The 230,686-nt window shown below is 61.6% G+C and carries 197 protein-coding genes and 2 riboswitches; of the genes, 104 read left to right on the forward strand and 93 right to left on the reverse strand.

Features of this window, described 5'->3' with window-relative positions:
* The 3 genes from JYU29_RS14745 to JYU29_RS14755 all read left to right on the forward strand — a co-directional run.
* The coding region (locus JYU29_RS14745) for a cytochrome c (protein ID WP_213985615.1) at positions 1 to 1,322 on the forward strand (1,322 nt) is incomplete at its 5' end.
* A complete protein-coding gene (locus JYU29_RS14750) occupies positions 1,316 to 1,819 on the forward strand; it encodes a (2Fe-2S)-binding protein (RefSeq protein ID WP_213985616.1) in 504 nt (167 codons plus the stop codon). The genes JYU29_RS14745 and JYU29_RS14750, both read left to right, overlap by 7 nt.
* On the forward strand, positions 1,819 to 4,083 hold the full coding sequence (locus tag JYU29_RS14755) for a xanthine dehydrogenase family protein molybdopterin-binding subunit (protein WP_213985617.1): 2,265 nt from the start codon (positions 1,819 to 1,821) through the stop codon (positions 4,081 to 4,083). The genes JYU29_RS14750 and JYU29_RS14755 overlap by 1 nt, the downstream gene beginning before the upstream one ends.
* Positions 4,084 to 4,108: 25 nt before the next feature.
* Here the strand turns inward: JYU29_RS14755 and JYU29_RS14760 are convergent, their stop codons facing one another.
* Complete coding sequence (locus JYU29_RS14760; RefSeq protein ID WP_213985618.1) at positions 4,109 to 4,699, reverse strand: hypothetical protein; 591 nt, start codon at positions 4,697 to 4,699, stop codon at positions 4,109 to 4,111.
* 83 nt (positions 4,700 to 4,782) lie between these two features.
* Entirely contained in the window at positions 4,783 to 6,939 is a 2,157-nt protein-coding gene (locus tag JYU29_RS14765) for a M48 family metallopeptidase (RefSeq protein ID WP_213985619.1), read from the reverse strand.
* Between the two features lie 540 nt (positions 6,940 to 7,479).
* Between JYU29_RS14765 and JYU29_RS18430 the strand changes: the two genes are divergently transcribed.
* From JYU29_RS18430 to JYU29_RS14800, 8 genes are all read left to right on the forward strand, one after another.
* On the forward strand, positions 7,480 to 7,611 hold the full coding sequence (locus tag JYU29_RS18430; protein WP_284144932.1) for a hypothetical protein: 132 nt from the start codon (positions 7,480 to 7,482) through the stop codon (positions 7,609 to 7,611).
* 9 nt (positions 7,612 to 7,620) lie between these two features.
* Positions 7,621 to 7,710 carry a potassium-transporting ATPase subunit F gene (locus JYU29_RS14770; RefSeq protein ID WP_213985620.1) on the forward strand — a complete coding sequence of 30 codons (90 nt, stop codon included), beginning with the start codon at positions 7,621 to 7,623 and terminating at the stop codon, positions 7,708 to 7,710.
* A 34-nt stretch (positions 7,711 to 7,744) separates the two neighbouring features.
* Complete coding sequence (gene kdpA, locus JYU29_RS14775; protein ID WP_213985621.1) at positions 7,745 to 9,448, forward strand: potassium-transporting ATPase subunit KdpA; 1,704 nt, start codon at positions 7,745 to 7,747, stop codon at positions 9,446 to 9,448.
* 52 nt (positions 9,449 to 9,500) lie between these two features.
* Positions 9,501 to 11,546: a potassium-transporting ATPase subunit KdpB gene (gene kdpB, locus JYU29_RS14780; RefSeq protein WP_213985622.1), complete on the forward strand. Its 2,046-nt coding sequence runs from the start codon at positions 9,501 to 9,503 to the stop codon at positions 11,544 to 11,546.
* Between the two features lie 10 nt (positions 11,547 to 11,556).
* Positions 11,557 to 12,126, forward strand: a complete 570-nt coding sequence (gene kdpC / locus JYU29_RS14785; protein ID WP_213985623.1) for a potassium-transporting ATPase subunit KdpC — start codon at positions 11,557 to 11,559, stop codon at positions 12,124 to 12,126.
* Positions 12,127 to 12,203: 77 nt separating this feature from the next.
* Positions 12,204 to 14,903: a sensor histidine kinase gene (locus JYU29_RS14790; RefSeq protein ID WP_213985624.1), complete on the forward strand. Its 2,700-nt coding sequence runs from the start codon at positions 12,204 to 12,206 to the stop codon at positions 14,901 to 14,903.
* Complete coding sequence (locus JYU29_RS14795) at positions 14,900 to 15,631, forward strand: response regulator transcription factor (protein ID WP_213985625.1); 732 nt, start codon at positions 14,900 to 14,902, stop codon at positions 15,629 to 15,631. The genes JYU29_RS14790 and JYU29_RS14795 overlap by 4 nt, the downstream gene beginning before the upstream one ends.
* A gap of 82 nt (positions 15,632 to 15,713) precedes the next feature.
* The gene (locus tag JYU29_RS14800; protein ID WP_213985626.1) at positions 15,714 to 16,598 is read left to right on the forward strand and encodes an NAD-dependent epimerase/dehydratase family protein; all 885 of its coding nucleotides are present in this window, start codon (positions 15,714 to 15,716) and stop codon (positions 16,596 to 16,598) included.
* 71 nt (positions 16,599 to 16,669) lie between these two features.
* On the opposite strand, the gene JYU29_RS14805 is transcribed toward JYU29_RS14800, so the two are convergent.
* On the reverse strand, positions 16,670 to 16,882 hold the full coding sequence (locus JYU29_RS14805; protein ID WP_213985627.1) for a tautomerase family protein: 213 nt from the start codon (positions 16,880 to 16,882) through the stop codon (positions 16,670 to 16,672).
* A gap of 53 nt (positions 16,883 to 16,935) precedes the next feature.
* Complete coding sequence (locus JYU29_RS14810) at positions 16,936 to 17,676, reverse strand: SDR family oxidoreductase (protein WP_213985628.1); 741 nt, start codon at positions 17,674 to 17,676, stop codon at positions 16,936 to 16,938.
* Between the two features lie 101 nt (positions 17,677 to 17,777).
* Here JYU29_RS14810 and JYU29_RS14815 point away from each other — a divergent pair, with 101 nt between their 5' ends.
* Entirely contained in the window at positions 17,778 to 18,671 is an 894-nt protein-coding gene (locus JYU29_RS14815; protein WP_213985629.1) for a LysR family transcriptional regulator, read from the forward strand.
* 13 nt (positions 18,672 to 18,684) lie between these two features.
* Here JYU29_RS14815 and JYU29_RS14820 read toward each other — a convergent pair whose 3' ends face one another.
* Positions 18,685 to 19,593, reverse strand: a complete 909-nt coding sequence (locus JYU29_RS14820; protein ID WP_213985630.1) for a LysR family transcriptional regulator — start codon at positions 19,591 to 19,593, stop codon at positions 18,685 to 18,687.
* 85 nt (positions 19,594 to 19,678) lie between these two features.
* On the opposite strand from JYU29_RS14820, the gene JYU29_RS14825 reads away from it, so the two are divergent.
* The 3 genes from JYU29_RS14825 (at position 19,679) to JYU29_RS14835 (ending at position 23,114) form a co-directional block, all read left to right on the forward strand.
* Positions 19,679 to 20,554: an oxidoreductase gene (locus JYU29_RS14825; protein ID WP_213985631.1), complete on the forward strand. Its 876-nt coding sequence runs from the start codon at positions 19,679 to 19,681 to the stop codon at positions 20,552 to 20,554.
* 132 nt (positions 20,555 to 20,686) lie between these two features.
* Positions 20,687 to 21,997 (forward strand): MFS transporter, encoded by a 1,311-nt coding sequence (locus JYU29_RS14830; RefSeq protein WP_250157499.1) that lies wholly within the window; start codon positions 20,687 to 20,689, stop codon positions 21,995 to 21,997.
* A gap of 157 nt (positions 21,998 to 22,154) precedes the next feature.
* Entirely contained in the window at positions 22,155 to 23,114 is a 960-nt protein-coding gene (locus JYU29_RS14835; RefSeq protein ID WP_213985632.1) for an alpha/beta hydrolase, read from the forward strand.
* A gap of 109 nt (positions 23,115 to 23,223) precedes the next feature.
* On the opposite strand, the gene JYU29_RS14840 is transcribed toward JYU29_RS14835, so the two are convergent.
* Positions 23,224 to 24,282 (reverse strand): SDR family oxidoreductase, encoded by a 1,059-nt coding sequence (locus tag JYU29_RS14840; protein ID WP_213985633.1) that lies wholly within the window; start codon positions 24,280 to 24,282, stop codon positions 23,224 to 23,226.
* A gap of 97 nt (positions 24,283 to 24,379) precedes the next feature.
* Here JYU29_RS14840 and JYU29_RS14845 point away from each other — a divergent pair, with 97 nt between their 5' ends.
* Positions 24,380 to 24,760: a winged helix-turn-helix transcriptional regulator gene (locus JYU29_RS14845; RefSeq protein ID WP_213985634.1), complete on the forward strand. Its 381-nt coding sequence runs from the start codon at positions 24,380 to 24,382 to the stop codon at positions 24,758 to 24,760.
* A 72-nt stretch (positions 24,761 to 24,832) separates the two neighbouring features.
* Here JYU29_RS14845 and JYU29_RS14850 read toward each other — a convergent pair whose 3' ends face one another.
* A complete protein-coding gene (locus JYU29_RS14850; RefSeq protein ID WP_213985635.1) occupies positions 24,833 to 25,627 on the reverse strand; it encodes a helix-turn-helix domain-containing protein in 795 nt (264 codons plus the stop codon).
* 99 nt (positions 25,628 to 25,726) lie between these two features.
* Here JYU29_RS14850 and JYU29_RS14855 point away from each other — a divergent pair, with 99 nt between their 5' ends.
* Positions 25,727 to 27,292: an ABC transporter substrate-binding protein gene (locus JYU29_RS14855; protein WP_213985636.1), complete on the forward strand. Its 1,566-nt coding sequence runs from the start codon at positions 25,727 to 25,729 to the stop codon at positions 27,290 to 27,292.
* Positions 27,293 to 27,368: 76 nt separating this feature from the next.
* Positions 27,369 to 29,366, forward strand: a complete 1,998-nt coding sequence (locus JYU29_RS14860; RefSeq protein WP_213985637.1) for a CocE/NonD family hydrolase — start codon at positions 27,369 to 27,371, stop codon at positions 29,364 to 29,366.
* Between the two features lie 163 nt (positions 29,367 to 29,529).
* Here JYU29_RS14860 and JYU29_RS14865 read toward each other — a convergent pair whose 3' ends face one another.
* Positions 29,530 to 30,423 (reverse strand): AraC family transcriptional regulator, encoded by an 894-nt coding sequence (locus JYU29_RS14865; RefSeq protein ID WP_213985638.1) that lies wholly within the window; start codon positions 30,421 to 30,423, stop codon positions 29,530 to 29,532.
* 130 nt (positions 30,424 to 30,553) lie between these two features.
* On the opposite strand from JYU29_RS14865, the gene JYU29_RS14870 reads away from it, so the two are divergent.
* Positions 30,554 to 31,309: an SDR family NAD(P)-dependent oxidoreductase gene (locus JYU29_RS14870; protein WP_213985639.1), complete on the forward strand. Its 756-nt coding sequence runs from the start codon at positions 30,554 to 30,556 to the stop codon at positions 31,307 to 31,309.
* 84 nt (positions 31,310 to 31,393) lie between these two features.
* Here JYU29_RS14870 and JYU29_RS14875 read toward each other — a convergent pair whose 3' ends face one another.
* Positions 31,394 to 31,762, reverse strand: a complete 369-nt coding sequence (locus tag JYU29_RS14875; protein ID WP_213985640.1) for an antibiotic biosynthesis monooxygenase family protein — start codon at positions 31,760 to 31,762, stop codon at positions 31,394 to 31,396.
* Positions 31,763 to 31,841: 79 nt separating this feature from the next.
* Here JYU29_RS14875 and JYU29_RS14880 point away from each other — a divergent pair, with 79 nt between their 5' ends.
* Positions 31,842 to 32,360 carry a MarR family winged helix-turn-helix transcriptional regulator gene (locus tag JYU29_RS14880; protein ID WP_213985641.1) on the forward strand — a complete coding sequence of 173 codons (519 nt, stop codon included), beginning with the start codon at positions 31,842 to 31,844 and terminating at the stop codon, positions 32,358 to 32,360.
* A 93-nt stretch (positions 32,361 to 32,453) separates the two neighbouring features.
* On the opposite strand, the gene JYU29_RS14885 is transcribed toward JYU29_RS14880, so the two are convergent.
* Positions 32,454 to 32,885, reverse strand: a complete 432-nt coding sequence (locus tag JYU29_RS14885) for a YybH family protein (RefSeq protein ID WP_213985642.1) — start codon at positions 32,883 to 32,885, stop codon at positions 32,454 to 32,456.
* Between the two features lie 65 nt (positions 32,886 to 32,950).
* A complete protein-coding gene (locus tag JYU29_RS18380) occupies positions 32,951 to 33,901 on the reverse strand; it encodes an alpha/beta hydrolase family protein (protein ID WP_250157501.1) in 951 nt (316 codons plus the stop codon).
* Positions 33,902 to 33,998: 97 nt separating this feature from the next.
* On the opposite strand from JYU29_RS18380, the gene JYU29_RS14895 reads away from it, so the two are divergent.
* Positions 33,999 to 34,958 (forward strand): LysR family transcriptional regulator, encoded by a 960-nt coding sequence (locus JYU29_RS14895; RefSeq protein WP_213985643.1) that lies wholly within the window; start codon positions 33,999 to 34,001, stop codon positions 34,956 to 34,958.
* 156 nt (positions 34,959 to 35,114) lie between these two features.
* The gene (locus tag JYU29_RS14900; protein ID WP_213985644.1) at positions 35,115 to 36,704 is read left to right on the forward strand and encodes an ABC transporter substrate-binding protein; all 1,590 of its coding nucleotides are present in this window, start codon (positions 35,115 to 35,117) and stop codon (positions 36,702 to 36,704) included.
* Between the two features lie 88 nt (positions 36,705 to 36,792).
* Here JYU29_RS14900 and JYU29_RS14905 read toward each other — a convergent pair whose 3' ends face one another.
* On the reverse strand, positions 36,793 to 37,329 hold the full coding sequence (locus JYU29_RS14905) for a carboxymuconolactone decarboxylase family protein (RefSeq protein ID WP_347879911.1): 537 nt from the start codon (positions 37,327 to 37,329) through the stop codon (positions 36,793 to 36,795).
* A 207-nt stretch (positions 37,330 to 37,536) separates the two neighbouring features.
* Here JYU29_RS14905 and JYU29_RS14910 point away from each other — a divergent pair, with 207 nt between their 5' ends.
* From JYU29_RS14910 to JYU29_RS14980, 15 genes are all read left to right on the forward strand, one after another.
* Complete coding sequence (locus tag JYU29_RS14910; protein ID WP_213985645.1) at positions 37,537 to 38,214, forward strand: isochorismatase family protein; 678 nt, start codon at positions 37,537 to 37,539, stop codon at positions 38,212 to 38,214.
* A complete protein-coding gene (locus JYU29_RS14915) occupies positions 38,214 to 39,161 on the forward strand; it encodes a polysaccharide deacetylase family protein (protein WP_213985646.1) in 948 nt (315 codons plus the stop codon). Before JYU29_RS14910 ends, JYU29_RS14915 begins: the two co-directional genes overlap by 1 nt.
* Positions 39,161 to 40,084, forward strand: coding sequence for a polysaccharide deacetylase family protein (locus tag JYU29_RS14920; protein ID WP_213985647.1), 924 nt, complete (start codon positions 39,161 to 39,163; stop codon positions 40,082 to 40,084). The genes JYU29_RS14915 and JYU29_RS14920 overlap by 1 nt, the downstream gene beginning before the upstream one ends.
* 49 nt (positions 40,085 to 40,133) lie before the next feature.
* On the forward strand, positions 40,134 to 41,540 hold the full coding sequence (gene leuC, locus JYU29_RS14925; RefSeq protein ID WP_213985648.1) for a 3-isopropylmalate dehydratase large subunit: 1,407 nt from the start codon (positions 40,134 to 40,136) through the stop codon (positions 41,538 to 41,540).
* A gap of 3 nt (positions 41,541 to 41,543) precedes the next feature.
* Complete coding sequence (leuD, locus tag JYU29_RS14930) at positions 41,544 to 42,164, forward strand: 3-isopropylmalate dehydratase small subunit (RefSeq protein ID WP_250157502.1); 621 nt, start codon at positions 41,544 to 41,546, stop codon at positions 42,162 to 42,164.
* 48 nt (positions 42,165 to 42,212) lie between these two features.
* Complete coding sequence (locus JYU29_RS14935; protein ID WP_213985649.1) at positions 42,213 to 43,430, forward strand: ABC transporter substrate-binding protein; 1,218 nt, start codon at positions 42,213 to 42,215, stop codon at positions 43,428 to 43,430.
* 68 nt (positions 43,431 to 43,498) lie between these two features.
* Complete coding sequence (locus JYU29_RS14940; RefSeq protein WP_213985650.1) at positions 43,499 to 44,368, forward strand: branched-chain amino acid ABC transporter permease; 870 nt, start codon at positions 43,499 to 43,501, stop codon at positions 44,366 to 44,368.
* Positions 44,368 to 45,348, forward strand: coding sequence for a branched-chain amino acid ABC transporter permease (locus JYU29_RS14945; protein WP_213985651.1), 981 nt, complete (start codon positions 44,368 to 44,370; stop codon positions 45,346 to 45,348). The genes JYU29_RS14940 and JYU29_RS14945 overlap by 1 nt, the downstream gene beginning before the upstream one ends.
* Positions 45,341 to 46,081 (forward strand): ABC transporter ATP-binding protein, encoded by a 741-nt coding sequence (locus JYU29_RS14950; RefSeq protein WP_213985652.1) that lies wholly within the window; start codon positions 45,341 to 45,343, stop codon positions 46,079 to 46,081. The genes JYU29_RS14945 and JYU29_RS14950 overlap by 8 nt, the downstream gene beginning before the upstream one ends.
* Positions 46,074 to 46,775 (forward strand): ABC transporter ATP-binding protein, encoded by a 702-nt coding sequence (locus JYU29_RS14955; protein WP_213985653.1) that lies wholly within the window; start codon positions 46,074 to 46,076, stop codon positions 46,773 to 46,775. The genes JYU29_RS14950 and JYU29_RS14955 overlap by 8 nt, the downstream gene beginning before the upstream one ends.
* A gap of 52 nt (positions 46,776 to 46,827) precedes the next feature.
* Positions 46,828 to 47,721: an isocitrate lyase/PEP mutase family protein gene (locus JYU29_RS14960; RefSeq protein ID WP_213985654.1), complete on the forward strand. Its 894-nt coding sequence runs from the start codon at positions 46,828 to 46,830 to the stop codon at positions 47,719 to 47,721.
* Between the two features lie 52 nt (positions 47,722 to 47,773).
* On the forward strand, positions 47,774 to 49,174 hold the full coding sequence (locus JYU29_RS14965; RefSeq protein WP_213985655.1) for an FAD-dependent oxidoreductase: 1,401 nt from the start codon (positions 47,774 to 47,776) through the stop codon (positions 49,172 to 49,174).
* Positions 49,175 to 49,205: 31 nt separating this feature from the next.
* Entirely contained in the window at positions 49,206 to 49,979 is a 774-nt protein-coding gene (locus tag JYU29_RS14970) for an aspartate/glutamate racemase family protein (RefSeq protein WP_213985656.1), read from the forward strand.
* The gene (locus tag JYU29_RS14975; protein WP_213985657.1) at positions 49,976 to 50,752 is read left to right on the forward strand and encodes an aspartate/glutamate racemase family protein; all 777 of its coding nucleotides are present in this window, start codon (positions 49,976 to 49,978) and stop codon (positions 50,750 to 50,752) included. Before JYU29_RS14970 ends, JYU29_RS14975 begins: the two co-directional genes overlap by 4 nt.
* Before the next feature lie 4 nt (positions 50,753 to 50,756).
* Entirely contained in the window at positions 50,757 to 52,160 is a 1,404-nt protein-coding gene (locus JYU29_RS14980) for an MmgE/PrpD family protein (protein ID WP_213985658.1), read from the forward strand.
* Between the two features lie 8 nt (positions 52,161 to 52,168).
* On the opposite strand, the gene JYU29_RS14985 is transcribed toward JYU29_RS14980, so the two are convergent.
* The 3 genes from JYU29_RS14985 to JYU29_RS14995 all read right to left on the reverse strand — a co-directional run bounded on the left by JYU29_RS14985 (position 52,169) and on the right by JYU29_RS14995 (position 54,920).
* On the reverse strand, positions 52,169 to 52,936 hold the full coding sequence (locus tag JYU29_RS14985) for a GntR family transcriptional regulator (protein WP_213985659.1): 768 nt from the start codon (positions 52,934 to 52,936) through the stop codon (positions 52,169 to 52,171).
* Between the two features lie 45 nt (positions 52,937 to 52,981).
* The gene (locus tag JYU29_RS14990) at positions 52,982 to 53,914 is read right to left on the reverse strand and encodes a 3-hydroxyacyl-CoA dehydrogenase NAD-binding domain-containing protein (protein WP_213985660.1); all 933 of its coding nucleotides are present in this window, start codon (positions 53,912 to 53,914) and stop codon (positions 52,982 to 52,984) included.
* A gap of 166 nt (positions 53,915 to 54,080) precedes the next feature.
* Positions 54,081 to 54,920, reverse strand: coding sequence for a type 1 glutamine amidotransferase (locus JYU29_RS14995; RefSeq protein WP_213985661.1), 840 nt, complete (start codon positions 54,918 to 54,920; stop codon positions 54,081 to 54,083).
* A 263-nt stretch (positions 54,921 to 55,183) separates the two neighbouring features.
* Here JYU29_RS14995 and JYU29_RS15000 point away from each other — a divergent pair, with 263 nt between their 5' ends.
* From JYU29_RS15000 to JYU29_RS15040, 9 genes are all read left to right on the forward strand, one after another.
* Positions 55,184 to 56,443 carry an arsenic transporter gene (locus tag JYU29_RS15000; protein WP_213985662.1) on the forward strand — a complete coding sequence of 420 codons (1,260 nt, stop codon included), beginning with the start codon at positions 55,184 to 55,186 and terminating at the stop codon, positions 56,441 to 56,443.
* A gap of 195 nt (positions 56,444 to 56,638) precedes the next feature.
* Positions 56,639 to 57,622, forward strand: coding sequence for an ABC transporter permease (locus JYU29_RS15005; RefSeq protein ID WP_213985663.1), 984 nt, complete (start codon positions 56,639 to 56,641; stop codon positions 57,620 to 57,622).
* A gap of 70 nt (positions 57,623 to 57,692) precedes the next feature.
* Positions 57,693 to 58,691, forward strand: coding sequence for a substrate-binding domain-containing protein (locus JYU29_RS15010; RefSeq protein ID WP_213985664.1), 999 nt, complete (start codon positions 57,693 to 57,695; stop codon positions 58,689 to 58,691).
* Positions 58,692 to 58,804: 113 nt separating this feature from the next.
* Positions 58,805 to 60,403: a sugar ABC transporter ATP-binding protein gene (locus tag JYU29_RS15015; RefSeq protein WP_213985665.1), complete on the forward strand. Its 1,599-nt coding sequence runs from the start codon at positions 58,805 to 58,807 to the stop codon at positions 60,401 to 60,403.
* Complete coding sequence (locus tag JYU29_RS15020; protein ID WP_213985666.1) at positions 60,400 to 61,431, forward strand: ABC transporter permease; 1,032 nt, start codon at positions 60,400 to 60,402, stop codon at positions 61,429 to 61,431. The genes JYU29_RS15015 and JYU29_RS15020 overlap by 4 nt, the downstream gene beginning before the upstream one ends.
* 155 nt (positions 61,432 to 61,586) lie before the next feature.
* Positions 61,587 to 62,567, forward strand: a complete 981-nt coding sequence (locus JYU29_RS15025) for a TRAP transporter substrate-binding protein (protein WP_213985667.1) — start codon at positions 61,587 to 61,589, stop codon at positions 62,565 to 62,567.
* A gap of 60 nt (positions 62,568 to 62,627) precedes the next feature.
* The gene (locus JYU29_RS15030; protein WP_213985668.1) at positions 62,628 to 63,188 is read left to right on the forward strand and encodes a TRAP transporter small permease; all 561 of its coding nucleotides are present in this window, start codon (positions 62,628 to 62,630) and stop codon (positions 63,186 to 63,188) included.
* A gap of 1 nt (position 63,189) precedes the next feature.
* On the forward strand, positions 63,190 to 64,494 hold the full coding sequence (locus JYU29_RS15035; protein ID WP_213985669.1) for a TRAP transporter large permease: 1,305 nt from the start codon (positions 63,190 to 63,192) through the stop codon (positions 64,492 to 64,494).
* 13 nt (positions 64,495 to 64,507) lie between these two features.
* Positions 64,508 to 65,443 carry a hypothetical protein gene (locus JYU29_RS15040; protein WP_213985670.1) on the forward strand — a complete coding sequence of 312 codons (936 nt, stop codon included), beginning with the start codon at positions 64,508 to 64,510 and terminating at the stop codon, positions 65,441 to 65,443.
* 15 nt (positions 65,444 to 65,458) lie between these two features.
* Here the strand turns inward: JYU29_RS15040 and JYU29_RS15045 are convergent, their stop codons facing one another.
* On the reverse strand, positions 65,459 to 66,166 hold the full coding sequence (locus JYU29_RS15045; protein ID WP_213985671.1) for a GntR family transcriptional regulator: 708 nt from the start codon (positions 66,164 to 66,166) through the stop codon (positions 65,459 to 65,461).
* Positions 66,167 to 66,323: 157 nt separating this feature from the next.
* On the opposite strand from JYU29_RS15045, the gene dctP reads away from it, so the two are divergent.
* The 8 genes from dctP (at position 66,324) to JYU29_RS15085 (ending at position 76,119) form a co-directional block, all read left to right on the forward strand.
* Complete coding sequence (gene dctP, locus JYU29_RS15050; RefSeq protein WP_213985672.1) at positions 66,324 to 67,301, forward strand: TRAP transporter substrate-binding protein DctP; 978 nt, start codon at positions 66,324 to 66,326, stop codon at positions 67,299 to 67,301.
* 117 nt (positions 67,302 to 67,418) lie between these two features.
* On the forward strand, positions 67,419 to 67,976 hold the full coding sequence (locus JYU29_RS15055; RefSeq protein WP_213985673.1) for a TRAP transporter small permease subunit: 558 nt from the start codon (positions 67,419 to 67,421) through the stop codon (positions 67,974 to 67,976).
* A complete protein-coding gene (locus JYU29_RS15060; RefSeq protein WP_213985674.1) occupies positions 67,976 to 69,292 on the forward strand; it encodes a TRAP transporter large permease in 1,317 nt (438 codons plus the stop codon). The genes JYU29_RS15055 and JYU29_RS15060 overlap by 1 nt, the downstream gene beginning before the upstream one ends.
* The gene (locus JYU29_RS15065) at positions 69,289 to 70,638 is read left to right on the forward strand and encodes a malonyl-CoA decarboxylase (RefSeq protein ID WP_213985675.1); all 1,350 of its coding nucleotides are present in this window, start codon (positions 69,289 to 69,291) and stop codon (positions 70,636 to 70,638) included. The genes JYU29_RS15060 and JYU29_RS15065 overlap by 4 nt, the downstream gene beginning before the upstream one ends.
* Complete coding sequence (locus JYU29_RS15070) at positions 70,631 to 72,169, forward strand: malonate--CoA ligase (RefSeq protein ID WP_213985676.1); 1,539 nt, start codon at positions 70,631 to 70,633, stop codon at positions 72,167 to 72,169. Before JYU29_RS15065 ends, JYU29_RS15070 begins: the two co-directional genes overlap by 8 nt.
* A gap of 188 nt (positions 72,170 to 72,357) precedes the next feature.
* Positions 72,358 to 73,749 (forward strand): TrkH family potassium uptake protein, encoded by a 1,392-nt coding sequence (locus tag JYU29_RS15075; RefSeq protein ID WP_213985677.1) that lies wholly within the window; start codon positions 72,358 to 72,360, stop codon positions 73,747 to 73,749.
* A 159-nt stretch (positions 73,750 to 73,908) separates the two neighbouring features.
* Positions 73,909 to 74,808 (forward strand): potassium channel family protein, encoded by a 900-nt coding sequence (locus tag JYU29_RS15080; protein WP_213985678.1) that lies wholly within the window; start codon positions 73,909 to 73,911, stop codon positions 74,806 to 74,808.
* 36 nt (positions 74,809 to 74,844) lie between these two features.
* On the forward strand, positions 74,845 to 76,119 hold the full coding sequence (locus JYU29_RS15085; RefSeq protein ID WP_213985679.1) for a cation:proton antiporter: 1,275 nt from the start codon (positions 74,845 to 74,847) through the stop codon (positions 76,117 to 76,119).
* Between the two features lie 42 nt (positions 76,120 to 76,161).
* Here the strand turns inward: JYU29_RS15085 and JYU29_RS15090 are convergent, their stop codons facing one another.
* From JYU29_RS15090 to JYU29_RS15120, 7 genes are all read right to left on the reverse strand, one after another.
* Positions 76,162 to 76,533 carry a DUF1850 domain-containing protein gene (locus JYU29_RS15090; protein ID WP_213985680.1) on the reverse strand — a complete coding sequence of 124 codons (372 nt, stop codon included), beginning with the start codon at positions 76,531 to 76,533 and terminating at the stop codon, positions 76,162 to 76,164.
* Positions 76,530 to 78,653 (reverse strand): TRAP transporter permease, encoded by a 2,124-nt coding sequence (locus JYU29_RS15095; protein WP_213985855.1) that lies wholly within the window; start codon positions 78,651 to 78,653, stop codon positions 76,530 to 76,532. The genes JYU29_RS15090 and JYU29_RS15095 overlap by 4 nt, the downstream gene beginning before the upstream one ends.
* A gap of 141 nt (positions 78,654 to 78,794) precedes the next feature.
* Entirely contained in the window at positions 78,795 to 79,751 is a 957-nt protein-coding gene (locus tag JYU29_RS15100) for a TAXI family TRAP transporter solute-binding subunit (RefSeq protein WP_213985681.1), read from the reverse strand.
* 121 nt (positions 79,752 to 79,872) lie between these two features.
* Positions 79,873 to 80,490: a class I SAM-dependent methyltransferase gene (locus JYU29_RS15105; RefSeq protein WP_213985682.1), complete on the reverse strand. Its 618-nt coding sequence runs from the start codon at positions 80,488 to 80,490 to the stop codon at positions 79,873 to 79,875.
* Complete coding sequence (locus JYU29_RS15110) at positions 80,472 to 81,188, reverse strand: PIG-L deacetylase family protein (protein WP_213985683.1); 717 nt, start codon at positions 81,186 to 81,188, stop codon at positions 80,472 to 80,474. The genes JYU29_RS15105 and JYU29_RS15110 overlap by 19 nt, the downstream gene beginning before the upstream one ends.
* Positions 81,185 to 82,279 carry an acyl-CoA dehydrogenase family protein gene (locus JYU29_RS15115; protein WP_213985684.1) on the reverse strand — a complete coding sequence of 365 codons (1,095 nt, stop codon included), beginning with the start codon at positions 82,277 to 82,279 and terminating at the stop codon, positions 81,185 to 81,187. Before JYU29_RS15115 ends, JYU29_RS15110 begins: the two co-directional genes overlap by 4 nt.
* On the reverse strand, positions 82,266 to 83,354 hold the full coding sequence (locus JYU29_RS15120) for a glycosyltransferase family 2 protein (protein ID WP_213985685.1): 1,089 nt from the start codon (positions 83,352 to 83,354) through the stop codon (positions 82,266 to 82,268). The genes JYU29_RS15115 and JYU29_RS15120 overlap by 14 nt, the downstream gene beginning before the upstream one ends.
* Before the next feature lie 223 nt (positions 83,355 to 83,577).
* On the opposite strand from JYU29_RS15120, the gene gntA reads away from it, so the two are divergent.
* Positions 83,578 to 84,324, forward strand: a complete 747-nt coding sequence (gntA, locus tag JYU29_RS15125; protein WP_250157504.1) for a guanitoxin biosynthesis heme-dependent pre-guanitoxin N-hydroxylase GntA — start codon at positions 83,578 to 83,580, stop codon at positions 84,322 to 84,324.
* The gene (locus JYU29_RS15130) at positions 84,324 to 84,923 is read left to right on the forward strand and encodes a DUF1989 domain-containing protein (protein WP_213985686.1); all 600 of its coding nucleotides are present in this window, start codon (positions 84,324 to 84,326) and stop codon (positions 84,921 to 84,923) included. Before gntA ends, JYU29_RS15130 begins: the two co-directional genes overlap by 1 nt.
* A 9-nt stretch (positions 84,924 to 84,932) precedes the next feature.
* Here the strand turns inward: JYU29_RS15130 and pcaF are convergent, their stop codons facing one another.
* The 9 genes from pcaF to JYU29_RS15175 form a co-directional block, all read right to left on the reverse strand.
* The gene (gene pcaF, locus JYU29_RS15135; RefSeq protein WP_213985687.1) at positions 84,933 to 86,138 is read right to left on the reverse strand and encodes a 3-oxoadipyl-CoA thiolase; all 1,206 of its coding nucleotides are present in this window, start codon (positions 86,136 to 86,138) and stop codon (positions 84,933 to 84,935) included.
* Complete coding sequence (locus JYU29_RS15140) at positions 86,138 to 88,084, reverse strand: 3-hydroxyacyl-CoA dehydrogenase NAD-binding domain-containing protein (protein ID WP_213985688.1); 1,947 nt, start codon at positions 88,082 to 88,084, stop codon at positions 86,138 to 86,140. The genes pcaF and JYU29_RS15140 overlap by 1 nt, the downstream gene beginning before the upstream one ends.
* Positions 88,085 to 88,088: 4 nt before the next feature.
* Entirely contained in the window at positions 88,089 to 88,523 is a 435-nt protein-coding gene (locus JYU29_RS15145) for a RidA family protein (protein WP_213985689.1), read from the reverse strand.
* 74 nt (positions 88,524 to 88,597) lie between these two features.
* Positions 88,598 to 89,797, reverse strand: a complete 1,200-nt coding sequence (locus tag JYU29_RS15150) for an acyl-CoA dehydrogenase family protein (protein WP_213985690.1) — start codon at positions 89,795 to 89,797, stop codon at positions 88,598 to 88,600.
* Between the two features lie 3 nt (positions 89,798 to 89,800).
* Positions 89,801 to 90,643: an enoyl-CoA hydratase family protein gene (locus tag JYU29_RS15155; protein ID WP_213985857.1), complete on the reverse strand. Its 843-nt coding sequence runs from the start codon at positions 90,641 to 90,643 to the stop codon at positions 89,801 to 89,803.
* Between the two features lie 68 nt (positions 90,644 to 90,711).
* On the reverse strand, positions 90,712 to 91,485 hold the full coding sequence (locus JYU29_RS15160; protein ID WP_213985691.1) for an SDR family NAD(P)-dependent oxidoreductase: 774 nt from the start codon (positions 91,483 to 91,485) through the stop codon (positions 90,712 to 90,714).
* The gene (locus JYU29_RS15165) at positions 91,482 to 93,800 is read right to left on the reverse strand and encodes a bifunctional salicylyl-CoA 5-hydroxylase/oxidoreductase (RefSeq protein WP_213985692.1); all 2,319 of its coding nucleotides are present in this window, start codon (positions 93,798 to 93,800) and stop codon (positions 91,482 to 91,484) included. The genes JYU29_RS15160 and JYU29_RS15165 overlap by 4 nt, the downstream gene beginning before the upstream one ends.
* Positions 93,801 to 93,943: 143 nt before the next feature.
* Positions 93,944 to 94,462 carry a MarR family winged helix-turn-helix transcriptional regulator gene (locus JYU29_RS15170; protein WP_213985693.1) on the reverse strand — a complete coding sequence of 173 codons (519 nt, stop codon included), beginning with the start codon at positions 94,460 to 94,462 and terminating at the stop codon, positions 93,944 to 93,946.
* Positions 94,463 to 94,560: 98 nt separating this feature from the next.
* The gene (locus JYU29_RS15175) at positions 94,561 to 95,388 is read right to left on the reverse strand and encodes an alpha/beta hydrolase (protein ID WP_213985694.1); all 828 of its coding nucleotides are present in this window, start codon (positions 95,386 to 95,388) and stop codon (positions 94,561 to 94,563) included.
* 199 nt (positions 95,389 to 95,587) lie between these two features.
* Here JYU29_RS15175 and JYU29_RS15180 point away from each other — a divergent pair, with 199 nt between their 5' ends.
* The 3 genes from JYU29_RS15180 to kynA are packed head-to-tail and all read left to right on the forward strand — an operon-like array spanning position 95,588 to position 99,236.
* Positions 95,588 to 97,207 carry a benzoate-CoA ligase family protein gene (locus JYU29_RS15180; protein WP_213985695.1) on the forward strand — a complete coding sequence of 540 codons (1,620 nt, stop codon included), beginning with the start codon at positions 95,588 to 95,590 and terminating at the stop codon, positions 97,205 to 97,207.
* A 2-nt stretch (positions 97,208 to 97,209) separates the two neighbouring features.
* Entirely contained in the window at positions 97,210 to 98,403 is a 1,194-nt protein-coding gene (gene kynU, locus JYU29_RS15185) for a kynureninase (RefSeq protein ID WP_213985696.1), read from the forward strand.
* Positions 98,400 to 99,236: a tryptophan 2,3-dioxygenase gene (kynA, locus tag JYU29_RS15190; protein ID WP_213985697.1), complete on the forward strand. Its 837-nt coding sequence runs from the start codon at positions 98,400 to 98,402 to the stop codon at positions 99,234 to 99,236. The genes kynU and kynA overlap by 4 nt, the downstream gene beginning before the upstream one ends.
* Positions 99,237 to 99,246: 10 nt before the next feature.
* On the opposite strand, the gene JYU29_RS15195 is transcribed toward kynA, so the two are convergent.
* On the reverse strand, positions 99,247 to 100,281 hold the full coding sequence (locus JYU29_RS15195) for a class I SAM-dependent methyltransferase (protein ID WP_213985698.1): 1,035 nt from the start codon (positions 100,279 to 100,281) through the stop codon (positions 99,247 to 99,249).
* A 299-nt stretch (positions 100,282 to 100,580) separates the two neighbouring features.
* On the opposite strand from JYU29_RS15195, the gene JYU29_RS15200 reads away from it, so the two are divergent.
* Positions 100,581 to 102,578, forward strand: coding sequence for a putative bifunctional diguanylate cyclase/phosphodiesterase (locus tag JYU29_RS15200; protein ID WP_213985699.1), 1,998 nt, complete (start codon positions 100,581 to 100,583; stop codon positions 102,576 to 102,578).
* Between the two features lie 2 nt (positions 102,579 to 102,580).
* On the opposite strand, the gene JYU29_RS15205 is transcribed toward JYU29_RS15200, so the two are convergent.
* Complete coding sequence (locus tag JYU29_RS15205; RefSeq protein WP_284144933.1) at positions 102,581 to 103,501, reverse strand: LysR substrate-binding domain-containing protein; 921 nt, start codon at positions 103,499 to 103,501, stop codon at positions 102,581 to 102,583.
* Between the two features lie 174 nt (positions 103,502 to 103,675).
* Here JYU29_RS15205 and JYU29_RS15210 point away from each other — a divergent pair, with 174 nt between their 5' ends.
* The 8 genes from JYU29_RS15210 to JYU29_RS15245 all read left to right on the forward strand — a co-directional run bounded on the left by JYU29_RS15210 (position 103,676) and on the right by JYU29_RS15245 (position 110,057).
* Positions 103,676 to 104,371, forward strand: coding sequence for an ABC transporter permease (locus JYU29_RS15210; RefSeq protein WP_284144934.1), 696 nt, complete (start codon positions 103,676 to 103,678; stop codon positions 104,369 to 104,371).
* Entirely contained in the window at positions 104,371 to 105,102 is a 732-nt protein-coding gene (locus JYU29_RS15215) for an ABC transporter permease (RefSeq protein ID WP_213985701.1), read from the forward strand. The genes JYU29_RS15210 and JYU29_RS15215 overlap by 1 nt, the downstream gene beginning before the upstream one ends.
* Complete coding sequence (locus JYU29_RS15220) at positions 105,095 to 105,874, forward strand: ABC transporter ATP-binding protein (protein ID WP_347879912.1); 780 nt, start codon at positions 105,095 to 105,097, stop codon at positions 105,872 to 105,874. Before JYU29_RS15215 ends, JYU29_RS15220 begins: the two co-directional genes overlap by 8 nt.
* 41 nt (positions 105,875 to 105,915) lie before the next feature.
* Positions 105,916 to 106,752 carry a transporter substrate-binding domain-containing protein gene (locus tag JYU29_RS15225; protein WP_213985703.1) on the forward strand — a complete coding sequence of 279 codons (837 nt, stop codon included), beginning with the start codon at positions 105,916 to 105,918 and terminating at the stop codon, positions 106,750 to 106,752.
* A gap of 66 nt (positions 106,753 to 106,818) precedes the next feature.
* Entirely contained in the window at positions 106,819 to 107,940 is a 1,122-nt protein-coding gene (locus tag JYU29_RS15230; protein ID WP_213985704.1) for an NAD(P)/FAD-dependent oxidoreductase, read from the forward strand.
* On the forward strand, positions 107,921 to 108,223 hold the full coding sequence (locus JYU29_RS15235) for a (2Fe-2S)-binding protein (protein ID WP_213985705.1): 303 nt from the start codon (positions 107,921 to 107,923) through the stop codon (positions 108,221 to 108,223). Before JYU29_RS15230 ends, JYU29_RS15235 begins: the two co-directional genes overlap by 20 nt.
* On the forward strand, positions 108,223 to 109,716 hold the full coding sequence (locus JYU29_RS15240; protein ID WP_250157505.1) for an FAD-dependent oxidoreductase: 1,494 nt from the start codon (positions 108,223 to 108,225) through the stop codon (positions 109,714 to 109,716). The genes JYU29_RS15235 and JYU29_RS15240 overlap by 1 nt, the downstream gene beginning before the upstream one ends.
* Positions 109,713 to 110,057 (forward strand): RidA family protein, encoded by a 345-nt coding sequence (locus JYU29_RS15245; RefSeq protein ID WP_213985706.1) that lies wholly within the window; start codon positions 109,713 to 109,715, stop codon positions 110,055 to 110,057. The genes JYU29_RS15240 and JYU29_RS15245 overlap by 4 nt, the downstream gene beginning before the upstream one ends.
* A gap of 62 nt (positions 110,058 to 110,119) precedes the next feature.
* On the opposite strand, the gene JYU29_RS15250 is transcribed toward JYU29_RS15245, so the two are convergent.
* From JYU29_RS15250 to JYU29_RS15280, 7 genes are all read right to left on the reverse strand, one after another.
* Positions 110,120 to 111,940 carry an ABC transporter ATP-binding protein gene (locus tag JYU29_RS15250; protein WP_213985707.1) on the reverse strand — a complete coding sequence of 607 codons (1,821 nt, stop codon included), beginning with the start codon at positions 111,938 to 111,940 and terminating at the stop codon, positions 110,120 to 110,122.
* 3 nt (positions 111,941 to 111,943) lie between these two features.
* Positions 111,944 to 112,882, reverse strand: coding sequence for an ABC transporter permease (locus JYU29_RS15255; RefSeq protein WP_213985708.1), 939 nt, complete (start codon positions 112,880 to 112,882; stop codon positions 111,944 to 111,946).
* Positions 112,879 to 113,856: an ABC transporter permease gene (locus JYU29_RS15260; RefSeq protein WP_213985709.1), complete on the reverse strand. Its 978-nt coding sequence runs from the start codon at positions 113,854 to 113,856 to the stop codon at positions 112,879 to 112,881. Before JYU29_RS15260 ends, JYU29_RS15255 begins: the two co-directional genes overlap by 4 nt.
* The gene (locus tag JYU29_RS15265; protein ID WP_213985710.1) at positions 113,853 to 114,836 is read right to left on the reverse strand and encodes a nucleoside hydrolase; all 984 of its coding nucleotides are present in this window, start codon (positions 114,834 to 114,836) and stop codon (positions 113,853 to 113,855) included. Before JYU29_RS15265 ends, JYU29_RS15260 begins: the two co-directional genes overlap by 4 nt.
* Positions 114,833 to 115,792, reverse strand: coding sequence for a nucleoside hydrolase (locus JYU29_RS15270; RefSeq protein ID WP_213985711.1), 960 nt, complete (start codon positions 115,790 to 115,792; stop codon positions 114,833 to 114,835). Before JYU29_RS15270 ends, JYU29_RS15265 begins: the two co-directional genes overlap by 4 nt.
* 106 nt (positions 115,793 to 115,898) lie before the next feature.
* The gene (locus JYU29_RS15275) at positions 115,899 to 116,780 is read right to left on the reverse strand and encodes a dihydrodipicolinate synthase family protein (RefSeq protein ID WP_213985712.1); all 882 of its coding nucleotides are present in this window, start codon (positions 116,778 to 116,780) and stop codon (positions 115,899 to 115,901) included.
* Positions 116,781 to 116,804: 24 nt separating this feature from the next.
* Positions 116,805 to 118,358 carry an ABC transporter substrate-binding protein gene (locus tag JYU29_RS15280; protein ID WP_213985713.1) on the reverse strand — a complete coding sequence of 518 codons (1,554 nt, stop codon included), beginning with the start codon at positions 118,356 to 118,358 and terminating at the stop codon, positions 116,805 to 116,807.
* 125 nt (positions 118,359 to 118,483) lie between these two features.
* Between JYU29_RS15280 and JYU29_RS15285 the strand changes: the two genes are divergently transcribed.
* A complete protein-coding gene (locus tag JYU29_RS15285) occupies positions 118,484 to 119,383 on the forward strand; it encodes a LysR family transcriptional regulator (RefSeq protein ID WP_213985714.1) in 900 nt (299 codons plus the stop codon).
* Positions 119,384 to 119,403: 20 nt separating this feature from the next.
* On the opposite strand, the gene JYU29_RS15290 is transcribed toward JYU29_RS15285, so the two are convergent.
* The 6 genes from JYU29_RS15290 to JYU29_RS15315 form a co-directional block, all read right to left on the reverse strand.
* Complete coding sequence (locus JYU29_RS15290; RefSeq protein ID WP_213985715.1) at positions 119,404 to 119,628, reverse strand: hypothetical protein; 225 nt, start codon at positions 119,626 to 119,628, stop codon at positions 119,404 to 119,406.
* A 290-nt stretch (positions 119,629 to 119,918) separates the two neighbouring features.
* Positions 119,919 to 120,881 carry a sugar-binding transcriptional regulator gene (locus JYU29_RS15295; protein ID WP_213985716.1) on the reverse strand — a complete coding sequence of 321 codons (963 nt, stop codon included), beginning with the start codon at positions 120,879 to 120,881 and terminating at the stop codon, positions 119,919 to 119,921.
* Between the two features lie 24 nt (positions 120,882 to 120,905).
* Entirely contained in the window at positions 120,906 to 121,625 is a 720-nt protein-coding gene (locus JYU29_RS15300) for an amidohydrolase family protein (protein ID WP_213985717.1), read from the reverse strand.
* Positions 121,626 to 121,653: 28 nt separating this feature from the next.
* Positions 121,654 to 122,646 (reverse strand): ABC transporter permease, encoded by a 993-nt coding sequence (locus tag JYU29_RS15305; RefSeq protein ID WP_213985718.1) that lies wholly within the window; start codon positions 122,644 to 122,646, stop codon positions 121,654 to 121,656.
* 11 nt (positions 122,647 to 122,657) lie between these two features.
* On the reverse strand, positions 122,658 to 125,243 hold the full coding sequence (locus JYU29_RS15310; RefSeq protein ID WP_213985719.1) for an ATP-binding cassette domain-containing protein: 2,586 nt from the start codon (positions 125,241 to 125,243) through the stop codon (positions 122,658 to 122,660).
* 70 nt (positions 125,244 to 125,313) lie between these two features.
* On the reverse strand, positions 125,314 to 126,363 hold the full coding sequence (locus tag JYU29_RS15315) for a substrate-binding domain-containing protein (protein WP_213985720.1): 1,050 nt from the start codon (positions 126,361 to 126,363) through the stop codon (positions 125,314 to 125,316).
* A 364-nt stretch (positions 126,364 to 126,727) separates the two neighbouring features.
* A riboswitch (glycine riboswitch) is annotated at positions 126,728 to 126,818 on the forward strand.
* Between the two features lie 139 nt (positions 126,819 to 126,957).
* Here JYU29_RS15315 and gcvT point away from each other — a divergent pair.
* From gcvT to gcvP, 3 genes are all read left to right on the forward strand, one after another.
* On the forward strand, positions 126,958 to 128,094 hold the full coding sequence (gene gcvT, locus JYU29_RS15320; protein ID WP_213985721.1) for a glycine cleavage system aminomethyltransferase GcvT: 1,137 nt from the start codon (positions 126,958 to 126,960) through the stop codon (positions 128,092 to 128,094).
* 77 nt (positions 128,095 to 128,171) lie between these two features.
* The gene (gene gcvH / locus JYU29_RS15325) at positions 128,172 to 128,531 is read left to right on the forward strand and encodes a glycine cleavage system protein GcvH (RefSeq protein WP_213985722.1); all 360 of its coding nucleotides are present in this window, start codon (positions 128,172 to 128,174) and stop codon (positions 128,529 to 128,531) included.
* Positions 128,528 to 131,392, forward strand: a complete 2,865-nt coding sequence (gene gcvP, locus JYU29_RS15330) for an aminomethyl-transferring glycine dehydrogenase (protein WP_213985723.1) — start codon at positions 128,528 to 128,530, stop codon at positions 131,390 to 131,392. The genes gcvH and gcvP overlap by 4 nt, the downstream gene beginning before the upstream one ends.
* A 182-nt stretch (positions 131,393 to 131,574) precedes the next feature.
* On the opposite strand, the gene JYU29_RS15335 is transcribed toward gcvP, so the two are convergent.
* From JYU29_RS15335 to JYU29_RS15390, 12 genes are all read right to left on the reverse strand, one after another.
* Positions 131,575 to 132,336, reverse strand: a complete 762-nt coding sequence (locus JYU29_RS15335; protein ID WP_213985724.1) for an SDR family NAD(P)-dependent oxidoreductase — start codon at positions 132,334 to 132,336, stop codon at positions 131,575 to 131,577.
* Positions 132,326 to 133,825 (reverse strand): sulfatase family protein, encoded by a 1,500-nt coding sequence (locus tag JYU29_RS15340; RefSeq protein WP_213985725.1) that lies wholly within the window; start codon positions 133,823 to 133,825, stop codon positions 132,326 to 132,328. The genes JYU29_RS15335 and JYU29_RS15340 overlap by 11 nt, the downstream gene beginning before the upstream one ends.
* An 82-nt stretch (positions 133,826 to 133,907) precedes the next feature.
* Positions 133,908 to 134,888, reverse strand: coding sequence for a substrate-binding domain-containing protein (locus tag JYU29_RS15345; RefSeq protein WP_213985726.1), 981 nt, complete (start codon positions 134,886 to 134,888; stop codon positions 133,908 to 133,910).
* A 29-nt stretch (positions 134,889 to 134,917) separates the two neighbouring features.
* Positions 134,918 to 135,691: an ABC transporter ATP-binding protein gene (locus JYU29_RS15350; protein WP_213985727.1), complete on the reverse strand. Its 774-nt coding sequence runs from the start codon at positions 135,689 to 135,691 to the stop codon at positions 134,918 to 134,920.
* Positions 135,688 to 136,422, reverse strand: coding sequence for an ABC transporter permease (locus tag JYU29_RS15355; protein ID WP_213985860.1), 735 nt, complete (start codon positions 136,420 to 136,422; stop codon positions 135,688 to 135,690). The genes JYU29_RS15350 and JYU29_RS15355 overlap by 4 nt, the downstream gene beginning before the upstream one ends.
* Positions 136,423 to 136,487: 65 nt before the next feature.
* Complete coding sequence (locus JYU29_RS15360; protein WP_213985728.1) at positions 136,488 to 137,483, reverse strand: formylglycine-generating enzyme family protein; 996 nt, start codon at positions 137,481 to 137,483, stop codon at positions 136,488 to 136,490.
* Complete coding sequence (locus JYU29_RS15365) at positions 137,483 to 138,964, reverse strand: sulfatase family protein (RefSeq protein WP_250157506.1); 1,482 nt, start codon at positions 138,962 to 138,964, stop codon at positions 137,483 to 137,485. Before JYU29_RS15365 ends, JYU29_RS15360 begins: the two co-directional genes overlap by 1 nt.
* Positions 138,961 to 139,674 carry a FadR/GntR family transcriptional regulator gene (locus tag JYU29_RS15370; protein ID WP_213985729.1) on the reverse strand — a complete coding sequence of 238 codons (714 nt, stop codon included), beginning with the start codon at positions 139,672 to 139,674 and terminating at the stop codon, positions 138,961 to 138,963. Before JYU29_RS15370 ends, JYU29_RS15365 begins: the two co-directional genes overlap by 4 nt.
* Positions 139,671 to 141,155, reverse strand: a complete 1,485-nt coding sequence (locus JYU29_RS15375; protein WP_213985730.1) for a tripartite tricarboxylate transporter permease — start codon at positions 141,153 to 141,155, stop codon at positions 139,671 to 139,673. Before JYU29_RS15375 ends, JYU29_RS15370 begins: the two co-directional genes overlap by 4 nt.
* 2 nt (positions 141,156 to 141,157) lie before the next feature.
* Positions 141,158 to 141,670: a tripartite tricarboxylate transporter TctB family protein gene (locus JYU29_RS15380; protein WP_213985731.1), complete on the reverse strand. Its 513-nt coding sequence runs from the start codon at positions 141,668 to 141,670 to the stop codon at positions 141,158 to 141,160.
* 33 nt (positions 141,671 to 141,703) lie between these two features.
* Positions 141,704 to 142,690, reverse strand: a complete 987-nt coding sequence (locus JYU29_RS15385) for a Bug family tripartite tricarboxylate transporter substrate binding protein (RefSeq protein WP_213985732.1) — start codon at positions 142,688 to 142,690, stop codon at positions 141,704 to 141,706.
* A 333-nt stretch (positions 142,691 to 143,023) separates the two neighbouring features.
* Positions 143,024 to 144,040: a class 1 fructose-bisphosphatase gene (locus tag JYU29_RS15390; protein WP_213985733.1), complete on the reverse strand. Its 1,017-nt coding sequence runs from the start codon at positions 144,038 to 144,040 to the stop codon at positions 143,024 to 143,026.
* An 854-nt stretch (positions 144,041 to 144,894) separates the two neighbouring features.
* On the opposite strand from JYU29_RS15390, the gene JYU29_RS15395 reads away from it, so the two are divergent.
* The 9 genes from JYU29_RS15395 to JYU29_RS15435 all read left to right on the forward strand — a co-directional run bounded on the left by JYU29_RS15395 (position 144,895) and on the right by JYU29_RS15435 (position 154,515).
* Complete coding sequence (locus JYU29_RS15395; protein ID WP_250157507.1) at positions 144,895 to 145,833, forward strand: TRAP transporter substrate-binding protein; 939 nt, start codon at positions 144,895 to 144,897, stop codon at positions 145,831 to 145,833.
* A gap of 101 nt (positions 145,834 to 145,934) precedes the next feature.
* Positions 145,935 to 146,450 carry a TRAP transporter small permease gene (locus JYU29_RS15400; protein WP_213985735.1) on the forward strand — a complete coding sequence of 172 codons (516 nt, stop codon included), beginning with the start codon at positions 145,935 to 145,937 and terminating at the stop codon, positions 146,448 to 146,450.
* Positions 146,451 to 147,734, forward strand: coding sequence for a TRAP transporter large permease (locus tag JYU29_RS15405; RefSeq protein WP_213985736.1), 1,284 nt, complete (start codon positions 146,451 to 146,453; stop codon positions 147,732 to 147,734).
* A 76-nt stretch (positions 147,735 to 147,810) separates the two neighbouring features.
* Positions 147,811 to 148,854, forward strand: a complete 1,044-nt coding sequence (locus JYU29_RS15410) for an L-idonate 5-dehydrogenase (RefSeq protein WP_213985737.1) — start codon at positions 147,811 to 147,813, stop codon at positions 148,852 to 148,854.
* Positions 148,855 to 149,457: 603 nt separating this feature from the next.
* Complete coding sequence (locus JYU29_RS15415; RefSeq protein WP_213985738.1) at positions 149,458 to 150,285, forward strand: metallophosphoesterase family protein; 828 nt, start codon at positions 149,458 to 149,460, stop codon at positions 150,283 to 150,285.
* Positions 150,282 to 151,448, forward strand: coding sequence for an ABC transporter ATP-binding protein (locus tag JYU29_RS15420; RefSeq protein ID WP_213985739.1), 1,167 nt, complete (start codon positions 150,282 to 150,284; stop codon positions 151,446 to 151,448). Before JYU29_RS15415 ends, JYU29_RS15420 begins: the two co-directional genes overlap by 4 nt.
* Positions 151,441 to 152,382, forward strand: coding sequence for a carbohydrate ABC transporter permease (locus tag JYU29_RS15425; RefSeq protein ID WP_213985740.1), 942 nt, complete (start codon positions 151,441 to 151,443; stop codon positions 152,380 to 152,382). The genes JYU29_RS15420 and JYU29_RS15425 overlap by 8 nt, the downstream gene beginning before the upstream one ends.
* Entirely contained in the window at positions 152,379 to 153,215 is an 837-nt protein-coding gene (locus JYU29_RS15430) for a carbohydrate ABC transporter permease (RefSeq protein WP_213985741.1), read from the forward strand. Before JYU29_RS15425 ends, JYU29_RS15430 begins: the two co-directional genes overlap by 4 nt.
* A 31-nt stretch (positions 153,216 to 153,246) precedes the next feature.
* Positions 153,247 to 154,515, forward strand: coding sequence for an ABC transporter substrate-binding protein (locus JYU29_RS15435; protein ID WP_213985742.1), 1,269 nt, complete (start codon positions 153,247 to 153,249; stop codon positions 154,513 to 154,515).
* Between the two features lie 67 nt (positions 154,516 to 154,582).
* On the opposite strand, the gene JYU29_RS15440 is transcribed toward JYU29_RS15435, so the two are convergent.
* Complete coding sequence (locus JYU29_RS15440; protein ID WP_213985743.1) at positions 154,583 to 155,563, reverse strand: LacI family DNA-binding transcriptional regulator; 981 nt, start codon at positions 155,561 to 155,563, stop codon at positions 154,583 to 154,585.
* 200 nt (positions 155,564 to 155,763) lie between these two features.
* On the opposite strand from JYU29_RS15440, the gene JYU29_RS15445 reads away from it, so the two are divergent.
* On the forward strand, positions 155,764 to 156,687 hold the full coding sequence (locus JYU29_RS15445) for a DMT family transporter (RefSeq protein ID WP_431192869.1): 924 nt from the start codon (positions 155,764 to 155,766) through the stop codon (positions 156,685 to 156,687).
* Between the two features lie 86 nt (positions 156,688 to 156,773).
* Here JYU29_RS15445 and JYU29_RS15450 read toward each other — a convergent pair whose 3' ends face one another.
* From JYU29_RS15450 to JYU29_RS15475, 6 genes are all read right to left on the reverse strand, one after another.
* A complete protein-coding gene (locus JYU29_RS15450) occupies positions 156,774 to 157,778 on the reverse strand; it encodes a TRAP transporter substrate-binding protein (RefSeq protein ID WP_213985744.1) in 1,005 nt (334 codons plus the stop codon).
* A gap of 45 nt (positions 157,779 to 157,823) precedes the next feature.
* The gene (locus tag JYU29_RS15455; RefSeq protein ID WP_213985745.1) at positions 157,824 to 159,101 is read right to left on the reverse strand and encodes a TRAP transporter large permease; all 1,278 of its coding nucleotides are present in this window, start codon (positions 159,099 to 159,101) and stop codon (positions 157,824 to 157,826) included.
* A complete protein-coding gene (locus tag JYU29_RS15460; protein WP_213985863.1) occupies positions 159,101 to 159,634 on the reverse strand; it encodes a TRAP transporter small permease in 534 nt (177 codons plus the stop codon). The genes JYU29_RS15455 and JYU29_RS15460 overlap by 1 nt, the downstream gene beginning before the upstream one ends.
* A gap of 21 nt (positions 159,635 to 159,655) precedes the next feature.
* Entirely contained in the window at positions 159,656 to 160,816 is a 1,161-nt protein-coding gene (locus JYU29_RS15465) for a fumarylacetoacetate hydrolase family protein (RefSeq protein WP_213985746.1), read from the reverse strand.
* Between the two features lie 202 nt (positions 160,817 to 161,018).
* A complete protein-coding gene (locus tag JYU29_RS15470; protein ID WP_213985747.1) occupies positions 161,019 to 161,732 on the reverse strand; it encodes a FadR/GntR family transcriptional regulator in 714 nt (237 codons plus the stop codon).
* A gap of 24 nt (positions 161,733 to 161,756) precedes the next feature.
* Entirely contained in the window at positions 161,757 to 163,130 is a 1,374-nt protein-coding gene (locus JYU29_RS15475; RefSeq protein ID WP_213985864.1) for an FAD-binding oxidoreductase, read from the reverse strand.
* 233 nt (positions 163,131 to 163,363) lie between these two features.
* Between JYU29_RS15475 and denD the strand changes: the two genes are divergently transcribed.
* From denD to JYU29_RS15490, 3 genes are read left to right on the forward strand one after another with little or no spacing between them, the layout of a single operon-like run.
* The gene (gene denD / locus JYU29_RS15480; RefSeq protein ID WP_213985748.1) at positions 163,364 to 164,350 is read left to right on the forward strand and encodes a D-erythronate dehydrogenase; all 987 of its coding nucleotides are present in this window, start codon (positions 163,364 to 163,366) and stop codon (positions 164,348 to 164,350) included.
* Positions 164,347 to 165,258 carry an NAD(P)-dependent oxidoreductase gene (locus JYU29_RS15485; RefSeq protein ID WP_213985749.1) on the forward strand — a complete coding sequence of 304 codons (912 nt, stop codon included), beginning with the start codon at positions 164,347 to 164,349 and terminating at the stop codon, positions 165,256 to 165,258. Before denD ends, JYU29_RS15485 begins: the two co-directional genes overlap by 4 nt.
* Positions 165,255 to 167,039 (forward strand): IlvD/Edd family dehydratase, encoded by a 1,785-nt coding sequence (locus JYU29_RS15490; RefSeq protein WP_213985750.1) that lies wholly within the window; start codon positions 165,255 to 165,257, stop codon positions 167,037 to 167,039. Before JYU29_RS15485 ends, JYU29_RS15490 begins: the two co-directional genes overlap by 4 nt.
* A gap of 51 nt (positions 167,040 to 167,090) precedes the next feature.
* Here JYU29_RS15490 and fhuB read toward each other — a convergent pair whose 3' ends face one another.
* From fhuB to JYU29_RS15510, 4 genes are read right to left on the reverse strand one after another with little or no spacing between them, the layout of a single operon-like run.
* The gene (fhuB, locus tag JYU29_RS15495) at positions 167,091 to 169,055 is read right to left on the reverse strand and encodes a Fe(3+)-hydroxamate ABC transporter permease FhuB (RefSeq protein ID WP_213985751.1); all 1,965 of its coding nucleotides are present in this window, start codon (positions 169,053 to 169,055) and stop codon (positions 167,091 to 167,093) included.
* Positions 169,052 to 169,918, reverse strand: coding sequence for an ABC transporter substrate-binding protein (locus tag JYU29_RS15500; RefSeq protein WP_213985752.1), 867 nt, complete (start codon positions 169,916 to 169,918; stop codon positions 169,052 to 169,054). The genes fhuB and JYU29_RS15500 overlap by 4 nt, the downstream gene beginning before the upstream one ends.
* Complete coding sequence (locus JYU29_RS15505; RefSeq protein WP_213985753.1) at positions 169,915 to 170,730, reverse strand: ABC transporter ATP-binding protein; 816 nt, start codon at positions 170,728 to 170,730, stop codon at positions 169,915 to 169,917. The genes JYU29_RS15500 and JYU29_RS15505 overlap by 4 nt, the downstream gene beginning before the upstream one ends.
* Positions 170,724 to 172,895: a TonB-dependent siderophore receptor gene (locus JYU29_RS15510; RefSeq protein ID WP_213985754.1), complete on the reverse strand. Its 2,172-nt coding sequence runs from the start codon at positions 172,893 to 172,895 to the stop codon at positions 170,724 to 170,726. The genes JYU29_RS15505 and JYU29_RS15510 overlap by 7 nt, the downstream gene beginning before the upstream one ends.
* A 291-nt stretch (positions 172,896 to 173,186) precedes the next feature.
* Here JYU29_RS15510 and JYU29_RS15515 point away from each other — a divergent pair, with 291 nt between their 5' ends.
* Positions 173,187 to 174,917, forward strand: coding sequence for an AMP-binding protein (locus tag JYU29_RS15515; RefSeq protein WP_213985755.1), 1,731 nt, complete (start codon positions 173,187 to 173,189; stop codon positions 174,915 to 174,917).
* Between the two features lie 75 nt (positions 174,918 to 174,992).
* Here the strand turns inward: JYU29_RS15515 and ribB are convergent, their stop codons facing one another.
* Entirely contained in the window at positions 174,993 to 175,625 is a 633-nt protein-coding gene (gene ribB, locus JYU29_RS15520; RefSeq protein WP_213985756.1) for a 3,4-dihydroxy-2-butanone-4-phosphate synthase, read from the reverse strand.
* A gap of 113 nt (positions 175,626 to 175,738) precedes the next feature.
* A riboswitch (FMN riboswitch) is annotated at positions 175,739 to 175,881 on the reverse strand.
* Positions 175,882 to 176,037: 156 nt separating this feature from the next.
* On the opposite strand from ribB, the gene JYU29_RS15525 reads away from it, so the two are divergent.
* The gene (locus JYU29_RS15525) at positions 176,038 to 176,889 is read left to right on the forward strand and encodes a transporter substrate-binding domain-containing protein (protein WP_213985757.1); all 852 of its coding nucleotides are present in this window, start codon (positions 176,038 to 176,040) and stop codon (positions 176,887 to 176,889) included.
* Positions 176,890 to 176,973: 84 nt separating this feature from the next.
* Here the strand turns inward: JYU29_RS15525 and JYU29_RS15530 are convergent, their stop codons facing one another.
* The 8 genes from JYU29_RS15530 to JYU29_RS15565 all read right to left on the reverse strand — a co-directional run bounded on the left by JYU29_RS15530 (position 176,974) and on the right by JYU29_RS15565 (position 185,812).
* Entirely contained in the window at positions 176,974 to 178,419 is a 1,446-nt protein-coding gene (locus tag JYU29_RS15530; RefSeq protein ID WP_213985758.1) for a M20 family metallopeptidase, read from the reverse strand.
* Between the two features lie 118 nt (positions 178,420 to 178,537).
* Positions 178,538 to 180,082 carry an ABC transporter substrate-binding protein gene (locus JYU29_RS15535; RefSeq protein ID WP_213985759.1) on the reverse strand — a complete coding sequence of 515 codons (1,545 nt, stop codon included), beginning with the start codon at positions 180,080 to 180,082 and terminating at the stop codon, positions 178,538 to 178,540.
* Between the two features lie 26 nt (positions 180,083 to 180,108).
* Entirely contained in the window at positions 180,109 to 180,975 is an 867-nt protein-coding gene (locus tag JYU29_RS15540) for a class A beta-lactamase-related serine hydrolase (RefSeq protein ID WP_250157521.1), read from the reverse strand.
* Positions 180,975 to 182,603 carry an ABC transporter ATP-binding protein gene (locus JYU29_RS15545; RefSeq protein WP_213985866.1) on the reverse strand — a complete coding sequence of 543 codons (1,629 nt, stop codon included), beginning with the start codon at positions 182,601 to 182,603 and terminating at the stop codon, positions 180,975 to 180,977. Before JYU29_RS15545 ends, JYU29_RS15540 begins: the two co-directional genes overlap by 1 nt.
* Positions 182,604 to 182,614: 11 nt before the next feature.
* Positions 182,615 to 183,433, reverse strand: coding sequence for an ABC transporter permease (locus JYU29_RS15550; protein WP_213985760.1), 819 nt, complete (start codon positions 183,431 to 183,433; stop codon positions 182,615 to 182,617).
* A complete protein-coding gene (locus JYU29_RS15555) occupies positions 183,430 to 184,374 on the reverse strand; it encodes an ABC transporter permease (protein WP_213985761.1) in 945 nt (314 codons plus the stop codon). Before JYU29_RS15555 ends, JYU29_RS15550 begins: the two co-directional genes overlap by 4 nt.
* Positions 184,375 to 184,550: 176 nt before the next feature.
* A complete protein-coding gene (locus tag JYU29_RS15560; RefSeq protein ID WP_213985762.1) occupies positions 184,551 to 185,459 on the reverse strand; it encodes a LysR family transcriptional regulator in 909 nt (302 codons plus the stop codon).
* Between the two features lie 77 nt (positions 185,460 to 185,536).
* The gene (locus JYU29_RS15565; protein ID WP_213985763.1) at positions 185,537 to 185,812 is read right to left on the reverse strand and encodes a DUF982 domain-containing protein; all 276 of its coding nucleotides are present in this window, start codon (positions 185,810 to 185,812) and stop codon (positions 185,537 to 185,539) included.
* Positions 185,813 to 186,068: 256 nt separating this feature from the next.
* Here JYU29_RS15565 and JYU29_RS15570 point away from each other — a divergent pair, with 256 nt between their 5' ends.
* Together JYU29_RS15570 and JYU29_RS15575 are read left to right on the forward strand one after the other, a co-directional pair.
* A complete protein-coding gene (locus JYU29_RS15570) occupies positions 186,069 to 186,251 on the forward strand; it encodes a DUF2256 domain-containing protein (RefSeq protein WP_431192870.1) in 183 nt (60 codons plus the stop codon).
* The gene (locus JYU29_RS15575; protein WP_213985764.1) at positions 186,248 to 187,678 is read left to right on the forward strand and encodes a deoxyribodipyrimidine photo-lyase; all 1,431 of its coding nucleotides are present in this window, start codon (positions 186,248 to 186,250) and stop codon (positions 187,676 to 187,678) included. Before JYU29_RS15570 ends, JYU29_RS15575 begins: the two co-directional genes overlap by 4 nt.
* Here the strand turns inward: JYU29_RS15575 and dinB are convergent.
* The gene (dinB, locus tag JYU29_RS15580; protein ID WP_213985868.1) at positions 187,675 to 188,802 is read right to left on the reverse strand and encodes a DNA polymerase IV; all 1,128 of its coding nucleotides are present in this window, start codon (positions 188,800 to 188,802) and stop codon (positions 187,675 to 187,677) included. The two genes, JYU29_RS15575 and dinB, sit on opposite strands and share 4 nt — an antisense overlap.
* Before the next feature lie 185 nt (positions 188,803 to 188,987).
* On the opposite strand from dinB, the gene JYU29_RS15585 reads away from it, so the two are divergent.
* A complete protein-coding gene (locus JYU29_RS15585; RefSeq protein WP_213985765.1) occupies positions 188,988 to 189,617 on the forward strand; it encodes a hypothetical protein in 630 nt (209 codons plus the stop codon).
* A 23-nt stretch (positions 189,618 to 189,640) separates the two neighbouring features.
* Complete coding sequence (locus tag JYU29_RS15590) at positions 189,641 to 190,417, forward strand: DUF72 domain-containing protein (RefSeq protein ID WP_213985766.1); 777 nt, start codon at positions 189,641 to 189,643, stop codon at positions 190,415 to 190,417.
* A gap of 22 nt (positions 190,418 to 190,439) precedes the next feature.
* Here the strand turns inward: JYU29_RS15590 and JYU29_RS15595 are convergent, their stop codons facing one another.
* The 3 genes from JYU29_RS15595 to JYU29_RS15605 all read right to left on the reverse strand — a co-directional run bounded on the left by JYU29_RS15595 (position 190,440) and on the right by JYU29_RS15605 (position 195,932).
* A complete protein-coding gene (locus JYU29_RS15595; RefSeq protein WP_213985767.1) occupies positions 190,440 to 193,622 on the reverse strand; it encodes an efflux RND transporter permease subunit in 3,183 nt (1,060 codons plus the stop codon).
* 115 nt (positions 193,623 to 193,737) lie between these two features.
* Positions 193,738 to 194,919, reverse strand: coding sequence for an efflux RND transporter periplasmic adaptor subunit (locus JYU29_RS15600; protein WP_213985768.1), 1,182 nt, complete (start codon positions 194,917 to 194,919; stop codon positions 193,738 to 193,740).
* A gap of 212 nt (positions 194,920 to 195,131) precedes the next feature.
* A complete protein-coding gene (locus JYU29_RS15605) occupies positions 195,132 to 195,932 on the reverse strand; it encodes an alpha/beta hydrolase fold domain-containing protein (protein ID WP_213985769.1) in 801 nt (266 codons plus the stop codon).
* Between the two features lie 128 nt (positions 195,933 to 196,060).
* Here JYU29_RS15605 and JYU29_RS15610 point away from each other — a divergent pair, with 128 nt between their 5' ends.
* The 3 genes from JYU29_RS15610 to JYU29_RS15620 all read left to right on the forward strand — a co-directional run bounded on the left by JYU29_RS15610 (position 196,061) and on the right by JYU29_RS15620 (position 200,904).
* Positions 196,061 to 197,005: a LysR family transcriptional regulator gene (locus JYU29_RS15610; protein WP_213985770.1), complete on the forward strand. Its 945-nt coding sequence runs from the start codon at positions 196,061 to 196,063 to the stop codon at positions 197,003 to 197,005.
* A complete protein-coding gene (locus JYU29_RS15615; protein ID WP_250157510.1) occupies positions 197,002 to 198,279 on the forward strand; it encodes a glycerate kinase type-2 family protein in 1,278 nt (425 codons plus the stop codon). The genes JYU29_RS15610 and JYU29_RS15615 overlap by 4 nt, the downstream gene beginning before the upstream one ends.
* Before the next feature lie 231 nt (positions 198,280 to 198,510).
* Positions 198,511 to 200,904 (forward strand): bifunctional diguanylate cyclase/phosphodiesterase, encoded by a 2,394-nt coding sequence (locus JYU29_RS15620; RefSeq protein ID WP_213985771.1) that lies wholly within the window; start codon positions 198,511 to 198,513, stop codon positions 200,902 to 200,904.
* A 73-nt stretch (positions 200,905 to 200,977) separates the two neighbouring features.
* Here JYU29_RS15620 and JYU29_RS15625 read toward each other — a convergent pair whose 3' ends face one another.
* Genes JYU29_RS15625 through hglS form a run of 4 tightly spaced genes read right to left on the reverse strand, consistent with a single transcriptional unit; the run spans position 200,978 to position 206,612 of the window.
* Positions 200,978 to 202,213 carry a pyridoxal phosphate-dependent aminotransferase gene (locus tag JYU29_RS15625; protein ID WP_213985772.1) on the reverse strand — a complete coding sequence of 412 codons (1,236 nt, stop codon included), beginning with the start codon at positions 202,211 to 202,213 and terminating at the stop codon, positions 200,978 to 200,980.
* Between the two features lie 13 nt (positions 202,214 to 202,226).
* Positions 202,227 to 203,759, reverse strand: coding sequence for an L-piperidine-6-carboxylate dehydrogenase (gene amaB, locus JYU29_RS15630; protein ID WP_213985773.1), 1,533 nt, complete (start codon positions 203,757 to 203,759; stop codon positions 202,227 to 202,229).
* Between the two features lie 27 nt (positions 203,760 to 203,786).
* A complete protein-coding gene (locus tag JYU29_RS15635) occupies positions 203,787 to 205,208 on the reverse strand; it encodes an FAD-binding oxidoreductase (protein ID WP_213985774.1) in 1,422 nt (473 codons plus the stop codon).
* 9 nt (positions 205,209 to 205,217) lie between these two features.
* Positions 205,218 to 206,612 (reverse strand): 2-oxoadipate dioxygenase/decarboxylase HglS, encoded by a 1,395-nt coding sequence (gene hglS, locus JYU29_RS15640; RefSeq protein ID WP_213985775.1) that lies wholly within the window; start codon positions 206,610 to 206,612, stop codon positions 205,218 to 205,220.
* A 107-nt stretch (positions 206,613 to 206,719) separates the two neighbouring features.
* On the opposite strand from hglS, the gene JYU29_RS15645 reads away from it, so the two are divergent.
* From JYU29_RS15645 to JYU29_RS15665, 5 genes are all read left to right on the forward strand, one after another.
* The gene (locus JYU29_RS15645; RefSeq protein WP_213985776.1) at positions 206,720 to 207,643 is read left to right on the forward strand and encodes a LysR substrate-binding domain-containing protein; all 924 of its coding nucleotides are present in this window, start codon (positions 206,720 to 206,722) and stop codon (positions 207,641 to 207,643) included.
* A gap of 98 nt (positions 207,644 to 207,741) precedes the next feature.
* On the forward strand, positions 207,742 to 208,008 hold the full coding sequence (locus JYU29_RS15650) for a WGR domain-containing protein (protein ID WP_213985777.1): 267 nt from the start codon (positions 207,742 to 207,744) through the stop codon (positions 208,006 to 208,008).
* A gap of 85 nt (positions 208,009 to 208,093) precedes the next feature.
* The gene (locus tag JYU29_RS15655) at positions 208,094 to 209,116 is read left to right on the forward strand and encodes an LLM class flavin-dependent oxidoreductase (protein WP_213985778.1); all 1,023 of its coding nucleotides are present in this window, start codon (positions 208,094 to 208,096) and stop codon (positions 209,114 to 209,116) included.
* A 64-nt stretch (positions 209,117 to 209,180) separates the two neighbouring features.
* On the forward strand, positions 209,181 to 210,452 hold the full coding sequence (locus JYU29_RS15660) for a metallophosphoesterase family protein (RefSeq protein ID WP_213985779.1): 1,272 nt from the start codon (positions 209,181 to 209,183) through the stop codon (positions 210,450 to 210,452).
* On the forward strand, positions 210,452 to 213,928 hold the full coding sequence (locus tag JYU29_RS15665; RefSeq protein ID WP_213985780.1) for an AAA family ATPase: 3,477 nt from the start codon (positions 210,452 to 210,454) through the stop codon (positions 213,926 to 213,928). The genes JYU29_RS15660 and JYU29_RS15665 overlap by 1 nt, the downstream gene beginning before the upstream one ends.
* Positions 213,929 to 213,953: 25 nt before the next feature.
* Here the strand turns inward: JYU29_RS15665 and JYU29_RS15670 are convergent, their stop codons facing one another.
* From JYU29_RS15670 to JYU29_RS15695, 6 genes are read right to left on the reverse strand one after another with little or no spacing between them, the layout of a single operon-like run.
* A complete protein-coding gene (locus tag JYU29_RS15670) occupies positions 213,954 to 215,687 on the reverse strand; it encodes a M14 family metallopeptidase (protein ID WP_213985781.1) in 1,734 nt (577 codons plus the stop codon).
* Positions 215,684 to 216,535 (reverse strand): ABC transporter permease, encoded by an 852-nt coding sequence (locus JYU29_RS15675; RefSeq protein WP_213985870.1) that lies wholly within the window; start codon positions 216,533 to 216,535, stop codon positions 215,684 to 215,686. Before JYU29_RS15675 ends, JYU29_RS15670 begins: the two co-directional genes overlap by 4 nt.
* 14 nt (positions 216,536 to 216,549) lie before the next feature.
* Positions 216,550 to 217,473: an ABC transporter permease gene (locus JYU29_RS15680; RefSeq protein WP_213985782.1), complete on the reverse strand. Its 924-nt coding sequence runs from the start codon at positions 217,471 to 217,473 to the stop codon at positions 216,550 to 216,552.
* 57 nt (positions 217,474 to 217,530) lie between these two features.
* A complete protein-coding gene (locus JYU29_RS15685) occupies positions 217,531 to 219,060 on the reverse strand; it encodes an ABC transporter substrate-binding protein (RefSeq protein ID WP_213985783.1) in 1,530 nt (509 codons plus the stop codon).
* Between the two features lie 27 nt (positions 219,061 to 219,087).
* The gene (locus JYU29_RS15690; protein ID WP_431192871.1) at positions 219,088 to 220,914 is read right to left on the reverse strand and encodes an ABC transporter ATP-binding protein; all 1,827 of its coding nucleotides are present in this window, start codon (positions 220,912 to 220,914) and stop codon (positions 219,088 to 219,090) included.
* Between the two features lie 21 nt (positions 220,915 to 220,935).
* Positions 220,936 to 221,466, reverse strand: coding sequence for a winged helix DNA-binding protein (locus JYU29_RS15695; RefSeq protein WP_250157522.1), 531 nt, complete (start codon positions 221,464 to 221,466; stop codon positions 220,936 to 220,938).
* 183 nt (positions 221,467 to 221,649) lie between these two features.
* Here JYU29_RS15695 and JYU29_RS15700 point away from each other — a divergent pair, with 183 nt between their 5' ends.
* From JYU29_RS15700 to repC, 5 genes are all read left to right on the forward strand, one after another.
* Positions 221,650 to 225,285, forward strand: a complete 3,636-nt coding sequence (locus JYU29_RS15700) for a hydantoinase B/oxoprolinase family protein (RefSeq protein ID WP_213985786.1) — start codon at positions 221,650 to 221,652, stop codon at positions 225,283 to 225,285.
* Positions 225,286 to 225,402: 117 nt separating this feature from the next.
* The gene (locus JYU29_RS15705) at positions 225,403 to 226,467 is read left to right on the forward strand and encodes a DUF1176 domain-containing protein (protein WP_213985787.1); all 1,065 of its coding nucleotides are present in this window, start codon (positions 225,403 to 225,405) and stop codon (positions 226,465 to 226,467) included.
* A 395-nt stretch (positions 226,468 to 226,862) separates the two neighbouring features.
* Positions 226,863 to 228,074 carry a plasmid partitioning protein RepA gene (repA, locus tag JYU29_RS15710; protein ID WP_213985788.1) on the forward strand — a complete coding sequence of 404 codons (1,212 nt, stop codon included), beginning with the start codon at positions 226,863 to 226,865 and terminating at the stop codon, positions 228,072 to 228,074.
* Positions 228,071 to 229,075, forward strand: a complete 1,005-nt coding sequence (gene repB, locus JYU29_RS15715) for a plasmid partitioning protein RepB (protein ID WP_213985789.1) — start codon at positions 228,071 to 228,073, stop codon at positions 229,073 to 229,075. Before repA ends, repB begins: the two co-directional genes overlap by 4 nt.
* Before the next feature lie 237 nt (positions 229,076 to 229,312).
* The gene (gene repC, locus JYU29_RS15720; protein ID WP_213985871.1) at positions 229,313 to 230,665 is read left to right on the forward strand and encodes a plasmid replication protein RepC; all 1,353 of its coding nucleotides are present in this window, start codon (positions 229,313 to 229,315) and stop codon (positions 230,663 to 230,665) included.
* Positions 230,666 to 230,686: the final 21 nt, after the last annotated feature.

Raw genomic sequence — 230,686 nt, forward strand, 5'->3', positions numbered from 1 at the left:
AAATCCCGGCCGCCGAGCCTCCGGCGGTTGCAAGCTTCGATCCCCAGCTGGTTCAGCGTGGCGCAGCGCTTGCTGCGGTCGGCAACTGCAATGTCTGCCACACGAAGGAGGGCGGCGAGGTCTTTGCCGGCGGTCTGCCGCTGAAGACGCCGTTCGGGACGATCTACTCCACCAACATCACGCCCGATCCGGAAACCGGTATCGGCCGCTGGTCGGAAGCAGCCTTCAACCGCTCCATGCGCTCCGGTGTGGATCGCGAAGGACGGCATCTTTATCCGGCTTTCCCGTTCGACCACTTCACCAAGGTGACCGACAAGGACAATCAGGCGCTTTACGCTTACCTGATGACGCGCAAGCCGGTTGAGGCGAAAGCGCCTGCCAACGAGCTGCCGTTCCCGCTCAACATCCGCATGATGGTGGCCGGCTGGAAGCTGCTGTTCTTCCGTGAAGGCGAATACCAAACGGATACCGCGCAGAGCGACGAATGGAATCGCGGTCATTACCTGGCCGACGGTCTCGGCCATTGCGGGGCGTGTCATACGCCGCGCAACATGCTGGGCGCGGAAAAGAAGGACGAGCTGTTTGCCGGCGCCGAGCAGGAAGGCTGGACGGCCTATGCGCTGAACGCGGCCTCGCCGGCACCCGTGCCGTGGTCGGTTGATGCGATGACGCATTACCTCGCCAATGGCTGGGAAGAGCATCACGGCGTGGCGCGCGGCCCGATGGCGCCGGTGACGGCCAACATGAAAGCCGTGCCGGAAGACGATGCGCGGGCAATCGCCACCTATGTGACTTCCGTGATGGGCCAGCCGACGGCGGAACGCCAGGCGCGGGCGGATCAGGTGCGCGAACAGGCGACGCGGCATCCGCCAGGGATCCAGGTTCAGGCAGCCGGTGGACAGACCGTGCCGGGCGAGGTGGGAAGCGAAGATCGCGGCGCCAAGATCTATGCTGCGGCCTGTTCATCCTGCCATGATGCCGGGCGTCCCGTGCCTTACGGCGGTCTGCCGCTCGCCCTGAGCACCGCGACCTATGGGCCGACGCCGCTCAACCCGATCAACGTCATTCTCTATGGGTTGCCGGCGCCCGAAGGCGAGCGCGGGCCGATCATGCCGGGCTTTGCCGGTGTTCTGGACGATGCGGAAACGGCCGATCTGCTGGCCTATATCCGCGCGACCTTCAGCGACAAGCCGGCCTGGGACAACATCCAGGACCTCGTGCAACAGGTTCGGGCAGGCGAGAAACACACGGATCTGCAATCGCTGTCGAGCAGCGGCGGCTCCGCTCCAGCCAATCCAACAAAGCGGGAAACATCATGGTAGCTTTGACGGTGAACGGCCAATCGCGGGAGGTCGAGGCGGATGGAGACACGCCTTTGCTCTACGTCCTGCGCGACGAGCTTCAGCTGCATGGCGCCAAATATGGCTGCGGCCTTGGCCAATGCGGATCCTGCACGGTGCTGGTGGATGGCGAGGCGGTGTTTTCCTGCGTGACGCCGGTGATGCTGCTCGAAGGGCGCGAGATCACCACGGTTGAAGGCCTGGGCACGATCGAAAGCCCCGGTCCGATGCAGGCAGCCTTTATCGAGGAACAGGCCGCGCAGTGCGGCTATTGCATTCCGGGCATGATGATGCGCGCGCAGGCGCTGTTGCAGCGCAATCCCGGCGCCTCCGACGAAGAGATCGTGGCGCATATGGAGCCCAATCTTTGCCGCTGCGGCACGCATATGCGCATTCTGGCCGCGATCAAACGCGCCGCTTCGCAGATGCAGACCGCGTCGAACAAACCGGCGGCAAGCAATCAGGAAAGGGCAGGCTGATGAAAGGTCCGACCCTTCCCGACGTTTCGCGCCGTTCGGTTCTGCTTGGCACGGGATCGCTGGTTCTCGCCTTTTCGCTTCGCCCGGCTTCCGCACAGACCACCGTGCAAGGCAGCGAGGCGCAGAATTTCGAGCAGGTGGAACAGGCCGCACCCGATCTGCCCGGTAGCCTGAAAACCAATCCGCAGCTGGATTCCTGGATCCGCATCGACGCTGATGGCAGCGCCACCGTGTTCACCGGCAAGTCCGAGCTCGGGCAGGGGATCAAGACGGCGGTTCTGCAGATCGCGGCGGAAGAGCTGAAGGTGCCGTTCGCGGAACTGAAGCTGATCGGTCCCGATACGAGCCTGAGCCCGAACGAAGGTTACACGGCCGGCAGTCACTCGGTTCAGGACAGCGGCACGGCGATCCGCAATGCGGCGGCGCAGGTGCGCGAAATCCTGATCGCGCAGGCGGCCGGACGCTTCAACCTGGCGGCGGATACGCTCAAGGCCGAAAACGGTGCGGTGATCGCGCCGGATGGCCAGCGCGCGACCTATGGCGAGCTGATCGCGGCCGAGCTGATCCAGGTGCAGGCGCAGCCGACATCCAAGCTGACGCCGACCGACGCGTTCACCGTGATGGGCACGCCGCAACAGCGCATCGACATTCCCGGCAAGGTCACCGGTGCGCCGGCTTACGTGCAGGACATGCGGCCGGACGGAATGGTGCATGGGCGCGTGGTGCGTCCGCCGAGCCCCGGCGCGCAGCTGCGCGGCATCGATACGAGCTCGGTTGAGGCTATGCCCGGCGTGTTGAAGGTCGTGAAGAACGGCAGCTTCCTGGGCGTTCTGGCCGAAAAGGAATGGGTCGCGATCAAGGCGATGCGGACCCTTTCCACTCTGGCGCAGTGGACGGAAAGCCCGACCCTGCCCGGCATGGACGATCTGCCGCAAAAGCTGATGGCGCTGCCGCAGGAAGACGGGATCGTGGCCGACGACCGCAGGGTGGTGAATGCGGCCGCAACCCATGAGGCGATGTTCACCAAGCCCTACCAGATGCACGGATCGATCGGTCCGTCCTGCGCGCTGGGTGTGTTGAACGACGGTGTGACGACGGTGTGGTCGCATACGCAGGGTGTTTATCCCGACCAGAAGGCGATCGCTGAAATGCTGCGCGTGCCGATCGAGCAGGTGCGCGTGATCCATGCGGAAGGCTCGGGCTGTTACGGTCACAACGCCGCCGACGATGCCGCAGCCGATGCGGCACTGCTGGCGCAGGCACTGCCCGGACGTCCGGTTCGCCTGCAGTTGATGCGCGAACAGGAACATGCCTGGGAGCCGTATTCGCCGGGCATGGTCACGAAGGTTCGCGCCAGCACGGATGCCGAGGGAAATGTGGTGGACTGGACCTATGAGGTCTGGAGCAACAGCCACAACACGCGTCCGGGTCCGGCGGGCAACCTTCTGCCGGCGCGCTACATTGAAAATGGGTTCGAGCTTCAGACGCCGGAACTCAAGATCACGCCGGAAGGCAACGGCGACCGCAATTCCAACCCGCTTTATGCCTTTCCGAGCCGGCATGTCGTGTGGCACTTCCTGAAGGAAATGCCGCTGCGCGTATCCGCTTTGCGCGGGCTCGGCGCTTACATGAACGTGTTTTCGATCGAAAACACGATGGACGATCTGGCCGCTGCGGCCAAGGTCGATTCGGTCGAGTACCGGCTGCGCCATCTTCAGGACGAGCGTGCGCGCGACGTCGTGAGGAAAACGGCGGAGATGTTCGGCTGGAAGGCAGGGCAGGTGGCGCCTCAGAACCACGGCTATGGGTTCGCCTTTGCCCGCTACAAGAACCTCGCCGCTTATTGCGCGGTGGCGATGGAAGTGAAGGTCGAGCCGGAAACCGGACGCGTGCGTATTCTGCGCGCATCCAGCGCGGCCGATGCCGGCGAGATCGTCAACCCGGACGGCATTGCCAACCAGGTGCAGGGCGGCATCGTGCAGGCGGCGAGCTGGACGCTTTATGAAGGCGTGACCTTCAACGACACGCGCATCACCAGCGTGGATTGGTCGACCTATCCGATCATGCGCTTCGATGCCTTGCCGTCGAAGATCGATGTCGAAGTGATCCCGCGGCCCGGCACGCCGTTTCTGGGAGCCGGCGAGTGCAGCCAGGGTCCAGGCGGTTCGGCCTTGGCCAATGCGATTACGCATGCGATCGGCAAGCGCATCTTCGACCTGCCGCTGAGCCGCGAGAAGATCAAGCAGGCGGCGACGCAGGCTTGAGGCTTATGGGCTGAGCGGTTGCCGCTCAGTCCTCCACGCTGATGACGGGCACGTCGAATAGAGCGAGCGGTTCGAGATCGGCATCGCGAATGGCCTTCAGGCCGCGCAGCATGGCCTTGGCATCGGCCTCGCCATAGGCACGGCGGCTCATGCCATAGAGGGCGACGCCGCCGTCGTTCTTCAGCGGGGCGTAGCGATAGGCATTCCATTCAACGATCACCGGATCGGCCTGAAGATCGCTGAGCACGAAATCCAGCACGATGTTGCCGGTCTTCTCGTTGTGCAGGATCGCGTAGTTCACGACGGGATCGGTGGCTTTGCGCTGCTTGAGAAAGTCGATCTGCGCCGTTGCCGCTTCGGCCGGCGTCAGGGAGCCGGTGACGGCTTCAACGAGGAACATGTCCTCGAAACTTTCGACGCTCTGGCCTGCCGGGACATATTCCTGCTTGTAGGTGTTGTTCGTGGGCTTCGATGACCAGGCGAGGGCAAACGCTGTGTTCTGGAACTGAATCGGACCCGGCACGCCCAGCCGATCCTCCGTGTCGGCATCTTGCGCCAAGGACTGGTTGGCCAGGAGGGTCACGGCAACAACAAGGGTCGCGCGAAGCAGGTTCATCAGCATCTTCGTTTCCTCACCTCACCCGGCTCTTGTCCACACACCCGGCTCTCGCTTGTGGAAGGCCAGCGCCTGATTAGGCCTCAAGCGGCTTCGATCGATTTGGCTTCCAGTTCACGGCGGGCATAAGCGGCCTGAAGGTAGCGGCCAACAAGATCGGAGAAGTCGCCGGGCTTCATGCCGCGAATGCCGAAAGCGTCGAGCGTCACCGTTCGTTTCTTGCGTTTGACCTTCGTATAAAGCGACCAGCGGCGGGTTTTGGGCAGTGGCGCGTTTGGGTGCAGGACGAGCACCAGGGAGAAACGTTGCACGGCATAAACGCCGTAGGTCGCAACATCAGTCCATGCGATCGGCGCATCGAGGCGAGGCGAGATGAGGGTGTCGCGTGTCAGTACCATCAACGGTGCATCGAACCGGCGCGATAGTTTGTAGGCGTAGAACGCGAAGGCGAGGCCGATCAGGAATGCGAAGCCGGCAACCAGAATTCGTGCATCGCCCAAATAAATCTGGCTCGCCATGACGAAGACCGCCACGGCGACCCCGACAAACAGCGCGGCGGAGATCGCCATCACGACGATCATGCCCTTGGTGTTGTCGTAGATGATCACCTCATCCTCGACGACGGCAGCCGCCGCCGTTTCAAGGTCCTGTTGATACTGCGTCTGGAATTGGCGGGCTTCACCGAGGAAGTCGGCACCGAGCGTGGCGCAGAAGGCTTCCCAATCGCGAAAACCCTTCTTGCCGAAGGACGGCTGGTCGCCGTCAGGCATCCGGGTCGCCCGAGCGAGGAGTGTGTCGTCGAGGGTCACACCAAGAGCCGCGATGCGCTGGCTGGTTGGTGGATGGCTGTCGGTTGGGTGCGGCTGGCGGTCTTCCAGATGCTCGGCCGGATCAGGCAGGCCCTTTTGGCGAACAAGCTCGGCCATTGCGGCAACCAGATTGGCGTCGCTGGCTTCCGGCCGCTCGAATGCATTGTTCAAGCTGAAATGAACGGCTGGGGTCGTGATGCTGGTGCGGATCAGTGCCGAAGCGGCACCCTTGGGACCGCTGACCAGGCTGCCTTTCTTGTCTGCCTCGAACTCGCGCAACCGGCTCCAATGCGCGACTGCGACATCAAGGCGACCCGCTGCATGGAAGCCGAGCCGAAGCGCCGGCTCCACCACCAAGCCACCGCCCTTGGCAAGCTGCAGCGCATTGAGCGCTCGCCAAAGCCCTGCATAGATCGGGGCAAAGCGTGTGCTGTAGCTTGTGTCGTCGCCCGTGAAATGCGCCAGCTCGTGGCCAACGATCGCGGCGACCTCGGATGTATCCAGCAGTTCCAGATGCGGCGCGGGAAGGTGAAGGGTTCGCCCACTCAGCAGCCGATCCTCGGGCATCACATGCACGGGCGCTTCGGTGACATAAAAGCCATCAGTGAGGCCGACGATGATCGTGTCGGGCACAAGCGCGTCCTGTCGACGGCCGAGTTCGCGCACGAAGCGCCAAAGGCCGGGTGCCTCCGTTTCCGTGACGATGCGGGCCTGGACCTCCATCGGCTCCGGCGTGAACAAGGAAAACACTTGCCGCAGGCCAAGAACGGCGGTGAAGGCGCCGTAAATGGCGATACAAGCCAGAACCACTGACCCGACAACCAGCTTGATCCCGTTGCCGGATACACGCTCCCAAAACCAGAGGCTGAGCGACTCGAACAGCGTGCCGCAGAAAATCGCCACGCTGAAGCCGGCGATCACGGCTGCAAGCAGGAAAGGCAGGATGACACGCAGACGCTCGAAGCTGAGGATCAACTGGTCGCGCGACCGCTTGGCGCGCAAACCGGCAACGGTGGCGGCGATCAGCCCCAACAAGGCGGCCACAAGGCTGAGCAAGCTGCCGATCACCGTTCCCCAGGCCATAGGCGCGCGCACCCTGGCGACCTGCAGATCCGTATTAATGGAGGCGACGGCATTCTCGATCTGGGCGAGCGCCATCGTCGCCGGCATGGAGCGCATGTCGTTGCCAGCGCCAAACTGCAGCATGGCCATCGGTTCATTGGCCGCGATGTCGCGAACCTTTTCGAGGGTTTGCGGCAGCTCGTTTGCCAGAATTTCGGTATTTGCAAGCACGGTGGCGGAGCGCTGGATCTGCCACGCGCCCAAGGCAGCAAGCGCCGCCGGAACCACGATCAGCCAAAGCACCAGCCCCACAACGGGGGTACGCTTCCAGAAGGGGAGCTTGCTTGTCGCAGCCTCGTTGATTGCCATTCGTGTGCTCTCGCCCATCTCTGACAAACCGGGAGGCGGCTGCAGCTCACCTGGCCAAGTTGTGTCGGCAGTCGTGATTGTTGAAGCGGTTTCAAGGCTCTTGCGGTTAAGCGCTTCATTAGAAGCTTGCAACATATATCGTGCCAAAGCACGGGAAAACGCGTTGCGACATGATCTGGATCAAGCGCGGGCAAGCAAGCTGTTCTTTGGTCGTGGTTCACGGGGGATCGCGTTACTGATCGGATCGTTTCCGGAACTGCCGGAAGACACTAAGCAGGTCTCGCGCCTTGGGGGTGGCGGGGCGAAACTCTATTGTTTCCGTGACGGAAACTCTATTGCAGCCTTCGCCGTCGATCGTCTGCTTCGGGGTTCCCGCGCCATCCGCTGCCGGATCATGGGACTGAAACGGTCTATGGGCCGATCGTCCATATATGAAAATCCTATGTCTTCGCCTGCGCTCCGGTCTCGAACGCCTATGCGGTTCGAGCCGATAGTGTCCTCATCATCAACCCGCTGCGCGTGGACCAAACCGGCGCGGCGATGCCGAGCCGCGTCCTGTCTTCGGGATGTGCCGGCGATCAGGAGTGGGACATGGATTTCGTCATGATCGGATTGGCCGTCGCGTTCTTCGCGGCGTCGTTTGCCTACATCCAGACCTGCAGCAAGCTTTAAGGAAAAGCGATGTTGTTCGACACCATCCTCGGCGCAGGCGTCGCCCTGTTCATCTTCGTTTACCTGACCTACGCGCTCGTTCGCCCCGAACGGTTCTGATCCCCAGCGCATTCTTTTCTTTGAAAGCGATACAATGACCATCAATGGTTGGATCCAGATCCTGCTTTATTGCGGGATCATCATTGCGCTCGTGAAACCGCTCGGCGGGTACATGACGCGCGTCTTCAACGGCGAGCGAACCCTGCTCTCGTTCGTGTTCCGCCCGCTCGAGCGCGGCGTTTACCGCCTGGCCGGAACGAGTGAAGGGGAAGAACAGCATTGGAAGACCTATACGGCCGCGCTGCTGTTCTTCAGCCTGGCCGGCATCGCTGTGCTTTATCTGCTGCAGCGTTTCCAGGGTGGGCTGCCCTTCAATCCCGCCGACATGCCGTCGGTCGCGCCCGACCTTGCCTTCAACACGGCGGTGAGTTTCGTCACCAACACCAACTGGCAGGCTTATGGCGGCGAAAGCTCGCTGTCGTACCTGACGCAGATGGCTGGGATGACGGTGCAGAACTTTGTGTCCGCAGCGAGCGGCATCGCCATTGCGGTCGCCCTGATCCGCGCCTTCTCGCGCAAGTCGATGCAGACGCTCGGCAATTTCTGGGTCGATCTGACCCGTACCGTTCTCTACATCCTTCTGCCGATCTGCGTGATCGGCACGATCGTTCTGGTGTGGCAGGGCGTTCCGCAAAACCTCAACGCCTATACGACGGCCACGACGCTGGAAGGCGCGCAGCAGGTGATCGCGCAGGGGCCGGTCGCCTCGCAGATGATGATCAAGCATCTCGGCACCAACGGCGGCGGCTTCTTCAACGTTAATGCCGCACATCCGTTCGAGAACCCGTCGGCCATCACCAACCTCATCCATATGATCGCGATCTTCTCGATCGGCGGCGCGCTGACCAACGTCTTCGGCCGCATGGTCGGCAACGAGCGTCAGGGCTGGGCGATCTTCGCGGCCATGGGCGTCTTGTTCATCGCCGGCGTCGCGGTTTGTTACTGGGCCGAAGCTGCCGGCAATCCGATCGTGCAGGCGCTCGGTCTCGAAGGCGGCAATTTGGAAGGCAAGGAAGCGCGCTTCGGCATCGCCTTGTCGGCCCTGTTCGCCGTGATCACGACGGCTGCATCCTGCGGCGCGGTGATCGCCATGCATGACAGCTTCACCGCACTCGGCAGCATGATCCCGATGATCAACATGATGCTGGGCGAAATCGTCATCGGCGGCGTGGGCGCAGGTCTCTACGGCATGCTCCTGTTCGTGGTCGTGTCGATCTTCGTGGCTGGCCTGATGGTGGGCCGAACGCCCGAATATATCGGCAAGAAGATCGAGGCGAAGGAGGTCAAGATGGCGATGCTCGCGCTCCTCATCCTGCCCTTGGTGATGCTCGGCTTCACGGCGATCGCGGTTGTTCTGGAAACGGGCGTGTCGTCGATGGCGAACCCCGGTCCGCGCGGCTTCAGCGAAGTGCTTTATGCCTATGTGTCGGCCGCCGCCAACAACGGTTCGGCGCTGGGCGGCCTGTCAGCGAACACGCCCTGGTACAACATCACGCTCGGCCTCGCGATGCTGATCGGACGCTTCGCGATGATCGTTCCGGTGATGGCGATGGCCGGATCGCTGGTGGCCAAGAAGGCGGTGCCTGCGTCTTCCGGCACGTTCCCGACCACGGGTCCGCTGTTTGTCGGCCTGCTTGTGGGCGTGGTGCTGATCTTCGGCGGACTGGAATTCTTCCCGGCTTTAGCAGTCGGACCGATCGTCGAACATCTTGCGACGATTGCGGGTCAGACCTTCTGACCCGCCGCTGCCGCCTCGTTTTCACAATGAAATTCCCGCTGGAGTCTCTTTCATGAGCCAGTCCAAATCCGCGAGCCTTCTGGATGCTCGCATCCTCGTGCCTGCCTTAACAGGCGCCCTGCGCAAGCTCGATCCGCGCAGCCTCGCCAAGAACCCCGTGATGTTCGTGGTTGCCGTGGTTGCGGCGCTGACCACCGTTCTTCTCGTCAAGGATTTCATCGTCGGATCGCAAAGCCTCGGCTTTTCCTTCCAGATCGTGCTGTGGCTGTGGTTCACGGTGTTGTTTGCCAACTTCGCGGAAGCCGTGGCCGAAGGGCGCGGCAAGGCGCAGGCGGACTCGCTTCGCCGCACCCGCACGGAAACGCAGGCCAAGCTCTTGCCGAGCGGCGCGGGCAGCGACTTCAAGACCGTGCCCGGCACCAGCCTCAAGGTGGGCGACGTCGTTCTGGTGGAAGCCGGCGACATCATTCCATCCGATGGCGAGGTGATCGAAGGCGTGGCGTCGGTCAACGAAGCGGCCATCACCGGTGAATCGGCGCCCGTGATCCGCGAATCCGGCGGCGATCGCTCGGCGGTGACCGGCGGTACGCAGGTGCTTTCGGATGTGATCCGCGTCAGGATCACGGCGGCGGCGGGCTCGACCTTCATCGACCGCATGATCTCGCTGGTTGAAGGCGCGGAACGGCAGAAGACCCCGAACGAAATCGCGCTCAACATCCTGCTTGCCGGCATGACGCTCGTGTTCACCTTTGCCGTCGTGACGATCCCAAGCTTCGCGGCCTATGCCGGCGGCAGCATTTCGGTGATCGTGCTGGTGGCGTTGTTCGTTACGCTCATCCCCACCACGATCGGCGCACTGCTTTCGGCCATCGGCATTGCCGGCATGGACCGGCTGGTGCGCTTCAATGTGCTGGCCATGTCCGGCCGTGCCGTGGAAGCGGCAGGCGATGTCGACACGCTTCTGCTCGACAAGACCGGAACGATCACGCTCGGCAACCGTCAGGCCACCGAGTTTCGTCCGATCAGCGGCGTTGAAGCAGCCGATCTCGCCGATGCCGCACAACTGGCTTCGCTTGCCGATGAAACGCCGGAAGGCCGCTCCATCGTGGTACTCGCCAAGGAAAAGTACGGCATCCGTGCTCGTGACATGGCGAGCCTGAATGCCACTTTCGTGCCTTTCACCGCGCAAAGCCGCATGAGCGGCGTCGATTTCGACGGTTCGTCCATTCGCAAGGGCGCGGTGGATTCCGTGCTGAAGAATGTGGCGCTCGGCGGCAGTGCGGAAGAGCGCGAAACGCAGGCGATTGCCGACGAGATCGCCAAGGCAGGCGGCACGCCGCTGGCGGTCAGCCGGGACGGTCGCCTGCTCGGCGTGATCTACCTCAAGGACATCGTGAAGGGCGGTATTCGCGAGCGTTTTGCGGAACTGCGCAAGATGGGCATCCGCACGGTGATGATCACCGGCGACAACCCGATGACGGCAGCGGCGATCGCGGCGGAAGCGGGCGTGGACGATTTCCTGGCTCAGGCGACGCCGGAAATGAAGCTGGCGCTCATTCGCGACGAACAGGCCAAGGGCAAGCTGGTCGCCATGTGCGGCGACGGCACCAACGATGCGCCAGCCCTGGCGCAGGCCGATGTGGGTGTCGCCATGAACACGGGCACGGTGGCCGCGCGTGAAGCCGGCAACATGGTGGATCTCGATTCCGACCCGACCAAGCTCATCGAGATCGTGGAAATCGGCAAGCAGTTGCTGATGACGCGCGGTGCGCTGACCACCTTCTCGATCGCCAACGATGTCGCCAAATATTTCGCGATCATCCCGGCGATGTTCCTGGCCTTTTATCCGCAGCTCGGCGCGCTCAACATCATGGGACTGGCGACACCCGAAAGCGCCATCCTGTCGGCGATCATCTTCAATGCGCTGATCATCGTGGCGCTGATCCCGTTGTCGCTTCGCGGCGTCAAATATCGTGCGGTGGGCGCCGGTGCGCTTCTGTCCCGCAACCTCCTCATCTACGGCCTCGGCGGCATCGTCGTGCCCTTTGTCGGCATCAAGGTGATCGATCTCGCCATCACCGCGCTTGGCCTCGCTTAAGGAAACACCCATGCTGAAACAGCTGAAACCCGCGATCGTGATGATCGTCGTCTTCACCGTTCTGACCGGTTTGATCTATCCGCTGGGCATGACCGGTCTGGCGCAACTGATCTTCCCCGCGCAGGCCAATGGCAGTTTGATCGAGCGCAATGGCCAGGTGGTCGGCTCCGCCCTGATCGGACAGCAATTCACGGGCGAGACCTATTTCCATGGCCGGCCTTCGGCTGCCGGCGATGGCTATGATGCGGCAAGCTCGAGCGGCTCCAATCTCGGGCCGACCAACCCCAAGCTGATCGAGCGCATTCGAACCGACACGGAAGCGCTGAAGGCGGAAAACCCCGGCACGGCCGTGCCGATGGATCTGGTGACGGCATCCGGCAGCGGTCTTGATCCGCATATCTCGCCGGAAGCCGCATACTTCCAGGTGGCGCGTGTTGCACGCGCCCGCAACACGGATGAAGCCGCGATCCGCGCGCTCGTCGACAGCCATGTCGAGGAGCGGGCGCTCGGGATCATCGGTGAGCCGGTGGTCAATGTGCTCGCCCTGAACCTGGCGCTGGATGCCAACGCTTCAGAATGAAGACAGGAGCCGGCATCTTGTTCTACATGAGGTGCCGGCTCTCTTGGGGAACAGGCGGGTGAGGTGAACGATCGCCGATGACGGATGATGATCTCAACGATAACGGCCGGCCGTCGCCCGATGCGCTTCTGGAAAATGCCAGGCGCGAAGGGTGCGGGCGGCTGAAGATCTTTCTCGGCGCAGCACCCGGCGTCGGCAAGACCTATGAGATGTTGATGTCAGGCCGTGCCCGTAAGGGTGACGGCCTCGATGTCGTAATCGGCGTCGTTGAAACCCATGGGCGCGCCGAAACGCAGGCGCTGCTCGACGGGTTCGAGATCATTCCGCGCATGGCGATGCCCTATAAGGGGCAGGCGCTGGAGGAGATGGACCTCGATGCCATTCTCGCACGCCAGCCGGCTCTTGTTCTCGTTGACGAACTGGCCCACACGAACGCGCCCGGCAGCCGCCACCCCAAGCGCTATCTCGATGTTCAGGAACTGCTCGATCGCGGCATCGACGTGTATTCGACGCTCAACATCCAGCATGTCGAAAGCCTCAACGATGTCGTGGCGCAGATCACGCGCATCCGGGTACGCGAAACCGTGCCGGATTCGATCATCGATCGCGCCGACGACATCGAGATCATCGACGTTACTCCCGACGACCTGATCAAGCGGCTGCATGACGGCAAGGTCTATCTTCCCCGCACGGCCAAACGCGCCATCGAGAACTATTTTTCGCCCGGCAACCTGACGGCCTTGCGCGAACTGGCGCTGCGCCGCACCGCGCAGCGCGTCGACGACCAGCTTTTGCGGCACATGCAGTCCCATGCCATCGCCGGGCCGTGGGATGCGGGCGAGCGCGTTCTGGTTTGCGTGGACGAAGAAGCGCGCGGGCCGACGCTGGTGCGCTATGCCAAACGGCAGGCCGACCGGCTGCGCGCGCCATGGGCGGTGCTTTACGTCGAAGCGCCCAATGCGAGCGGCTTGTCGGAAGCCGACAAGGATCGCGTGGCCGCCACGCTCAGGCTTGCCGAACAGCTTGGCGGCGATGCCGTGACCCTGCCGGGTCAGGACATCACGCGCGAAATCCTGCGCTATGCCGCGGCCAACAATTTCTCCCATGTCATCATCGGCAAATCGGACAAGCCGCGCTGGCGCGAACTGTTTGAGGGATCGGTGTCGCATGAGCTGATCCGCCATGCCGGCGATCTCAGCATTCACGTGATTTCCGGCAAGGAGCGCGAAGCGACACCGGCGCGCGCGATCAAGACCGCCGATCCCCGACGCTTCCGAGTGCTGCCTTACCTGTTTGCCAGCCTTTATGTCGGCGTTGCGGTTGCAGTCGGCACGTTGTTGGCGCGCGTGCTGGATGTGCGCAACATCGCGCTCGTTTTTCTCATGGCGGTGCTGACTTCGGCGGTGACGGCGGGGCTTTGGCCGGCGCTGTTCGCCTCGGTTGTGGGTGCGCTCGCCTTCAACTTCTTCTTTCTGCTGCCGCTTTACACGCTCGACATCGGCGACCCCGAAAGCGTGATCGCCTTCGTGTTCTTTCTCGGCGTCGCACTGATTGCCAGCAATCTGACCGGGCGCGTGCATCGGCAGGCCAAGGCGGCGCGGCAAAGGGCGCGTACCACCGAAGACCTGTATCTTTTTTCCAAGAAGCTCGCCGGCACGGGCACGCTTGATGACGTATTGTGGGCGACCGCGCATCAGATCGCGGCCATGCTGAAGGTGCGCGTGGTGATCCTGCTGCCCGAGGGGGACACGATCGCGGTGCGCGCGGGCTATCCACCCGACGACACGCTGGTGGATGCCGATATCGCGGCTGCGCGCTGGGCTTGGGAGCACAATCGCCCGGCAGGTCGCGGCGCCGACACGCTGCCCGGCGCCAAGCGGCTATACCTTCCCTTGCGCACCGGACGCATGCCGATCGGCGTCGTGGGGCTCGACAACGACAAGCAGGGGCCGCTTCTGACGCCGGAACAACAGCGTTTGCTGGATGCGCTCACCGACCAGGCGGCGGTGGCCATCGAGCGCACGCAGCTCGTGGCCGATGTCGACCGCGCGCAGATGGCAGCCGAAGCCGACAAGCTGCGCTCGGCGCTGCTGACGTCCATTTCGCATGACCTGAAAACGCCGCTCGCGGGTATCATGGGAGCGGCGGGAACGATGCGGGATTATCCGCAGGCGATGTCGGACAGCGACCGTGCCGATCTGCTTGGCACGATCGTGGAAGAATCCGAGCGTTTGAACCGCTTTATCGCCAACCTGCTCGATATGACGCGCATCGAATCCGGTGCGATGGAGCCGGTGATGTCGCCCCATTATGTCGGGGATCTCGTGGGCAGTGCCTTGCGGCGCGCCGACAAGATCCTCGCCAGACACACCACGCGCATCGAATTTCCCGCCGATCTGCCGATGGTGAAGCTCGATCCCGTTTTGTTCGAGCAGGTGCTCTTCAACCTCCTGGACAATGCCGCAAAATATGCGCCGGAAGGATCGCTGGTGCTCATTCGCGGTGTGCATCGCGGCAATTCGGTGTGGCTGGAGATCATCGACGAAGGAACGGGCATTCCGGTTGAAGATCTCGAACGGGTGTTCGACAGCTTCCACCGCGTGCGCAAGACCGATCATGTGCGGGCCGGCACCGGCCTTGGCCTTGCTATTTGCCGTGGCTTCGTTGAAGCGATGGGCGGGCGGATCACGGCGGGCAACCGGCCGGATCGGTCCGGCGCCGTGTTCATTATCCAGATGCCGGTTTCGCCCATGCAGGTCCCGGAAGCCCTTCAATGACCCAGTCCACCGTCAAGATCCTGGTTGTCGACGACGAACCGGCCATTCGCAAGCTCCTGCGGGTGGGTCTGACGGCTGAAGGCTATCAGCTGATCGAAGCGCCGAATGCGCGGGAGGCCCTTAATCTGGTTGAACAGGAAAGCCCGGACCTGATCCTGCTCGACCTCGGTCTGCCCGATGTTTCGGGCCACGATCTGCTCGAGCGCTGGCGCGCGCAGCCGCTCGATCTGCCGATCATCATCTTGTCCAGCCGCACCGATGAAGCGGGGATCGTGCGGGCGCTGGAATGCGGGGCCGACGATTATGTGCCCAAGCCCTTCGGCATCAAGGAACTGGCGGCGCGCATCCGTGTCGCGCTGCGCCACCGGCTTCAGCAGCAAGGCGAGCGGCCGATCTTCCAGACCGGCGCCTTGTCCGTCGATCTGGTGAAGCGCATCGTCAAGGTGAGTGGGCAGGAGGTGAAGCTGTCGCCCAAGGAATACGACATCCTGCGCATCCTCGTGCAACATGCCGGCAAGGTCATCACCCACCAGCATCTCCTGAAGCAAGTCTGGGGCGGTCCGACGGACGTGCAGTATCTCAGGGTCTATGTTCGCCAGCTCAGACAGAAGATCGAGCAAAGCCCGGACGATCCGCATTACATCACGACCGAAACCGGCGTCGGTTATCGTTTGCGCGAAGCCGATCCGGATCCGCGGTGGGATGCGCCGCCTTCTGCCTCCGAATAGACCGGCCATGCAGCGGCCCTGTGCCCGCTCGGCGATCGCCCTATGTCGCTAGGGCGATCAGTTCATCCCGGGAGGACCTTCCATGCGCGTTGTTTTCACTGGCGGATCCGGCAAGGCCGGGCGTCATGTCGTTCCGTGGCTGAAGGAGCGGGGCGGGCATGAGATCCTGAACCTCGATCGCCAGCCGCTCGATTATGCAGGCGTCAACACGCTCGACGTCGATTTGGCGGAGTCCGGCCAGGTCTTCAACGCGCTGTCGATGCATTTCAGTCAGGACGAGTTCGAAACGGGCAAGGGGCCGGCCAAGGTCGATGCCGTCGTGCATTTCGCAGCCGTGCCGCGCGTGTTGCTGAAGCCCGATAACGAGACGTTCCGCAACAATGTGATGTCGACCTACAACGTCATCGAAGCGGCGGTGAAGCTCGGCATCCCAAAGATCATCATCGCGTCGTCGGAAACGACCTATGGCGTGTGCTTTGCCGAGGGCGACAAGGATTTTCATCGCTTCCCGCTGGACGAGGACTATCCGATCGACCCGATGGACTCCTATGGCCTGTCCAAGCAGTGCAACGAGAACACCGCGCGCGCCTTCGCCGATCGCAGCGGCGCCGACATCTATGCGCTGCGCATCGGCAATGTCATCGAACCGGACGAATACGCTCCGTTCCGCACCTATGCGGAGAACCCGCGATTACGCAAACGCAATGCGTGGAGCTATATCGACGCGCGCGATCTCGGCCAGATCGTGCATCTGGCCCTGATGAAGGACGGGCTCGGCTTTCAGGTGTTCAATGCCGTGAACGACACAATCACGGCGGATCAGCCGACGGAAGAGTTCCTGCGCCAATGGGCGCCGAACACACCGATCACGAAGCCCATTCCCGGCTTCCAGGCGCCGCTGTCGAACGCCAAGATCCGCGACGTGCTCGGCTTCAAGGAAGAGCACGATTGGCGCAAATACGCCTGACGTGTTCTTCAGAGCCTGCCACAGCAAGGCGACGTGATGGGTGATCGCGTCCTTTGCTGATGTCGGCAGTATCAGTTTGCCGCGCGATAGGCTTCAGGGATGATGAAGACTTCATCGGCGCGGCCGTAGCCGCCATCGGGAACTTCCTCGATCAGCACCATCGTGTGCGGTCGGGCGGCTTCGCTGAAGTAGTCAACGAAGATGTCCGTGATCCGGTGGATGATCTCTTCCTTCTGGACGGTGGAGAGGGCCGCCTGCGGAACCTTGATGTTGGCGAAGGGCATGGCTTGGTTTCTTTGCGTGTGTGGTGAAGGGTAATTGAAAGAAGGGTGTCCGTTCAGACCACGCCGCCATTGGCGCGGATGATCTGGCCGTTGATCCAGCCGCTGTCCCGGCCGGCCAGGAACGACACAACATTGGCGATGTCCTGCGGTTGTCCGAGCCGCTTCATCGGGTTCATCGCAACAATGGCGTTGACCTGATCCTCGCTCTTGCCCTTGAGAAACAGCTGCGTTTCTACCGGGCCGGGTGCGACCGCATTGACCGTGATGCCGCGCGCGCCGAGTTCCTTGGCCAGAACATGCGTCATGGCTTCGACGGCCGCTTTGGTGGCGGCATAAACGCCGTAGCCCGGCTGCCAGAGGCCGACCACGCTGCTTGAGAAGCTGATGATGCGGCCGCCGTCGCGGACACGTCGTGCGCCTTCGCGCATGCCGCGAAACACGCCGCCGAGATTGAGTGCGATCTGCTGATCGAAATCTTCGTCGCTGAACTCGGCGAGCGGCGCGAGCTTGATCATGCCGGCATTGTTGATGAGCACATCGACGCCACCGAAGTGTTGTTCAGCCTGGTCGAACAGCGAAGCAATGCCGAGGCGGTCGGCAAGATCTGCCTGAACGGTGATCGCCTGCCCGCCTTCACGCTCGATACCGCGCACGACATGCTCTGCGTCTTCCCGGCCATGGGCATAGTTGACGACAACGGCCAAGCCGTCCATTGCCAGTTGTTGGGCGATTGCGGCACCGATGCCTTTGGATGCGCCGGTGACGATGGCAACGCGCTTTTGTTGAAGGGCCATGTTTGATCTCCTTTGTTTGTGAGGTGGAGATAGGCCGTTCTTTTCGGCGAATAATCGCCCGCCTCTTGCCAACAGCTTTCGGCTATGGCGAACAATGCGGGATGGATCGTCTCGATTGCATGCGCCTGTTTATTCGCGTCGTGGAGCGAGGCAGCTTCACCGCTGCCGCCGCCGATCTCGGCATTCCCCGCTCAACCGCGACGGAAGCCTTGAAGGGGCTGGAAGCGCATCTCGGTGCGCGCCTGCTCGATCGCACCACGCGGCATGTGGCGCCGACCATGGACGGTCAGGATTATTACCGCCGCTGCCTTTCCATTCTCGGCGACCTGGATGAAGCAGAAAGCATGTTGCGCGATACCCAGCCGCGCGGTCTCCTGCGGGTGGATGCGCATGTGCTTATGACGCGCACCTTCCTGCTGCCGCGTTTGCCGGAGTTTCTCGACCGCTATCCGAAGATCGACTTGCATCTCGGTCAGGGTGACCGACGGGTCGACCTCGTGCGGGAGGGGGTGGACTGCGTGATCCGCTCCGGCGAACCCGGCAACAGCGGCATGATCGGCCGTCGTCTCGGCACGCTTGAGGAAGTCACGGTTGCGAGCCCGGACTATCTTGCCCGCCATGGAGTGCCGGACAGCCCGGATGCGCTCCAAGGTCATCAGGTGGTGGGCTTCGTGTCGTCGCGAACGGGAGAGGTGCTGCCGCTCGAATTGATGACCGGACAGACCCTGCGGGAAATCCGCCTGCCGAGCCGCGTTTCTGTCAACAATTCCGACACGATGGCAGATCTTGCGCGCATGGGGTTCGGCCTGGTGCAAGCGCCGCGCTATCGCTTCGTGGACGATCTGGCGAGCGGAAGGCTGGTGGAGGTCCTGTCGGATCACCCGCCATCGCCCACGCCCTTGTTCGCGCTTTACCCGCAGAACCGGCAGCTCGCTCCGCGCTTGCGCGTGTTTCTCGACTGGCTGGTCACCGTGTTCAAGGAAGCCGATCTCTAGGGTCGAGCGGACGTCATCGCTCCTGCGCCACCTGATCCACGAAGGCGCGTAGCGGAGCGGGCATGAAGCGGCGCGAGAAATACAGGCGCGGGCCATCATAGCGCTGCCACCAGTCCTCCAGAACGGGCACCAGCGTGTTATCCGCAAAATGGGGATGGAGCCAGTTGCGGAAGGTGTAAACGAGACCCTGGCCGCGTCTTGCCAAATCGATCGAAGCCATCGCGCCGGCCGTGTTGACGATCAGACGCGACGGCGGATCGACAAGCAGCGTTTCTTCGCCGTGCTCGAACTCCCATGCGCCCACGGCCGCGCCGCTGATCCTGATGCGAATGCAGTCGTGCTGGAGAAGATCGCTCGGATGTTCAGGGGTGCCCCGGCGTTCGAGATAGGCAGGTGCGGCGGCCAGCGCCGCCTGCTGCCGGCGCGGACCGATCGGAATGGCGATCATGTCTTGTTGCAGATGCTCGCCATAGCGGATGCCCGCGTCGCAATCGGCGGCGGTGATGTCCACCAGCCGATCTTCGACAACCAGTTCGACGCGCACCTGCGGATGCGCTGCCATGTAGCGGTCGATGATGGGAGGCAGGATGTCGAACATCACGGCGCCCGGCACGTTGAGCCGCAACCGCCCGCGCACGGTGCTTTGCGAGCTCGAGGCCTCGTCGAGTGCCGCACGGGCTTCCGAAAGAAGCGGCGCGGTGCGGGTGGCAAGCGCGCGCCCGGCTTCGGTCAGCATGATGCTGCGCGTCGTGCGGCTGAACAGGGGAACGCCGAGCCGCACTTCCAGCCGGGTGATCGTTTCGCTGACGGTGGATGGCGATTGCCCAAGCCGCTTGGCGGCCGTGCGGAAGCCGTTGGCATCGGCAACCGCCAGAAACACCCGGAGATCATCAAGTGAAGGGGCATGATCATTGTTCGGCATGCCGAACAGGCTATTCGCCGCAGCCCCAATTATCAATGCTCATCCGATCAGCCATCTTCGGGTCACACCAACAAGGACGAGCACCATGACCGACACCACCATCAACGCAGCGGCTGCAGGCCGCTTCACCTTTCCCGGCACATCGATTTCCGTGAACCGCATGGGCTTCGGCGCCATGCAACTTGCCGGCCCGCATGTGTTCGGCGAGCCCAAGGACCCTGAAGAAGCCAAGGCGGTGCTACGCGAAGCGCTGGATCTCGGCATCGATCACATCGACACCAGCGACTTCTACGGCCCCCATGTCACGAACCGGCTGATCCGCGAAACACTGTATCCTTATCCCGCCGATCTGACGCTGGTGACGAAGATCGGCGCCTGGCGCAACGACAACGCGGAATGGATCCTCGAACGCGATGCCGACTTCCTGCGCAAATCCGTGGAGGACAATCTCGATCGGCTCGGTTTGGAGCAGATGGAGATCGTTAATCTGCGCATGGAAGGGCCGGACAATGACATCGTCGCACCGATGCAGGCCATGCGGCGGATGCAGGAAGAAGGGCTGATCGCGCATATCGGCATCAGCACGGTGGATGCCATGCAGCTGCAAACGGCACGCGATATCGCGCCGATCGTTTGCGTGCAGAACCTTTACAACCTCGTGCATCGTGCAGACGATGCGATGATCGACGATCTGGCTGAAGCCGGCATTGCTTTTGTGCCGTATTTCCCGCTTGGCGGCTTCTCGCCCTTGCAGGCGGATGGTTTGAGCAAGGTGGCCGCCGATCTCGCGCAAACGCCGCAGGCCGTGGCACTCGCATGGCTTTTGCAGCGCAGCCCGAACATCCTGGTTATTCCCGGCACATCGAAGCGCGCGCATCTGCGCAGCAATGTTGCCGCCGCCGGCTTGAAGCTCGAGGCTGATCATCTGCAGCAGCTGAATGCGCTGAACCAGGCGAGCTGAACCGGTGTTCTTGCCGCTGCGCCTCCGCGCCATCGGATTCGACATGAAAGGCCGAAGGCTTTAGCGGTACATCAGAGATCGCGCATCCGGGGATTGTTGGTGCGCGATCATCATCTGGGGTGAGGGCAGATCATGAAGACCACGGTCGAGGATATCCTCGCGCAGGCCGGTGCAGGGGCTTTCCAGCGCCGGCTGCTCGCGGTGTTCGGTTTCGTTTGGGCGGCCGACGCCATGCAGGTTCTGGCGGTTGGCTTCACCGCAGCCTCGATTGCTGCGACCTTCGGCCTGACGGTTCCCCAAGCGCTGCAAACCGGCACCCTGTTTTTCCTCGGGATGCTGATCGGCGCCAGCCTGTTCGGCAAGCTTGCTGATCGATATGGCCGTCGCCGGGTGTTGCTGATCACGGTCGGCTGCGACGCAGTCTTCGGCCTTTTATCCGTGTTTGCGCCGTCCTTCGGAGTGCTGCTGGTGCTGCGCTTCCTGACGGGCGCTGCCGTTGGCGGCACCCTGCCGGTGGATTACGCGATGATGGCCGAGTTTCTGCCGGCCAGAAACCGGGGTCGCTGGCTGGTAATGCTGGAAGGCTTTTGGGCGATCGGCACGGTGATCGTCGCACTCACCGCCTGGGCGGCGAGCGTGTATGGCGTGGCCGATGCCTGGCGCTGGATCTTCGCTGTCACCGCACTGCCGGCCCTGATCGGAGTGTTCCTGCGCTGGTGGGTGCCGGAATCGCCGATGTATCTCATCAAGACCGGCCGCGTGGCGGAAGCCAAGACGGTGCTGGATCAGGTGCTTTTGTCCAACGGCAAGCCGCCACTTCCAGCAGACAGCGTGCTCGAAGCGCCGATCAGCCATAAGGGCGAGGGCATCTTTTCGGGTCCGATGCGGCGCCGCAGCATCGCGATGCTGCTGGTGTGGTTCTTTGTTTCGATCTCCTATTACGGCATCTTCACCTGGATGCCGGCGCGCCTTGCCGGCGAGGGCTTCGGCTTCGTGCGCGGCTACGGCTTCCTGGTGATCGTCGCGCTGGCGCAGATCCCCGGTTACGCGCTGGCGGCCTATGGCGTGGAAGCCTGGGGCCGCAAGCCGACGTTGGTGGGCTTTCTTCTGTTAAGCGCGCTGGCCTGTTTCCTGTTCGTGTTTGCCGGCAGTGCCACGATGATCGCCGCTGCGCTTCTGATCATGAGCTTTGCCCTGCTCGGCACATGGGGCGCATTGTATGCCTTCACGCCCGAGCTTTATCCCACCGAAAGCCGCGCGACCGGCATGGGTGCGGCTAGTGCCATGGCGCGTTTCGGCGGCTTGCTCGCGCCATCCTTGATGACGATCGTGATCGCGCAAAGCTTCAACGGCGCCATTGCACTGTTTGCCGTGTTCCTGCTGATGGGCGCCGTGACGGCCAGCCTGATCAACCACGAAACGCGCCAGAAGCCGCTGACTTGATCGGCGGGGTTGTCAAACGCTGCTGCGGGTCGAATGCGAACTCTGCAAAAGATGGTGCGTGAATTGAACATCGCGCAGGGCTTGATGCTTCTAGTCTGACGACGGACGATTTGTTCGCTGGTGTTTCAAGAGATGCTAAGCTCGGAAAGGGTTGGAATTGACGGATTATTCGCAGCTGATCGACGCGCAGACATGGGCCTTTATTGACCAGACCAACGCGTATTATCCGCCGGACACTGTGGATTACACCGTTGAACAACAAAGGCAGATCTATGATCGGATGTGCCGTGCCTTCTCCGCAGGCTATCCAACCGGCGTGAGTGCGAGCACCGACCGGATCGCAGCATCCGGGCCCGAGCGGCAGATCCCGATCCGCATCTACAAGCGGGATGAGGAAAACACCGGCGTGCGCGTTCTTTATTTCCACGGCGGCGGGTTCATTCTCGGCGGTCTGGAAAGCCATGACGATGTTTGCGCCGACATCTGTGCGGCCACCGGCTACGAGGTGGTGTCGATCGATTATCGCCTGGCGCCGGAGCACCTTTATCCGGCATCGCACGAGGATGGTTATGCGGCGTTCGAATGCGCGGTGGCAGACGATGATCGCCCGATCCTGCTATGCGGCGATTCTGCTGGCGGCAACATCGCGGCAGCCGTTGCCGGGCGCTTCCGGCATCATCCGCGCGCGCCGATCGGTCAGGTCCTGATTTATCCCGGTCTGGGCGGCGATCCGACACGCGGATCCTACGTCACCCATGCCGACGCGCCGATGCTGACCACGCGCGACATGGCGTTCTACCAGACGGTGCGCACCGGCGGAGCGGATGTGTCTGGTGACGCGGCCTTTGCACCCTTGCGCGACAAAGACTTCTCCGACCTGCCGCCGACGGTCCTGATCACCGCGCAATGCGATCCACTGTCATCGGACGGCGAAGCCTATCGCGACAAGATCACCGCCGCTGGCGGCAAGGCGATGTGGCGGGAAGAAGCGGGTCTGGTGCACGGCTATCTGCGCGCCCGCAACACGGTGGACCGGGCGAAGGAAAGCTTCGAGCGCATCGTGACGGCGATCCGCGTGCTCGGACAAAAGGACTGGCCGCTGCCTTTCGAAGGCTGATAAGAAGCGGTCAGTGAAGCGGACGTGCGGCGCGGGACCGCCTGTTGGTCCATGATCTGGAACCAGGCGATCCCGTGCCGCTTTTCTTCACCCTTCAGGACGCGCTCCCTTACGGGATCAGACGCTCGGCACGCAGGCGTTCAAACAGGTCGGAGAACGAGTCTTCGGTGGGTTGATACGCATCGAAGCCGAGCCGGCGGCTCTTGGACATGTCGGTCATCACCTCGATCGGGCGACCAAGATCGGCGTCGGTGTGCCAGGGCGAGGCCAGGCGGTCGAGATCGGGCTCAACAAGGCCGTGCTGCTCGGCGATCTTGCGCCACACCGGCGCGTCATCCTTCATCTGCGTTTCAAGCGGCAGAACTTCGCCGTCGAACGGCGCGGCTTCCAGCCCGAACCACTGGGCGATCCGCTCCCACATCCAGTTCCAGCGAAACACGTCGCCGTTGACGATGTTGAAGGCCTGGTTCGCCGCTGCAGGCGTGGTTGCAGCCCACAGGAGCTGGCGAGCCAGCTGGCGGGCATCCGTCATGTCGGTGAGGCCGTTCCATTGCGCCGCCGATCCAGGGAAGCGGAATGGTCGGCCAAGCTCACGGCAAAGCGTGGCATAAACGGCAAGCGTCGTGCCCATGTTCATCGCGTTGCCTACGGCCCTGCCGATCACCGTATGCGGCCGGTGGACGCTCCAGGTGAAGCCATCGCGCTCGGCGGCGGCGAAAAGCTCGTCTTCCTGCGCATAATAGAAGTTGGCGACGTCGAGGCGGCCTTGTTCCTCGCGAAACGGTGTTTGCGGCAGCGTTCCCTTTCCGTAGGCTTCAAACGGTCCGAGATAGTGCTTGAGGCCGGTGACCAGCGCCACGTGACGCACGCTTTTCGATCGCAAGCCATCGAGAAGATTGCGGACCATGGCCGAATTGACGCGGATGTTTTCCGCTTCGCTGTCTTGCCGCAGCCATGTCGTGATGAAGACGACTTCGGGATCGAGATCCTTGAGGGCGGCAGCCGTATCGGCTGCGTCGGTGAGATCGGCCTTGACGGGGTGAACGCCGGGCGCGTCGACCGGGCGGCGGGCGAGACCATGCACCGTCCATTGATGCGCGTTGAGCAGCGTGGCTGTTGCGCTTCCGCTGATGCCGCTTGCGCCTACCACGAGAGCTGATTTTGCCATGCTGAAACTCCTTGCTTGTGTTGGATAAGCTAAGGAGGGGCTGGACGGCCTTCCAGAAGGAACCAAATTGGGACCTAGGCACCAAGAGGTTTCCATCATGCAACCAGGATCATCCGAAGAGCAATGGCGCGAGGACTGCGCGCCAAGGCGCGTCCTTGAGCTCTTTGCGACCAAATGGACAAGCATGGTCCTGCACACGCTTCATGCGCGTCATGAGGGCCGGGCGCGGACCGGCGTTCTTCTGCGCAACCTTCCGGGGATTTCGAAAAAGATGCTGACGCAGACGCTGCGGGAGCTGGAACAAAGCGGTCTTCTCACCCGGCACGTTCAAGGCACTGTGCCACCGGCGGTCGAGTATCGCCTGACGGAGCTTGGTCTGCGCTTCGTTGAACCCGTGGAAATGCTTTACGACTGGGGCCGGCGCAACCCCGACGCGCTCGATCAGCTCGGCGTCCGGGCGACTTCACGGCGCAAGTAGGCGACGAAGATAGAAGGGCTGTTTGGGCGAGGCGGATGACACACAGATCTGCCGTGAATGGCTTGATGAAAATCAGGTGTGCGTGGGCAATGTCATGACTGCGCCGTCTTGCAGGAGAAACGACGAGACGACCGATGGCAGTGCACCGGAAGTGGTCGGGTAAATGCCGCACGTTTTAAGCAAGGCGCGCTTGTCTGTTTGCATGCCGCGATATCGCCAGATCGTACGCGTGGCGTAAGGAAGATTGTCGTTGCGCCAGGATAATCCCATGGTCAGGCCGCGCAGGAATTGCCGCTGGTGAACCTCAAACGGCAGAAGGATCGTTTGTCCAAAGGTCGGTGCTTCGCCCCGTGTTACCTCGGTTATGAAAATGCGATTGCGCTGGAAGGCGACCAGTCCGGCATAACGCGAACGCTGCCGAATACCGCTTTCCAGATCGTCGATCCTTTCCAGCGATGTGACGAGCACCTGGCCCTGGCTTTCGCGTAGATGGGCACACGAACATACCACGTGGTCGGGCCAGGATAATGAAATGTGCCAGGTCTGATAAAAGCCGAGATAAGGCTGCAGCGCTCCTGCGTTCCCCGAAAACGCGTCGGCCCAGGGGCCGTCCATGACTTTCGGGCGTTTTGCTTCCTTCAGTTTGGCTCGAAAGACTGGCGGAGTGCGGTGGAAGTCTGCCGGTTCCAAGCCGAACGCGGCCGCAATCCGCAGCTGATTATGCGCTGAAGGCTGGCAGTTGCCGTTGATATAGCGGTTAAACTGCTGCCGATTGATGCCAATCTTGCGGCACAGATCGGAAATCGATGTCCAAGTGCTGCAAGCCAGCCTCAGGTTGGAAAAGAAATGAAGGTCATCCTCACGCATGATTGCAGCGTAAACCCGCTTAAATGCGCGTCAAGCCGCGAAATTGTGCTGCGCTGATCCCGGGTCATTATTCCCACAATCAAAAGCAGTGGGGATCCGATGAACGAGTTACTGAAAACTTTGAGTGTCAGCCGTCGCGGCTTTCTGCAGGGAGGTGCGATGCTCGGCCTTTCGGCTTCAACAGGGGTCTGGAGCGCCGGATCTGCAATGGCGCAGGAGCCCAAGCGCGGCGGCACTCTTCGTATGGGCTTGGCCGGCGGCGCTTCCGCTGACACGCTCGACCCTGCACTTGCGTCGGCAAGCGTGCTGTTCGTTATGGCTCATTGCTGGGGCGATACGCTTGTCGAGTCGCATCCGGAAACCGGCGCCGCACTGCCCTCACTCGCCGAGTCCTGGACGCCTTCGCCGGATGCAAAAGAGTGGACCTTTAAGATTCGCTCGGGCGTTAGCTTTCATGATGGCAAGCAGATGACGCCTGCCGACGTGGTCGCAACCCTGCGCCGGCACACGGACGAAAACTCCCAATCTGGCGCTTTGGGTCTGCTCGCCGGCATCCAGACGATCGAAGAACGTGGCGGTGATGTCGTCATCACCCTGGCTGAAGGCAATGCCGATCTTCCCCTGGTTCTGACGGACTACCACCTCCAAATTCAGCCGAATGGCGGCAGGGATGATCCCAATGCGGCGATCGGCACGGGACCCTTCAAGCTGGTCAACTTCGAACCGGGCATCCGTGCCGTTTTCGAACGCAATACAGACGATTGGCGCGATGATCGCGGCTTCGTGGACGGCGTCGAGATCATCGTGATGAATGACTCAACCGCGCGTATCAGCGCCTTGAGCGCCGGTCAGGTCGATTTCATCAACACGATCGAACCCAAAGTGGTGCCGCTGCTGTCGCGAGCTCCCAATGTCGAAATACTGAGAAGCTCGGGAAAAGGTTTCTATTCTTTCCTGATGCATTGCGACACCGCTCCTTTCGACAACGACGATCTGCGGCTCGCCTTAAAATACGCAATCGATCGCGAGGCCATCCTGACCCAGGCGATCGGTGGCTTCGGCACGATCGGCAACGATTATCCCGTCAACAGCAACTATGCGCTGGCGCCGACCGACATCGAACAGCGCGTGTACGATCCCGATAAGGCTGCTTTCCATTTCAAGAAGTCCGGTCATGACGGTCCGATCCTGCTTCGAACTTCCGAAGCAGCGTTCCCCGGTGCCGTTGAAGCCGCGCAGGTCTTTCAGCAAAGTGCAGCCAAAGCCGGCATCCAACTCGAAGTGCAGCGGGATCCGAACGACGGCTATTGGACCGAAGTTTGGAACGTGCAGCCATTCTGCGCTTCTTATTGGGGCGGACGTCCAACCCAGGATGGGCGGTATTCCACGTCCTACGTTTCCGGCGCGGAATGGAACGACACCCGCTTCAAGCGGCCGGAATTCGATGCCATGGCAGCAAAAGCGCGCGGGGAACTCGATGAAGCCAAGCGGCGCGCCCTGTACCACGACATGGCGATCATGGTGAGAGACGAGGGCGGTTTGATCCTGCCTGTCTTCAACGACTACGTGAATGCTGCCCGCAAGACGCTGAAGGGCTTCGTCCACGACATCGGCAACGATCTGTCGAATGGCCGCGTCGCAAGCCGCGTTTGGCTCGACGCCTGAGCTCATGCCGTAAAATGCCGATCGCCGCTTGAGGGCGATCGGCTTTCTTTTGACCTTACATGCCTGATGAGACTTCATGAGCGACACGTCTTTCCACGTCATCGACAACGAATGGATCGTCCTGAAGGACGGCACCCGCTTGGCCGCGCGGATCTGGATGCCCGATGCTGCAGAGGGGCAAAGCCGTGTGCCTGCCGTTCTGGAGTTTCTGCCCTACCGCAAGCGCAACGGCACAGCGCCTCGCGATGAATCCACCTATCCCGTTTTCGCAGCGGCGGGGATTGCGGGTGTGCGGGTCGATATTCGCGGTTCGGGAGAGTCCGACGGTGTCATCGACGGGGAATACACACCGCGCGAACTGTCCGATGCTGTGGAGATCATCGAATGGATATCGAGCCAGCCTTGGTCCAATGGCAGCGTCGGCATGATGGGCATCTCATGGGGTGGCTTCAACTGCCTGCAGGTCGCAGCCCTCAAGCCACAAGCGCTGAAGGCTGTCATTTCCATCGCATCCACAGTGGATCGCTACAACGACGACATCCATTACAAGAACGGGACACAGCTTTCTGCGCAGTTTTCCTGGGCTACGACGATGAGCGCTTATCAGTCACGTTCGCCTGATCCCGAGCTCGTTGGCGAACGCTGGGAGGATATGTGGCTTGAGCGGCTGGAGCACGAACCCTTCTTCATGGAGGAGTGGCTGTCGCATCAAGCGCGCGACGACTTCTGGCGTCACGGCTCCATTTGCGAAGACTTCGATGCTTTTCCCGTTCCCGCACTGGTGATCGCCGGATGGGCCGACGGATACCGCAATACGCCTTTGAAGGCCGTTGAAGGCATGCCTGAAAAAGCCAAGGCGCTGATCGGGCCATGGGTGCATAAGTATCCGCACTTCGCTTATCCAAAGCCGCGTGCGGATTTCCATGGCGAGGCTATTGCCTGGTGGCGCCATTGGCTTTGCAACGAGAAAACGGGCGCAGTCGACCTTCCGCAGGTGAGAGCTTTCATTCTGGATGGCCCAAAACCCGCACGATGGCGCGAAAACGATCCCGGCTACTGGATTGCCAAGGAAACCTGGCAAAAGCCTGATATGCTGACCCTGAGCTTGGATGCTCACCGGCGTTTGCAGGAGAACCCTGCTTCGAGCGCAACAGGACATGCACCTCTGCAATCGCCGCTCGATACCGGAACGGCTGCAGGCGAATGGTTCACGCTGAAACCCGACGCAGAACTCGCTGGCGACCAGCGTTCGGATGATGCGGGCTCGCTCGTGTTCGAAAGCGATGTCTTGAGCGCGGAACAGGTTCTGCTCGGCCAGCCATCCTTGAATCTCATCCTGACGAGTGACGCACCGCTGGCAAACCTCGTCGCGCGCCTGGTGGATGTGCATCCCGACGGAACCGCCACCCGCGTATCTTACGGCGTGCTCAACCTCGCTCACCGCGACGGCAATGCAGATCCCCAGGCGTTGACGCCCGGAGAACCGGTGGAGATCACGCTGGTGCTCGATGCCTGCGGCTATCGCTTCGCACCGGGGCACCGCATGCGGCTTTCCTTGTCGAGCGCATATTGGCCCACGATCTTGCCGTCGCCCTTCGATGCGACCCTGATGATCGACCTTGCATCGCTCCGGATCGACCTGCCTCTCTTGGGCGACCACCAGCGTATCGAAGTTCCGGAACCGGCAAACAAAGATCCATTGCCGTATTACGAGACCGTGGAAGAGGGCGCCTCATCGCGTTTGATCGAACGCGATCTTCGTGAGGGCGTCACGCGCTACAAGGTCAGCGAAGACACGGGCCTGAACCGCCACCCTGGCAATGGTCTGGCGACACGCGACACGGTGGACCAGGTTTGGTCCATCAAGTCAGGCGATCCGCTGTCGATGACCGCCGAAGCCCATTATACCTGCGAAGCCCAGCGCGATGGCTGGCAGACCAAGTCGGCTGGAACGCTGCGCATGTCCTGCACGCAAACCGAGTGGATCATTTCGGAAAGCAGGCAAGCCTATCATGGCGACCGTTGCGTCTTCTCGCGCGAACGCAGTGCTCGCATCCCTCGTGATCATATGTGAGGTTTGTTGCACGTCGTTTTTCCAGTCTCGAGCGCTCCGCAAAGGGTTTGCGGGGCGCAATGGAATGGCCAGAAGAAGGTGGTAAACCGGTGCCGGACTGAGTGAAGGCAGCCAGGTGCAGAGCTCCTGCCTCACCAACGCGCCATCGGCGTCTCAAGGCCGGCTATGCGGCAGCGTTTACTTGGGTTCGGGCTTGTCGAACGTCGCGGGCGGGGGGCTGGCCGAATATGCGGCCGTATTCGCGGGTGAACTGCGGCACGCTTTCATAGCCGACGCCGTAGGCGGCTGTGCTGATGGTTTCGCCTTGCGCGAGCATGCGGCGGCGCGCTTCGATCAGCCTGAGGTGCTTCTGGAATTGCAGCGGCGACAGTGAGGTGATGCTGCGGAAGTGAACATGGAAGGCGGACAGGCTCATGCCGGCGACGTCTGCCAGAGCCTCGACCTTGATCGTTTCGGCATAGCGTTCGCGCAGGAGGGCGACGGCCTTTGCGATGCGTTGTGCGTGGCTGTCGGTGATGCCCAGTGCACGGATCGCGCCTCCGTGACGTCCGCTTAAAAGCCAGTAATGCAGCTCCTTGCTCAATTGTGGCCCCAAAACGCCGAGTGCGTCGGGGCGGTCGAGCAAACGAAGCAGGCGCAAGGCTGCGTCGGCAACCTCCTGTTCGGTGGGATCGACGCGCACCGGCTGATCCGCTTCATACGGCACCGCGCCTATCTGGCTTACCAGGCTGGCGATGATGGTGGCATCGAGTTCGAGAACGAGCGAATAATAAGGCAAGGCGCGGCTGGCCGTCGTGATCTGGCTGACCGTCGGCACATCGGTGGTGATGAGGAGGGAGTCGCCTGCACCGAAGTCGAAGCTGCGGCTGCCCATCGTCACCCGTTTGGAGCCTTGCAGCACCAGCGCGACAAGCGGCTTGGATATAGCGTATTGCAGCATGGTCGGCGCTGTTTCGCGCAGAAGCACCAGCCCTTCGATCGGCGTGGCGGCGACCCCGGAGCGATCTGCGTGCGCATCGGCATAGCGCCGGGCATGATCTAGGAGCTGATCTGTCATGGAGTTTCGGTAGCAGGATGCGAGCAATCCGGCAACGTGTTTGGAGTATCAGGCAAGTTTTCGGGATGATCGCGCAACAGGATCAGCGCGATTCGGTGCATATCACCGGTGACACCAACCGGAGGCATCCATGACCACACTTTCTCTCGTTACCGGCGGCAGCCGTGGGCTCGGCCGCAACACGGCAATCAGCATCGCGCGACATGGCGGTGACGTGATCCTGACCTATCGCAGTGGCAAAACGGGCGCCGAGGCCGTTGTTGCCGAGATCGAGGCGCTGGGCCGCAAGGCGGTGGCGTTGCAGCTTGATACTGCGGATGTGTCGACCTTCCCGGCATTCGTGGACGCCGTTCGCGCCGCGCTGCCCGACACCTTCGGCCGCGACACGATCGACCACCTCGTCAACAATGCCGGCCATGGTGAGATGGCAGACTTCGCCAACACCACGGAGGAGCAGTTCGACGCGCTGTTCAACGTCCATGTGAAGGGCGTGTTCTTCCTGACGCAGAAACTGCTGCCGGTGCTGGCCGATGGCGGGCGCATCGTCAACTTCTCGTCCGGTCTGACGCGCGTCTCGTTCCCCGGTTTTTCCGCTTATTCGGCCGCAAAAGGCGCGGTGGAAATCCTGACCGTTTATATGGCGAAGGAGCTTGGCGCGCGCGGCATTACCGCAAACACGGTTGCTCCCGGCGCGATCGAAACCGACTTCCTAGGTGGGGCGGTACGCGACATTCCCGATTACAACACGGCGTTTGCGAGCATGACGGCACTCGGCCGCGTCGGTGTGCCGGATGACATCGGCCCGATGGTGGCGAGCCTGCTCGGTTCGGACAATCGCTGGGTCAACGGCCAGCGCATCGAAGTGTCGGGCGGCCAGACCATTTGACGGAAAAAGGGCGGGTGCCGCATGTTTGGCACCCGCCCTTTTCCTTGATGGTGCGCAGCACCGGCATGCGTTCCGAAGATCAGCTCACTCGGTGCAGATGCCGGGCACAGCAACGCGTTGGAACAGGTGCGGCGAGGCAACCGCGCTTGCAGGATAGTCGGTCAGCTTTGCCTGGAAGGCCGGGTTGGTGAACGCGGCGCGAAACGCGTCAAGGCTCTCCCACACCGCAGAATTAAAATAGGCGGGGCTCGAACCGAGGGCCCGATGCAGCTGGGTGGAGATGAAGCCCGGCTGCGCCTTCATGTAAGCGGCATCGACCGCCCAGGCGGCAAGAAAAGCATCCTCGTCCGCGGCGTCAATTGTGAACAGATTGCCCAGGACGATCGGCCCTTCGTGGGACAGTCCCAGCTGCTGCTGGATCGGAAAAGCTGGGTCGAGCGGTTTCATCTGCATGGCGAGGCTCCTTAATTGACAACGTGCTGTCAACATGAACTGCTCGACAGCATGCTGTCAATATGCTCTTTTCACGGACATGACATGTTCCTCCGATCGCGATCTGGCACCCGCCACACCTGATGATGTGACCGCGTTGATCTTGCGCATCTTTCGCGCGAACGGCGCGCTGCTTGCTGCCGGCGATCAGCTGGTGGACGGGCTGGGACTGACCAGCGCGCGGTGGCAGCTTCTCGGTGGCATTGCCGATTGCGAAGAGCCGCAATCGGTTGCTCAACTGGCGCGTGAGATCGGCGTCACGCGCCAGTCCGTGCAACGGATCGCCAACGAACTGGAAAGCGAGGGGGTGATCGCCTATCGGCCTAATCCCCGACACAAGCGTGCGCAGCTGGTGGAGCTGACAAGTCACGGCCGCGAGGTGTTCGAGAAGTCGATGACGCTTCAGCGCCCCTGGGCAGCCGGGTTGGGACGCAAACTCACTTCCGCACAGGTCACGGAAGTCTGCAAAACGCTGGACGCGTTGCTGACGACCCTTAAGGAAGATGGGGACGCAACCGCAGGCGCGACGGACGCAGACGTTCTGCCCGGGACGGGTTGAAGGACAGCCGGCGTTGGCGGGGCTGCCGCACGTCCGGCTGTTACCCGCCAAGCCATGCCGTCCGCGATACTGTGGGACGGCATCGGATCCGCTTTACGGCTTGAAGTCGGTGACGCCGAGATGCGTTTCGAGGTCGATCGGCACGGACACATGGTCGTGGAAGATGCGCCAGCTGCCTTTGAACTTGCGGTAACACAGCGTTTCACGGGTCCAGAGGTCGATGGCCTTGCCACCCACGGAGGCCGCGAAACGGGTAAAGCCGGTCGAGAAAGCAAGGTCACCGGAGCAGTGGATCCGGGTGTCGGCTCGCTCAAAGAGGGGGTCGGCATCGAACATCTCGAAGAAGCGCTGCCAGTGGGCGCGGAACGTGTCCCAACCCTCAAAGCTGAACGGCGGCATTACGTCGAAGGCGAGGTAATCGGAGCCGGGATAATAGGTGTCCATGATGCGATCGAGATCGCGCGATTGAGCAGCCTCGAGCCATTCGGTCCTGAGCGCCTCGATCTGTTGCTGGTCGCTTGTCATGTCGGTGTCCTTTCGTATTGCGCGGAAAAGTCTGGATAAATTGCGTGGTCGATCGTTGAGCGTGATCAGGCCATGTGCCTGTCGAACCAGGCAATCATCGGCTCCGGTCGGCGCTGGAACTCGAGGTAGCCGTCCCAGCGTTTCGTCGTGTCGCGGATCCAATGAAGCGCCTTGTCTTCGATGGGGATGGCATCGAACGTCGCCTGAACGTCGGCCGGAGTGGTCAACGCGTCGTCATGGACCTGATAAACAAAGGTCGGCGTTTGGACGCTGCGCGCCCAAAGGTTGGGTGACATCTGGTTGAAGGTGAGGCTCGCGGCGAGTTGGATTTCGCGATCGAGCTGATCGAGACGCTCGCCCAGCCCCATGCCCTCCAAAGTTCGCTTCATCACCGAGCCGACCGAGAGTGGCTGGCACAGCACCATGCAGCGCACGTCGTCGAAAAAGCGCGGCTGGGTATGAACGGCGTAGAGGTTCGCGTTCGCGCCATTGCAGCGGGAGAACAGGCCGACAGCCATGTTCCTGAGATCTTCACGGCTACGCACATAGAGCAAGGAGCCGATTACGTCCCGCGCCTGGTAGCGGCCGCCACTGTTCAGACCACCATTGCCTGTTCCGCTCAGACCGAAATTGCGTTCGTCGTAAGTGAGCACATTGTACCCGGCCTCGTGCAGGATGCGGTAGTCGGCGACATAATCGACTTCGAACGTGTTGCCGCTCGCAGCGCCAAAGCTTCGCCATGGCTCAAGATGCGACGGAAAACCGTAGCGGTTGAACATCATGGGATGATTGCAGATCACGAGGCGATCGGATCCCGTGCGAGGAATGAACCAGGCTTCGAGGGGCACGCCGTCCTGTGCCGGGAACGTCACGTCCTCATAGTCGAGCCCTTCGTCAGCGGGCGTGCGGAGAACCGGCGAGCGGCTCGGATATGCCCATCCATGCGCGATTTCCTTGAGCTGGCGCGCGATGTTCTCTTCGGACAAAGGCTGGTTGTGGGTGATGCTGTCGGCCATGAGCGGCTCCTTCGATCTGTTCGCGGTAGCGGCTTGTTCTCGACGCGTTCTACGACGCTCTTCCCATGCGCTGAATGACGTTGTACGACTGATCGCCATGCAATTAACGAATGATCCGGGCTTCGGTCATGTTGACCTGCGTGCCTTGCGCTTCCTTTTGGAGGTTCTCACGCGGCGCAACGTGACCCGTGCCGGAGAAGCAATGGGTCTGAGCCAGCCGGCTGCGAGCCGGCTTCTTGCGCAACTCAGGCATGCCCTGGGTGGCGATCCGCTGCTCGTGCGTGCGGCAAGTGGTGGATACGCCCTGACCGCACGCGCAGCCGAACTGCTGCCGAAGCTGAAGCAAGCCATCGCGGCAACGGATCAGGTCTTCACCCGACCGGTGTTCGATCCGCAGACGTCTGAGCGCTCGTTTCGCATTGCAACCACCGATTACGGTGCGGCTGTGGTTGTTCCCTCCCTTGCGCGCGCCTTTCACGCGAAAGCGCCAGGGCTGTCTCTCGAACTGTGCGCGTGGAGCGGCGATACGCTGAGCGACCTGGAGGAAGGGCGGGTCGACTTTGCGCTATATACCGACGAAGTGCTGCCTTCAGGTTTTCACCAGGTGCCGCTGTTCGAGGAGGGGTTCGCCTTTCTTCTGCGCGAAGACCATCCCATTCTCGCGAAGCGCGATCGCGCCGGTCATATAGCGCCGGCGGAACTCGCGGCGCTCCCACGTGTCGTCATGCTTTATCCCGATGGAACCGGGATCGGGGTGGACGATCCGTTGGCGGCTTATGGGCGGCCGCTTGGTCCGGGCGACCTGCGCACGCCGCACTTCTTGTCTGCTCCACTCGCCGTCAGCCTGTCGGATTTCGTTCTGTGCGCTCCGGCGCGCATGGCGAGGCTCGTGGCCGCATCAGGCAATCTGGCCGTTGTGGATTTTCCGGAGGCGGAACCGATCACCTACTGCATGATCTGGCATGATCGCGCGGACATGGACGCGGCCCTGAACTGGGTCAGGACGCTGCTGAAGACCCTTTTCCATACGCATTCGCCGGCTTCCGACGGCGCCTGAGAGCGTCGCCAGAAAGGGCGGCCGGCGCGAGGTTGGGTAGAAGAGAAAGGGAATGCGACTAGGTAAGTGCCCACGGTACGGGGAAGATCGCATCCTTCGCAGGATCGCCCTGATCCATATTTGAGCACCTGAACAATCCGAGCGGGAGAACACACAATGTCGAACGAACTCGAATTCCTGAGCAAGCGCGTTGCTGCCGGCAAGCTGAGCCGCCGCGATTTTTTGGGGCGCGCTGCCGCGCTCGGGCTGGCTGCGCCGATGGCCGGCACGCTCCTGACCCGCGCCGCGCAGGCTGCCGGACCGGTGAAGGGCGGCATTCTGAAGGCGGGGCTTGTTGGCGGTGAATCGACAGATGGTCTCGATCCCGCCGCGATCAACAATCAGTTCCGCGCCAATTTTGCGCGATGCTGGGGCGAAAAGCTGGTGGAAGTGGAACCCGACGGTTCGCTGCGGCCATCGCTTTGCACCGAGTATGGCGCGTCGCCAGATGCCAAGACCTGGACCTTCAAGATCCGCAAGGGCGTGACCTTCCACAACGGGAAGGAGCTGGACGCTGCCGATGTCGCGGCAACGATCGAGCGGCACGCGGGCGAGGACACGAAGTCGGGCGCGCTCGGTGTCTTGCGCGGCATCGATCAGGTGAAGGCGCAGGGCGACGAGTTCATCGTGACGCTCAAGGAAGCCAATGCCGACATGGCTTACCTCATGTCGGATTATCATTTGGTGATTCAGCCCAATGGCGGTCGTGACGATCCCGAAGCCGGCATCGGCACCGGCCCTTATCGCATTGCGTCCCACGAAGCGGGCATTCGCGCAGCAGGCGAGCGCTACGATGGATACTGGGACAAGGACAAGCGGGGCTTCGCCGATCAGGTGGAGATCTTCGTCATCAACGACACGACGGCGCGCATGGCGGCGCTTCAAAGCGGCCAGATCCAGATGATGAACCGTGTCGAGCCCAAGGTCGTGGATCTCGTGAAGCGCATTCCGGGCGTCACGATCCAGAACATCGCCGGCAGCGCGCATTATGTTTTTGCGGCGCAGTGCACCACGGAACCCTTCGACAACAACGATCTGCGTTTGGCGTTGAAATACGCGATCGACCGGCAGGAAATCGTCGACAAGATCCTGGCTGGCTATGGCGCAGTCGGCAACGACTTCCCGATCAACGGCGCTTATCCCTTGTTTTCGGACGATATCGAGCAGCGCGCCTTCGATCCAGACAAGGCCAAGTTCCATTTCAAGAAGTCGGGCCATGAAGGTCCGATCATCCTGCAGACGTCCGATGTAGCGTTCCCCGGCGCGGTGGATGCTTCGCAGCTGTTCCAGCAAAGTGCGGCCAAGGCCGGCATCCAGCTCAATGTCAGCCGAGAGCCGGGTGATGGCTATTGGGCGGAAGTCTGGAACAAGGCACCGTTCTCGGCTTCCTACTGGGTGGGTCGGCCAACACAGGACCAGCAATATTCCACCGCCTATCTGTCATCGGCGGACTGGAACGAGACCCGCTTCAAGCGCGAAGACTTCGACAAGATGGCGATCACGGCGCGTGCCGAGCTTGATGAGGCCAAGCGCAAGGCGATCTATCGCGACATGGCGCTGATGGTGCGCGACGAAGGCGGGGCGATCATTCCGGTGTTCAACGACTGGATCGATGCCGTGTCCGACAAGGTCGGCGGTTACGAGCCGCATCCCGCAGGCGAGCTGATGTCGGGGATGGCGCTCGTGTCCTGCTGGCTCCAGAACTGAGCGGACGCGCAAAACGCGCTTCTTCTTGAGTGAGCCTGCGCTGGGATGCGCAGGCCGCCGCTGACGCAACCAACAGGCGTAAGGGCTCTCAGATGGGCGTTTGCGCCAGTTCGGCGGCGATCGCGTCGTCGAGGGGCGTTTCGTAGGTCTGCAGAATGCCGCCGAGAACGGTGTAGAAGCCGACGGTCGCGATCAGATCGAACACGGCTTCGCGTCCGATCGCCTCGGCCAGCTCGGCTTCGAGTTCGGCGGGAATGCGGTGGAGGTCGAACAGGGCGTCCACGGCTTTCACGATCAAACCGTCTTCGCCGTTCGGCTCGGCAGCGATTGCCTTGATGCGCTCATCGCTGAAGCCGAGCGCGCGGGCGCGCGACACGTGGTGCGCCCATTCGTAGCTCGAGCCGAGACGATGTCCGGTGCGCAGGATCACCACCTCCGAACGATCCGACCCAAGTGCGCTGTTCTTCACCAGATGCTGGCGCAACGGCGCCCATGCGCGCAGCAAGGCAGGATGGTGCGCCATGGTGCGATAGACGTTGAGCTGTCCGGCAAAACCATCCCGCAGGTCGGCGACCATTTCGGGCCAATTTGTGTCGACAATTGGTTGGCAGGGTCGGTTGTTCACAGGCGTTTCCTCCACTTGATCAGAGCTTTAAGCCATCGTTTCCGCGGCCTCAATGAGACGCAACAACGGGCCTGCGGACGGCCGAATTTTGAACTTTACAAATGGTATAAAGTGATAACAATAAAATCTTGAGGCGCTTGTAAGCGCTTGCAGGGAAATTTCTTCTCCTGTGAGCGAGGCAGGTGCCGGAGGAAGTGGAGGTCCGATATGGAAATGTCATCACTCACCGCGCGTCAGCTTTTCGAGCACGCGAAGGCCAATCCGACGCGCCGCCGTTTCGGCTTTGGCGCCAAGCCGATGCTGGTCAACATCGACCTTCAATGCGCTTACACAGCCGTCGGTGAATTCGCGACGGCCTATGAGACCGATCCCAAGCAGCTCGACTACGTCAACACGCTGGCCGATCTTGCGCGGCAAAAGAACCTGCCGATCACCTGGACCTATGTCGCCTACATGGATTCGGGTGAAGATTGCGGCGTGTGGGGCACGCGCACCGATACGCCGGATTCACTTCAGAACATCAAGGTCGGCTCGCGCCGCGCCGAGTTCGATCCGCGTCTCAAGATCGACCACAAGAGGGACATCGTCATCAACAAGCGGATGGCGTCTCCCTTCCACGAAACGAACCTGCAGTCGCTGATGGTTTGGCACCAGTGCGATACGGTCGTGATTACGGGCGGATCGACGTCGGGCTGCGTGCGCGCTTGCGTTGTGGATGCGATTTCGCGTGGGTATCGCGTCGTAGTTCCGGAAGAATGCGTTGCCGACAAGCATGAAAGCCCGCATTTCGCCAATCTCTACGATATCTCGGTGAAGTATGGCGACGTGATCCCGGTTTCCGAGGCGATCGCCTGGTACGAGGCCTATCAGCCGGGAGCGCGCTGATGTCGGCCGACGCCAAGCCCATGCAGTCGGATCTCGGTCTCTACGATTATCTGCCTTGGACCGAGCGGCCAAAGATCACCTGGCCGGGCGACAAGAAGATTGCCGTCTGGATCGCGCCGAACATCGAGTTCTACGAATACAATCCGCCCAACAATCCGACGCGCACCCCCTGGGCGCGGCCGAACCCGGACGTCTTGCAATATTCGCATCGCGATTACGGCAACCGTGTCGGTTGGCAGCGCATGATGGCAGCGATGGATCGCGCCGGTTTCCGCGGTTCCGTGTCGCTGAACGTCGCGCTGTGCGATCATCATCCCGAGATCATCAAGGCCTGCGCGGATCGTGGCTGGGAGTTCTTCTCCCACGGCATCTACAACACCCGCTACGTCTACAACATGACGATCGAACAGGAGCGCGAGATCATTCGCGACGCGTTCGACACTGTGCGCAAGCATACCGGGCAGGAGCTTGCAGGCTGGCTGTCGCCGGCGCTGTCGAACAACTTCTGGACCATGGATATCCTGTCGGAAGCCGGCATCCAGTACACCTGCGACATGTTCCATGACGACCAGCCGATGCCGGTCAAGGTCAAGAGCGGCAAGCTGATCTCGATGCCGTATTCGCTCGAGATGAACGACGTCATCGTCTACAACACGCAGAAGGTGACGCCGCGCCATTATGGCGAGATCATCAAGCGGCAGTTCGACCAGCTCTACAAGGAAGGCGCCGACAGCGGCACCGTGATGTGCATTCCGCTGCATCCTTATCTTGTCGGCCAGCCGCACCGCATCGACGCCTTTGCCGAAGCGATCGAATACATCGCAGGTCATGAGGGCGTTTGGCAGACGACCGGCCGCGAGATCGCGCAGGCCTATCACGCATCGGGTGCTTACGACGCCTTCAACGCCGCGATGGCGACGCATAATGCGCAAGGGGGATCACGCTGATGCCGATGCCCGACGATTATCTGGACTATCCGCATCGCCGCTACGGCATGGACCATGACCGCTACGACTGGTCGGACATGTTCAAGCGCAAGCCGATCAGTTGGCCGAACGGAGCGCGGATCGCGCTGTCGATCGTCACGCATGTCCAGTATTTTCCGCTCGACATGCCGTCCAAGCCCTTCAAGGCACCGGGCGCGTTGTCGATGCCCTATCCAGACTTTCGCTATTACACCAACCGCGATTACGGCAATCGCGTCGGCGTGTTCCGGGTGCTGCGGCTGCTCGGCGAGCTGGGCCTGAAGACCAGCTTTGCGATCAACGGCATCATCGCCGAGCGCTATCCGGCGCTGCTGCGGGCGGTTGTCGAAGGCGGGCATGAGGTCGTCGCGCACGGGCTCGACATGGGCAAGGTGCATCATTCCGGCCTGACGGAAGACGAGGAAAACGCGATCGTTGCCGAAGCGCTTCGTTTGCTGCGCGACGCAAGCGGGCAGTCGGTGTCGGGCTGGCTGTCGCCTGGACGTGCGCAGGGCTTCAACACGCCGGAAATCCTGGCGCGGAACGGCGTTGCCTATGGCCTCGACTGGGCCAATGACGATCTGCCTTATGACATGCGCACGCAGAACGGGCCGCTGGTCGCCATGCCGATGGCTTACGAGACCGACGACCGTGTGGTGGCGGACGAGTATTTCCAGTCCGAGCCGCAATGGGTTCAGCAGGTCAAGGATCGCTTCGACGTGCTTTACCGCGAAAGCGCAGATCATGGTGGCCGGGTGATGAGCCTGCCGCTGCATAGCTGGGTTTCGGGCATGCCTTACCGCATCGAATATCTGCGGGAGGTCCTCGACTACATCCTTTCGCATGACGGCGTGTGGACCGCGCCGACGAGCGAAATCTGCGCGGCTTTCCGCGCGTCGAGCTGAGGCTGCGCCGGTTGATCCAACCGACGCAGACCTTCTAGTGGAGCGTAAAATGGCACCTGCCGCCGCACCTCGCACGATGCTGGGCAAGATCTGGGATGAGCATGAGATCATGCGCCATCCCGCCGGCCCCTCGCTGCTTTATATCGACCGGGACATGATCCACGAGGGCAGCTTCCATGCCTTTGCGGATTTGAAGCGTCGCGGCCTGAAACCACGCCGTCCCAAGCAGATCTTCGGCGTTGCCGATCATTACGTGCCGACCCTTGGCCGAAGCGCGCGCGACGCGGCGAGCCCTGCGATCGCCAAGATGATCGACACGTTCGACGAGAACATGGAATGGGGCGGTGTGCGCCATTTCGGTTTGACCAGCCGCGAACAAGGCATCGTGCATGTGGTGGCGCCCGAGCAGGGGATCACGCTGCCCGGCCTGACGATCGTGTGTTCCGACAGCCATACCTCGACGCAAGGCGCGCTGGGTGCGATCGCCTTCGGCATCGGTCAGTCTGAAAACGCGCATGTGCTGGCGACGCAAACGCTGTGGCAGACACGACCGAAGACCATGCGCGTCACCGTGGATGGCGCGCTCGGACAGGGCGTTACGGCCAAGGATGTGATGCTCGCGCTGATCGCCAAGATTGGTGCGGCGGGTGCCGGTGGTTACGCCATCGAATTCGCCGGTCCGGTTGTTCGCAACTTCTCGATCGAAGCGCGTTTGACGCTGTGCAACATGTCGATCGAGGCTGCAGCGCGCTTCGGCATGGTGGCGCCCGACGAGATTACCTTCGACTACGTTCGCGGCCGCCATTTCGCACCGTCCGAACAGGAATGGGACGGGGCGGTTGCGCATTGGCGCGAACTCGTCAGCGACGAGGGTGCGGTGTTCGACCGCGAAGTCGTGTTGGATGGCGCGGCGATCGCGCCGATGGTGACCTGGGGCACGAGCCCGGAAGATGCGGTCGCGATCAACGGTCATGTGCCCGACCCCTCAGCCTTCGACAGCGCCGACAAGCGAAAGTCGGCTGCGAAATCGCTGGACTATATGGAGCTTACACCGGGCACGGCGCTCGACGGGCTCAAGCTCGACAAGGTCTTCATCGGCTCCTGCACCAACAGCCGCATCGAGGATCTGCGCGCAGCCGCGTCCATTCTGAAGGGGCGCAAAGTGGTCATTCCCGCTATCGTGGTGCCGGGCTCGACGCAGGTGAAGGAGCAGGCCGAGCGTGAGGGCCTGGCTGCGACGTTCAAGGAAGCGGGCTTCGAATGGCGCGAATCCGGCTGTTCGATGTGCGCGGCGATGAATGGCGACGTGGTGGGACCGGGCGAGCGCTGCGCGTCCACCTCCAACCGCAACTTCGTGGGACGTCAGGGACCGGGTGCGCGCACGCATCTGGTCAGCCCCGCAATGGCTGCTGCCGCCGCCATCAGCGGCTGTTTGACCGATGTCCGGCGTCTGTGAGGGATGATGAGAGCTTTCACCAAGGAAACATCAGGTGTCGTCGCCATTCCAGGCGTGAACTGCGACACCGATCAGATTATCCCCGGCCGCTTTCTCAAGGCCGATCGCGCGCAGGGCTATGGCCAATTCCTGTTTCACGACATTCGCCGCCGCGATGCCGATGGCGAACTTGATCCGCGCTTTCCCTTGAACAAGCCGGGCGCGGATCAGGCGACGATCCTGCTGGTTGAAGACAATTTCGGCTGCGGGTCCTCGCGCGAAGGTGCGGTCTATGCGCTTGTGGATCATGGCATCCGCGCGCTGATCGGTCCGAGCTTCGGCGATATTTTCTACAACAATGCCCTGAAGAACGGCCTTGTGCCGGTGCGCCTGCCGGTTGAGCTTTGCGACGCGCTCGAAGATCATCTCACCCGCTTTCCCGAAGCGCAGGTGACCGTTGATCTCGAAGCAGAGCGGATCGTTCTTCCCGGCAATTTCGGCACGCATCCCGTCCAAATCGATCCGTTTGCGCGCGAAGGTATTCTGCGTGGTCTCGATGAGATCGAGATGACGCTCACCTACAAAGAGCAGATCCAGGCGTTCGAAAGCGCCCGGATCGCTTCACACCCCTGGCTGGGTCGCTGACGGACGAACCAGCGCGAATAATCGCCGTCGAACAATGGGAGACTGTTTATGAACTTCAGAATTGATCGCCGTGACCTCCTGAAAGCCTCGGGCGCAATGGCCATGACGCTGGCTGCGCCCTCGATCCTGCGTGCACAAGGCGCGACGGTGAAGGTGGGCGTGCTCGAGCCGCTGACGGGCAACCTTGCCTATAACGGCACGCAGAGCGCTGCCGGCGCGAAGTTTGCTGCCGACAAGATCAACGCTGCCGGCGGCATCAAGAGCATGAACGGCGCCATGATCGAACTGGTCGTGGTGGATGCGCAGAGCCGTCCGGAAGTTGCCGCATCGTCGGTGGACACGCTGGCGCAGGCCGGCGTCGTCGCCTTCACCGGCGCAACCGCATCCTCGCTCGGTCTTGCATCCTCGCAGGCCGCCGCGAAATACGACCTGGCGCAGGTGTTTTCCATCGGCACCGCCGAAACCGTCGTGGAACGCGGTTTGCCGAACGTGTTCCGCTTCACGCCGGGCGTGAACAAGTGCACGAGCGTTGCTCTGGAAAACCTCAAGCTCCTGAACCAGGGTGCCGGCAACGTCGTGAAAACGGCGGCGATCGTCCATGAAGACGGTCCATTTGGCTCAAACATGGCCAAGATCCTGGCGACCGAGCTGCCCAAGCAGGGCATCGAAGTGGTGGAAACCATTTCGCACCCGACCCCGCATCGCGATTTCTCCAACATCGCTTTGCGCGTGAAGGCGTCGAAGGCCGACATCCTGATCCCGTCGAACTATTTGAACGAATACACGCTGATGGCGCGTTCGCTGCGTCAGCAGCGCGTGGAGCTGAAGGCGATCTATTCGATCCTCGGCGGTGCTGCTTCCAACATCAAGTTCGTTCGCGAGAACCAGGAAGTCGCGCAGTATGTGATGGACTGCAACCACTGGTACGATCCGAACAAGGACGAGTCCAAGGCACTGGCCGAAACCACGGCTGCCGCCGGTCTCGACCTGACCTATGACGTCATGGTGTCCTATGCCACGATCCAGGTCATCGCCGACGCGCTCGAGCGCAGCGGTTCGGACGACCGCAAGAAGATGCTTGAAGCTCTCGCTGCGTCCACCTTCGACGGCTCGATCATGCCCTACGGTCCGACCAAGTTCGTGAATGGCGACAACGTCAACTCGCGCCCGGTGAATACCCAGATCCGCGGCGAAAAGATCGAAGTCGTGTTCCCGAAGGAATTCGCGAGCGCCGAGCCGGTGTTCCCCATTCCCGCTGCCCAGTAGGGCCGGGTCGAAGCTTCGGCGGTGCGAAAGCCGCCGAGGCTTTCTTTACACAACCTTGAGTGAACCCGATGTCGAGTTTGATCCTGCCTGCCGTGTTGAGCGGCCTGATGATGGGGGCGGTTTATGCGCTGATCGCGCTAGGCCTGACCCTGATCTACGGCGTGCTCCATATTATCAATTTTGCGCATGGCAGCCTGCTGATGCTCGCGCTGTTTGCGGCCTATTTCCTGCATTATCAGCTCGGCATCGATCCCTATTTGGCGATCCCGATCGTGCTGCCGGTGTTTTTCGCGCTGGGCTACGCGCTGCAGCGCGGTCTGATCTCACCAATGAGCAGCGGCTCGGAGCAGAACGTTCTTCTGATCACGCTGGCCTTGTCGATGATCATCGACAATCTGGCGCTGTATTTCTGGACGTCGAACACCCGTACCGTCGACATTCCCTATGCCTATGACACGGTGGAAATCCTTGGCGCCTACCTGCCGCTCGGCCGCGTGATCGCCTTTGTTGCAGCGCTCGCCGCCGCACCGCTTCTGTGGCTCTTCATGTCGCGCACGCGCATCGGCTCGGCCATTCGCGCGGTTGCGATCGAAAAGCGGGGCGCCGAGCTCGTCGGCATCGACGTCAATCACACCTATGCCGTGTGCTTCGGTATCGGCACGGCTTGCGTGGCGCTGGCTGCCTGCCTTCTTCTGCCGACCTTCTATGTCACGCCGCAGGTGGGCTACACCTTCGTGCTCGTGGCCTTCACGACCGTGGTTCTCGGCGGCATGGGCAGCCTGCTCGGCGCACTGGTTGCCGGCCTGCTGCTCGGCGTGATCGAGTCGCTTTGCGGCCTCTTCCTTGGCGAAAGCCTCGGCCAGATCGGCATCTTCCTCGCCTTTATCCTAATCCTTTTGTTCAAACCGTCCGGTCTGCTGGGCAAGGTGGGACGCTGATGAAATTCAACTCCGTTGGCCAGATCGCGCTTGTTGTCGCCGTCTGCGCTTATCTTCTCAGCGTCTACTTCATGGCCTCGCCGGTGTGGATGGGCTTTACGATCAACGCGCTGATCGTGGCCGTAATCGCGCAGTCCTGGAACATTACCGGTGGCTTCGGCGGCATGTCGTCCTTCGGTCACGCAGCACTCTACGGCACCGGCGCCTATGCGTCAGCGATCCTTCAGGTGCAGTATGGCGTCAATCCGTGGCTGGCCTTCGCGATCGGCATCGTGGCCGGTGCTGCGATGGGCGGCTTCATCGGTGCGCTGGCGTTCCGTTACGGTCTGAAGGGCTCCTATTTCGCGCTTGTCACGCTCGCTTTCGCGGAAGTGCTGCGCATCTGCGCCTCGTCCTTCGACATCACGGGCGGCGGCAGCGGTTTGCAGCTGAAGCTCGAGCCGGGGATCGCCAACCTGCAGTTCCCCGACCGGACCGTGGTTTACACGCTTCTTCTGGTTGTCGTCGCGCTAGTCATGCTCGTCACTTACATGATCAAGAAGTCGCGGTTCGGCGCTTACCTCGTAGCGGTTCGCGAGAACGAAGATGCGGCGCGCGCGCTCGGCATCGACACCTACAAGATCAAGGTCCAGGCGATGGTGATTTCGGGCGCCTTCGGCGGTCTTGCCGGTGCGCTTTATCTCCAGCTCTGGTTGTTCATCGACAGCACGGTGGTTTACGGCAGCGCGGTATCCATCGAGGCGCTGATCGGCCCGATCATCGGCGGTGCCGGGACTGTCTGGGGACCGCTGATCGGCACGCTCGGCCTGCATCTTTTGGGCGAGGGCGCAAAGCATCTCCTGCCCAACGCGCCCGGCCTCAACTTCGTGCTTTATGCCATTGTCCTGATCTGTGCGGTGCGCTTCCTGCCGCGCGGTTTGATGGGCCTGGCTGCCTTGATCGGCACTCTCAAGACCCGGAAGGACGAAGACCATGCTTGAGGTCCGCAACCTTTCCAAGAGCTTCGGTGGCTTGAAGGCGGTCAGCGACGTATCGCTGGATGTGCCGGAAGGATCGATCGTTGGCTTGCTCGGACCCAACGGCGCCGGCAAGACCACCTGCTTCACCATGATCGCCGGCTTCACCCAGCCGGACACGGGCAGCGTCACGTTCCGCGGCGAAGACATCACGGGCATGCCGCCGCACAAGATCTGCACGCGTGGCATGATCCGGACCTTTCAGATCGTGCAGCCCTTTGCCGGGCTGACGGTGCAGGAAAACATCGCGGTTGGCGCTTATCTGCATCATCACGACCGCCGCGAAGCCATGGCGATCGCCAGCCAGGTTGGCAAACGGCTCGGCATGGGCAACATGCTCGACCGGCCGGCTTCCTCGCTGACGATTGCCGGGCGCAAGCGGCTGGAACTCGCCCGCGCATTGGCCACCGGCGCCAAGCTTCTCCTGCTGGACGAAGTGATGGCGGGCCTGATCCCCTCTGAAATCACCGAAATCGTCGGCATCATCCGGCAGATCCGTGAGGAAGGGCACACCTTCCTCATGATCGAGCACGTGATGCAGGCCGTGATGAGCTTGGCCGAAACGGCCTATGTCCTTAACCAGGGCAAGCTGATCGCACAGGGAACGCCGCGCGAACTGGTGAAGGACGCATCCGTCGTCGAGGCCTATCTCGGCCACGGTGCGGCCGCACGCCTACAGGATGAAAACCATGCTTAAGCTTTCCGGAATCAAGGCTGGCTACGGTTCGATGTCCGTTCTTCAGGGCCTCGACCTGCACGTTGACAAGGGCGAAATCGTCGCGCTTTTGGGCTCGAACGGCGTCGGCAAGACGACCCTCAACAACGTCATCTCCGGCTTCATCCGCCCGACTGCCGGTACGGTGACGTTCAAGGGTGACGTTCTCAACAATCGCAAGCCGAGCGAGATCGTTGCCATGGGCGTGGCTCATGTGCCGGAAGGCCGCAAGATCTTCCCCAACCTTTCGATCAGCGAGAACCTGAAGCTTGGCGCCTTTCGCCGCGCGAGTTCCAATATCAGCCAGAACTTCGACCGTGTCTGCACGATCTTCCCGCGCTTGAAGGAACGGCTCAGCCAGCTGGCGGGAACGCTTTCAGGCGGTGAACAGCAGATGTTGGCGATCGGACGCGGCATGATGTCGGAACCCGAGCTTCTGATCCTGGACGAGCCTTCGCTTGGCCTGTCCCCGATCATGGTCGAGGAAATGTTCGACCTCATCACCAAGATCAACGCCGATGGCGTTTCGGTGCTTCTGGTGGAACAGAACGTCATGCAGTCGCTCGGCGTGGCGCAGCGCGCCTATGTCATCGAACAGGGCCGCTTCGTGATGCAGGGCGAAGCAGCGACGCTGCTCGCCGATCCGCAGCTGCGGCAGGCTTATCTCGGCATGTGATCGCGCCACCAGCGCAATCATAGCCTCGCTTACCAACCAATTGGAGAACACCATGTCCTTAACGCGCACAAAGCGCCTGCGGCAGGCGCTTGCAGGCAAGCGAGCCGTCATGGCTCCCGGCGTAGTTGACGCCATGTATGCCCGCCTTGTCGCGGAAGCCGGCTTCGAGGCTATGTATATGACGGGTGCCGGCACTTCGGCGACGCGCCTCGGTTATCCCGATGTCGGCCTGCTCACCATGACCGAGATGGTCGACAACGCCACGCGCATTGCCGATGCCTCGGATGTGCCGCTGATTGCTGATGCCGATAACGGGTTCGGCGGGCCGCTCAATGTGCGCCGCGCGATCCAGCTTTACGAGCGCGGCGGCGTCGCCGCGATCCATCTTGAAGACCAGGTGCTGCCCAAGCGCTGCGGCCACCTTTCGGGCAAGCAGCTCATTTCCGCCGCCGACATGGTCGCCAAGGTGAAGGCTGCGGTCGATGCCCGCGTCGATCCCGATTTCGTGGTGATCGCCCGCACGGATGCCTTGTCCGTGGATGGTCGCGAAGCGGCCTTTGATCGTGCCGAAATGTATCGCGAAGCCGGTGCCGACGTGATCTTCGTGGAAAGCCCCGGCCCGGACGACCTGCCGCATGTCGCGCCGCGCTTCCCCGGTGTGCCGCTGCTTTACAACATGGCGACCTCCGGCAAGACGCCGTTCCTGAAGCGCGAGGAAATCGAGGCGCTTGGCTTCAAGCTGATCATCTACCCGAACTGGCTCCTGCTTTCGGCCATGGAAGCCGCGCGCAAGACGCTGGAGGTCCTGAAGACCGAAGAAACGATCGCATCGGTTGCGCCCAATGTGATGAGCTTCAAGGAGTTCTTCGACATGGCCCGCATGGCCGAGGTGCAGGAACTCGAAGCGCGCTACGGAACGCCGGAAAACAGCCGCACCGGTTACTAAGGCATCAAAAGGAGGCGCGCTGCGCCTCCGCCCGTTGAACAAGAGGTTGATCATGGCGCTTCTCAATCCCGAAGGCGTAACGTTCGAATTCGAAGTTCCGGTTGTGGTGGTCGGCGCGGGCGCCTGCGGCCTTGTCGCCGCTCTGGCTGCCCACGACGCCGGGCAGGCCGTCATGATCCTCGAGCGCGACGAGAACCCGACCGGCTCGACATCGCTTTCGGCGGGCCTGATCCCGGCACCCTGCACAAGGCTTCAAAGGGAGGCCGGCATCGAAGACAGCCCGGAACTCTTTGCCGCCGACATCGTCGCCAAGACGCATGACCGCACCCCGCACGATCAGGCGCTCGTGGCCGCACAAGCCGCTGGGCCGATGATCGACTGGCTGATGGACACGCACGGCGTCGAACTCGAACTGGTCACGGGCTTCCTTTATCCCGGCCATTCGCGCATGCGCATGCACGGCCCCAAGAGCCGGACGGGTGCCGATCTCGAACAAGCCTTGCTGGCAGCCGTATCCAATGCCGGCATCGACCTTATCACCGGTGCGTCCGTTGAGGACATCTATGCGGATGCTTCCGGCCGCGTGGTTGGCGTGCGTTGCCGCCGGTCTGACGGCGCAACGGAGGATCTCGGCTGCAAGGCGCTGGTTCTGGCCTCCTGCGGCTTTGCCGGCGACCCGCAGATGGTGCGCCAGTATATTCCCGAGATCGCCGACGCCGAATGCTGCGGTCATCTTTCCAACACCGGTGACGCCGTGAAGTGGGGAACGGCACTAGGTGCGGCGACGGCCGATATGGCGGGCTATCAGGGCCACGGCTCGGTTGCGCATCCGCATTCCCTGCCGCTGACCTGGGCCGTCATTACCAAGGGCGGCATTCTCCTGAACACGGCCGGTGAGCGCTTTTCCAACGAGATGCGCGGTTATTCCGAGCATGGCGCGGAAGTGGCGGCGCAGCCCGATCATGTCGCCTGGGACATCTTTGGCGCTTCGGGCCATGAGGCTGCCGAAGGGTTCTACGACTACCGCGAGATCCGCAAGCTTGGCGCCGTGAAGACGGCGAACACGCTGGGAGAACTGGCCGAAGCTACAGGACTGCCGCTCGCTTCGATCAAGGCGGAGTTCGACGCCATTGAAGAAGCGGCGCGTGAGGGCAAGCCGGATCGTTTCGGCCGTGTGTTCGTCGAGGCCGATTTGCTGAAGCCGCCGTTTTATGCGGTGAAGGTCAATGGCGCGCTGTTCCATACGCAAGGTGGATTGGTGATCGATGCGCAGGCTCGCGTTCTGCGCTCAAGCGGCGAGCCTTTGCCGAACCTGTTTGCCGGCGGTGGTGCGGCGCGCGGCGTGTCGGGCGATTCCAACTACGGCTATCTGTCCGGCAACGGACTGTTGTCGGCAACGACCTTCGGCAGGCTGGCCGGCATGAGCGCTGCTCAGGTGGCCGAAGCGGGCTGACATCCACCCCACGCAATTGAGAGGAGGAAATATGAAGAGGGTTCTGGTGATCGTGCCGTTCCCGATGGGCGAGGAGGATCTCGTTCGTCGTCAGGCGCAGATGAAGGCCGTTGATCTCGGTCCGGGTATCGAGTTCCACTACAAGGCGGTTCGGGTCGGGCCGAAGAACTATTCCAGCCAGCATGATATGGTGCTCGCCGACATCTCGATCGTCGATGCCGGGCTCGATGCAGAAAAGAACGGCTTCGATGCGGTTTGCATCGACACGATGTCGGACAGCGGCATGGCCATGCTTCGTTCGATCCTGACCATTCCGGTTATTGCGCCGGGCCGTCATGCCATGCTGGTGGCGCAGATGCTGGGCGACAAGTTCTCGATCCTGATGATGTGGGATCGCTGGAAGATGCTTTACACCAAGACGCTCGGTGAACTCGGCATGGAGCATAAATGCGCTTCCATGCGCTCTATCGGCGTGACGCCGGACAACAAGAGCCTTCTGTCCGGCAAGGAAGACGAAGTGTTTCCGCTGCTGCTTGATGCCGCGCGCAAATGCGTGGAACAGGATGGCGCGCAGGTGCTGATCCTTGGATCCACCACCATGCATGAAGCGCATGGCTGGTTGTCGAAGCAGATCGGCGTGCCGGTGATCAATCCGGGCCCACTGACCTACAAGCTCGCGTCGATCGCGCTTGATCTCAAGCTTACCCACAGCAAGGAAACCTGGCCGACGCCGCTTGCGCCCAAGCATGAGATGATCCGCGCCATCGGCGCTGCCGGGGCTTCTTATCTGGAGGGCCACTCATGACCCGCATCCTCGTGATCGTACCCTTTGCGCTCGACGCCGAAGGCATCAAGAACCGCGAAGCGCAGTCCGGCTACGTGCCGCTGCCGGCCGACTGGGAACTGACCTATCGCCCCGTGACCTGCGGCCCGACCTCCTTCATGTCGCCGCATGATTGGGGTCTGATGGACCTCGCCATCTTTGAAGCCGGCTGCAACGCGGAAGCGGAAGGCTTTGACGCCGTTTGCATCGACACGATGTCGGATAGCGGCATGATCCCGCTGCGCTCCGTTTTGTCGATCCCGGTGATCGGCGCCGGCAAGGCGTCCATGCTTTATGCTCTGACGCTTGGCGGCAAGTTCTCCGTGCTGGCGCAGTGGAAGCCCGCGCTGCCGCGTTATCGCAAGGCCATCCGCGAATATGGCTTCGACCGGCAATGCGCTTCCGTGCGCTCGTTCGACCAGCCGCCGGATTTCGCCAACCTGCTCGACGGTAAGGAAGACAAGGTGTTCCCGCGCATGCGTGATGTGGCGCTGCGGTGCATCGAGGAGGATGGCGCGGAGGTGATCTGCCTGGGTTCCACCACCATGCACCAGGCCGGCGAATACCTGGCCGCCAACCTGCCGGTGCCGGTCGTCAATCCCGGTCCGCTGACCTACAAGCTGATGGAAACCTTCCTGGCGCTGGGCCTCACCCATGGCCGCGATGTGTACCCGGCGCCGGTTGAAAGCCGGATCGACATGGTCCACGCGATGATGAAGGCGGGTGCAGCTGCGGAGAATGCGGCGAAGGGCTGAGCCTTTGACCAACGCCGCCCATCAGCTCGCGGTTGCGGCCGCGGGCACGCATTTCGGGCAAGCCCCTCGCCAGGTGCGGGCGGCTTACCGCGACTTCATGTTCGATACGGTCGCGGTGATGGTGGCCGGCGCGGCGCATCCATCGCTGGCGCAAGCGCGGACCACCTTCAAGGCGTCCGCGGGAAGGGGACGGGCGTCGGTGGCCGGTTTCCACGAAGGCGCGCCGGTCGGCGTTGCCGGGCTCATCAACGGTGCCGCCATGACGGTGCTTCAGTTGCAGGATGGACACCGGCGTGCCCGGGGCCATCCGATGAGCCATGTTTTGCCGGCGGCTCTCGCGGTTGCCGAAGACACAGGCGCATCGGCAACCGCGTTCCTCGATGCGGTAATGGCTGGCTACGAAGTTTCAACGAGGATCGGCGCGTCGCTGGGCGGCATGCAGCCGCTGTTGCACGATACCGGCACCTTCGGCTGCATCGGTGCAGCGGTTGCTGCCGCGCATCTGTTCGGCCGCGATCGGGATGAAGCGGAACGGATAGCGCTGATCGAGGCCGCGATCGGCAATTCGGCGGCCGTTGCGCTGTTTCCGTTCCGCGACACCTGCATGGAAGGTGCCGGTGTCCACCACCTGTTCGTCGGCCTCGGCGTTCAGAACGGTCTCAACGCAGCATTTGGTGCCTTGGCAGGACTCAACCCGTCTATCGGCACGCTCGAGCGCTTCTTCGGCCCACGTGCCGGCGAGGCTTTCGATCCGTCGCTGCTGGTCGACGGCATCGGCGACGATGGGCAATGGGATCGCTTCGAGATCATGGCGGCCTATCTGAAGTGGCACCCTGTGTGCGCGCATCTCGGTCCGATGGTGGACTGCCTTGAAATACTGCGCGCACGGTTGGGCAGGTTTGATCCGTCGGCGCTCGTCGAGGTGCGTATCGAAACCTATGCCACCGCGCTGGACTACGACGCTCCTGATCCGAAGAGCGATCTCGCAGCGCGCTTCAGCTTCCGGCATGCCGCAGCACTCGCCATCTGCTTTGGCCCGCTGGCGCATGACGGCTTTTCGCCTGAACGGCTTCACCGCTCTCAGGTCACCGATGTTGCAGCAAAGGTCACACTCCATGCAGCTGGCGATCTAAACGCGCTTTACCCGGCCAACCGCCCGGCACGCGTGGTTCTCGTTTTCTCGGACGGTACAACCGAGACGGCGCAAGTGCTGGTGCCGAAAGGCGATGGCGCCTTGGCGCTGACCCGCGACGATGTCGACCGGAAAGCCGCCAAGCTGATGGGATCGATCTGGAGCCCGGATCATCAGCTTGAGCTTCGGCACCTGATCAACAGTGTTGAAGGCAACTCTGCGTCGACGCTTCCCGTCGATCTCGGGCAGGCGCTTCGGCAGCCGTTCGGGGTCTGACGCCGGCTTCAGTTGCCCAGAGAAAAATCTTTGCCGTCTTCGCGCTTCAGCGACACGCGGTATTCATAGCGGTCGGCGCAATAGAAGATTTCGGCCGCATAGAACGGCTTCAGCTCGGCATTGAAGAACAGCCGGTTCACCAGCATCAACGGCGCGCCGATCGGGATCTCGAGATGCTTGGCGGCATAATCGTCGGCGAGTGTGGCGGTCATGACCTGTTCGACCTGCTCGACGGAAGCGCCGGCCTCCTGAACCAGGTCGATCATGTTGGTGTTAGCCAGGTCCTGACGCTTCAGCATGCCGCCGATCTCTGGCAGGAGATAGGCGATGGAGAGCGAATACGGACGCTTGTCGAGCAGGCGCACGCGCACGGCGCGCACCAGTTCGGTGGCCTGTTCCACGCCCATTTGCGCGCAGATGCGCGGCGGGGCTTCGCCACGATCAAGGCTGATCACCTTGAGCCGCGTGCTTTTGCCGACATCGTTGAGATAGCTGAACAGGCCGTTGACGTTGGATACGACGGCGCGATTGAACTCGTTGTCCTTGGTGCGATCCGTGACAAAGGTGCCGCGCCCGCGCGTGCGCGTGACCAGCCGCTCGGCGGTCAGCATTTCCATTGCGCGGCGTATGGTGATGCGGCTGACGGAGAAGCTTTCCGACAGCTCCGCTTCGCTTGGGATCGCGCGATCAGCGGGATAATAACCCTTCACGATCCGCTCGCGCAAAACCGCATAGATGCGGTGATAAAGCGGCGTCGGAGAATGCACTTCAACCATGATGTCTTTCCAGAAAACCGCGGATGGCAGCGAAGTTGGATGGGACTAGGAGCGTTTGCCCCATAGCGCCTGCTGCACGGCGATGAGGCCGCTGTCGCGCGCAGCTTCGAGATCGCGGATCGAGCGACCGCGCGCTTCCGCTTCGATGCCGTCCACCAGTTTCGCCTGCGTCGCCGCATCAAGCGTGGGGTGGCCGAGATCTTGCCAGCGGCGTTCCTGGCTGGGGCCGAGATGGGCGAGGTAATGGCCGATCCCGCCGTCACCGCCGCCCAAATGATAAGCCATGTGCGAGCCCATCACGGACCAGCGCAGACCCGGTCCGTAAACAAGTGCCGCGTCGATGTCTTCCACCTCGGCAATGTCTTGCGCCACCATGTTCACCGCTTCGCGCCAAAGCGCGGACGACAGGCGATTGGCGATGTGGCCGACCGCTTCGCGCTTCAAGCGAACGGGATGACGACCGAGCGCGCGGTAGAAGGAAGCCGCTTCTGCCAGCCGTGTTGGATCACTGCCGAACAGTTCCACCAGCGGCATCAGATGCGGTGGATTGAAGGGATGGGCGGTGATCAGTCGCGACGGGTTCGTCATGTCGGCGCTGAGATCGGACCAGACGAGCGACGATGTGCTGGATGCGATGGTAATATCGGCTGGCGCAGCAGCCTCGATCGAAGCGTAGATCTCGCGTTTCAGCGCGATCTTTTCCGGCACGTTCTCCTGAACGAAGCAGCAATCCGTCACTGCGTCGACGAGGCTTTGTGCCAGCGTCACCGTGCCGGCGTCGAGAAGATCCGGCGCAATTTCCCCGATCTGCGTCCGGGCCACCGCAATCCTTGCCTGCAATCCAGCGCGCGCCGCTTCCACCGGTTCGTATAGCGCGACATCATGGCCATAGGCTGTGAACAGGGCCGCCCAGCTGATGCCGATCAGTCCCCCGCCGACAACCGCGACGGGTCCGCTCGCCGTTCCTCGATCCGTCATGATGTCAACCTGCTCCATCCCCTTATCGAGCATTCCCATGACCGGCAGCGGAGGTCAACATAGGTTATAACTATATGTCTTTCATATCATTTGCGCCCACAAGCTTCCGCCAAGGTACCGCAAGCAAAGTGCGCAAGTCTGCGCTTGTGCTGTTAAGCGTGATGCTTCAGCCACGCTGGCTGATGAACGCGAGGAAGTTACGCAATTCCAGGGTTCGGCGATCCGCGTCCGTTGTTTCAGGATCGAGACCGAGCTGCCAGGCAAGGTCGCTTCGCTTCGGGTTGCGATCCAGCTCTTCCAGCTTCTGAGCATGCGCTTCCACAGCGGCTTGGTCGGATGCAAGGCCTTCTTTGACGAGGTCTTCGCTTTGCCGGCGCAACGACGCGGCGATCTCGCCGAGTGTGATCTCGGGATGATATTGCACGCCCCAGAAGACGCCGTTGCCATGCCGGATCTCGAGCGCTTCCACCGGCGTATGCCGGTTGCTTGCCAGCAAGGTCGAACCCGTCGGCAGGGTCTTGATCACGCTGGAATGCATGGCGGGAGCATCGAACACGGCAGGCCTGCCGGCAAGCATGGGATGCTTCTGGCCTTCGCTCGTCATGACGATGTCGCGTGCAAAGGCTGCTTCCATTCCGTTCGAGCGCGGTCCGGTCTTGCCGCCGGCCGCAACGGCCGCGATCTGCAAGCCTGCGCATGAGCCAAAGGACGGCGTGCCGGCATCGAACACTTTTTGCATGAAGCGGGTAGCGGCGCGGCTTTCGAAGCTTTCCTTGTGCATCTGGATCGGCGATCCGGCAAAGAAGATCCCATCGAAGCGGCCGACCTCATCCCCTGTCAGCGGATCGACCTGATCGACGCAGGACACGGTTTGGATCTCCGCACCGTCGTGCAGCGCACGCAGCGTTTCTGCGTAGCTTTCGTGGGAGGCGGAGCCGGCATATTTGCGCCGAGCCTCGCATTGTTCGGCGGTTTCGGTTGCAACAACAAGAAGACGAAGAGGCACGGTGATCCGATCGGATTGTGAAGGAGCGAGACCAATCCTCATCACGCCAAATCGTTCAAACACGAAGACGGGATACTGCCATCTCGCGACGTAACATGAATGGAGCATTGTAGGCGAGATTGCACGAATGGCTGCTGCCATGATCAGCTCTGCCATTGCCGGCATGATTGGTGCGCGCTACGGCTCTTCCGCCGCTCACTTCAGCGTTTGACGCCAGAGGTCGTGACGGCACCTTTCTCTGCCGCGAGCCGGGCTTCCCGAACATGTCTTTCAGCGTGAACACTGCCACCTGGGTGCTGAGCGCCTTGACCGTCGCGGGCGTCATCTTTCGGCCGATGCGGGTGCCGGAATGGGTTTTCGCGGCCGGTGGCGCGGTTCTGCTCGTGGGGCTTGGACTTCTGCCCTGGCGTGAAGCCTTGCACGGCGTCGAGGAGGGTGGAGATGTCTACATGTTCCTCGCCGGCATGATGTTGCTGGCTGAAACGGCGCGGCGCGAAGGCCTGTTCGACACTTTGGCGGCGCATGCGGCGCGCATGGCAAAAGGATCGCCGCATCGCCTGTTCACCTTGATCTTTCTGATCGGGACACTGGTGACGGTGTTCCTGTCGAACGATGCGACGGCCGTGGTGCTGACGCCGGCCGTGATTGCCGTGACCCGTGCCGCCCGCGTGTCCTCACCCATCCCTTATCTTCTGATCTGCGCCTTCGTGGCGAACGCTGCTTCCTTTGTGCTGCCGATCTCCAACCCGGCCAATCTGGTGGTGTTTGGACAGGACATGCCTGCGCTCCAGGATTGGCTCGCGCGCTTTTCGCTTCCCTCGGTGCTGGCCCTTGCAGCCACTTTCTTCGTGCTTCGCTGGACGCAAGATGCCGACCTGAAAGGAAGAACCAGCACCGACATCGCCATTCCCCGGCTGTCGGCAGGTGGCCGCATTGCCGCATTTGGGTTGGTGGCGGCTGCGTTCGTGCTTTTGGGCTGTTCGGCGCTGGGCCTATCGCTTGGCCTGCCGACGCTCGCTGCCGGTTTGTTGACGGGGTTCGCCGTGATGCTTGCCGAACGCTCAAGCCCTTTGCCGCTGATCAAGGAAATCTCCTGGGATACGCTGGTGCTCGTTGCAGGCTTGTTCGTGATCGTGCGCGCGCTGGAACTGAGCGGCCTTCAGACGGTACTGGTGCAAGCCTTGCAGGAACCGCTGAATGATGCACCGCGTGTCGGCGCGCTTCTGGCCGGCGCTGTCGTGGCCTTTGGAACCAACCTCACCAACAACCTGCCGCTCGGCCTGCTCGCAGGCGCCTTCACCACGGCTGCCGATCTGCCGCAAAGGGTCGTCGATGGCATCCTGATCGGGGTTAATCTCGGCCCCAATCTTTCCGTGACGGGCTCCCTGGCGACCATTCTCTGGCTGACGGCGTTGCGTCGTCAAGGACTGTCTTTCAGCACCTGGCGCTTTCTGAAGCTCGGCTTTGTTGTTATGCCGCCCGCCTTGCTGCTCGCTCTGATGGCGGTGGTTTTCCAGCCGTAAGTCCAAGGTTACCAGGCGGCTGTTGCTAGGATTTCCTGTTGGCCAAGGAGACCAGCCTGTGGATAGGCTTCGCGCGAGTTTACCTATTTCAGCTTGAGTTTGACATATGTCGAGCTAAAGGTAGCTTCGGCGTTCGGGAGGCGGGGAGTGGCCCTTCGGGGACAATCGACGACCGAACGGTGTGGGAGGAAGCGTATGAACAGGCAACTGGACGGCCAACTCGGCTTTTTGGTCGGGGTCAACGTGTTGATCCTCGCCGCAGCACTGGTGTTCGTCGGCGGTTCCTTCGTCAACCTGTTCAACTTCCAGTCCATGGGTGCGCAGGTGCCCGAACTCGGCCTTCTGTCGCTCGGCGTCATGCTGGCGATGATTTCGGGCAATGGCGGTATCGATCTGTCCGGCATCGCGCTGGCCAACCTGTCCGGCGTCATGGCCGTGCTGCTTGTGCCGCTGATGGTTTCGCCTGACGCCGCGCCGGTGGCTTACACGCTGAGCTTCGCCTTTGTGGCGCTCGTTGCCGGCTGTCTAGGCGGTGCGCTCAACGGCCTGCTTATCGGCTATGCCGGTTTGACACCCATCATCGCGACGCTCGGAACGCAGCTGCTGTTTACCGGCATCGCCGTCGGTTTGACCGGCGGTTCGGCTGAAACGCTGGGCTATATCGTGCCCATGGACGATTTCGGCAACATGCCGTTCTGGGGCGTGCCGCTGCCCTTTGCCCTTTTCATCGCCGTGGCGTCGCTTCTTGCCGTGATCCTGCGCTTCGCCGGTTTCGGCAAGCGCCTGTTTCTGCTGGGCAGCAATCCGACGGCAGCCTTTTTCGCCGGCATTCCCGTGCGCCGCATGTTGTTCACCACCTATATGCTGGCCGGCGTGCTGGCGTCCGTCGCGGGCTTCATCATCGCCGCGCGCACATCGAGCGTGAAATGGGATTACGGCACGTCCTATGTGCTGGTGGCGATCCTTGTGGTGGTGATGGCGGGCGTGCGCCCGGCCGGCGGCTATGGGCGCGTGATCTGCGTGGTTCTGTCGGCGATCGCGCTGCAGATGTTGTCCAGCCTGTTCAACTTCATGAGCATTTCCAACTTCTTCCGCGATTGCGCCTGGGGCCTGCTGCTGCTGCTTTTCCTTGCATCGGCGCGCATCGACCTGACGCCTTACCGACGCGTGCGGAGCTGAAGAACCATCCGCCGCGCACGCCCTCATGCGCAGCGGCCATCGTCGAGGGATCAAGGGAGGAACCCCAAACATGCGTAAACTAGCAACTCTTCTTGGCAGCGCCGCCATGTGCGCCCTGCTTGCCACCCCGCTGTTTGCCCAGGAAGGCAACAACAGCATCGTGACCGTGGTGAAGGTGACCGGCGAAAACTGGTTCACCCGCATGGAAGAAGGCGTCAAAGCCTTCGGCGAAGACCATAAGGATGTCACGACCCGTCAGGTCGGTCCGGCAAAGGCCGATGCGGCCCAGCAGGCCGCCATTGTGCAGGACCTGATTGCCCAGGGCGTTGGCGCCATCGCCATCGTGCCGATGGACCCATCTTCGCTGGAAGGCGTGTTGCGGCGCGCACAGGGTCGCGGCATCAAGGTCATCACCCATGAAGCCGACAGCCTCCAGAACACGCTGGTCGACCTCGAAGCCTTCGACAACACCGCCTTCGGTGCCCACTTCAACGAACAGCTCGCCACCTGCATGGACGGCAAGGGCAAGTGGACGTCCTTCGTGGGATCGCTCGGCAGCCTGACCCATGTGCAATGGGCTGACGGCGGTGCGGAGAACGCAAAGAAGCATCCGGAAATGGAGCTCGTTTCGCCGAAGAACGAGTCCTTCAACGATGCCAACCGCGCTTACACGCTCGCAAAGGAAATCCTGCGCGCTCATCCCGACATCAAGGGCTTCCAGGGCGGTTCGGCCATCGACGTCATTGGCATCGGCCGCGCGGTCGAGGAAGCCGGTCTCGCCGACAAGACCTGTGTGATCGGCCTCGGCCTGCCGAAGGACACCGGTCCGTATCTCGAATCCGGCGCCGTCGACAGCATCTCCTTCTGGGATCCCAAGGATGCCGGTTACGTCATGAACATCCTGGCCGACAAGGTTCTGAAGGGTGAGGAAATCACCGACGGAATGGATCTCGGCGTGTCCGGCTACAACAAGGTCGCCGTCACCAAAGGTCCGGGCGAGGGCGTGATCGTGCGCGGCCAGGCTTGGGTCGACGTCACCAAGGACAACTACAAGGACTATCCGTTCTGATCGGCTGACCAACAGCAAACGGGGGTCAGGGCGGCGCAACGTCGTCCTGACCTTTCCCTTCCTGATCGCAGCGCCACCAAACGCTGCTGCAAGCATTACGCAGGACCAAGACCATGGAGCTCGACGCCAAGAGCCCGCCCGCCGCGGCCCCAGGTCAGCAGCGCGCCGGATCGACGCCCTTTCTTGAAGTGCGCAACCTTCATAAGCGCTATGGCGGCGTGCATGCGCTGCGCGGCGTGAGCTTTTCCATTGAACGCGGCCAGACCTATCATCTCCTTGGCGAGAACGGCTGCGGAAAATCGACCCTGATCAAGATCCTTTCCGGCGCGCAAGCGTCCAGCGAAGGCGAGCTTGTGATCGACGGGACCGTTCAAACCGAACTCGATCCGATCCGCGCGCTTCAGGCCGGCATCGAAACCGTTTACCAGGACCTGTCGCTCCTTCCGAACCTTTCGGTCGAGGAGAATATCGGCCTGACCCGGCAGTTGGTTGAAGGCAATGGCCGCTTGTTTCGACCGCTGCATGGCCGCCGTTTGCGCGAAACCGCCAAGAGCGCGCTCGCCAAGGTCGGTCTGCCCAACGACAACCATTTCCTGACCAAGCGCATCGAGGACCTGCCGATCGCCACGCGCCAGCTTGTGGCGATTGCGCGCGCCATTGCCGGCAAGGCCGGCCTCGTGATCATGGATGAGCCGACCACCTCGCTGACGCGCCGCGAGGTCGAGAACCTGATCTCGGTCGTGCGCACGCTTCATGCTGATGGCGTGTCCGTCCTGTTCGTCACGCACAAGCTTGATGAGTGCAAGGAGATCGGCGGCCGCGCCCTTGTGATGCGCGACGGTGAGATGGTGCGCGAATGCGACATCGGGGAAGCCAGCAAGCGCGAGCTTGGCCAGTGGATGACCGGTCGCGAACTGGAAGAAGGCCGCTATCGCGACAACCCGAAGCTTGGCGACACGCTTTTGCAGGTCGCAGACCTCAGCCGCGCCGGACACTTCGCAAACATCTCGTTCTCGGTCGCCAAAGGAGAGATCCTCGGCATTACCGGCCTGCTGGATTCCGGCCGCAACGAGCTGGCGCTGGCGCTGGCTGGCGTTGTGCCGGCAGATCGCGGTGAGATAAGGCTGAGCGGCGAGCGCCTTTCGCTTTCCGATCCTGCGTCCGCCAATGCGGCCGGCATCGGCTATGTCCCGGAAGACCGTCTGACCGAAGGTCTGTTTCTGGAAAAGCCGATCGAGGACAATGTCGTCATGGCAATCCTCGACCGGCTGCGCAACAAGCTCGGCCTGGTGGATCGCAACAAGAGCGCGTCCGTTGCCGGCAAGCTGATGAGCGACCTCAAGGTGGTCGCGCCCAACATCAAGGCGCCGGTGCAATCCTTGTCAGGTGGCAACCAGCAGCGCGTGCTGATCGGCCGATGGCTCGCGATCGAGCCGCGCCTCCTGATCCTGCATGGTCCAACCGTCGGTGTGGATGTGGGCTCCAAGGACACGATCTTCCGCATCATCCAGGGGCTTGCCGATACGGGCATGGCGGTGATCCTGATCAGCGACGATCTGCCGGAACTGCTGCAGAACTGCGACCGGGTCGCCGTGATGGAGAAGGGCCGGGTCGTGGCAACGAAGACCGCCGAAAGCCTGAGCGAAACCGCACTCTACGAACTGATGGGTGCCGCGGCCCGCACGAGCGACGCGGCGGAGACGAGAGCATGAGCCTGTCTGTTACAGCCAACGACGAAGGCCGCCGCGCCGGGTTTGCAAAACGCATCGCAGGCTTCTTCCGCCGCTATCCAGAAGCCTTCGCGGCGCTCTTGATCCTGATCCTGTGCATAGGCGTCGGCCTGCTCAATCCGGCCTTCTGGCAGTTGGCCAATCTGTTCGACATCCTGCGCGGTTCGGTTGTGCGTGGCTTGTTTGCGCTCGGGGTCCTCATGGTGCTGGCAGCCGGCGGTCTCGATGTTTCCTTCTCGGCCATCGCCGCGCTCGTGATGTATGCCGTCACCAAGGCCGTGACGCTGTTTGCGCCTGATACCGGCATGGTGCTGATCTTCATCATGTCGGCGGTTGGCGGCGCGCTGCTGGGCGCAATCAACGGCGTTCTCGTCAATGCGCTGAAGGCACCGTCGCTGATCGTCACCATCGGCACGCAATATGCCTATCGCGGCTTTCTTCTGACCTTCATCGGCACGGCGCTTTTCATGAACATCCCGCCCGCTATGGACCATTTCGGCCAGTGGAGCCTGATGTCGCGCACGGCCGAAAACGGCTTCACCGTGCAGCTGCCGGGGTTTGTGCTGGTTCTGGCGGTCGCTGCACTCGCCACCTGGGCCATGCTGCGCTTCACCCTGATTGGGCGCGCCGTTTACGCTGTCGGCGGCCGGCCTGACATCGCCGAGCGCCTGGGTTACCGCGTGTCCAGCGTGCAGCTTTTCGTGTTTGCTTGGGCCGGCATGTTGGCGGGGGTTGCCGGCATCATCCATGTGTCGAGCAACCGTCTCGCCAACCCTTTCGACCTTGCCGGCATCGAACTGTCGGTGATTGCCGCCGTGATCCTTGGTGGCGCGCGGATCACCGGCGGCTCAGGGTCCGTGCTCGGCACGCTGCTTGGCGTGGTTCTGATCACGCTGGTCAGCAATGTGCTGATCCTGATCGGCATTCCGAGCGCTTGGCAGACCGCGATCCTCGGCCTCTTCATCCTGAGCGCCGGCGTGTTCTTTGTTTTGCAGAAGCGCTGGAGCTGATCGGAGCGGCACTGATGCAGTCATCCCAAGTGGATGACGCTTGATCAGCCGTTGACAAGGCTCGGGGCGGCGCGGCAACCTTCGCTATTCATTGGGGAACGGTTCAAAAGCTGGGTCGCATCAAGCAGGCCCGTGAACCAGATTGGGGATATATCATGATGCATCTCGTTCGTTCGGGCTTCGTCGGCGCGCTGCTCGCCGCGGGCGTGACCACCTCGGCTTTCGCGCAAACCGCGTGGGACATGCCGACGCCTTATGGCGACGGGATCTTCCACACGCAGAACATCCGTGAGTTTGCCGACGATGTGAAAACGGCGACCGATGGCAATCTGGTGATCACCGTGCATTCGGCCAACTCCCTGTTTGGTCATGCGGAAATCCGCGATGCGGTGCGCGATGGTCTGGTGCCGATCGGCGAGTTCCTTCTGTCGCGCCTTGTGAACGAAGATCCGGTCTTCGGCCTCGACTCGATCCCCTTCCTTGCCTCGTCCTATGAGGAATCGACCGCTCTTTGGGATGTGTCGAAGGATGCGATCTCCGAGAAGCTGGCTGCGCAAGGCCTGACCCTGCTTTATTCCGTGCCATGGCCCGGCCAGAGCCTTTATCTGCGCAAGGAAGTCACGGATCCCAAGCAGCTCGAAGGCCTGAACTTCCGCGCCTACAATCTCGCTTCCGAGCGTCTTGCGCAGTTGCTGGGCGCCATTCCGACGCAGGTCGAGGAAACCGACGTGGCGACCGCGTTCTCCACCGGGCGCGTTGAAGCCATGATCACCTCGCCATCCACGGGCGCGAATGCAAAGGCCTGGGACTTCACATCGAACTTCATCGACGTGCAGGCCTGGCTTCCGCGCAACGTCGTGGTGGTGAACACCGAAGCCTTCGAAGCGCTGACGGATGCGGAGCGCAAAGCGCTCACCGACGCTGCAGCTACCGCACAAACGCGCGGGCTCGAAATGTCGAAGGAAGAAACCGCCGCAAAGATCGCCGAGCTTGAAAAGGGCGGCATGAAGATCTCCAAGCCGAGTGAAGCTTTGTCGGCCAAGCTCAAGGAGGTCGGCGAGACGATGACCACCGAATGGCAGGCAAAGGCCGGCGATACGGGCAAGGCGATCATCGAAGCCTACCGCAACCGCTAAAACCAGCACGGGTGGGCCGAACAAGCCCACCCTTTTCTTTGGTCTCAGGAATATCTCACCATGCGCAAGGCTCTTGATGCCCTGTACGGAGCAGCCTTGTTTGGCGCCTGCATGTCCATGCTTGTGATCGCGGTGCTCGTGTTCATCCAGGTGCTGGCGCGCGTCGTGGACTGGTTCGTCCAGCTTCTCGGCATGGCCCGCTTCGGCTTCATCATTCCGTCGCTGGCCGAGATCGGCGGCTTTCTGTTTGTCGCCGCGTCGTTTCTGGCTCTGCCGGCGGCTCTGCGGGCGGCAGGGCATGTGCGCGTGACGCTTGTGCTTCGCTTTCTCAATCCAGCTGCCGACAAGGCGTTGACCGCCCTGGTGCTGGTTGTCGCGCTCGGGCTGACCGTATTTGCGGCTTGGGCTCTCGGCGTTCAGGCCTCAGCATCGCTGCAACGCGGTTCGGTGTCCTACGGCATCATCGCCATTCCCCTTTGGCTGCCGCAGGCCGTGATGACGCTCGGCGTCGTGATCTTTGCCGTCGCCATCCTGGATGAGTTGATCACGCTCCTGAAAGGTCATGAGCCGACTTTCCGCCATGTGGAGCGCACCCGCGAAGCCACGGAAGGAGGCCACTGACATGGAGATCGGCCTTCTTTCGCTTGTTCTCGTGGTTGTCTTGTTCGGCCTGCTTCTGGCCGGCCTTTGGGTTGGCTTCGCACTGCTGGCAGTTGGCCTCGTTGCCATGGAAGTCGCGACCTCGGCGCCGGTCGCATCGGTGTTTGCCCGCCGTGTCTGGGGCTCGATGAACAGCTGGGACTTGACCGCGCTTCCCATGTTCATCTGGATGGGCGAGCTTCTTTTCCGCTCGCGCCTCTCGTCCGACATGTTTGCGGGGCTGGCGCCCTTCACGCGCCGCCTGCCGGGCCGGCTGCTGCACGTCAACGTCTTCGGTTGCGCGCTGTTTGCCTGCGTGTCCGGCTCTTCCGCCGCGACCACCGCTACGGTGGGGCGCATGTCGCTGCCCGAACTCAAGCGGCGCGGCTATGATCCGAGCATGGCGATGGGCACGCTGGCCGGGTCAGGGACGTTCGGCTTTCTCATTCCGCCGTCGATCATCATGATCGTTTATGGCGCGGCAACCGAACAAAGCATTTCGCGCCTGTTTCTGGCAGGCATCGGCCCCGGCCTTTTGCTGGCGGTGCTGTTCTGCTCCTACATCGCTATCTGGGCCACGCTCAACAAGAAGCGCATGCCGCCGGCCGAACCTGCGCCGACATGGGGCGAGCGCTTCGCGGCCTTGCGCCTGCTTGCGCCGACCCTGCTTCTGATCGTGGCCGTTATCGGATCGATCTATGCCGGCTTTGCGTCACCAACGGAAGCCGCCGTGATCGGCGTCGCCGGCGCCTTGGCGATCGCGGGGATCAGCGGCGGGCTCGATCGTCAGGGCTTCGTCGCGTCCTTGACGGGTGCTGCGATCACCAGCTGCATGATCGCCTTCATTCTTGCCGGCGCATCCTTCCTGACCGTTGCCATGGGTTTTACCGGAATCCCCCGCATTCTGGCTGCCTGGATCGGTGAGCAGGGCTTTTCGCAATATGCGCTTCTGGCCGTGCTCATGGTGTTCTTCATCGTCATTGGCTGCTTCCTGGACGGCATTTCCATCGTGGTTCTCACCACATCGGTGATCCTGCCCATGGTGCTGGCTGCCGGTATCGATCCCATCTGGTTCGGTATCTTCCTGGTGCTTGCCGTCGAGATGAGCCAGATCACGCCGCCGGTCGGCTTCAACCTGTTCGTGATCCAGTCGATCACCGGCCGCAACATCTTCGAGATCGCCTGGTTCGCGCTGCCGTTTTTCCTGCTCATGGTGCTGGCAACGACCATCCTCACGCTCTTTCCGCAAATCGCCTTGTGGCTGCCGAACACGATGATGAGCAATTAGCACCGGTCTGACCATGCGCCTTTTCGCGTGGCTGTCGCGCAACGGGCGGCTGATGCTGCTCGGCGGCTTGGGCGCAGGCATTGCCTCGCCCGAGCTTGCAACCGCCTTGCGCCCTGCCATCGCGCCGATGATCCTGGCGCTTCTGTTTCTCGCCGTGCTTCGACTGGGGCCGGAGGGGGTGCGCAGTGGCTTGAAGGGGCTGCATCGCGCAGCTTGCCTCGCCTTGCTGCTGCAGCTTGTCCTACCGCTCGGGGCGATCGCGATCTTTGCAGGCCTCGGGGTGTTGCAGCACCCGCTCGCGATCGGCGTGGTTCTGGCCTTGGCCGCATCGCCCATCACCGGCAGCGCAAACATCACCATCATGGCGGGTGGCGATCCCGCACCGGCGCTGCGCCAGATGGTGATCGGAACAGCCTTGCTGCCGTTGACCGCGATTCCCGTCTTCCTGATGGTTCCGCCCTTCGGCAGTCCTGTTGCCGTCACCCTGGCTGCAACGCGGCTGCTGCTGTTGATCCTGCTGGTGGGCGGCGTCGCGCTTGCTTTGCGACAAAGGCGGATTGTCAAGGCAAGCACGAGCGCGTTTCAGGTCATGGACGGCCTTGCCGCCGTGCTGCTTTCCCTGGTGGTGGTTGGCCTGATGTCTGCCGTTGGACCTGCCTTGCTCGGAGACTGGCCAAGCTTTGCGAAGGCGCTTGGCGCAGCGTTCGCGTTGAACTTTCCGCTGCAGATCCTTGCCGCAACGATCACCGCACGCCGCGATCCGACGAGCGCGCCGGCCATCGGCATTGTGGCCGGTAACCGCAATATCGGCCTGTTCCTGAGCGTGCTACCCGCCGCAACGGCGAATGATCTGCTCCTGTTCATCGGCTGCTTTCAAATCCCGATGTATCTGACGCCGTTTCTTTTGACCCGTTGGTATCGCAAGCTGGCGAGCCGCGATCTGAGCTGACAGGCGCAAAGTCTCCTACAAACCCAACGCAGTCTGCGCCCTTGTTGAAACACCATCTTCTCCAGTCACCTTACGGGCTGCCTGGCGATAGCTGACGATCAGGTCGTTGAACTTGCCGCCTTGAATGGCGATATGGGCGCGCATTTCGATTGCAGCAGCCTGCGCGTCGCCCTTGGCTAGCGCATCGATGATGCGGCCATGTTCGGCAAAAGAATGCGCCAGACGTCCGCGATTGTTCAGTTGCAGCCGCCGGAATGGTTTCAACCGCCGATGAAGCCGCGTTGCTTCGCCTTCGAGGAAGCGGTTGCCCGAGGCCTGGTAGATCAGGGCGTGGAATCGCTCGTTGGCGCGGTAATAGTGGCTGACATCGCCGCTATCCACCGCCTGCTTGCAGTCAACCATGGTCTTGTCGAGATCGGCCAGAAGGGGCTGCGTCACGCGTCCGGCTGCGAGCCGGCAACAAAAGGCTTCCAGCTCGGCCATGACCTCGAACATCTCGAACACTTCTTCCAAAGCGGGATAGCGCACAAAGGCGCCCCGCCGTGGTTCGAGGACCAGCAGACCGGACGCCGCCAGCGCCTGGAAGGCTTCGCGAAGTGGTGTGCGTGACACGTCGAAATGCTGGGACAGCTTGATCTCGTCGAGCCGCTCGCCTTGAGCGAACGATCCTTCGACGATCATCTGTTCCAGCTTCTCACGAACCAGATCTGAGCGGCTCACCATGGCTGCTTCCAAAGTCCAAACACGACGCTACTGCATTCTTGCATACAAGCGGCTTGACTTAAAATACAAGACTGTTCAGGTTCGCTGTGCGGTGGAGTTGGGAGGCTTCACCGCCTGGGGCAGCGCCGCTCCACCAATGGTTCTGGGAGGAACACCTATGTTGAAGCATCTTCTTGCCACCGCTGTTTTCTCGTTTGCCGCCTTCACGGCGCAAGCGACCGAGTTGCGCTTGTCGCATCAGTTTGCGCCCAACGACGTTCGCCACAAGGTCGCGCAGATGGTTGCCGACGATGTCGCCGCAGCCGATGTCGACCTGTCGATCCGCATCTTTCCATCGTCCTCGCTGTTCAAGGCCAACGAGCAGTATCAGCCCTTGTCGCGCGGGCAGCTGGACATGACGGTTCTGCCGCTGTCTTACGCCGGTGGACAGCGTCCGGAATACAACCTCACCTTGATGCCGGGCCTGATCAAGGATCACGACCACGCCGCACGCATGAACAACAGCCCCTTCATGAAGGCGCTGGAAGACATCATGGCCGAAGATGATGTCATGGTTCTCGTGCACGGCTACCTCGCCGGCGGCTTTGCTTCGAAGGGCAAGTGCATCACCAAGCCCGAGGATGTGAAGGGCATGACCGTGCGCGCGGCCGGCAAGGCCTTCGAGCAGATGCTGGAAGGGGCAGGGGCCTCGATCTCGTCCATGCCGTCTTCGGAAGCCTATAGCGGCATGCAGCAGGGCATTCTGGATGCGATGAACACCTCATCCTCATCCTTCGTGTCTTACCGGCTTTACGAGCAGGTCAAATGCTACACACCCGCCGGCGATGTCGCGCTTTGGTTCATGTACCAGCCGATGCTCATCAACAAATCGACCTTCGATGACCTGACGCCGGAGCAGCAGCAGGCGCTCCGCACCGCTTCGGAAAAGGCGCAGGCCTTCTATCTCGAGGAAGCCAAGAAGGAAGATGCTGCTTCGAGGGAAGTGTTCGAAAAGGCAGGCGTGGAAATCGCCAAGATGACGCCGGAGGATTTCGACACCTGGCGCGCGCTTGCCAAAGACACGTCCTACAAGGCCTTCGTGGAAGAAGTTCCGGATGGCCAGAAGCTGCTCGACCTCGCCTTCGAGGTGAAGTGAAGCAGGCGAGAAACGGCAGCCGTCGCTTCTTGAAGCGGCGGTTCGCTCCTCGCGGTTCAACCCGGCTGGGGGCGCCCTCAGCGCACCAGGCCTTCAATCCCCTTCAGGATCTCATTCATGGCTGAATTGTCTTTCAGCGAACGCGAAACCGTCGGCACGGTTCATCAGCCACGCGTGTTGCGCCTGATCGGAGCGGTGTCCACGCTTTGCGGCTGGATCGCCGCCGGGCTGATCATCGCTTCCATCTTCGTGACATGCCACATGATCTTCGTGCGCTTTGTTCTCGGCCAATCCACGATCTGGCAGACCGAAGCCGTGATCTACATGATGATCGCGGCCACCACGATCGGGCTGGCTTACGTGCAAAAGCTGCGCGGCCACGTGAATGTGGATCTCGTTCCGCTGATGCTGCCCTATCGGGTCCGGCGGATCCTGGCTTACCTCGTGCTGATCCTCACCGTGATCGTGGTTGGCGTGATCGCCTGGTATGCCGGACATACCTGGTTCGAGACCTTTGATCGCAACTGGAAGTCGAGCACCGTATGGGGTGTGCGCTTGTGGATCCCGTGGCTCGCGGTGCCCGTCGGCTTTGCGCTCTATCTTCTGCAACTGTTGGCAGACATAGCCGCGCTTTACCTGCGCATCGATGAGCCATTCGGAAAAGGGCGCGAGTAATGGATCCGTTGACACTCGGCCTGCTGGTTGCGTTTCTGACCATCCTGATCCTGTTTTCCGGCGCGTCGGTCGCCGTTGGTCTTCTGATCGTCGCGGCCTTCTTTCTTCTGGTGTTCGACGGCACGCGCTCCCTTCAGATGCTGCCGGAAGTCTATTTCGCCGATCTGAACAGCTTCACCGTTCTGTCGATCCCCATGTTCATCATCATGGGTGCATCCATCGCGTCGACTCGCGCCGGCGCGGATCTGTTTGAAGCCATCGAACGCTGGATGACGCGCGTGCCCGGCGGGTTGGTGGTGTCCAATCTCGGTGCATGCGCCTTGTTCTCGGCCATGTCCGGCTCGAGCCCCGCGACTTGCGCGGCAATCGGCAAGATGGGCATTCCGGAAATGCGCAAGCGCGGTTATTCGGATGAAGTGGCCGCCGGGTCGATTGCAGCCGGCGGAACGCTTGGGATCTTGATCCCGCCGTCGGTGACGATGATCGTGTACGGGATCGCGACCGAAACCTCGATCGGCCGCCTGTTCCTGGCCGGCGTCGTTCCAGGCTTCCTGCTGGTTGCCTTGTTCATGCTGTGGTCGATCTACAGCACCTGGCGCTCTGGTGCGATGCATCTCCTGTCGCCGCGCCGGTATTCCCTGCGTGAACGGCTCGAAGTTCTGCCGCGCGTCATACCGTTCCTGATCGTCATTCTCGGCGTGCTTTATGCAATGTATGGCGGGGTCGCGACGCCCTCGGAAACGGCGGCGGTGGGCGCGCTTTTGTGCCTCGTCATGGCCATTGCGATCTACCGCATGTGGCGGGCAAAGGACCTGTGGGCGATCCTGCGGGATTCCACCCGCGAATCCGTGATGATCCTCTTCATCATGGCTGCCGCCGGCGTGTTCGCCTACATGATGTCGTCACTGTTCATCACGCAATCCATTGCCGAATGGATCTCCCAGCTCGAGGTGAACCGCTGGGTCTTGATGGCCATCATCAATGTGTTCCTGCTCGTGGCCGGCTTCTTCCTGCCGCCCGTCGCGGTGATCCTGATGACCGCGCCCATTCTTCTGCCGATCCTGACGGCGGCGCAGTTCGATCCGTACTGGTTCGCCGTGATCCTGACGATCAACCTGGAAGTCGGCCTGATCACGCCGCCGGTGGGGCTCAACCTCTACGTCATCAACTCCATCGCGCCGGATATTTCGCTGAAAACCATCCTACGCGGATCGATGCCCTATGTGCTGTGCATGTTTGCAGCAATCCTCATCCTTTGCTTCGTGCCCCAGATCGCAACCTGGCTGCCCGACCTGATCATGGGACCGGCGATATGAACGGAGCTCCGACCACCAAGGCTGGAAGCGTGAAGTCGTCGAGCTTTTTTGCCGACTTCATTAACACTTTGCTCGAGCGCACGCCGTGGATGGACACGTCGACGGCCGGTAAGCCGACCACTGAGATGTGCGAAGCGCTGTTTACCGGACGCGGCGAAATCTCGGGCATCCGGACGGCCAGCACGATCCTGGCGCGCTACGAACAGATGGATCCGAGCGAGCAGGCGGATTTCTTCCAGTATCTCACCGAGAAACTCGATGTGGATGCGCAGGCCGTTCAAAGCGCGGCCAAGGCCTATGCCGATCATCCCGACGGACAGCGCCTCGAAGCGCTCTACCGCGTGGCCGAACCCCGCCGGCAGGAGCTTCTTCGCCGCCTCAATCAGGCGCCTGGCGCAACCGGGCGTCTGGTCAGAATGCGGCTCGACCTGCTCAATCTGATGAAAGCCCATCCGCAATTTGCCCGTGCGGATCTCGACTTCGTGCATCTGTTCAAGTCGTGGTTCAACCGCGGCTTCCTTGTGTTGCGGCACATTGATTGGCGCACGCCGGCCAATATTCTCGAAAAGATCATCGAATACGAAGCGGTTCACGCCATCAACAGCTGGGACGAGCTACGACGCCGGTTGCTGCCGCCTGACAGGCGCTGCTTCGCCTTCTTCCATCCGGCCATGCCTGACGAGCCGTTGATCTTCGTGGAAGTCGCGCTGGTGAACGGCATTCCAGGCTCAATCCAGTCGCTTTTGGCCGAAACGCGTCCGCATCTCGATCCCAACAAAGCCGACACAGCTGTGTTCTACTCGATCTCGAATTGCCAGGAGGGCCTGCGCGGCATCTCCTTCGGCAACTCGCTGATCAAGCAGGTGGTCGAGGAACTCAGCTCCGAACTGCCCCACCTCAAGAACTTCGTGACGCTGTCACCCATTCCAGGGCTGGCGCGCTGGATGGAACAGCGCAGCCAGGATGGGGACGAGCTCGCCGCGCGTGTGCTTGCGGCTTCGCGCGACAAGCCCGAAAAGCTAGAACCCCTTCGCATCGAGCTTCGTCAACTGGCGGCGCATTACCTCGTGGACCAGAAACGTGACGACGGCCTGCCGCTGGATGCCGTGGCGCGGTTTCACCTCGGCAACGGCGCTCTAGTGCATGAGGTGCACGCAATGGCCGACAGTTCGCCCAATGGCATGCGCCAGTCCTGCGGCGCGATGGTGAACTATCTTTATGATCTGCGTACGGTGGAACAGAACCACGAAGAGTTCTTGATGGGCCGCACGGTGGCAAGCTCGCGCGATATCAAGGCCTTGGCACGCAGCGCATCCGCGGCAAAGGGAAAGAAGACAAATGCCTAATCCACTCTACGACGCTCTCTTCAAGCCGCTTGCAAACCGCGACACGGATCTGCTGCATCTGTCTGATGGCAGCTCCATGAGCGGTCGTGCCTTCCACCACCTGATTCTGCGCTATGCCGCCACGCTGCAGGCACTTGGTTTGAAGCCGGGCGACCGTTTGGCTATGCAGGCCGCCAAGTCGCCGCAGGCATTGGCAATCTACGGCGCCGCAGTGGCTGCCGGGATCGTGTTTCTCCCCTTGAACACAGCCTATACCGCCGATGAAGTCGCCTACTTCGTGGATAATTCCGGCGCCAGCCTGCTGCTTGGCGACAGTGCCAATGCGGATGCGCTCCAAGCCGTGGCCGACCGCGCCAAGGCGCAGTTCCTGACGCTCGATGCGGATGGCACAGGTTCGTTCACTGAGCGGGCGAGCGAGCAGACGGGCAGCTTCATCCCGGTGGATCGCGGCGATGATGATCTGGCCGCGTTTCTTTACACATCAGGCACGACTGGACGCTCCAAGGGAGCAATGCTGACACAGGACAATCTCCTGTCGAATGCCCGCGTCTTGGTTGAGCAATGGCGCTTCACCAACGAAGACGTGCTTCTGCATGCCTTGCCGATCTTCCACACGCACGGATTGTTCGTGGCGTCCAACACCGTGTTGCTTGCCGGTGGATCGATGATCTTCCTGCCCGCATTCCAGATCGACACCGTGCTGGAGGCGCTGCCGCGCGCGACCTCGATGATGGGCGTGCCGACCTTTTACACAAGGTTGCTGGATGATGCGCGCTTCGATCAAGCGCTGACGAAGCACATGCGGCTTTTCACATCCGGCTCGGCGCCGCTGCTGGCCGAAACGCACAAGGCGTTCGAGGAGCGCACGGGACACAAGATCCTTGAGCGCTACGGCATGACGGAAACCAACATGAACACGTCCAACCCCTATGACGGCGATCGCCGCCCGGGCACGGTCGGGTTTCCTTTGCCAGGGGTCGAGCTCAAGATCACCGATCCCACGACAGGAGAAACCCTGCCGCAGGGCGAGGCGGGCATGATCGAGGTGCGCGGTGCCAATGTCTTCGCCGGCTACTGGCAGATGCCCGAAAAGACCAGGGAAGAACTACGCGACGACGGCTTCTTCATCACGGGCGATATCGGGCAGATCGACGAAGACGGCTATGTCAGCATCGTCGGCCGTCAAAAGGACCTCATCATCACCGGCGGCTACAATGTTTATCCGAAGGAGATCGAGCTGATCATGGATGAACAGCCGGGCGTGCTGGAATCGGCCGTGATCGGGCTGCCGCATCCTGATTTCGGTGAAGCGGTGGCCTGCGTTGTGGTTGCAAAAAAAGGCGCCGAGCTCGACACGGAAGCAATGCGCTCGGCGATCAAAGACCGTATCGCGCGCTTCAAGCAGCCCAAGGCCATCTTCGTGGCCGATGCCCTGCCACGCAACACGATGGGCAAGGTGCAGAAGAACGTTCTGCGCGATATCTACGGCACGCAGTTCGCTGCGGCGAACCAAGGGTTAAAGGGCGACTGATGTTTCTGCGGTCGCCTCGGATAATTTGACGGGAAAGAACGGGAAGGTTCGCGCGGCAGCAGATGACAGTCGCCTTTGGCGGCTGTTATGAGAGGCCAGGAACGGGAGCCTAGCCGTTGATCACGAACCGCCTTTTACGTCCCGCATGCCATCTGGCGGCGCAGTTTGCGGGGCTGCTAGCGGTCTCGATGCTCATACCGCTCGTAGCGGATATCGCCAGCGGGGCGTCCGACTGGCGCGCCTTCGCCTTTGCGTCCGTCGGCACGACCGCCGTTGCCGTTCTGATCGCGCTCGCTTCATCCAGCGACGCGTTGCCGATTGCCTCGCCCCGCTTCGGCATCCTTCTCATCAACCTGCTCTGGATGACTCTCGCCGTGATCGGGGCGCTTCCGTTCATGCTGTCGGAAGTCGCGATGTCTCCGGCGGATGCGCTGTTTGAATCTGTGTCGGCTATTACCACCACCGGCTCCACCGTCATGGTCGGGCTCGACAGCATGCCGCATGGCATTCTCGTGTGGCGCTCTCTTCTGCAATGGATGGGTGGTCTCGGCGTCATCGCCATGGGACTTCTGCTGCTGCCTTATCTCAGGGTTGCCGGCATCCGCTTCTTCAAGCTGGAATCCTCCGACATTTCGGAGAAATCCTTTCCCCGCTTCCAGACCTTCATCACCGGCTTCATCGTCATCTATGTCTTGATGACGCTGTTCTGCGCAATCGCCTATGCACTGGCCGGCATGACGCCGTTCGATGCTGCCAACCATGCCATGACGACGAAGGCGAACGGAGGTTTTTCCACCCACGATGCGTCCTTCGGTGCGTTCGGAAACAATCTTCCGCTTTTGTGGGTGGGCACCATCTTCATGTTCATCGGCGGGTTGCCGTTTTCCGTCCTGATCCTGTTCGCCCTTCAGGGACGTCTTGGTGCGCTGAAAGATGACCAGATTCGTGTTTATGCGGGTTATACAGTCTGCTTCATCGTGGCTGTTGCGGTTGATCTTCGGATCGAAACGGGAATGCCCTTCGGCTACGCGCTCAGCCACTCCGCGTTCAACTTCGTGTCGGTCATCACCACCACCGGCTTTGCCTCCGTCGATTACACGTTGTGGGGTCCATTCGCTGTTGCCTGCATTTTCTGCGCGACGTTTCTTGGCGGATGTGCGGGTTCGACGGCAGGCGGCATCAAGGCCTATCGCTTTCTGATCTTGTACCGGATGCTGGTGAACGGTCTTCATCGCCTCATCTACCCCAACGTTGTGCGGCCCTTCCGTTATGGCGGCGCGCGCGTTGAAGACGACGTGCAGCAGGCCGCCGTGTTGTTCATGGCCTGCTTCTTCATCATCTGGGCGGCATCGTCGCTGCTGCTGTCGCTGACGGGGCTCGATTTTCTGACGGCGATTACCAGCGCCCTGACCGCCCTGACCAATGTGGGCCCAGGCCTCGGCACCATCGTTGGACCCGCGGGCAATTTCAGCAGTCTATCGGATGCGGCCAAATACATCTTGGCGCTCACCATGCTGCTCGGCCGCCTCGAGATCTTGACGATTCTCGTGCTGATTTCCCCGGCATTCTGGAAGACGTGAGCCAAATCGGTCCAGCAGCATCGGAGGTGCGGACCACTTCATCCCTGATCAACGCGGTTTGCTGCACCATGTTGTTGCAACAGGGGATCACGAACGCGTGGAATGAACGAAACATGCGCGTCATTCGCGCAATTCAATTTCGGAGCTGCAGGCAGCCTCATGATCGAAGCAAGTTCTCATAACGACGACAAAGGCGACCTCGCGCGCGACGAAAGCTCGCTTGCGCAGCATGAGCCGAGCGTCGCTACGATCTTGCAGGAAGAACGCGATCATCGCCAAAGCGACGACCTCAACCGGCCGAAGTGGCGAACCGAGCTTCGCAACCTTTATGTCGGCACGGACAAGCGCGCGAGCCGGTTTCAGTGGGCGATCGCCAGCGTCGATCTAGTAATTGTTGCCTTCTTCATCTTTAGCCCGGTACTTCAGGACACGCAGGCGTTTCTCTGGATCGATTACGCCGTTGCGCTGCTCCTGATCCTTGACCTCGGTGCGCGCGCTCTGGCTGCACAGCACCCGATGCACTGGCTTCGTCGCCCCGTGGTGTGGGTCGACCTGATTGTCCTGGCCACGCTGCTGGCCCCGCTTTGGCTGGTCAATCTCGGCTTTTTGCGCATCCTGCGTCTTTGGACGCTGTCGCAGAACGATCTGTTCTGGCGCTCTCTACGCACGCGTGGCTATGGCGAGTGGGAGGATGTCGGCCGCGCCGCGATCAATCTCGTGACCTGTCTATTCCTGATCACCGGCTTTGTTTTCACCGTTTTCGCTCATCCCGGATCTGGCATGGAAGGGTGGGTCGATGCGCTGTATTTCTCGGTCGCCACGGTGACCACCACCGGCTTCGGCGACATCACCCTGCCGGGAACGCTCGGCAAGCTGACCTCCATCGTCACGATGATCGTCGGCATCTCGTTGTTCGTTCGTCTCGCGCAGGCGTTGTTTCGGCCGTACAAGGTGTCGTTCCGTTGTCCGCGCTGCGCCCTGCTTCGGCACGAGCCTGATGCCGTTCATTGCAAGGCCTGCGGGCATCTTCTTGCCATTCCCGACACCGGCGAAGGGTGAGGGGGATCACGCGATGATCATCGAAAGTCTGGTTACATGATCTCCATCCAGGACATTTCTGCGCTGTTGCTCGTTCTGTCGGCGTTGTTTGGCTGGATAAACCACCGCTTCATCCATCTGCCACATGCCACTGGCCTGCTTGTGATGGGCCTATTGGCATCGCTTGTACTTGTCGGCATCGAGGCCGTGTTTCCCGAAGAACTGCTCTACGAGGAGATCGCGCGCGCCCTGCGGCAGATCGACTTCACGCAGGTGGTCATGGAAGGCATGCTCGCTTTCCTGCTGTTTGCCGGCGCAATCAACCTCAATGTTCGGCTTCTGCGCAGCCGCGCTTGGCAGATCGCCTTTCTGGCGCTGATCGGGACGCTGATCTCCACGGCGATCGTTGGCCTGGCGTTCTGGTGGGTCGCAGGGCTCATGGACATCTCGATCCCCCTTGTATGGGCGCTTCTGTTCGGCGCTCTCATCAGCCCGACCGATCCGGTTGCCGTTCTCAATGTCCTCAAGAATGTCGATGTGCCCGACCACGTCCAGATCGAGATGCAGGGTGAAGCGCTGTTCAACGATGGCGTCGGCGTGGTCCTGTTCACCCTGCTACTGGGCTTTGCGACAGGTATGGGCGAGGACAGCTTCTCGGTCGCTTCGGCGTTTGAGCATCTGGCTTTTGAGGCCGGCGGCGGCATCGTGCTCGGCTTGGTGACCGGCTACATCGCTTATCGCGGCATGCGAGCGATCGACGATTTCGCGGTCGAGGTCCTGATCACGCTGGCTTTGGTGGCGGGTACTTATGCCGTTGCGCAGCGGCTCGGTTTCAGCGGACCGCTCGCCGTGGTTGCCTCCGGCATCGTGATCGGCGATCTCGCCACACGCCGCGCCATGAGCGACCGGACCCAGAGCTATGTTTCGGCGCTGTGGACGCTGATCGACGAAGTGCTGAATTCGGTGCTGTTCCTTTTGATTGGACTGGAAGTCATCATCCTGCGCTTCGAGCCGACAACGATGACGCTTGCGCTCGTTGCCGTGCCGCTGGTGCTGGTGGCCCGCTTGATCGCCGTTTCCACGCCGGTGATCCTGTTTCGATGGACCGGAGCCTTGTCAGCGCGCAACATTCCGTTTCTGACATGGGCGGGAGTGCGGGGCGGCATCTCGGTTGCTCTCGCCCTATCGCTCCCTGACGATCCCGCCAAGGCGGCGGTTCTGGCCGCAACCTATGCCGTGGTGCTGTTCACCATCGTGGTGCAGGGTCTGACGCTTGGCCGCGTGGCGCGGCGCACATGGCCGGGCGAAAAGCGGGAGCCGGCGGCACATTAAAAACCGGCGATCGGCCAGATGGTCATCCTGAGTGCCCGCTGGTCAGGGCTTGCGGTCGCAGCTTTGGAGGTGCGTCGGTTCGGCTGCCTCGCGGCCGATCTCGAAGCATGTCTTGTCGGCACCGCACAAAGTCCAGCCGCCTGATGTTGCACCTGAGGCTGCGAGAACGAGCTGTTTTTGTGCGGGCAGCTCTGGTTTCCAGCGCAGCCAGCCATCGCGCAGAACGGCATTGGCCGGCGGCTCCATGCCCGCGCCCGATCCCTTGACGCGGGCTTCAACCAGCTGAAGCTTGTTTCCGGTCAGCTGCCAGTCTTCTTCCCAGCGCACGCGTTCCACCGAATGCGTCCAGGACAGGGTAAAGGCGGTGAAGGCCAGTGCCGTGATCTTGCCGCCCACCGCCAGACACAGGCTCATACGGCGACCGCTTTCTGGGGCTGCTGCCGTGTGCGCCAGACGTGCCAGATCAGGAACAGCGCCGCCAATCCGAAGCCGACTTCATCGGTGAGCGGCAGCGCGGCCACGAGGCTGGCGCCGGCCGCGAAGGCCCAAACACGCTCCCACCAGGTAAGACGGCTGAACATCCAGCCCACGAAGGCGCCGCCCCACAACATGATCGCAAGCACGGCCTTGAAGAGCACATAACCGACTTCTACCGGATAGCCCCAGGCAGCCGCGATCGCTCCGCCGTCCTGCAGCATCAGCGCAGGAGTATAAACGGCCATGAACGGAACCACAAAACCGGCAATGGCAAGCTTCACGGCCTGGATGGAGATCTTGAGACCTGAGGCCTTGGCGATCGGTGCCGCGGCAAAGCAGGCAAGTGCCACCGGGGGCGTCAGATCGGCCAAAATGCCGAAATAGAACACGAACATATGCGACACGAGCAGCGGCACATCGAGCGCCAGCAAGGCTGGGCCGGCTAGCGATGACGTGATGATGTAGTTGGGGATGGTCGGGATGCCCATGCCCAGCACGAGGCAGGTGATCATGGTCAGGATCAGCGACAGGAACAGGTTGTTCTCGCCGATGCCGATCACTGCGCCGATAAAGGTCGAGGCAATGCCGGTCAGCGTCAGGGTTCCGATCACGAAGCCGACGATTGCGCAGGCAATGCCCACCGGCAGTGCGTTCTTGGCGCCTTCAGCCAGCGCGTCGCGGCATAGCCACACGGTTTCCTTGCCGCCTTTCACGAAGAAACAGCCGATCACCAGAAGCACGATCACGGCAAGCAGAAGGTTGACGCCGTAGCGCAGGAAGCTCGCCGCCGCGATGCCGACCGCCAGCCAGAACACGAGCCGGAAGGCGAGGGGGCCGATGCGCGCAGCCAGGGGAGCGCCGAGGATCAGCACCGTCACCAGCGCCAGTCCCATCGTGCCGGCGAAGATCGGCGTGTAGCCTGCAAAGAGGAGCCAAACGAGGGCGGCAAGCGGCAGAACCAAAGGCCAGTGTTCGCGCACAGCCTTCCAGGGGTTCGGCAGTTCGGCCTTGGACAGGCCGCTCAAACCCGATTTGCAGGATTGGAGATAAACCGTCCAGAAGCACACGCCGAAATACAGGAAGGCCGGAATGAGCGCGGCTTTCACGACGTCGGCATAAGGCACGTTCAGGGTTTCGGCCATGATGAACGCCACCGCGCCCATCACCGGCGGCATCAGCTGCCCGCCCATGGAGGCCGTGGCTTCCACGCCGCCGGCAAAGGCCGGAGAAAAGCCGAAGCGCTTCATCAGGGGAATGGTGAATTGGCCGGATGCCACGACATTGGCGACGCCGGAACCCGAAATCGTGCCCATCAGGGCGGAGGACAGGACGCTGACCTGCGCCGGCCCGCCACGCGCGCCGCCGACGAGACCCAGCGCAAAATCGTTGAACAGCGCGATCATGCCGCCGCGTTCGAGGAAGGCGGCGAAAACCACGAAGATGAAGATGTAAGCGGCGGAAACATAGATCGGAGTGCCGTAGATGCCCTCGGTGCCGAATGCGAAATGCTCGATGATCAGTTCGGCATCGTAACCGCGATGCACGAGCGGGCCCGGCATGTACTGGCCGAAAAAGCAGTAAGCGAGGAAAATGCCGGAGATCACCGCCAGCGGCAGACCCATCAGACGGCGGGCGGCTTCAAACACCAGCACCATCAGAAGCACGCCGATTGCCAGATCGGCATGGGTCAGGAAGCCGGATCGCTGGATGATGTCGGTGTAGAACACCCAGTTGTAGACACCGGTGCCCATGCCCAGGATGCCAAGGCACCAGAACCAGGCGCGACCCACGGTGGTCTTCGCCTTCAGCGTCGCCAAAAGGCCGAAGCCGAGCAGCAGCAGGAAGCCCACATGCATGGCGCGAACCACCTGCGAGGGCAGAGCGCCATAGGCCGCCGTCCAAAGCTGGAACAGCGAAAACGCCACCGCGATCGAAAATGCAATGCGACCGCCCCAGCCGACGCCGAAGCCCGGCGGCAAGCCCTCCACATGCTCATCCGCCGCCGTCGGGCTTTGGTCGGAAAGCGCAGCATTGGGTTTCTGCAGGTCGGCATCCATCGACGACGTGTTCATGGGGCAGGTCCGTGGAATAAGATCGCGACGCCGACATGCGAAGCAAGCAGCAACGCATGTGGTGACGACAGATCAATCTGGCTGTCGAAAAGCGAAAGCGCCGGGAAAAGCCGGCGCTTCCTTGCCTTACTTGATGAGGCCGATCTCGCGATAATAGCGTTCGGCACCGGGATGCAGCGGCAGCGGCATGCCCTCGATGGCCTTTGCCGGATCAATCATCTTGGCAGCCGAATGCGCGGCGATCAGGGTCGGCAGATTCTCGTAGAGAAGCTTGGTCATCTGATAAGCCGTCTCATCCGACACACCGGAATGGCTCACGAGAATGTTGCCAACGGCTGCGGTCTGCACGTCTTCCGTCTGGCCTTCATAGGTGTTTGCGGGGATCGTCACGGACAGATACGGAGCGCCGATCTTGTCCACCACTTCCTTCGGCACAGCCACCACGTTGATGGGCACGGAAGCCGCAAGGTCGCGAAGGGAAGCCACGCCGATGCCGGCCGACTGCAGCGTCGCATCGATCTGGCGGTTCTTCATCAGCTCAACGGATTCGGCGAATGGCAGATATTCCGTCTTGGACAGATCTTTGTAGCTCATGCCGGCCGCTTCCAAAATCGCGCGGGCGTTGAGTTCGGTGCCGGAAGCCGGCGCGCCGGGCGACAGGCTCTTGCCTTTCAGGTCTTCCAGCTTGGTGATGCCGGAATCCTTGCTGGCGACGATCTGGATGTAGTTCGGATAGATGGCGGCAATGCCACGGATCTTGTCCAGCGGCATCGGGAACCCGGCTTCCTTGTCGCCTTGAACCGCCAGCTTCACGGAGTCGCCCAGCGCAAAGCCGATCTCGCCGCGGCCCTGCTGCAGCAGGTTGAGGTTTTCCACCGACGCCTTGGTGGACTGAACCTGCGTGCGCGCGCCTTCGATGTTCTTGCCGTAGATTTCCGACATGGCGACGCCGAGCGGATAATAAACGCCCGATGTGCCGCCGGTCAGCACGTTGATAAATTCCGCTGCCTGAGCAGCCATCGGTGCGGCACTGATCGAAACGCCGAGCGCCATTGCGGCCAAACCGGCCTTGAGCTTGTGCATTCTTTCCTCCCTGAATGTCAGCCGCATCCTAGCGGCTTCGCGCGCATTGCCAACCCCGCCAAAGGTCGACATCGGCAAATCATCTTTGCGCGTCTTCGTTGGTCGTTTCAGGCAGGCAAGGTCACTTCGAGCCGTTCGTAATCGGCCCTGTTTTCCTGCGAAAGGCTGCCGCCACATAACGGCGCTGCCGTTTGCCGTGAACGCGGATCATCCTGGCTTCAAGCGCACGGCAAAGCCGCGCCTGCGCCATGGCCGGCAGTTGAGCGGCATCGTCGAAGGGAATGACGTGGTGAAGCACCACGATCGTTCCCCCTGGCGCAACCGCCTTGAGCAGGGATCGGGCAAGACCGTCGAGCTGCCGTGCAGGCAGATAATAGGCGATCTCGGACACGACGATCAGATCGAAGGGACCACGCGGCAGATCCCTGGGCAGGATGCCGGCTCGGTAATCGATCCGCATATTTTGCGGCGTCAGGCGCTTTGCTTCGGCGAGTGCCGTCGGTGCGCCGTCGGTCGCCACAAGCGTGAGGCAGCGAGACATCAGGGCACGCGAGGTTTCACCGATGGCACAGGCGAGTTCCAGTCCGCGACCGACCTTGCCGCTGCCGCAGGCACGCAGCAGATCCTGCCGCTTCCTGGCTTCGAAACGCGATGTTCGGTAGTTCCAGGGATCGATCGCGTTTTGAAACAGCGCTTCGAAGCTATGAACGTCGCTCGGCTTCACCTGCGGGTCAGCCAATAGGTTTCCACTGGGCCGACAAGGCGCTCGATCGTGACGTCCGTCAGATGAAAGCCGTCGGGATCATCGGTAATCAGGGCGCCGAGCTGTGTTTGATGGGCTTGCACGGCTTGCAGCTTGGCAGGCAAGGCTTCGCCGATTTCAAAAGCCATACGCTCCATTTCCTCGGCAGCGGGCTTGTCTTCGTCCGCGCCGAGCTCATCCAGCCATATCGCATATTCCCAGATATCCGGCCGCCGAGCCGAGGCGTTCAAAGCAGCCTGAAACAGCGTCCACGCGTCGCGATGATCGCAATGCGGGTCGCGGCGCCATGGCAAGACGACGAGGTCCGGTTCGAACGTGTCGACGATGCGCCGCGCATGTTCGAGGGCGCGTTCCCCTTCCGGCGTGTTTCCCTTCGGCATGGCTGCATCGTGGAGCTGCATGAAGGTTCGCCCGGCATCCCCGGCGCCAAGCCGCTGCAAAGCGTCGGCGGCCTCGTGTTCCCGCGCTTCGGCCAACCGCTGTCTTGGCCATGTCGGCGACTTGCGGTGCGATGCGCCGCCATCTGTTATGAAGGCTACGTGCAGCGCCCGATCAAGCTTCATCAGGTGCCAGATCAGACCGCCGCATCCCAGCGTTTCGTCGTCGGGATGGGGCGCAACCACGAGAACGCGCTTGGCAAGAAGATCGGCGGCTGTGAGCGTGCGAACGGTCATTGCTCGGCCTCTTCGTTCAACCAGCCGGGTTCCCACGCTCCATTCGCGATGGCAGACCCAAGCGCCTGCTGCGCGCCATCGGGGTTGGGTTGGCGCAAATAGGTGCGCAGATCGCGGATCAGACGTTCGAGAGGATGGGGCGCGATCATGCCTGCCGCACCCACACCGCGTTCCGCATCTTCCAGAACCGACAGCGCAAAACCTTCAACGGCGCCGCGCGCCCCGTTCACAGTCGCAACGAGCGCATCCGGATTGCCGTCACCGCTTGCAACGCTCGCCCATTCGGCCGCTGCCCGATCAAGCCAGGCATAGCCGCTTTCCACCGCCGTGCCCATGCGGGCAACCCGGTGCGACTGGTAGGGATCGCCGATGCGCTTCGTTGCGCGAAGATGCTCAACCGCCGCATCGAACACGGCATGCATTCCGCCGACATGAACGGCCACGAACCGGATCGCGCCGGCAAAGAACCAGGGCTGTTCCAGGTAGGAATCCGGTTTGCCGAGGATCATGTCTGGCGTGACCGCCAACCCGCTGAAATCCACGACATGGCTTCCGGACGCATGCATCCCCATCGGCTTCCACCATGAGCGATCCACCGGCAGGCCGTCGAGCGGCGCGATGATCATCACCCGCCCTTCTGGCCTGGTGACGGTGACGATGGCGTGGGACAGACCATCCACCCCAGACGCATAGTTCTTGGCTCCGCCGAGACGGCCGTCTTCCAGATGAAGCGGATAGCCGGGCTGATCGGTGTTCCAGATCCCGAAGACATGCCCTTTGTCCGCCAGGGCTTGATAGTGACTGCGCTGCGCCGCCGTTCCGTGGCGACGAACCAGGTCGAGCGCGTTGACATGGCCTTCATAGATCCGCCCGGTCGGCAGATCGCCACGACCGACTTTAGCCAGAAGCCGGAGAAGCCGCCGCATCTGCGATGGCTCAAGCGGTGGATCGCCGAGGAGGCCGCGTGTTTGAAGCGCGTCGAAACCTGCCTGCGGAAAGCCACGATCGCGATCGCGCTCCGCGGCCTCGCTTCGCAGCGCCAGGTGCAAATGCTGATGGTAAGGGTCGTGCGCGGCACTATCCGACGGCATAAACAGGCTCTTCCAACTCGCTGATCATACGACGTAGGCGGTCCGTTGCGATGCCTGCTTCGATTGAAGCCGGCGCATCCGGGTCATCGGGAGCGAACTGCTCCACCAGCGCACCGGCCGACAAGCGCTGACGGGTCTCATCAACAGCGCTTTCGGGGATGCCCAATGTCCGAGCCGCTGCGAAACGCTCCTGTTGCGGCAGAGAAGCAAGATCGCGAACCGCACGCCGGTGCATAAGCCTTTGTTTCAGCTGGTCGGGATCTTCAACCAGGATCGGCTCGCCTTCGGCTTCCGCACGCAGCCAAGACTTCAGGCAATCCGCCATTCCGCCTTGCGCGCGCCCGGTCAGCCGTGCCGACACTTCCACGCGCACATCCAGCGGATGAACCAGCTTTCCGTCCGCAGCCCGTATCTTGGAAACCAGCGCCAGATCTTCACGCATCCTGAGCGGCGGCAAACCGCCCACGGCCTGATAGATCGCGGCACGCACCGCAAGACTGGCGCCTGTATGATCGCGATGACGAGGCCAGGGATCATGGGCAAGGGGATCGATCAGCGAAGCCAGCTGGTCGCATAAAGCGCCGTACTCAGCCACGGCGGCCGCACGAGCCTGGAAACCTTCGCCGAGGCGGCTTTCTTCCTGCTTGTTGCCATACAAAAGTCCGCCAACGGCATCCGCGCCGCCGTCGATGGCCTTCAAGGTGGCTTCAACCCAGTTCGGATCGGGAACGGCGTCCGCATCCGTACTGAGAATGACGCCGTTATGGCCTGAGCAAAGCTCCAGCGCCCGGTCCATCGCCATCTGCCGTGCCGTGCCCACATGCGCTGTATCAGGCGGCAGTGCCACGTCGATCAACTCGATCAGGAGGTTCGGAGCTGTTCGAGCAAAGACGAGGGCCGCGTCTCTGGTTCGGTCGGTGCAATTGTTTAGAACCGCAACGACCCGCAAGGGCTGTTCGGTGCGCAGACACCAGGATTGGCCAGCCAGTGCCGCAAGCAGAAGCGGCAGCCTTTCCTCTTCGTTCTTTGCTGGAACAGCAACAACGGGAAGATGTGCGATGGTCTGGCGGCTCATAAGCCCCCGAATTCAAATTGGCCCATGTTATCCCCCCGCGACCCGATGCCAGCTTCTTCACCATCTATGTGGAGAGCCGCAGCCTTACGGCAATGCCGGCTCGCGTCATGCTGACTCGGTTTCATTTCTATATCTGCATGATCAATCTCGTGTCAGGAGCGCCTCGCATCATCGGAACCATACCCAGCCCTGTTGGTTCATGGACACTACCGAAGGGGTTTGTATGCGTACCAATCATGCCGTACTCGAGCAGCCGATGGCGTCGAGTGCCGAAGAACACTTGCGCGACTTCATTCTTGATCCGGAATTTCCCTGTGTTGGCGCCAAATCCGCCGTTCAGAAAGGCCGCATGACGGTTTACCCGGCGCGCGATATTCGCAGCGCCTGGAACGATGTCGAGATCCAGGATGCACTCATGCAGTTTGCCTGGGCCTATTCCAAGGATCCGACGCTCTTCACCAGCTTTGCCGTCGTGTTTGAAGGTCCTGACGATCTCAGCGAAGCCGAGTTTGAGACAGCCTTGTGGGAGCGCGTGCAATCGCTGGCCGACAAGGATGCCTGGCGCGGCCAGAAGCATGATCCGCGCGTCAGCTCCGACCCTGACGACCCGCATTTCTCACTGAGCTTCGGTGGCGAAGCTTTTTTCGTGGTTGGTCTGCACCCCAATGCCAGCCGCCCGGCGCGGCGCTTCAACCAGCCGACGATGGTGTTCAATCTGCATGACCAGTTCGAAATGCTGCGGCAGCAGAACCGTTACGAGAAGCTGCGCAAGTCGATCCTCGATCGCGACGTGAAGCTCGCCGGCGACATCAACCCGATGCTGGCGCGTCACGGTTCGATCTCGGAAGCACGTCAATATAGCGGTCGCGCCGTCACGGAAGACTGGCGCTGTCCCTTCGGCCGCAAGGCGGAAGCAGAACTTATGCTGGAGCCCAAGCCAGCCGATGCCGACAATGAGGAGCGTTCGTGATGGATCACGCACACCACCATCACCACGTCATCCCACCGCGCAGTGGCGACGCTTTTGAGATGAAGGCCGGGCAAACTCTGACCGTGATTGACGCTCTCGGTGCGCAGGTTGCCGATCTTCTGGCGGTCAGCGCCGCCGACAAGCGCGAGATGCTCTCATCGGGGCGCACGCTCGATTATGCCGAGCGCATCTATCTCACCACCGGCGACAAGCTTTATTCCAATCGCTCCAACGTGATGCTGGAGATCGTGGAAGACGATGTCGGCCGGCACGACTTTTTGCTTACGCCGTGTTCCGAGGCGACCTTCCGCATGTGCTACGACAACGAGCCGCCGCATCGCGGCTGCCTCGGCAATCTCGCGGCTGCCTTGAAGCCCTATGGCATCGAGGAAGATGAAATTCCGATCGCCTTCAACTGCTTCATGAACGTGCCGGTGGATGGTGAAACCGGCAAGTTCAAGGTTCTACCTCCCTTGAGCAAGGCAGGCGACCGCATCGTGTTCGTCGCCAAGATGGATCTCATCATCGGCCTCACCGCGTGCTCGGCCCCAGCCAGCAACGGCGGCAGCTTCAAGCCGATCCACTACGAAGTACGCTAAACCAAGCGGTCAGGGCTGTTCCAGCAATACGGCGATGCCCTGGCCGACCCCGATGCAGAGTGTCACCACTGCGCGCTTTGCTTGTTTGTCTGCGAGGTTGATGGCCGCTGTAAGCGCAAGGCGTGCACCAGACATCCCCAGCGGATGACCAAGCGCGATGGCACCGCCGTTTTGATTGACGAAATCGGCTTCATCGGGAAGGCCGAGCTGGCGCAGGCAGGCAAGCGACTGCGCAGCAAAGGCTTCATTGAGCTCGAACAGGTCGATGTCGCCAATGTCGAGTTGCTTGCTCGCAAGAAGCTTCTGCGTGGCTGGCACGGGGCCGATACCCATGATCGAGGGTGCAACGCCGACAGTCGCCATACCGGTGATGCGGGCTAACGGCTTCAATCCGTACTTCGCCACGGCATTTTCGGAGGCGATCAGCAGCGCCGCCGCACCATCGTTGACACCGGACGCATTGCCAGCAGTCACCGTTCCGTTCTGACGGAAGGGCGTGCCAAGCGCAGCGAGCTTTTCCATCGTGGTTTGGCGTGGATGCTCGTCCCGATCGACCTTGGTCGTCGTGCCCTTTCCAGCCGGCACCTCGACCGGTGCGATCTCCCGGGCGAAGCGGCCGCTGGTCTGCGCGGCAAGGGTGCGTTCCTGGCTACGCAGCGCAAACGCATCCTGGTCGTCACGTGCGATACCATATTGGGCGGCAACATTCTCTGCCGTTTCCGGCATGGAGTCGATGCCATACTGCTTTTCGATCAACCTGTTGACGAAGCGCCAGCCGATCGTCGTGTCGTGGACCTCGTTCTGGCGCGAAAACGGCGTCGTTGCCTTTGGCATCACGAACGGCGCGCGCGACATGGATTCCACGCCACCGGCAATCACCAGATCCGCCTCGCCAAGGCGCACCGCACGCGCGGCATAGCCGACAGCATCCAGCCCGGAGCCGCACAAGCGGTTGAGGGTGGTGCCCGCCGTTGTTTCGGGTAGGCCCGACAACAGTACCGCCATACGCGCGACGTTGCGGTTGTCTTCACCGGCCTGGTTGGCGCAACCAAGCACGACTTCCTCGATTGTCTCAGCCGGAACTTGTGGGAAGCGCTGCATCAAGGCGCGGATCGGGTGGGCGGCGAGATCGTCGGTGCGCACCGAAGACAGGCTGCCGCCGTAGCGGCCGATCGGCGTGCGAAGACCGTCGATGATATAAGCGTTCTCGGCCATTACGAAATTCCTGCCTGAACCATCGGCCCACCCCGCCAGGCGGGATAGCCGTAGCCATTGATCAAAACGAGATCGATGTCGGACGCGCGCAAGGCGATGCCTTCATCAAGGATCTTGCGACCTTCTGAAACGATCCCATCCAGCACACGCGCAACGATGTCGGCCGCTGCAAAGGGATGGCGTTCGACACCGGCATCACGCGACGCCTGCTCGATCATTGCGGTCACGTCGGGATCGATCGTGCGACGCCCATCCTGATAGTCGTAATAACCTTTTCCGCTTTTCTGGCCGAAGCGTCCGGCCTCGCACAAGCGGTCAGCAATGGTCACATAGCGCTCGTTTGGATCGCGCGTGGCCGCATTGCGCTTGCGCCGCGCCCAGGAAATATCGAGCCCGGCCAGATCGTTGACGGCGTAAGGACCCATCGCAAAGCCGTAGCCCTCGAGTGCTGCGTCGATCTCGTGCGGCAGTGCGCCGTCTTCCAGCATGAAGTCGCATTCGCGGCGATAAGCGGTGAACAGGCGGTTGCCGATGAAGCCCTCGCAAACGCCGCTGACCACGCCGAGCTTGCCGAGCTTCTTCACCACGGCAAGGCCGGTTGCCAGCACATCCGGTAAAACTTCGGCGGTGCGAACGACCTCCACCAAGCGCATGATATTGGCCGGCGAGAAGAAGTGCAGGCCAAGAAATCGCTGCGGGTTTGTGACGACCCGGGCGATCTCGTTCGGATCGAGATAGCTGGTGTTGGTCGCCAGAATGGCGTCAGGCCGAACGATCGTGGAGAGTTCCGCGAAGAGTTCCGTTTTCACGGCGAGATCGTCGAAAACGGCTTCGATCACGAGGTCGCAAGGAGCAAGGGCGGTACGCTCGGCAAAGGTGCTGAGCCGGCCCCGTTGCTCGTCGCTCCCGGCTTCGCTGATGCGCCCGGATTTCACCAGACGCGCGAACAAGCCTTCGATGCGCATGCGCCCGGCGTCTGCCGAAGCCTCATCGCGCTCCACAACGCGCACCGTGTAGCCTGCCTGAAGAAAGGCAACAGCAATGCCCGCGCCCATCAGCCCCGCACCGACAACCGCGACTGTTTGAATGGTCCGCGGCTTCGCGTCCTCCAGCCCCGGCACCTTTCCGGCTGCCCGCTCGGCGGCAAAAACATACCGCAACGCCTTGGATTGATCCGACTGAACGAGCTCAAGGAAGCATGCGCGCTCGGCGGCCAGACCATCTGCCAAGGACAGTTGTGCTGCTTGAAGAACAAGGGAAGCGGCCGCAGCCGGCGAGCGTTGCCCTCGCGCTTTCTTCTCCACGCCGGCAAACTGCGTCTTGACCGGCTCCGCATCGAACGCCGGCACGGCAAGCGACCCCGTTCGGCGCGGTTCGGTGCCCACCAGACTGCGGGCGAGTTCCGTGGCGATGCTGACCAGATCGCCTTGAGCAATCGCATCGACAAGGCCACAATCCTTAGCTTCGGCAGCACCCATGCGCCGCCCGCTTGAAACCAGATCCATTGCCAAGGAAACGCCGATCAGGCGCGGCAATCGCTGCGTTCCACCGGCACCCGGAACGATGCCGAGCTTTACTTCCGGCAGTCCCAGCTCGGCATCCGCATGCGCCACGCGACCATGGCAGGCCAAAGCCACTTCCAGCCCGCCGCCAAAAGCGGTTCCATGGATCGCCGCCACGATTGGCTTGTTTGAAGCCTCGATTGCATTGACCACATCCGGCAGAAACGGCGGCTGCGGCGGCTGACCGAACTCTTTGACATCAGCACCCGCAACAAAAGTGCGCCCGGCGCAGCTCAGCACGATCGCGGTGATGGCATCATCCGCACTGGCCTGCGCCAAAGCCTGCATCAAGCCTGCGCGCACGGCCTGTGATGTCGCATTCACGGGCGGACTGTCGATCACGATCCGCGCGATCTCACCGTTTCGCGTAAGGGAAACAGCCATGGCGTCAGTCCGGAACCACGGCGGTCGCCTGGATTTCCACCAGCGCTTCGTCTTCCACGAGGCCCGACACTTCGACGACGGCCATGGCCGGGAAATTGCGCCCGATCACGGCTTTGTAGGCGGCACCGATCTCCTTCAGCGAAGCGGAATAGGCTTTGCGGTCGAGCACATACCAGGTCATCGTCGTAATGTGCTCCGGGCCGGCACCAGCTTCGGCAAGAATGGCCACGATGTTCTCCAGTGTCTGGCGGACCTGCCCAGCAAGATCATGGACCTCGAATTTGCACTGGCCGGTCCATCCTATCTGACCGCCGACAAAAACAAGCCGCCCGCGTGCTTCGATGCCGTTGGAATAGCCGCGCGGCCTTTCCCAGCCCTCAGGCTGGAGGATGCGGTTCGCTGCGGCCTTGGGCTGTTCGGACAGGTCGGGGACGCTCATGTCCTTCTCCATTCAAATGCTGATTGTCGCGGATCGGCGGATCACGCGAGCGTTGAAGCCTTGTCGGCCAAAGGTCATGTGCGCGCGGCCTTCATCAATTCGCGCCCGATGATCAGTTTCTGGACCTCGGTCGCTCCTTCATAGATGCGAAGCGCGCGGATCTCGCGGTAAAGCCGCTCGGTGATTTCACCGACGCGCACGCCGCGTCCGCCGAAAAGCTGCAAGGCCTGATCGATCACCCATTGGGCGTTCTCTGTTGCGGTCAGCTTGGCCATGGCCGCTTCCCGCGTCGTCGGCAGCTTCTGCACGTCGCGCTTCCAGGCGGTGCGGATCGTCAGCAGCGATGCGGCGTCGATCGCCGTCGCCATGTCGCCCAATGTGCTTTGTGCCGTCGGCAGATCGCCCAATGTCGCGTCAAACATCTTGCGCGACGCGGCATGTGCCACCGCTTCGTCCAGGGCGCGGCGGGCGAAGCCAAGTGCTGCCGCGGCAACGGAGGGGCGGAAAATATCAAGCGTGCGCATGGCGATCTTGAAGCCCTCGCCGGGCGCGCCGAGCATCTGGGACGCGGGAACGCGGCAGTTTTCGAAGCGGATGCGCGCAAGAGGATGCGGCGCAATGGTCTCGAGGCGCTCGGCAATCACGAAGCCGGGCGTGTCGGCAAACACGACAAAGGCGGAGATGCCGCGCGTGCCCGGCGCTTCACCGGTGCGGGCAAAGACGGTATAAACGTCAGCGATACCGCCATTCGAGATCCAGATCTTCTCGCCGTTGAGCACGTAGTCGTCTCCGTCGCGCTCGGCCGTTGTCGCCATGGCCGCGACATCGGAACCGGCGTCCGGTTCCGTCAGCGCGAAACCCGAGATCAAGTCGCCCTTGGCTATCCGTGGCAGCACGCGGTTCTTCACGTCATCCGAGCCCGAAAGGCTGATCGCCCCCGTGCCGAGCCCCTGCATGGCAAAGGCAAAATCGGCGAGGCCATCGGCATAAGCCAGCGTTTCGCGCATCACGCACAAGGCGCGGCTGTCGATCACTTCGGATGCGCCGCCGAACGCCGCGGGCACGCAATGGCGCAGGAACCCACCGTCGCCGAGCCGCTTCACCAGCGCCTTGCAGGCAGCATCGGCGTCGCCGTGGTCGATCGCGCCGAGGCCGCCCGCCGCAATGAACCTGTCCAGCTGCGCGGCGAGTTCGTGATGCTCCGGACCAAAGAAGGGCCAGTCCAGATGGTCGCGCGTCGGCGCGCCTGCCGCGCTATGGGATTGATCCGCCATGGCTCAGTTGCCCTCGAAGGCCGGCTTGGTTTTCCCGGCAAAGGCTTCGAAAGCGCGGCGGAAATCGCCCGTGGCCATGCAGATCGCCTGCGCCTGCGCTTCCGATTCCAGCATCTCATCGATGCCCATCGACCATTCCTGATCGAGCATCTTCTTGGTCATGGAATGAGCGAACCAGGGGCCGTCGGCCAGCATCCCGGCGAAACGCTGTGCTTCGCCAAGAAGTGCGTCGCGCTCATGCAAGGCGTTATAGAACCCCCAAGCGTGCCCTTCGGCAGCGTCAATAACCCGTCCCGTAAACAGGAGTTCGGCCGCACGTCCCTGGCCGATGATGCGCGGAAGAATGCCGCAAGCACCCATATCTGCCCCGGCCAGACCGACGCGGGTGAAAAGGAAAGCGGTCTTGGCTTCCGGTGTTGCCAGGCGATAGTCCGAAGCCATCGCCAGGATCGCGCCGGCGCCTGCGCAGATGCCGTCTACCGCCGCGATCACTGGCTGCGGGCAGGCGCGGATCTGGCGCACGAGATCGCCCGTCATGCGCGTGAAGGCGAGAAGATCCGGCATCTTCATTTTGGTCAGCGGTTCTATGATGTCGAACACATCGCCGCCCGAGGAAAAGTTGTTGTCGGCTCCGCGCAGAACCACGACACGCACGTCGCTTGCCCTATGCAGCGAACGAAAGAGGTCGCCGAGTTCCTCATAGCTTTCAAAGGTAAGCGGGTTCTTCTTCTCGGGACGGTTGAGCGTGATCGTGGCCACGCGGCCGTCCTCGCTCGTTTCAAACAGAAAGTGGCTGGCCTTGTGGTCCTTGAACGGACGCTGCTTGTTCTGCATCGCGTTGGTCATCATTGTCCTCCCTCGCAGGGCTGCATCGACCGCATCACCATGCGGTCCGGCGCCCTTGTTCTTGATGTTCAGCCGGCCATCACTTCGCCGCCGGCCACCGCAATCGCCTGCCCGGTGATCGACCCTGCATCGGGCGACACCAGCCACATCACGGTATGCGCCACCTCTTCCGGCGTCACCAATCGCCCCTGCGGATTGCTGCGCGCGAGGCTGGCGCGGGCTTCATCGGCCGTGCGGCCGGTCTTGCCGGTAATCACGTCGATTGCGCCATCGAGAAGCGGCGTGTCGGTAAAGCCGGGGCAGACCGCATTCACCGTCACATCCGTTTTCGCGAGCTCCAGCGCCAGCGCACGGGTCAGTCCGAGCACGCCATGCTTGGAGGCGCAGTAGGCCGAAACATATGGATAGCCGGTCATGCCGGCCGTCGAGGCGATGTTTACGATGCGTCCGTGGCCGGCCTGCTTGAGCGAAGGCAGAGCGGCTTGCGTGGTGAGAAAGGTGCCGGTGAGATTGATGCCGAGCACACGGTTCCAGAGATCCACACCGGTCTTCTCGAACGGTGCCGATGGTGCTTCGCCGGCGCAGTTGATGAGCACGGCGATCGGTCCTGCGTCGGTCACCGCACGCGAAACACCGGTCTGCACGGCGGCCTCGTCCGTGACGTCGAACCCATCAAGCACGAAGCTGCCACCGCCGTTTGCCGCGATCTCCGCTGACACCGCGTGAAGCGGTTCAGCTCGACGGCCCGCTAGGGTTACCGAACAACCCGCTTCCGCGAGCTTGAGCGCAATGACCCTGCCGATTCCGCTACCGGCGCCGGTGACGAAGGCATGGCGGCTCACCGCTTAGCCTCGGCTGCCGCGCGCTGCAGGTTGGTGACATATTGTGCTCGGCCGGAATGATACTGCTTGGGCCATTGCTGGCCTTCGAACCCGATCTTGGCCGCTTCATGCAGAACAAAGGCGGGATCGGCCAGATGCGGCCGCGCCACCGCGCAAAGATCCGCGCGGCCCGCCGCGATGATCGAATTGGCATGATCGGCTTCTGAAATCGCACCCACCGCGATGGTCGGCACATCGATCTCGTTGCGGATCTTGTCGGAAAACGGCGTCTGGAACAGACGGCCATAAACCGGCTTCTCCTCGCTCACCACCTGACCCGACGAGCAGTCGATCATGTCGGCACCGGCATCCTTGAACATCCGTGCAAACACCGCGGCGTCTGCCGGCGTGTTGCCGCCTTCATACCAGTCATGCGCCGACAAGCGCACGGAGATCGGCTTCGTTTCCGGCCAAGCCGCTTTGACAGCCTTGAACACTTCGAGCGGGAAACGGGCACGGTTTTCCGCGCTGCCGCCATATTCGTCATCGCGCTTGTTGGTCAGCGGCGACAGGAAGCTCGACAGGAGATAGCCGTGCGCGGCATGCAGCTCCAGCATGTCGAAACCGGCTCGCGCCGCGCGTTCCGTGGCGGACACGAAGTCGGCCACGACCCGATCCATATCCTCGCGCGTCATGGCGCGGGGCGTGTGGGATGCCGCCTTGTAGGGCAGGGCGGATGCTGAGATCAGGTCCCAGCCGCCTTCATCCACCGGCTGGTCCATGCCTTCCCAGGCAAGCTTGGTTGAACCCTTTCGCCCGGCATGGCCGAGTTGGATGCCGATCTTGGCGGGCGTCTTCGTGTGAACGAAATCAGCAAGCCGCTTCAGCGCAGCACCCTGTTCGTCGTTCCACAGCCCGAGGCAACCGGGCGTGATGCGTCCATCCGGCGAAACGCAGGTCATTTCGGGGAAGATCAACGCCGCGCCGCCCATGGCACGCGAACCGAGATGCACGAGGTGGAAGTCGTCAGCCAGGCCGTCGGTGGCCGAATACATCGCCATCGGCGACATCACGATGCGGTTGTGCAGCGTCAGATCCTTGATGGAATAAGGTGTAAACATCGGCGGCGGAACAGCGCCGTTCGCAGCGGGTTCGACACCGGCGCGTTCGGCAAACCAGCGTTCATAGCCTTCCAGCCAGACAGGATCGCGCAGCCGCAGGTTCTCGTGGCTGATGCGCTGCGAGCGCGTCAGCATGGAATACATGAACTGCTCCGGCTCGAAGTGGTCGGCATAGCGCTCGCCGACGACCTCAAACCATTCCATCGCGTTGCGCGCGGCATTCTGGATACGCGCGACATCCACACGCCGGATGTCTTCGTAGGCATCCAGTACGGCCGGGATCTTGTCGGCCTCATGGCCAGCAATATCGAACTGGCGCGTTAGTTCGATCGCATCGTCCAAAGCCAGTTTGGTGCCGGAGCCAATTGCGAAATGCGCGGTATGGGCGCTGTCGCCGACCAGAACCACATGGCTGTTGCCGTTATAATGGCTCCAGCGATCGCAGATCAGCCGGTTGAAGTTGAGCCAGGCGGACCCCTGCAGATGGCGGGCATTGCTCATCAGGCTGTGGCCTTCGAGCGTTTCTTCGAACACGCCTTCGCAGAACGCAATCGACTCGTCTTGGCTCATTTCGCCGAGGCCGTGCTTCTTGAACGTATCTTCGGTTGTTTCAACGATGAAGGTCGAGGTGTTCTCATCGAAGCGGTAGACATGCGCCTGGAACCAGCCATGCTCCGTGCGGCGGAAGTCGAAGGTGAAGGCATCGTAGCGCTTGTTGGTGCCGAGCCAGATAAAGCGGTTCGGCCGCACGAGCATGTCGGGCTTGAAGACCTCGGCATACTTCCGCCGGATCTTGGAATTCACGCCATCTGCGGCGATGATCAGGTCGGCGTCCGGGAACTCGGCGTCGGATTCGACCTCGCGCTCGAACTGCAGCTCCACGCCAAGCTCGAGGCAGCGATCCTGCAGGATGTTCAGCATCTTCTTGCGGCCAATGCCGACAAAGCCGTGGCCTGTGGTGCGGATGCGCCGACCCTTAAACAGAAGCTCGATGTCGTCCCAGTGATTGAAGCTGTCTTCGATCACCTGCGCCGTTTGCGGATCCCATTGGCGCATCGACTGCATGGTGGCGTCGGAAAAAACGATGCCCCAGCCGAACGTGTCGAACGGCTTGTTGCGCTCGACCACGGTGATCTGATGCGCTGGATGCTGCCGCTTCATCAGCAGCGCAAAATAAAGGCCGGCTGCTCCACCGCCGATGCAAACGATACGCATAGGTTCTCTTCCTTCGTTGAGCGCCGCCCGAGGCGGACCATCCAAGGCACCGCGAGGGTGGACCGCTTCGAAAGAAGTTTCAAGCTTAAAGTTTCTGCCTGTGGGTGAATGTTGCCGAGCTTTCTGGCTAGCGGCTCACACACCTAGCGTTCCTGCGTCAAACCCCGCCGCACGGAAATCTTGAGCTTGGCGAGCGCGGCTAGAAGCATGTCCCGTTCCTCAGCTGATACGCCTGAAAACAGGTTGTTCAGCCAGGCGCGATGGCGTTCTGCCATGTCACCAAAGGCGCTGCGTCCAAAGGGCGTCAGCGAGATGATCTGCACGCGCCGGTCGGACGGGGAGGTGGTGCGTGTGATGTGGCCGCTTTCCACCAGCCGCTCCACAAGCGCCGTCAGATTGCCTGCCGACACCATCATCCGCTTGGAGATCTCGCCGAGCACCATCCCGTTTTCCGCGCGCTCGAGCTGAGCCAGCAGATCGAAACGCGGCAGCGTGAAGTCGAACTCCTCGCGCAATCCGCGCCGGATTTCGGTCTCGATCAGGGTCGTGCAGGTCAGCAAGCGAAGCCACAGATGGGTTTCGTCGCCGTGATTGCCGGGCGCATCGGCGATCTGCGTTTCGCCATCCAGCCAGGGATCCGTGTTGAACTGATCAGCGCTCACTTCGCTTGTTTCCCCTGCCACATGCCCGATATGCCGTGCCCTCGAAAGGCATAATGCCAGCGCGGCATTACCCGTTCAAACCAATCGAGATCAACCGCTCAGCCGATCAGCGCTTCCGTCAGGGGATGATGCGGATCGGCGAGACCGTCGATGACGGTGAAATGGTGTCGGTCCGGTTCGCAAACATATGCCATACGGGCACCGAGCCCGACCCAGATATTGGCGAGCAGTTCGGATTGCCGCAGAAACTCGGCGCGTTCGTTGCCGCCGACCCAGCAGGTCACGCGTGCGCCTTCCATCGGCGCCAGAAGAACAGGGCTCTCGCTGGCGGCTTCTGCTTCGTCGAGCCGCCAGGCTTCGTTCATCTGCGTGCGCATCAGAGGCCGCAGATCATGCAGGCCGGAGATCGGAACGGTATGCGCGATGCGTTGCTGCAGCGCGGGCGACAAGGGCGATGACGCGCTCACCATGCGCGCAACGAGATGCCCCCCGGCAGAATGACCGGTCAGCCTGATTGGACCCGAGACAAGCTCGGCAGCATGGCTGATCGCGGCTCCGATCTCGCGGGTAATGCCGGCAATGCTGTTCGTCGGGCACAGCGTGTAGGAGGGCATGGCGACCGCAAAGCCATGCGCCAGCGGGCCTGCCGCCAGATGCGACCAGTAGCTCTTGTCGAGTGCACGCCAGTATCCGCCATGCACGAAAACCACGAGGCTCACCGGCTCGCCTTCCGGCATGAACAGGTCGAGCCGGTTTCGCTCACCCGAACCATAGGCAATGTCGAGCTTCGCCCGCCCGGCCTGTTCCAGGTCGCGGCGAAAGTTGGCGGCCGGCTCCACCCAGGCGTTCGGCCAGCGATCGCCGGACGCGATGTTGGGACCGTTGGCATAAGCGTCGTCCCAATCCTCGATATGGCGGAAGATCATGCTTGCTGCTCCGGTTCCTGGCTCGGTTGACGCCGATCCTACCCAAATGAAGTTGGTCCGCAATCGAAAAACTATATGCTTGAAGTATCTCGAACAGCGTGCCACGCTCCCCTGATCGCCGATCCGCCGCGAGCACGAGTGCGTGCTCATACAAGAAGCGGACGGCACGCTTGGACAATCCAGCTCGGGAACTGCTGTGATGCTTGGAGTTTCGGCTCATACTGACACATTTACGCGCGACAATCTTCCATCAATGGAGGACTGGCCGCAGCTTCTGCTTGATGGGTACGATTATCCGGACCGCCTCAATGTGGGCGTCGAACTCACCGATCGTCTGGTGGAACGCGGCCTTGGCAATCGCACGGCTTTGATCGGCAACGGTCGCCGGCGCACCTACAAGGAACTGTCCGACTGGACGAACCGTCTGGCCCACGCGTTGGTTGAAGACTTCGGCGTTCAGCCCGGCAACCGCATCCTGATCCGCTCGGCCAACAATCCGGCCATGGTCGCCTGCTGGCTGGCGGCAACCAAGGCGGGCGCCGTGGTGGTCAACACCATGCCCATGCTGCGCGCCGGCGAACTGTCCAAGATCGTCGACAAGGCCGAGATCTCGCTGGCCTTGTGCGACACGCGGTTGATGGAAGAGATGGAGGCCTGTGCGTCCGACAGCACCTTCCTCAAGCGCGTTGTCGGCTTCGACGGCACGGCCAATCACGATGCAGAGCTCGACCGCGCGGCCCTCGACAAGCCTGTGGATTTCAACGCCGTGCAAACGAGCAGCGACGATGTCGCGCTGCTCGGCTTCACTTCCGGCACCACCGGCGTGCCGAAAGCCACGATGCACTTTCACCGCGATATCCTGATCATCGCCGACGGCTATGCCAGGGAAGTGCTGGGCGTCACGCCTGACGACGTGTTTGTCGGCTCGCCCCCGCTCGCCTTCACCTTCGGACTTGGTGGGCTCGCGGTGTTTCCGCTGCGCTTCGGAGCGGCCGCGACCTTGCTCGAAAGTGCGACGCCGCCCAACATGATGGCGATCATCGAGAAATACAAAGCAACCATCAGCTTCACTGCGCCAACGGCCTATCGCGCCATGCTGAAGGGCATGGAAGACGGTGCCGACCTGTCTTCGCTGCGCGTTGCCGTTTCTGCCGGCGAAACCCTGCCGGCACCCATCTTCGAGGAATGGCAGCGTAAAACCGGCAAGCCGATGCTGGACGGGATCGGCTCGACCGAGATGCTCCACATCTTCATCACCAATCGTCTCGACGACAATGCGCCGGGCTCCACCGGCCGGCCCGTCGGCGGCTACGAGGCGCGCATTGTCGATGACGAGATGAACGAACTGCCGCGCGGCAGCATCGGGCGTCTGGCCGTGCGCGGCCCCACCGGATGTCGCTATCTCGCCGACGACCGCCAGCACGAATATGTCCGCGATGGCTGGAACCTGACGGGCGACACCTTCATCCAGGACGAGGAAGGGCGTTTCCATTTCGCCGCCCGATCCGACGACATGATCGTGTCGGCCGGCTACAACATCGCCGGTCCGGAAGTCGAAGCGGCCCTTCTTGCGCATGAGCATGTGCTGGAATGCGCGGTCATCGGTGCTACCGACCGCGACCGCGGCGAGATCGTGGAAGCTTATGTGGTGCTCGCGAGCGGGGTCGATGCCGGCGAGCAGACGGCCAAACTGTTGCAGGATCACGTGAAGGCGACGATTGCGCCTTACAAATATCCGCGCTCTGTGAAATTCGTGGAGACCCTGCCGAAGACCCAGACCGGCAAGATCCAGAGATTCCTGTTGCGCCAACAAGGCTGACGATGACCGACTTCACCACCACGCGGACCCTGTTCCACCTGCCCGACGGAGTGATCTATCTCGACGGCAATTCGCTCGGACCGCTGCCGGTGGCTGCAACAAAGCGGGTGAGCCAGACGCTCGAAGCGGAATGGGGCGAGATGCTGATCCGCGGCTGGAATGCCGCCGGCTGGATGGAACAGCCCGCGCGCGTGGGCGATAGGATCGCACCCCTGATCGGAGCTGAGCCAGGCACCGTCGTGATGGGCGACACGCTTTCGATCAAGGTTTATCAGGCTTTGTCAGCCGCGCTGGATCTCAATCCGGAGCGCAAGATCGTTTTATCCGACAACGGCAACTTTCCGTCCGACCTTTACATCGCCCAAGGCCTGCTGCACTCGCGTGGATCAGGCCATGAGCTGAAGGTCGTGGACCCGGAAACCGTTGAAGCTGCCATCGACGAGACTGTCGCCGTTTTGATGCTGACGCAGGTGGACTACCGCACTGGCCGGCTCCACGACATGAAGGCGCTGACCGCGAAGGCACATGCGGCCGGCGTCATCACTGTGTGGGATCTCGCCCATTCCGCCGGCGCCCTGCCGGTGGAACTCGCGGACGCCGGGGCCGACTTCGCCGTCGGCTGCACCTACAAATATCTCAATGGCGGACCCGGCGCGCCGGCCTTCATCTATGTCGCGCCCCGCCATGCCGATATGGCTCGCCCGAGCCTGTCGGGCTGGATGGGCCACGAAGCGCCCTTTGCCTTTGATCTCGATTATCGTGCCGGGTCGGGCATCGAGCGCATGCGCGTCGGCACGCCGCCGGTGCTCGCGCTCGCTTCCCTCGAAGCCGCGCTCGATGCCTGGGAGGGCGTCGACATGGGCGATCTGCGCGCTGCCTCAATTGCCTTGTCGGAAGGTTTCATTGAGCAGGTCGAAGCGCGATGCTCGGATCTGACCCTCGCCTCGCCACGCGACCCGAACGGGCGCGGCAGCCAGGTGTCGTTCCGCCATGCCGAAGGCTACGCGATCATGCAGGCGCTCATTGCGCGTGGGGTGATCGGCGATTTTCGCGCGCCCGACATCCTGCGCTTCGGCTTCACGCCCCTGTACCTCTCGCAGGGCGATGTTTCCCGCGCCGTTAATATCTTGGCCGAGATCATGGCCGATCGTCTTTGGGACAAGGCGGAATACCGCAAAAAGGCCCGCGTCACATGAGCCGGCCCTATGATCCCCGTGAAGAAGGGGCTCAAATGTCGTTCAAGGACCGGATGGCCTATGGCGACTATCTCGATCTCGAACGCATCCTGAACGCGCAGACGCCGCTGTCCTCCGCGCATGATGAGATGCTGTTCATCATCCAGCATCAGACATCCGAACTGTGGATGAAGCTCGCGATCCACGAATTGCGCTCCGCTATTCTGGCGATACGTGAAGACCGGCTACAACCGGCCTTCAAGATGCTGACGCGGGTCGCCCGCATCTTCGAGCAGCTCAACAGTGCCTGGGACGTACTGCGCACCATGACGCCCAGCGAATACAGCCATTTTCGCGACGCGCTCGGCCAGTCCTCGGGCTTCCAGTCTCATCAGTATCGCGCCATCGAGTTCCTCGCTGGAAACCGCAATCTGGCGATGCTTAATCCGCACAGCCACCGTCCGGCCGTGCTTGCTGGCCTCGAAGACATCCTCGCGGCGCCGAGCCTTTACGATGAAGCGCTGCTTCTGCTTCACCGCAACGGTTTCGACATCGGCGAAGACGCCATGCGCTCCAATTGGCGCCATGCGCGCTCGGAGAACCCCAAGGTGCTGGACGCCTGGAAGGTGATCTACGCCGACGAGCAGAAACACTGGACCCTCTACGAACTCGCCGAAAAGCTCGTCGACTTCGAAGACTACTTCCGCCGCTGGCGCTTCAACCACGTCACCACTGTTGAGCGCGTCATCGGGCTCAAGCGCGGCACGGGCGGCACCGGCGGTGTGTCTTATCTCCGCCGCATGCTCGACGTCGTGCTGTTTCCTGAACTCTGGAACGTCAGAACGATGTTATAGTTCGGCCGCTTCAGTCGTTCTTGCGGATCGTCGCGTAAACGATGTTGCGGTTGTCGCCATGATAGACGTGTGCATCCACCGTGTTGCGGTCGACGCTGGCATTGATGATGTCCCACATCTCTTCTTCCGAGCGCAGCAGCAGCGACCAGTTCATGAAGGTTTCCATGAAGCCGTCGTCCGGAATGCCCGCGGCGAAGTTGGCAAACAGGAACGTGCCCTTGGGCTTCAGCATCTGCATGCATTTCTTCGTCAGCCGTATGGCCACCTTGCGCGGCAGATAGTCGTAGAGGCCAGCGGCATAAACGAAGTCGAACTGGCCGAGCTCGTAAGTATCCGTCAGCAAACCTGCAACCGATCCATCCATCGGCTCGACGGCTGTTCCCGCAAAATCGCGCATCATCGACCCGACGCTGAGCGGGTCTTGATCGAGCGCCACCCAGCGCGCGAGCTGGCCGTTTCGAAGGGCAGCGGAACTGTTGGCTTCACGCAGATGGCCGGCAGCGATCGTCAGCACTTCCGCGCCGCCACCCAACGTTTCGCCGACTTCATCCACATAGGTCGTCAGCAGATCGCGCCGCTCGCGAACGGCAGCCGATGACTGCGACGCGCTGGTGATCTGGTACAGGGTTTGTCCCACAGGGGAGGCGGCGGTAATGGCATCCTGCGCGGACGGATGACGATAGATGAAATCGAGCAACTGCGCATCGCCCGAATAGCCGCGCGGCTTCTCGAATGACCAGCGCGTGAACGGATCCTGCATCATGAACGCTGAAACGGCATGATCCTGCACGACAGGAACCAGGCTTTCCCACACTTGCGGGCTCACCTGGCTGCGGATCTGATGGAGATCCTGGTTGATGCGCATCGTGGCTTGTTCGAGATCAACACCGGTTGAAAAGCGCAGTTCTGTCAGCTGCAGCATCAGTGCTAGCTGAGCGCGCGCGTTATCGGCTGCGATGCGGTGCTCGGAAGCGGCTGTCCTCAGTTCGGCGGCGACGGTATCGGGGGTAATGAGGCTCATGCCGTCGAACACAATCTGGCTCATCCGCCACTCCGATTTAACTTATGTTAACCTTAATCATCGGTTAACATTTTCACTCGGATGCGACTAGATCGTTTTATTAAGCAGGTCCTAAAACTTTAGGTGCAGACGCGGCTTTCCCGGGATAGTTGTCGCCGATTATCGGACGGTTGGAGACAATTGGATCGAACCGTTAAAGCGCTCGGAAAGGAGCTAAGTCTATCAATGGGTACGGCTTGCTTGGGGCAGGGAAGTGCTCGGCGGGATGATCATCCCGACCATGATCTGCTCGGCCGCGCCAACAACAGGTTTCGCTCGCAACCATGATCGACCAACGCCTGCCAGCACTCATCGAAGCCGCGCTGCTGAAGAAGCCGCGCGCCACCCTGCCAAAGGTGCTGGATGGTCTCTACCAGAGCGAAAGCGATGATGCGCGCCGCAGAATAGCCCGGCATGGCATCTGGCTGTCGTTCATCATGTATCTTCTTTTTTCCGTCACCGACGCCGTGCTTATTCCGGATGTGGCGCCTTATTCCATCACCGCCCGTGTTCTGGTGGGCTTGATCATCCTGCCAGTTTTCGAAGTGCAGTATCACCGGCACCAGAGCTCAAGCGCTCTCGACCTGACATGCGCCGTCGCGCTCGTGGTCGCCTATCTTGCCTGGCTGTTCACCTCGCTGCAGACCCAGTATGTCGAGAACTTCTCCTACTACATGTTCTACGGCTGCATCTTCATGATGGGCGCGAACCTGTTCTTCAGCTTCAAGTTCTCCTTGTCCGTCATGTCGTCGACGGCGATCCTGATCAGTGTGCTGACTGCGCTTTACCTTCTTCCCGGAAGCACGACCTACCGGGTGACCCTCGCCACCTTCTATCTGTCCTGTTTTGCTTTCACGACCTACGTCAACTGGAAGCTCAACAAGGAGCGCTTCAGCGTCTTCCTCAACTCCATGAAAGCGCGCTTCCAGCAAACCGAAGCCGTGCAGCGTGGCGAAGCCCTGTTGAAGCTGTCACGGACCGACGCCCTGACCGGCGTCGCCAACCGCCGTGCAGTGGATGAGAAACTGCGCGACTTCTGGGACGATTGGCAGATGCTCGGCATGAGCTTTTCGGCCATCTTGGTGGATGTCGACTTCTTCAAGAAGTTCAACGATTTTTACGGCCATCAGGAAGGCGATCATTGTTTGCGCCTCGTGGCCGATGCGCTCAGCGACGTGATCAACAAGCATCACGGCTTCATGGGCCGCTATGGTGGCGAGGAGTTCATCATCCTGGCGCCCACCAACACGCAGGAAGAAGTCACGAGCCTCGCTGAAGAGATCCGCCTGGCCGTTGAACGGCTCGGGGTCAAGCACGAGCTGCGCCGTGACGGCATTACAGATGTGACCGTCAGCGTCGGTGCCGCCCTTGTGCGGCCGCGCTCCGACAACAAGGTCGAACGGATCATCCACGAAGCCGATCGGGCGCTTTATAACGCCAAAGCGAGCGGCCGGAACTGCACGCGGGTGTTTGATCCCAACGATCCCGCCAACAGCGACGAAACCGAAAATATTGCAGCCCTTCTGCGGGTTGCAACGCGCGATAGGCTGGTGTCGCTGGTGTACCAGCCCATCCAGCACACCGCATCGGGCGAAACGGAGGCCGTCGAAGCCCTGATGCGCCTTCGGATGCTTGATGGCACGTTGATCCTTCCCAGCCAATTCATCCCGGTAGCCGAGCGCACGGGCGCAATCCTCGATCTTGGCCTTTGGGCGATCCGCACCGTGTGCCAGGATCTCCTGGTGGATGGCCATGTCTCGCTGGTCAGCGTCAATGTTTCGCCGATCCAGCTGAAGGCGCCTGGCTTTGCAGCCAGCGTTGCCGCGATTCTCGATGAACACGGCGTCAGCGGCAGCAAGCTTGCCTTCGAGATCACCGAAGGCCTGGATATGGAGATGCATTCGGATGTTCTGCGCTGCATCGCCGACCTGAAGCGCCTCGGCGTTCGCATCTGGCTGGACGATTTCGGCACCGGCTTTGCCGGCCTGTCCTGGCTGCGTCTGATCGACTTCGACACGGTCAAGATCGATCGCTCCTTCCTGCATGACAGCCACACGTCGCGGGGCAAGGCGATGCTGCGCGACATCGTCGGCCTCGTGCGCAACCGCGGCCATTCCGTGCTGATCGAGGGCGTCGAAACCGACGAACACGTCGCCGTCGTGCAGGAGCTTGCGATCGACAAGGTGCAGGGGTTCCATGTCGGCCGCCCTGTGTCGGCAAAGCAGTTCCAGGGCCGGTTTCCCATCGACCCCCATCTGCACAGATATCTCAGACCGGCCTGAACTCAGCCTTCGTGTGACGCAAAGCGCACTAGCCGGCGGTCGTCCACAGATGCGTCATGGAACATGACGAACTCGCGCATGAAGCGGTCGACGATGTCTGAACGTGTGCGATTGGCCGGCTGGATCGCAAGAAAGCCGGCATCGATGAAAAGGCCGAAGCGGCGCACCGCAACACCCCTGTCTATGAACTCGCTGGCGGATGTCGGATCAATGATCGCAATGCCCGCGCCTTCGCTGACGAGCGACAGGGCCGTGTGCGACAGCCGCGTTTCTACGATCGACAACCGTTGCACCCCGGCCAGCGCCACTTCCACCCGCATGGCAAACACCGTGCCGGGCTCGAGGCTGATCATCCGCTGACCGCGAAGATCGGCCGGTTGGATCACGGCCTTTTCTGCCAGCGGATGATGCTGCGGCATGGCGACCACGGCCGGTATGGAATGCGGTTCGATGATGAAGCCCGGTCGATCGAGCGGACCATCGGCATAACCGATCTCGGCCTGTCCCGCCGCCACCGCCTCGATCACCAGCGAAGACGGCAAACCGCTCAACGAGGCCTGCAGGTTCGGCTTGTCTTCCAAAAACCGCGCCAGGAAGCGCGCAAGCACACCGTTCGCTAGTGCCGGCATGGCCGCGATCCGCAACGTTCCCGCCGCCTGGCGCGCGATCTCCTTGGCGAGGCTTGCGATATGATTGAGGCCCACAAAGGCGCGGTCGACCTCCTTCCAAAGCGTCAGCGCTTCCTGCGTCGGAATGATCTGGTTGCCGCGCCGTTCAAACAGCCGCAGCTTCGTGGCATGCTCCAGGTCGCGGATGAGGCGGCTGACGGCAGGCTGCGTCACCGACATCAGCTCGGCCGCCGTTGTCATCTGCCCGGTCATCATGACGGCCCGGAACGCCTCCACCTGTCTCAGGTTCATCATCGTCTTAGCATAACATCTGCTTATTCTTACGTCCTCAGAACGAATTTGACGGAATGCAGACGCGTTGACAATCTTGTGCCTTCAAATACCAGCCCGCAAAACGAGCGTTGGATCAAAAACGCGTGCCGAACACGCGCGGGAACGAGAGGCTGAAAGTTGGACTACTTGCAGCTCATGGGCTTTGGGCCCAATGGCTGGGGCTATGGCATGCTCGCGGCCACCGGCATGACGGTCGCGGTGGCACTGTGTGGTTACCTCATCGGCTCCGTTCTGGGCTCGCTTGGAGCCGCCGCCGCGTTTTCACGCTTCATGCCGTTGCGAGCGATTGCGGGTTTTTACACCACCGTTCTGCGCGGCATCCCCGATCTTCTTGTGATCTATCTCTTCTACTTCGGTTCAAGCTCGGTGATCTCGGCCGTAGGCGCCTTGTTCGGGGCTGAGGGGTTCGTTGGCGCGCCTGCCTTCCTGACCGGCGCGATGGCGATCGGCGTTGTGTCCGGCGCTTATCAGATGCAGGTCTTTCGCGGTGCGGTTCTGGCGCTTCCCAAGGGCGAGATCGAGGCGGCCCGCGCTTACGGCATGCCGTCCTTTCTCCTGTTTCGCCGCATCATCTTGCCGCAAGCCGCGCGCTTCGCCATTCCCGGCATGGGCAATGTCTGGCAGCTCGTGTTGAAGGAATCGGCGCTGATTTCGGTGATTGGCCTGGTCGAGATCATGCGCCAGTCGCAGATCGGCGCCGGCTCTACCCGCCAGCCCTTTAGCTTCTACCTCACCGCCGGCGCGCTTTATCTCCTGATCACCTTCGTGTCGGGCCGCGGCTTCCGTTTGGCGGAACGGCGCGCCATGCGCGGCGTGCGGAGGGCTGCGTGATGGTCATCGACTTTCCGTTTCTGTGGGAAAGCTTCACCACGCTTCTGAACGGCGTTCCGCTGACACTCCAGCTGACGGCTCTATCCGTGGTCACTGGCGCCGTGCTGGCTGTGCTGCTCGCACTGATGCGGGTGTCGAACAGATGGTGGCTCGACCTTCCCGCGCAAGCCTACATCTTCGTTTTTCGCGGCACGCCGCTGCTGGTCCAGATCTACATCATCTATTACGGCCTCAGCCAGTTTCCCGAACTGCGCCACAGCATTCTCTGGCCATTTCTGCGCCAGGCCTACTGGTGCGCAGCACTCGCACTTGCGCTCAACACGGCAGCCTACAGCGCCGAGATCATTCGCGGCGGGCTCCTGTCTGTGCCGGCCGGACAGATCGAGGCGGCGCGCGCAACCGGCATGTCCGGCTTTCTGCTGATGCGCCGCATCATCTTTCCGCAGGCTTTGCGCCAGATGCTGCCGGGCTACAGCAACGAAATCATCCTGATGGTGAAGTCGACTGCGCTCGCGTCCACCGTCACGCTGATGGAAGTCACCGGCATCGCCGCGAAACTGATCTCGCAGAGCTATCGCCCGATCGAGGTCTTCATCTGCGCCGGTGCGATCTACCTCGCCATCAACTTCATCGTCGTCCGCGCCTTTGCCGCACTTGAATATGCGCTGTCGCCGGAGCGTCGTCCCGCGCCCGCTTCAACAGCCGACCAGCCGGAGAAAGCCCGTGCCTGATCCCGCAAAGACACCCGCCGTCCAGTTGTCGAATATCCGCAAGAGCTATGGCGAGCACGAGGTGCTGCATGGCGTTTCGCTGACCGCCAATGAAGGCGACGTCATCTCCATCCTGGGCTCGTCCGGCTCAGGCAAGTCGACGCTTCTGCGCTGCATCAACATGCTGGAAGTGCCCAATGCCGGCAGCGTGTCGATCCACGGCGAGGCCATCACGCTCGACCAGAAGCCCGGCCAGCCGCCGCGCGCCCGCGACATGAGACAGGTCAACCGTCTGCGCGCCAAGGCCGCCATGGTGTTCCAGTCCTTCAACCTCTGGTCTCACCTGACGATCCTCGAAAACCTGATCGAGGCCCCGGTCTATGTCCTCAAGCGCGACCGCAAGGAGGCGATTGCCGAGGCCGAAGCGCTGCTCGCCCGCGTTGGCATTGCCGAAAAGCGCCACGCCTACCCCGCGCATCTCTCAGGCGGCCAGCAGCAGCGCGCGGCAATCGCCCGCGCATTGGCGATGCATCCGAGCGTCATGCTGTTCGACGAACCGACCTCGGCGCTCGATCCCGAACTCGTCGGTGAAGTCCTCAAGGTCATGCGCGATCTTGCAGCCGAAGGCCGCACGATGCTCATCGTGACCCATGAGATGGGCTTTGCGCGCGATGTCTCCACCCGCACCGTCTTCCTCCACAACGGCGTGATCGAGGAAGAAGGCGCTCCCGCCGAAGTGTTCGAGAACCCGCGTTCCGACCGCTTCCGGCAATTCATTTCACGCGACCACTGAGGCAGTGCCTGTCGCGCAAGACCATCAACAGAGGTGAACACATGTATCTGAAATCCGTTTTCGCAGCCGCTCTGCTATTCACTGCCGCAGGCCAGGCGTCTGCGCAGGAAAAGACCATCACCATCGCCACCGAAGGCGCTTATGCACCCTGGAACTTCACGGGTCCGAGCGGCGAGTTGCAGGGCTTCGAGATCGACCTTGCCAAGGTTCTTTGCGAGCGCATGAAGGTGAAATGCGAGATCGTTGCCCAGAACTGGGACGGCATCATTCCTTCGCTCAACGCCAAGAAGTACGACGCGATCATGGCTGGCATGAGCGTCACGCCTGCGCGCAAGGAAGTCATCGCCTTCTCCGATCCCTATGCCGCCGGCCTCAACGCCTTTGCCGTGCTGAGCGATGGTCCGCTCGCCGACATGCCGGGAACGGGCGAGACCTATTCGCTGGACAGCCAGGAAGCAGAAGCCAACGCGAAGATCGAAGAGATCGCGGCGCTGCTCAAGGGCAAGATCGTCGGCGTTCAGGGCTCCACCACCGCGTCCTCCTTTATGGAGAGCAACTTCAAGGACGGCGTTGATCTGCGCGAATACAAGACCACGGAAGAGCACAATCTCGACCTCACCAGCGGCCGCCTCGATGCCGTTCTGGCAAACGCTACGGTGCTGGCCGAAGCGCTCGGCAAGCCCGACATGGCGGATGCCAAGATTTCCGGCCCGATCTTTTCCGGCGGCGTGTTCGGCTTCATCGCGGTTGGTCTGCGCAAGGATGACACCGAGCTGAAGGCGCAGTTCGACGAGGCAATTAAGGCCGCAACAGCCGACGGCACGATCAAGGACCTTTCCATGAAGTGGTTCAAGGTCGATGTCAGCCCGCGCGGCTGATCCGACCTGACCCGACCGGTGCGGTTTCTGATGGGGCCGCACCACCTTATCCCTTCCGGACATCTGATGACCGCATCTTCCATCGACATGGTTGTGATCGGCGGCGGCCTTGTCGGCTCCACGCTGGCATGGGGCCTGGCGCGTGCCGGCTTGCAGGTCACCGTTCTCGACGGGACGGATCTCGATCCGCGGGCATCGCGCGCCAATTTCGCGCTGGTCTGGGTGCAGGGCAAAGGCGTCGGCGCACCCGCCTATGCGCTTTGGTCCAAGGCTTCCGCCGAACGCTGGCCGCAGCTCGCCGCAGCCCTGTTCGACGACACTGGCATCGACGTGTCCTTGAACCAGAATGGCGGCTTTTCCTTCGCGCTCGATCAGGACGAGCTCGATACCTGGCAGGCCGAGATGCAGGCCATCGTCCGCGAAACCAACGGGCGCGCCGCACCCTTTGCTGTGCTCAACGGCACTGAGACCCGCGAACGTCTGCCCTTCGTCGGCCGCGACGTGGTCGGCTCGATCTATTCACCGCTCGATGGTCATGTAAACGCGCTGCGCTTGTATCGCGCCCTTCACACGGGCATGAAGCAACGCGGCGTCGATTACCGCGCCGGCTACGCTGTCGAGCGCATCGAGCCAGTGTCTGATGGCTTCCGCTTGATTGGTCCCAAAGGCGTGCTGGTTGCCAAGCGCATCGTGCTGGCGGCCGGGCTCGACAACACCCGTCTGGCCGAGATGGTCGGCCTTCACGCCCCCATGAAGCGCAGCAAGGGCCAGATCCTTGTGACGGAGAAATGCGCGCCCTTCTTCGATCACACCTCCGCCACCCTGCGCCAGACCGACGAGGGCGGCGTGATGATCGGCGACAGCGAAGAAACGCACACTTCCGCCCATGCCACCAACCAGGACATCAGCGCCGTGCTCGCCAATCGCGCCGTGCGCACCTTTCCGCTTTTGGGCGACCTCAACATCGTGCGCTCCTGGACCGGCCAACGCGTGAAGTCGCTGGATGGTTTGCCGATCTACGAACAATCCACCACCCACCCCGGGGCTTTCGTTGCCGTGTGCCATTCCGGCGTCACGCTTGCCGCCAACCACGCGCTGGTTGTTGCGCCCCAGATCGCGGCCGGTGCCTTGTCGCATGGTCTGTCAGCTTTCGGATCGCAGAGGTTTCATGCTTCGCAGACTGTGTGAGATCACCGATCCGGTCCGCTTCTCCTTCGACAATCGCCCGATCACCGCCGAGCGCGGCGATACGCTCGCGGCTGCGTTGCTTGCGAGCGGCGTAGAGACGTTCCGCCATTCGGTGGTCGGCGATCAGCCGCGCGCGCCGTATTGCCTGATGGGCGTATGCTTCGAATGCCTCGTCACCGTTGATGGCGTCCAGAACCAGCAAAGCTGCCTCATGGAAGCCCGCGACGGCATGGTGGTGGAAAGCCGGCGCGGCGGCCGCCAGGTTCTGCAGGGCCAATCCTGATGCGCAGGATCACCGTCGCGGCCGAGCTCGCGGACCATTACGACATCGCGATCATCGGAGCAGGGCCAGCCGGCATGTCGGCGGCCGTGGAAGCCTCCCTTGCCGGTGCAACCGTTCTCGTGGTGGACGAAAACACCGCGCCCGGCGGACAAATCTACCGCGCCGTGACGCGCCATTCGCGCGGGCATGACGACGTGCTCGGCGCGGATTACTGGAAGGGCGCAAGCATCGCCGACCCCTTCATGGCCGCAACGATCGACTTTGCTTCAAGCACAACCGTGTGGAGCCTCGATCCCGCCGAAGAACCATCGGCTCACGCCACCATAGGCCTGACGCTGGCGGGTTCGGCTCGCCGTGTGGAAGCCCGTGCCGTCATCCTCGCCACTGGCGCCATGGAGCGCCCGATGCCCGTGCCCGGCTGGACGCTGCCAGGCGTCATGACGGCCGGTGCAGCCCAGATCGCGCTGAAGTCGATCGCCGCCATTCCCGAAGGTCCTACCGTGCTGGCTGGCTGCGGCCCGCTTTTGTATCTGCTTGCGTCCCAGCTGCTTAAGGCCGGCGCGGACATCACCGCCGTGCTGGACACAGCGGATGCCGGACAGCGCCTGAGAGCGCTGCCGCACCTGCCAGCTTTCCTTGGTTCGCCCTATTTTGCCAAGGGTTTGCGCCTGCTTGTTGATGTGCGGCGTCAAACCCGGGTCATCTCCGGCATCACCGATCTCGCCATCGACGGCGACGCACATGCGCAATCCGTCACCTTTCGCCGCGGCCGCCGCTCCGAAACGCTTCCCGTCCGAACCGTTCTCCTGCATCAGGGCGTGATCCCCAGCATCAATCTTGCCAGCAGCGCCGACTGTGCCATCCGCTGGAACGAACACCAGCGCGCCTTTCAGCCGGAAATCGACCATCTCGGCCGCTTGTCGGTGCCCGGCCTGTTCGCCGCCGGCGACGGTGCCGGCATTGGCGGCGCCGATCACGCCGCGGTTGAAGGCCGTATCGCCGCACTTGGCGCGCTGTCCGACCTCGGCCTGATCACGCAGGGGGAGGCGGAAACCCGACTTGCTCCGTTGAAGCAGGAGCGGCGCCGTTATCGTCGTGGCCGTGCCTTTCTCGACATCCTGTATCGACCCGCCCAGCAGTTCCTCAGCCCTCCGGACGACGCGACGATCATCTGTCGGTGCGAAGAAGTGCGGGCAGGGCAGTTGCGGCAGGTGATCGAACTCGGCGTGCCCGGCCCGAACCAGCTGAAAACCTTTATCCGCTGCGGCATGGGCCCGTGTCAGGGCCGTCTCTGCGCTTCCACCGTCACGGAGATGATGGCCGAACAACGCGGCGTCAGCCCGGCTGAGATCGGCACCTACCGTCTGCGCGCGCCCATCAAGCCGGTGCGCCTGTCGGAACTCGCGGCCCTGCCGCAGACCGAAGACGCGGTGTTCGCCGTCACCGGCCGCCGGCCAGAACCATCAACGAACCCGAAAGGACCAAACTTATGACCAATCGCCACCTCCAGACCCCGATCATGCACCGCGTCGTGGAGCATAGCGGCCTCGTTTTCGTCGGCGGCACGACCTGTGATGACGAAAGCCTGGACATGGCAGGCCAGACGAAGGAAATCCTCGCCAAGCTCGACACCTATCTCGCGCAGGCCGGCTCGGATAAGACCAAGCTTCTGTCGGCCACGATCTTCATCACCGACATGAACCTGAAGCCGGAGATGGACAAGGTCTGGAAGGAATGGCTGTCGCCCGACACCTTCCCGACCCGCGCAACTGTCGGCGTCGCCGATCTCGGCGGCACCACGCTGGTTGAAATCGTGGTCACGGCCCACAAGTAAACCGCAGCGCTGCCGTTTTGCCGGTGCTGTCATCGGCAAAACGGCGCGCTTGGCTTTTCGGATCAGGCGGCCTTCTCGACCGCCTGCATCTGCACGAAGTGACCCGCGCTGATTTCCTGGTACTGGCGCGCAGCCGGAGCATAGCCGGCATCGTGATACGGGCTGCGGATCTCGTCCGTGGAGATGGTGCGCGCCCGTCGCCGCGTCGGATCGGCGATCGGCACCGCCGACATCAGCTTGCGCGTATAAGGATGCTGCGGGTTCTCGAACACCGCCTGGCGTGGACCGATCTCCACGATCTCGCCGAGATACATCACCGCCACGCGATGGCTGATGCGCTCCACCACCGCCATGTCATGGCTGATGAAGAGATAGCCCAGTCCAAGCTGTTCCTGCAGGTCGAGCATCAGGTTGATCACCTGCGCCTTGATCGAAACATCCAGCGCCGACACGGATTCGTCGGCAACGATCAGCTTCGGATCGAGCGCCAGAGCACGCGCGATACACACGCGCTGGCGTTGTCCGCCTGAAAACTCGTGCGGGAAGCGATCCGCCATGGCTTGCGACAGACCGACCTGTTCGAGCAGCGCACCCACTCGCTGCTGCGCATCGCTGCGCTTCACCAGCCCATGCGTAATCATCGGCTCGGCGATCGCATCGCCCACCCGCATGCGCGGATTGAGGCTTTCGAACGGATCCTGGAAGATCATCTGCGCATCGCGGCGGATGTCCGCCAGCTCCGACTTCGACGCACTCGCCACATCGCGACCGCTGATCGACACAGAACCGGAGGTCAGCTCCGTCAATCGGATGATCGAACGCCCCGTGGTCGATTTGCCGCAGCCGGATTCACCCACAAGCGACAGGGTCTCGCCCTTGCGCACCTCGAACGACACGTCTTCCACCGCGTGAATGTTGCCCACCGTGCGCTGCAGGAGCCCCTTGCGCACGGGAAAGCGCGTGACGAGGTGCTCGACTTGCAGGATCGGCGCTTCCTCGGCGCGCACCGTGTCGGCGGTCTGCTTCACCGGCTGTGCTTCGCCGGTACGCATATCCACGATCGGGAAGCGCAGCGGACGCGGTTCGCCGGCCATCGAACCCAGTTGCGGCACGGCCGAAAGAAGCGCGCGCGTATAGGGATGCGCGGCGTCGCGGAAGATGCGCTTCGTCGTGTCGGCCTCAACGATGTCGCCGCGATACATGACGACGGTTCGGTCGGAGATCTCAGCCACCACGCCCATGTCATGGGTGATGAAGAGAACCGACATGCCTTCTTCCTGCTGCAGCGTCTTGATCAGTTCCAGGATCTGCGCCTGGATTGTCACGTCGAGCGCAGTTGTCGGCTCGTCGGCGATCAGAAGCTTCGGCTCACAGGCGAGCGCAATGGCGATCACCACGCGCTGGCGCATGCCGCCCGAAAAGCTCAGCGGATATTCGTTCAACCGCGCTTCGGCCGACGGGATCCGCACCCGGTCGAGCAGCCGCACGGCTTCCGCCCGGGCCGCCGCCTGATCCATGCCGCGATGCTGCATCAGCACTTCGGTGATCTGGTTGCCGATCTTGAGAACCGGATTGAGCGAGGTCATCGGCTCCTGGAAGATCATGCCGATGCGATTGCCGCGAATGGTCTGCATCGCCTCCATCGGCAAGGACAGGAGGTCCTGGCCCTCGAACTCGATGCGGCCCGTGGAGCGTGCATTGGGCCCGAGCAGGCGCATGATCGACATGGCCGTAACGCTTTTGCCGGAACCGGATTCACCGACAACCGCCACCGTTTCGCGTTCGGCGATCTCAAACGACACATCGCGGATCACATTGCGCCATTCGCCGCCCACCTTGAAGGCGGTGTTGAGGTCGTCGATGAGAAGGATCGGTCTGGTCATGGCTCAGCCCTCCCGGCGCGGATTAAGAATGTCACGCAGCGCATCACCGATCAGGTTGATGCCCACGATAAGAAGAAGCAGCGTGATGCCCGGGAAGAAGCTGATCCAGTAATCGCCCGACAGGATGTATTCGAACCCGTTGGAGATCAGCAGACCGAGCGAAGGCTCCGTTACCGGCAAACCGATGCCGAGGAAGGAAAGCGTCGCTTCGAGCATGATCGCATAGGCTATGCGCATCGTCGCCACCACGATCAACGGCGGCAAGCAGTTCGGCAGCATGTGGCGGAAGATGATGCTGCGATCGGGCAGCGCCATCGAGCGCGCGGCTTCGATATAAGCGCGCTTGCTTTCCACCAGCGCCGAACCGCGCACCGTGCGGGCGTAATAGGCCCACTGCGTCACCACCAGCGCGATGATGATCTTGTCGACGCCCTGTCCGAGGATCGCCAGAAAGATCAACGCGATCAGGATCGACGGGAAGCTCAGCTGAATATCCACGATGCGCATCAGCACCGCATCGATCCGCCCGCCGGCATAGGCGCTGAACAGGCCGATGCTCGTGCCGATCACCAGAGCCACGGCGGCACTCACGAGACCAACGAGGATCGAGGTGCGCAAGCCATACATGATGGCGCTCACCAGATCGCGGCCTTGCGTGTCGGTGCCCAGCCAATAGGTCAGGCCGGTCATGCTTTCGCCACCCGGCGCCAGCCGTCCGTCCATGATATCGAGCTGCGCCAGATCATACGGATCCTGCGGCGCCAGCACCGGGGCCAGCACGGCCGCCAAAAGCAGGATGCCGGTGATGATCAAACCCACCAGCGCCAAACGATTGTGCAGCAGCGCAATCAGGGTACGCTTCAGGGGCGACATCGCGGGCTTTGCGGCGATGGTTTCCGTTCCGGCGTGAACCGAGGTCGAGAGCTCGTGAGGGTTGCTCATCGCGAACCTCCTTCCAAACGGACGCGCGGATCGACAACGGAATACAGAATGTCGACCACGAGGTTGATGACGCTGAACATGATCACGGTGATCATGAGGTAAGCGAGCACGACGGGACGATCGAGCACGGCGATGGAATCGATGATGAGCTTGCCCATTCCCGGCCACGCGAAGATGGTCTCGGTCACCACCGCAAAGGCGATCAGCGAACCGAGCTCGAGGCCGATCACGGTGATCAGCGGGATCAGCGTGTTCTTCAGCACGTGAACGCGCAGGATGCGGCTTTCCGGCATACCCTTGGCGCGCGCAAAGCGCACGAAATCGAGCTGCATCACCTCCATCACGCCGGCGCGCGTCAGGCGGATGACCAGCGAAATCTTGAACAAAGCCAGATTGAAGGCCGGCAGAAGCAGGTGGCTCAGACCGTCCCAGGTCAGAAAGCTCACCGGTACGCCGAATAGATCAACCGTCTGGCCGCGTCCCGACGCCGGCAACCAGCCAAGCTGCACGCTGAATACCATGATCATGATCAGGCCGATCCAGAAGGTTGGAAGGCTGAAGCCGAGGATCGAGAAGGTCATGATCGACTTCGAAACCGCGCTGTTCGGCTTCAAGCCGGCATAGATGCCGAGCGGAATGCCAAGGATCAGCGCCATCATCAGGGCGACGAAAGCGAGTTCCAGCGTCGCCGGCATGCGCTGCAGAATAAGATCGAGCGCCGGCTGATTGAACACGAAGGAATTGCCGAGATCGCCCGTCAGCGCCTTGGCCAGAAACACAAAATATTGTTCCCAGACCGGCCGGTCGAGCCCGAAGGCCTGGATCACCTCCAGCCGCTCGGCCGGTGTGGCCGATGAACTCAAAAGCACATCAACCGGGTTGCCGACGAGATAAAGCCCCACAAACACCAGAAGACTCATGACGAACAGCGTCACGATCGTCTGGATGAAGCGGCTCAAAAGGTAACTGCTCATGCGTGGAACTCCCTTTTCGGAGTAGCGGTCAGCGGGATCGCACCAAGTCCGGCGATGCGCTCCACAAGGAGGCGGCGATAACCCACCTCGTCAACATGGGTCATCACGCAGGCATTGGGGCGCTGCTCGCTTTTGTTGTGAAGGTCCGCCCAGGTCTGGCCGGCGGTGGGGCCGTAAAGTGTTACGCCAATGGCGCAGTGGCTGCCCGAAAACAGTTCCGGCTGCAACAGCCATGCAATGGTCATCGCATCATGGATCGGGCCGCCGGGGCGGCCAAAGCGCTTGAGATCGCCGCGGTCGAAGCGGCGCAGAAGCCCAGCCAGTGCCTTGCCGCTCGGGCTGCCCTGCGCTTCCATCGCGCTGAAATCGCCATCCGCAAACAGGGCCTGCAAGGTCACGTCGAGCGGCAACAGCACCACCGGCACGCCCGATTGCCAGACGATGGCGGCGGCATGCGGATCGGCCATCACGTTGTATTCGCCAAACGGCGTGCGGTGTCCAAGCGCGGCGAAGGCGCCACCCATGATCACGATGCTTTCGATGCCATCGGCCACATCCGGATGCATCCGTAGCGCCAGCGCTATGTTAGTCAGCGGACCCATGGCGCAGATCGTGATGCCGTGCCCTTCAACAGCGGCGGCGCGCGCTTGTTCAACGATGAAGCGCACGGCCGAGAACCTTGCCGGCTGGTAGTCGGTCTCCGGCATCAGATCGGGGGGAAAGTCACCGATATGGGCATATTTGCCGAAGAGCTGCTTGCCAATCAGCGGAACGGCGGCCCCCGCCAGAACGGGCACGTCGCGACGCCCAGCCAGCGCCACGATCCGGCAGGCATTGCCGACGCTTGCGGGCAGACCGACATTGCCGGCCACCACCGTCACGCCGCGCAGGTCGATTTCGGGCGAAGCCAGTGCGAGCATGATCGCCGCCGCATCGTCCACGCCGGGATCGGTGTCGATGATGACGGAGATGCGGCTCATGCGGCGCGCTCGATTTGGTAGCGCGAAAACAGCTGCAGGAAGAGCGCGATCACACCCTTTGCATCCACGTCGCAAACGATCTCCGCATTTGGCTCGAGGCCGCTCTTGTTGTACCAGTCGGCCACTGTCTGCCCCATGCACAACTCGCTTTCATGCTCGATGAACACGCGGGCCGGTTTGGTTTGGAACAGGTGAGGGGCCAATAGGAAGGCGATCACCAGCGGATCGTGCAGCGGGCCACCGCGCGATCCATAGCGCTCCACCTGATTGCGGTCCCAGAACGCCATCAGGTCTGCCACCGTCGAGGCGATCCGGCCGCTGACCGCCGCGAATTGTTCGACATGCTCCGGCGTCAGGATCACCTGATGCGTGGCATCGAGCGCCAAGGCCACGATCGGAATGTCGGACGAAAACACGATATGCGCGGCGTGAGGATCGGCCAGCATGTTGAACTCGGCCGTCATCGTGCGATTGCCCGGCTCGCGATAGGCACCGCCCATCATCACGATGCGCGCAACGCCGGCGGCGATGTTCGGGTCGATCCGCAGCGCCATGGCGAGGTTGGTCATCGGCCCGAGGCAGCACAGCGTGACCGGCTTGCCCGTTCGCGCGGCTTCGCCCAGCCGGTCCACCAGGAACTCCACCGCGCCCTTGTCCTCGGCCTCCTTTCGCGGCTCCGGCAAACTGGTGTTGCCGAGGCCGGAATGCCCGTGAAATTGGCCGCGGATCACGTCGCGCAGAAGCGGACGGAAACTGCCGGGATAAACCGGAATGTCGGTGCGCCCACCCAGCTCGCAGATCTGCAAGGCATTGCGCACCGTGCGTTCGAGCGGCTGGTTGCCGGATACCGGCGTGATCGCGAGGATCTCCAGTTCGGGCGAAACAAACGCCGCCAGAAGCGCGATCGAGTCGTCGATCCCTGGATCGCAATCGATGATGATCGGAGTGGACGTCATGAACATTACCTGAGCATTGGTCTTGTCGGACACCGGGCGTCAGCGCGCTCGCAAGCTGCGGCGCCCCGTATTCGACAAAGGCATTTCGGTGGTCGTGGTGACAGCGCTAAAGCGCCCCCACAGTGCGCAGAACCTCTGCGATTTCGTTGCGTGCGGCCTCATCCAGCGGCACCTGCGGCGCGATGGGATCGCCGACGGCGAAGCCCTGCAACTGCAAGGCGGTCTTGATGCAGCCCGCGATCGAATAGCGCGCGAAGATCTCGTTGACCCGCCACAAAGGCCGCTGCAGTTCCATCGCCCGCGTCCAGTCACCGGCTTTCGCGGCGTCGTAGAGCGCGATGCTCTGCTTCGGCACGATGCAGGCCGGACCCGCCATCCAGCCGACGCCGCCGATCATCAGCACGCAGGCCGGGATATGGGCGGAAGCCGAAAACACTTCCATGCGCCCGCGCGTGCGCTCGATGATCGAAAGCAGCCGCCCGGTATTGGTGGAGGCGTCCTTGATGTAGTTGATGTTGGGGATGTGGCTCAGCCGCTCGATCACCGGCAGCGTCAGATCGGAGCGCTGGAAGTTCGGGTTGGTGTAAAGCACCACCGGTCGCCCGCGCGCCGCGCCTGCGATCGCCTTGAAGTAGGCTTCCACGCCGGCGTCACCGACGGGGAAATAGGCTTCGAGAACCGCCAGAATGCCGTCGGCACCCGCTTCCACCATGGCCTCGGTTTGCGCAACCGCATCGCGGATCGTGGTGGATGCGACGCCCGCCACAACCGGAACACGACCGCGATTGGCCGCGATCGTCGTTTTCACCACCTCCAGGCGCTGTTCGTTCGAAAGATAAGCGAACTCGCCTGTGCTGCCGAGCGGCGTCAGCCCGTGCACGCCTGCGGAGATTAGGTGTTCAACCAGGTCTCCCAGAACGGCGGTGTTGATGTCACCGCCGGGGGTCGTTGGCGAAACGAGATAGGGAAAGACGCCGTGGAAAGACATGGCCTGAGTCCCCAGCCGCGCCGCTTACTGCTCGGCCTTGACGTAGAAGGGCAGCGTGTACCCGTCCGAACGTCCTTCATAGGACAGGTCGGTCTTGGCAGCCCAGGTGTTGTCGAGGAAGAACAGCGGGATGATGCCGAGATCGTTCATGGCGATCCCCGTTGCCTTCTTCAGCAGGGTTTCGCGCGCGCCGTCATCTAGCGTCCTGCGGGCTTCTTCCAGCGTCTTGTCGAACTCTGCATTGGAATATCGGCCGCGATTGCCCTGGCCGGCATTGTCGCCATAGGTTTCCAGAAGCGGTCCGAGCACGCCCGAGGGTTCGCCGGTTTCCACCGCAGCACCGCCCATGATGAAGCTGAACTCGCGGGCCGAAGCGCGTGAGAAATACACGCTGCCCGGAAGCGTTTCGACCTTCGTCGTCACACCAATGCGGCTGAAGAACTGGCCGACGGCCTGCGCGACCTTAGAGTCGTTGGGATAACGATCGTTGGTCGCATGGAAGGTCAGGTCGAAACCGTTTGGATAGCCGGCATCCGCTAGAAGCTGCTTGGCCTTGTTAGGATCATACGCATCGGTTGCAAGCGACGCATCGTGACCGAAGTAACCCTCCGGCACGACCTGGCCAGCGGGCGTGCCCTGGCCGTCCATGATGCGGTCGACGATCGCCTCACGGTTGAGCGACAGCGACAGCGCGCGACGAACTTCGGCGCTACGCAGCGGGTTCTTGCCTTCGGGACCCTTCGCAAAAGGCGAGGTTTCACGGTCCTGATCCATGTGAAGATACATCAAGCGGTTGCCCGTGGCCTTGATGACCTCGATCGCATCGCTTTCTTCCAGACGGCTCGTATCGGCGGTCGGAATGTTCTCGATCATGTCCACATCGCCCGAAAGGATCGCGGCAACGCGGGCGCTGTTGTTCTTGAAGATGCGGAAGGTGACCTTTTCCCAATCCGCCGTGCCGTCCCAGTAATCCGGGTTGCGTTCGAGATTGATCTGCGAGTCCGGCGTCCAGGACACGAATTTGAACGGGCCGGTGCCGATCACGCCGTTGCCCTGGTTCATCTGTTCGGTGGTGGTTTCGCCCTGCTCGGCCGGCAGGATGGCGATGCGGCTGAGATTGTTGAGCAGAAGCGGCGTCGGGCCGTTCGTGGTGATGCGCACCGTCATCGGATCAACCGCCGTCACGTCGGCGATTGCCTTGACGTAAGGCGTGAACGCGCTCGGGCTGTTCTTGGCGGCCATCGGCACGCGCTTGATGCTGGCCACCACGTCTTCGGCGGTGAAGTCGCTGCCGTCATGGAACTTCACGTCCAGGCGCAAGGTGAAGTCCCAGGTCGTGTCGTCGACCCGGTTCCAGCTGGTCGCCAGCGCCGGCTGTATCTGCTGGCGGGCATCCTGGTTCACCAGACCGTCGAAGATGTTGCGCGCCATCGCGCTGTTGGGACCGACGACGTAGAATTGCGGGTCCATCGAAGTGGTGGAGGCCGAAAGGCCAACCGTCAGGTCGCGCGCCCATGCACCGGCCGACGGAAACAGAACCACGGAAGCGGCAAGCGCTGCGGCTGTGAAAAATTTCATGATAAGCTCCTCCAAAGCTCCATCCCCAGATGGGGAGATCAGTGGCAATTGCTTATTTCCTTCGCACAATGATGCAAAATTGCATTATAGCCTGATCCCATGCCGAAACGTTATGGAGGCACCGCATGCGTTTGAAGCCGCGTCAGCTGGAAGCCTTCCGCCATGTGATGCTCACGCGCGGCGTCACGGCGGCGTCTGACGCCATGAACATCGCCCAGCCCGCCGTCAGTCGTTTGATCCGCGATCTCGAAAGCGAAGTCGGCATGACCCTGTTCACCCGTCAGGGCGGACGCCTCCTGCCGACGCCCGAAGCGGTGCTCCTTTTGGCCGAGGTCGAGCGGCTTTATATCGGGATCGATCAGGTCGCGCGCGCCGCCGGCGACATCCGCCAGCACCTCAACGTCGTGTTGCGCATCGCCAGCGTCACTTCACTGGTACGGCCCTTTCTGCATCAGGCCCTGGTCGAGATCGTCGGCCCGCGCCTCGATCTGCCCTTGGTCATGGATGTCGAAAACAGCCGCCACATCTGGGACATGGTAGAGAAAAGCCATTATGATCTCGGTCTGGTTTTCGGCCCGCCGCGTCCGAGCGATCTGCAGACCGTTCACCTGCACAGCTCAACCGCCGTCGCCGCCATGCCGCCGGATCATCCGCTCGCGCAAAAAGATGTGATCACCCCGGCCGACCTTCTCGACTGCCGGGTTCTCACCGCCGGCCGCAACTCGCCGCTACGCCGTGGCCTCGACCGCGCCTTTTCGCAGGCCGATCAGGCGCCGCTGAACACGGTTGAAACCTCCATGCTCAACTGCTGTCATTTCGCGGCAGCCGGCATGGGCGTCGCCATCGTCGACCGCATCACCATGCGCGCTGCCGATGTCGAACTCTGCGCCAAGCCGTTCCTGCCGACGATCGACGTATCCTATTACGCGGCCCGACCCGCCGGCTCGCGCCAGATCCTCGTGCTCGACCAGATCGTCGAACGCATCAAGACGCTGCTGGACGAAGAAGCGGTTCAGACCACCTGAAGCGTCACACCGATGTCGCGTCAGTTCACCCGCGATGGCAGGGCTGCCAGACGGTCGCGCAAACCGAGCAGATTGCGGCACACCGCTTCCAGATCCTTCAACGCGAAGCCTTCGGCGTGAACCGAGCCTTCTTCCGCCAGCAGGTCCTTGAGCCGGCCTTGATAGCGCGCGGTCCCGTCTTCGACGGTCAGCCCCTTGCGCGTTTCAAACGCCTCGTTCCAGCTGATCGCGTCCGCTTCGCTCAATCTCGGTGTCGCCGATGAACACCCGCGGTGCCGGTGCGCCTTTGCGCGCTTGCGGTGGCTGCCGCCACGGCGCGAGACATTGGTAAAGAGCGAGCACGCGCAGCGGACCCTCAGGCAAATTTTCACACGCGCTGGCAAACACGTTCGACAGAATGGCGACATTGCCGGTGCCGCACAGAACCTCGTGCCCCATCGCGGTGATCATGCCGTTCACCACATCCGGAAACGAGCAATTGATCAGCCTAGTCTGCGGAACCAGCGCGGTGATCGCCGCGCCATGCGGCTTGAGATCAGCGCATCTGCAGCACGGCGCGTGCCGTATTTTCATCCGTGATAAAAGCGTTTGCCAGCTTGCCGGTGAGTGCAGCATGGATCGCCCGCACCCGAATTTCGCCCGAACTCACGAGAAGCGTCGTCTGCTTGCTGTCGGGCTCGCGGAGCAATGAAGTCAGCCGATTGAAGTAGCCGCTCTCGATAAAACGGCCGTCCTTGTCGATCACGCCACCCAGAATTTCACCGACAGCACCGGCATCCATCGCTTCGGCAAGTTCACGATCGCTGATGAAACCGTCGAGATGAACGCCGGCTTTCCAATCCACATTGCCGCTGCCCATCACCAGGAGATTGGCTTCATTCACCAGCGTTCTCAATGTCTTATAGCCGAGCTGAGCCTGCAGGATCTCGCGATCCGAAGTGGTCGCCGTGACCAACGGCATCGGCAGGGGATAGCTTTGCGCGCCGATCCGTTCAGCAAGCTTCGTCACCACATCATGGCGCGATGCCCGGCCCGTCGGCGTGAGATTGCCCATGAGCGACACGCAGCGATGCTGCGGCCGGTCCATCGACGCAACCCGCATCACCGTTTCGCGCATCGCTGTTCCGTTGCCGACCGCGATGGTGAAAGGCGACTTCTGAGCCAGAAGATTGTCGAGATACAGCGCCGCAACCGTTGCCGCCGACGGAATGTCCTCCGTAGACCCCGCCTCGCTCAACGAAACCTCGCAGAACTGCAGCTTGAAACGCTCCTTCAACTGATCGGCCAACGCAATGCACTCGGCGAGCGGATGCCGGACCTGGAAGCTGATGAGATTCTCGCTCAACGCCAAGGCGATCAGGCGCTGAACGATCTGCCGGGAAATGCCGAGATCCCCAGCAATATCGTCTTGCCGTTTACCTTTGACGTAATAGAGCCAGGCCGCGCGGGCGGCTTGGTCGAGCCGGCGATCGGCCTCGCTTCTTTCGGTTATGGCCATGATCGTCTCGACGCTGTTGCCTTCCTAGAGCTTCAGGATCTTGGCGATGTTGCCGCCGACGATTGCGCGATAGCCCTCCGGATCATCGGTGGCACGTTCCATTTTCTTGAACTCGAATTCGTAATCCACGAACGGCGAATCCGTGCCCCAGATAACCTTCTCGGGTCCAAGTGCCTTGACCGCCGTCTGGATCTCGAAAATCGGAGCCCGCGATGTCTCGAGATAGAGGTTTGGACACTCCTGCGCATATTCGATGGCCTGCTCGACCGACCAGAAGAAGCCCATATGCGCCATCAGAAGAGTCACATCGGGAAAACGCTTGGCCATGATGCGAAACTCAGGCGGGCTATTGAGCAGGTCGCTCGCGCCGTGCACGATAACGGGAATCCCGTATTCATCCGCAATCTTGAACAGCGGGTCGACCAAGCCGGAGTCCGACAAATGATAGCCGTTGATCGTTGGATGCAGCTTCAGACCCTTGAAGCCCCAGTCGCGAATACAGCGCCGGACTTCTTGCGCGGCATCAGGCTGCCATGGATTGACCGCGCAATATGGGATCAGGCGGTCCGGGAACTCGTCATACGCTTCCTTGATCGGATCATTGGTGAAGTTGCCTTCCACAAAGGGGAACATGACCGCCTTGTCGACGCCGACCGCATCGATCTTTGCAACGAGATCTGCTCCGGTCTGCCGTGCGCCGTGGCGAATGCCGAGATGATTATGGGCATCGATGATCAGCGTCATGGAAAGTCCTCCGTCCAGTTCTTGCGTTCTAGTTCTTACGTTTCAAGGCGCCGATGGCCATCGCCAGCAGGATAAATCCGCCATTGAGCGCATAACGATAAGGGGCGCCAAGACCCAGCAGGGTCAGGCCATTGCTGAGGAAGCCGATGAACAAGGCGCCCATCAGCGTGCCGGGAATGCTCATCTCGCCCTGACGCGATGCGAGCGTGCCGAGATAAGCGGCGGCAAAAGCATCGAGCAGGAAGGGCTCGGCACCGCGCGGCATGGCGATGCCTGTACGCGACACAAGCGCTACCCCGGCAAGCGCGGCCAGCACACCGGCGATCACGAAGCCCAAGCCAAAGATCATCCTGATATCGATGCCAGCCAGGAAGGCGGCGCGAACATTGCTTCCCACGGCCTTTGCGTAGCGCGCAAAAGGCGTGAAGCGCATGATCACGAAGACGACGAGGAAGACCACAAGTGCCAGCACGATCAGCGCGGCGACCGGGCCGAGATCCTTCTGCCCCAACCACAAGAAGTCGCGGGTCAAAGAGCGCGGCAGCGTGAAGAGGATCTGCGGCTCGGCACCATTGGTTGCCATCAACTCGCCCGAGCGGATGATGAACATCATGCCCAACGTCCCGATAATGGCGGGGATGCCGACATAAGCCATGAGCACCGCGTTCACGATGCCGACCACCAGGCCGAATAGAAGCGGGATCGCGAAAGCCATCCAGATCGGGTATTTCGCAATGATCAGCATGGCCGCGATCAGTCCAGCCGCATCCGCGGTTTGTGCGATGGATAGGTCGACGCCACGCATCTTCATGACGATCGTCAAGCCAAGTGCCATGATCATCACGATGCCGCTTTGGCGAAAGACGTTCTCCACATTGGCGGCCGATAGAAACGCCGGCTTCAGATACCAGAAGATGCCCAGCACGGCGATCATGCCGAGGATCGCGCCATAATCGCGCAGGAGGCCAAGAACGGAGATCGAATTGGTCGAGGATTTCGGTCGATTGGACGAAACAGACATCGCAATGCTCCTCAGAAGATCAGGACCTGGCCGATGCCACGCTTGTGGATCACGCCGAGTGCGATGGAGAGGATGAGAACCAGACCCTGAATGCCGGGCAAAGCCTGGCTCGAGATCCCGATGAGAATGAGCCCATTCGACAAGGAGGCCAAGAACAGTGCCGCAATCAGCGTGCCGACCACGTTGAGTTCGCCCGCCTTGTTCAACGTGCTGCCAAGAAAGGCTGCGGCCAGAGCGCTGATCAGGAAGTCGATGCCGGTGGCGAGCGCCGATGCACCATAGGAGTAGGATGCGAGGATCACGCCGGCCAGACCGAGCACCAGACCGCCCAGCATGAAGGATGCGGTGGCATATCGAGCGCGACCGATGCCCCGAAGTTCAGCCGCCAAGAGGTTCTGGCCGACCGCATACATGCGCAGGCCAAGCCGCGTGCGTTTCAGCACGAAGTGCAGGATGGCTGTAGTGCCAAGCAGCAGGATCAGCACGAAGGGGACCGGGCCGACATAGCCTTGCCCGATAAAGAAGAAGCCGGGCTGGTCGGACAGCGTGAGAGCCTGGCCGCCATTGTAAAGCAGCGTTGCGCCCATCGCGACGAACATGACGCCGAGCGTTGCGACAAAAGCGGGCATTCCGAAGATCAACACGAGCGCTGAGTTCACGGCGCCTGCAATGAGGCCGGTCAGCGCACCGAGGCCAAGCGCGGCCGCCGAACCTGCCCCCGCGATCATCGTGCCGGCCGCCAGATTGGTGGCAAACTGGCTGACGGCGCCTGCCGACATATCGAAGCCACCTGCGATCAGCACGACCGTAAGACCGAGCGCGATGAAGGCGAGTACGCTGCCCTGTTTCAACACGTCGAAGATGTTGTTGAACGACAGGAACTGCGGCGCAAGGATCGCGATCAGCGCCAGCACGACAACCATGCCGCCGATCGTGCCCCAGCGCGCCCAAAGGCTCGGCGGCGTTGCGGCCTGCGCCGGAGATGCGGCGACGCCAGCCGCAGGCATCTGGCTGCTCGCCTCATCAGCGACGGCCTCATGAGAAGCGCCATGTTCGGCCTCGGTGTCGTCGGCAGAGCCTGATGCCCAGTAGAGCAGCGTCTCAGCCGTAGCTTCGCCCGGTTCAAACAGCTTGTTGATACGTCCCTTGTGCATGACGGCGACGCGGTCGCTCATGCCTGCGATTTCTTCGAAGTCGGACGAGATGAAGATCACGGCAGCACCGCGCCGCGCCAACTCCACCATCTGGCGGTAGATCTCGACCTTGGACCCCACGTCGACACCCGTGGTCGGTTCGTCGAACAGGAAGACCTCCGCATCACCGAGAAGCCAGCGACCGATCACGATCTTCTGCTGGTTGCCGCCTGACAGGTTGCGAGTGGCCTGGTTGAGATGGGGTGGCTGGATGCGCAGCCGCTCGACCAGGGAATTGGCCGCAGCACGCTCTTGCCCGCCGCGCACGATGCCGGCGCGCGAAAAGCGGCTGAGTTCGGGCAGCGTAAGGTTCTCGCGCACCGTCATGTCGGTTACCAGACCTTCATGACGGCGGTCTTCCGGGATGAGTGCGAAGCCCTGCTTCTTGGCGCTGCGGGGTGTACGCGGATCGGATGGTTTGCCGGCGACAGTCACCGAACCACCCGAACGGGGCAGGGCACCGATCAGGGACAAAGCAAGCTCGCTCCGGCCGGCGCCCATCAAACCCGCAATGCCGAAGATCTCGCCGCGCCGAACATCGAGATCGACGCCGCGCAGCATATGGCCTTGTGTCAGACCGCGAACCTGGAGCAGCGGCTCGCCGATCGTGACCTGTTCTTTGGGATAAAGCTGCTCGATGTCGCGGCCGACCATCATCTGGACGATGCCAGCGCGGGACGTTTCGGCAACAGGCAAGGTAGCAACCAGCTTGCCGTCGCGCAGAACGGTGACACGGTCAACAAGATCAAGCACTTCGTCGAGATAGTGCGAGATATAGATGATGGTGACACCGTTGTCGCGCAGAGCGCGGACGATGCCGAACAGAAGTTCAGCTTCGCTGTCGCTCAAGGATGCAGTAGGTTCATCCAGGATGAGGATGCGCGGCTTTCGCACGATCGCTGCGGCAATCGCCGCCTGTTCACGCTGCGCCACGCTCAACTCGCTGACGAGCGTGTCGGCATCAAAGGTTGCACCAACCTGTCTCAACGCGTCGGCTGTTTGCTTCCGCATGGTCGAGAGATCAAGCACGCCTCCGGCAAGCGTGATCTCCTGTCCAAGGAACACATTCCGCGTGACATCGAGCTGGGCGACCAGCGGCTGGTCCTGATGCACGATGGCGATGCCATTGGCTTCTGCGTCACGCGGATCGCGCAGCTGCACACTCTTGCCACCAACCAGGATCTCGCCGCGTGTGGCTTGATAAACGCCAGTCAGCACCTTGACCAGCGTCGACTTGCCCGCACCGTTTTGGCCAAGGAATGCGTGAATCTCACCGGCGCGGATCTCAAGCGAAACATCGCTCAGGGCAACAACGCCGGGGAACTCCTTGCCGATGCCACGGCATTCCAGAACGGAGGTTGTCGCAGCTTCTTGATGGCGCGCAACATCGATGGTGCTTGTCATAGGACAGAACCTCGGCGGGACTTCATGCGGAAAAGGGTGGCGTTTGTTCTCCGCCACCCATCGACGATGATTAAGGAAGGATCGGATGGACGACGATCAATTCGCCGTTCTGCTCCCAACGCTCTTCGACATCTTCGCGCGGAATGGACATCTCGTCCCAGATTCCAGCGCCCCAACGCTTTTCGGCTGAGGCAACGCCGTTGGCGTGGGTTGCAAGCCAGGCATCGGTGAACAGCGTGCTCGGGAAGTCCGTCTCGCCAGCCATGCCTTTCAGCAGGATTTCAGCGGCAAGCGAACCGATGCGTGGAACGTCCTGCACGACGGTCGCGACGAATGGGCTTTCCTCGTCCAGCAGCATCTGGAAACCGACCCGGTCGCCATCGATTGAAGCGATCTTGATCTCGTTGCGATCGTTGCGGCGCACGGCTTCAACAGCACCGGAAACGAGCAGGTCATATGCACCCCAAACAGCGGCAACGCTGCCTGGCTCTGGATTTGCGGTGAGGATGTCTTCCATCTGCGCTTGAACACGCGCAGCACTATGCTCGGTTGGCACTTCATGCAGCTTGACCTGCGGATAATCCGCGACCATCGCCTGAAGGATCCGCTTGCGTGTCTCCAGAATTGGCGCGCCCGGCACCCAAAATACGTAAACATCGCCCTTGTAGTCGATGCTCGACAAAAGCGCGCGGCTGACGATTGCCGACATCAAGGCATCGTCGCCACCCACATCGGCCAGAACGCCTTCCGTCTTGGATCCAATCGAGGTGGTCACGACAGGGATGCCGGCTGCATTTGCCTTCGCCACCACGGGTGCCAGCTGCTGCGCATCGCCGAGCTGAACCACGATGCCGGAAACGCCTGAATTGATCAGACTTTCGATATTTTCGTTGTGCTTGCGCGGATCCGCGCCGCCGTCAGTAACGACGACTTCCGCACCCGCTGCCTTCAACGCCTTCTCTGCACCAGCAATGATGTCGCGGTTGTAGTCGTTGGTGATTTCGCGCGCGGCGATACCGATTTTCTTGCCAGCAGCCTCCTGTGCATGAGCCGTGCCGGTGAGCGCCGCCAACCCGATGGCCGCGGAAAGGGCCAGACCCTTCAGCGTTTCTGAAATCATGATGTTTCCTCCTGCCGCCGGTCTACCTACCAGCTGTTAGCATCATTTATGGCGAGCAATTATTCGCACGGCAAGCAGAAAATCATCCATATAGTTTATACAGGCCACTCAGCAGATGCTGGATCGCGAGCAAAAGCTCATTGTTGATGAGGTGCGATTTATTTGCTTCCAGAGATAATTGGCGTCTGATGCGCGCGAGACGAGGGCGGCATCCATGCCGACCTGCTTACCCCCAGCTCTCCAAGCTGATCCCGTCTTCCTGCTTGCTGCGCGCGAAGACGTGGATTAAAAGTCCACAAAAATCGGCTTCAGCCGCTCAAACAGGGAACGCGACAAATACCGGCAGCACCAAGGCTGTCATCTATCAAGATGAGTGGAAGAGATCGGCTTTCAGGCCGGCGCCGAAGGAGCAACCGCCCCGGAAACTCTCAGGCAAAGTGGACCTCTCATCTTCGCAAATCTGGAAAGAAATTCGGCCGCAAAGCTGGATTCGCCGACGGGATAACACTCTCAGGCACACAGGACAGATGGGGCTCCACGCGCGGCAACGCGCATCATCGCCGCTTCAAGAAAGCGGCTTCGGGAGCACACTGAATGGACCATCAATCCACCCTGCACCAAACGCCGCTGCACCCGCTTCATGTCCGGTTGAACGCCAGGCTGGTGCCTTTCGCCGGCTATGACATGCCGGTGCAATACCCCCTCGGCATCATGAAAGAGCATCTGCAAACCCGCTCAGGCGCCGGCCTGTTCGATGTTTCGCATATGGGTCAGGTCGTGGTGAAAGCGCAGTCTGGCAACTATGCCGACGCAGCGCTTGCGCTTGAAGCACTGGTGCCCGTCGACCTGCTCGGCCTGAAAGCGGGACGGCAGCGCTACGGCTTTTTCACCAATGACGAAGGCGGCATCCTCGACGATCTGATGATCACCAATCGCGGCGATCATCTCTTGGTTGTCGTCAACGCCGCCTGCAAGGAAGCCGATCTCGCTTATATGGAGGCTAAGCTGACGTCCTGCGCGGTGAACCTGCTTGAAGATCGGGCTTTGCTCGCGCTGCAGGGCCCGCGCGCCGAAGCCGTTCTGGCCACGCTATGGGACGGTGTTTCGGCCATGAAGTTCATGGATGTGCGCGATGCCACCTTGTGCGGTGCAGCCTGCATCGTGTCCCGCTCGGGCTATTCCGGCGAGGACGGGTTCGAGATCTCGGTGCCGGCGGAAAAAGCGGAAGAGCTGGCGCAGGCGCTGCTCGACCATCCCGATTGCGAGGCGATCGGCCTTGGCGCGCGTGACTCCCTGCGGCTCGAAGCGGGGCTTTGCCTTTACGGCAGCGATATCGACACCACGACCTCGCCGGTGGAGGCCGCGCTCGAATGGGCGATCCAGAAGGCGCGCCGCACGGGCGGCGCTCGGGAAGGGGGCTTCCCCGGTTCCGCACGCATTCTGGAGGAACTGAACAACGGTGCGGCTCGCCGTAGGGTCGGCTTGAAGCCGGACGGCAAGGCACCCGTGCGCGCTCATGCCACGCTTTTCAGAGATGCCGGTGGTCGGGAGCCGATCGGCGAGGTGACGTCGGGCACGTTCGGCCCTTCGGTGGAGAGCCCCGTTGCAATGGGCTATCTGCCGGCCGACTTGGCTGCTGCCGGTACGCAGGTCTTTGCGGAAGTGCGCGGCAAGTACCTGCCCATGACCGTGGCATCGCTGCCCTTCATCACGCCGACCTATAAACGCTGAACACCCTTTCGGACTCTTTGACCGGATCTCGCTGCAGCGCAGGCTTCCGGTCCACACATCCATTTTGGAGACAAGACATGCTGAAATTCACCGCCGAACACGAATGGCTGAAACTCGATAACGGCGTTGCCGCCGTTGGCATCACGCAGCACGCCGCCGAACAGCTGGGCGATCTCGTTTTCGTGGAACTGCCGGAAGTCGGTGCCGAGCTTACCAAGGGCGGCAATGCCGCTACTGTTGAAAGCGTCAAGGCGGCGTCCGACGTTTATGCGCCGCTTGATGGCGAAGTCACAGAGGTTAACCAGGCGCTGGTGGACGACCCGTCGCTCGTAAACTCCGATCCGCAGACTGCCTGGTTCTTCAAGATCAAGCTCAAGAACCCGGCGGATGCCGACGCCCTGCTCGATGAAGCAGCCTATCAGGACCTCATCGCATGAGCGATTCCACCGACTTCCATTTTACGGATTACGATCCGTATGATTTTGCCAACCGTCGCCACATCGGTCCGTCACCGGCCGAAATGGAGGCGATGCTGGACGTGATCGGCTATGCGTCGCTTGATGCACTGATCGATGCCACGGTTCCCGCATCCATCCGCCAGCAAAAGCCGCTGAGCTGGGGCGCAGCCCTGACGGAGCGCGAAGCGCTCGACCGGCTGCGCGAGACCGCCAACAAGAACCAGGTGCTGACCTCGCTGATCGGGCAGGGCTATTACGGCACGGTGACGCCGCCGGTGATCCAGCGCAACATCCTGGAAAACCCTGCTTGGTACACGGCCTACACACCGTATCAGCCGGAAATCAGTCAGGGCCGTCTTGAGGCGCTCCTGAACTTCCAGACCATGATCTGCGACCTGACCGGGCTCGATGTCGCCAATGCCTCGCTGCTCGACGAGGCCACAGCCGCCGCCGAGGCCATGGCCCTGTGCAAGCGCCAATCCAAGAACAAGGTCACCGCGTTCTTCGTCGACCAGGCCTGTCATCCGCAAACTATCGCGCTGATCGAAACGCGCGCAGCCCCCCTTGGCTGGACAGTGATCGTGGGCGACCCGATGACCGATCTGGATCCCGCCGACGTGTTCGGCGCTATCTTCCAGTATCCCGGCACGCACGGCCATATCCACGATTTCTCCGGCCTGATCGCCCGCCTTCACCAAACCGGCGCAGTGGCTGCCGTTGCCGCCGATCTTCTGGCGCTGACGCTTCTTAAATCGCCGGGCGAAATGGATGCCGATATAGCGATCGGCACCTCGCAGCGCTTGGGCGTGCCGGTTGGATATGGCGGCCCGCACGCCGCCTATATGGCGGTGAAGGATTCCCATAAGCGCGCGATGCCTGGCCGTTTGGTGAGCGTCTCAGTGGATGCACGCGGCAATCGCGCTTATCGGCTGGCGCTGCAAACCCGCGAGCAGCATATTCGCCGCGAAAAGGCGACGTCGAACATCTGCACCGCGCAGGTTCTGCTTGCCGTGATGGCCTCGATGTACGGCGTGTTCCACGGCCCCGACGGGTTGAAGGCGATTGCTCAGCAGGTCCACAAGAAGGCCGTGCTGATGGCCAAGGGATTGGAAAAGCTCGGCTACACGATCGAGCCGGAAGCCTTTTTCGACACCATCACCGTTGATGTCGGTCACATGCAGGGGCTGATCCTGCGTGCTGCCGTGGCCGAGGGTGTCAACCTGCGCAAGGTTGGAACCACCAAGATCGGCATGTCGCTGGATGAGCGCACACGGCCGTCAACGCTGGAAGCAGTTTGGCGCGCCTTTGGCGGCACTTTCGCGGTTGCCGACTTCACGGCCGATTACCGGCTGCCGTCTGCGCTTCTGCGGAAATCGGCTTACATGACGCATCCGATCTTCCACATGAACCGGGCGGAAAGCGAGATGACGCGCTATATCCGCCGGCTTTCGGATCGCGATCTGGCGCTCGACCGCTCGATGATCCCGCTCGGCTCCTGCACGATGAAGCTGAATGCCACGGCCGAAATGCTGCCGATCACTTGGCCGGAGTTCGCCGACATCCACCCCTTCGTGCCGGCCGATCAGGCGCTCGGCTACAAGGAGATGATCGACGATCTCTCGGACAAGCTGTGCCAGGTCACCGGCTATGACGCGTTTTCCATGCAGCCGAACTCCGGCGCACAAGGGGAGTACGCCGGCCTGCTGACCATCCGCAACTATCACCGCGCCAACAACGAACCGCATCGTGATGTGTGCTTAATCCCAACCTCCGCGCATGGCACCAATCCGGCCTCCGCGCAGATGGCTGGCATGAAGGTGGTTCCGGTAAAGGCGCGCGAAAACGGTGATGTCGATCTCGAGGACTTCCGCGCCAAGGCCGAGCAGCACGCGGCAAACCTGTCCTGCTGCATGATCACCTATCCGTCCACGCATGGTGTGTTCGAAGAAACGGTGCGGCAGATCTGCGAGATCACCCATGCCCATGGCGGACAGGTCTATCTTGACGGCGCCAACATGAATGCGATGGTCGGCCTGTCGCGGCCCGGCGACATCGGCTCCGATGTCAGCCATCTCAACCTGCACAAGACTTTCTGCATTCCCCATGGCGGTGGCGGACCGGGCATGGGTCCGATCGGCGTCAAAGCGCATCTGGCAGCCCATCTGCCGGGGCATCCGCAAGATGGCGGCGGCGAGGGGGCTGTGTCCGCAGCTCCGTTCGGTTCGCCGTCGATCCTGCCGATCTCCTGGTCGTATTGCCTGATGATGGGCGGCGAGGGGCTCACACAGGCAACCAAGGTTGCGATCCTGAACGCCAACTATATCGCCGCACGGCTGAACGGCGCTTATGACGTGCTCTACAAGTCGGAAGCGGGTCGCGTCGCGCATGAATGTATCATCGACACGCGTCCGCTCAATCCGGCCGCCGGCGTCACGGTCGACGATGTCGCCAAGCGCCTGATCGATTGCGGTTTCCACGCGCCCACCATGAGCTTCCCGGTTGCCGGCACGCTGATGATCGAACCCACGGAATCGGAAACGAAGGCGGAACTCGACCGCTTCTGCGAGGCGATGCTGGCAATCCGCGAGGAAGCCCGCGCGATTGAAGACGGGCGGATGGACAAGACGAATAACCCGCTGAAAAACGCGCCGCACACCGTGGCGGACCTAATCGGCGAATGGGATCGTCCATATTCACGCGAACAAGCTTGCTACCCGCCCGGCGCCTTCCACGTCGACAAGTACTGGTCGCCGGTCAACCGCGTCGACAACGTCTACGGCGACCGCAACCTCATCTGCTCCTGCCCGCCCATGGAAGACTACGCCGAAGCGGCCGAGTAATATCTGGATTGGAGCTGAGGCGTTTCGCCAAACATTGAAGGCTGATGATCGAATTTAAGACCGGTTCTGCGGTCTGCTCGATCATCAGCTTGTCACGAGCAACTCCGGTTTGACCTTCCAGCGCCTGGCAAAGGTGCCGACATCAATGGGAGCTTGATTGGCGTCTGCACCGCAGATCAACGTCACGTCAGACCGGCATCCACCAGGAAGTTTGCCCCTGTACAGCCGCTAGATGCGTCGGAGGCGAGGAACAGGGCCATGGCTGCGACGTGGGCGGGGGACAGGTCGATCTTGAGGGCTTGAGCGGCAAGGATTTCGGCGTCAGCTTCCGGCGAGCGCCAGAATGCGTTCTGCCGTTCGGTGCGAATTGCGCCTGGTATCAGGCAGTTCACGCGGACGCCGGAAGGGCCAAGTTCACGTGCGAGTGTCCGGGTCAATCCAACCACGGCGGCTTTCGCTGTCGTGTACCCGACCATGCCCGGCCTGCCTTTCATGAACGAGGTCGAGCTCGTCATCACGATCGAGCCGGAGCCTTGCGCGCACATGATGTTCGCTGCCACCTGTGATGCGAAGAACTGGTGATCGAGATTGACGGCGAGGTGCTTGCGCCAGTCGCCCGGTTCGACCTCGCTCATCGCATGGCGATCATCGCGCGACGCATTGTTGATGAGGATGTCGATGCGGCTGCGATCTCTGGCGATGGTCGCAAATGTTTCTCGCAATGGCTGCGTATCGGTGAGATCGAGGGCGTGAAAGCGCGCGCGGGGAACGGCCTGAGCCAAAGCTTCGCCGCTCGTCTCATCGATGTCCAGGAAATCGACGACGGCGCGCTGATCGGCAAAAGCCCGCACGAGAGAAGCGCCGATGCCGGTGGCCCCGCCGGTGATCACGACGGCCTTGCCTTCGAGATCGGGATAGCGGGCAGAAAGCGGATCAGACGCCATGCTGGCGCGCCGTGTTCGGCGGTGTCTTATGCGGGCCGCTGCCGATCGTTATGCCCTCTTGCCAACCTTGCGTATGAACATCGCTGAGCACGCGCCAGCGGAAGATTTCGTCCAGCAGCGTGCGGCGGGTGTCGGCATGAGCCGGGTCGTTCCAGAGATTGCGCATCTCATGCGGGTCAGCCTGGAGGTCAAACAGCTGCCCCTCGTCACCTTCCACGAAATGAACCAGCTTCCAGCGGCGATCGCGGATCATGGTCATGAACTGCGTGCCACTGAGGATGCGGTCTCCGGCATGTTCGGAAAACACATGCTCGCGGCTGGCTTGCGGTTCTGCGCCTTCTTCCACGACCGGCTTGAGCGACCGCGCTTCCATCCAGCGCGGAACGTCCAGGCCGGCGAATTCGAGGATGGTCGGCCCGAGATCGAAAAGCGACACGAGGTCGTCGATCGCTCCCGCCGCACGCACCCGGCCGGGCGACCAGACGATGGCGGGAACGCGCACGCTTTCCTCATACATCGTCCACTTCTGGGAATGACCGTGATCGCCGAGGCAATCGCCGTGATCGGAGGTGAAGATCACGATCGTGTCTTCAAGCACGCCGCGCGCTTCCAGCGCATCGATCAGATGTCCCATCTGTTCGTCGATCATCGAGACGTTGGCGAAGTAGTGCTCGCGTTGACGGCGCAGTTGTTCGGCCGTCGGATTTTCTAGGTGAACGACAGCGTCGTGGTCGACCGAAAGATGCTGCTCACGCAGCTTCCGGAGCGCCGAAGGCTGGCTGTCGAGTTCCGCTCGATCGAGAACGGGCAGCGGCAGGTCGCGATCCCTATAGAGTTCGACATACTCCGGCGTTGGATCATAGGGCGGATGGGGGCCGGGTATGCCGATCTGGAGAAAGAACGGTTCGGTCCCCGAATATTGCTCGAGCCAGTGCTTCGCGAGATCAGGCACGAAGTTGTCGGAATGAAGCTCCGGCGGCAACTCCCAAGTGAAAGCGCCCAAGCTTTCCTTATAGTCATCGCGACGGCGATAAGTGACGCGGCTCGGCTTTTCCAATCCGCGCGCAAAGAACGCCTTGTCCCAATGATCAAGGAAGAACGGCAGGCGTGCGGTGGCGCGATCCTTGTTCTCGACGACATGGCGCTCGTGAAAACCGAACGCGTCCTCGAAGGGCGAGGTATGCATCTTTCCGACATTCACGCAGCGATAGCCGCTGGCGGATAGCTGCTGCACCCAGGTGTGGGTCCAAAGCTCGTCGTTGCGATAGACCTTGGTGGTGTGCGGATAAAGCCCGGTAAACAGGCTGGCGCGCGAAGGCGCGCAGGAGGGCGAGGTGCAGTACATATGGGTAAAACACACACCCTCACGCGCCATGCGGTTGAGGTTGGGCGTATGCATGTAGTCGTAACCAGCCGCGCCGATCGTGTCGAAACGCTGCTGATCGGTGATGACGAAGACGATGTTGGGTCTTTTTGCCCGTTCCGGCATTGACCTCTCCATATTTGTTTTTGACCGGCGAACGGGAAGGTCGAACGCGCCGAGGCAAGAAACTCGGCGCATTCGCAGGGGGTCAGGCGGACAGGAACAGGTCGGCCGTGTAGAACTCCTTCGGCGGCATGGCTTCCTTCAGCTGGCCGAATTCCACGAACATCTTGTTGAACTGATCGAGCCAGCTTTCCACCGTGCCATCCTTAGTGAAAGTTTCGAGTTCCTGGCTCGTCAGCAGCTTGCGGCTGCGGGCGACGTTCTCGACGGCTTCCTTTGGCGCATTGAGATAAGCAGTGGTCAGTTCGATGGATTCATCGAGATTGGCGGCGCGCCAATCGATCGCCTTCTTCATGACCGACAAGAACTTCTTCACCTTCTCCGGGTCCTGATCTACCACCTCGTTACGGGCAACGAGCGTGTTGATGAAGGACGTATCCGGATAGAAGTCCGCATTGGCCGCTAGTTCCTTCATCTCCGGCACCTGCTTCTTGATCACCGTGATCAGCGGGTACCAGATGCCCGCAGCCTCGATCTGGCGTGACGCGAAAGCGGCGACAACCGTGCTCGGATCCATCGGCACCATGTCGATGTCGTTGACCGTCATGCCTGCTTTTTCCAGCGCCAGGCGCAGGATCATGTCGCCCGACGTGCCCTGCGGCACACCCACTTTCTTGCCCTTGAGCTGATCGATGGAGGCAATGTCCGGCTGCGCAATGACGCGGTCTGAGAAGCCGATATCGTTGACCGAAATGACCTTGGCGCGACCACTCGCCGGCAGCCACAGCGCGCCCGGTCCGATCGTACCAAAGTCGAGGCTTCCCGCGCCCATCGCCTGGATCTGTATCGGGCCGTTTGTAAACACCTTGGCATCAGCGGTGAGGCCTTCGGCTTCCCACAGCTTCTGGTTATCGGCGATGGCGAGCACGCTCGCATTGGGGAAATCGGCGATATAGCCGACGCTGATGTTTGTTGCCGATTGTGCGCGACCGATGGTGGCCGGCATCGCTAAGCCGAACGCAGCAACCGCCGCGCTCGTTTTCAGGAATGATCGTCTCGATGGCATGTTGTCTTCCTCCCAGTTGAACTTCACACTCAAGCAGCGGCGGCCGGATGATAAACGGCACGCCACACCTCGTTTCGCAGCGTTGCGAATTCGGGCGACAAACGGATCTCCTCCGTTCGTGGATACGGCAGGCCAACGTCGATGATCCGGTCTAGGCGGCCGGGTCGCGCCGCCATGACGACCACACGATTGGCGAGATACACCGCCTCGTCGACGTCGTGGGTGATGAACATTACCGTGCGCCGTTCCTTGCTCCAGGTCTGCAGCAGCTGATCCTGAAGCTGCACGCGCGTCAGGGCGTCGAGTGCGCCAAAGGGCTCGTCCATCAGCAGGATCTTGGGGTTGACGGCATAGGCGCGCGCGATCGCGCAACGCTGCTTCATGCCGCCGGACAGCATCTTCGGCAGCGCATGAGCGAAGTCCTTCAGCCCCACAAGGTCGATGAAGTGATCGGCGATCTCGCGACGCTTCTGCTTCGGTATGTTCTGAAGGCGCAGGCCAAATTCCACGTTCTCGCGAACGGTCAGCCAGGGAAACAGCGCATATTGCTGGAAGATCACGCCGCGCTCCGGACCTGGGCCCTTCACCTCCACGCCATCGACCACGACCTGGCCCGATGAGGGTTGGAGAAGCCCGGCCGCGATGTTCATGGCTGTCGACTTGCCGCAACCGGAAGGGCCGACAACCGTGATGAACTCGCCGTCCTCGATATCGAGAGAGAAGCGGTCAAGCGCCTTGAAGATCGGCCGACCGGCCACGTCGAAGGTGCGCGAAACGTCCTTGAACGAGATCTTCGGGTTCATGCCTTTTCCTGCCAAGCAGTGAGACGTCTGTCGGCGGCGATGACGATGCGGTCCATGATCAAACCCAGAATGCCGATCGTGATCAGGCTGACGAAGATAACCGGCAGGTCGTAGTAAAGCTGGCCCTGCTGCATGCGAAAGCCAAGACCGGACTGTGCCGCGATGAGTTCGGCGGCCACCACGGTCGCCCAAGACGAACCCAGCCCGATGCGCACGCCAACCATGATGAAGGGGGTCGACGCTGGGATTACGACGCGGCGGAAGATGGTGGCATCCCTTGCGCCAAGAACCCGCGCGGCGTTGATCAACGTGCGGTCGACGCTGATGACGCCCTGAAAGGTCGCAACGACGCTGGTGAGGAAGGCGGCCAGGAAGATGACGAAGATCTTGGGAACCTCGCCGATGCCCATGGTGACAATCGCCAACGGGATGATGGCGAGTGGCGGAATGGTGCGGAAGAACTGGATATAAGGTTCGATCAGTCCGCGTGCGGTGGGATACCAGCCCATTAGGAAGCCGACCGGGACGGCCACCGCTATGCCGAGGATGAAGCCGGTCAACACACGAGCCAGACTTGCCAGCGCATCGGAAACCAGCAGGCCGCTGGAGATCGAAGCAATGGCCTGATTGAAGACCTGGACCGGCGTCGGCAGGCCTACCACACCGAGCGAGGTGACCAGCTGCCAGAAGCCGAGGCCGAAAACCAGCGCGACGATGTTCAAGCCGATCATGCTGTTGAAGCGCCAGCTGCTTTTAACAGCGCCAGCTTGCGGGAGCGGCTCCGTTGCTGCTTCGCTCATGCGGCACCTGTCGGTGCTGATTTCCCGGAGGAAGGCTCGCGCCGCACGCAGCGAAAGCCGATATGCGTGGTTGCACTATCGACCATTTCCGCATGCCGTGCGGCCGGTCGGTAGCGTTGGCAATAATTGGGCGCACACATATGCGACCCTCCCTTGAGAACCTTGCGCGGAATGCGGATGGCCGGCTGGTTGCGATCGAAGCTGCTGTCCGGATCGCTCCGCCTCGGGTTCAGCGCTACGCAACAGGACCCTTCGCTCGGTTGATGCCGGTCGCTCCAGAAGTCCTCCGTCCATTCCCAGACATTGCCGATCACGTCGAAGAGACCAAAGCCATTGGCGGGATAGGACCCCACCCTGCTCGTCCCGAAGTCGCCATCTCCATCCGGATCACGAAACGGAAAAGCGCCGTTCCAGGTGTTAGCCATGCGCTGGCCACCGGGCATCAACTCGTCGCCCCAGGGGAAATCCGCTCCATCGCGACCGCCGCGTGCCGCAAACTCCCATTCCGCTTCCGTCGGCAGCGCCTTGTCTGCCCATTCGGCATAAGCGGCGGCATCGGAATAGGCGATATGAACGACCGGGTGGTCCATCATCGCCTCCGTCAACGGCGTTTCGCCATCGGGCAGGTGCCAGCAGGCACCGTAGCAGAAGCGCCACCAGCGTTCCCGCGCACGTGGATCGGCGGGCGATGTCGGCGGATCGAATACGATCGAGCCGGCCTTCAGCATCGATGGATCGGCACCTGGATAAAGCGCGGGATCGGGATCGTGCTCAGCCACCGTCTTGTAGCCGGTATCAGAAACAAAGCGCGCGAAGTCCCGGTTGGTGACCGGCGTCGGATCGATCCAGAAACCATCGACCTGAACGCGGCGCACGGGACCTTCTTCCGGATAGTGGCGGTCGGATCCCATGTAGAAGGTGCCGCCTTCGATCCAGATCATCTCGTCCTGTGCTGCTTGGGCGGCTGTCGCCGCTGTAGAAGATAAAGTCATCAGCGCATCTCCGCCGTGCGGTTACGCGTGCGATAGTTGGAATCGATCAGCCATTCGCGCATGACATCGAGCAGCTCACGCCGGATCTTGGCGTGTGCCGGATCGTTCCAAAGGTTGTGAACCTCCTTCGGGTCGGCTTCAAGATCAAACAGCTGGCCCTCCTTCGATCCCTTGAAGTGCACAAGCTTCCAGCGATCGCTGCGCACGCCGGTGATGAACTCGACGCCCCCAAGCGCAACATCGCCAGCCTGTTCGCAGAAGACGTAAGAACGCGGTTCCCAAGGCTTGTCTTGGAGGGCTGGCATCAGGCTCTGCGCTTCGAAATCGGGCGGCGGCGTGATGCCGGCGAGTTCGAGAATGGTCGGCCCGAGGTCGAACCACTGGCACTGCCCGTCCACAGTGCGCCCGCCTTCAAAACGGCCGGCGGATGACCAGACGATAGTGGGCACGCGCGTGACCACATCATACATCGACCACTTCTGGATCAGCCCATGCTCGCCGAGACATTCGCCGTGGTCGGAGGTGAAGATGATCACCGCATCTTTGAGATAGCCGCGTTCCTCGAGCGAGGTGAGCAGCTGGCCGATCTTCTCGTCGATCAGCGTGACATTGCCGAGATAATGGGCCCACAGGCGGTGCATCTGTTCGGGTGTGGGATCGAGGCTCCAAACAACGGAGTCATGATCCACCTCGACATCATGGACGCGCTTTTCCTTCAACGCAGGATGCAGCGTTTCGAGTTCTTCCGCGGACGGCTTGGTGACCGGCAGATCGTTGCGCTTGAGATAAGGCTCGGAATAGCGGGCAGGGGGATCGAAGGGTGGATGGGGGCCGGGCATACCGACCTGCAGGAACAGGGGTTCTGTGGTCGGGTAGGTCTCGACCCACCATTTCGCCATGTTGCCGACAAAGGCATCCGAATGGAGCTCTTCCGGCAGTTCCCAGTCAAAGCAGCCGAGACTTTCGCGGTAGTCGCTGCGCTGGCGATAGGTTTCGCGCTGCTGCTTGACGAGACCATGAGCGGCCAGCGCCTTGTCCCACTCGTCGAAATACCATCGGCCTTCGAGATAGCGATCCTTGTTTTCAACGACGTAGCGCTCGTTGAAGCCGGCATCGGAATCGTAGGGGATCGTATGCATCTTGCCGATGTTGACGCATCGATAGCCGGAATCCCGGAGCTGCTCGACCCAGGTGTGTTGCCACTTCTGGCCGTTTGCGAGCACGCCGGTCGTGTGCGGATAATAGCCGGTGAACAGGCTGGCGCGCGACGGCACGCAGCTCGGCGCCGTGATGTGACATTGCGAGAAAACAACGCCTTCCTGCACGAGACGGTCGAGGTTCGGCGTCACCGCGTAAGGAAAGCCGAGCGCCGCGATGGTGTCATAGCGCTGCTGGTCGGTGATGATCAGGATGATGTTGGGCCGATCAGCCACGGAAGGCACCTTTGTTTGTTCGTCTTTTGCTGTCACGGAAGCGCTCATTCTTCGATCCTGAGGTCGAAGAAGCGTTCTGCCAAAGTGTCGAGGTGCGCTTCCATTGCCGTCCTCGCCGCAGCAGGCAAACGACGGTGTATCGCGCGTTGAATGAGGCCGTGTTCCGCTGCGGACTTGCGCCGATTGGCGGCCGAACGCGTGCGCGAATACCAGCGGTCCCACATCGGGCTTTCGCGCATGCGCCAGAGATGGCCGACATAGGTCTCGAAGATGCCGTTACCGGACGCCTTGGCGATCAGCATGTGAAACTCGGTGTCGGCATGATCGAAGCGCGGCACATCGTTGATGGAAGCAGCCATGATCTCCAGAGCACGCCCGATCGCTGCAATCTGCGCGTCGGTTCCGCGTTCCGCCGCAAGAGCCGCCGCTTCACCTTCGATCACACGCCGCGCATGCAGCACCTCCCAAGGACCTTCCAGCTCCGGCACGTCGAGCGCGGACATGCTGACATTGCGGCCGATCTGCGGAAGAACGAAAATTCCCGAACCAACGCGGATTTCGACATGGCGCATCAGTTCCAGCGCCAGCATCGCCTCGCGTAAGGTCGCGCGACTGACTTCATAACGCACGGCGAGCTCCCGTTCCGGCGGAAGCCGGCTGCCGGGCGCAAACTCGCCAGCGAGAATGCAGCGGATCAGATCCTGCGCGACCTGCTGGTAACGACGATCGCCGGCCGATGGAAACTCGAACATCTTCATTCAGCGGTCCTTCTCACGCGCTTGGCAAGATGGGCCGATACAGCAGGCCAAAGAAGCGCCGCGAAGGCGATGACAAGGAACACAAGCGCAAACGGCCGCTGGAGAACCGCCGTCACGTCGCCATCGGACATCATCATGGACGCCCGCAATTGCTCCTCCGCGATCGGGGCCAGCACGAAGCCAATGACGAACGGTCCAAGCGGCACCTTGGCGAGTTCCAGGCACAGCCCGATCACACCAAAGGCGATCATTACCCAGACATCGAAGAAGCTGTTGTTGACCGCAAACGAGCCGACCACGCAGAACACGAGAATGACACCAAGCAAACCCGCGCGCGGGATCTGCGCGATTGCCGCGATATAGCGCACGGTGCTCCACATGAGGATGAGCATGAGAATGTTGGCCACGAGATAAGCGGCAATAATGCCATAGGCGATTTCCGGCGAGTTTTGAAACAGCAGCGGACCCGGTTGAAGATTGTGGATCGTGAGCGCGCCAATCAGGATCGCTTCCGTCACGCTGCCCGGGATGCCCATCGTGATCAGCGGGATCAAGGCGCCGCCAATCGCGGCATTGTTGGCGGTCTCACCAGCCACAACGCCCGCTTCCTCGCCCTTGCCGAAGCGTTCCGGATTCCGCGAGAATTGACGAGCGATGCTGTAGGAGATCAGCGCCGCCACATTACCGCCGATGCCGGGCAACAGGCCGATCCATGTTCCGATCACCGATGAGCGCATCATGTTCGGTCCATGGCGGCGAATATCCGAGACGTGAACCGGCAGGTGGCGATCCGGCAAACGGAATGGTCCTGTCGCCTTTGCAGGTGCGGCCGCTTCGCGGAGGATCTGGCTGATCGCGAATGCGCCGATCAGCACCGGCAACAGCCCGAAGCCGGACAAAAGGCTGTCGAAGCCAAAGGTGAGGCGGTCACGTCCAACGGAACTGTCGATGCCAGGCAGCGCGAAGGCCATTCCAAGGGCTGCACCCAGAAGCGCCTTGACGAGCGAACCGCTTGCCAGCGCCGCCAGCATGAACAACGCCATCAGAACGAGCGCGAAATATTCCCAAGGGCCGAACTGCAGCGCGACATGCGCCAAAGTCGGCGACATGCCGGCGAGAAAAGCCCAAGACACCAGCCCACCGACGACCGACGCCATGATGCCGAGCGCAAGAGCGCGTTCAGCCTTGCCCTGCTGCGCCATGGGATAACCGTCGAAGGTCGTAACGATGGAAGAAGGCGTACCAGGCATGCGCAGAAGAATGGCGGTGATCAACCCGCCCGAGATGCCGCCCACATATTCCCCGATCAGAAGGGTGACGGCGTTGACCGGGTCCATGTGGAAGGTCAACGGCAAGGTCAGCGCAATCAGCATGGAGGCCGTGAGGCCCGGAATGGCGCCCACCACGATACCGAGCGCGGTTCCGCAAAGAAGGAACAGGAGGTTGTCGACTTGGAAAAGAACAAGCAGCGCGTCAAGCATGATCAGCCGATCGTCACGTAGAGATAGCGCTCGAAAACGAACTGAATGGCGAGTGCAAGCAGGACGCCGGTGATGCCGATGGTGATCGCCGTGCGCAGTCGGGCCACACCAAGGAAGGCACCCAGCGCAGCCATGAGGATCGTGGTGGCGAGCACGAAGGGTACGCGAAAGACATCAAGCGCCGCGACATAGACGATCAGCGCAGCCAGAACGGCAATCGTCTGGAGCGGCCTTGCGGCGGAAAGATCCGAAGCATCGGCTGCAGCAACTTCATCGGACGCCGCATCGGGCTCCTGGATAGAGTGGCGCTTCCCGCCGAGCGCGGCACCGGCCGCGATGATCAGTGCAAGAACGGTAATGCAGACGCCCAGGATGCGCGGCAGGGCGGCAGAGCCCAACGGCTCGAAGCGCGGCGGTGGCAGCTCCGACGCGCCCCAGAACAGCAGACCGGCGCCGATCAGGGCGCCCGCTGCGAGCAGCAGATCGCCCACAGCGGTTTTCCGCGGCTGGTTCATCCGGTTATCCCCCTGGATCGACGCGAAGCAGTGTTACTGGATGCGCTCGGCGACGGTGCGAAGCGAGCCAAGCGTTTCTTGCGCTTCGGTCATCGCAGTCTCGCCATCGGTCCAATAGGGATCGAGCGTGTTCTGCTTGAAGTATTCGATGATCTCGGGATCGTTGATCGCCTTCTCCAAAGCACCCGCGATCTTCTGCACGGCTTCATCCGGCGTGCCGGCAGGCGCCAGCCACCAGTTCGGATTGGCCCAAACGACGTTGTAGCCGAGCTCGGTCGCGGTTGGCACATCCGGCAGAGCAGGGGAGCGCTCGCGGCCGAAATAGACGATGGCGTTCAGATCCTTGCCCTGCGTCACATATTCCGATGCAGCGAACAGCGCGATGTCGGCATTGTTTCCGAGCAGCAGGCGCAAACGGTCGGCATTGCTGTTGGCCGTGACATAGCGGGTTTCGAAACCAGCTTCCTGCGCCAGCATCGCACCGATGAAGTGGGGGATCGAACCGATGCCGACCGCTTCAACCAGACTGCGCGGCTTTTCCTTGAGGGCCGTGACAACCTCTTCCAACGACTTGTAGGGCGCATCCTTGCGCACCGCCCAAAGCGGGCTGCCGCCACCGGTCAGACCAATCGATCGAAAATCCTCAAGCTTGAAGTTGCCGAGGTTCATTGCGATCGACATCAGGATTTCATGCGACCAGTGCATGATCGTGTAGCCATCCGGCTCACCGCGCTGAAGCTGTGCAATGGCGTTGGCACCAGCACCACCATCAGCGTTGACGATCACCATCGGCTGTTCCAGCCAGCCTTTCTCCTGGATCTTGTCCGCAATCAGCCGGGCCACCACATCAGTGCGACCACCTGGCTTGAAAGGAACGATCACCCGGATAGGCTTCTCGGGAAAACCTTCAGCCTGAGCCTGAGACATCAGCTGAGGCAGACATGTCGTCGTGAGCGCAGCCAGGGCAATACCTGCTGCCGAAACGGTCCGCACAATCGCGCGCCGAAAATCTCTTGCCATTGCAATCTCCTCCCTTTGCAAAGCGGAAGCTGATCGCCTCGCGCTTGAACCACCCTCCCAAGTGGTCAGACCAATCATGCAGGGAAATACAGAATTGTCCAGACCGGTTTTGAAGATCGTGTTGGCATGGATGTTTGCAGTGCCAAGACAAACATCAGCAAAGCCCGCTGCTCTTAGAAGGAACAGGGCAGTCGACGTTGGTGACGAATGTAAACCACCGATATTGATGCGCGGCTGCAGATCGATGTCAGTTTTGCTGCTCGATCCAAGCCGGTCCACGCTTCAACCCGCGCCCGCGTAGAATGACCATGCGAGCGCAGGCATACGAAGACCTTATCCGTTTGCAGAACCGGCGTAGTAGTCGGCAACGCGGGCGACTTCCTCGGCAGAACCGAGCACCACGCCGACACGCTGATGCAAGCTATCGGGCTGGATCTCGAGAATACGGCGCTTACCGTCGGTTGCCATGCCACCGGCCTGTTCCACCAGGAAGGCCATTGGGTTGGCTTCGTACATCAGGCGAAGCTTGCCGTTCTGCATGTTAGGCCGGGTGTCAGTCGGATACATGAAGACGCCGCCGCGCGTGAGAACGCGATGAACGTCGCCCACCATGGAGGCCATCCAGCGCATGTTGAAATCCTGCGCGCGTGCGCCTTCCTTGCCGGCCACAAGCTCATCGATATAGCGGCGTACCGGTGCTTCCCAGTGGCGCTGATTGGCCATGTTGATCGCGAACTCGCGCGTGGAGCGCGGGATCGTCATGTTGTCGGCCGTCTGCACCCAAGACCCCATCTCGCGATCGAGCGAAAAGGCATGAACACCGGTGCCGACGGACAGCACCAGAAGCGTCTGCGGGCCGTAGATCGCGTAACCGGCAGCGACCTGCTGTGTACCCGGCTGAAGGAAGTCGGCTTCAACCGCCTCACGGCCCGCCACACTGTCCGGCGCCTTCAGGACCGAGAAGATGGTGCCGACCACGCCATTCACGTCGATATTGCTCGACCCGTCGATCGGATCATAAACAAGCAGATACTCACCCTTGGGAAAACGATGCGGAATAGGGTGGATCGCTTCCATTTCCTCGGACGCAAGCGCTGCCAGGTTGCCGCCCCATTCGTTGGCATCCAGCAGAATGTCGTTGGACACGACGTCCAAGCGCTTCTGGACTTCGCCCTGCACATTGATCTGGTCGAGAGAACCAAGCGAACCCGTGATCGCCCCTTTGTTCACGGTGTGGCCGATCACCTTGCAGGCGCGCGCCACGACCTCGATCAACAAACGGAGCTGAGCCGGCAGGGCATTCTCCAGCCGCTGCTGTTCAACGAGAAACTGCGTCAAAGATTTCTTCATGCAAAACCCTCCGGATCATCAAGCCATCACAAGCCGCGCTTACGGCCGATCTTCGTGGATCACGGCCTAGCCTACTTACATCCGCCCGCACAGGCGTCCGAGCAGCCTCAAATCGATTTTACTTGCGGTAGGGCGCGACTTGTTCGGTCAAAGCCACGAAGCGACCTTGTTGTCACGGACTCGGCCAGTGCTTTGTGAGCGCAGGCGACAGGCGCGCCTTTGCGCGTTAGAGCGCCATTAAATCACATAAGGCATCTTATGGAACATCATGCCGGTTTGGCGGGCCCCTTGGTCCAAGTTCATGTCTAAAATTGGTTCACCAAACCTGAAGCGGCCAACAGCCGTTGACTAGTATGGAAGCTGTCTTCACAATACCCGTAACGCCGCCATCTGATGGGAGCAGATGCTGGATATCCTGAGCTTCAATAAGTTTTCCGATCTCGGCGCGAGGCGCGAGCACGTGTGCGCAGTATTTTTCGCAACTGCTGTCTGGTGCAAGCGCTCAGCCATGGGCGAATGGCAAGATCTACGGTACCTGTTGCCAGCTAATAAGACAGGCATGCCATAAAATCTAAAGGTGATTACAAATCACATGCGGCACTCGAGTGTCATACAAACTTTCTGGTCAGTTATAATTAGAAAACTCGAGTTGCACTGTCAGCAGTTCGACCGGTTCGTGCAGAAGGATGTATGCGCAATTGACGACGGAAATAAAAGTTGCTGTCGAGACTCAAATCAAACGACCTCAGATTCTGAGGCCGGGCGAATAAATACTAAACGCAATAAAACTGGGATCTACCTAAGGAGGATAGGGCATGAAAGTCTCAAAGTTGATGGTGCGAACGCTTGGTGGGTTGGCGTTGTCGGCCGTTATGGCCCTCAGCGCACAAGCACAGGAAATGACCCTGAAGCTTGGACATCTCGCAAATGAAGCAAACTCCTGGCATAAGGCCTCGTTGCTTTTTGGCGAGGAAGTCGCGAAGCGCACTGACGGCCGTATCAAGGTCGAAGTCTACCCAAATGACTCACTGGGTCGTGAGGTCGATCTGATTAACGGCATGCAGCTCGGCACAGTTGAGATGACGATCACTGGCGAGACGCTGCAGAACTGGGCGCCTATGGCCGCCATGCTCGCGCTTCCTTATGCATACAAATCGCTTGAAGATATGGATCGAGTGGCATCCGGCGAAATCGGCAAGCAGATCGAAGAGCAGATCATCGAGCGCGCGCAGGTCCGGCCGCTTGCTTATTTCGCCCGTGGTCCTCGCAACCTTACTGCTAATCGCGCAATCAAGGCGCCGGCAGATCTCAACGGAATGCGCCTGCGCGTACCGAATGTGCCGCTGTTCGTGGATGCTTGGTCGGCTATGGGAGCGCAGCCCTTGCCGATGGCCTTCTCTGAAGTCTTTACATCGCTGCAAAACGGAACGCTCGACGGGCAGGAAAATCCGCTCGCATTGATCCAGTCGGCTTCGTTCAACGAAGTACAGACCCATGTGAACCTGACCGAGCATGTCCGATCCTGGATCTACCTGACGATTGCGGAGCAAACCTGGAGCCAGTTGTCCGAGGAAGATCAGGGCCACCTGATGGAAGCAGCCAAGATTGCCCAGGAATTCGAGCGCAAGCAGTTTCTGAGCGATGAGGATGCAATTCGAGCCGATCTCGAAAAGAAGGGCATGACGTTCGTTGAGGTCGATCAGCAGGCCTTTGCCGATGCTTCGCGTGATGCAGTGATCAAGAGCGTGGACGAAAGCATTCGTCCGACTGTCGAAAAACTGTTCGCTCAGTAAGACAAAACGTCACCCAGCCGGCAAGGGTCGGTTGGGTGATCCAACTCTCATCGCCACAAAGGACACAGATCGTTCTTGATCTGAGGAGAGGCTATCCGATCATGGATCCGCACTTATCGACTTTGCCCGAGCGAGTCTTGGTCGCGCTATGCAGGACTGCAATTGGGCTGGCCTTTCTTGTTCTGATCGCTGTCGTTCTGATGCAGGTCACGACACGTACGCTCGGTCTGTATTCGCCCGTCTGGACCGAAGAGATGGCGCGTTACCTGCTTCTCTACATGACAGCCTTCGGCATCGGATTGTCCTTGATGACGGGCGATCTCGTCAATGTCGATCTCGTGCAGGAGATGATGCCGGAAAGCGTGTCATGGTGGATGCGACTGGTTTCGGCGATAGCAACGGCGCTACTGGGAGCAGTGATGATCTATCCAGCATGGCGTTTCACGCAGATAGGCACATTCCAGATGTCGCCGACCCTGCGCTGGCCGATGAGCTTCGTCCACGCCTCCGTCTTCGTTCTTGCCCTCACGTTGCTGCTGTTCGGGCTACTTCGCGTCGTTGCCATGATAACCGGCAAGAGCGACGGTCGGCCTGAACTTTCCGAGGACCTCGGCTAGATGGATATTTTCATTCTTATCGGCGTGTTCCTTGGAACGTTGGTCCTTGGGGTTCCTGTTGCAATCTGCCTGGGGCTTTCTTCGCTGGCCTATATCCTTGTGGCCGGCCTTCCAGTCGTCATTATCCCGCAGCGCATGTTCGCGGGCATGGATGTGTTTGTTCTTCTATGCATTCCCGGCTTTATTCTTGCCGGCAATCTGATGAACTCCGGAGGAATTACCGAGCGCATCATCCGGCTGGCCAACGCGCTTGTTGGTTGGATGCGGGGCGGCCTTGCCATGACCAATGTCGCGACCTCGATGATGTTTGGGGGAGTTTCCGGCACTGCTGTCGCGGACGTAGCCGCGACGGGCGGTGTTCTCATCAACGGTATGAAGAAATCCGGCTACACGGCGCAGTTCTCGGCAGCAATTACGGCGGCCTCGTCGACCGTTGGCCCGATGATCCCGCCGAGCGTACCGATGATTATCGTCGGTGCGCTATCCGGTATCTCAGTCGGGCAGCTGTTCCTCGCTGGCGCTGTTCCCGGTGTGCTCATGGGCGTTGCGATGGCAATTGGCTGTTATCTTCTTGCGATCAAGAACGATTTTCCGAGGCAGAAATGGCAAGGCTTCCGGGAATTGTTCACTGCATTCCTGGGCGCATTCTGGGCATTGGCAATGACCGGCCTGATCCTAGGTGGCCTTCTGACTGGTGTCGCAACGCCGACCGAGACCGCGATCGTGGCCAGTGCCTACGCCTTCATCGTCGGCGGCTTCGTGTATCGAGAACTGCCGATGCGCAAGGTTCCGAAGATCGTCATCAACAGTGCTATCTCTTCGGCGGGAATTCTGGCGCTGGTCGGCTTTGCCAATGTGTTCGGTTCGATCCTCGCTTCCGAGCGTATCCCACAGATGCTGGTGACGGCCGTACTGAATATTACGGACAACCCGATTCTGGTTATCCTGCTCATAAATACGCTGCTGCTGATCGTCGGCATGTTCATGGAAACGATTGCCGCGCTCATCATCTTGTTCGTACCGCTTCTCGGGCTTGCAACGAGCGTCGGGATCGATCCAGTTCACTTCGCGACCTTTGCGGTGCTGAACCTGATGATCGGCCTGACCACGCCGCCGGTCGGTATCTGCCTGTTCGTCGCTGCCAACATCGCCCGCGTACCGCTGGGCGGCGTCATCAAGGCTGTGTTCCCGTTCCTTCTGTCCAACATCATCGTCCTTCTTATGGTCTCTTATTATCCGCCATTGGCGACGTGGCTGCCCACGACACTCCTCGGCTCCAATTAAGAGGTAGGTCGGTGCCGCAGGCACGGACCTGGCTCATCCCGCCGTCAAGAACATGCGCCGTATCTCGGAGAACAACATGTCGGAACTGATCGGATGCAGGCTTCATGCGAAGCATGACCTGCGGGTCGAAGCGTTGGACGAACCGGTGGCGGGCGAAGAAGACGCCATCATTCGCGTGGAGCGCGGCGGCATCTGCGGGTCCGATCTGCATTACTACCATGCCGGAGGGTTCGGCCCGGTGCGCGTGCGCGAGCCGATCATTCTCGGCCACGAAGCGGCCGGCATCGTGGAAACTGCCCCTGAAGGATCGGGGCTGCTCGTCGGTCAAGTCGTCTCGCTTTGCCCATCTCGCCCCTGCGGTCATTGCATGTTTTGCCAACAGGGACTGGAGCGGCACTGTCTCGAAATGCGGTTTTCCGGCTCCGCCATGCGCATGCCGCATGAAAATGGCTTCTTCCGCACCCGGCTCGCCCATCCCGCCCGGCTTTGTCTTCCGGCCGGCGAAAACACCACCACCGAGCAAGCGGCAGCCGCCGAACCGCTGGCCGTCTGCCTTCATGCCCTGAGCTTTGCCGGCGATCTTTCAGGCAAGCGTGTGCTTGTCACCGGCGCGGGTCCTATCGGCGCGATCTGCGTAGCGCTGGCGCGGAGGTCCGGAGCGGCGGAAATCATCGTAACCGATGTCCAAGATTATACGCTCGGCGTCGCCGAACAGATGGGTGCACACCGCGTCGTCAACGTGGCCGTGCAGCCGGACGGACTGGCCGATTATGCCGCGAACAAAGGAACAATCGACGTCGTGCTGGAATGTTCGGCCAATCCGCATGCCATCGCGCAGGCCGTGGCGGTCACCCGACCGCTAGGCATCTTCGTGCAGATCGGCGTGAGCGGCACAACGCCCCTGCCCCTCAATCTTCTCGTGGGCAAAGAGATCGCCTTTCATGGAACGCATCGGTTCGATCGCGAATTCTCTGAAGCCGTAGCGTTGATTTCGTCGGGCAGCATAGACCTGTCGCCGATGGTGACCCATGTCATTCCAGCATTCGAAGCTATCCGGGCGTTCGACCTTGCCGGCGACCGCGCGCAAGCCGTCAAGGTTCAGCTAGACTTCGCAGCTTGATCATACCCTGTCAGCGAGATCGCAGGAATAGCGGCGGATGCATCGAAGATGTGCTATCCGCCGGCTGCAGGCAAGAATATCAGTCATACGCAATCGGCTGTTTCGCAGATCCTGAAACAATGGAAGGCTAAAGCGCAGCATTGGCCTGCAGGCTGTCTTTTTGCCCATGACAGAAGAACTTTGCATCTAGTAACGCGGACAAATAGCTGCCGCTCTTCCTAATCTGAAAGACCTTTTCCACGGTGCTCCGATAAGGGTCTGAGAGAGACCACTGTCGATGGGCTTTCAGCCAGAAGACCATAGTACAACCACCGTGGCCTTCTTTGGTCCAACTGGATGTAACATTATACGACGACAAGCTGCATGCGTCGCGGCCAGCTTGGCATCAGAAGGCACTATTTCACCGCAACGCCGGAAAATCCGCTGAGGTGTCCACGGGTATCCCGCGTGTCTCCAGTCCTCCGCTGTCGCTTAGTGTCGGTTCTGTGACAGAATTGGAAACAGGCTGAAACGTCTGTTACGTGCACGACATGCAAAGGCGTTAGAGCCCGCTCCGAGTGAGGCGTCGCGGAAGCGATGTCCTCCGTGAATTCGGAGACGGCCTTGAAAATCATCCAGATCACCGACACGCATTTCAGCCCTGAAAAGCGTCACTTCAACGGCAATTGGGCGCCGCTGCTGAATTGGATCGAGGGCCAGAATCCCGATCTCATCGTGCATACCGGCGACTTGACGGTTGATGGCGCCGACCACGAAGCCGACATCACCTTTTCCATGGACCTGATGGGCCAGCTGCCGGCACCGATGCTGATCGTGCCCGGAAATCATGACGTCGGCCATTATCCGGATATGCACCAGCCCGCCAATGCCGCGCGTCTGCAGCGCTGGCGTGGCCTGGTGGGCAGCGACCGTTTCGTGGAAGACACGAAGGGATGGCGACTGGTCGGCATCAACGCGCTTCTGCTCGGGCATGACAATGACGAAGAAGCGATGCAGTTCGAATGGCTGGAAAAAGTCCTTCAGGAGCGCGGCGGCCGTCGCGTTGCGCTGTTTTCGCACAAGCCGCTTTTCGTGGATGCGCCGGATGAAGGCGAAACCGGTTACTGGGGCTTCCGTCCTGAACCGCGTCAGCGCGTTTTCGACCTCATCGCTGCCCATGACGTGGCGCTGGTGGGCAGCGGCCATACGCATTGGGCCTGGCAGGGCCGTTACAAGAACACGGCTCTGACCTGGGCACCGTCGGCGGCCTTCGTGATCGACAAGCTCGAGCGCGAGATGCCGGGCGAGCGCCGCGTCGGCGCGGCCGTGCATGAGCTGAACGGCGATGTCCGCAGCGCGATCGTCACCGTGCCCGGCATGACCGCGCATGTGATCGATGATGTCGTGCATGAAGTCTATCCATGGGACGCCCCGCCGGAGGTAGCGGCATGAGCGCCCTTTCACTTCGCGCTATCGAGAAATCTTTCAACGGAAATCAGATCCTGAAGGGCGTCAGCCTGGATGCCGAGCCCGGCGAGTTCATCGCCTTGGTTGGCCCGTCGGGCTGCGGCAAGAGCACGCTTTTGCGCATCCTTGCCGGTTTGGAAACGGCCGATAGCGGCATGATCACGGTTGGCGATCAGGATCTCACCAAGTTGCAGGCTGCGGCCTGCAACGTCGCCATGGTGTTCCAGTCTTATGCGCTTTATCCGCATCTGACGGCCGCGCAGAACATTGCGGTTCCGCTGGTGATGCGCCGTTTGACGCGCGCACAGCGCCTGCCGCTTCTCGGTCCGTTGATGCCCGGCCAACGTCAGGCTGTGGCCGAGATCAAGCGCGATGTGCGCGACATGGCCGTTTCGCTGAAGATCGACCATCTGATGGACCGCAAGCCTGGCCAGATGTCAGGCGGACAAAGACAGCGCGTGGCACTCGGCCGTGCAATGGTGCGGCGTCCAGCCGTCTTCCTCATGGACGAGCCGCTGTCGAACCTCGATGCCAATCTGCGCGTGCATGCCCGTGGCGAGATCGTGGACCTGCATCGCCGCGCCGGCGTGCCGACGGTTTACGTCACGCATGACCAGGCCGAGGCCTTGTCGATGGCCGATCGTGTTGCCGTGATGATCGGCGGTGCGCTGCTGCAACTGGCGCCGCCTGCCGTGATCTATGATGATCCTCGCCATATCGAGGTCGCGAAATTCGTTGGCCAGCCGCGCATCAACCTTCTCAGCATGCAGGTCGACACCGATGGTACGGTCGGCTTTGGCGAAGCGCGCTGCGGCCTGTCGCGTATCGATGTTGCGGCAGCTTCTTCCGTCACGCTCGGCATTCGGCCGGAATTTGTCAGCGTTTCGCGTGAAGGTCGCGGCATGCCGGCAAAGGTCGAGCGCATCGAGTTTCTCGGATCCGAGATCATCGTTCACAGCCGTCTCGATCAGTCCGGCGACACGATGATCGCCAAGCTCACGCCAGCAGAAGGCGCGGGTCTCACGGCCGGCATGCCGATCCGTTTGAACGCTGCGCCCGAACGCTTGTTCGTGTTCGCACAAGACGGTCGTCGCTTGTTTTCGACGCCGGTGATGGACAGCGATCTGCGGGAACGTGCCTATGGCTGAGGTCATCGCTTCCTCGTCCCCCAGCCCCGTGTCCGTGCGCGCAATTCCACGCAGCGATGCGGACCGGCATGAAGCGCGTGCGGCCTGGATGCTCGCTGCGCCCGCTATCTTGCTGACGTTTCTGTTTATCATCCTTCCGGTCTGTGCCGTCGTTACGCTCGGCTTCACCGATTTTGAACTCGGCTATTCCGGCTTTCGCTTTGTTGGCTTCGAGAACTACGCCGAACTCCTGAACGACCGGACTTTCAAACAGTCGCTCTGGAACACATTCATCTACGCCGCGATCGTGGCACCGGTTTCGATCTTTCTGGCGCTGGGTCTCGCCATGCTGATCGAGGCGGAAGGCATCGGCCGATCCTTCTTCCGCACGGCCTACTTCCTGCCCGTGGCATCCTTGATCGTGGCGATGGCGACGGTGTGGCAGTACCTATTTCATCCAAGCATCGGGCCGATCAATGCCCTGCTCGCCCTGGTCGGGATCGAAGGGCCGAACTGGCTCGGCGCATCTTCCACCGTTCTTTACAGCCTGGCGCTCATCGGCATCTGGCAAACGGTCGGCTTCAACCTCGTTTTGTTTCTTGCCGGCCTTACCGCCATTCCGCGCGATCTTTACTCGGCGGCGGAAGTGGATGGTGCGCGCTCGGCCTGGGATCGCTTTCGTCTGGTGACCTGGCCGATGCTTGGGCCGACCACCCTGTTTGTCACCACCATCAGCGTCATCAACGCCGTGAAAGTGTTCGAAACGGTCAAGACGCTAACCGAAGGCGGACCGAACAAAGCGTCGGAAGTGCTGCTTTTCACCATCTACCAGGAAGGCTTCGTGTATTTGCGGGTCGGCTACGCATCCGCCATGACCGTGGTTTTCCTCCTCATTCTGATCGTCCTGATGTTCGTGCAATACCGCATCCAGGACCGGCAGGTGCATTACACATGACCTCCAATGGTTTTCCTCCAGCCCGGATCGCACGGCTCGCTTTGCTCGGCTTCGGCGCTCTGGTTTTCCTCAGCCCCTATATCTTCATGATCTCGACGGCCGGAAAAACGCAGAGCGACATCTTCACGTCGTCGCTGACGCTTATTCCGCAGCGCTGGTACTTCTTCGAGAACTTCGCCAAGGCATGGTCGCGCGTGTCGATGCCGACCTTGCTGTTCAATGGCGTTGTTGTTTGCCTTCTGATCCTCGTGATCCAGGTGATCGTCGCCGTGCCTTGCGCTTATGCGATGGCAAAGCTGAAGTTCCGCGCGGCTCGCGCCATGATGGTGCTGGTGATGCTCGGCCTGCTGGTACCGATCCACGCAACCGCGCTGCCCCTTTACGTCGGTTTCGACCGGGTGGGTGCGCTCAACAGCTATGTCGCGCTGGTCGCCCCTTTCACCATCTCCGTGTTCGGCATCTTCCTGTTTCTGCAGTTCTTCCGCTCCATGCCGGATGATCTGATCCATGCGGCAAGGCTCGATGGCATGAGCGAGGTCGGCATCATCGCCCGGGTGATCGTACCCAATGCGTGGCCGGCGATCACCGCTTTCTCGATCTTCTCCGTGGTTGCGCACTGGAACGACTTGTATTGGCCGCTGATCGTGGTGTCGAACCAGGCTTATGCAACACCTCCGCTTGGCCTTCTTTACTTCCGCGCCGCCGAGGCCGGAGACGACTACGGCGCGCTGATGGCCGCCACCCTCATCATCACCTTTCCCCTCGTCGCTGCCTTTCTGCTGGCTCAGAAGCGGTTCGTGGAGGGCATCACCATGACCGGTCTCAAAGGCTGACCGGTTTCATCTTCCCAAGGAGCATTCCCTCATGAAGCACTTCACCAAGCTGCTCGCGACCGCTGCGGTCGCGGTCACTACTGCCTTTCCGGCTTTTGCCGACACGACGCTGACCGTGCATTATCCGATGCCCGGCTTCTTCAAGGACGTCATGGACACGATCTCGAAGAAGTTCATGGAAGAAAATCCGGACATCACCATCCAGTTCGCCAATCCTTCCGCAACCTATGAGGAAGGCATCCAGACGATCATGCGCCAGGCCGGCACGTCCGAAATGCCGGACCTGACCTTTATCGGCCTCAACCGTTTGCGTATGGCCGACGAGCGCGGCATCCCCGTCGATATGGGCCCGCTGATCCAGAACGATCAGAACTCCATGGCGGAACAGGGCTTTTCCGACACGATCCTGAAGCTCGCGCAGGTCAACGGCAAGCAGGTGGGCCTGGCTTTCGCGACCTCCAACCCGATCATGTATTACAATGCCGATTTGGTGAAACAGGCCGGCGGCAATCCCGATAATCCGCCCAAGACCTGGGACGAGGTGATTGCGCTCGGTGCCAAGATCAAGGCGCTCGGCAACGGCGTCGATTCCATCGACTTCCGCTGGCAGGGTGACGACTGGATGTTTTCAGCGCTTCTGTTCGGCGCCGGCGGCACGATGCTGAACGAAGACGAGAGCGAAGTCACGTTCAACGGCCCCGAAGGCCAGAAAGCCATGGAAATCATCGACCGCATGGTCAAGGAAGCCGGCATGCCGGTGTTCACCAAGCCAGCCGGCGAACAGGCCTTTGTTGCAGGCAAGGTCGGCTTTGCATTCCAGACCACGGGCGCTTTGCGCAACACGATCAAGAATGTCGGCGAAAAGTTCGACCTGCGCACGGCTGAAATCCCGCTGATCGATCCTGAAAACGGCAAGCTGCCGACCGGTGGCAATGCCGTGGTGATCCTGACCAAGGATGAAGCCAAGCAGGACGCAGCCTGGAAGTTCGCGAAGTTCGCTGCCGGCCCTTACGGCGCTTCGGTCGTCGTTCCCGGCACCGGTTACGTTCCCAACAACGAACTGGCCGCCAAGTCGCCTGAATATCTCGGCGACTTCTATAAAGAAAACCCGCTGTTCCAGGCCGGTCTCAAGCAGATGCCGCGCATGATCCCCTGGTATGCTTTTCCCGGTGCCAACGGCGTTCGCGTAACTCAGGCCATCGTCGACAACACGTCGCGCGTGGTTGATCAGTCGGCCACGCCGCAAGAAGCGCTCGATGACGCCGCAAGCGAAGTGAAGCGCCTCCTGCCGCGCAAGTAACAGCGCTCAGATGAACCGAAGCCGCCCTGCTCTGCCGGGCGGCTTTTTTCGTTGTCGTCTGGGTGGATCAAAGCCTGCGAACCGTGCCGCCGGCCCGTAAACTGAACGGGATCTCGAGGTGACGGGGTGCTGCACCATTATCCGCCATGTCGAGCAAAAGCGAAGCCGCAGCCGCTCCGATGCTGACATCGGGCATCTCGATCGTGGTCAACACGGGATTGATCATTCGTCCGATGGCAATGCCATCAAACCCGGCAACCGAAATGTCGTCCGGCACAGACAAACCGTCGCGACGCAGCGCCCCGATGACACCAAGTGCCAGAAGATCGTTGGAAGCAATGATTGCTGTGGGCCGGGCGATGCGCAAGGCCTCTCCGAGATCGAGCCCATCATAATCGCCGAAGCCGACTTCAAGCGCTTCCAATGGCTGCAGGCCGGCTTTTTCCATCATCGCACGATAGCCGGCATAACGCTGCAGCGCACGATCGGACGAGGCGAAACTGCCGGACACAAACAGGATCGATCGGTGGTGATGCTCGATCAGATGGCGCGTCATGACAAAGCCCGCCGCATGATTGTCCGCCGCGACCGCTGCGGGAAAACGCTCGGACGGGCGATTGTTCATAAGAACCACATGCGGCATCTCGCCAGAAACAGCCAGATCCAAGCCGGGATTGCAAAGCGTCAGGATAAGGCCGGCCGGACGCTCCACCAAAAGTGTGGCAATCGCATCGGCTTCCTGCGCCGGATCGTAGTTCGATAGTGCGATCAGCACTCGATGGCCTGCCATCAGCATGCGGTTCTGGATTACCGACACGGATGTCGCAAAAACCGGATTGGTGATGCTGGGGATCAGCACGCCAACCACCGCGCGTCGTCGCGAGCTCGTACCTGAAGCGCCAAAAGGCGCGCGATAGCCGAGTTCGACCGCAGCCTTGACCACGCGGCGAACCATCTTCTCGCTGACCTTACCGCTTTTCGTCAGCGCCCGGCTCGCAGTGGCTTGCGAACACCCCGCTTGGGCAGCAACGTCGGCAAGTGTGGCCATGGGTTCAACAGCTCAGAAGGATGCTTGTTGCATCTTAGCATAAGGGTGAGACATATAAGTGTAGGCAAGTCTGCAACGTCCAGCCCCTTGCTATAGTCGATCGATGGATTAAAACTTAAGCGATATCTCGAGCGGGTCTCACCGTCAGCCGCCGCGGTACCGACGTTTCCACCATCTATCTGACCTGCTTGAGCTTAGTCATGGCCACTCAAAGCGACACTAACGCCAGGGGCTTGGGCATCGGTTCGATTGCGGGGCCGGGCCTGATGTTGCTCGGCATGCTGATGTTTGCGTTGAACGATGCAATCGGAAAGTGGTTGGTCGCAAGCCATGGTCTCGGCCAGGTCATTCTCATCCGCAGCCTGGCGGCGTTGCTGATCCTGGCGCCGTTTCTTTGGATGGCGGGACGCAAGCCGATTATCACGGCCGAGCAGCCGCTCATGCAGGTGGCTCGGGTGCTGTTCTCGACCTTGGAGGTATTCTGTTTCTACTATGCGGTAATGTATCTGTCGCTGGCTGACGTGATGACCTACTGGCTAGCCGCGCCGATCTATGTGGCGGCGGCCTCGCCTCTTCTTTTGCGCGAGAAGGTCGGCTGGCGGCGGTGGACGGCAATCTTCGTAGGCTTTCTCGGCGTGATCATCACGCTGGAACCGTCCAGCGCAATGTTCACCATGCCCGCCATCATCTCGCTCGTCGGCACCTTCGCGTTCGCGTTCATGCTGCTGTCCGGCAGAAAACTTCGAGCGACACCGGACAAGACGCTGGTTTTGTTCCAGCTCGCAGGAGCAGGCTTCGCCGGTCTCCTGTTCGCTCCGTCGGACTGGAAGCCGATCGCGTCTGCCTCCCAGTTCGGCTTGTTATGTCTGCTAGGCGTCGTTGCGATGGGCGCGCACATGCTCGTTAACCGGGCACTGAAGATATCCGATGCGGCCACGGTCGCACCCTTGCAGTATACGCTGCTTTTGTGGGCGATCATTTTCGGCTGGATGTTCTTCGGCGATGTCCCGCGCTTGAGCATGATGCTTGGCGCAACGCTGATCATCGGCTCCGGCCTGTTCATTTTCTTTCGTGAGCAACAGTTGAAGAAGCGCCAACCCGAGCCGCTTCTCGATCTACCCTGACGCAGCCTGTCCTAAAGCAAGAACCCGCCGGCGATGCAGCGGGTTCTTGCAACCATCATTGCGCCGAAATGCGCCAAGAGGTCGCTTTACTTACGGATCTCGGCAAGCTCCGCCATGATGCCTTCGACGACATCGGGGCCGATTTCGGCCTTGTGCTTGTCATAAACGACCATGGACTTCTCGCGAATGCGGGCCTGTTCTTCCGGCGACAGCACATTCACCTCAAGACCGGCCTCCTTGATCTTTTCCAGCGACTTCTGGTTCAGATCGCCGATCACCTGGCGCTCGACATCGCGGCCGACCACGGCGCAATCCTTGAGCGCGGCCTGCTCCTCGGGCGAATAGGTATCGAAGATCGCCTTGGAGAAAAGGAACAGGAACGGCGTATAAGCATGGTTGGTCTGGGTGACGTATTTCTGCACTTCGAAGAACTTCGACGTGTCGATGGTCACATACGGGTTTTCCTGCGCATCGATCGTCTTGGTTTCGAGAGCCGAGAACACTTCGCCGAAAGCCATCGGCGTTGCGTTGGCGCCGAGGTTCTGGAAGGTGTCGAGGAAGACGTTGTTTTGCATGACACGAACCTTCATGCCTTCTAGGTCTTCCCACTTGTTCACCGGGCGAACCGAGTTGGACAGGTTGCGGAAGCCGTTTTCCCAATAAGCGAGGTTGATGAGGCCAACGGCCGCCAGCTTCTCGTCGATCATGTCGCCGAACTTGCCGTCCAGCACCTTGTAGGCTTCTTCCGAGTTGGAAAACAGGAACGGCAGATCGAACACGCCGAGGGCCGGCTCGATACCGACGAGTGGCGACGAGGATGTGACCACGGCTTCCTGAACACCCGAACGCAGAGCTTGGGTTGCCTGCAGATCACCGCCAAGAGCGCCGCCCCAGAAGGTCGAAAGCTTCAGCTTTCCGCCCGACTTGTCATCAAGGCACTTCTGCATGGCCTCGATACCGTTTCCAACCGGATGATCGGCGTTGATACCGTTGGAGACACGGATCGTGCGCTCCGTGAACTCGGCAAAAGCAGGTACGGAGGCAGACAGGGTGCAGGCGATTGCAGTCGTGGCAAGCAGCAGTTTTCTCATGATAATCCTCCCATGGATGTTGGTTTGAGAAACGGGTTCATCCCCTCAATGCAGCCACCGCGCTGGCACGATGACGATATCGGGAAACAGAACGAGCAGCATGAGGACAGCGACCTGGGCGAGGAGGAACGGCAGGATACCGGTCACGACCTTGCCCAGCGGAACGCGTCCAACACCGCTGACGACGTTCAACACGACACCCACCGGCGGCGTGATAAGACCGATGCAGCAGTTCATGATGAACATGACGCCGAAATAGATCGGATCGATACCGGCCTGCTTGATGATCGGCATCAGCACCGGCGTCAGGATCAGAATGGTCGGCGTGAGATCGAGTGCCGTGCCGACCAGAAGCACCAGCAGCATGATCACGAACATCAGCAGCACCGGGCGATCAATCAGCGGCTCGATATAGCCGACGATTTCATTGGGAATGTTCGCCGCGGTGATGAGCCAGGCCGAAACGAGTGCCGCGCAGACCAGGAACATGATGACCGACGTCGTCTTGGCCGCCTGCAAAACAACATGCGGCAGATCCGTGATCTTCAGCTCCCTGTAGATCACCACGCCTACGAACAAGGCGTAAGCGGCCGCAACAACCGCGGCTTCCGTCGGTGTCATGATGCCGGCCTTGATGCCGCCCAGGATAATGACCGGCATGCCTAAAGCCCAGGCAGCACGCCCTGTCGCGGCAAGGCGCTCCCTGGCCGGCGCTTTGGGCAGGGGTTGAACATTGTCCTTTCGCACAACGATCAACCAGGCCGCTATCAACGACAGGCCCATCAGGATGCCCGGCACGATGCCGGCCATGAAGAGTTGGGTTATGGACACATTGGCAGCAACACCAAAGACGATGAAGGCCATTGATGGCGGGATAACCGGGGCGATGATACCGCCGCTGGCAATCAGACCAGCCGAGCGTGGCACGTTGTAGCCTGCCTTAGCCATCATCGGGATCAGGATCGCGGCGAGAGCGGCGGTATCGGCAGCGGCCGATCCGGAGATGCTCGCCATGATGATCGCAGCCATGATGGCTACGATGCCCAGACCGCCTCGAATGTGCCCGACGCAGGCGATTGCAAACTGGATGATCCGCTTCGACAATCCGCCGGCATTCATCAACTCGCCAGCCAGAACGAAGAAGGGGATCGCGAGGAGCGTGAATGTGTCGGCGCCGATGATCATGTTCTGGGCAATGATCTGGCTGTTATACATCCCCATGAACCACATGAGGATGACGCCGCAGAACACCAGCGCAAAGGCAACCGGCACGCCGATCGCCATGGCTCCGAGAAGCGATGCGATAAACACCAGAAGGGTCATCAGCCGCGCTCTGCCAGATGCTCGAGAGATGTATGTTCACCGGCAAAGGCGCCGATTTCTTCTTCCGTGATGCGGCCGGTGAGGACACGAAGCAGGCGTTCAAGCGCGATGATCACGCATCCCCCGCCTGTAAACAGTCCGATCCCGTACACCCATCCCATGGACAGCCCCGTCACCGGGGCGCTCATGCTGGTGTTGATCGGCAATTGCTTCCAGGTTCCCCAGAAGAAGATGCCCGAACAGGCGATGATCAGGATGTTGCTGAGTGCCATGCAGATGAGGCGGCCATTGCGCCCGAACCGGACGACCACCGTTTCGACGCCCATATGCGCGTAATCGCGGAATCCGACCACCGCGCCGATGAAGGTCAGCCAGACAAAGAAGTAACGCGACAGTTCATCCGAAACCGTCAGCCCGGAATTGAAGGCGTATCGAAGGATGACATTGCCGAACACCATGATCGACATGCCCGAAAGAAGCAGGATCATCAGGAGTTCAAGGAACCGGTAGAATAAATCAACGGCTTTCTGCACCTGCTTGCCTCTCATTCCACCTTACAAAAGGCCGCGCTTGGCCAGGTTTTTCATCAAAGCGCCGACGCCGAAGGTCCATTCCGGGCAGGCATCGCTGCGATCCACCCAGTTCACGAGGCGGCCGAGAGAGGGTGTCGAAATTTCGACTCGGTCGCCGATCTCGTGGGTAAAGCCCTGCCCTGCTCCGCGACGATCCTTGACCGGAGCAAACATCGTCCCGAGGAAGAGCACCGCGCCATCGGGATATTGGTGGTTGCGATTGCGCAGCTGGCCGGCAAGGTCGGCGGGCTTGCGGCTGATCGCTTCCATCGCGCTCTCGCCGGTCATGCGAAAGCCGTCCTGCCCTTCGACAACCAAGCCGACCCGAACCCTGCCGAGCGTTTCCAGCGTGAATTGACCGTCGAACAGGCGGATAACGGGACCGATGGCGCAGGACGCGTTGTTGTCCTTCGCCTTGCCGAGCAGCAGCGCCGAGCGCCCTTCGACATCGCGCAGATTGACGTCGTTGCCGAGCGTTGCCCCAACGATGTCGCCGGACGCCTGAAGAACAAGCACGATTTCCGGCTCTGGATTGTTCCATTCCGACATCGGATGGATGCCGACCAACGCACCGCACCCGACCGCGGACATCGGCTGTGACTTGGTGAAGATCTCGGCATCCGGTCCGATACCCACTTCAAGATATTGCGACCACAGGTTCATGTCCTGCAACAGCGCCTTAACGCTCGCCGCCTGCTCGGAACCGGCGACGAGGCCACGAAGACTGTCGCCCAGAACCGGCGCCAAACGCTCGCGGATCTCCAGGGCGCGCTTTGCGTCACCCCTCGCCTGCTCCTCGATCACCCGTTCCAGCATGCTGTCTGCAAAGGTGACGCCGGCGGCCTTGATGGCCTGCAGGTCGATCGGAGCCAGCAGGACGCCAGCCTGTTCGGACAGGAAGTCGTCAACAGAGCCGAGATCAGGAAGGTCTCGCGCCGCTTTCAGGGTCTGGACGAGATTGCCGAGTTCAAGGAGCGCCGAAACGGTTGGCGAAACCGACGACAAATCCAGCACGCGCTCGCCGCGAATGAGAACCGGGCATGGTCCCTCTGCGGAATGGGACCAGACGCGGCCGATCAGAAGCGCGTCCGCCGCATCTTCCGGCAGAATCGCGGAAGCACGAAGCGACTTGTTGGAATGCAAGCAACACCTCCCCCATGTCTCCAGCAAGGCAGCCCTCCCGCCAACTTGCCGGATTGTCAGAATGTCTGACAACGGTAGTTGTAAGACGTACCCACAGTTCCCGTCCCTGTCCAGCGCTGAAAACCACACGGAATGAACGACAACTTGGGAAAGACGATCTTCCACTACAGGCCGCCGCCGAGCGGCGCCATAATACTTTCAGCTAGCTTTCCAGAACCAGATCAAGTCGTGCGGCTGCACCAAGCAGATGCTTTTTCATGGCCTCGCGCGCACGCTGCGGATCGCGGCTGGCGATCGCGTCACGGATCGCCACATGCTCGGCGATCGTCACTTCCACGATCTCCTCGAGAGCTGCCACGGCTCGTGCAGCGTTGATGGCAAGGCTGATGCGCTCGGCTATGAAGCCGACAAACAGCGCGAAATATTCATTGCCGGTCGCCGCCGCGATGATGCGATGAAACAGCAGATCGGCCACGATTCCCTGGTCGGTCCATTTTTCTGCCCCCATCATCGTGGCCAGGCATTGGTCGAGCTTCACCAGATCGCTGTCGGCATGGTGTCTTGCCGCCAGGCCGGCGGCTTCGATTTCCAGCGGCATGCGCAGGTGGAACAGATCCCGGAAGCTCGCCCGATCATGAAGGTCGTCCTGCTCGATGCGGATCGTTTGGCGTGCCTTCATCTCGGTGGCGAATGCACCGACACCTTGTCTGGTTTCAACGAGACCCTCGTTGCGCAACTGGGCAATCGCCTCGCGAACAACCGAGCGGCTGACGCCGAAGCTGCTGGCCAGAAAGTGCTCCGTCGGCAGCTTGCTTCCAGGCAAAATGTGGCCGTCCGTTATCTCGCGCGCCATCTGGGCAGCAATTCGCGCCGGAAGATGCTCGCTGCGCCTGATCTGACCGAAATCGAGTGACATGCCGGAACTCCAAAAACCTGCCTTCTATGAAGGCCGCTCGTACTCCAGTTGGCAACCCGGATTCATCAATCCTTGTGGATCCACGGCCTGTTTCAGCGCGGCAAGCAGTGCCCTTTGCGCCGGCGCGATGCGGGCTTCATGTTCGGTCCTTTTTAAGCGGCCGATACCATGTTCGGCGCTGAGCGAGCCGTTGTAAGCATCGAGAACCGTATTGATGGCCTTCTTCGCATCATGAATGCGCGCCTCGATCTCGTTCCGCGAAAGGCCGGCCGGCGGCAGAACGTTCAGATGAACATTGCCATCGCCGATATGCCCATAAGAAACGCAGATCGCGTCCGGCACGACGTCAATCACCGCCTGCTCGGCTTCGCGGACGAAATCAGGAACTTGCGACAACCGCACGGAAAGGTCGGTACGCAGATGCGGCCCACGCTTCGCCTGGCCTTCGTTCATGCCTTCGCGGAACAGCCACAGATTGCGCGCTTGTGCCGTCGAGCTGGCGATGACCCCATCCGCGACCAGTCCTTCCTCCATGACGGCTTGAAGAAACCGTTCCGTCAGGTCGTTGATGTCGACCAGACCGGAGCCGGATATTTCCAGAAGCACGTAGGCGGCATGATCTCCAGATATCGGCATCTCGAGGTCGGGAATTGCTTCGCGGGCGAGACCGAATGCCACCGGCGGCATGAACTCGAAGGCAGACATCAGGTCACAACAGTCGCGCCGGGCGCGGCGGAAAAGCGCGATCGCATCATCGAGGGAATTGAGCCCCAAAAGCGCCGTGGCGACCTGATCGGGCTGCGGCGCGAGCTTCACCGCCACCGCGGTGATGATGCCGAGCGTGCCTTCCGCGCCAATGAAGATCTGCTTGAGATCGATGCCGCGATTGTCCTTGCGAAGCGTCGACAGCCCGTTGAGAATCGACCCGTCCGGCAACACGCATTCGAGACCGAGCACCAGTTCCCGTGTCATCCCATAGCGCAGAACGTTGATGCCGCCGGCATTGGTCGAGACATTGCCGCCGATACGGCAGGACCCTTGTGCGCCAAGCGCCAGCGGAAAGAACATGCCTTCGCATGCAACCGCGTCCTTGAAGTCCGAAAGAATGCAGCCGGCCTCTACCACGGCAGAGAAATCATCAGGGTCGATGCGGCGAATGGCGTTCATGCGCTCCAGGCTGATCACCACTTGATCGGCTGGTCGATCAGGCAGCGCGCCAAGAACGAGACCCGTATTGCCGCCTTGCGGAACGATCGACAAACCGAGGCGCGCGCAGGTTTTGACCGCATCGGCCACTTCGTTGGTGGTGCGCGGGCGCAGGACCGCCACCGCTTCCGACGTCACATCGCCATGCCAGTCCCGGCAATATTTCTCAGTAGCCGGTCCGGAAAGAACCATGTCGTCACCAAGCGCCTGAACCAGCAAGTGGATGCAGTCCGATTGCTGTCTGGCGTTCACAACTGGATCGACTTGTCCACTCACCTTCGCTTCCACCTTTCGAACCGGTCAGCCAAATATCTGTTTTCAACGCAACGGTATAAGGTTATCAGACAACCTTACAATAGGATTGTTGTCGCACCGCTGTTTCTTGAAAGCCAGGCGGTTCGCAGGCGACGGGGAGGCCGCTCACTTTGCATATTCTGATTATCGGTGCCGCCGGCATGGTGGGACGCAAGCTCACGCAGAAGCTCGTCAAAGACGGGAAGCTCGGCGAGCGTGCGATCGATGCGTTGACACTGGCCGACATGGTCACGCCCGATGCTCCCCACGGCTTTGAAGGCAAGGTGACGCTCCAAACGGCAGACCTTTCCGCGCCGGGCGAAGCAGCGCGTCTCATAGGCGCGCGCCCAAATGTCATCTTCCATCTCGCTGCCATCGTGTCGGGCGAGGCCGAACTCGATTTCGCGAAGGGCTACCGCATCAATCTGGACGGCACGCGCTACCTGTTCGATGCAATCCGCGAAGCCCATGATGTCGATGGCTACAAGCCGCGGGTGGTCTTCACATCCTCCATCGCCGTCTTCGGCGCTCCCCTGCCCTATCCCATTCCCGACGACTTCCACACCACGCCGCTCACCAGCTACGGCACGCAAAAGGCTATCTGCGAGCTTCTGCTGTCGGATTATTCGCGCAAAGGCTTCTTTGACGGCATCGGCATTCGCCTGCCAACCATATGCATTCGCCCGGGAAAGCCGAACAAGGCGGCGTCCGGCTTCTTTTCGAACATCCTGCGCGAGCCTCTTGTGGGACAGGAAGCCGTTTTGCCGGTGTCGGACGATGTGCGCCACTGGCATACCTCGCCGCGCTCAGCCGTCAGCTTCCTCGTTCATGGCGCGAAGATCGACGTAGAGACGGTCGGCCCAAGGCGCAATCTGTCCATGCCCGGCCTGAGTGCAACCGTCGGCGAGCAGATCGAGGCGCTGCGCCGTGTCGCCGGAAACAAGGCTGTGGCGCTGATCCGGCGCGAGCCGGACGAAATGGTGATGCGCATGTGCGCCGGTTGGGCACCAGGCTTCGAGGCAAAGCGGGCAACGGCGCTCGGCTTCGAGGCCGAAACATCCTTCGACGACATCATCCGGGCCCACATCGAAGACGAACTTGGTGGCGCCTTGCAATGAAAGGAGAAGAAGAACCAAAGCGGCCGCGCATCGCCTTTCTTGGAACCGGCCTCATGGGCGCACCGATGGCGCGCCGCCTTTTGCAGGCAGGCCATAGGGTAACGGTCTGGAACCGAGATCCAGCCAAGGCACAGGCTCTGCATGCAAACAAAGCCGTTGTCGCGCCCACAGCAGCTGATGCGGCACGCGATGCGGATGTCGTCTTCACCATGCTGAGCGATGGCGATGCGGTGAACGATGTCCTGTTCAACCAGGGCGTGGCGGATGTGCTCCGAGCAGGCGCGGTTGTTGTCGACACATCGTCGATCGCACCACCTATTGCCCGCCGCCATTGCGAATTGCTCGCAGCGCGTCAGGTGCATCATGTCGATGCTCCCGTGTCTGGCGGTGTTGTTGGTGCAGAAGCGGGTACGCTTGCGATTATGGCGGGCGGTGATGGGGCCGTTATCGAGAAGCTCGCAAACCTGTTCGGCGTGCTTGGTCGTGTGACGCATGTCGGCCCTTCGGGCTCAGGCCAGATCTGCAAGCTCGCCAATCAGCAGATCGTCGCCATCACCATCGGCGCCGTCGCCGAGGCCATGATGCTGGTTGAGGCCGGTGGAGCGGATCGCGGCCGGTTCCGTGACGCGATCCGGGGCGGGTTTGCCGAAAGCCGCATCCTGGAGCTTCACGGCAAGCGGATGGTGGATCGCGCCTTTGAGCCAGGAGGCCCTTCGCGCTTGCAGCTGAAGGATCTCGATGCCGTCGCGGCCATGTCGGAAATGTTCGGCCTCACCTTGCCGCTGACCTCCTTGATACGGGACGAATTTCAGCAGTTCGTTGCCGAAGGTGGCGGCGAGATCGATCACAGCGGACTTCTGCTGCATCTCGAGACGATGAACGATCGCCAGGGGAGACCGGTTCGTTGAGCGAAAACAACAAAGCAAGTCGCCGTCTTCGTTCGCAGGACTGGTTCGACAACCCGGATCATCTCGATCTGACGGCGCTGTATCTCGAGCGCTTCATGAACTACGGCACGACGCCGGAGGAACTGCGCAGCGGAAAGCCCATCATTGGCATTGCCCAGTCCGGCAGTGATCTGAACCCATGCAACCGCCACCACCTCGACCTCGCCAAGCGGCTGCGCGACGGCATTCGCGATGCCGGCGGCATTCCGATCGAATTCCCCACCCATCCGCTGTTTGAAAACTGCAAGCGTCCCACAGCAGGGCTCGACCGCAATCTTGCTTATCTCGGTCTGGTTGAGATCCTTTACGGCTACCCGCTCGATGGCGTTGTTCTGACCACCGGCTGCGACAAGACCACACCATCGGCCCTGATGGCTGCTTCCACGGTCGATATCCCGGCGATCGTTTTTTCGGGCGGTCCGATGCTGGACGGCTATCATGATGGCGATCTGGTCGGCTCGGGCACGGTGATCTGGCGCTCGCGTCGAAAGTTCGCCGCAGGCGAAATCGACCAAGAGCAGTTCCTGGAAGCGGCGCTCAGTTCGGCACCCTCCATCGGCCACTGCAACACGATGGGTACGGCATCCACGATGAATGCCATGGCCGAAGCGCTCGGCATGTCGCTCACCGGATGCGCGGCCATTCCAGCAGCCTATCGCGAACGGGGGCAGATGGCCTATCGAACCGGCCGCCGCGCGGTGGAACTGGTGCTGCAGGACATCCGCCCTTCGTACATCCTGACCCGCGCCGCCTTCCTCAATGCCATCATGGTGAATTCCGCGATCGGCGGCTCGACCAATGCGCAACCGCATCTGATGGCGATGGCCAAGCATGCCGGCGTCGCATTGAACGCCGACGACTGGCAGCTTCACGGCTTCGAAATTCCCCTGCTCGCCAACGTCCAGCCGGCGGGTGCTTATCTCGGCGAGCGGTTTCATCGCGCCGGTGGCGTGCCGGCGATCATGTGGGAACTGCTGCAAGCCGGTAAGCTGGATGGAAACTGTCCCACGGTCACTGGCAAGACGATGGCCGCCAACCTCGAAGGTCGCCAGTCCGATGACCGCGAGGTGATCAGGTCCTATGCCGAGCCCTTGCGCGAACGCGCCGGCTTTCTGGTGCTCAAAGGCAATCTGTTCGACTTCGCCATCATGAAGATGAGCGTCGTCTCGGAAGACTTCCGCAAGCGTTACCTCAGCGATCCCGGCCACGAAGGCGTGTTTGAAGGCAAGGCCGTCGTGTTCGACGGATCCGAGGATTATCACGCCCGGATCAACGATCCGTCGCTCGCCATCGACGAACGGTCGATCCTGGTGATCCGCGGCGCCGGCCCGCTCGGCTGGCCCGGCTCGGCCGAAGTCGTCAACATGCAACCGCCAGACCACTTGCTGAAACGCGGCATCATGAGCCTTCCGACGATCGGCGATGGCCGGCAATCGGGAACAGCCGACAGCCCGTCGATCCTCAATGCGTCGCCGGAAAGTGCGGCAGGCGGCGGCCTGGCTTATGTCCGGACCGGCGATGTCATTCGCATCGACTTCAATGCCGGCCGATGCGACATGCTGGTCGACGACGATGAAATCGAGCGGCGACACGGCGATGGCATCCCGCAAGTCGCTGCCGACGCAACTCCCTGGCAGATGCTTTACCGGCAAACCGTGACGCAACTGGCCGATGGCGCAACCATCAGGAACGCAGACACGTTCCGCCAGATCGCCAAGGTGCCGCCTCGCCACAACCATTGACGGAATGCGAGCCGTCCTTCGTTGATCTTGGCGGGAACGCCTTCGCCTCAATCAACGCCGGTTCAACAGCCAGACGAGATAAGGTCCGCCCACCAGGGCGGCGACGAGGCCGATCGGGAGTTGGTAGGGGAAGGCCAGCGTGCGGGCCATCCAGTCGGCCAGAACCATCAAGGCAGCGCCGATCAGAACCGCGCCGATGAGCTGCGGGATCGGTCGAACAAAGCCTGCGAGGCGCGCCATATGCGGCGCCATCAGGCCGACAAAGGAAAGCGGCCCGACAAACAGGGTCGAAGCGGCGGACAGAAGGGCGGCGATCAGCACAAGTATGCTTGCAGCCAGGCTGCGCTTCAGTCCAACCGACTGAGCAAACGACAAGCCAAGCGGCAGAACCTGCAGCCAGCGTGCCAACAGCGGCAAGGGCGCGATGAACAGCACGGCAGCAGCCAGTGCGGTCATCGCATCTTCAGGCGAAACGCGCGAGGTCGAGCCGCTCAGCCAGTTCAGCAACCGCAGCGATTCCGGCCCTCCCCGCGCCATCACGACGGTGACGAGCGCGCCGGCCAGAGAGCCGACCGCGATGCCTGACAGAAGAAGGCGTTCTGCCGCAAAGCGATGACGCGCTGATAGGGCGATCACCAGGAGGATCGCGATCACGGCCCCGGCTGCAGCGCCGCCGAGCTCGACCAGGCGCGATGCAGCAGGCATGAACACGAGAACTGCGGCCAACCCGACCCCCGCGCCAGAGGATATGCCGAGCACTTCGGGGCTCGCCATGGCGTTGCCGGTTATGCGCTGCATCAACACGCCGGCCGCTGCCAGCATTGCACCGGCTGCGGCGGCCGCGATGAAGCGCGGCGCTCGCCAGGGTACCACGAGATCTAAGATGTGACCCGTTGCGAGCGCCCAGCCCTCGCCGTTCTTGCCGACAAACAGCGCGCAGGCAGCAAGCACAAGGAGCAGCAAAGCCGGGAAAAGAAGGCGCCAGGATGCCGCTCTGGCGGCCAGAACGACGCTTTGCTGCGTCACCCGAAGCGAGCCGCCGAGACGCGGCAGCAGCCATAAAAGAAGCGGGCCCCCAAGAAGCGCGGTGGCGGCGCCCGTCGGCACTGTTTGGCTGATCCCCAGCGACACGAGCCGCACCAGACCGTCTGTCATGAGCAGGATCAGGGCACCGGCGATCGGCGACAAAAACAGGATCTGCCGCAGGGTTCGCGCACCTGCCATGCGCGCGAGGTTGGGCGCGGCAAGACCGATGAAGCCGATGACACCAACCTCGGCCGTCACCGACGCTGCGAGGAAAACCGAAAGCGTCAGCACCGCGAGCCGGGTTCCCGTGACGCCAAGGCCGAGCGCCCTTGCATTGGCGTCGTCCAGCGCCAGAAGCTCGAGGGGCCGGATCAGCAAACCGGCGACAACGGCCGCGAGAACGAAGCGGATAACGAGCGAAATGGTCGGCGCCCAGCTTTGCTGTTCCAGCGAGCCGCCGCCCCAGATGAACATCGACATCATGTATTCGCCATTGGCGAGGATCAGCGTTGCCGAAAAGGCGGCAGCGATCAGCGAGATCAGCATGCCGCTGAGAACAACGGTGATCGGATCAAGCGCGCGGCGCCAGGAAAGGGCGACCACCAGAAACAGCGCAAGCGCGCCACCAACGAAGGCCACGCCTTCCCGGGCAACGGCCATCAGACCAGGCGCATAAAGAAGCGCCGCACTCATCGCGAGCTGCGCGCCCGAAACAACACCGAGCGTCGACGGGTCGGCGATCGGATTGCGCAACACGCGCTGCATCAACGCACCCGCGAGCCCCAATGCGGCGCCCGCTAGAAGTGCAACAGCGCCGCGTGGCAGCGTCGCGTAAAAAAGGATGAGCCCCGCCAGCCGATCGCCGGGTGCCGGCCAGTCACCGACAATCTGCCAGCCGAACAACATGGCCGTCAGCAGGCCTAAGCCCGCCAGAAGGAGGGTCGCTGACAGTGTCGGGGTCGTGGCCAGCCGGAGGCGATTTAGGCTCATGCCACGCGCTTCAATTCTTCAGCGAGTAGACGCGCAAAACGCCGTGCTGCCGGCAAACCACCGAAGGGGTTGATGTTCGGCAACCAAACGGTGCGGCCTTCCCGCACCGCCGGCATCGCCCGCCACAACGCGCTCTGCGGCAAGGTCCGTGCAGCTTCGGGAGGAACGGGACCAACCACGGCGATGATCGCATCAGGATGATCGGCAAGGCTTTCAAGACCCACCGGCGCGGCTGCGCTGTAAGCGGTTCTCGTTGCCCAGGAGTTCACGAAGCCCATCCGCGCGGCAACATCGCCAAACATGGAGTCGCTTCCGAATGCACGAAAGTGCCTGGCATCACCCAGATTGATGATCAGGATCGGACGTTGCCGCTGACGCGCCAGCCGTTCGCCCGTTGCCGCAAGAAAATGCTCCGTTTCAGAGATATAGGTCTCGGCTCGTGCTTGAAGACCCTGATCGCCAGCCATGCCGCGCATGGCGGCAACGGCCTTTTCGAAGGGTGCTTGCCCGCGCAGATAAATGCTGAACTCGCGCACGGGCGCCATGCGCATCAGCGTGTCGTTGGCCCAGGCCGAATAATTCGATCCATAGATGAGGGACGGCTGCAGGGTGGCGAGAAGCTCGAAGTTGAGTGCGCCGCGAAGCCCGAGATCGATGATGCCATCCGGCAGTGCCGGCTCGGCCACGATCTTCTGGTAAAGCACGAGCTCCACGGCCGCCATCGGCTTCAGCCCAAGCGCCAGCGCCGTTTCCAGCAGCGCCCAGTCGACAATGGCGATGCCCCCTTCGTCAGCGCGCGCGGAGGCAAAAGGCAGCGCAAGACTGCCGGCAAAAAGCTGAAGAAGGTTGCGGCGGGTTCTCACCGGACGAACGCGACGGGAATGCCGCTGTCGGGATGGGTGAACAGCCCCATCGAGATCCCGTAGATCCGCTCGAGCACGTCCGCGCGCATGATGTCGGCCGGTGTGCCATCGGCGACAATGCGGCCCGATCCCATGGCCACCAGCCGGTCGCAGATGCGCGCTGCCATGTTGATGTCGTGCAGAACGACAACGACGCTGAGACCGCGCTTTCGGGCAAGGTTGCGCACGAGATCGAGCATTTCGGTTTGATGTGAGATGTCGAGGGCGGATGTCGGCTCGTCCAGCACGAGGCATTGGGTGTCCTGCGCAAGAAGAAGCGCCAGCCACACACGCTGACGCTCGCCGCCCGACAGGGTGTCGACCAGGCGCGCACGGAACGGTGTGACGCCGGTCTGATCCATCGCTTCGGCGACCTTGGCGCGGTCCACAACCGTGAAGCGCCCGAAGGTGCCGTGCCAGGGAAAGCGGCCAAGCGCGACGAATTCTTCGACATTCATGCCATCGGTGCTCGGCATGAACTGCGGCAGATAAGCCAGCCGACGCGCGAAAACCCGATCGCCTTGGCTCTGGATATCCTCGCCGCAAAAATGGATGCGCCCTGAGGCAGGCACTTCCTGCCGGGCCAGCATCTTCACCAGCGTCGACTTGCCGGAACCGTTGGGCCCGATCAGGCCATGGATCTGCCCTGCTTCCATACGCAGATCGAGGCTCTCGATGATCGAGCGCCCCGGAACACGAAACGAGACCCCCGCCAGATCAAACAATGCATGCTTGCTAGCGGCAGGTCTCGCGGCTGACGCTTCCGCTACCATTTATAGCCGACGGATCCGATCACCGAACGGCCTTCGCCGAGATAACAGCCGAAGTTACAGCTCGCGGCATACCGCTCGTCGCCGATATTGTTGACGTTCAACGCGGCGCTGAACTGGTCCTTCTCATAGCGGATCGCAGCATCGAACAGCGTTACCGACGGAAGTTCGATCGTGTTGCTGTTGTTGCCAAAGCGCGAGCCGAGATACCGCACGCCCGCACCCACCGAAACACCATCCAAGGCCGTATCAGGCGCAAAGGAATAATCGAGCCAAAGCGACGCGGAATGTTCCGGGATATTGGCTGGCTGGTTGCCGGTGGTGGTCGTCAGCGTGCGGTCGCCTTGCGTGATCTCGGCGTCGGTATAGGTATAGCTTGCAAGCAGATCCAGACCCTCGACGAGGCTCGCCGTGCCTTCCAGTTCGAAGCCGCGCGAGCGGACCTCGCCGATCTGGGTGGTTATGGAGCCGGAGCCGTCGATCGCGATCTCTTGAGCAGCGATGTTGCTTTTTGTCAGATCATAGACACTGGCCGTGATGAAGCTGTTCCAACCATTCGGCTGGAACTTGATGCCGGCTTCGATCTGTTCACCTTCGGTTGGATCAAGCAGCCCACCCGTCAGGTCGTTCACGCCCGATTGCGGGCTGAAGGAAGTGGAATAGCTGACGAAGGGCGCAAGCCCGTTGTCGAACAGGTAAACCGCGCCGACCCGGCCCGTCAGCGCATCATCGCGAACGGTTTCGCCGCTGATCTTGTTTTCCGTGTCCGTCCAGTCCTGGCGCACGCCCGTCGAAACAACGAGCTTGTCGAACCGCATTTGGTCCTGCGCATACAAACCGATCTGACCGAGGCGCGTTTCGGAAAGCGTAGCTCGGTCGGGATCATAGGTGATCGGCGTGCCATAGGTCGGATTGAAGACGTCGATCGTGGTGAGCGGGCCCGTGAAGTTGGAAGACCGCCACTGGTTGTTGTAGCGGTAATCCAATCCGACGATCGCCGTGTGCTGAAGCGCGCCCGTGTCGAACTTGGCTTCAAGCTGGTTGTCGACACCGAACGAGTCCGTGCGCTCCGATTGCACGCTCGTACCACGCGTCACCGTGCGGAAATCCGAGCCGAGGCTTGAGAAATACAGCGCGTTGTAATCGGAATCGAATGACAGATACTGCGTGTTCTGGCGGAACTCGAATGTCTCGTTGAAGCGATGGCGGAACTCCGTGCCGATCGTGCCGAGAAGGCTTTCATTATCGTTGAAATTGGGCTCGCCGATATAGCGACTGCTCGGGATGGAACCATTGGGATTGAAGTCGAGCGTACCGGCCTGCGGCAGGCCGAGCGGCGAGGTCCCCTTGTCATATTGCAGCGATCCAAGAACCGTCAGCGACGTGTCGACGCTCGGCGCCCAGGTCAAAGCCGGCGCGACATAGAAACGGTCGTCCGAGGTGAAGTCCTGTTGCCCGTCGGCCAATCGGCCAAGGCCGGTCAAACGCCAGGACAGCGTGTCGTTCCGTTCGGAAACGCCGCCGAGATCGACTTTGGCGACGCGGCGGGCATCGGTGCCATATTCAAAACCGGCTTCGCCGAAATTCGTGAAGGTCGGGCGCTTTGCAACCAGATTGACGATGCCGCCCGGCTCGCCCTGCCCGTAAAGAACCGATGCAGGTCCGCGCAGGATTTCGATCCGCTCCTGTCCATAAGGTTCGAACGCGACCGCGCCGAAGTCACGGATGAAGCGGAACGAATTGAGATAAACGCTGTCATTGGCCTCGAAGCCGCGGATCAGCGGGTTGGTGAAGCGGGCGTCAGGTCCGAATGGCTCGGCAACCAGGCCAGCCGAATAGGTCAGCGCCTGACCGAGCGTCTGGACATTGCGATCTTCCAGCTGCTCGCGCGTAATCACCGAGATCGATTGCGGAACCTCGATCACCGGGGTTTCCGACTTCGAACCGGTGGTGGTAACCGGCGCGACGTAGCCGGTGACCGGACCGGTGCCTTCCAGCGCTTCGGCTGCGGCGCTGCCTGCAGGAGCGCCATTGTCGGCGCTCACGACAACCGTCTGGAGTTGGACGGTAGGGGCTGCCTGCTGCGCTTGCGCTGAAGACATCGCGATCAAAAGCGCTGCCGAAGAAGCGACTGCGTGAAGTGCATACTGGTGACGCTTGATAGTCATTGCCGGCCATCCCCATTCCAAACCGCATTGGCCTGTACATGCCATAACATGACTTTTCTAGTCATCTTTTGATTTTGCACCCTATTTTGAACACACCCTCCTGTCGGCGCGGCATCTCCGCCACAGGCACCGAGCATGCTGTTCCCCGAGGCGGCGCTGCAATTTTGCCGACGGCTCGGCCCCCACCCCAAGCTGGTATCGAGGCGGCACATCCTCTAACCTGCGAAGCAGACCAGTCGTCGCCAGATTTGTCGCGACTGGATGCGCGGACCACCGGAGGAGACAGTGGTGATGCACGACAAGGATGATCTAACATCCACGAACCGTTTGCCGATCGCGGGCCTCGCCCATGTCGCGGGAAACACGACGCCGCCGCTGCTTGCCGATACGCTGTTCGACCTTCTCGCCTCCACGGTCGGGAAGGAAGGCGATCGGGAGGCGGCGATTTTCCTGCAACAGAACCGTCGCTTCACCTGGAAAACGCTTGGCGAAGCCGTTGATGCCTTTGCCGGCGGCCTGCACAGGCTGGGCCTCGCCAAGGGCGACCGGGTCGGCATCTGGTCCCCCAATCGATGGGAATGGCTGGTCACGCAATATGCAACAGCGCGGCTCGGCCTCATCCTCGTCAACATCAATCCGGCCTATCGCACCGCCGAGCTCGAATACGCGCTCACCAAAGTCGGCTGCAAGGCGCTGGTGACGGCCGAAAGCTTCAAGTCGTCCGACTACCTGCAGATGCTCGCCACGCTAGCGCCGGAACTGACAGCCGCCGGCTCCGGCCCGCTGAACGCAGCGCGCCTGCCCGACCTCCGATATGTCATCCACATGGGCGAAGGCGCGCGGCCGGGCATGCTGAGCTTCAACCAGGTGAGCGCGGATGGCGAACAGGTCTCGCGAGACGAACTCAATGCGATCAGCGCGACCCTGACCCAGGACGAGCCGATCAACATCCAGTTCACGAGCGGCACGACGGGCGCGCCCAAGGGCGCGACCCTCACACATGCCAACATCGTCAACAACGGCCACTTCGTCACGGCTGCCATGAAGCTGACGGCGCAGGACAGGCTGTGCATCCCCGTGCCGTTCTATCATTGCTTCGGCATGGTGATGGGCTCGATCGGCTGCGTCACCAAAGGCGCAACCATGGTGTTTCCAGGCGAGGGTTTCGATCCGGCAGCCACGTTGAACGCGGTTCAGCAGGAAACATGCACGGCGCTTTATGGCGTGCCCACCATGTTCGTCGCCATGCTCGATCATTCCGAGTTCAAGAACTTCGATGTTTCAAGCCTGCGCACCGGCATCATGGCAGGCGCCCCCTGCCCGATCGAGGTGATGAAGCGCGTCGTGTCGCAGATGCATATGAGCGAAGTCACCATCGCCTACGGCATGACGGAAACCAGCCCGGTCTCCTTCCAAAGCGCCATCGATGATCCGCTGGAGCGCCGCGTCACCACCGTCGGCCGCGTGCATCCGCATGTCGAGGTCAAGATCGTCGGCGACGACGGCGAAACGCTGAAGCCCGGCGTTCGCGGCGAGCTGTGCACGCGGGGTTATTCGGTGATGCAGGGCTATTGGGATGATCCCGTCCGGACAACGGAAGCGATCGACGCGGAGGGCTGGATGCACACCGGCGATCTCGCCGTGATCGATGATGAAGGCTATTGCAACATCGTTGGACGGGTAAAGGACCTGGTGATCCGCGGCGGCGAGAACGTGTATCCGCGCGAGATCGAGGAATTTCTTTATCGCCACCCGAAAATCCGGGAAGTGCAGGTCTTCGGCGTGCCCGATCCCCGCTATGGCGAAGAAGTCTGCGCCTGGATCGTACCGAAGGCGGGTGAAACGATCAGCGAAGACGAGATCAAGGCGTTCTGCAAGGAGCAGATCGCCCATTACAAAGTGCCGCGCTACGTCCGCTTCAAAACCGAGCTACCGACAACCGTCACCGGCAAGGCGCAGAAATTCATGATGCGTGACGCCATGCTCGATGAACTCGGCATCAGCGCTGCGCAAACGGCCTGAGATCCCGGCTTCTGGCTTGGATGACTTGCGCGCTTCATCCTTCGACAAGCGCGCAAGTCGGATAGCTGATCAGCCTCAGGCGGCGGAACGCTTCGCCGTTTCCTGCTCGAGGCGATAGTTCACCAGATCCTTGATCGTGGCGATGATCAGCCCGTGCTGCTCGGCGAAGACTTCCAGATCGCCAAGCCGCGCCATGGTGCCGTCATCGTTTGCGATCTCGCAGATCACGCCGGCCGGGCTCTTGCCTGCCTGGCGGCAAAGATCGACGGCAGCCTCGGTGTGTCCGATGCGGCCGAGCACGCCTTGCGGATTTGCCCGCAACGGAAAGATGTGGCCGGGGCGCGCGAACTCTTCCGGCCGCGCCTTCGGATCAACGAGCGCCTTGACGGTCAGCGCGCGGTCTGCGGCCGAAATGCCCGTCGATGTGCCCGGAATGTAGTCCACGGAGACGGTGAAGGCCGTTTTCATGGATTCCGTGTTGTTCGGCACCATTAAGGCTAGGTCGAGCGCATCGAGACGCGCGCCGTCCATGGCGATGCAGATCAGGCCGCGCGCCTTGTTCATCATGAACGCGATCTTTTCAGGCGTCGCATCTTCGGCCGCAAACAGAAGATCGCCTTCGTTTTCGCGATCTTCATCGTCCACGACGATGATCATCTCGCCACGCGCGATGGCTTTGACGGCATCTTCGATTTTGGAGATAGGCATAAACAAGTCTTTCAAGGGTTAAGCCGGTGAAGGCTGTTGCATCGGCTTAACGCCGACAAAACTTTCCCTTGGGCGAACAAGCGCCACGAGTGACCTTGGTGCGGTCAACGCGGGTTTGCTCTCTTCCTTCCGGACTATGACCGTCGGCTCCGGCATCGCACCGGATCTGCTGACCTTCCCACCGGGAAGCGCTCGCGGGCTCCGGGACAAGCCCGATACCGCCGGTGGGGATTTCCGCCCCGCCCTGAGAACGGGTTGATTGTATGGCCAAACACCTGTGAACTGCAAGCCTTCATGACATTCGAACGACGGGTGCAGCAATATCTCTGCTTTCTTCATCGTGTTAAAGCGGCCCGTCGAAGCTGCTTAAACCGCTGCCGGAACCTGTTCGACAGCATCGGAGGGTATTCACATGAAGATAACCGCACTTGCCAGAACGCTGATCGTTTCAGCCTTGGCGCTGACCGCCTTTTCCGCCCATGCGCAGGAAAAGACGTGGACCAAGATCACGATCGCGACCGAAGGCGCGTTTCGTCCCTACAACTTCACCAATCCGGACGGCTCGCTGGATGGCTATGAAGTCGATCTCTACAAGGATCTTTGTGGACGCATGAAGATCGAATGCACCATGATCGCCCAGCCGTTCGACAGCATCATCCCGGCTTTGAACGCCGGCAAGTTCGATGCGATCATGGCCGGCCTGACGGCAACGCCCAAGCGCGAAGAAACCATCGACTTCTCGGTTTCCTACGGCCTCACCCCGCAGACCTTTGCGACGCTGAAGGACAGCCCGCTGGCCAAGCTGCCGCATACCGGCGAGACGCTGTACCTCGCTCAAGACGAAGCGGCGGCGCAAAAAGCGATCGACGATGTGACGGCCGCCATCGAAGGCAAGATCGTCGGCGTGCAGACCGCCTCGCTCGGTCTTTCCCTGCTCGACCGTTACTTCAAGGATGCTGTCGAGATCCAAGAATACAAGACAACCGACCAGCACGACCTCGATCTCACATCGGGCCGTGTCGATCTTGTTGTCGCGTCGCTGGCTTATCTGAAGGACGCAGCCAAGGAGCCGGGCAACGAAGACATCGTCATGACCGGCCCTTACTTCAAGGGCGGCATTCTCGGGCGCGGCGTGGCCGTCGGCCTGCGCAAGAACGAGCCGGAGCTGAAGGCGATGTTCGACGAAGCCATCGAAGCGGCGAAAGCCGATGGCACGATCAAGCGCCTATCCGAAAAGTGGTTCGGCTTCGACGTTACGCCGTAGAAAACGAACCTTGCTCTTGAAGGTCGCCGCGACGGAGACCTTCAAGAGCGCTTCCGGCCTTTCGGAAGGATCAGCCCACGGCTGTTAGTGCGTGTTCGAGCCAGGCTTGATCTCGGCCGGGATCGGGCAGACATACGGCTGACCGCCGGTTTTTTCCTTCCATTCCGCCTTTGCAGCGGCGAGGAGGTCGGGTTGCGTCATCAAGGCCAGACCGGTTGTCGCAAGCGTCTTTGCGGCATGTGCCATCGCCTTGTGTGCGCCCGCGCTCTTGCCCTGCGCCACGACCTGCCAGGTATGCGGATTGGTGCCGATCGCCCAGGTCGGCGTCCAGCACTGCGCGGTCGGCGTGACCCAGCTGACATCGCCGACATCGGTCGAACCGGCGCGGAAATGCGACTGTCCGTCGAAATCGCGAAGCCCAAGATGCAGCGGCGTCGAGCCGTCGATCTTGGCGTTGGACAGCGCGTCGCCCTTGATCTGGTAAAGCCGAATGCTGCTCTTGATCGCTTCGTCGGTAAACGTGTCCTGAATGGACTGGGCGAACGACAGGTCCGCTTCATCGAACGGCACCGGCCCGAGCGCCTTCATGTTCTGATGCATCGCCGTTTCCAGCGTGATGTTGGGCAGGAGGTTGGTGGACGCCGTGTCGAAGACGATCTCGACTTCGGTTTCCGTCATCATCGCGGCACCATGCGCCACCTTGTTGACGCGCTCGGCAAGAGCGAGCGCCTGGCTCATTTCAGGCGCGCGTACGAGATACAGCACCTCCGCCTGCGCCTGCACGACATTGGCGGCCCGTCCGCCCGTGTCGGTGATGGCGTAGTGAACGCGGCAATCCTGCGGCATGTGCTCGCGCAGAAAATTGACGCCGACATTCATCAGCTCCACCGCATCCAGCGCCGAGCGGCCGAGATGCGCCGCGTTGGACGCATGCGCGGCAACGCCCTTGAAGCGATAGAAATACTCGAGAACGGCGAGATTGTTCGTGGACCGCACCCCGTTGAAGGGTGCCGGATGCCAGGTCAGCGCCGTATCCACATCGTCGAACAAACCGGCGCGAACCATGAAGGTCTTGCCCGAGCCGCCTTCCTCGCCGGGGCAGCCGTAATAGCGCACAGTGCCGGGAAGGTTGTTTTCCTTGAGATGACGGGCAAGCGCAATCGCGCCCATCATCGAGCCGACGCCCAGAAGGTTGTGGCCACAGCCATGGCCCGTTGCGCCCGAAACCAGCGGCTTGGGTTCTGCCACGTCAGCTGCCTGGCTCATGCCTGCAAGCGCATCGAACTCGCCGAGGATCGCGATCACCGGCTTGCCGCTGCCGGCTTCGGCAATAAAGGCGGTTTCCATATCGGCCACGCCGCGGCGCACTTGGAACCCGGCGTCTTCCAACGCACTGGCCAGCGTTTCAGACGACCGCTGCTCCTGAAATTTCAGTTCGGCAAATTCCCAGATGCTGTCGCTGAGCTTACTGAAAGTCGGTTTCATCGCGTCGATGGAACGAGCGATCGACTCCACTGCTTGCTGGTTCATGCATGATCCCTAAACGTTTATTGGGAGCAAGAGCGCGCAACACCGCTGTCGCGCAGCCTTCGCCACCCCACACTGCAAATGAAAACGCGCCGAACATGGCCGGCGCGTTTCTGAACGATCAGTTTTCGAGCGAGACTTCCCAAAGCCGCGCATTCGACTGCCAGACCGGCATGCCCTTCAGCGACTTGGACGCGCCCCAGACATCCACCATGTCGTACAAGAAGATGCCCGGCATCTCCTTCAGCATGAGCTCGTGGAACTCGTCGAAGATCGCCTGACGCTTGGCCTGATCGGCCTCGGCATAGGCGGCGTTCATCAGCTCGATCGCACGTGGATTGTCCCACATCAGCGATGCGTTCTCGTCCTTGTTGCCGACATAGAAGCTGTACATCAGCACCGGATCGAGACGCGGCGCCACCGACTGCGAGATCACCTGATAGTTGCCCGAGCGGCGGCGATCGACCTGCGTCGCATAATCGAGCACCTCGATCTGCACGTTCAAGCCGATCTGCTGCATCATGGCCTGCGCCATGATCGCTGCGGGGTAGCTTGGAACGTTGCCGCGCTTGTTGGCGATGATGGAGATCGGTTCGCCATTATAGCCGGCTTCCTCCAACTCCTTCTTGGCGGCTTCGAGGTCGTAGGGAAGCCGCTTCTTCTGTGTTTCGCTGAAGTACACGGAATCCTGCGAGACCATTGAGCCATTGGGCTCGCCGGTGCCGTTGGAGGCGGCAGCCACCAGCTGGTCGAGATCGAGCGCCATGGCCATGGCGCGGCGCACGCCCGGCTTGCTCAGCACCTTGTCGCGCGTCTGGATGTAGAACAGGTTCTTGCCGTTGTTGCGCGAAACGATCAGCTGCATCTGATCGCTGTTCTCGAACTCGGGAATGAGATCCGGCGAGATCTCCGCCGTATCGAGCACGCCCGATTGCAGGCCGGCCTTTACCGTCGATGCATCTGGAATGACCATGAACTTGACGCCATCGACCAGCGGCCGCTTCGAGCCGACCATGCCGTCCGGCTTGCCGTCGTTTTCAGGTGACTGATAATCGTCGAACTTGGCGAGGCGCACATATTCCGACTTCTTCCATTCATCCCACATGAACGGACCGGTTCCGATCGGCTTGTCGAAACTTCCATCCGCCTTCACGGAATCCGGCGAAAGAATGCCGGTATAGCCGCATTCGGGTCGCGACATCAGGCCGAGAAACACGGCCGACGCCTTGCTGAGCTTGATCTCGACCGTGGAAGGATCGATCGCCTTCACGCCCGACACGGGTGCGGCACCACCTTCGGCGAAATCCTTCAAACAGGTCCACTTCGTTTCCGGATCGAGATAGCGGTTCCAGCTCCAGACCACGTCCTCGGCGGTCAGGGTCTTGCCGTTGTGAAACTTCACGCCCTCGCGCAGCTTGAACGTATAGGTCAGCTTGTCATCCGAGGCTTCGAAGCTTTGCGCCAAAAGCGGCTTCACTTCGCCGTTGTTGGTATAACCGACGAGACCTTCCACCATGTGGAGGATGACGCCATCCGTATTGCCGTCGCGGTTGACGCCGGGATTGTTGCTGCGCAGATCCGAGCTTTGCGCGATCACGAGATCGCGGGCCTGAACCGTGCCTGAGATCGCCAGCAGGGCGACGCCCGCCAAGAGAAGTTTCTTCATCGTTCTACCCTCTTTGTTGTCTTTGATCATTGAACCGGAAAGTGATCCCAACAAGCGCGCGCAATGCGGCCGATGGTTTCGAGCGACATCGTGTAGCCGGGCGTTCCATCAGGCATTTCCTGAGGCACGTCGTCGGTATAGGCGGTGACGATAAAGAATGGCGCGCCGTTTCTGTAGACGACACCGGCATCCATGCGACCACGCTTGCCGCGACCGCTTTTGCTGGCCGTCACGGTTTCGAACGGCAGCCTGGAACGCAAACCATAGCGCAGCACCTGGTTCTTCAGGACCTGCAGCGCCCATTGGCAAAGCTCTTGCGTACAGCCAAGCTTGGCCTGCGCTTCAACAGATGTCTGGGCATTGAGGATCGTTTCGAGCAGAAGCACCTGATCGGCCGCAGAGGTCGTGGTCACGCTTTGCAGCGAATGGTCGATCGGCAAAGCCAAAGGCGGGATCAGAAAGCGGTGATGCGTGTTCACCATGCCGAGCGCCTTGCAATAGTTGTCGACCTCTTCCAGCGTCAGGCGCTCGAGCACCATCTTGGTGCAGACATTGTCGCTGAGCACCATCATGCCGGTGATCGCATCGCGCAGCGAAAGCACCAAACCCGGCGTCATGAAGCGGATCATGCCGCTGGCGACTTCTTCGGCCAGCCGCTGCTCGTAGACGATGGTCTCGTCGAGATCGAGCCGGCCTTCTGAAGCTGCCTTCAGCGCTGCCATCATGATCGATGTCTTGCGCGTGCTGCCCGATGGCGTTTCCTCGTTCTCGCCCCGGCCAACGGTTTCGCCGGTCAGCAGGTTCTTGGCCATGAAGCGGGTAACGAAAGGCTGGGCGTCGCAGATCGCGTCGAGCTCTCCGCGTAGCGTTGCGAGATTGCGTTCGGTGTCCATCATGCTTCCAGGCGCCATTTGAGTTTCACGCCGCCCTGCTCGTTCACGGCAAGGGCAGGAATGGCCGAAAGAAGCCGGCGCGTGTAGGCTTCCTGCGGATTGTCGAAGATCGTGTCGCGATCACCCTGCTCGATGATCCGGCCGTCCTGCATCACCACCACACGGTCGGCGACCTGTTCCACGACGCCGAGATCGTGGCTGATGAACAGGCAGGAAAAGCCGTAGCGTTTCTGCAGATCGGAAAAGAGGTCGAGCACCTGCGCACGCACGGTCACGTCGAGCGCCGAAACAGGCTCATCTGCGATCAGGAACCGGGGCCGTCGTGCAATGGCGCGGGCGATCGCCACCCGCTGCCGCTGACCGCCGGACAGTTCATGCGGATAGCGGTCGGCGAAATCACCGCCGAGCCCGACTTCTTCCAGCACTTCGCTTGCCCGCTTGCGCTTGGCCGCGCTGTCGAGATCCGGAACCAGCCGCAGCGCTTCTTCAACCAGCGCGAGAATGGTCATGCGCGGATCGAGCGAAGAATACGGGTCCTGGAACACCATCTGGCAGTTCAGCCGATAATCGCGCCAGTCCGTCTCGCGCGAGCGGCCCTGGAACTGGATATCGCCGCTGCTTTCCTTGACCAGACCGGCGATGGCACGGCCAAGCGTGGTCTTGCCCGAACCGGAACCGCCCACAAGTGCCACGACCTCACCCTCGTGGATGTCGATCGACACGCCGTGCAGAGCACGCTTGGCCGTCGCCTTCTTAAGAAACGACTTGCGTCCGGGATAATCGACGACGATGTCCTTCGCCGAAACCATCGGCGCCTTTTTCGTGTCGACCATGCGCGGTTCGCCGCGCAGCGGCAGGGATTGCAGCAGCTTCTTCGTATAAGGATGCTGCGGCGCGTCGAGCAGGTCTTCCGTGCGGCCGGCTTCGACGATCGACCCCTTTTCCATCACCACGATGCGGCTCGTGTAACGCGCCACCATCGGCAGATCGTGGCTGATCAGGAGCACCGCCGTGCCTTCCGCCTGGGTCAGCTCGACCATCAGCTCCATGACGTCGCGCTGGATCACGGCATCGAGCGCCGTGGTCGGCTCGTCGGCGATCAGAAGCGCCGGCTTCAACAACATCACGGATGCAAGCATGATGCGCTGGCGCATGCCGCCGGAGAACTCATGCGGATAAGCCGTCAGCGCGCCTTCCGGATCGCGGATGCCGACGCGCTTCAACATGTCGAGGATACGATGACGGCGCTCTTCCGGCTGAAGCTTGGTGTGCAGGATCAGCCCTTCTTCGAGCTGACGGCCGATCGTCATTGACGGGTTGAGCGAGGTCATCGGCTCCTGAAACACGACGCCGATCTCGGCGCCGCGCAGATCGCGAAGGGCGCGTTCCGTCATGCCGAGCACATCGCGGCCCTTGTACTGGACCGCCCCCGAAGTAACGACAATCGCCTGCGGCAAAAGCCGAATGAGCGAGCGCGTCGCCAGCGTTTTGCCCGAGCCGCTTTCACCCACGATGCCGAAGATCTCGCCGGGCGCGATGTCGAAGCTGACATCCTGCACGACCTGCCGGTTGCTTCCAGCCACGGCCAGGGAAAGGCCGCGCACGGTCAGAAGCGTGTTCGTCTTCACGTCGGCGCCGCTCATTTCAGCCCTCTCATGCGTGGGTCGAGCTTGTCGCGAAGCGCATCGCCCAGAAGATTGATGCCGAGTAGGGTGAGCGCGATGCAAAGACCGGGAAAGAGGCCGAGCCACACGGCCTGCTCGAAGAACGGACGCCCGGCCGCAAGCATGTTGCCCCAGGTCGGTGCCGGAGGCGGCACGCCGAGGCCGAGAAACGACAGCGCGCTTTCCGACAGAATGGCCCAGCCGAACATGGAGGTCGCGAGAACCGTGATCGGCGCCAGGCAGTTCGGCAGGATGTGGCGCAGCATCGTGAACAACTCGCTGTTGCCCATCACCTTGGACGCCTCGATGAACTCGCGTTCGCGAAGCGACAGAACGGCACCGCGCACCACGCGCGCCATGGATGGCGTGTAGGCGATGCCGAGCGCGAAGATGATGCCGTATTGATTGGCCCCGAACACGGCGAGCAGGCCGAGCGCCAGGAGAATGCCGGGAAACGCCATCAGCGCGTTGTTGATCGCCATGATCACACCGTCGATCCAGCCGCGCGCATAGCCGCTGATCAGGCCGATGATCGTTCCGCAGATCGTTGCGAACGCCACGGTCAGCGCTCCGATCCAGATCGCGGCACGCGCGCCGACCATCAGGCGGCTGAGTACGTCGCGGCCGAACTCGTCGGTGCCAAGAAGATGCGCACCATCCGGTGCCGCCAGACGGGCGGTGAAGGACAGCTTCATCGGATCGAACGGTGTCCAGACCAGGCTGAGCAGTGCGATCACAAGCAGGATGCCGATCAGGGTGCCCCCGATCAAGCCATTGAAAGTGAGCTTTTTCATTCGGCCACCACCCGCGGATCGAACAGGGGATAAAGCAGGTCGACGACGAGATTGACCAACACGTAAGACAAGGCGACCACCAGCAAACAGGCCTGGATCACCGGATAATCACGGGCAAAGATGCTTTCCACCATCAGGCGGCCGAGGCCGGGGATCGTGAACACCGTTTCGATCACGGCAATGCCGCCGAGCAGATTGCCGAGGATCAGGCCGATCATCGTCCAGGTCGGACCAAACGCGTTCTTGAACGCATGCCGCCACAACACGGCACTTTCCGACAGACCTTTCGCGCGGGCATGGGTGATGTAATCGAGGCGCAGCACTTCGAGCGTCGATGCGCGTGCCATGCGGATCAACACGCCCATCTCGTGGATCACCAGCGTCATGACCGGCAAGATCAGGTAAAGCAGCCCGGCTGTCGCATTATCGCGGATCGACACATAGCCGAGCACCGGAAGCCAACCGAGCTTCAGGCCGAAGAACAGCATCAACAAAAGACCGAGCCAGAAGGTCGGGATCGACAAAAGCACCGTTGCGCTGCCGACAAGCGCAAGATCGGTCACGCTGTTCTGCCGCCACGCCGCGATCACGCCGGCGGGAACCGCAATCAGGCTCGCCAGAAACACAGCCACGACCACGATCTCGGCGCTGACGACGAAGCGATCAAGAACCAGCGGCAGCACGGCCTCGCCGTTGACGATGGACTGGCCGAAATCGCCATGAAGAACATTGCCCAGCCAGATCAGGAACTGCTGCGGCAGCGATTGATCGAGCCCGAGCTCGGCGCGAAGCGCTTCGATCTGCGCCGGCTGCGCCATGTCGCCAAGCATCAACTCGGCTGGATCACCGGGAATGAAGCGGATCAGGGCAAACACCGTGATCGCCACAAGGGCGATCGTGGGCAGCGCCATCAGCACGCGATTGAGGATGAACCGTAGCATATGTCCCCCGAGCTTGGTGGGCGCTGTGTTACCGGCCCAACTCTCGTCATTTTATGAGGGACTATGAAAGGTTAGACGATAACGCGCAATATTATGCGAAAACGTCATACACCTATGCGGGATAGGCGCGGCTGAAGCGCTCCTCAAAAGCAGCCGAAACCTTCCCTAAGCCGCTGTTATTGCAAAGCCTGTTGCGATCGTCGGATCTGCCGGGTCAGTGCGTCGCTGAGTGCCTGAGCCGCCATTGAGAGCGGCAGGCCAGCTGATCGGGCGATGCCGAACTGCTGCGCCGAATGGGGAAGAAAGCGGCGCCTGACCACCGGCAGATGCGGATAGAGATTCGCATAAAAGCTGCTGATGATGGCAACGCCCAGCCCATGCGCGACATAGGAACAGGCCGAACTGTTCGTGTGCGTTTCGATCTTCACCATCTGCTTGACGCCCGCCCGCTTGAACGCCTGATCGAGCACCATGCGGTTGGGACGCTGCCGACCGATCAGGATCAGCGGAACGCCGCGCAGATCCTTGACCGACACCTCTTCCAGGTCGGCGAGCGGATGGTCCCTGGGTATGACGCAAACGCTTTCGCCGCTGGCAACATGTTCCACTTCGAGATTGGGACCGGTCTGCCCTTCCATACGAAGAAAACCGATGTCGATGACGCGGTCTTCCAGCAGCTTCTGGATCGCGGTGGTTGTCTCAAAGAAGGTTTCGATCCGCACACCAGGATAGGCCTGTGCATATTCAACCAGCATGGCCGGCGCGAAATTCTCCCACATGCTGCTTGGAAGCCCGATCCGCACGATGTCCGGCCCGGCGGCGCCACTGCGGAGATCTTCTGCATGGCCGTTCATGCGCTCAACGGCGAGCAGCACGTTTTCCGCGTCACGACCGAGCAACTGCGCTTCCGGCGTCGGAATCAGCCGGCCCTTGTCGCGTGCAAACAGCGTCACTGCGAGATCGGCTTCCAACTGCTGCAGCAATCGGCTCACGCCGGACTGGCTTAAGCCCATCGACTTGGCTGCGGCAATCGTGGAGCCGGTCGCAAGCAGCGTGCGCAGCACTTCCAGCTGTCGGATATTCATAACGGCTCCATGCCACAACGTTTGAACGTCATAGCATGGGGCTTTGTTTCAGTTCTATTCCTGCTGGAGATGCTCGGTCACTTGCCCGCGTGGAGTGCCAGCGGCTGCTTGGATCCAAGGAAATCCGCCGATTGCGAAAAGGTCAAAAGCGCGCGGCGGGCTTGTTCAACGGACAAGCGACCGGCACGGGCTGCAGAACAGGTGCGGCGCGCGGCTTCATAGCTTGGACTGATCCGAACGCAGGGCCAGCCGCTGAGGAACTCGTGCATTTCGCTCAGCGTGCGAATGTCGCGCTTGGCATCGGGTCCCATCGGCAAAGGCACAGGTATGTAGAACGCGTCGGTCGTGATCATGGTTCTTCCTCCCATCCCGGCTCGATTAACACGAACAGGCACGGAGTGCGCATGTCGGCGTTAACCATCTATTTTCCGAACTGCTACTCAGCTCAAATGTTCCATGTTCAACCTCTTAAAAGAAGCAATTCGACGGGCAGGCGGTGGCAGTGCCGAGGCTTATGGTGGCGGGGTGGAGGCAACGCTTTCGTCAGCATGATCTTCCCATGCGCTTGCCCGCCGGAGCGTACGTCATATCTTGCTTCCAATGCCCAAGATGCGCGCCAAAGCCGATCTGCCTGAAAAACCCTGCCAGCACTGCGGCCGACCGATGGTCTGGCGCAAGGCATGGGCGCGCAGCTGGAACGACGTTCTTTACTGCTCCGACCGCTGCCGCACCCAGGCGGCTCAAGCGCGCCGCACCGATCACGGCGCCGCCCCCATCAGGGATCACGCATGACCATCGATCCGCGCCGCATCCGCGTTCTGAAAGACGCACCGGACAACGCAAATGGCCGCTATGTCCTTTACCTGCTTCAGCAGGCGAACCGGGCCTACAACAATCCGGCGCTGGAACTCGCCATCGAAGAAGCCAATCATCGCGGTTTGCCGGTGGTGGCGTGCTTCGGCCTGCTTGAAGGCTCGAATGGCTTTCCCGAAGCCAATGCGCGCCATTACGCCTTTCTGCTGGACGGCTTGTGCGACGCCGCAAACGGGCTGGCCAAGCGCGATATCGGCTTTGTCATGCGCAAGTGCTCGCCCGCCGAAATCGCCATCGATCTGGCCGAAGACGCCGCGCTCCTTGTGCTCGACCGTGGCTATCTCGGCATTCAGAAGACCTGGTATGCGGAGATCTGCAAGGCGGTCGAAACGAAGATCGTCCAGGTCGAAGGCGATGTCGCCGTTCCGGTGGAGCTTGCCTCATCGCGCCATGAATTCGCCGCGCGCACCTTTCGCCCCAAGATTTCCCCGCACCTCGACGACTTTCTCAGCCCGCTCACCACGCGCAAGGTCAAACATCCCGCGCGAGATCTCGATCTGAAAACCGAGATCGACATTTCCGATCCCGAAGCCGTTCTTGCGTCCATGACGCTCGATCGCTCGGTTCCACCCGTCAAGCGCTTCAAGGGCGGCGAAACGGAAGCAAGGCGGCGGCTCAAAGCGTTTCTGGCAGGTCCGTTCGAGGATTACGGCGATACGCGTGGCAAGCCGGAAGCAGGCTCCGCCTCGCATATGAGCCCTTACCTGCACTTCGGTCAGATCTCGCCAGTCGAGATCGTGCTTGCCGCGCGCGAAGCCAAGGCCAGCAAGGAAGACAAGTCAGCCTTCGTGGAAGAAGTCGTGGTGCGGCGCGAGCTCGCGATGAACCATGTCTTCTACACTGAAAACTACGGCTCCTATGATGAGGCCGTACCTGAATGGGCGCGCGAAACTTTGGCCGATAAAGCCGGAGACAAGCGCCCGCACCACTACACCGATCGCCAGCTCGCCAATGGCGAAACTCATGATCATGGCTGGAACGTCGCCATGAAGGAGATGCGCGAAACGGGATACATGCACAATCACCTGCGCATGTATTGGGGCAAGAAGATCCTGGAATGGTCGAAAACCCCCAAGGAAGGCTTCGAGCGAACCTTGCGGCTGAACAACCGGTTCTTCCTGGACGGCCGCGATCCGAACTCCTTCACCAACGTCGCCTGGATCTACGGTCTGCATGACCGTCCCTGGGTAAAGCGTCCCGTTTTCGGCACGGTGCGCTACCAGAACGAGAACTCGCTGCGCAAATTCAACTTCAAGGCCTATGAGGAGGACGTCGAGCGTCTTTGTGCCGCCGAGAACGGCCAAGCGGCAGCGGAAGAGGAAGACGAAGAACCGTCCCTGCTCTAGAACAGCGCCAGCTGCTGTTGCGTTTTTTCCTCCTCGACGCCTTCCAGCGACGACAGGGTCACACCCAGCAGCCGGATGCCCTTCGTGACCGGAAACAAGGCGGCCAGCATCGAGCCCGCAAGATCCGTCAGGTCGTTCGCCCCCCCAACGCAATCAGGCAAGGTGCGGCTGCGGGTAATTTGCTGAAAGTCGGCATATTTCACCTTCAGCGTCACCGTTCGTCCGCGCAGCTGCTTGGTCTCGGAATGCCGCCAGACCTTGTCCGCCAAGGGCACGAGCTCCTGGCGCGCCAGCGCGAGATCGAAGATGTCGGCGGAAAACGTATCTTCCGCGCCGATCGATTTGCGCTGTCGGTCGGGCTGCACGGCACGCTCGTCGATCCCGCGCGCGATCCGATAATACCAGTTTCCCGCCTTGCCGAAATTCTGCTGCAGAAACGTCAGCGGCCGTTCGCGCAGATCCGCTCCCGTTTCGATGCCGAGCCGCTGCATCTTGGCAGCCGTGGCGGGACCGATGCCGTGGAACTTCTTGATCGGCAAGGACGCAACGAAGTCCGCGCCCGAGCGCGGCGTGATCACGGCCTGTCCATTGGGTTTGTTGAGGTCGCTGGCGATCTTTGCCAGGAACTTGCAGTAGGAAATGCCGGCCGAGGCGTTCAGCCCTGTTGCTTCCTTGATGCGGGCGCGGATCACCTTTGCGATCTCGGTCGCAACGGCGATGTTCTTCTTGTTCACGGTAACATCGAGATAGGCTTCGTCGAGCGACAGCGGTTCGATCAGATCCGTATGCTCGGCAAAGATCTCGTGGATCTGGTTGGACACGGAGCGATAGACTTCAAAACGCGGCTTCACGAACACCAGATCAGGACAAAGGCGCCTGGCCGTCACCGAAGGGAGTGCCGAGCGGACGCCGAACACGCGCGCTTCATAGCTGGCCGCAGCCACCACGCCCCGCGCTGCCGATCCACCCACCGCCACCGGCTTACCCCGCAACTCCGGATTGTCGCGCTGTTCCACGGAGGCATAAAACGCATCCATGTCGACATGAATGATCTTGCGAACAGGCGCTTCTTCCACACGTGTTTCGCCAACCGCTTCAACAGCCCGGATCGCTCGATTGTCCATCATCGAAATCGTTCGTGTTGTTCAAACTGCGCGAAAAAAACGGAACATTCTGTGAACATAGCAGAGGCCGGCGATGTTGCAAAGCCGAATGCACGTGCTCTTCTGCCATTGTGGGCATGGATAACTGCGGCAGGATTGGCCGCGCCCGGTTGGAACTCGGTGCCCCCGCATCATATTTAAACCTCATGGCAGCAAAACCGAAGACCACCGCACGGCTCACCCTGGTGCGCGAATGGCCCCTCACCCCGGCAGCGACCCTCGGCTCTTCCGTGCGCACCAAGGGGATCCTGCTCGAAGCGCGCGCCCGAATGCCGTTTGCAGCCAGAAAGTCCCTCGATGTCGAGACCGGCGCGCTGGTTCTGCGCATGGCGGAAGGCGAAGAAGCCGCTTTCGAGGCCATGGCTGCGATCATCTCCAAAACGCTCGACGGCATTGAAGCGCTGCCCGTGATCCCGCGTGAGGTGCAGGATATCCTGACCATCTCGCAGGCCGAGCGTCATCGGTGGCTGAAGGATGGTCGCTTGAAAAGCGCCGGCACGCGAACCGTGAAGCTGCGGGGACGTGCCAAGGCCGTGACCTTCCACGTTTTCGATCCGCGCGACATCGAAGACGTTCTGGATCGTGACCTGCCGTCCTTGTGGCGCGAGGAAGACAAGCAGGCCGCTGCCGAAAACCGCCGCCGCGCCGCCGGAAAAGCCGCCCGAACCCGCGCCGGCAAGAACGGCGAGCCTGAGCAGAAATCTCCGCGCGGCGAAAAAACGAACCTGCCCCTCAAAGGCTGGGACGCGTTCGAGCTCGACGGTCTGCTTCGCTGACCCCGGCTGCGAACACGCAAACCATGGCCCCATCCAGCGTGTCCACCAGCAAAGCCGAAAAGCGGCCACCCGCGCGCCTGCGGATCGGCACCGCCGGATGGTCCGTTCCCAAAGATATCTCCGACCAATTCCCCGCCGAAGGCACGCATCTCCAACGTTATGTGGCACGGTTCAATGCAGCAGAGATCAACTCGTCCTTCTACCGTCCTCACCGCCGAACCACCTACCAGCGATGGGCGGCCAGCGTGCCGGAGGATTTCCGTTTCTCGGTGAAACTGCCGAAAACGATCTCGCATGACCCATCGGCTGAGGATCAGGAAGCCCTGATCGCCCGCTTTGCAGACGAGGTGCAGGGCCTTGGAGAGAAGCTCGGCGTTCTGCTCGTCCAGTTCCCGCCAAAGCATGCGTTCAACAGCACGGCCGCCGACACGCTCTTCGGCAGGCTGAAAACCGCCTTGCCCTGTTTGATCGCCTGCGAACCGCGTCACGCCAGCTGGTTCACGCCAGCCGCGAACGATTGTCTGTTTCACCATCAAATTGCGCGCGTAGCCGCCGACCCGGCGCCGGTCGACGGGGCCGATCAACCCGGCGGCTGGCCAGGCCTGCGCTATTATCGCCTGCATGGATCGCCCGTCATCTATCGCTCATCCTATCCTACCAAGCGGCTGGCAGGTTTGCTCGAAACGCTTCTGGCTGAAACCAAGGCCGGCACTGAGGCCTGGTGCATCTTCGACAACACCGCCTCTTTTGCCGCCACGAGCAATGCGCTCACCCTCGCCGGTCTTGCCGAACAAGAATGAGCGCTGTTGCCGTGCGTGACCGTTACTCTGCCGGCACCAGCACGGGTTCCGGTTGCCCGGCATGCTGGCGCAGCGGCTTTGCGCCGCTCAGAAGGCGAGCCAGCATGTAGAACACCGGCGTCATGAAGATGCCGAAGAAGGTGACGCCGATCATGCCGGCAAACACCGCAACACCCATGGCCGAGCGCATCTCGGCACCGGGACCGGTTGAAACAACCAGCGGCACCACGCCCATGATAAAGGCCATGGAGGTCATCAGGATCGGGCGCAAACGCAAGCGACTGGCTTCAATCGCGGCTTCCAGCGGCTTCCGGCCTTCGAACTCGAGCTCGCGCGCAAACTCCACGATCAAAATGGCGTTCTTGGCCGACAATCCCACCAACACCATCAAGCCGATCTGCGTGAAGATGTTGTTGTCGCCCCCCGTCAGCCACACACCTGTCAGCGCCGCCAGCACGCCCATCGGCACGATCATGATGATCGCGATCGGCAGGGTCAGGCTTTCATATTGCGCGGCAAGCACGAGATAAACCAGCAGCAGTGCCAGCGGGAAAACGATCAGGCTCGAATTTCCGGCCAGGATCTGCTGATAGGTCAGATCCGTCCATTCATAGTCCACGCCCGACGGCAGTGTCTCGTTCAGGATCTTTTCCATCGCCGCCTGCGCCTGCCCGGAAGAAAAGCCCGGTGCCGGTGCGCCGTTGATGTCAGCCGAAAGAAAGCCGTTGTACCGCGTGGTGCGTTCCGGACCGGCCGTTTCATCCACCTTCAGCAAGGCCGAAAGTGGGATCATCTGGCCGGATTGCGACCGCACCTTCAGGTTGCCGATGTCATCGGCCTGCGCACGAAACGCGGCATCCGCCTGAACCCGGACGCTATAGGTGCGGCCAAAGGCGTTGAAGTCGTTCACATAAAGCGATCCCAGATAGATTTGCAGCGTTTCGAACACATCCGTCACCGATACACCGAGCTGCTCGGCCTTGGCACGATCGAGATCGGCGTAAAGCTGCGGCACGTTGATCTGGTAGCTCGAAAAGATGCCGGCCAGTTCCGGCGTCTGATAGGCCTTGCCGATCACCGCCTTGGTGGCTTCGTCGAGCGTCTGATAGCCGAAGCCTGAGCGATCCTCGATCTGCAGCTTGAAGCCACCTGTGGTGCCGAGGCCGTTGACCGGCGGCGGCGAGAAGATCGCGATGAACGCATCCTGGATGCCGGCAAACTTGCCGTTCAGCGCCATGGCGATCCCGTCACCCGAGAGTTCCGGCGTTCTGCGGTTCTCGAACTCGTCCAGCACGGCGAACACCACGCCGGCATTCGAGCCATTGGTGAAGCCGTTGATGTTGAGGCCGGGAAAAGCGATCGCGTGTTTGACGCCCGGCTGCTTGAGCGCGATGTCGCTCATCTGCTTGATGACGGCTTCGGTCCGATCGAGCGTCGCGCCGTCCGGCAGCTGGGCGAAGCCCACGAGATACTGCTTGTCCTGGCTCGGCACGAAGCCGCCCGGCACGGCGTTGAACATGCTGTAGGTCAAACCAACCAGCGCCACATAGATGATCATCACGAGGCTCTTGCGCGACAGCAATCCACCAACCGTGCGGCTGTAGCCATTCGACGCCGCACCGAACACCCGGTTGAAGCCACGGAAGAACCAGCCGAACGCGAAGTCCATCGCCCGCGTCAGACGATCCTTCGGGGCATGGTGATCCTTCAGAAGCAAGGCCGCGAGTGCCGGCGAAAGCGTCAGCGAATTGATCGCCGAGATCACCGTCGAGATCGCGATCGTCAGCGCGAACTGGCGATAAAACTGCCCCGACAGGCCGGAAATGAAGGCGAGCGGCACGAATACGGCAACCAGCACCAGCGCGATCGCGATGATCGGTCCCGACACTTCCTTCATCGCGCGATAGGTCGCCTCACGCGGCGCCAGCCCCATCTCTATGTTGCGCTCGACATTCTCGACCACCACGATCGCATCATCGACCACGATGCCGATCGCCAGCACGAGGCCGAACAAGGTCAGCGCGTTGATGGAGAAGCCGAACATATACATCACGGCAAACGTGCCGACGATCGACACCGGAACGGCCAGCAGCGGGATGATCGAGGCGCGCCAGGTCTGCAGGAAGACGATCACCACGAGCACGACGAGGGCGATGGCTTCGAGCAGGGTATCGACGACCTTCTCGATCGAGGCACGCACAAACTCGGTGGTGTCGTAGACGATCTCGTATTTCACGCCTTCCGGCATCGCCTTTTGCAACTCGTCCATGGTCGCGCGAACATTGTCGGCAATCTCGATCGAGTTCGAACCCGGCGCCTGCAGAACCGGGATCGCGACCGCCGGCTTGCCGTCGAGCAGCGAGCGCAGCGTGTAATCGGCGGCACCCAGCTCAATGCGCGCGACATCGCGCAGCCGCGTGATCGCGCCATCCTCGCTCGTCTTGACGATGATGTTGCCGAACTCTTCGGGCGTTTGCAGGCGGCCTTGCGCATTGACGTTCAGCTGCAGGCCCACCTCCGGCAAGCTCGGCGACGCGCCGATGATGCCTGCCGCAGCCTGGACGTTCTGGCCGCGGATCGCATTGGTGATGTCGCTGGCCGCCAGCGAATGTTCCGCCGCCTTTTGTGGATCGATCCAGATGCGCATCGAATAATCGCCGGCGCCGAAAATCTGCACCTGTCCGACGCCTTCGATGCGCGCCAGACGATCCTTCACGTTCAACGTCGCGTAGTTGCGGAGATAGGTCAGGTCATAGCGATCGCCGGTGGAAACGAGGTTCACCACCATGATGAAGTCGGGCGAGCTTTTCACCGTGGTGACGCCCAGCGCCCGCACTTCACCGGGGAGCCTCGGCTCCGCCTGCGACACCCGGTTCTGCACCAGCTGCTGCGCCTTGTCCGGGTCGGTGCCGAGCTTGAAGGTGACGGTCAGCGTCAGCACGCCGTCTGACGTCGCCTGGCTGGACATGTAAAGCATGTCCTCGACGCCGTTGATCTGCTCTTCGAGCGGAGTCGCCACCGTTTGCGCGATCACGGTCGGGTTGGCACCCGGATAGGTCGCGCGCACCACAACGGAGGGCGGCACCACTTCGGGATATTCCGAAATGGGAAGCGCGCGCATGCCAAGCAGGCCGGCCACAACGATCAGAACCGACAACACGGCGGCAAACACCGGTCGATCAACAAAAAACCGGGAAATGTTCATCGTGAACCTACCACTCAAAGGTCGAACAGACATGCCGGTCCGTCGCCCGCAGTTCGGTGACTGCGCGCGAATCGGTCCAAGCTGAAAAGGAAACTGAGATCGGCGGCGGCGGCCGTTACTTGGCCGCCACCTGGCCTTCCGCTTCGGGCGCAACAACCGCACCGGGGCGAATATGCTGAAGCCCGCTCACCACGATCCGGTCACCGGAATGAAGCCCGTTTTCGACGATGCGCATGCCATCGACCGTCGTGCCCAGCTCCACCGGTCGATAATCAACCGTGTTGCCCTCGCCGACGGCAAAAACGAATTTCCGATCCTGATCCGTGCCGATCGCGCGCTCGCTGATCATCAGCCGGTCCTCGGCCTTAGGCTGGCCCATTCGCACCCGCACGAACTGACCGGCGATCAAACGACCATCGGAATTGCCGAACTCGGCGCGAACCCGGATCGTCCCACTGGCCGCGTTCACCTGATTGTCCACGAACTGCAGCTTGCCGCGCACCGGCCGGGCATCCTTGGCCAAAGTGGTGACCTCAACGGGGATCTGGTCGATCGCCGTCACGCCGTTGGTGACTGGCAGCTTCGACAGAACGCTGGCCGCAAAGGCTTCGCTGACATCGAAGCTTGCATAGATCGGGTCGATCGACACGATCGTCGTCAGCGACGTGGATGCCGAGCCGCCCGCAACCAGATTGCCAGCCGAAACATCGATCTTGCCCGCCCGTCCGGAAATCGGCGCGCGGATCTGCGTATAATCGAGATCGAGCTGCGCCACCTTCAAACCGGCCTGTGCCGACTGAACGGCTGCGGCCGCGTCGCGCTGCGTGCTGAGGCGCTGGGCGAGATCGCTCTTGGAGATCGTCGTTTTAGCTGCAAGCGTGCGGCCGCGTTCCAACTCGGTGTTGGCGAGCTCAAGCTTGGCTTCAGCCGAGGCAACAAGGCCCTGCGCTTGCGCAACGGCTGCCTCGTAGGGTTCCGGGTCGATCGTGAACAGCAGATCACCCGCCTTCACCAGCCCGCCTTCGAGGAAGTGAACGGACTGGATTTCGCCAGCCACACGCGGCCGCAGCTGAACGCGATCAACCGCTTCAAGACGGCCGGAAAACTCCTGCCAGGTGATCACGCTGTGTGCTTCCACCGTCGCAACCTTCACGGGCACGGCGGGTGCCGCAGCAACAGCCGCCGGCGCCGCAACGGCGCTTTTCGGCATATCGAGGTAGAAAGAAGCGCCTGCAATCAGCGCAGCAGCGCTCATTCCGGTGCCCCACAGGGCCCAGTTCTTGATCTTGGATGACATCTCAAATCTCCTGGGCAACGCCAATTGCCCGCTTTTTCAATCCGCCGAAACGACGCCTATGCTGAAAGAAAGAATGGCCCTTAGGTCCCGCCTACGCCCTGCAAAGAAATGCAGCGCGTACGTATTCTCTGAACCTGGTATCCATCGAAATACATTGACCGGAAAATACTGTGACGCTTGAAAATGGATGATGCTTAAAGGGACTTAGGTATTTAAACTGCTCGACTTGCGTTTTTCATGAACTGCGCAATTTCAGCCTGAAACGAAGGCACCCATCGGCCGGTCCCTTGCTTGTAAATACTAGTCCAGCCGCAATCGATCGCAAACACATGCTGGGTGACCGCGACCTGACAGGTCTTCAGTCGTGCTGCATAATCCAGCACCTCGTCATGCAGCGGATCGTCCTGCGACGTGATGATCAGGGCCGGTGCCACATTGAACAAACGCGAACACAGGCATGGCGCGGCATAGGGATGCTGAAGAAAGGACCCGATGTAATGGCTCCAGCCATCCGACCACGCTTCGCGCATGCCCAAGCTGTCGGCCGCACGAAACGATGGCGTCGCCATCTGCGGATCGACCATGGGCGAAAACAGCATCTGCCCCTTCAACTCGCCGGGAAGCAGGTCCCGCGCCTTCAAGGCGACACCCGCCGCGACATTGCCGCCGGCCTCGTCGCCGGCAACGAAAAGCGGCGACTTCACGCTGGCGCCGAACTCCTTGCGCCGACCGGCAATATCGGTCAGCGCCTGAAACGCGCATTCCATCGCCTGCGGAAAAACATTGTGCGAGATGGTCCCGTAATCCGCCTCGAGAACCACCGCGCCCATTTCCGCCATGGCGCAGGCAATCGGCCGCTCGGCTTCGCCCCGGTCCCTGTCGAGAAAAGCCCGGCCACGCAGGTAAAGCACCACCGGCGGCACCTTGCTGCTCGTCGCTCCATCATAAAGCCGCACGGGCACAGGCGATGCGATCGCCTTGCTCGTGGGATTTTTGCTGGTTTGCGCCGACATGATTGTTCCATAGCCGTTGGGCTGAATGGGTTGCTTGTTGTGAGTTCAATATTATTATCTCAGGCCATAGGCACAAGCCGCCTTGTTTTGGCTTCACTATTCGAATTTCTTGGATAATCGAGGGAAGCATGGACCAGCTATCAGCAATGCGGGTGTTTGTGCGGGTGGTTGAGACCGGCAATTTCACGCGCGCCGCCGCCGCTTTGGACATGCCGAAGACCACCGTCACCAACATGGTCCAAGGCCTTGAAGCACATCTGCATACGACGCTTCTCAACCGCACCACGCGCCGCGTGATGGTGACCACAGACGGCGCCTTGTATTACGAGCGCGCGTTGCAGATCCTGGCAGAGATCGACGAACTCGACGGGTCGATGTCGCATTCCCAGGCGCGGCCATCTGGACGCCTACGCGTCGAAATGGCCGGTGCCTTTGCCGATCTCGTGGTGATCCCCAACCTCTGCGACTTCTACACCAGCTATCCGCAGATCCAGCTCGATATCGGCGTGGGCGACCGGCTGGTGGACTACATCGCGGAGAATGTCGATTGTGCGATACGCGGCGGCACGCCGACCGACCAATCGCTGGTTGCGCGCAAGGTAGGCGAGTTGACAATCCGCACCTATGCGTCGCCGATCTATCTGGAGCGACACGGCACCCCGCAGCATCCCAACGACCTCATCGAAGGCCATCTCGCCGTCGGCTATCTCAACGCCACCTCCGGCAAGGTGTTCGCCATGGATTTCTGCCGCGGCGACGAGAACATCGAAATCCCACCGCGTTATGCGGTTTCCGTCAACGACGCGCGCTCTTATGCAAACGCTATCCTTGCCGGCATCGGCATCGGCCAGACGGCGAGCTTCATGGTGAAAGACGCCGTTGCACGCGGAGAGCTGGTGGAAATCCTGCCGGAATGGGATTGCGAGGTCCTGCCTATCTACATTGTTTATCCGCAGACCCGACACCTCAGCAACAAGGTGCGCGTGTTCGTGGATTGGGTGGCGAAGCGTTTGCAGGCGCTGAAGGATCCTGAACGCCAAACGCGCAGGCCACAGCTGGAAGCCGCGGAATGACCTCGACCATGTGGAACGACCAGACGGTCCGCGCCCTGCTGCGGGACATGTTCGATGCCGCGATCGCCAGCGCCGATCCTCGCAGGACGGTTGCCAGCAATCTGCCTGCAAAGCCGAACGGTCGCTGTGTGGTGATCGGCGCAGGCAAAGCGTCGGCCGCCATGGCCGCCGCCGTTGATGAAGCCTGGCCGGACGTCGATCTCTCCGGTGTGATCGTCACCCGCTACGGACATGCCGTGCCGGCTGGCCGCATCCGCATCCTCGAAGCCGCCCATCCGGTTCCCGACGAAATGAGCCTCCAAGCCGGGCGGGCTTTGGAAGACGCCGTTCAGGGGCTCACCGAAAACGACCTCGTGCTTGCGCTGTTTTCCGGCGGCGGATCCTCGCTCCTCGTTTCCCCGGCGGGCGCCATGTCGCTCGCCGACAAGCAGGCGGTTAACAAGGCCCTGCTCCACAGTGGCGCGACCATTCGCGAAATGAACGCTGTGCGAAAGCACCTGTCGCGCGTCAAGGGCGGCCGCCTCGCATTGGCTGCGCAACCGGCAAAGGTCGTGACGCTGGTGATCTCCGATGTGCCCGGCGACGATCCCTCCGATATCGCCTCCGGTCCGACCGTTCCCGATCTTTCCACGCTCGAGACCGTGCGCGAAATCGTGGCGCGCCGCCAGATCGACCTGCCCCAAAGCGCGCGAGACGTTCTCGCACAGAATGGCGAAACACCGAAGCCCGGCGAGGTCGCAAGCGATGTTCGTATCATCGCCGCACCCGCGCTTGCCCTCGATGCCGCAGCGGCGGTCGCGCGCGCAGCAGGCGTGCAAACACTGATCCTGGGCGATGCGCTGGAAGGCGAAGCGCGGGAAATGGGCACCGTGCTGGCCGGCATCGCGCGTTCAACAAAGGAGAAAGGCCAGCCCGTCAGCGGTCCGGCCGTCATCCTGTCCGGTGGCGAAGCAACCGTCACCATCGGCTCCCGTTCTCCTGGCAGAGGCGGGCGCAACACAGAATTTCTGCTCGGGCTTGCGGTCGCGCTCGACGGTCGACCCGGCATCTGGGCGATCGCCGGCGACACGGACGGTATCGACGGCACCGAAGATGCCGCCGGCGCCATTATCGGCCCCGATACGCTTGCCCGCGCAGCAAAAGCCGGCCTCGATCCAAAAGCCTGTCTCGCCGCGCATGACAGCTACAGCTTGTTCCACCACCTGGGTGATCTCGTCAAAACCGGCCCGACGCTCACAAACGTCAACGATTTCCGCGCCATCATCGTTGTGTGATCGCGCCCGGTGGGTGCCGGCGCTGGAAAACTTGCTTGGCCATCATCGCGCCGTTAATGCACGGCACGGAGCGCTTGCCGCTTACCAGCAAACAGGTCCAAACCCTGTTCGTCTGGTCAGGCGCGCTACACTTGTCTGCGACACGCAAACAAGCAGACCATTAAAATTCCTGGTTTCTCCGGAACCTGAACTTAATCTCATTGCGCGAGGATCGACCCGGCAGGAGGCCTGATGCAGACCGTCATTTCATGTATTCAGCAGGCTCATAACGGTTACGCGCTCCTGATCGCCGCACTGGTCTGCACGATCGGCGTTTACGGTTCCTTCTCGGTCGCCAATCATGCCGCTCGCTCCGAGGGCAATCGGCGCGCCATCCTCGCCTTGGTCGCCATCGTTTCGGCCGGCTGCACCGCCTGGTCCACCCATATGATCGCGCTGCTGGCGTTCCAGCCGGGCATGCAAGCGGGCTTCGAGCTGATCGTCACCACCGTGTCGCTGATGGCCGCCATTCTCGGCATCGGCGCAGGCATGCTCGTGGCCATCGGCCAGCACAAGCGAAGGCGGCGTCTCGCCGGTGGGCTCGTTCTGGGCGTCGGCATCGTCGCGCTGCATTATCTCGGCCAGTCCGCCTATGTCGTGCGCGGTTATGTTTCCTATGATCACAACCTGGTCACGGCCTCCATCATCGGCAGTCTGCCGATCTTCGCCGTTTCGCTGATGATCTCGGGCGAGCGCAGCAAGCGCGTCCGGCTTCTTGGCGCGCCGCTGCTTCTGCTGGCAATCGCCGTTCTGCACCTGACCGGCATGGCGGCTCTCAGCTTCACCTTCGATCCATCGGTGAACTTCCCGCCGCTCACCGCCCATGCCGATGTTCTGGCGCCGATCGTGGCTGCCGTCAGCCTCTGCATCCTTGGCGTTGCCCTGGTCGGACTGCGCTTGAGCCTGCACGCTCAGGCCACTCTGCGGCGCGAACGGCAGCGCCTCGGCGAACTGGCCAACCTCGCTCTGGAAGGCCTTGCGATCTGCGACGGCGACACGATCGTTTCCGCCAACGAAACGCTTCTGCGCTTGAGCGGCTATCCGCAGAAAAGCCTCGCCGGTTCCAGCCTGCGGACCCTTGTTCCGGCTCTTGATCTGTCGCACTCGCCCGAGGGCGAAGAGGTCGACGCCACGCTTGTCACGATCAACGGCGATTTCGTGCCCGTCCTCACCATCCGCCGGGAAGTCGGTCTCGGCGCACGAAAGCAGACGGTGCTGGCATTCCGCGATCAGCGCGAAAGATTGCGCAGCGAAAGCCAGATCCGCACCCTGGCCTTTACCGATCACCTCACCGGCCTGGCGAACCGAACCCGCTTCCTTGATCTGCTTGCGGTGTGCATCCAGGAAGAAGCCTCCGGAAGCACCAAGGATTTCGCGATCCTGCTGCTCGATCTCGATGGCTTCAAGAGCGTTAACGACTCGCTCGGTCATCACGGCGGCGACGTCGTTCTCAAGGTCGTTGCCGATCGCCTGATCGAAGCGGTCGAGCCCAGCATGACCGTCGCGCGGTTGGGCGGCGATGAATTTGCCATTCTGGTTCGTGACGACATCGATGCGGCGGGCGCTGAAAGCCTCGGTTTGAAGCTGATCAGGGCGGTGGAAGAACCCATCCCCGTTGGCGAGCAGGTTGTTTATCTATCAGCCAGCGTCGGCGCCAAGCGCTCCCAGCATCGCGGATCGAGCTCGATCCAGATCCTCGAAAATGCCGACCTCGCGCTCTACGATGCCAAAGCCAGGGGCAAGGGCCGCGTCCGCCTGTTTTCCGCTGAACTCCGATCCGCGGCCGATGAACGGGGCCGGCTGAGCAATGCGATGCGCACGGCCTGGGAAGAAGGCTATTTCGAGCTTTATTATCAGCCACAGGTCCGTTTGAGCGACCAGTCGCTCGTGGGTGCGGAAGCTCTGATCCGCTATAATGATCCGCAAGCCGGCGTCGTATCGCCCGCCGCTTTCCTTCCCATCCTGGAAACAAGCGCACTGGCCGTTCCCGTTGGCGACTGGATCCTGCAGACCGCCAGCCGGCAGGCTGCGGCCTGGCGCGGTGCCGGGCTGTGCGACTTCGGCATGGGCGTGAACCTCTTCCCGGCACAGCTTCGCTCTGCCGATTTCGTTTCACGCGTGCGTCGTGTCTTGGCAGAAACCGGCCTGCCGGCGCATGCGCTCGAACTGGAAATCACCGAAAACATCGTGTTGCAGAACGAGGTCCTGACGCTCGAGCATCTCGCTCAGTTGCGCAAGCTGGGCGTCGGCGTCGCCTTCGACGACTTCGGCACCGGCTTCGCTTCCTTGACCATGCTCAAGCGCATCGAGATCGACCGTCTGAAGATCGACCAATCCTTCGTGCGCAATGTCGAGCACGATCCCAAGGATCAGGCCATCGTCGAAGCCATCGCAAGCATCGCGGAAGGCTGCGGCCTCAATGTCATTGCGGAAGGCATCGAAACGGAAGCACAGGCGCGCTTCATGCAGGCCTCTGCTGTGGAAGGACAGGGATATCTCTTCGGAGCCCCGATGCCGGCCGCCGAGTTCGAGCAGCACTTCATCAAGAACCGGCACGCCCAACTGCCGACGTTTGCGGCAGCCTAGCTGTCCGGCGCAGTCGTGTTTGGGGAAGTCGAGAGTAAGCCTCGCTGTTCATCATCGACAGCGAGGTTTTTTGTCAGGCGCTCAGCGCCTCGCAGGCCCGCGCAATCCGCGACAAGGCTTCGGTGAGTTCCGCTTCCGACGTCGCATAGGAAATCCGGAAAAACGGCGACAAGCCGAAGGCCGAGCCCGGCACCACCGCCACATGCGCATTCGTCAGCAGATAGTTGCAGAAGTCGGAGTCAGTCTCGATGATCCGTTCATCCGCCGTCTTGCGGCCAAGCAAACCGGCACAGCTGGCAAAGGTGTAGAACGCACCTTCCGGCACCCGGCAAGTGATACCCTCGATCGCGTTCAACCCGGCCACAACCAGATCGCGCCGCCGCTGGAAGCTGGCCTTGCGCTCGGCCAAGAAGGACTGGTCACCGTTCAAAGCGGCCACCGAGGCAGCCTGGCTCACCGATGACGGGCACGACGTCGCCTGGCTCTGCACCACCGACATCGCCTTGATCAGCGCCTTCGGTCCGCCGGCATAGCCGATGCGCCAGCCGGTCATGGCATAAGCCTTGGACACGCCGTTGACCGTCAGCGTCCGCTCCTTCAAGCGCGGCTCGATCGCGGCCGGCGTCACAAAGCGGAAGTCGTCATAGGTGATGTGCTCATACATGTCATCGACGAGCAGCATGACCTGCGGATGGCGCAGAAGAACGTCCAGCAACGGGCGATAATCGGCCTCGCTGTAAGCCGCACCCGACGGGTTCGATGGCGAGTTGAGGAGTACCCACTTGGTTTTCGGCGTGATCGCCTGTTCCAGCTGTTCGGCCGTCAGGCGGAACCCTGCTTCGGCCGTACAGGTGACGAGCACCGGCACACCTTCGGCGATCTGCACGATATCGGAATACGAGGTCCAATACGGCGTCGGGATCACCACCTCATCGCCCGCGTTGAGCGACGCCATCATGGCGTTGAACAGGATCTGCTTGGCGCCGGTTGCGACCGTAATCTCGTCCAGCGCGTAATCGACGTTGTTTTCGCGCGAAAACTTGGCCTGGATCGCCTGCTTGAGCGCAGGCGTGCCGTCGAGCGCGGTGTATTTGGTGTCGCCAGCCTGGATCGCGTCGATCGCGCCCTGCTTGACGAAGTCCGGCGTGTCGAAGTCGGGCTCGCCGGCCCCCAGGATGATGATTGGCTTGCCTTCGCGCTTCAGGCCAAGCGCGCGCGCACCGATCCGCACGATTTCGGACACGTCGATGCGGGCGATACGCGAGGCCGGCGCAAAGCCGACCTCTTCAGCGGAAATGGGAGCGTTCATCGAAGCAGCCCGCTTACTCGATATCGAAGGAAACGCCCTGCGCAAGCGGCAGAGCCTTCGAATAGTTCACGGTGTTGGTGGCGCGGCGCATATAGGCCTTCCAGGCATCCGAACCGCTTTCGCGACCACCGCCGGTTTCCTTCTCACCGCCGAACGCGCCGCCGATTTCCGCACCGGACGTGCCGATATTGACGTTGGCGATGCCGCAATCGGAGCCATCCGCACTCAGGAAGCGCTCGGCTTCCTGCAGGTTCAGCGTGAAGATCGAGGACGACAAACCGGCGCCGACATCGTTGTGCATCCGCAACGCTTCGTCGAAGTCGGTGTACTTCACGACGTAAAGGATCGGCGCAAAGGTTTCTTCGAGCATCGGACCGTCATGATCCGGCATCTCGATCAAGGCCGGCTTGACGTAATAGGCGTCAGCAGCACCCATATCCACACGAGCACCACCGGTCACCTGGCCGCCGATCGCCTTTGACGCTTCGATCGCCTTCTGCATGCCGTCAAATGCGGCCTTGTCGATCAACGGACCAACAAGTGCGCTGGTTTCGAGCGGGCTGCCGACCGACACGCTTTCATACGCCTTCTTCAAGCGCGGAACGAGGTTGTCATAGACATCAGCGTGAACGAACAAGCGGCGCAACGTGGTGCAGCGCTGGCCGGCCGTGCCCATGGCACCGAAGGCGATGGCGCGCAGCGCCATGTCGAGATCGGCCGAAGGGCAAACGATGCCGGCATTGTTGCCGCCGAGTTCGAGGATCGAGCGGGCGAAGCGCTTCGCCAGACGCGGACCGACTTCGCGGCCCATGCGGGTCGAACCGGTCGCCGAAACGAGTGCCACCTTCGGATGATCAACCAGCACTTCGCCGATGGTGCGGTCGCCAACCAGAACCTGGCTGAGATCGGCCGGTGCATCGCCGAAACGCTTGATGGCGCGGTCGAAGATCGCCTGGCAGGCGAGTGCCGTCAGCGGCGTCTTTTCGGATGGCTTCCAGACAACCGTGTTGCCGGCAACGATCGCAAGTGCGGTATTCCACGACCACACCGCCACCGGGAAGTTGAAGGCCGAGATCACGCCGACCACGCCGAGCGGATGCCACGTTTCCATCATGCGATGGCCGGGACGCTCGGTTGCGATCGTCAAACCGTAGAGCTGGCGCGAAAGGCCGACAGCGAAGTCGCAGATGTCGATCATTTCCTGGACCTCGCCGAGGCCTTCAGAAGTGATCTTGCCGGCTTCGATCGAAACCAGACGACCGAGATCGGCCTTGGATGCGCGCAGTTCCTCGCCCAGCAGACGGATCAGCTCGCCGCGCTTGGGCGCCGGCACCAGACGCCAGTCGCGAAAGGCGGTGGCAGCGCGTTCGATGATCGCGCCGGCGTCGTCTGCGCTATGCACGGGCAGATCCGCGATCTTCTCGCCGGTCACGGGCGTGAAGGAGGCCATCGTGCCACCCGTGACGGCCGTCTCAGCAACGCCAAGCTTGGCGAGCAGCGCCTTGGTTTCGGCTGCAACGCTCTTGTTCGTCGATTGCGTGTCCATGAAAAACTCCTGCGTCGTGATGGATGATCAGGCCGATCCGAAGCGGACCGTGCCCAGTTTCGCGGGTGAGGTCAGCGCTTTCAGCCCATTGGCCAGCTCGCGCCGCGTCTCATCCGTGTAGTGGTCGTAGAAACTCTGGTTCTTGCGGCCGATGCCGTGTTCGGCCGAATAACTGCCGCCGAACTCTTCCACCGCAGCGCCGTAAACGAAGGCGCGCAGCTCCGTCTCGATCTCGGGACCGGTCGGCGCATCCGGGGCAAGAACGAGATTGAAGTGAACGCCGCCATCACCGACATGGCCGAAGTCGCAAACGGTGATGCCGGGATAGCGCGCAGGCAGAACCTGCTTCATGTGATCGCAAAAGCGGATCACGTCCTGGCGGCGAAAGCTCAGATCGAACGCCGCCAGCCGGCCGCTGGCCCTCACCCCTTCGGACAAGGCATGGCGCAGTGTCCAGATCTCGGCGGCGGGACCAACAAAAGCATCCGCCAAAGGTGCGTCGGCACTTTCCCACACTTCGGCCAGCACATTTTCCAGAACCTGGTCGAGCGTTTCCTCGCCCTCGCGCCATTCCCAATCGCGGCTGACTTCCGTCAGGATCGTGTAATCGGGCACCGCGCCATTGGCGAACGGGTTGCGCAAGGACGGCACATGCCCGAGGGCTGCCTTGATCGCATTGCCGGACATGCCCTCGAAGGCGCTGAGATAAGAACCGAGCCGTCGTTCCATGGCAGCCAGCAGCGGCATCACGGCCGCACCATCGCGCGGCACGAGAAGTGCGGTTGCGACCTGAAGCGGCAAGGGCTCCAGGTTCAGCTCGCATTCCGTGATGATGCCGAACGCACCGACCGTCCCGATGAAGATGTGCTTCCAGTCCACTCCGGTGTTGTTCTTGCGCAGGCCCGACATGAGGTCGAGCACCGTTCCATGCTCGTCGGCCAGTACGACCTTGATCCCCAGCACATTGCGCCGAACATCGCCGAACTTGAGAAAGCGCGACCCGCCGGTGTTGGTGGACAACATGCCGCCAAGCCGGGGATCGGCCCCAAGGTCGATCGGGAACTGCAATCCGTGATCGGCAAGCCGCGTATTGACCTCCGACAGCCGAAAGCCCGCATCAACGCGAAGCGAGCGGTTTTCGATATCGAGCTCGAACTGTCTGGCAAGCCTATCGAGGCTGATCACCACCTGCTCGCCGGAAGCATCCGGTGTCGAGCCCGAAACGACGCCCGTATTGCCGGACTGCGGGATGATGGCGATCCCGTTGCGCACACAATAGGCCACGGCCTTCGACACCTGCTCGGTATCACGCGGCCGCACAACGAGCGCTGCTCGACCCCGATCATAGCGCGCACCGGCTTCGTAGCCGGCAAGATCGCCGGCTTCGGTCAGAATGTTGTCCGGACCGATCAGATCGGCCAGTGCGGTATGGTGGGTGGCAGCAATCATGCGTCCGGCTTATTCCGCCGCCTGCAACTTGCCAAGGGCTGCCAGGCAGCTGTTGATCGAAGCCTGCTCGATTGCCGCGTAATGATCGAACTCGTTCAACACGGATGCACCGAGATCGGCTTCGAAGCGCATTTGGTTCGGGCTTGCCTGAAATTCCTGCGCCGCATCGTCCCCCAGATTGGACTGGAAGATGCCGGCAGCACTCACCGGCAGGAAGTCTTCATAAGTGATCGGATCGAACCGCACCAAACCATCGGCAACCAGCGCCTCGATGCTCTGATCGGCCTGGGGTGCCGCCTTTTCACCGGCTTGCGTCAGCGAATAGGTGAAATATCCGAGCCCCGCCGCGCGGATGCCGGCCCAGTCATCGGGGAACTGCTTGAAGGTCTCGCCCAGAGCCGAAACATAGGCGTCCGCATTCGAGCCATCGGCGGCAGGACGCACCTTGCCGCGCGTTTCGGTCAGAAGCTGGTCGTAAAGCGCCCTGCCCTTCGGCGTCAGGGCAATGCCGCGCTGTTCGATCTCACCGAACCGCGCCGTATGCGAACCGGATTTCCACGACCCGTTTTCGGCGCGAAACGACACCGGCTCTTCCAGCGCCTTGAACGAGGTCTGCCGCAACAGGATCGGGCAGGCGCGCGTCGGCGGACCTTCCACGATCGCCTTGGGGGAGATTTCGCGCGACGGCATCAGATCCTGCACCGCATCGATATCCAGCGTACGCGGTGTCAGATGGTTGATATGCGGGCCCTTGAACGACACCACATCGGCGATCAAGCGATGCGCGTCATGCAGGCGGTGATACATATCAGGCGAAACACTGGCCTGATCATGCCAGCGGAAAGTTTCCAGAACTTCAGCCACGAAACGATCGGCATCCGCTTTGTCGAGCCCGCCGTTCTTTTCCGCCTTTTCCACCAGCGCAATCGCTTCGTCCGTGAAGATCTGGCGCTTGTTCAGAACGACCTCGGCCTCGGCGCGCAACGCTTCGTCGGCGATCAGATCGAGCCGCAGCAGCGAGGTGAACACGCGAAACGGATTGATCGACAGCGCGTCCTCGCCTACCGGACGAAACGCCGTGGAATGAACCGGCACGCCGGCTTCCGACAGATCGTAATAGCCGACGGGGAACATGCCCATGACAGCAAACACACGGCGCATCATCGCAAGCTCCGCCGGCGTGCCCAGCCGGATCGCGCCGTGGCGCTCTTCGGAGATGCGGTCGAGCGAGTTTGTCGCGTCCAGACTGTCGCGCAAGGCCGGATCACCCGCGAGCACCTTCGCGTTCACGTCCGCCACCAGTTCCATCAACGTGCCATAGGCCGGAACTTCCGTGCGATACATCGCCGACATCGCGGCGGAAAAGGCAGCGCGGATCTCGCTGGCTTCAACGTGTTGGCGCATCTGGCTTCCTCATCCAACAAGACTGTGGTTGATACAGAATGCGAAGACTAACAGGCGATCACCCGCCCCGCTCACGATGAATTCAACTGACTTGATGCGAAACGCGCATGAACCTCGCTAGACGCTATCTGCCGGACCTCGGCGCGTTGCAGGCATTCGAATGCGCCGCGCGCCATGGCAGCTTCACGCGCGCGGCCGAAGAACTCAGCCTGACGCAAAGCGCCGTCAGCCGTCAGGTCAAGGATCTCGAACGCCACCTCAACACGCTGCTTTTCGAGCGCGTGCGCCAGCGCGTGGTTCTGTCCGAAGACGGCAAACGCTTTCTGCCCGAAGCCCGCAAGCTTCTCCAGCAAAGCGAAACCACGATGCTGCGCGCCATGGCGTCCGCCGATGCCAGGCAGACGCTGAGCGTCGCGACGCTGCCAACTTTCGGCAGTCGCTGGCTGAGCCCGCGTCTCGCCCACTTCGTATCCGCGCATCCCGGCGTCGTGCTCAACATCGGCTCGCGCTCGGCGCCGTTCGATTTCGAGGACGAGGAATTCGATCTCGCCATTCACTACGGCCAGCCGGTCTGGGCGCGCGCCAACTCGATCTATCTGTGCGGCGAAACGATCATCCCCGTCGCCAGCCACAGCCTCCTCCAAGCATCGCCGCAGCCGGCGAATGTGATGACGGCAACCCTTCTTGCCGAACAGCCGCTCCTGCAGCTGGCCACCCGCCCGAAGCTCTGGTCGCAATGGTTCACCATGGCCGGCGTCGATGCCCCCACGGCCTTTCGCGGCCACCGCCTCGACCAGTTTTCCATGATCATCGAGGCCGCGATCGCCGGCATGGGTTACGCCCTCCTGCCGCGTTATCTCATCGAAACGGAACTGCGCACCGGCGTGCTTCAGGTCGTGGTCGATCTGCCGCTGCAAACCGAAAACAGCTATTACGTCGTCACGCCCGAAACCAAGCAGACCTTGCCGCTGGCGCAGCAATTCACCGACTGGTTGCTGGGTCAGGTCGGCTCCAGCCCATCGGTGAGCTGACAGGCCCGGCCCACCCATCACGCGGCTGAATCGATCCGGCCGAACCGATTCATAACTGTCGTTGGACGCCCGCTCGCTCCCGCGCGATTCTGTCGCTCATGACAGAGCAAACCCCATCCCAGCTGCACCTCCACCGCATCGATCCCTCGCGCAACATGCGCCGCTTCTACATGCTGACGATCCAGCCGACCTTGTTCGGCGACGTTTCGCTGCTGCGCCATTGGGGTCGGATCGGCACCAATGGCCAATCCATGATGCAGACCTTTGCCGATCCTGAAGCCGCGCGCGCCGCCTTTCATCGTTTGGAGCGCATCAAGCGCAATCGGGGTTATGGCCGGGGTCATGCCCAGGGTGATGCAAAGTAGCGACACACTGTTGCGCAAAGGCCGGGATGCAAAACCGGGGCGTAACGCATAGCTAGGAGCCAATGATCATCGGAGTTTTCCGCCCATGAAAAAGCTCGGCTTCCTGTCTTTCGGCCATTGGTCGGCCTCGCCCCATTCCCAGACCCGCTCCGCCAGCGATGTCTTGTTGCAGAGCATCGATCTGGCCGTCGCCGCCGAAGAGCTCGGTCTGGATGGCGCTTATTTCCGCGTCCACCATTTCGCGCGTCAGCTTTCCGCGCCGTTTCCGCTTTTGTCAGCCGTTGGTGCCCGCACCAGCCGCATCGAGATTGGCACCGGCGTCATCGACATGCGCTACGAGAACCCGCTTTACATGGCCGAAGATGCCGGCGTCGCCGACCTCATCGCCGGTGGCCGCCTGCAGCTTGGCATCAGCCGGGGTTCGCCCGAACAGGTGATCGAGGGCTGGCGCTATTTCGGTTACGCACCGCCCGAAGGCAAAAGCGATAGCGACATGGCCCGCAATGCCGCCGAGATCTTTCTCGAAGTGCTCAAAGGCCAGGGCTTCGCCCAGCCGAACCCGCGTCCGATGTTCCCCAACCCGCCCGGCCTTCTCAGGCTGGAACCGCATTCACCGGGTTTGCGCGAGCGAATCTGGTGGGGTGCCGGCTCCGATGCGACGGCGAAGTGGGCCGCAAAGATGGGCATGAACCTGCAAAGCTCGACCTTGAAGGATGATGAAACCGGCGAACCGTTCCACATCCAGCAGGCCAAGCAGATCCGTGCCTATCGCGAAGCCTGGAAGGAAGCCGGCCACGAAAGAACGCCGCGCGTATCCGTCAGCCGCAGCATCTTCGCGCTCGTGGATGATCGCGACCGGGCTTATTTCGGTCACGACGGCAAGAGCAAGGACCAGATCGGCATGATCGACGAGAACACCCGCGCCATCTTCGGCCGCTCCTTTGCCGCCGAGCCGGACGTGCTCGTCAAGCAATTGGCTGAGGATGAAGCGATCCAGGAAGCCGATACGCTGCTTCTGACGGTGCCGAACCAGCTTGGCGTCGACTATAATGTCCATGCGATCGAGTCGATTCTGACCCATGTCGCTCCAGCGCTCGGGTGGCGCTGAGCCGCGCTTCCTGCTTGCAGCGGCCAGCTAATCCCAAGCGGCCGCTGCAACAGATCGAGTGCTCATGCCCTTCCGCTTCGTTCACACAGCCGACATTCATCTGGACTCGCCGCTGCGCTCATTGAGCCTGCGCAATCCGGATCTGGCAGCCCTGATCGGCGATGCGACCCGCCAGGCGCTCGTGGCCATCGTCGATCTTTGTCTGCACGAACAGGTCGATGCCCTCATCATCGCCGGCGATCTCTACGACGGCGATCAGACCTCCATGAAGACCGCCCGCTTTCTCGCCGGCCAGATGGAGCGGCTGCATCAGGCCGGCATCGCCGTTTACAAGATCCGCGGCAATCACGACGCGCTGTCGAAGATCACCGCCGAACTGATCCTGCCGCCCTCGCTCAAAGTGTTCAACGGCCGCGGCGAAACCGTCGAGATCAACCGCGATGGCCTCGACATCGTTCTGCATGGCCTGAGCTTCACCAAGCCGCACGCTCCGGAAAGCCTGCTGCCCAAATACAAGCGCCCTGCCCCCGACACGGTCAATATCGGCATCATGCACACCAGCCTGGCCGGCGCGCCGGGCCATGATCTCTACGCCCCCTGCTCGGTTGCCGACCTGCATGACTGGGGCTTCGATTACTGGGCGCTCGGCCATATCCACACGCGCAGCCATCATGCGGGCGAGCGCACCGTCATCATGCCCGGCATGCCGCAAGGGCGCGACATCAACGAAGCCGGCGAAAAGACCGTGACCCTCGTCACCGTCAACGACGACAAGAGCATCACGGTGGAAGAACGTCCCACCAGCATCGCCCAGTTCGAGCGCATTCCCGTGGATCTGTCATCCGCAACGAACTGGCGCGAAGCGATCGAGCAGATCGAGCAGGCGGTCGCGGTGATCCGCGACCAGACCCGCGCCGATCATCTCGTCGGCCGCCTGATGCTGTCGGGTCAGACCGAACTGTCCTGGACGCTTCGCCGCGACCGCGATCTCCTGCTCACCGAAATGGAGCAGCGCTTGGAAGGCATGAACAAGACCTGGATCGAGAAGATCGAGCTGTCGACCTCCGCGCCCTCGCCCAATGCTCCCGTCACCGGCACGGCCGATCCCGTGGCCGAGCTCGGCGCCCTGATGAAAACCGACATCATCAATCAGGACGCGGTGCGCGAAGACATCCGCAATCTCGTGACGGAACTGCGCGACGATCTTCCAGCCGAAGCCCGCGGCTTCAGCGGCAAGACCGAACAGGAGTTCGAAACGCTGATCGACCGTCTTCTGGCCGACGGCAGCGAGGACATCCTCGCACGCCTTCGCCTAGCCGGTGCGGGAGCCGACTGATGCGCCTTCGCCGCCTCGATCTCACCCGCTACGGCAAGTTCACCGATTATTCCATCGACTTCGGCCCGCATGAACCGGGTACGCCCGACCTGCACATCATCTATGGCCTGAACGAAGCCGGCAAATCCACGTCGCTGTCGGGCTTCCTCGATCTTCTGTTCGGCATCGAGGAGCGCACCCGCTATGGCTTCCTGCATCAGAACAAGGCGATGGAACTCGGCGGCTGCCTTGAGTTCGACGGCAAGAGCCATGAGCTCAAGCGCCTCAAGCAGCGCACCAATTCGCTGATCAATGCGCAGAACCAGCCGGTCAACGAAGCGCTTCTGAGCGTCCCTCTCGCAGGCCTCAACCGCGACGCCTATCGCACCATGTTCTCGCTCGACGACGAAACGCTGGAAAGCGGCGGCAACGCGATCCTCGAAAGCAAGGGCGACCTCGGAGAACTGCTGTTTTCCGCCAGCGCCGGCCTCGCCGGCATCAGTGCGGCACTTGAGAAAACCGCGCAGGAAGCGGATGCCATCTTCCGCAAGCGCGCCAGCACGACCGACATCGCGGTGTTGAAGCGCCGCATCGCCGATCTCAAGACGCGTCGCGACGAGATCGACGTCCAGGCCTCCACCTTCACCGCCTTGGTTGCCGCCCTCAAACAGGCCGAAGCCGCCTATGATGAGGCCATGCGCGACAAGGGTGCGGCCCGTGCCCGCCACGAAGACATCGCCCGCCTCCTGCGCGCCGTGCCGCTCGGCGCCGAACACGCCCGTTTAACGGAAGCCTTGGCAGATTTCCGTGACCTGCCGCAGCCGCCCGCCCATTGGAGCGCCGAGCTTCCTTCCCTGATGAAGGAAGAAGCCACGCTGCAAACCCGCCTCAACGGTCTCGATACCCGCGCGGACTTAGCACGACAGGAGCTCGAAGACCTCGCCGTCGACGAGCAACTCCTGGCGCTTGCCGACCAACTCAACCAGCTCGCCGACGCCGCCGCCCGCTACAGCACGGCCGAAGAAGATCTGCCCAAACGCCGCAAGGAGCTGGCCGATCGCGATCTGCAGATCACCCTCATCACGAGAACGCTGGGTGCTGCCGTCGATACCGATCCCCAGACGCTGCTCGTTCCCGCAGCCACCATCGGCATCCTGCGCGAACTGATCGCGTCCCGCTCCGGCATCGACGTTGCGCTCGAAACCGCAACCCGCGAGCAGGAAGCCGCAAAAGCTGCGCTGGAAGACGCGCGCCAGTTTCCCGACGAAGAAGCGACCGCCCGAACGCCGTTTTCGCCATCGCTTGCCGCGCAACTGCAAGCGGCGCTTGCCCGCCTTCGCCAAAGCGATCTTCTCGCGCAACTCCGCCTCGCCGAGCGCAACCTGCCGGCAGCACAAGCGAGCTTCAACACCGCGCTCGCTTTGCTCAGCCCCTGGAGCGGCCATGGTCAAAGCCTACGTGCCCTCGACCTGCCGGACGGATCGCAGATCGAAGGATGGCGCACAAAACTATCCACCCTCGAAAAACGTCAGACAGACCATGCCGACAAGATTCGCGACCTCACCACGCGCCGCGCAGATCACCTCACCCGCATCGAGGTCATCCGGTCGGCCACCGGTGCGATCACCGATGAGGATCTGGCCGCCAGCCTGACCCAACGTGAGGAAGCCTGGCAGGACCATCTCGGCGCCTTGGATCAAGCATCGGCGGCATCGTTCGAAAAGCACATGCGCGGCGTCGACCAATTCGCGCAGAAGCGCCTCGAACATGCCGCTGATCTTGCCGATCTGCGCTCCCATACCGCTGAAATAGCAGTTGCCGACACCGCTTTGTCGCGCAATTCAGACCTTCTGAACGAGGCCGAAAGAGCTCTCGAAGCGCTGCGAAACGAGGTTGGCGCCGCCGTTTCCTGGCTAGATCTTCCCCCAAAACAGCCCCTCGCCGCCTGGCTGTCCCAGCTCGAACGCTGGTCGAAAAACCGCATTGATGCCCTGTCGGCCTTCGACGATCTGCAGGACGTTGAAGCCGCGCTTTCAGCCGCAAAAAGCGAGATAAAACAAGAAGAAACGAACCTCCGCGCCCTTCTCGCCTCAGCAATCGACACCGATGATCTGCCGCTTCCGGCCCTCATCCAGCTCGCCGAAACCACGCTCGCAGACAACGCCGCCGAGCAAACCCGCCGCGCTTCGGCAGGCAAGAGGATGAAGGAACTTGAAGCCGAATTGGCTTTGCGCAACAAAGGCTTGGACAAAGCGCGGCTCGCTGCCGAAAGCTGGAACGAGCACTGGCAGTCGGCCCTGCAAGCCACCTGGTTCGCTGACCGCCGTGAAAGTCCCGGCGCCGTCCGCGAGATCCTCGATGCCCTCACAGACCTGCCCGCGACGCTGAAAAGCCGAGCCGACATCCATCACCGCATCGCCGCCATGGAAGCCGATCGCACCGCCTTCGCAAGACGTGTCGCCGCGATCGGTGAAGCCCTCGACGAAACCCTCGACGCTGGGTCTCCGTTGAAAACAGCCCGGCAGCTCGCGCAGCGTTTCGAGGAAGCCAAAACGCTTCTCGCCCGTCACCGCGAAAAACAACGCGATCTTAACCGCTTGGAAGATGAACGCGCCGCCCTTAACGAAGACCTCGCGCTGCACCGCGCGCGAAAAAGCGAGCTCACCGCCTTCTTCGAGGTGGAAACCCTGCAGGACGTTTCGACCGCACTCGATCAAAGCGCGGAGCGCAGCCGCCGGCTGGATCAGCAGCGCAAGCTCGAAAGCCAGATCCTCGCCGAACTGCAGGCAACCACGCTCGACGCAGCCCTCGACACGCTCGCCGATCTCGACCTCGCCGAGCTTCAGCGCGAGCAGGCCGAGCTCACGGCGCGACTGGACGACCTCGACGAACGCGGCAAGATCCTGTTTGCCGAGAAGACGCGCGCGTCCGACAGATTGTCAGCGGTGGGCGGTGACGACGCGGTTGCCCGCATTGAAAGCGAGCGCAGAACCGTTCTCCTGCAGATCGAGGACCTTGCCTTGCATTTCCTGCGGCTGCGAACCGGCGGCCTGCTCGCAGATCACGCCATCCGCGCTTATCGCGACAAGCATCGCAGCGCCATGATGAACCGCGCTTCCGAAGCCTTCCGCATCATGACGCGCGACGAATATAGCGGCCTCGCGACCCGTCCCGAGAAGAGCGGCGAGGTGCTGATCGGCCTGTCTCGCAATGGCGGCTCCAAGCTCGCGACCGACATGTCCAAGGGCACGCGCTTCCAGCTCTATCTTGCTCTCCGTTTGGCCGGCTACGAAGAGTTCGCCAGCGCCCGCCCCGCCGTGCCCTTCGTTGCAGACGACATCATGGAAACCTTCGACGAGCCGCGCTCGGAAGAAGTCTTCCGCTTGTTCGGCGAAATGGCGGCCAAGGGCCAAGTGATCTACCTCACCCACCACCGCCACCTCTGCGACATCGCCGCCGAAATGGTGCCAAGCGTGCGGGTTCACGAGCTCGGCTAAGACAGGGTATCGCCGTCTTCAACCTTCAGGAAACGGCAGAGATTTCCTGCCACGCATCATAGGCCGACAGAACCGTCTGCGTTTGCGCTTCGTGGCCGAGACGGAAGGCGTCGTTGTAGATCGTTTCGTCCGGGTACTCGGTGATCAGTGTCACCGGCACTTTGTGGCGGGCATCTTCCGAGACCGTGACGGGGAAGCCGTGCATGACCTCGAAGCCAAGCTCGCCGGCATGGATGCGGTAAAGCTCGATCTGTTTTTCGTTGAAGGCAACAAGCCCCGGCACCTCCGCCAGTTTCGCGGTCACGGCGCGAACAAGACGCCAGGACTGCTCGGCAAAGCCGGGCTGATGGCGGATCACCAGGAAGAAGCCTTTCGGCAACGTCCACAGCGCAAAGTTGCGCGGGATGTAGCCGGTCATCGGCCGCGTCCATTCATGGGCGGGATAGCCGTGTAGATTAACATGCAGACCGGGCTGCGTACGGGCAACGAAGGCCTCGCGCGCAGAACGCTCGTAAAGCGGTTCGGCTTCACGATATTCCAGATCGTCGCCGAGCGCCGTGTAGCGTGCGGCATGGAGCATGTGGCGCGGCTGCGTTTCGCGCAGTTCGGCACATAACGCGTAGCCGTCCGGATTTTCGAGCGGCAGCACGCCGAAATGCGCAGTGCTGCGGCGTGCAAGGACATCCGCTGCCCGCAACGCACCGACCACACCCGTCGGCTCGTTGGCATGCTGGCCGCCGGAGATCAGAACAAGCGCGTCCGATCCCGCATGGAAGCGACCCGTGATCGAGCGGCCGCAAACGGATCCGCCATTCAGCGGCTCGCCGCCGATCGCCTCCAGCGCCGTCTCGATATCAGATGAAGACAGCGGCTCCCCGGCAGTGTCGAGCGGAAGCGCGGAGAAGCTGCGCTCGTCCCGGATCAGATGCGTGCGTGTTGCGATCGAAAGGGTCAGCGGCCCGTCGGCAAAGCGGACATCCGGCACGATGCGACCGGGTTGAAGCCCCCGATCGCCCGATGGCCGGCCGGATGCCGCCTGGAAGATCTCGAGCCCGGAGAAATACAGATCCTCGTGCAGAGCTTCCGTCAGGCTGATCGCTTCTTCACCGAAGGACAGCGCCTCATCGGGAAAGGGCAGGCTTGCCTCGATCCGCAACTCCTCGAAGAACGGCTCGCTCTTGTTCCAGCCATGCCCGGCGATCTCTTGGATCGCCGTTGCAAACAGGATCTCGAAGTCCGTTTCGAGCCGGCCGTCTTCCAGCACGTTTCCATCCCGGCTGACGCACAGCCAACCGGTGGGAGACAAGACGCGGGCACCGGTATGATCGACATGAACACGGTTGGGCGCATCCACGATGACGGTGCGTTCCGACCCATCAGCAGCGGTCAGCGTGACCGCGTAATGCAGCGTGTGGTCTTCGCGCGCTGTAAAGGTGATCGGCACCTGGACGAGACCGGCGAGCGGATAGGCTTCCAGAAGAAAGCGTCGCTCTTCTGCGTCGGCATGAACGGGATAGGTGACGTCGATGCTTTTGACGCCATCGAGATCGATCTCTTCCCCGAAAGCTTGAACCAGCGGCTTGTAGGCCGAGCGGATGCGCGCTTTCACGCCTGCCGCAGCGAGCTTGTCCTCGGCCGCACGACGGGCTGCGCGCCCCTCGAACAGCCAAGCCTCGATCTCGGTTCCCGCGGCAGTCTCGAAGCGGGATAGCAGCGCATCAATGGAGCGGGGAAAGCTTTGCTGGAAGGAAAGCGTCATTGCCGTGTGCGTCCGGTTGGATCGAGGCGGTCGCGCAGCCAATCGCCGAGCAGGTTCAAACCGAGCACGGTCAACAGGATCGCAAGGCCAGGGAAAACACTGACCCACCACGCCGTTTGCAGATAGGTACGGCCATCGGCCAGCATGCCGCCCCAGGATGGAGTCGATGGATCGACGCCCAAACCAAGGAAGGTCAGGCTGGATTCGAGCAGGATGTTGGTCGCGACGTTCAGCGTGATCAATACGATCACCGGCCCAAGCAGGTTCGGCAGAAGGTGGTGCCAGATCAGGTTGAAGTTCGACACACCGAACGAGCGCGCCGAAAGCACGAATTCGCGCTCACGCAGAGCGAGCACCTGTCCGCGCACCAGACGCGCATATTGCACCCATTGCGACACGATCATCAGCATGATGATGTTGAACAAACCGCCGCCCAGGATCGCAATGAAGGTGATGGCCAGAAGAATGAAGGGCAGCGCCAGCTGAACATCGGCAAAGCGCATCACGATCATGTCCCACACGCCGCGGTAAAAGCCTGAAACCAGGCCCATGAAGACGCCGATGGCGGCACCACCGGCAACCGACGCCACGCCAACCAGAAGCGAGATGCGACCGCCCGCAACCACGCGGCCGAGCACGTCACGACCCAGCGGATCGGTGCCCAGAATATGGCTCCAGTCGCTGAACGGCGCGCGCAGACGGGCAAGGAGGTTCACGCCCATGCCGTTGTCGGGAAACAGCCACGGCGACAGGATCACGGCGAGCCCGATGCCGCCGACGAGAACGAGGCCGGCCACGAGTTCGAACGATCGGAACACGGCCCAACGGGAGTGAGGACGGTCTGCAATAAGGCTCACTGGACCTACTCCGTGCGAATGCGGGGATCGACCAGCCCGTAGGCGATGTCGACGATCAGGTTCACGAGGACGATCAACATGGACAAAACCACGATCACGCCCTGAAGCACGGGATAATCGCGGTCAGCCACGGCTTGGAAAGCCAGCGTGCCCAGACCCGGCCAGTTGAACACACGCTCAACCACCACGATGCCGCCCAGCAGACCGCCGAACTGGATGCCGAGATAGGTGATCAGCGGGATCGCGCAGTTGCGCAGCGCGTGCTTGTAAAGAACGACACGCTCGGACAGGCCCTTGGCGCGGGCAACCGTCACATATTGCTGCTTGAGCGTTTCCAGCATCGCCGTGCGCACGAGGCGAACATTGGTGGCCGTCAGGATAATGCCCATGGTGAGCGCCGGCATCAGGAAACTTTGCCAGCCTTCCATGCCGCTTGGCGGCAGCCATTGCAGGCTGATGGAGAAAACCAGCACCAGCATGATCGCCAGCCAGAAGTTCGGGAAGGACAGGCCAACGAGCGACAGAACGCGGATGACTTGGCCGGGCCAGCGACCCTGCCGGGTTGCCGAAGCAATGCCCAAGGGGATCGAGATCACGATCGAAACCACCAGCGAGGCCAGCGCCAGCGCCAGCGTTGCCGGCAAGGCGCGGCCGATCAGCTGGTTCACCGGCGTTCCGCCCAAAAAGGAGCGACCGAAATCGAGGGTGAAAAGGCCGCCGAGAAATTCGAGATATTGCACGTAGAACGGCCGGTCGAGGCCAAGCCCGGTGCGAATGCGCGCCAGATCGTCTTCCGTGACGCTGCCCGCGCCCTGGCTCAGCATCAGGGCCGGATCGCCCGTCAGGCGGATGGCGTAAGCAACAAGCAGCGTGACGCAGAGCACCACGAAGATCGCTTGCAGAAAGCGTTTGATCAGAAAACCGGCCATCAATTCACCTGGGGAGAGAGGTCTGCCCCGCATGAAGCGGGGCAGATGCGTCGATCATTATTCGACTGTGACGTCCGTCAGCCGCAGGCGGCTGTCCGGCGGTGCGATGAAGTTCTTCACCCGCTTGTTGATCGCGTAGATCTGGTTGAGATTGTAAAGCGGCATCTCAAGCGCCTGATCCGCGACATACCTGGCGATCTCCTGCAGCACCTTCTCGCGTTCTTGCGCGTTGGTCATGCCGCGCTGCGACTCCAGCAAAGCGTCGAGCTTCGGATCGTCGCCATACGGGTTCCAGCGCTCACCCTTGTGGTACATGAGGTAGGCGGTGTTGTCGTAATCGAACGTCCACGCGCCCCACGCCTGCTGCCACATCGCACCGGTGCGACCAGCGGGAATGATGTCGTTCAGGAGGACGTTGGTTTCGTAGGGCTTGATCGTGGCGGTGATGCCGACCGTCGACAGATAGCTCGCAACGGCCTGCGCCACTTCGTTGAAGGTCGAGTCGTTGCCGCGCACGTCGATCTGAAGCGTCGTGCCCGGCTTCACGCCGGCTTCGTCCAGAAGCTTCTGCGCGCCGGCCGTGTCGAACGGAATGGCTTCAAGCGAAGGATCGTTGCCAAAGGTCTGTTCGGACTGGAACGACACGATCGGCTTGGCCTGGCCGGCAAGGATCGCGTCGTTGATGGTGGCGCGGTCCACCGCCATGATCAGCGCCTTGCGCACGCGTGGGTCAGCCGTGATGCCGTCGCGCGTGTTGAAGCGCAGCGAATAAACGGTAGCACCTGGCGTGCTGACGATCTCGAGCTTGGAATCGGCCTCGATGGTCGGGATCGAGCCGATCGGCACGGATGGCGGGATCACCATGTCGACGCGGCCGGACTGCAGTTCGGCAAGCGCAGTGGACGGCTCGGTGATGAAGCGGAAGGTCACGTTTTCCAGCTTCGCCTTGTCGCCCCAGAACTTGTCATAGGCCTTCAGCTCCACGGCATCACGCGCCGTGTAGGAGGTCATGGTGAAGGGGCCGGTGCCGACCGGATGGGTGTTGAAATACTCGTCGCCCTTTTCGGCGATATAGGCCGGGGGCACGATCATCGCGCCATAGCCGGCGAGCTTGGTGAGCAGCACCGGATCGGGGCGCGACAGCTTCAGCTCGACCGTCTTTTCGTCGACCACATTGACGCTGTCGATCGCGTTGTAGTTGGACTGCTGCGGACCCTTGGCACCTTCTTCGCCGAGCAGGCGGTCGAACGTGTACTTCACCGCGTCCGCATTGAACGGCTCGCCATTGTGGAAGGTCACGCCTTCACGCAGCTTGAAAGTGTAGGTGAGGCCATCATCGCTGATGGTCCACTCCGTTGCGAGGCCGGGAATGATCTTCAGGTCCGGCGTACGGGCGACCAGGCCGTCGAAGATGTTGTTGGCAACGGCCGACCAGTTCACCAGGAACGTGTCGATCGGATCCCAGCTGCCTGGGTCCTGCGGCGAAGAAATGGTCAGCGTGCCAGCCGGTTGGGCTTGCGCGGCGGTCACAAGTGCGAGCGCACTGGTTAGAAGTGCCCCTCTCAGGGCGCGGTTCCAGCGGGTCATGCCATTCTCCTCATAGATTGTTGTGGTTCACGCATCCGCGGCAACGAAGTGGCCGGGTGCAATTTCGCGGTGTTTCAGGATGGTCGGCTCAGCGCCCACCGCCCGAACCGGGCTTGGTACTTCACCTTCCAGCAAGGGCAGACGGCCGCGTCGGCCGGGTTCGGCAACGGGCACGGCGGAAAGAAGCCGGCGGGTATAAGGATGCGCCGGTGTTTCGAAGATTTGGGCGCGCGAGCCGATTTCCACGATCTGGCCGAGGTAAAGCACGGCGACGCGATGCGCCATGCGTTCCACCACCGCCATATCGTGGCTGATGAAGAGGTAAGCGAGCTTGCGCTCTTCCTGCAGCGCCATGAACAGCTCGATGATCTGCGCCTGCACCGACACGTCGAGCGCCGACAAGGCTTCATCGGCGATGATCAGCTTGGGATCGCAGCTCAACGCGCGTGCAATGCAGATGCGCTGGCGCTGGCCGCCGGAAAACTGATGCGGATAGCGCGTTGCATGCGACGGCTCGAGGCCGACCTTGACCAGCAATTCCTCGACGCGTGCCTTGATGGCGGCCGAGTCCTTGATCAGGCCATGGGTGCGGATTGGTTCGGCGATGGAGAAGCCGACGCTCTTGCGCGGATCGAGCGATGCGAACGGATCCTGAAAGATATACTGGATCTCGCGGCGCAGACGCTGCGTTTCTTCGCCGGTCATCTCAGTGACCGACTTGCCGTCATACAGGATGCGGCCGGATGTCGGCGCCTGCAGACCCTGGATCGTGCGGCCGACCGTCGATTTGCCCGAGCCGGATTCACCCACCAGCGCCAGTGTTTCGCCGGGACGAATGTCGAAGCTCACTTGTTCGGCGGCATGAACGCGATGCGTGACACGCCCGAACATCGTCTTGCCGACGTCGAAGCGCACCGTCAGGTCTTCGACGCTCAGCAGCGGCTTGGCCGTCATGTCGGCTGTGTCGTGATCACGGTCTTCACCGATCCGCGTCGGCGTTTCGCCTTCCATCACCGTCAAGGTCAAACGGCGCGGCAGCATACGGCCCGTCATGGCGCCGAGCTTGGGAACGGCGGACAACAGGGTCTGCGTGTAAGGATGCTGCGGATTGGCGAAGATCTCAGCAACCGCACCTTCTTCGACCTTGCGTCCCTTCCACATCACCACGACCCGGTCGGCGATCTCGGCCACCACACCCATGTCATGGGTGATGAACACGACAGCCATTCCCAACTCACGCTGGAGATCGGCCAGGATCGACAGGATCTGCGCCTGGATCGTAACGTCGAGAGCCGTGGTCGGCTCGTCGGCGATCAGCACCTTAGGCTGGCAGGCCAGCGCCATGGCGATCATCACGCGCTGGCGCATGCCGCCCGACAGCTGGTGCGGATAACGGTCGAGCATGCGCTCGGCATCCGACAAGCGCACGAGCGACAACAAACGGGCCGCTTCGGTGCGCGCCTCCGCACGACTCATGTTGCGATGAAGGATCAGGGTTTCGCAGATCTGGTTGCCGACCGTGAACACGGGGTTCAGCGAGGTCATCGGCTCCTGGAAGATCATCGCGATCTCGTTGCCGCGCAAACGGCGCATGCGCGTTTCACCGGCAGTTGCGAGGTCGGTAGTGCCCTCCCCCGCATCGAACAGGATCGACCCGCTCGCCAGGCGGCCGTTGCCATGCTCCACCAGCCGCATCACGGACAAGGAGGTCACGGACTTGCCCGAACCGGATTCGCCCACGATCGCCACGGTCTCGCCCGGCCGCACGCTGAAGGACAACCCATCGACAACGCGGGCAGCGCCGAACTCGACCGAAAGGTCGTTGACGGACAGGATCGGCGACTTGTCGCTCATGGTGGATAGTTCCGTCATCAATCAGACCGTCGCTGCGGCGCGGGAGGCTTGGTCATAGGAGCCCGACAGGAAGCGCAGCACCGAAGCGATGCGCGACATTTCTTCCTGGGAGGGACCGGCATCCGACATGCCGCGCACCAGAAGTTCGTTGCGGATTTCCGCATAGCGGTCGCACAAGGCGAGACCCGTGTCGGAAATGCGCACCGTCTTTTCCTTGCCGGCGCGGCCGGTATGGATCAGCCCGGCCTTTTCCAGCTTGCGGATGGCGTAGTTCGCGACATGCGTGTCGCCGATATCGAGTGCAAGGCAGACATCGGCCAGGGTTTTCGGCCGGCTGCGATGGCGCACAGAATGAAGGATCAGAATTTCGATCGGGGAAAGGCCGGGTTGCCCCGCGGCCGTCATGCAGCGCACCATCCAGCGGGAAAAGGCGTGCGAGATCAGGATCACGCCATATTCCATTTCCGACAATCCAGGATGCGTGCCTGCCGCGAGATGCTGCGACGACACGATCGGGCCGAGCGAGCGCCCGCTCGACCGGCTTTCGCGCATCGTGTCTGCGCCTTCCACTGGATTATCGCCTGCCTTCAAACGCAACCGCCTCGTTCCTGTTGACGCGACCATGCCATCATCTTAACGATACTTTGTCAACAAAATGCGCGCGTTATGAACAAGCATGACGCATGCAACAAGGATGCCTGCTTTTTAAGCGGGTGCTGATGAGGCGGGAATTCGATGGTAAAAGCGGGTGAAGCAGCGAAGCGTTGGGACTTCTGGATCGATCGGGGCGGCACGTTCACCGACGTCATTGCCAGAACGCCACAAGGCGAACTGCTGGCACGCAAGGTCCTGTCGGAAAACCCGTCCGCCTACCGCGATGCCGCCGTTCAGGGCATCCGCCTGCATCTTGGCTTGAACACCGGCGATCCCATTCCATCCGGCCTGATCGGTGAAGTGCGGATGGGCACCACCGTCGCAACGAATGCACTGCTCGAGCGCAAGGGCGAACGGCTGGCGCTGGTCACGACGCGCGGGTTCCGTGATGCGCTGCGCATCGGCTACCAGGAGCGCAAGGACATCTTTGCGCTCGCCATCGAGAAGCCGGAAGCCTTGTACGACACGGTTGTTGAAATCGACGAACGTGTGCTGGCCGACGGTGTTGTCGAAAAGGCCCTGGACGAAGCGGCCGCGCGCTCAGCTTTCGAAGCACTTCGCGCTGATGGCTATGATGCCGTGGCCATCGTGCTCATGCACGCCTCCAAGTTCCCCGAACACGAAGCAGCGCTTGGCCGCATCGCCCGCGAGATCGGCTTTTCGCAGGTTTCCGTCAGCCATGAAGTTTCGCCGCTGGTGAAGCTGGTCGGCCGCGGCGATACCACGGTTGTGGACGCCTATCTGTCGCCGGTTCTCAAGCGCTATGTTGCGCAGGTCGCGCAGGAACTCGACGTCGAGCGCTCCGGCGCGCGCATCATGTTCATGATGTCGTCGGGTGGTCTCACCGCAGCTGAAATGTTCCAGGGCAAGGATGCGATCCTGTCCGGTCCGGCCGGCGGCGTGGTGGGTCTGGCACGCACCGGCGCTTCGGCCGGGTTCGACCGCGTGATCGGCTTCGACATGGGCGGCACCTCCACCGATGTGGCGCATTTCGACGGCGAATATGAGCGCGCCTTCGAAACCGAAGTTGCCGGCGTTCGCGTTCGCGCGCCGATGATGCTGATCCACACGGTTGCAGCCGGCGGCGGCTCCATCCTGAACTACGACGGCAACCGCTTCCGCGTCGGCCCCGAATCTGCCGGTGCCTTCCCCGGTCCGGCCTGTTATCGTAACGGCGGACCGCTTGCCGTGACCGACGCCAACCTCATGCTCGGCAAGCTGATGCCGGACTTCTTTCCCGCGATCTTCGGTCCGCAGCAGAACGAACCGCTCGACCGCGCTGCCGTTGAAGCCCGCTTCACCGATATGGCCGCCAAGATCGGCGACGGCCGCTCGGCCGAAGAAGTCGCGGACGGCTTCGTGACGATCGCCGTCGCTTCCATGGTGCAGGCGATCAAGAAGATTTCCGTTCAGCGCGGCTATGACGTCACGCGCTACGCCCTGAGCTGCTTCGGCGGCGCCGGCGGCCAGCATGCCTGCCTCGTGGCCGATGCGCTGGGCATGACCAGGATCCTGATCCATCCGCTGTCCGGCCTGCTTTCGGCTTATGGCATGGGCCTGGCCGACATTCGCGCCACACGCCAGAAGGCACTCGACGTGCCGCTGGACGATGCTGCACCGGACGCCCTCGCATCGCTTGGCGAAACGCTGGCGATCGAATGCCGCGATGAACTGGCCGCGCAAGGCATCGAGGCCGCCGACGTCACCACCTATCTGCGCGCCCATATCCGCTATGCCGGCACGGACACGGTGCTCAGCATCGACTCGCCTTATGGCGAGGGCGACACCGCGCAGCGTTTGCGGATCGCCTTCGAAACCGCGCATAAGCGCCGCTTCGGTTTTATCGCCGAAGGCAAGGCGCTGACCATCGACGCAGTGGAAGTCGAAACCGTTGGCGGCGGCGCGGCCGGCGAAGAAGCATCCAGCGAGACCGTTGCGCAGGGCGAAGCCACTGCCGCACGCCGCACGCGCTTCTTCTCGGGCGGTTCCTTCCACGATGCAGCCGTGGTGATGCGCGAAGCCCTGCAGCCCGGCCACCGCATCACCGGACCGGCCATCATCATTGAGCCCAACCAGACGGTTGTGGTGGAAAAAGGCTGGCAGGCCGAACTCACGGCCAAGGATCATCTGGTTCTCGCCCGCATCGAAGCGCTGCCGCAGCGCGTCGCGGTCGGGACGCAGGCCGATCCCGTTCTGCTGGAGATCTTCAACAGCCTGTTCATGTCGATCGCCGAACAGATGGGCGTGACGCTTCAGAACACCGCCTATTCCGTCAACATCAAGGAGCGGCTCGACTTCTCCTGCGCGGTGTTTGACGCATCCGGCGCGCTTGTCGCCAACGCCCCGCATATGCCGGTGCATCTGGGCTCCATGGACGCCTCGGTCGCCGCCGCGATCCGCGAAAACCCGGTTATTCATCCCGGCGACGTGTTCCTGATCAACGCGCCCTATAATGGCGGCACGCATCTGCCGGATCTCACCGTCTGCACGCCGGTGTTTGCCGAAGACGGCAAGACGCTGCGCTTCTGGGTGGCGTCGCGCGGGCACCACGCCGATATCGGCGGCCTCGCGCCGGGCTCGATGTCGCCGGAAGCCCGCACGATCGAGGAAGAAGGCGTTTACATCGACAACTTCAAGCTGCTCGATCGTGGCGTGTTCCGCGAAGACGCGCTGGCGGAACTGCTGACCTCGGCCAAGTACCCGGTGCGCAACCTCCTGCAGAACGTCAACGACCTGAAGGCGCAGGTTGCCGCCAACGAAAAGGGCGTCGCCGAGCTCACCAAGACGATCGCCCAGTTCGGCGACGATGTGGTCGAGGCCTATATGGGCCACGTCCAGGACAACGCCGCCGAAAGCGTGCGCCGCGTGCTCGATAAGCTGCCTGATGGCCAGTTCACCTATGAAATGGACCAGGGCTGTCAGATCTCGGTGAAGGTCACGATTGACCGGGCCGCACGCGAAGCCACGGTTGATTTCACCGGCACCTCCGCTCAGCGCGATGACAACTTCAACGCGCCGATGCCCGTGACCCGCGCGGCCGTGCTGTATGTCTTCCGCATGCTGGTGCGCGCCGACATCCCGATGAATGCCGGCTGCCTGCGGCCGGTGAAGATCGTGGTGCCGGATGGCACGATGCTGTCGCCGCGTTATCCGGCCGCCGTTGTTGCCGGCAATGTCGAGGTCAGCCAGGCCGTTACCGACACGCTGTTTGGCGCGGTCGGTGCGATGGCGGCGGCTCAAGGCACGATGAACAACCTGACCTTCGGCAACGCAACCTACCAGTATTACGAAACGATCTGCTCGGGTTCGCCGGCGGGTCCGGGCTTCAACGGCACGGATGCGGTTCATACCCACATGACCAACTCCCGTTTGACCGATCCGGAGATCCTCGAAACGCGTTTCCCCGTGGTGCTGGAAGACTTCCACATTCGTCAGGGATCTGGCGGAAAGGGTCGCTGGAGCGCCGGCAATGGCACAAGCCGCACCATCCGGACCCGTGAAGCGCTCGACTTCGCGATCCTGTCCGGCCACCGCAGGGTGCATCCCTTCGGTTTGGAAGGTGGCGAGCCCGGCGAACTCGGGCGCAATCAGGTGCGTCGCGCCAATGGCGCGGTGCAGGAGCTCGGCGGATGCGATCAGGCCAAGCTCGAAGCGGGCGACGCCTTCATCATCCGCACCCCAACCGGCGGCGGCTTCGGCAAGCCCGAACAGCAGTAACAACAGCCGGAGGGCGCCTGACGCAGGTGCCCTCCCCTTCTCGCATCCCAAAACCTCTTCTCGCGGGAACAGGATCGGGATAATCGTGCTTTCATCTCCATCGGAGGACTGCACGCCATGCTGAAATCCTTTTTTGCATCAACGGCGCTGGTGGCCGCATTTACCGCGCCTCAGGTCTCGCTCGCAGCCGATGCGACACCAAGCTATGACACCTACAAGTCCTGGTTCACGGCTTGCGACAATGGTCTCGCCTGCCAGGCACGCGGTTTCAGCGACGATAGCGGTCCCGATAGCCCGGATCTCACCATCTCCAGGGATGCCGGCCCGCAGGCCAAGACCCTCGTCACCTTGAAACTGCCTTTCGCTGTTGAAGCGGCCGACCTCAAGGTCGATGGACAACCCCTCACGCTTGCCAGCGGTGCCTGGGAAATCGAGCGCGAAGAAGGGATGACGACCTTGTCGCTGTCGGAGGACGCCGACATCCAGACCCTGATCACCCAGCTTCGTGATGCGTCCGCGCTGCAAACCAGCAAACCGGAGGCTTCGGTTCCGCTTGATGGCTTTGTCGCCGCCCTGCTGCGCATGGATGATCGGCAAGGCCGCATCGACGGCGTGACAGCGCTTATTCGCAGGGGCAAGGCACCCGCATCCGCCGTGCCCCCGGCTCCCGATCTTCCCACGACACCCACCTACAAGCCCACCGCGCCGCTCGAAGCGGCAGAAAAGACAGCCCTGCTGTCAAAGGCCCGCAAGGATCTTGCCTCGACCTTCCAGAGCGAAGATTGCAGCACTGACTCACCGTCCGGCATCGACAACTCGGACGCTTTCGCAGTGGATCAAACCAGCGCTCTCGTTTTTCTGGGGTGTTTTGTCGGCGCCTATCAGGGATCGTCCCTGGTCGCCCTTGTGCCGCGTTCGGGAAACGGTGCGGCTGAGCTTGTGCGTCCTTCCCTCCCGATCTCGGACGGCGATACCGACACCGCCCTTTTGACCGAACCGGGCTTTGATCCCGACACCGGCACTTTGTCGATGAGCGCGCGTGGCCGAGGCCTGGGGGATTGTGGATTGAGCGCGGAATGGGTCTGGAACGGCACGCAGTTTCAGCTCACCGGCGGCAGCTATCAGATGAGCTGCGGCGGCAGCCAGCCGGGTGATTGGCCGACGGTTTATCGCTCCAAATAGGGGGCTGAAGCCCCTCCCCTGCCTAACCAACGGCCGCATTGCCGCCGGTTTCCGGCGCTGTAATCGTCAGGAAGGAATGTCGCTCCGATTCGACGCGACTCGTGGTCTTCTTAGCGAAGTGGCTCCATTGGAGACGCGACCTTAATATTTGGACTGCCGAAGAGCGGCTGAAAAGATGCCGTTATGCGGATGAGCCGCAGCATGCGGTTTACTGTAACCTATTGCTTTTCCGTGGTTTTCTTCCCTTCGGCAACCTCCAGACCATGCCGACGTCGACCGCGTTAGAACTTCGTTAACCTTAAAGCTCTGGACCGCCGCCCGGAATCATGCGCTAAGCTTGACGGGAGAAGGGCATTAAAGCGGCCGTTGGCCGTCAAAGGGGTACGACAGCGACAATGTCGAAACAGGCACCAATTGCAGCGACGGAAGATCCCGGCGACAAGATCACGCGTCATGCGCGGATGCTGTCTGGTGAGCTTCAAGCGCGCCGCGAGCAGATGTATCCCCCAAATGCCGAGAAGCAGCTCCGTTACTTCCTGACGAACGAGGTTTCCAAGCTTACCACGATCCCGGAATCGACGTTGCGCACAATGTCGATCGAAGGAAAGGGCCCGACCCCTGCCCGGCTGGAAAACAATCACCGCGCTTACACGCTCGCCCAGATCAATGAGTTGCGCGAGATGTTCGCCGAGATGCGGCCATCCGATCTGCGCCGCTATCTGCCAAGGAGGCAGGAAGGCGAGCACGTCCAGATCTTGGCCATCGCCAATTTCAAGGGTGGAAGCGCGAAAACCACCACCAGCGCCCACCTCGCTCATTACCTCGCCCTGCACGGTTACCGTGTTCTGGCGATCGACCTTGATCCTCAGGCATCGCTGTCAGCCATGTTCGGCGCGCAGCCGGAGCTCGATGTCGCCGAGAACGAAACGATCTATGGCGCACTGCGCTATGACGAAGATCGTCGGCCGATGAAAGAGATCATCCGCAAGACCTACTTTTCCGGCGTCGATCTCATTCCTGGCAATATCGAAGTCATGGAATATGAGCACGAAACGCCGCGCGCGCTGGCCGATCGGCGGACCGGCTCGCAGGAAATCTTCTTCGAGCGGTTGCGGATCGCAATTGGCGAAGTCGAGGATGATTACGACATCGTCCTTCTGGATACCCCGCCTTCGCTCGGCTTCCTGACGCTCGGCGCAATTTATGCTGCAACCGGCCTGATCATCACGGTTCATCCCGCGATGCTCGACGTCATGTCGATGAGCCAGTTTCTTCTCATGATGGGCGACCTGATCGCCGTGATCCGCGATGCAGGCGCGACCATGCAGCAGGACTTCCTGCGTTATCTTATTACACGTCACGATCCCAACGATCAGTCGCAGGTCCATGTCGTCGGCATGCTGCGCAGCCTTTTCGGCGAGGATGTTCTGACCCCCACCGCGGTGGAAAGCAGTGCCGTCGAAACGGCCGGCCTGGCCAAGCGGACGCTGTACGAACTGGAGTCCGGCAATATCGGCGCTGGCACCGTGCGCCGTGCGCGGGAATCCATCGACGCCGTCAACGGCCGTATCGTCGATCTCGTTGAACGAAGCTGGAACCGTACATGAGCAAGGCACCCGGCAAAAAGTCCATTCTCGCAAGCTTCGCCGCCTACACGGCACCTCCAGGCCCGGCGCCGGAAAAAGAACAGCCGCGCGAACCGTCAGCCCCGCTGGCCCGTGTTGGTGCCGGCGTTGTTGGCGCGACGCAGCGTTCGATTGCCGAATTGCGCGCCGAGCGTGACGAGCTGAAAGCTTTGGTGGAAGCTGGCACCGGTCGCGAACTCGACCCGGCGGTCATCGACCCCTCGCCTTTTCCTGATCGCTTGCCGGATGACGATCAGACCTCGTTCGAGTCCTTCAAGGCGCTGATCGCGAGCGAAGGCCAGATCGTTCCCATCCTCGTTCGTCCAAGCCCCGGCAACCCGGATCGCTATCAGGTCATCTATGGCCATCGCCGGCTTCGTGCCGCGCGCGAGCTTGGGCTGAACGTCAAGGCGACCGTGACCGAGTTCGACGACCGCGAACTCGCTATCGCGCAAGGCATCGAGAATGCCGCGCGTCAGGATCTGAGCTGGATCGAAAAAGCCTTGTTTGCGGCGCGCATGGATGCAGCAGGCGTCAAGGCGCGCGATATTCGGTCGGCCCTGTCGATCGACGATCCTGAACTCGCCCGTTACCGTGCGGTTTGCCGCGCTATTCCAGAAGACATTATCCAGACGATCGGCCGCGCACCAAAGGCTGGCCGTACTCGCTGGGCGTCCTTCGCGAAAGCTTGCGCAGATGATGCAGCGCTCGACCGAACACGCGAAACCTTGGCAGCTGCCAAGGTTCAAGATTCCGACCGACGCTTTGTTCTGGCTCTTGAGGCTGCGACTGCAAAGGAAAAGCCCGAACAAACCGATCTCGCTTTGAGGAACAGTGCCGGACGAACGCTTGGCCGCGCGCAATTCTCTCGCCGGGAAATCAAGCTCACGATCGAGACCAAAGAAGCTGCATCCTTCTCGGACTTCCTGCAGAACGAGCTCCCGAGCCTGGTTGAGCGCTACTACGCAGAGAAAGATGCCTGATCGAACACCTTGGCAGCTGCCAAGGTTCTGACGCGTTGCCGGTCCGCATGATCGGTATGAGGGAAAAGGAAAGGAGAGCGAAGCCCGGCAAAAAGAAAAGGCCCCCAAGCGGCGAACCAACCTGAGAGCCTTGTTCTCTTGTAGCAAAGAAACAATAGCCCTCTCCGATTCGGCTGTCAAACCCGAAGACCGCTCTTGGCGGCACATTCGCTTTGCCCAAAGCTTTGTGGCGATGACATGCGAGAGACTGTTGTATCGACGCCCTTTGGGCGGCGGCCAATGACGCTTGCCTTGCTGGTAAGTCAGGTCGCAAACAAAGACATTCCCGACAAACCCATCTCCAAGTGGCAGGTGTTCCAGCACGTCCGGGAAGCGCGTGAGCATCTCGGAGCAAGCGATCGTGCGCTCGCCATTCTGAATGCGCTTCTGTCCTTCTATCCCGAGCCCGCCTTGAGCGCGAAGACGGGCACAATCGTCTGGCCGTCAAACGAGCAGCTCTGCGCGCGCGCCAATGGCATGTCGCTTGCAACCTTGCGTCGTCACATCGCAATCCTGCTCGATTGCGGTCTGATCCTTCGCCGCGATAGTCCCAACGGCAAACGTTTCGCACGCAAAGGCGAGGGCGGATCCGTCGTGCAAGCCTATGGCTTCGATCTCGCGCCGCTCCTGACGCGCGCAGATGAGTTCCGCCGCATGGCTGAAACCATCATCGCCGAACGCCAGGCGCTCAAGATCTTGCGCGAACGCATGACACTTTGCCGGCGTGATATCGTCAAGCTGATCGAAAGCGGCCGCGAAAACAGCATCCCGCATGACTGGAACGAGGCCGAAGAAAGCTATCGTACCATCATCGCCGAGCTTCCACGCAAGGCGACGAAGCCGATCCTCGAGCAGATCGAGGCGCAGCTCGAGACATTGCGCCGTCAGATCATCAACGCGCTGGACTCATTCATTAATGCAGCCGAGTTGAGCCGCAACGAGTCGCAATCTGAGACTCACAAACAAGAGTCAAAACCAGAATCCCAATCTGAATCAGTTTCGGTTTTGGAAAAGAGAAATGAAGCTGCGCTTTCCCTAAGCACGAGCCTCTTCACAAAGACCGCTCAAAAGCCGGCTCTGCCGCTACCCCTGGTTCTTGAAGCCTGCTCCAGCTTGAACGGCCTGGCGCAAGGTGGCGAAATCCGAAACTGGCGCGACTTCTCGGCCGCAACCACCGTCGTCCGCTCGATGCTCCAGATCACCCCGAGCACTTGGCAGGAGGCATGCGGCAGTCTTGGCGAACAACAGGCCGCGATTACACTCGGGGCGATCTACCAGCGATCCGGAGCGATCGTGAATCCCGGCGGATATCTGCGTGTGTTGAGCCGAAGAGCCCAGTCGGGCCGCTTTTCAGCCACACCGATGATTATGGCTCTGCGGCGAACCAGCGACAAACCGGAGTCACCGAGCGCGCCTTGTGTCGAACCAGCCATTCAATCCGGGGAGGAAAACCCGGCTGACGATATTCCGATCAGCGCCGCACTGCTGCGCAGTCTTGCCCAGTCGAACACGCTGCAAGCCAAGATGCGCCGCAACCTGATCCAACCTTGAAGAAGACCGCGCCGATGCACT

Origin of the sequence: Tianweitania aestuarii, from assembly GCF_018457165.1 — a bacterium.
In the GTDB taxonomy this organism is placed as follows: Bacteria; Pseudomonadota; Alphaproteobacteria; order Rhizobiales; family Rhizobiaceae; genus Tianweitania; species Tianweitania aestuarii.

What these genes read in the sequence shown, in the direction of transcription:
- JYU29_RS15345 (WP_213985726.1), bottom strand. Translation starts at nt 134,888, where the DNA reads ATGCCATCGAGACGATCATTCCTGAAAACGAGCGCGGCGGTTGCTGCG.
- JYU29_RS15665 (WP_213985780.1), top strand. Translation starts at nt 210,452, where the DNA reads ATGCGCCTTCGCCGCCTCGATCTCACCCGCTACGGCAAGTTCACCGAT.
- gcvP (WP_213985723.1), top strand. Translation starts at nt 128,528, where the DNA reads ATGAGCGATTCCACCGACTTCCATTTTACGGATTACGATCCGTATGAT.
- JYU29_RS15435 (WP_213985742.1), top strand. Translation starts at nt 153,247, where the DNA reads ATGAAGCACTTCACCAAGCTGCTCGCGACCGCTGCGGTCGCGGTCACT.
- JYU29_RS15380 (WP_213985731.1), bottom strand. Translation starts at nt 141,670, where the DNA reads ATGAACCAGCCGCGGAAAACCGCTGTGGGCGATCTGCTGCTCGCAGCG.
- JYU29_RS15145 (WP_213985689.1), bottom strand. Translation starts at nt 88,523, where the DNA reads ATGAGCGTCCCCGACCTGTCCGAACAGCCCAAGGCCGCAGCGAACCGC.
- JYU29_RS15295 (WP_213985716.1), bottom strand. Translation starts at nt 120,881, where the DNA reads ATGGCCATAACCGAAAGAAGCGAGGCCGATCGCCGGCTCGACCAAGCC.
- kdpA (WP_213985621.1), top strand. Translation starts at nt 7,745, where the DNA reads ATGACCATCAATGGTTGGATCCAGATCCTGCTTTATTGCGGGATCATC.
- JYU29_RS15505 (WP_213985753.1), bottom strand. Translation starts at nt 170,730, where the DNA reads ATGGTAGCGGAAGCGTCAGCCGCGAGACCTGCCGCTAGCAAGCATGCA.
- JYU29_RS15250 (WP_213985707.1), bottom strand. Translation starts at nt 111,940, where the DNA reads ATGACCAGACCGATCCTTCTCATCGACGACCTCAACACCGCCTTCAAG.
- JYU29_RS15605 (WP_213985769.1), bottom strand. Translation starts at nt 195,932, where the DNA reads ATGTCGGCGCAAACCAGCAAAAATCCCACGAGCAAGGCGATCGCATCG.
- JYU29_RS15550 (WP_213985760.1), bottom strand. Translation starts at nt 183,433, where the DNA reads ATGAAAAAGCTCACTTTCAATGGCTTGATCGGGGGCACCCTGATCGGC.
- JYU29_RS14945 (WP_213985651.1), top strand. Translation starts at nt 44,368, where the DNA reads ATGAAATTCAACTCCGTTGGCCAGATCGCGCTTGTTGTCGCCGTCTGC.
- JYU29_RS15060 (WP_213985674.1), top strand. Translation starts at nt 67,976, where the DNA reads ATGGATCCGTTGACACTCGGCCTGCTGGTTGCGTTTCTGACCATCCTG.
- JYU29_RS15090 (WP_213985680.1), bottom strand. Translation starts at nt 76,533, where the DNA reads ATGAGCCTGTGTCTGGCGGTGGGCGGCAAGATCACGGCACTGGCCTTC.
- JYU29_RS18430 (WP_284144932.1), top strand. Translation starts at nt 7,480, where the DNA reads ATGCCGAGCCGCGTCCTGTCTTCGGGATGTGCCGGCGATCAGGAGTGG.
- JYU29_RS15055 (WP_213985673.1), top strand. Translation starts at nt 67,419, where the DNA reads ATGGCTGAATTGTCTTTCAGCGAACGCGAAACCGTCGGCACGGTTCAT.
- JYU29_RS15245 (WP_213985706.1), top strand. Translation starts at nt 109,713, where the DNA reads ATGACCAATCGCCACCTCCAGACCCCGATCATGCACCGCGTCGTGGAG.
- JYU29_RS15340 (WP_213985725.1), bottom strand. Translation starts at nt 133,825, where the DNA reads ATGCCGGAACGGGCAAAAAGACCCAACATCGTCTTCGTCATCACCGAT.
- JYU29_RS14875 (WP_213985640.1), bottom strand. Translation starts at nt 31,762, where the DNA reads ATGCAGATGAAACCGCTCGACCCAGCTTTTCCGATCCAGCAGCAGCTG.
- JYU29_RS15310 (WP_213985719.1), bottom strand. Translation starts at nt 125,243, where the DNA reads ATGACAAGCACCATCGATGTTGCGCGCCATCAAGAAGCTGCGACAACC.
- JYU29_RS15455 (WP_213985745.1), bottom strand. Translation starts at nt 159,101, where the DNA reads ATGACCCTTCTGGTGTTTATCGCATCGCTTCTCGGAGCCATGGCGATC.
- JYU29_RS15530 (WP_213985758.1), bottom strand. Translation starts at nt 178,419, where the DNA reads ATGAACCAGCAAGCAGTGGAGTCGATCGCTCGTTCCATCGACGCGATG.
- JYU29_RS15035 (WP_213985669.1), top strand. Translation starts at nt 63,190, where the DNA reads ATGGAGATCGGCCTTCTTTCGCTTGTTCTCGTGGTTGTCTTGTTCGGC.
- dctP (WP_213985672.1), top strand. Translation starts at nt 66,324, where the DNA reads ATGTTGAAGCATCTTCTTGCCACCGCTGTTTTCTCGTTTGCCGCCTTC.
- JYU29_RS15690 (WP_431192871.1), bottom strand. Translation starts at nt 220,914, where the DNA reads ATGAGCGACAAGTCGCCGATCCTGTCCGTCAACGACCTTTCGGTCGAG.
- JYU29_RS14885 (WP_213985642.1), bottom strand. Translation starts at nt 32,885, where the DNA reads ATGACAAGCGACCAGCAACAGATCGAGGCGCTCAGGACCGAATGGCTC.
- leuC (WP_213985648.1), top strand. Translation starts at nt 40,134, where the DNA reads ATGGCACCTGCCGCCGCACCTCGCACGATGCTGGGCAAGATCTGGGAT.
- JYU29_RS15595 (WP_213985767.1), bottom strand. Translation starts at nt 193,622, where the DNA reads ATGAACATTTCCCGGTTTTTTGTTGATCGACCGGTGTTTGCCGCCGTG.
- JYU29_RS15020 (WP_213985666.1), top strand. Translation starts at nt 60,400, where the DNA reads ATGAGCCTGTCTGTTACAGCCAACGACGAAGGCCGCCGCGCCGGGTTT.
- JYU29_RS15670 (WP_213985781.1), bottom strand. Translation starts at nt 215,687, where the DNA reads ATGACGCTTTCCTTCCAGCAAAGCTTTCCCCGCTCCATTGATGCGCTG.
- JYU29_RS15015 (WP_213985665.1), top strand. Translation starts at nt 58,805, where the DNA reads ATGGAGCTCGACGCCAAGAGCCCGCCCGCCGCGGCCCCAGGTCAGCAG.
- JYU29_RS15005 (WP_213985663.1), top strand. Translation starts at nt 56,639, where the DNA reads ATGAACAGGCAACTGGACGGCCAACTCGGCTTTTTGGTCGGGGTCAAC.
- JYU29_RS15315 (WP_213985720.1), bottom strand. Translation starts at nt 126,363, where the DNA reads ATGATTTCAGAAACGCTGAAGGGTCTGGCCCTTTCCGCGGCCATCGGG.
- JYU29_RS18380 (WP_250157501.1), bottom strand. Translation starts at nt 33,901, where the DNA reads ATGGCCGACAGCATCACCCACAACCAGCCTTTGTCCGAAGAGAACATC.
- gcvH (WP_213985722.1), top strand. Translation starts at nt 128,172, where the DNA reads ATGCTGAAATTCACCGCCGAACACGAATGGCTGAAACTCGATAACGGC.
- JYU29_RS15375 (WP_213985730.1), bottom strand. Translation starts at nt 141,155, where the DNA reads ATGCTTGACGCGCTGCTTGTTCTTTTCCAAGTCGACAACCTCCTGTTC.
- JYU29_RS14755 (WP_213985617.1), top strand. Translation starts at nt 1,819, where the DNA reads ATGAAAGGTCCGACCCTTCCCGACGTTTCGCGCCGTTCGGTTCTGCTT.
- JYU29_RS15635 (WP_213985774.1), bottom strand. Translation starts at nt 205,208, where the DNA reads ATGATTGCTGCCACCCACCATACCGCACTGGCCGATCTGATCGGTCCG.
- JYU29_RS15365 (WP_250157506.1), bottom strand. Translation starts at nt 138,964, where the DNA reads ATGAGCGCTTCCGTGACAGCAAAAGACGAACAAACAAAGGTGCCTTCC.
- leuD (WP_250157502.1), top strand. Translation starts at nt 41,544, where the DNA reads ATGATGAGAGCTTTCACCAAGGAAACATCAGGTGTCGTCGCCATTCCA.
- JYU29_RS15590 (WP_213985766.1), top strand. Translation starts at nt 189,641, where the DNA reads ATGGCCCCATCCAGCGTGTCCACCAGCAAAGCCGAAAAGCGGCCACCC.
- JYU29_RS15610 (WP_213985770.1), top strand. Translation starts at nt 196,061, where the DNA reads ATGGACCAGCTATCAGCAATGCGGGTGTTTGTGCGGGTGGTTGAGACC.
- JYU29_RS15100 (WP_213985681.1), bottom strand. Translation starts at nt 79,751, where the DNA reads ATGCACAAGCTCAAGGCCGGTTTGGCCGCAATGGCGCTCGGCGTTTCG.
- JYU29_RS15260 (WP_213985709.1), bottom strand. Translation starts at nt 113,856, where the DNA reads ATGAGCAGTTACCTTTTGAGCCGCTTCATCCAGACGATCGTGACGCTG.
- JYU29_RS15685 (WP_213985783.1), bottom strand. Translation starts at nt 219,060, where the DNA reads ATGACCCGCTGGAACCGCGCCCTGAGAGGGGCACTTCTAACCAGTGCG.
- JYU29_RS14940 (WP_213985650.1), top strand. Translation starts at nt 43,499, where the DNA reads ATGTCGAGTTTGATCCTGCCTGCCGTGTTGAGCGGCCTGATGATGGGG.
- JYU29_RS15430 (WP_213985741.1), top strand. Translation starts at nt 152,379, where the DNA reads ATGACCTCCAATGGTTTTCCTCCAGCCCGGATCGCACGGCTCGCTTTG.
- JYU29_RS15575 (WP_213985764.1), top strand. Translation starts at nt 186,248, where the DNA reads ATGACCATCGATCCGCGCCGCATCCGCGTTCTGAAAGACGCACCGGAC.
- JYU29_RS14920 (WP_213985647.1), top strand. Translation starts at nt 39,161, where the DNA reads ATGCCGATGCCCGACGATTATCTGGACTATCCGCATCGCCGCTACGGC.
- JYU29_RS15200 (WP_213985699.1), top strand. Translation starts at nt 100,581, where the DNA reads ATGATCGACCAACGCCTGCCAGCACTCATCGAAGCCGCGCTGCTGAAG.
- JYU29_RS15650 (WP_213985777.1), top strand. Translation starts at nt 207,742, where the DNA reads ATGACAGAGCAAACCCCATCCCAGCTGCACCTCCACCGCATCGATCCC.
- JYU29_RS15195 (WP_213985698.1), bottom strand. Translation starts at nt 100,281, where the DNA reads ATGAGCCAGATTGTGTTCGACGGCATGAGCCTCATTACCCCCGATACC.
- kdpB (WP_213985622.1), top strand. Translation starts at nt 9,501, where the DNA reads ATGAGCCAGTCCAAATCCGCGAGCCTTCTGGATGCTCGCATCCTCGTG.
- JYU29_RS15600 (WP_213985768.1), bottom strand. Translation starts at nt 194,919, where the DNA reads ATGTCATCCAAGATCAAGAACTGGGCCCTGTGGGGCACCGGAATGAGC.
- JYU29_RS14840 (WP_213985633.1), bottom strand. Translation starts at nt 24,282, where the DNA reads ATGGCAAAATCAGCTCTCGTGGTAGGCGCAAGCGGCATCAGCGGAAGC.
- JYU29_RS14805 (WP_213985627.1), bottom strand. Translation starts at nt 16,882, where the DNA reads ATGCCCTTCGCCAACATCAAGGTTCCGCAGGCGGCCCTCTCCACCGTC.
- JYU29_RS15440 (WP_213985743.1), bottom strand. Translation starts at nt 155,563, where the DNA reads ATGGCCACACTTGCCGACGTTGCTGCCCAAGCGGGGTGTTCGCAAGCC.
- JYU29_RS15085 (WP_213985679.1), top strand. Translation starts at nt 74,845, where the DNA reads ATGATCTCCATCCAGGACATTTCTGCGCTGTTGCTCGTTCTGTCGGCG.
- JYU29_RS15180 (WP_213985695.1), top strand. Translation starts at nt 95,588, where the DNA reads ATGCTTGGAGTTTCGGCTCATACTGACACATTTACGCGCGACAATCTT.
- JYU29_RS15485 (WP_213985749.1), top strand. Translation starts at nt 164,347, where the DNA reads ATGAAAGGAGAAGAAGAACCAAAGCGGCCGCGCATCGCCTTTCTTGGA.
- JYU29_RS14815 (WP_213985629.1), top strand. Translation starts at nt 17,778, where the DNA reads ATGGATCGTCTCGATTGCATGCGCCTGTTTATTCGCGTCGTGGAGCGA.
- JYU29_RS15555 (WP_213985761.1), bottom strand. Translation starts at nt 184,374, where the DNA reads ATGCTACGGTTCATCCTCAATCGCGTGCTGATGGCGCTGCCCACGATC.
- JYU29_RS15535 (WP_213985759.1), bottom strand. Translation starts at nt 180,082, where the DNA reads ATGAAGAAACTTCTCTTGGCGGGCGTCGCCCTGCTGGCGATCTCAGGC.
- JYU29_RS15525 (WP_213985757.1), top strand. Translation starts at nt 176,038, where the DNA reads ATGAAGATAACCGCACTTGCCAGAACGCTGATCGTTTCAGCCTTGGCG.
- JYU29_RS14765 (WP_213985619.1), bottom strand. Translation starts at nt 6,939, where the DNA reads ATGGCAATCAACGAGGCTGCGACAAGCAAGCTCCCCTTCTGGAAGCGT.
- JYU29_RS14965 (WP_213985655.1), top strand. Translation starts at nt 47,774, where the DNA reads ATGGCGCTTCTCAATCCCGAAGGCGTAACGTTCGAATTCGAAGTTCCG.
- JYU29_RS14820 (WP_213985630.1), bottom strand. Translation starts at nt 19,593, where the DNA reads ATGCCGAACAATGATCATGCCCCTTCACTTGATGATCTCCGGGTGTTT.
- JYU29_RS15000 (WP_213985662.1), top strand. Translation starts at nt 55,184, where the DNA reads ATGTCTTTCAGCGTGAACACTGCCACCTGGGTGCTGAGCGCCTTGACC.
- JYU29_RS14770 (WP_213985620.1), top strand. Translation starts at nt 7,621, where the DNA reads ATGTTGTTCGACACCATCCTCGGCGCAGGCGTCGCCCTGTTCATCTTC.
- JYU29_RS15400 (WP_213985735.1), top strand. Translation starts at nt 145,935, where the DNA reads ATGGATCCGCACTTATCGACTTTGCCCGAGCGAGTCTTGGTCGCGCTA.
- JYU29_RS14895 (WP_213985643.1), top strand. Translation starts at nt 33,999, where the DNA reads ATGCAATTAACGAATGATCCGGGCTTCGGTCATGTTGACCTGCGTGCC.
- JYU29_RS14810 (WP_213985628.1), bottom strand. Translation starts at nt 17,676, where the DNA reads ATGGCCCTTCAACAAAAGCGCGTTGCCATCGTCACCGGCGCATCCAAA.
- JYU29_RS15175 (WP_213985694.1), bottom strand. Translation starts at nt 95,388, where the DNA reads ATGATCTTCCGCCATATCGAGGATTGGGACGACGCTTATGCCAACGGT.
- fhuB (WP_213985751.1), bottom strand. Translation starts at nt 169,055, where the DNA reads ATGAGCCTAAATCGCCTCCGGCTGGCCACGACCCCGACACTGTCAGCG.
- JYU29_RS15540 (WP_250157521.1), bottom strand. Translation starts at nt 180,975, where the DNA reads ATGGACACCGAACGCAATCTCGCAACGCTACGCGGAGAGCTCGACGCG.
- JYU29_RS15335 (WP_213985724.1), bottom strand. Translation starts at nt 132,336, where the DNA reads ATGGCGTCTGATCCGCTTTCTGCCCGCTATCCCGATCTCGAAGGCAAG.
- JYU29_RS14935 (WP_213985649.1), top strand. Translation starts at nt 42,213, where the DNA reads ATGAACTTCAGAATTGATCGCCGTGACCTCCTGAAAGCCTCGGGCGCA.
- JYU29_RS15075 (WP_213985677.1), top strand. Translation starts at nt 72,358, where the DNA reads ATGCTCATACCGCTCGTAGCGGATATCGCCAGCGGGGCGTCCGACTGG.
- JYU29_RS15280 (WP_213985713.1), bottom strand. Translation starts at nt 118,358, where the DNA reads ATGAAATTTTTCACAGCCGCAGCGCTTGCCGCTTCCGTGGTTCTGTTT.
- JYU29_RS14855 (WP_213985636.1), top strand. Translation starts at nt 25,727, where the DNA reads ATGAACGAGTTACTGAAAACTTTGAGTGTCAGCCGTCGCGGCTTTCTG.
- hglS (WP_213985775.1), bottom strand. Translation starts at nt 206,612, where the DNA reads ATGCGCCAACACGTTGAAGCCAGCGAGATCCGCGCTGCCTTTTCCGCC.
- JYU29_RS15025 (WP_213985667.1), top strand. Translation starts at nt 61,587, where the DNA reads ATGATGCATCTCGTTCGTTCGGGCTTCGTCGGCGCGCTGCTCGCCGCG.
- JYU29_RS15115 (WP_213985684.1), bottom strand. Translation starts at nt 82,279, where the DNA reads ATGCCGTCGGATAGTGCCGCGCACGACCCTTACCATCAGCATTTGCAC.
- JYU29_RS14795 (WP_213985625.1), top strand. Translation starts at nt 14,900, where the DNA reads ATGACCCAGTCCACCGTCAAGATCCTGGTTGTCGACGACGAACCGGCC.
- JYU29_RS14970 (WP_213985656.1), top strand. Translation starts at nt 49,206, where the DNA reads ATGAAGAGGGTTCTGGTGATCGTGCCGTTCCCGATGGGCGAGGAGGAT.
- JYU29_RS15110 (WP_213985683.1), bottom strand. Translation starts at nt 81,188, where the DNA reads ATGACCGTTCGCACGCTCACAGCCGCCGATCTTCTTGCCAAGCGCGTT.
- JYU29_RS14850 (WP_213985635.1), bottom strand. Translation starts at nt 25,627, where the DNA reads ATGCGTGAGGATGACCTTCATTTCTTTTCCAACCTGAGGCTGGCTTGC.
- JYU29_RS15515 (WP_213985755.1), top strand. Translation starts at nt 173,187, where the DNA reads ATGCACGACAAGGATGATCTAACATCCACGAACCGTTTGCCGATCGCG.
- JYU29_RS15570 (WP_431192870.1), top strand. Translation starts at nt 186,069, where the DNA reads ATGCGCGCCAAAGCCGATCTGCCTGAAAAACCCTGCCAGCACTGCGGC.
- JYU29_RS15405 (WP_213985736.1), top strand. Translation starts at nt 146,451, where the DNA reads ATGGATATTTTCATTCTTATCGGCGTGTTCCTTGGAACGTTGGTCCTT.
- gntA (WP_250157504.1), top strand. Translation starts at nt 83,578, where the DNA reads ATGCGTACCAATCATGCCGTACTCGAGCAGCCGATGGCGTCGAGTGCC.
- JYU29_RS14910 (WP_213985645.1), top strand. Translation starts at nt 37,537, where the DNA reads ATGGAAATGTCATCACTCACCGCGCGTCAGCTTTTCGAGCACGCGAAG.
- JYU29_RS14790 (WP_213985624.1), top strand. Translation starts at nt 12,204, where the DNA reads ATGACGGATGATGATCTCAACGATAACGGCCGGCCGTCGCCCGATGCG.
- JYU29_RS14845 (WP_213985634.1), top strand. Translation starts at nt 24,380, where the DNA reads ATGCAACCAGGATCATCCGAAGAGCAATGGCGCGAGGACTGCGCGCCA.
- JYU29_RS15155 (WP_213985857.1), bottom strand. Translation starts at nt 90,643, where the DNA reads ATGACCAACGCGATGCAGAACAAGCAGCGTCCGTTCAAGGACCACAAG.
- JYU29_RS15645 (WP_213985776.1), top strand. Translation starts at nt 206,720, where the DNA reads ATGAACCTCGCTAGACGCTATCTGCCGGACCTCGGCGCGTTGCAGGCA.
- JYU29_RS15700 (WP_213985786.1), top strand. Translation starts at nt 221,650, where the DNA reads ATGGTAAAAGCGGGTGAAGCAGCGAAGCGTTGGGACTTCTGGATCGAT.
- JYU29_RS14760 (WP_213985618.1), bottom strand. Translation starts at nt 4,699, where the DNA reads ATGAACCTGCTTCGCGCGACCCTTGTTGTTGCCGTGACCCTCCTGGCC.
- JYU29_RS15210 (WP_284144934.1), top strand. Translation starts at nt 103,676, where the DNA reads ATGGGCTTTGGGCCCAATGGCTGGGGCTATGGCATGCTCGCGGCCACC.
- JYU29_RS15215 (WP_213985701.1), top strand. Translation starts at nt 104,371, where the DNA reads ATGGTCATCGACTTTCCGTTTCTGTGGGAAAGCTTCACCACGCTTCTG.
- JYU29_RS14915 (WP_213985646.1), top strand. Translation starts at nt 38,214, where the DNA reads ATGTCGGCCGACGCCAAGCCCATGCAGTCGGATCTCGGTCTCTACGAT.
- JYU29_RS15420 (WP_213985739.1), top strand. Translation starts at nt 150,282, where the DNA reads ATGAGCGCCCTTTCACTTCGCGCTATCGAGAAATCTTTCAACGGAAAT.
- JYU29_RS15680 (WP_213985782.1), bottom strand. Translation starts at nt 217,473, where the DNA reads ATGGCCGGTTTTCTGATCAAACGCTTTCTGCAAGCGATCTTCGTGGTG.
- JYU29_RS14860 (WP_213985637.1), top strand. Translation starts at nt 27,369, where the DNA reads ATGAGCGACACGTCTTTCCACGTCATCGACAACGAATGGATCGTCCTG.
- JYU29_RS15360 (WP_213985728.1), bottom strand. Translation starts at nt 137,483, where the DNA reads ATGACTTTATCTTCTACAGCGGCGACAGCCGCCCAAGCAGCACAGGAC.
- JYU29_RS14825 (WP_213985631.1), top strand. Translation starts at nt 19,679, where the DNA reads ATGACCGACACCACCATCAACGCAGCGGCTGCAGGCCGCTTCACCTTT.
- JYU29_RS15130 (WP_213985686.1), top strand. Translation starts at nt 84,324, where the DNA reads ATGGATCACGCACACCACCATCACCACGTCATCCCACCGCGCAGTGGC.
- JYU29_RS15240 (WP_250157505.1), top strand. Translation starts at nt 108,223, where the DNA reads ATGCGCAGGATCACCGTCGCGGCCGAGCTCGCGGACCATTACGACATC.
- JYU29_RS14985 (WP_213985659.1), bottom strand. Translation starts at nt 52,936, where the DNA reads ATGGTTGAAGTGCATTCTCCGACGCCGCTTTATCACCGCATCTATGCG.
- repC (WP_213985871.1), top strand. Translation starts at nt 229,313, where the DNA reads ATGCGAGAGACTGTTGTATCGACGCCCTTTGGGCGGCGGCCAATGACG.
- JYU29_RS15625 (WP_213985772.1), bottom strand. Translation starts at nt 202,213, where the DNA reads ATGAACGCTCCCATTTCCGCTGAAGAGGTCGGCTTTGCGCCGGCCTCG.
- JYU29_RS14830 (WP_250157499.1), top strand. Translation starts at nt 20,687, where the DNA reads ATGAAGACCACGGTCGAGGATATCCTCGCGCAGGCCGGTGCAGGGGCT.
- JYU29_RS14990 (WP_213985660.1), bottom strand. Translation starts at nt 53,914, where the DNA reads ATGACGGATCGAGGAACGGCGAGCGGACCCGTCGCGGTTGTCGGCGGG.
- JYU29_RS15300 (WP_213985717.1), bottom strand. Translation starts at nt 121,625, where the DNA reads ATGACGCTGATCATCGATGCCCATAATCATCTCGGCATTCGCCACGGC.
- JYU29_RS15305 (WP_213985718.1), bottom strand. Translation starts at nt 122,646, where the DNA reads ATGTCTGTTTCGTCCAATCGACCGAAATCCTCGACCAATTCGATCTCC.
- repA (WP_213985788.1), top strand. Translation starts at nt 226,863, where the DNA reads ATGTCGAAACAGGCACCAATTGCAGCGACGGAAGATCCCGGCGACAAG.
- JYU29_RS15070 (WP_213985676.1), top strand. Translation starts at nt 70,631, where the DNA reads ATGCCTAATCCACTCTACGACGCTCTCTTCAAGCCGCTTGCAAACCGC.
- JYU29_RS15660 (WP_213985779.1), top strand. Translation starts at nt 209,181, where the DNA reads ATGCCCTTCCGCTTCGTTCACACAGCCGACATTCATCTGGACTCGCCG.
- JYU29_RS14900 (WP_213985644.1), top strand. Translation starts at nt 35,115, where the DNA reads ATGTCGAACGAACTCGAATTCCTGAGCAAGCGCGTTGCTGCCGGCAAG.
- JYU29_RS15230 (WP_213985704.1), top strand. Translation starts at nt 106,819, where the DNA reads ATGACCGCATCTTCCATCGACATGGTTGTGATCGGCGGCGGCCTTGTC.
- JYU29_RS15370 (WP_213985729.1), bottom strand. Translation starts at nt 139,674, where the DNA reads ATGAAGATGTTCGAGTTTCCATCGGCCGGCGATCGTCGTTACCAGCAG.
- repB (WP_213985789.1), top strand. Translation starts at nt 228,071, where the DNA reads ATGAGCAAGGCACCCGGCAAAAAGTCCATTCTCGCAAGCTTCGCCGCC.
- JYU29_RS15390 (WP_213985733.1), bottom strand. Translation starts at nt 144,040, where the DNA reads ATGAAGAAATCTTTGACGCAGTTTCTCGTTGAACAGCAGCGGCTGGAG.
- JYU29_RS14870 (WP_213985639.1), top strand. Translation starts at nt 30,554, where the DNA reads ATGACCACACTTTCTCTCGTTACCGGCGGCAGCCGTGGGCTCGGCCGC.
- JYU29_RS15285 (WP_213985714.1), top strand. Translation starts at nt 118,484, where the DNA reads ATGCGTTTGAAGCCGCGTCAGCTGGAAGCCTTCCGCCATGTGATGCTC.
- JYU29_RS15165 (WP_213985692.1), bottom strand. Translation starts at nt 93,800, where the DNA reads ATGCGTATCGTTTGCATCGGCGGTGGAGCAGCCGGCCTTTATTTTGCG.
- gcvT (WP_213985721.1), top strand. Translation starts at nt 126,958, where the DNA reads ATGGACCATCAATCCACCCTGCACCAAACGCCGCTGCACCCGCTTCAT.
- JYU29_RS15410 (WP_213985737.1), top strand. Translation starts at nt 147,811, where the DNA reads ATGTCGGAACTGATCGGATGCAGGCTTCATGCGAAGCATGACCTGCGG.
- JYU29_RS15140 (WP_213985688.1), bottom strand. Translation starts at nt 88,084, where the DNA reads ATGGCTGTTTCCCTTACGCGAAACGGTGAGATCGCGCGGATCGTGATC.
- JYU29_RS15270 (WP_213985711.1), bottom strand. Translation starts at nt 115,792, where the DNA reads ATGACGTCCACTCCGATCATCATCGATTGCGATCCAGGGATCGACGAC.
- JYU29_RS15205 (WP_284144933.1), bottom strand. Translation starts at nt 103,501, where the DNA reads ATGATGAACCTGAGACAGGTGGAGGCGTTCCGGGCCGTCATGATGACC.
- JYU29_RS15095 (WP_213985855.1), bottom strand. Translation starts at nt 78,653, where the DNA reads ATGGATGCCGACCTGCAGAAACCCAATGCTGCGCTTTCCGACCAAAGC.
- JYU29_RS15225 (WP_213985703.1), top strand. Translation starts at nt 105,916, where the DNA reads ATGTATCTGAAATCCGTTTTCGCAGCCGCTCTGCTATTCACTGCCGCA.
- JYU29_RS15385 (WP_213985732.1), bottom strand. Translation starts at nt 142,690, where the DNA reads ATGGCAAGAGATTTTCGGCGCGCGATTGTGCGGACCGTTTCGGCAGCA.
- JYU29_RS15275 (WP_213985712.1), bottom strand. Translation starts at nt 116,780, where the DNA reads ATGTCTTTCCACGGCGTCTTTCCCTATCTCGTTTCGCCAACGACCCCC.
- JYU29_RS15040 (WP_213985670.1), top strand. Translation starts at nt 64,508, where the DNA reads ATGCGCCTTTTCGCGTGGCTGTCGCGCAACGGGCGGCTGATGCTGCTC.
- JYU29_RS15065 (WP_213985675.1), top strand. Translation starts at nt 69,289, where the DNA reads ATGAACGGAGCTCCGACCACCAAGGCTGGAAGCGTGAAGTCGTCGAGC.
- JYU29_RS14865 (WP_213985638.1), bottom strand. Translation starts at nt 30,423, where the DNA reads ATGACAGATCAGCTCCTAGATCATGCCCGGCGCTATGCCGATGCGCAC.
- kdpC (WP_213985623.1), top strand. Translation starts at nt 11,557, where the DNA reads ATGCTGAAACAGCTGAAACCCGCGATCGTGATGATCGTCGTCTTCACC.
- JYU29_RS15235 (WP_213985705.1), top strand. Translation starts at nt 107,921, where the DNA reads ATGCTTCGCAGACTGTGTGAGATCACCGATCCGGTCCGCTTCTCCTTC.
- JYU29_RS15255 (WP_213985708.1), bottom strand. Translation starts at nt 112,882, where the DNA reads ATGAGCAACCCTCACGAGCTCTCGACCTCGGTTCACGCCGGAACGGAA.
- JYU29_RS15010 (WP_213985664.1), top strand. Translation starts at nt 57,693, where the DNA reads ATGCGTAAACTAGCAACTCTTCTTGGCAGCGCCGCCATGTGCGCCCTG.
- JYU29_RS15475 (WP_213985864.1), bottom strand. Translation starts at nt 163,130, where the DNA reads ATGGTTCTTTCCGGACCGGCTACTGAGAAATATTGCCGGGACTGGCAT.
- amaB (WP_213985773.1), bottom strand. Translation starts at nt 203,759, where the DNA reads ATGGACACGCAATCGACGAACAAGAGCGTTGCAGCCGAAACCAAGGCG.
- JYU29_RS15445 (WP_431192869.1), top strand. Translation starts at nt 155,764, where the DNA reads ATGGCCACTCAAAGCGACACTAACGCCAGGGGCTTGGGCATCGGTTCG.
- JYU29_RS15080 (WP_213985678.1), top strand. Translation starts at nt 73,909, where the DNA reads ATGATCGAAGCAAGTTCTCATAACGACGACAAAGGCGACCTCGCGCGC.
- JYU29_RS14950 (WP_213985652.1), top strand. Translation starts at nt 45,341, where the DNA reads ATGCTTGAGGTCCGCAACCTTTCCAAGAGCTTCGGTGGCTTGAAGGCG.
- JYU29_RS15705 (WP_213985787.1), top strand. Translation starts at nt 225,403, where the DNA reads ATGCTGAAATCCTTTTTTGCATCAACGGCGCTGGTGGCCGCATTTACC.
- JYU29_RS14880 (WP_213985641.1), top strand. Translation starts at nt 31,842, where the DNA reads ATGACATGTTCCTCCGATCGCGATCTGGCACCCGCCACACCTGATGAT.
- JYU29_RS15030 (WP_213985668.1), top strand. Translation starts at nt 62,628, where the DNA reads ATGCGCAAGGCTCTTGATGCCCTGTACGGAGCAGCCTTGTTTGGCGCC.
- JYU29_RS15615 (WP_250157510.1), top strand. Translation starts at nt 197,002, where the DNA reads ATGACCTCGACCATGTGGAACGACCAGACGGTCCGCGCCCTGCTGCGG.
- JYU29_RS15150 (WP_213985690.1), bottom strand. Translation starts at nt 89,797, where the DNA reads ATGGCGGATCAATCCCATAGCGCGGCAGGCGCGCCGACGCGCGACCAT.
- JYU29_RS14750 (WP_213985616.1), top strand. Translation starts at nt 1,316, where the DNA reads ATGGTAGCTTTGACGGTGAACGGCCAATCGCGGGAGGTCGAGGCGGAT.
- ribB (WP_213985756.1), bottom strand. Translation starts at nt 175,625, where the DNA reads ATGCCTATCTCCAAAATCGAAGATGCCGTCAAAGCCATCGCGCGTGGC.
- JYU29_RS15620 (WP_213985771.1), top strand. Translation starts at nt 198,511, where the DNA reads ATGCAGACCGTCATTTCATGTATTCAGCAGGCTCATAACGGTTACGCG.
- JYU29_RS15695 (WP_250157522.1), bottom strand. Translation starts at nt 221,466, where the DNA reads ATGCGCGAAAGCCGGTCGAGCGGGCGCTCGCTCGGCCCGATCGTGTCG.
- JYU29_RS15565 (WP_213985763.1), bottom strand. Translation starts at nt 185,812, where the DNA reads ATGATCACGACCGACGCGTTCTACATACCTGTGCCTTTGCCGATGGGA.
- kynA (WP_213985697.1), top strand. Translation starts at nt 98,400, where the DNA reads ATGAGCCGGCCCTATGATCCCCGTGAAGAAGGGGCTCAAATGTCGTTC.
- pcaF (WP_213985687.1), bottom strand. Translation starts at nt 86,138, where the DNA reads ATGGCCGAGAACGCTTATATCATCGACGGTCTTCGCACGCCGATCGGC.
- JYU29_RS15045 (WP_213985671.1), bottom strand. Translation starts at nt 66,166, where the DNA reads ATGGTGAGCCGCTCAGATCTGGTTCGTGAGAAGCTGGAACAGATGATC.
- JYU29_RS14960 (WP_213985654.1), top strand. Translation starts at nt 46,828, where the DNA reads ATGTCCTTAACGCGCACAAAGCGCCTGCGGCAGGCGCTTGCAGGCAAG.
- dinB (WP_213985868.1), bottom strand. Translation starts at nt 188,802, where the DNA reads ATGGACAATCGAGCGATCCGGGCTGTTGAAGCGGTTGGCGAAACACGT.
- JYU29_RS15450 (WP_213985744.1), bottom strand. Translation starts at nt 157,778, where the DNA reads ATGAGAAAACTGCTGCTTGCCACGACTGCAATCGCCTGCACCCTGTCT.
- JYU29_RS15585 (WP_213985765.1), top strand. Translation starts at nt 188,988, where the DNA reads ATGGCAGCAAAACCGAAGACCACCGCACGGCTCACCCTGGTGCGCGAA.
- JYU29_RS15510 (WP_213985754.1), bottom strand. Translation starts at nt 172,895, where the DNA reads ATGACTATCAAGCGTCACCAGTATGCACTTCACGCAGTCGCTTCTTCG.
- kynU (WP_213985696.1), top strand. Translation starts at nt 97,210, where the DNA reads ATGACCGACTTCACCACCACGCGGACCCTGTTCCACCTGCCCGACGGA.
- JYU29_RS15470 (WP_213985747.1), bottom strand. Translation starts at nt 161,732, where the DNA reads ATGTCACTCGATTTCGGTCAGATCAGGCGCAGCGAGCATCTTCCGGCG.
- JYU29_RS15425 (WP_213985740.1), top strand. Translation starts at nt 151,441, where the DNA reads ATGGCTGAGGTCATCGCTTCCTCGTCCCCCAGCCCCGTGTCCGTGCGC.
- JYU29_RS14800 (WP_213985626.1), top strand. Translation starts at nt 15,714, where the DNA reads ATGCGCGTTGTTTTCACTGGCGGATCCGGCAAGGCCGGGCGTCATGTC.
- JYU29_RS14955 (WP_213985653.1), top strand. Translation starts at nt 46,074, where the DNA reads ATGCTTAAGCTTTCCGGAATCAAGGCTGGCTACGGTTCGATGTCCGTT.
- JYU29_RS14975 (WP_213985657.1), top strand. Translation starts at nt 49,976, where the DNA reads ATGACCCGCATCCTCGTGATCGTACCCTTTGCGCTCGACGCCGAAGGC.
- JYU29_RS15120 (WP_213985685.1), bottom strand. Translation starts at nt 83,354, where the DNA reads ATGAGCCGCCAGACCATCGCACATCTTCCCGTTGTTGCTGTTCCAGCA.
- JYU29_RS15265 (WP_213985710.1), bottom strand. Translation starts at nt 114,836, where the DNA reads ATGAGCCGCATCTCCGTCATCATCGACACCGATCCCGGCGTGGACGAT.
- JYU29_RS15560 (WP_213985762.1), bottom strand. Translation starts at nt 185,459, where the DNA reads ATGAATATCCGACAGCTGGAAGTGCTGCGCACGCTGCTTGCGACCGGC.
- JYU29_RS15655 (WP_213985778.1), top strand. Translation starts at nt 208,094, where the DNA reads ATGAAAAAGCTCGGCTTCCTGTCTTTCGGCCATTGGTCGGCCTCGCCC.
- JYU29_RS15350 (WP_213985727.1), bottom strand. Translation starts at nt 135,691, where the DNA reads ATGAACCCGAAGATCTCGTTCAAGGACGTTTCGCGCACCTTCGACGTG.
- JYU29_RS15355 (WP_213985860.1), bottom strand. Translation starts at nt 136,422, where the DNA reads ATGATCGGCTTGAACATCGTCGCGCTGGTTTTCGGCCTCGGCTTCTGG.